Raw genomic sequence first — 221,456 nt, forward strand, 5'->3', positions numbered from 1 at the left:
CGACCCACGCTTTCGTGCTCGAAGATCCCGTGCAGTTTCCCGGGCTCGCCGGCATCAAGCGCAAGGTCGACGGCGGCGCCGACACGGTGATGTATCTGGAAGGCTCGGACCAGCATCGCGGCTGGTTCCATTCCTCGCTGCTGGAAAGCTGCGGCACGCGCGGCCGCGCGCCTTACGATATCGTGCTGACCCACGGCTTCACGCAGGCCGAGGACGGCCGCAAGATGTCGAAGTCGCTCGGAAACACGATCGAGCCGCAGGCCGTCATCAAGGAATCCGGCGCCGACATCTTAAGGCTCTGGGTCGCGTCGAGCGACTATACCGACGACCAGCGCATCGGCCCCGAGATCCTGAAGAACACCGTCGAGACCTACCGCAAGCTGCGCAACACGGTGCGCTGGATGCTGGGCACGCTGCATCATTACAAGCCGGCCGACGCAATCGCGCCGGCCGAGATGCCCGAGCTCGAGCGCTTGATGCTGCACGAGCTCTCAGGTCGCGCCGCCGCGATCGGCAAGGCCTATCGGGAGTTCGACTACAAGACCGTGGTCGCGATCCTGTCGGCCTTCCTTAACAGCGAGCTCTCCGCATTCTACTTCGACATCCGCAAGGATACGCTGTATTGCGATCCGCCCTCGTCACTGACGCGCAAGGCGGCGCTGACGACCATCGACCTGTTGTGCGCTTCGATCCTGAAATGGCTGGCCCCGATCCTCAGCTTCACTGCGGAAGAGGCGTGGCGCATGTACCGGCCCGACGCCGAACCGTCCGTGCACCTGACGCTGTTCCCGACCGATCTCGAAGCCTTGCGCGACGACAGGCTCGCCGCGAAATGGGAGACGATCCGCAACGTGCGTCGCGTCGTTACCGGCGCGCTCGAGCTGGAACGCGCCGCCAAGAACATCGGCTCCTCGCTCGAGGCATCGCCGGTGATCTATGTCGCCGATCGCGGCATGCTGGCGACCTTGTTCGACATCGATCTGGCTGAAGTCTGCATCACCTCGAACTACGAGGTGCGGGAGGGCGAGGCGCCGGCCTCGGCGTTCCGCCTCGATGCCGTCCCCGGCGTCGCGGTCGTGGTGGAGAAGGCGATCGGCACCAAATGCGCCCGCTCCTGGAAGATCTCGCCGATGGTCGGCGAGGACCCTGAATACCCCGACGTCACCCCGCGCGATGCAAAGGCACTGCGCGAATGGAAGGCGCTCGGGGTGAGCGTCTGATCGGTCGGGCATGACTCCGCTCCGCGCCGGCATCCTCGCGGCCATGGTCACGCTCGTGGCCGACCAGGCCTCGAAGCTCTGGCTATTGAACGTGTTCGAGCTTGCCCGTCGTGGCGTGGTGCGGGTAACGCCGTTCTTCGACCTGGTGCTGGCCTGGAATATCGGCATCAGCTTCGGCTGGCTTCAGAACGACAGCCAGGCCGCGCAGCTCGCGCTGATGGCCGTCAAAGCGGTCGCGGTGATCGCGCTGGCGATCTGGATGGCCCGCTCGCACACCATGCTTGCGACCGTCGCGCTCGGCCTGATCATCGGCGGCGCCATCGGTAACGGCATCGACCGCCTGGCCTATGGCGCGGTGGTGGATTTCGCCCTGTTCCACATCGAGATCGCCGGAAGTACCTATAATTGGTATGTGTTTAACCTCGCGGACGTGGCCATCGTTGCTGGGGTGGCAGCGCTATTGTATGATTCCTTCCTGGGGGTACCCGCCGCAAAAGCGCCCTGATCCCGGCCGATACGGACCGGCAGCTGGAACCCGGCTTTTGCAAGGGTCAAGCCGCGTGTGGGCGGCAATCTGCTACAATATGAAACAGGTACGGTGATGCGCAGCTCGAAGACCAGCGGTTCGATGGTTCGGGGCTCCCAATCCGGGGGCTGGCGGGCACTGAAATTGGCCGCCGTCGCGCTCGGCATCGGCCTTGTCATGTCGACCGGCGCCGCCCGTGCTGCCGATGATGACGACGACGACATGACCTTCGAAGAGAAGCTCATCGACAACCTGATGACGGGCCTTGGCGCCAGGAGCATGGAAAAACCCGGCATCGAATACCGCGAGCGTTCGCCGCTGGTCGTGCCCCCTAAGCTCGACCTGCCGCCGCCGGCCGCCGCCGAAGCCGCGGCTGCGCCGAACTGGCCGAAGGACCCCGACGAGAAGCGCCGCAAGGAAGCCATCGCCCAGCGGAAGAAGTCCGGCAACAAGGCAACGGAGTACTGGAAGAACGCCCAGCCGCTGTCGCCCGCCGAGTTGAACGCCCATCGGACGGCCGCCGCCGACAGGACGAGCAATGAGCCGGTCCAGCCAGGCACCAACGTGGCCAATCCGACGATGAGCCCTGCCGAACTCGGATATACCGGCGGGCTGTGGAAACTGTTCAAAGGGAACGGGCCTGAGTCGAAGCAGTTTACGTCGGAGCCGCCACGCCAATCACTGGTGGAGCCGCCGCCGGGATATCAGACGCCGTCGCCGAACTACGCCTACGGCGCGGGCCCGGATAATTCGAAGCGGACCTATTTCGACGTCCGATCCGGCAAGGAGAAGGAGCAATAGCGTTCCTGTCCTGTCGCGACATTCTGACCCACGCGAAGCGAGGGTCGGCGGTGCATGTCCGCCCACCTCGTTCAAAATTGCTTATCAGTAACTTGCCTAAGCGTTGAGTTCTCTGCTTCGTGACGCGAAGCCTCAGCCGCACGGAGTAGCATGCCGTGCCCTCCGAGCCGGAGATCCGGGCTCGGCACCTCACAACCAGGGATCATGATGTCCTCTTACCGATCGGCTGCCTGCCTCCTTGCCGCGCTGCTTTCGACGAGTGTCCTTTCGGCCGGCGCCGCCCTTGCCCAGACCACGGTGACATCGGCTCCGCCCGCCAGCTTCACGCTTTCCAATGGCATGCAGGTCGTGGTGATCCCGGACCGCCGCACCCCCGTCGTCACCGAGATGATCTGGTACAAGGTCGGCTCGGCCGACGAGACGCCCGGCAAGTCCGGCCTCGCCCATTTCCTCGAGCACCTGATGTTCAAGGGCACCGCGAAGCATCCGGCTGGCGAATTCTCCCAGACTGTGCTGCGCGTCGGCGGCAACGAGAACGCTTCGACCTCGGTCGACTACACCAACTATTATCAGCGCGTGCCGAAAGAGCAGCTGCCGACCATGATGGAGTTCGAGGCCGACCGCATGACGGGCCTCGTTCTCAAGGACGAGAACGTGCTGCCCGAGCGCGACGTCGTGCTCGAAGAGTACAACATGCGAGTCGCCAACAATCCGGATGCGCGGTTGAACGAGCAGATCATGGCCGCGCTCTATCTCAACCATCCCTACGGGCGGCCGGTGATCGGCTGGCATCAGGAGATCGAGAAGCTCGATCGCGAGGATGCGCTTGCCTTCTATCGCCGCTTCTATGCGCCGAACAACGCGATCCTGGTGATCGCCGGCGACGTCGACGCCGCTGAAATCCGCCCGCTGGTCGAGCGCAATTTCGGCTCGATCCCCGCGCAGCCCGCGATCCCGGCGCGGCGCGTTCGTCCGCAGGAGCCGGAGCCCGCCGCCCCGCGCACCGTCACGCTGGCCGACCCGCGCGTCGAGCAGCCGAACATGCGGCGCTATTATCTCGTGCCCTCCGCAACCACGGCCGCGGCCGGCGAGAGCGCGGCCCTCGACGTGCTGGCGCAGCTGATCGGCAGCGGCAGCAATTCCTATCTCTACCGTGCCCTCGTGGTCGACAAGCCGCTCGCGGTCTCCGCCAGCGCCAGCTATTCGAGCATCTCGCTCGACCCGACCCAATTCGCGATCTCGGCTGCACCGAAACCCGGCGTCAGTTTTTCAGAGCTCGAGCAGGCGGTCGACGGGGTCCTTGCCAACGTCGCACAGAACCCGATCCGCGCCGAGGATTTGGAGCGGGTCAAAACCCAGCTCATTGCCGAAGCGATCTACGCCCAGGACAACCAGGCTGTGCTGGCGCGCTGGTACGGCGGCGCGCTGACCACCGGCCTGTCGATCGAGGACATCAGGAGCTGGCCCGATCGCATCCGCGCCGTCACCGCCGAGCAGGTTCGCGCCGTTGCGCAGAAATGGCTCGAGAAGAAGCGCTCGGTGACGGGCTACCTGATCAAGGACACTGTAACCGCCAAGCGCGAGGAGAAGCGCTCGTGACCTATTCCTTCCTTCGACGCGTTGCATTCTCCGTTGCCGCCGGCGCGGTCCTCGCATTCTCTGCGGTCTCGCCATCGCAGGCCGCCGCAAAGATCCAGCACCTGATCTCGCCGGGCGGCATCGAAGCCTGGTTCGTGCAGGACGCAACCGTGCCGCTGATTGCCATGGAATATTCCTTCGCCGGAGGCTCGGCGGAGGACCCCAAGGACAAGCCGGGCGTTGCCAATCTGGTCGGCTCTCTCCTCGACGAAGGCTCGGGCGATCTCGATTCCAAGACGTTCCATGAACGGCTCGACCGCCGCGCCATCGAGCTGTCCTTCAACGCCACCCGCGACACCCTCCGCGGCAGCCTGCGCATGCTGCGCGACAACAAGGACGAGGCCTTCGACCTGCTCAGGATGGCGCTGACCTCGCCGCATTTCGACGCGGCCGACGTCGAACGCATCCGCTCGCAGGTCATCTCGGGCCTGCGCCGCGAGACCACCAATCCGACCTCGCTGGCGAGCCGCAAGTTTCTGGAGCTCGCGTTCGGCGATCACCCCTACAGCCGGCAGAGCAACGGCAACCTCGACAGCGTGCCGACCATCACAATTGCCGACCTGAGGAATTATGTCGGCCGTGTCCTCGCCAGGGATGGCCTCAAGATTGCGGTCGTCGGCGACGTCGATCCGGCTACGCTCGGAAAGCTGCTCGACCACACCTTCGGAAGCCTCCCGGCCAAGGCTAATCTGACGCCAGTCCCCGACGTCGAGGCTGCAAAGCCGCCGCAACGTGCCTTCGTGACCCTCGACGTGCCGCAGACGGTGATCACCTTCGGCGGACCCGGCGTGAGGCGGAGTGACCCCAGCTTCATGGCGGCCTATGTGGTCAATCACATCCTCGGCGGCGGCGGCTTGTCATCCCGGCTCTATCGCGAGGTGCGCGAAAAGCGCGGGCTCGCCTATTCAGTGTACGAGTCGCTGCTCTGGATGCAGCACTCGGCGATCTTCATCGGCAACACCGGCACCCGCGCAGACCGTGCCGGCGACACCATCGAGGCCATCGAACAGGAGGTGCGCCGCATCGCCGAGGAGGGTCCGACGCAGAAGGAGCTCGATGAGGCCAAGTCCTACCTCAAGGGCTCGCAGATGCTGGCGCTCGACACCTCGTCCAAGCTGGCACAGGCGCTGCTGCAATATCAGCAAGACAAGCTGCCGATCGACTATATCGAGAAGCGCAACGCCATCGTCGACGCCGTGACGCTGGACGATGCCAAGGCGGCCGCCAAGCGGCTCTGGGGCCAGGGGCTGCTGACCGTCGTCGTCGGCCGGGCCCCGCAGGCCGCCGCGCAACCGGCGGCTGCGACACCGAAGTCGAACTGATCTCTTTTCTGGACATTTCCAGAATGGCCGGGCTCGTCCCGGCCATTTGCGGTTCGCGGCAGCGGCATTGCTGAAGGCAGATGTCCGCGGTATGTCCTGACATCACGAATGGTGCCAGCATGCTGCGGATATCCCGCGATCTCGTCATCGACGAGGACGACATCGAGATCGGCTTTGTCCGCGCCTCCGGCCCGGGCGGGCAGAACGTCAACAAGGTCGCGACCTCCGCGCAGCTGCGCTTCGACACGCGCAAGCTGACCTTGCCCGAGGACGCGGCGCTGCGCCTTGCCCGCATTGCCGGCCAGCGCATGACCAAGGACGGCGTGATCGTGATCCACGCCCAGCGCTTCCGCACCCAGGAGCGCAACCGCCAGGATGCCATCGATCGCCTCGTCGAGATGCTCAAGGAGGCCATGGTCCGGCCGACACCTCGCCGCGCGACGCGGCCGACCTTCGCCTCCAAGCAGCGGCGGCTCGAGGGCAAGAAACGCCGCAGCGACATCAAGGCCGGCCGCGGCCGGAGCTTCGACGATTGATGCGAAAAAACCTCCGGTCGCGCGAGCGACCGGAGGTTTGCCGTTCGCGAGCTGGCGTCAGTAGCGCTTGCCGGCCGCAGCACCGCCGGTCGCCGCGTCGTCTGCGGTGCCCTTGCGCGTCGCGCTGCCGGTGGTTCCGACGGACCCCTTCGTGCCCTTGCCCGACTTCATGCCGACCTTCTCGCCGGCTGCGCCCTGCTGTGCACCGAGATCCTCATCCTCGCTGCCTGACGCGCCGCCTTGCATGGGCTTGCTTTGTACGGTGCCGCCAGGCCTCGTCGCAGACGAGGTGCCTTGGGCGAGAACGGGCGTTGCAACGAGGGCCGCGAGAGCGCAAGCGATCGCAGAGGTCTTCACCAACTTCATCCATTTCTCCTGGAATGTCGCGATGAACCGTTCGGCTGCCTTCTGCACCGTTCGCCTGCACCGGATCGGTTCATCGCGCTGAGAGTTCGAACGGTGCGGTGTGATGCAAGCCGCGTCGTGTGGTGATCGTTTAGGGTTTTCGCGGCGCTTTCGCGGAATTGTGCTCCTCATATGCGGCGGCGCGGAACATGCCACGCATTCCCGACGGACGACGCGAGTCGAAAATGTCCCCCATTTCGGGTGTGGGAAGCTCGACCTGACCCATGCATTTGTCGCTGCGCGGCATTAGACTTGAGAATATTCGCCGAGTGAGCCTCATGCCCGTCCGCCAGCTGCCAGAACAGGTCGTCAACCGCATCGCCGCCGGCGAGGTGGTCGAACGTCCGGCGAGCGTGGTCAAGGAGCTGGTCGAGAATGCGATCGACGCCGGCGCGAGCCGCATCGACGTCTTCACCGACGGCGGCGGGCGGCGGCGGATCGGCATCACCGACGACGGCAGCGGCATGACCGCAAAAGACCTTGCGCTCGCCGTCGAGCGCCACGCCACCTCCAAGCTCGACGACGAGGACCTGCTGCAGATCCGCACGCTCGGGTTTCGCGGCGAGGCCCTGCCCTCGATCGGCTCGGTGGCGCGCCTCGCCATCACCACGCGACACGCGAGCGAGCCGCACGCCTGGGCGCTGTCGGTCGAGGGCGGCGAGAAGTCCGGGATCATGCCGGCGGCGCTGGCGCATGGCACGCGCGTCGAGGTTGGCGACCTCTTCTATGCGACGCCGGCGCGGCTCAAGTTCCTGAAGACCGACCGCACCGAAGCGGAGGCGATCCGCGAAGTGGTGCGGCGCCTCGCGATGGCGCGACCCGACATCGCCTTCACGCTCGCCGGCGAGGAGCGCGCACCGGTGACCTGGACCGCGGCGCTGCCCGGCGCGGCCGGACGGCTGACCCGGCTCGGCGACATCCTCGGCGCCGAGTTCCGCAGCCACGCCATCGAGGTCCATGCCGAGCGCGAGGGGGTCGTGGTCGCCGGCTATGCCGCTGCGCCGGCGCTCACAAAGGCCAACGCACTCGGCCAATATCTCTTCGTCAATGGCCGGCCGGTGCGCGACAAGCTCATTCTCGGCGCCGTGCGCGCGGCCTATTCCGACTATCTGCCGCGCGACCGCCATCCCGTGCTGGCGCTGTTCGTCACGCTCGATCCGCGCGAGGTCGATGCCAATGTGCATCCGGCCAAGACCGAGGTGCGCTTCCGCAATGCCGGCCTCGTCCGCGCGCTGATCGTCCATGGCTTGAAGGAAGCGCTGGCGCGCGAGGGCCGCCGCACCGCCGCCAATAGCGGCGAGAGCGCGCTGTCATCGTTCCGGCCCGCCTTCATGCCGACGCGCCCCGCAAGCTGGGACTGGCGCGCCTCGCCAGCCGCCCCGGTGGCGCCGATGCCGTCGTTCGAAGGCTCGGCTGCACCTGCGTTCACCGAACGGGCCCAAGCTGCGTTCGACGTCGGCGCGCCCAGCGCGGACGTTCGGATCGAGACGCAGCCGGTAGCTGATCTCGTCGACCGCCCGCTCGGCGCGGCGCGCACGCAGATCCACGAGACCTACATCGTCTCGCAGACCCGCGACGGCCTGATCATCGTCGACCAGCACGCCGCGCATGAGCGCATCGTCTACGAGCGGCTGAAGGCCTCGCTCGCTGCCAACGGCGTACAGCGCCAGATCCTGCTGATCCCTGAGATCGTCGAGATGGACGAGGCGACGGTGGAGCGCCTGCTGGAGCGCAGCGAGGAGCTGGCGTCGTTCGGCCTCGCGATCGAATCCTTCGGCCCCGGCGCGGTCGCGGTGCGCGAGACGCCGTCGCTGCTCGGCAAGACCAATGCCGGCGGCCTGTTGCGCGATCTCTCCGAGCACATGGCCGAATGGGACGAGGCGCTGCCGCTCGAACGCCGCCTGATGCACGTCGCGGCGACCATGGCCTGCCACGGCTCGGTGCGCGCCGGCCGCCGCTTGCGGCCGGAGGAGATGAACGCCCTGCTCCGCGAGATGGAGGACACCCCGAACTCCGGCCAGTGCAATCACGGCCGGCCGACCTATGTCGAGCTGAAGCTGAGCGACGTGGAGAAGCTGTTCGGGCGGAGGTGATCCGATGCTCTCGTAGGGTGGGCAAAGGCGCGCTCTTCGCGCCGTGCCCACCATCTTCCAAAGTCGCAAGAAATGTGGTGGGCACGCTTCGCTTTGCCCACCCTACGGCAGCGGCGCTACGGCCCTTTCAGAAACACGAACTCCGTATCGTCATACGCTCGCCGCTCCAATTCCTCGTATCCTTCCGGCGTCACGAACTGCGCGGCCTTCGCCTCCTCCACCACCAGCAGCGCGCCCGGGGTGAGCCAGCCGCCGTCGCGCAGGCTCGCGAGCGCCTTCTCGGCAAAGCCCTTGCCATAGGGCGGATCGAGGAACACCAGCGAGAACGGCTCGACGGGATGCGCGGGGCCGAGATCGGTCGCATCGCGGCGATAGACTTTTGTCACCCCGCCGAGGCCGAGCGATTCCACATTGTTGCGCAGCAGCGCCCGCGCCTCCGCGCCGTTGTCGACGAACAGCGTGAATTTCGCCCCGCGCGAAGCCGCCTCGATGCCGAGCGCGCCGGTGCCGGCGAAGAGATCGAGGACGCGCGCGTCGGGAATCGGATCGTCATAGGCGTGCACGAGGATGTTGAACACGGACTCGCGCAACCGGTCCGCCGTCGGCCGGATGTCACGCGAGGACGGTGAGGCAAGATTGCGCCCCTTCAAACGACCGCCGACGACGCGCATCACACCACTCCGTCATGCCCAGGCTTGTCCCGGGCATCCACGTTCTTCAGCCGTAGGCGCAAGCAAGACGTGGATGGCCGGGTCAAGCCCGGCCATGACGACCACTTGCGCATTGCCAGGCTCGTTCTACCCATTTGGACCTACTCGCCGTCCCGCGGCGTCAGGTCGCGCTTGCCGTGATAGCCGCGCTTGGGACGGCGCGGCGGGCCGTAGCCGCTCGCCTCCATCTCGTTGCGCTCGCGCGCCTCCTCGCTGCCGGTGCGCTGCACCAGCACGCGGCGACCCTTGCGGTCGTTGATCACCGCGCGCTTGCTGGCGGGCTTCTTCTCGCTCGCTGCGTCGTCGGCGCGCGAAGATGATTTCGAGGGCGCGTCGAACTGCGCGCCCGACTTCTCGATCACCTTGTCGCCGAGCTGCTCGCGCAGCACGCGCGCGCGGATCTCCTCGACCTGGCCTTCCGGAATCTCGCCGAGCTGGAACGGGCCGTAGGAGACGCGGATCAGCCGGTTCACCTCGAGGCCGAGATGGGCGCAGACATTGCGCACCTCGCGGTTCTTGCCTTCGCGAATCGCGAACACCAGCCAGACATTGGCGCCCTGGTCGCGCTCCAGCGTGGCCTCGATCGGACCGTACTTGACGCCCTCGATCTCGATGCCGTTCTTGAGCTCGTCGAGCTGTGCCTGGGTGACATCGCCATGGGCGCGGACGCGGTAGCGGCGCAGCCAGCCGGTGTCGGGCAGCTCGAGCGTGCGCGCGAGGCCGCCATCGTTGGTGAGCAGCAGCAAGCCCTCGGTGTTGAAGTCGAGCCGGCCGACGCTGATCAGCCGCGGCAGGCCTTCGGGCAGATTGTCGAACACGGTCGGACGGCCCTCGGGGTCGTCATGCGTCGTCATCAGCCCGCGCGGCTTGTGGTAGAGGAACAGCCGCGTGCGCTCGCGCTCCGGCAACGGCTTGCCGTCGACCATGACGACGTCGTTCTTGGTGACGTCGAGCGCCGGCGAGTTGATCACCCTTCCGTTGACGGTGACGCGGCCCTGCGTGACCATCTCCTCGGCGTCGCGGCGCGAGGCGAGACCGGCGCGGGCCAGCACCTTGGCGATGCGCTCGCCGGCCTTCTTCGGCTTCGGTGCGTCGTCGCGGCGCGGCCGGCCCTCGAAATCACGATCGCGCTCGCGATAGGCGCCGCGGCCGCCGAAGGCGGGACGCTTCTCGAAGATCCTGCTGTCGTCCTCATTCTCGCGGCGCGGACGATCGCGGAAGCGGCCCTCGTTGCGCGGATGCTCCTGCCAGTCCATGCGGCCTTCGGGGCGCTGGCGCGGCCGATCGAACTTCGGACGGTCACCGCGTTCGCTGTCGCGGTCACGGGGCCGATCGAATTTCGGCCGCTCGCGGAACGGGCGGTCACCGGATGCGCGGTCGTCGCGCGAACGAGAGAAACGCGGACGTTCATCGCCACGACCGCCCTCACGGCGATCGTCGCGCTGACGCCAGGGCTTCTCGTCGCCGCGATCGCGGCCGCCGAAATCCTTGTCGAAGCTCTTGCGCGGGCGATCCCCGCGCGGTGCGCGATCACCGCGATCGAAATTCGGGCGGTCTCCGCGTGGCTTGAAGCTGCGTTCGCCACGATCCTCGCGCGGCCCGCGATCCCCACGGTCGCGTTGGCGATCCCCACGGTCGCGTCCGCGATCCGGCCCGCCCCGCGAAAATTTCCGTTCGCCGTCGAATTTGCGCTCCGGGCGGTCGCCGCGCGGCGCGTAGGGCTTCTTCTCGCCGAACTTCCTGTCGCTGGAGCGGCCGGCCGAGCGTGCATCGTCGCGATCCCTGCGCGGCGGACGATCGTCGCGGCCAGATGACGGACGATCGCCGCGCGGCTTGAAGCTGCGCTCACCGCGGCCCTCGCTGCCGCGGTCGTCGCGCTTGAAGCGGGGACGGTCACTGAAATCGCGGCGCGGTGCGTCGCCTTCCTCGCGGCGGCGGAATGGACGGCTGTCGCGGTCGCCACGCGGCGGGCGGCTGTCGCGCTCACGCTTACCCCCACCCTTGCCCTCGAAGCCGCGCTTGGCGAATTTCTTCTCTGGCCCGCGCGGCTTGCCGCTACGGCCTTTGGCCGGGCCTCGCCGGCCGCGGGAATCGTTGTCTTTGTCGCTGTCGCGAGGCATGACTAATCTCACTTAAGGGGTGGCGCGAGCATTGTGCGCGCTCGCTGCGAGCCGCATGCTCAGGCAAAATCGGTATCCACTCTTGCTGAAGGCGGAGCTAGTAGCAGGTTTCTGGCGATGATACGAGGCATGAAAGCCCCTTCTTTCATGGATTTGGCGCTTCTGGCGGCCGAAAATGCCGGAAAAGCGGGCGAAGTTCCGATCGGATGCGTGGTGGTCCGCGATCACGAGGTGATCGCCACCGGCGCTAACCGGACGCTGACCGACCACGACCCGACCGGCCATGCCGAGATCATCGCGCTGCGCGCGGCCGCGGCGAAGATCGGCAGCGAGCGCCTGGTCGACTGCGACCTCTACGTGACGCTGGAGCCCTGCACCATGTGTGCGGGCGCGATCTCGTTTGCAAGGGTGAGGCGGCTCTATTACGGCGCGGCCGACCCCAAGGGCGGCGCGGTGGAGTCAGGCGTGCGGTTTTTTGCCTCGCCGACCTGTCACCACGCGCCGGACGTCTATTCCGGCGTCGGCGAGAGCGAGGCGGCGCGGCTGCTGAAGGAGTTCTTCCGGGAGCGGCGGTAGGAGCTACGCACTCCACTGTCATGCCCAGGCTTGACCGGGGCATCCAGTACGCCGCGGCCTGTCGAGTCGATCGCTGGCGTCACGGAGTACTGGATCGCCCGGTCAAGCCGGGCGATGACAGTTGTGGGTGTGGCGCACCGCGGTGCCTAAGCCGAGAAGAACTCGCGCAGCGCCCTCGCGGTGACATCCGGATTCTCCTCGGTGAGGAAGTGCCCCGAATCCACCGGCATGCCATCGACGTTGGTGGCCCATTGTGTCCACGTGTCCAGCGGCGTCGCGGCGGCCTGGGCGATGCCGGCATTGCCCCACAGCGCCAGCATCGGAATGGTGATCTTCTTGCCGGCCTCGAAATCGGCCTTGTCGAGGTCGTAGTCGAAATAGGCGCCGGCGCGGTAGTCCTCGCACATCGCATGAATGCGGGCGGGATCGCGAAACGGGGCGAGGTAATGCTCGAGCGCGCGCGGGTCGATCGCATCCAGCGTCTTCGACCTGGTCTGGCTCGCCATCTTGAAGCGCAGGAAGAACTCGCCTTGGCCTGCGATCAGCGTCTCCGGCAGCGGATAGGGCTGGGCCAGGAAGGTCCAGTGATAGATCTTCAAGGCGTAGGCGCGGTTCATCCGCTCCCAGTAATTATAGGTCGGCAGGATATCGAGCACGGCGAGCTTCGACAGCCGGCCAGGATGGTCGAGCGCGAGCCGATACGAGACGCGGCCGCCGCGGTCGTGGCCGGCGAGCGCGAAATGCACGTGGCCGAGCCGCTCCATGACCTCGACCATGGCTTTCGCCATGGCGCGCTTAGAGTAGGGGATGTGCAGCGCATCGCTCGCGGGCATGTCGGACCAGCCGTAGCCGGGCAGATCGGCGATGATCAGCGTGAAGTGCTCGGCGAGCTCAGGCGCCACCTGGTGCCACATCACGTGGGTCTCGGAGAAGCCGTGCAGCAGCAGCAGCGGCGGGCCCTTGCCGCCGACGCGGGCGAAGATGCGGCCGAACGAGGTATCGATCCATTCGGCGGCGAAGCCCGGATAGAGGTCGGCGAGATCGGACATCTTGTTGCATCCTTGTTGGTCGGTCCCGGGGCCGGCCTCGACAACAAAGTGTCGAAAACAACCCCATGCACAGTACCGGTATTATCGTCGGGGCAACTAAGCCCAACAGACAATTGCATATTTTGGAGTGTAGATGTGGCGGCGCGGTGACGCGAATGTCGAGATTTCCGGATCGGCGCGTTGGCGCGCCGTCCGCAATGACGACGCTAATTTTTGGCCTTTTCCGCCTCCACCGCCTGCCAGCCGATGTCGCGGCGGCAGAATCCGTCCGGCCAGTCGATGCGGTCGACGGCCTGATAGGCGCGTGCCTGCGCTTCCGTCACGGTCGCCCCCAGCGCGCAGACATTGAGCACGCGGCCGCCATTGGCGAGGATCGCGCCGTCCTTCTCAACCGTGCCGGCGTGAAAGATCTCGACATTGTCGACCTTGGCGGCCTCCTCCAGCCCGCCGATGCGGGTGCCCTTCTGGTAATCGCCGGGATAGCCCTTCGCGGCCATCACCACGGTGATGGCGGATTCCGGATACCAGCGCAGATCGAAATGCTTCAGCTCCCCGTCGCAGGCGGCGAGCAGCGCCGGCACGATGTCGCTCATCATGCGCAGCATCAAGACCTGGCACTCGGGATCGCCGAAGCGGACGTTGAACTCGAACAGTTTTGGGCCCTGCGTCGTCAGCATGATGCCGGCATAGAGCACGCCGCGGAACGGCGTGCCGCGCTGCTTCATGCCAGCGACCGTCGGCAGGATGATTTTGGCCATGATCGCGTCGTGGACGGCGGGCGTGACCAGCGGCGTCGGCGAATAGGCGCCCATGCCGCCGGTGTTCGGGCCAACGTCGTGGTCGAACACGCGCTTGTGGTCCTGGGCGGAGGCCAGCGGGATCGCCGTCTCGCCGTCGCACAGCGCAAAGAAGCTGATCTCGCGGCCCGGCAGAAACTCCTCGATCACCACCTCCGCGCCGGCCTCGCCGAAGGCGCCCTCGAACATCATGGCGATGGCGTCCTCGGCCTCGCGCACGGTTTTCGCGACGACGACGCCCTTGCCGGCGGCAAGGCCGTCGGCCTTGACCACGATCGGCGCGCCCTGGCTCTGCACATAGGCGCGCGCGTCGTCGGCATTGGTGAATCGCTCATAGGCGCCGGTCGGAATGCCGAACTCGGTGCACAGCGCCTTGGTGAACCCCTTGGAGCTTTCGAGCTGGGCCGCCGCCTTGCTCGGCCCGAACGCCTTGATGCCGCTAGCTGTGAGATCATCGACGATGCCGGCCGCCAGCGGCGTCTCCGGCCCGACCACCACGAGCTCGACCGCGTTCTGTTTGCAGAAGTCGATCACCGCGGCATGGTCGGCGACATCGAGCGCCACGCATTCCGCCTCCCTGGCGATGCCGGCATTGCCGGGCGCGCACCAGAATTTGGTCACCAGGGGAGAGGCTGCGATCTTCCACGCCAGAGCATGTTCGCGGCCGCCGGAACCGAGCAGGAGAATGTGCATAGGAGGCTCAGAAATGAAGGGTTTGCTGGGGCGGAGGTCGCATGAATCGGGGTGGGGCTCAAGGGGGATGGGGGGCGAGCTCCCTTCCATTCTGAGGCCCCAAGGAACGCCATTAGCACCGCAGCCCGATAAGGTGTGCCGTCTTCCGCAACCAACTTAGAGGTTCAAGATCTCCTCGACGACTGTGTGAATATCAGGGACAGGCGCTTCACAGTTCGAGCACTACCCTGCATTGTGCCCGCCTTATGACTCGCGAATCAGCCCCTCCAAATCAGAACGTGGCGACATCAAATGGATATGATAACCGAAGGACTGCTGGCTGAGTTCTCCAAGGAATTTCAAATTGGCGCCCTAACGGAGGACAAGCGATTTGAGCACCTCTGCGGGTTCATTGTTGTAAAGCGTCATTACTCAGAGACTTTCGATCCAAAAGACATTGTCGTAGGTGCGGGCGGTGACTTAGGTATCGACGCCATTGGAATTGTCGTCAATGGTGTCCTAGTGACTGACAAAGATCAGTTGGAGGACATGCTCGATGGCAATCCCGACTATTTGGACGTCACTTTCATATTCGTGCAAGCGGACCGAGGTGCAAATTTTGAGGCCGCTAAACTTGGGAGCTTTGGTTACGGGGTAGGAGAGTTCTTCAATCCCGCAACCAAGGAGCCTCGAAATCCACGCATCTCAGATTCTGTTGAGATAATGCGCGCGATCTACGCGAGGAGCAGCAAGTTCAAGCGAGGCAACCCCGCTTGCCTGCTCTACTACGTGACTACGGGCAAAGTAGTCGGAGACCTTTCGCTCGGGGCAAGAGCTGAGAAGGTGAAAGAAGAACTAACTTCGCTCGAATACTTTAGCGTGGTAGAGGTCACGCTGATTGGCGCAGCGGACATCTTGAAGCTGTATACGTTTTCCAAGAACTCCATCTCGCGAGAGCTTTCATTTCCCAGCCGACAAGATATTCCCGAAATCCCAGGCGTAAAGGAAGCGTTTGTTGGCTTCATACCCGCGCTGCATTACCTCCCCATAGTCTGCGATAATGACGAGATCGTCCGGAGCGTCTTCTACGACAACGTTCGAGACTGGCAGGGGTACAACGATGTTAACGACGAGATCCGTGCGACACTCGGGTCAGATCGCCGGAGGCGCTTTGTCCTGATGAACAACGGCATCACGATTATAGCTAGAAACATGACGCACACCGGAAGCAAATTCGTTATTGAAGACTTTCAGATCGTAAATGGGTGCCAAACAAGCCACGTTCTCTTCGAGAATAGGCAGCATTTGGATGAATCTGTGCTCGTGCCTCTACGTCTCATTTGGACGCAAGACGAGGAAGTGATTGAAGACATCATTCACGCGACAAACAAGCAGACAGAAGTCACTACCGAGCAGTTCTTTGCCATCACCACTTTCGCAAGACATCTCGAAGCATTTTTTAAGAACTTTCCGGAAGGCAAGAGGCTCTACTATGAACGGCGCTCGAGGCAGTACGATGGTCTGCCGGTCGAGAAGACGCGCGTTGTACCGCAGACAAGCGCAGTCAGGGCTTTCGCCGCCATGTTCCTTGCCGAACCTCACAACACGGTTCGAAGCTACAAGAAACTTTCAGAACGAGTTGGCAACGATATATTCATCCAAGAACACAAGCTATATCCGTATTACACTTCGGCATATGCTCTTTACGTTTTGGAGTATCTGTTTCGCAATCAGAAGATCGACAGCAAGTACAAGGTTGCAAGGTTCCAAATATTGTTGGCTGTTCGGTTGCTTGGCAACAAGATCCCAACACCAAAGTGGAACGCAAACGCGATGGATAAGTATTGAGGCAATCTGCGAGAACCTTTGGGATCCCTCGAAAGCCGATGTGCTCTTCGATCGCGCATTGAAAGCAATCGATTCGGTTTCTGGGTCGAGTTTGGATCGCGACAAACTCCATACAACAAAATTCACCGAGGACCTCATGATATACTGCGCGACGCAGTGAGAGGTAGACACACACCTTAGAGCGTTCGATGCAATGGCTATTCGAGGCGTAGCGCGCGGAGCGTTTCCCGAAACGCGGCGGCGACATCCGTTCACGATCGATGCCATCGTGGTGCTGCCTGACCACCTTCACACCGTGTGGACGTTACCGGAAGGTGATGCCGATTTTGCGATGCGCTGGCAGCTGATCAAATCCAGCTTTTCGCGCGGGCTGGCGCGCAATGAGAAGATATCCCAAAGCCGCTTGGCTTGAGGTGAACGGGGCATTTGGCAGCGCAGATATTGGGAGCATACCATTCGTGACGACGTCGATTTCGCGCGGCATGTCGACTATGTTCACATCAATCCGGTCAAGCACGGGCTCGTCCACCGGGTGCGTGACTGGGCACCCTCCTCGTTTCATCGCCACGTCAAGCTTGGCAATTACCCGGTCGATTGGGCTGGCGATCATTCGGATGACGGCCGCGGTTACGGTGAGCGGGAATAGAGCAGCGATGGGTTTCGCAAGGGCTCAACCCATCCTACGAACTGGAGAGAGCGTGGATCCTCAAAGAAACAATATTCAACAGGCTAAGTCCCCTTGCCTCCGCGCAAGCGGGAGAGGTGAACGATCCGCAGCAATCCCTTCCAGCCGAAGCCAACCCGCCAGGACGTGTGCTTATAAGCGGCTCGGCGCGTGAGGTCCACAGCGGCGGAGAAGCAGCAATCTTCCAAGGTCGCGCAAGGGCCAAACGCAGACGTCGCCAGTAGTCGCGACCGTTAACGCCATTCGATTCCGTATGCATCAATGGGCTGCTGAAAGCCTTTGAGATGGTAGGCACCCAAGCTTGACACTTGCACGCGATCCCGGATGCAATCCTGTACAGCCTTTGACACCAGAATGGCATCGGGGTCGGCCAACTGACACAAACGAGCGGCCAGTTGAACGGTCGCACCGAAAAGGTCGTTGCTGTCAGCAATCGGCTCGCCGACATCGATGCCAATTCGCACCTGAAGCTTCTCCTTGCTTGCCAGATTGAAGGCTTCAAATGCACGCTGGATGGCGCGGGCGCATTGCACGGAGGCCAAGGCGTCGGCAAAGGATGCCATGATACCATCGCCGGTGTGCTTCACGACATACCCGCCCTCGTCCTTCAAGGCCCGGCGCACCAGCGCGTCATGAGCCCGAACCATCTCCACCGAACGGGCATCGCCAAGACGCTCCGTCATGCTGGTAGAGCCAACGATGTCGGTGAACATGATAGCTCGCAGCGCCGAATCGAATTTGACATCATCTGCCCCGCCGCCAGGGACCGGGTCCGACACCCTCCCCAGAAACGCCTGGACCGCCGAGAGGTCCACTTCGATGACATCTTTCGCTACGTCGCCGTGAGCTTCGTCATGAACCCTCATCGCCGTTCGGATATCCGGTGCGTCGATGAGACAGAAGCCCGTACCGCGCGATTCATCAAACCAGTACGTTAGAAAACGAACGCCGTATCGATCTTGCACTTCCAAATCTTTGCGATGCGCCTCGGCGATATCGGCGGCAGTCAGCCCCGAGAGATCGTGTCGATCGAGGAAAATTGGCATCGGCAGCACCCTATCCCAATTCTTCGAAATATGGCCTGAAGTCTGCACCAAGCTTGCAGTTCCCGAAAGGGCCAATCCCTGCGTCCTGATGTCAGCCGGGGCCAACAGGCGGCATTGTAGACGCCGCAACGCCTGGACTTTGCGATTCCAGGAGAAGCCTTCGAGGGAGTCCCTGTGATATTATGATCCGATGCAGCTTATCTTCATCTATGGGCAAGTCGCCTCGGGAAAACTGACTATCGCGCGCCATCTTGCCTCGCGGACAGGGATTGCGCTGTTTCACAATCACCTCGTCGTCGACGCAGTTGGCGCGGTATTTCCGTTTGGCACAGAGGCATTCTCGCGTTTACGTGAGCAGTTCTGGATGGCTATGTTCGAGGAAGCCGCCAAGCAGAAGCGATCGCTGATATTCACATTCGCCCCCGAGCCAACGGTGGCCGGCGATTTTCCGGTCCGCGTACAAGAACTAGTGGAGCGGAATGGCGGCGAGGTCATCTTCGTCGCACTTCACCTGGAACAGGACGAGCAAGAGCGACGCCTGATCGATGAAGATCGTGCCGCCTTCGGCAAGATGCGGGATCTATCGCTGCTTCGCACACTCCGACCGCAGTTCGATGCCTGCATGGCATCAATGCCCCAGCCCGCACTCACCCTCGATGCAGGTCATCTGAAGCCGTCCGAGAGTGCCGAGGCTATCTCAAGCCTGATCTCGGCAAAGCCCACGAGAGAGACCTAGGGCGAGTTGCAGCCCGTAGGATGGGTTGGGCCCTTGCGAAACCCATCGCGATTTCGCGCGGCATGTCGACTATGTTCACATCAATCCGGTCAAGCACGGGCTCGTCAACCGGGTGCGTGACTGGGCGCCCTCCTCGTTTCATCGACCACGTCAGGCTTGGTAAATTACCCGGCCGATTGGGCCGGCGATCAGTCGGATGACGGCCGCGAATACGGAGAACGCGGATAGAGCAGCGATGGGTTTCGCAAGGGCTCAACCCATCCTACGAACTGGTGGATGATCTCGTCGAACTCGGCCAGGCGCTGCCGGCGATCGACTTTTCGCCGTGCGAGCAATCGGCTACACGGAAATTGCATTTCCACCGTGCGCTCGCAGGCGCTGATCCAACAAGGCCTAGGGATGACTGAGAAGCCGCAGCCGGGCGCGCCCGCCCTGGAAAAGGGGCTGGACCTTCTGGAGGCGCTGGCGGGCGCGGCGCGCGGACTGAGCCAGAAGCAGCTCGCCGAAACCGTCGGCCGCTCCGTCAGCGAGATCTTCCGGATGCTGGTGGCGCTGGAGCGGCGGGGCTATGTCGCGCGTGACCCCGCGACCGGCGAATACACGCTGACGCTGAAACTGTTCCGGATCGCGTCGCAATTCCCGCCGACCGAGCGGCTGCTGAAGGCGGCGCTGCCGGTCATGGAGCAGCTCGCCTCGCGCGTGCAGCTGTCCTGCCATCTCACGGTGCTGCACGGCGAGCAGTTCATGGTGATCGCCCGGATCGAGCCGGAATGGCTGATGGGCTGGTCGGTCAAGGTCGGCGCGGTGTTTCCGCTCACCCAGCAATATGCATCGGCGAAGGTTCTGGCGGCCTTCCAGCTCGAGGGCCGGCGGCAGGAGCTGGCGCAGGTCATCGCGGCCAATGATCGGATCAGCATCAAGAAGGCGCTTGCCGCGCTCGATCGCATTTCAGCGGAGGGAGGAAACTTCTCCAATGATGACGGCTATACGCGCATCCTTGCCTATAGCTGCCCGATCACCGAAGTCTCCGGCCGTGCCGTAGCCGCGATGACCGTCCCGCTGGTGCGGCAGGATCAGATCCCCGCGGCGGAGGCCAGCGCAATCGCCGCCGAGCTGCGCAGCGCGGCCAGGATCGTCTCCGAGAAGATCGGCGGCGTTTCCTGACGTATGCTGGGAGCAGGCTCCATTGCTGCAACGATGGAGGTGCACTCCCTCTCCCGCTTGCGGGAGAGGGCTGGGGAGAGGGTGTTTCCGCGATGGGATAGCCCCCTAGAGGAGAAAGCCCTCACCCGCGCGTTGCGCGACCTCTCCCACAAGCGGGAGAGGTTGCACCGAGCCCGCAGAAACGGGTCTGCTGCTTTCACCCTTTTTGTTTCTGTTCTGCGCTTTTTCCGTCGGAGCTTTTCGAGCGCTCTTCGAAACGATCAGGCCCCTTGGCGAGATCGTGCCCCATCTTGCTCTCGTTTTTCGCTTCTTCCTTGGACGTTGCTTCGCGCAAGCCTTCGGCGGCCCGTTCCCCCGCCTTTGATGATTTTCGTTCGTCATCCATTGGTGGCTCCTCCCTGATAAGACGCCTCCCAGGAAGCTCGCTGGTTGATCCCGGATTGGGCGTACCAACGTTCCAAGCAGATCGGCGAGACATTGTTCCTGCTGTCCGGTGAGGCTGTCAGTCGAGCCGCGGCACATGCCAGCCGAACAGCGCAGGCCGGCATCGATGTGCTCAGCACGCTTCGACGGGCCCAACAGCGCTCGAATGTCTGCCTTGGGTCAAGGCCGGCGTCGCCGGATTAAGCGACAAGGTCAGCTACACATCAAAAGCAGACGTTCACTCTCTTCAGGACTTCAGACGCCCCGTCTTCTGATCTCGTCCTCGATTTCTTTGAGCACCTTGAGGATTTCGGGACCATCCATGTCGTCAAGCGCGGCGCGCTTAAAGCGCTCAACGATCGTCAGCTCAGCCTTCGAAGAAGGTCCAGCCCCGCTTTCCATCGCCGTCTCCCTTTCCGTAAGTTCGTGGCTTCAATCGCGTGACCGAGAGCCGAGATGCTCCTGCTTTCGTCCCTGGGGCTAGTGACGGGGCCTGTCCCTGTTCTTCTGGATGGGAGGCGTGCTTGGATTTAGCTTGCTCCGGAAGTGGTTCAGGACGGCGTTGATAGCCCAGTCGCTCTTGTTCGCCACCCTCGTTCGAAAGTCGATTATTCTCTTCACGCGATTGCGTGCACGGGATTGAAGGTGTCCCATCATGTCGGAGCCCGCAGACCCGGCGACGAAACCCACTGGTTAATGTGAATAGCCACTTCGGCCTGACGAACCTTCTGCAGCAAGTCGTCCCTGTCCTTGCCAGGCCGCAGTCTTTCGGCCTGATCGCGCCCGCGTTGCGCAAATTGGGAAAGCCGTTCTGAAAGTGTCAAAATCCGAGATTGCATAGTGCTGCTCCCTGTCCGGTTGGGCGGGAGCACAATACTCTCAGTCACCGATAGAAGCCGTGGGCCGAGCGGTGATGAAGCGACTAGACACCCTATTCGGCAGGGAGTCGACCAAATTCGGTCGGGGCGCTTCGAATTGTCAATTCGCTGTACGAAGTAGGTAAAACAGCGCGCTATTTCCCTCGAGCTGGGCCGTTTCGCGCGAAGTCTCATGGCCGCTCATCAGCAGGGCGTCGTCTTCCCAAACCTGCCACTCCCACTTCTGCGGGAGAAGAGCGTCCAGCCTCACCTCAAGCATGCGCCTCGCGGGAATTTTGTGGGCCATACAGCGTATATCCGCTCTCAGTCACCGATATATGCTACTGGCCTTGCGGTGATGCCGAAACGCTAGCACGGCACTAAGGTATTGTCTGTACAGATGTTGCCGCTTGCGAGCGGCAACAGCACCATAGGGCTTGGGCTATTGCTATCGTCCGCTCCCTTCAAGGCAGTGGATCGTCGACCGGTCGTTCGGGGTGCCAGACGATCGGTACCGGCTTCCGAAGAAGTTCATACGAGCGGGCAAAGTTGCGTCCGAGGTTGTTTACTCCCCTCAGGAGAGCCCTAGCGCCATCGAAAGGATCGTGAGGAGACCGATGGCGGCTATTGCCCCAGCCAATAGCATCATCATCCACGTAGGACGATTACTGAACATTCCCTGCGCCTCCGGTGCAGCTCAACGTAGGCAACTACGTGGGTCGAGAGGCTGTTTGATCTAAATCAAAAGTCCATGTGTCCCGTTAAACCCCGGGTCTGAGTCCTTCAGGATTGCAGGACCTTAAAGACCACAGTGGTCCGTCTTCTTATCTCGTCCTCGATTTCTTTGAGCAACTGGAGGAGCTTGGGGCCATCCAATTCTTCGCGCGCGGCGCGCATATAACGCTCCACGATTTTTGGCTCGGCCGTCGAAATAGTTTCAGCCACGTTTTCCATCGCCGTCTCCGATCCGGTTAAGGTCTGCCATCGGCCGGCTTTGCTCATTCTCGCGCCGTGTGCGCTCTGCAAGCTCGGCCAGTTGCATGTACTCGCGTGCCATCGTCTCAAGCTCCCGCTTGGCTTCGGGATTGCCGGTTTGAGACGCCTGCCGCCGGCACAGCACTTCAAGCGAGCGATAGGAATAGTTGGGTAGGTAATCCATCCGGCCAGTATGATTGGCAACCGCGGTTAGGGTCTTTCACTTGCGTTACAAAGTGAGCAGTTCCGGGGTCACTATCACTCGGTTCCTGCACGGAACAATGTTGTGCTCGCCTCCGGCTACTCGATCCACTCCCCTCGCGGCTGCGGCGGGGTACAGCCCCCAAACAACGGGCATCTCCTCGCCAGCATCGTACCGTTCGCTTGCGATCTTCTCGATGACTAGTCGATGCTTCCTAAAGGTGGCTGCGATGTCGTTCGGCTCGGCTCCATCGGCAATCGCGCGGTCGGGCAAGGCGGACCACTCAACTTTGCAGACAACACGATCGTCGCCATCGAACATCGAGAACAGGACCGCTTCGGGCTGCTTCTCCTCGAAATGACCCGATGGATCAGGCGAAAGCGGCATCTCGGTTCTCCTGCGCTTAACGCCGAAGAACGCTGTGTCGCTCTGGTTCGTTCCTGGTGCCGTCCACTCCCTTCAAGGCAGTGAACGGAGCTTAAGGTCAGGCAGGGTCACAAGCGGTAATGCTTAGCCGATCACGAGATTTTCCGCTTCGTTCCTCCGGAGGCAGACATGCTCTGATGCGTACTCGCCTTACGCCAGCGTCATCCCGCCATCCACGACCCAAGCGGCACCGTTCACATGCGCCGCCTCGTCAGAAGCCAGGAAGGCAACGACGTTGGCGACATCCTGCGGCCGCCCATGGGCGGTCGCAACGTTTCGGCGCAACGCAATGGCGCTGTCACGCGCCTGGCCTTCCAATGCACGGATCATGCGCGACTCGACCGGGCCGGGCAGAACGGCGTTGACCCTGATCCTCGTGCCGGCGACATCGAGCGCCGCCGTTCGTGTCAGCCCGAGAACGGCGTGCTTGGAGGCGACATAGCCGGCGAGCCCTGCGCGCCCCCGGATCGCGGAGGTCGATGCGGTGTTGATGATGGCGCCCGTCCCACGCTGCATCATCCTTACGATGACGTGCTTGAGGCCGAGAAACACGCCCTTGACGTTCACCTGCAGCAATTGATCGAAGGTCTCGTCAGGGTATTCGTGAAGAGGCGCGACGACGCCCTCGATGCCGGCGTTGTTGGCGAAGGTGCCGATCGGCCCCAGGCGTGCCTCGGTCGCCTCGATGAAGGCGATGGTATCCTGAGCGAGCGAGACATCGGCGCGGATGGCGAGCGCCCTCGCCCCGGTCTGCTCGACCAGTTGGGCCGTGCCGCGCGCAGCCGCTTCGTCGCGATCGACGATCGCGACCGCAGCGCTCATCCGCGCCAGCCTCAACGCAATGGCGCGCCCGATATCACCGCCGCCGCCAGTGACCAGCGCGACCGGCGGCCGGCCGGTGCCGCTCACGACTTGGGGAATTCGCAGCCGCCATCCGCCAGCGGCCGCCAGGCCTCGGCCGGCGCGATGGTCTTGACCAGCTTGTAATAGTCCCAGGGATATTTGGAATCCGCGGGGGCCTTCACCTCGAACAGATACATGTTGTGCAGCTTGCGGCCGTCGGCACGGACGCTGCCCTTGCCGAACAGGGGATCATCGGTCGGCAGCTTCTTCATCTGCTCGACGACGGCCTTGCCGTCGCTGGAGGCGCCGAGCGCATCGACGGCCTTGAGGTAGTGCAGCGTCGTGGCGTAGGCGCCCGCATGCAGCGCGGTCGGATAGCGGCCGTTGTTGCGCGGCGCGAAGCGCTTGGTCCAGGCGCGGGTGTCGTCATTCAGATCCCAGTAGAAGGCTTCGGTGAACTGCAGCCCTTGCGCAATCTTCAGGCCGAGCGAATGCACGTCGCTGAGATACAGCACCGTCGCCACCACGCGCTGGCCTCCTTGCGGAATGCCGAACTCGACCGCCTGCTTGATGGAATTGATGGTGTCGCCGCCGGCATTGATCAGCGCGATGATCTCCGCCTTCGACGACTGGGCCTGCAACAGGAAGGACGAGAAGTCCTGCGTGTTGATCGGCGTGCGCACGCCGCCGAGAACCTTGCCGCCGGCTTTCTGCACGACGTTCTTGATGTCGCCTTCCATGGCATGGCCGAAGGCATAGTCCGCGGTGAGCAGGAACCAGCTCTTGCCGCCGCTCTCGACGACGGCGCGCGCGACACCCGACGACAGCGCATAGGTGTCGTAGGTCCAGTGCACGAGGTTCGGCGAGCACGCCTTGCCGGTCAGGTCCGACGAGGACGCGCCGGACACCAGCAGCGTCTTGTTGTTCTGCTGCACGATGTTGCGCACCGCGAGGGCGACGGCCGAGTTCGGTGCGTCGACGATGACATCGACGCCTTGCCGATCGATCCATTCGCGCGCGATGTTGGCGCCCACATCTGCCTTGTTCATGTGGTCGCCGCTGATGATCTCGATCGGCCGCGTCATCTTGGGCCCTGAAGCCTGGAAATCCTCGACCGCCATTTTGGCCCCCAGCACCGAGCCCGGACCGGTGACATCGGCATAGAGGCTGGACATGTCCGTCAGCACGCCGATGCGGAGCGGCTTTGCTTCCTGCGCCCGTGCACCGAACCCCGTCATGCCCAGCGCCAATCCGCCGGCGCCGGCCAGCAGCCGGCGGCGGCTCACCCGATATCGTCCAGCCATGTTTAGGCCCTCCCTTGCCTTGTGCGTTCTTCCCAATGTTTGCCGCCCGCACGTACATCGCATGCAGGCTGATCTTGTCGTTCAGGGCGTGAGGCGCTCGATGAGCCTGCGGTCCTCGACCTCGAATCCGCCGCCATAGACGTCAGACACCATGAAATGCGCGCCGAGGATTTCCGGCTCGAGCTCGGCAATCGGATCGTACGCGCTGGCGTGCAGCGTCATCGCGGCGCGACCCGGCACCGGCTTGGAGTATTTCAGCGGCGTGCGGCGATAGGCGATGTCCGCATAGGCCGTGCCGAGCCGCTCGGGATGCGGCAAACGGCGCACGTGGATCTCGCCGGCCGGCAGCTCGTCGCCGTCGACGATGCGGACGACCGGCGCGGACGCATCCGGCGTGAAGGTGAAATCGGCGAGCGGTATGCCGCGGCGCCGGACCCATCCGGTGATCGATCCGTCAGGATGCTCGTCGAAGGCGTAATGCGCATCCTTCTTGGTGTAGCCGAACACCTCGCGCCCGGCACAGATCCCCATCGGATCGCTGCAATACATGAAGATATGCGTTTCGGTGAACAGCCCCTTGTAGCGCACGGGCACCGAGATCATCAGGTCGAACATCTCGCCCGCGTGCACGGCAAGGGAATGGCCGGGCGAACGCATGAAGCGGAAGGCGACGCGGTCGCTGGCGATCTCGAACGGCGTCTCGGCGAGCAATGTCGCGACCTTGCCGGGCGCGACACGGGTCATGATCTCGACCGTCCGCAAGGTGCAGCCCCACTCCACCGGGTATGCCGGCGAATAGGGCGGATTGACCCCGCTATTCGGCTTGAGCCGGTACTGCCCGAACATGCGTCCGCGCGGATCGTCGGGATCGGTGACGACGGTCATCAGGAGCCGCTTCCTCGTTTTATTTATGATTTTTAGATTTCATATATGAAAGTCAGTGGAAGTCAAGCGATGGCCGTGGGGCAGTTCCCCAAGCCACCGAATCGATTGGCGCTGGCCTGCGAAAATCCCTAACGTCGCCCTCGACCCCAAAATGCCGAATCGTTTTTGAGATGCCGCCTGCGGAACAACTGCTTAACGCGCCTGAATTCACCGTCTCCGAACTGTCGCTGTCCCTGAAGCGGACGGTCGAGGACGCCTTCGGCCATGTCCGGGTCCGCGGCGAGATCTCCGGCTTCCGCGGGGCGCATTCGTCCGGCCATTGCTATTTCGCGCTCAAGGACGAGAGCGCCAAGATCGAGGCGGTGATCTGGAAGGGCGTGCATAGCCGCATGCGCTTCAAGCCCCAGGAGGGGCTCGAGGTGATCGCCACCGGCAAGCTCACGACCTATCCGGGCTCCTCGAAATACCAGATCGTGATCGAGGCGCTGGAGCCGGCCGGCATCGGCGCGCTGATGGCGCTGATGGAGGAGCGCAAGAAGAAGCTCGCCGCCGAAGGCCTGTTCGACGAGGCGCGCAAGCAGCTGCTGCCGTGGCTGCCGGAGGTGATCGGCGTCGTCACCTCGCCGACCGGCGCCGTCATCCGCGACATCCTGCATCGGCTGGAGGACCGCTTTCCCCGCCGCGTGCTGGTGTGGCCGGTCAAGGTGCAGGGCGACGGCTCGGCCGAGCAGGTCGCGGCCGCGATCCGCGGGTTCAACGCGCTGCCCGAAGGCGGCAGGATTCCGCGGCCCGATGTGCTCATCGTCGCGCGCGGCGGCGGCTCGCTGGAGGACCTCTGGTCGTTCAACGAGGAGATCGTGGTGCGCGCCGCAGCCGAGAGCATGATCCCGCTGATCTCGGCGGTGGGGCACGAGACCGACATCACGCTGATCGACTTCGTCGCCGACAAGCGCGCGCCGACGCCGACGGCGGCGGCCGAGATGGCGGTGCCGGTGCGCAGCGACTTGTTCGTCGAGGTGGGCGATCTCGGACGCCGCACCCGCGCCTATTGGCAACGCGCCCAGGAGAGCCGCCGCAGCGAGCTGCGCGCTGCTGCGCGCGCGTTGCCGGCGGCGGGCGATCTGCTCGCGATCCCGCGGCAGCGCCTGGATTCGGCGGGCGCGTCCCTGCCCCGCTGCCTCAAGGCCAACACGCATGCGCATTTCCGCAGGTTCACCGCGGCGAGCGCGAAGCTGACGCTGCGCGTGCTGCACGGCCAGATCTCGCAGGCCGATCATCGGCTCACGGTTTGCGGCGAGCGGCTCGGCCTGTCCGCGCGCTCGCTGTTGCGGCAGCGGCGCGACCGCTTTGCGGGCTTGCAGGTGCGCCTGCGCGCCTCAAAGCTTGCGAATGCGCAGGCGCAGCGCAACGCGATTGCCCGCCAGCGCGAGCGTACCCATCGTCTGACTGAGCGGGCGCAGCGCGCGCTCGTCACGCTGCTGCACCGGCTGGAGGCGCGGGTCGAGAACAGCGGCAAGCTGCTCTCGGCGCTGTCCTATCGCAGCGTGCTCGCGCGCGGCTTTGCGCTGGTGCGCGACGAGGCCGGGCATCCCGTGCATGCGGCTGATACGATCGGCCCCGGCGCGCGGGTCGAGATCGAGTTCGCGGACGGCCGCGTCGGCGCGACGGCGGATGCGGACCGTCCGGCGCCCGCGGAGAGGCGCGCGCCGGCGCAGGCCAAGCCGGCGGCGGAGACGAAGCCGGCACCGAGGCGCCTGGCCAAGCCGGTGGATCAGGGCAGCTTGTTCTGAGGGGGAGGACGGGCTCAGGCCACGGTGTCATTCCCCGCGAAAGCGGGGAATCCAGTACGCCGCGGCTTCTCGATTGAATCGCAACGCCGCGGAGTACTGGATCGCCCGGTCAAGCCGGGCGATGACAGCGCGTGTGTGGAACGCGCGTCGCCACAAATAGGTGGAGACAGCTCGCCTACCGACACGACAATCCCGCCTCGATCGTGGTCCAGAAGCCGCAATGGTCCGGCGCGCGGTGGGGGCCGGCGTGGGCTTCGAACAGCAGGATCGCGACGGTGAAGACGATCAGGGCGGACGCGAAGAGCGTGATGCGGTTGCGCATATGAGATGCGTTTAATCGACATCGTGGTCGAATGATGGCGCGGGCACGTGCTACGACACCGCCATCACCGCGCCAGCCATTGCGCGACGTCCTTCTGCGAGGCGGCGCGGGCTTCGGCATCGGCGTGCTCGGGCGCGCCGGCGGCGTGCAGCGGCGTGCCGGCACGGTCGAAATCGTGACCGGCGCCGGGATAGACCACGATGCGCGCCAGCGCGCTGCGGCCGCGCGCACCATCCACCATCTGGCGGCAGGCCGGCGGCGACGACACCTCGTCATCGGCGCCGATCAAGACCAGCGTCGGCACCCGCGTGCTCCAGCCGAGGCCCGCCGAGATCCGGCAATCCGGATAGAACGCGATGGCGGCGCGGAAATCCGGACCGGAATCGCGGCCTGCGTTCTGCGGACGCACGGCCCAGAGCAGCGCGCTCGCACCATTGGCCCAGCCGATCAGGCTGATGCGGTCCCGCGCCACGAATGGCTGCTGCATCAGCCAGGCGCGCGCGGCCGCGATATCGGCGACGCGTTCGCGCCGCGCCTTGACGTGCATCTCCTTGACGCGGCATTGCGGGCCGAGCTCGCGCGAGCCGTAGCTGTCGGGCAGCAGCACGGCATTGCCGGCCTTGAGCAGGCGCTCGGCCCAGTCGCGATAGGGCGGCAGCACGGGATCGGAATGGCTACCCAGCCCACCGCAGCTGTGCAGCGCAATCACGGCCGGGAATGGCCCCTTGCCCGCGGGCTTGTAGAGCTGCGCATGGAGCACGCCGGACGCCAGCGGAATCTCGACCGGCTGCGGCGCCGGGGCGGCGTGCGCGGCCGACATCAGCAGCGTCAGGAACAGGGCGGTCATCGGAGTCTGCCGCAGGAGCTGCCGGAACCAGCGCCCCTTCGACTGAAGCCTCATCGCGCGAAAACGGCGGCAAATCATCACGAACCGGTGGGTTTAACGGGCGGACAAGCCACCCCATCTATGCTACATCCCGTCCAACACATCGTGCCTTCCACGGCCTTCCATGGAGAGGCCTTCCCGGAGACTTTCGACCGTGCTGAACAAGTTCGGCCCCTCGGGCCATGGCGAAGCGCAGGTGCAATATCTCGACGGCGATTTCCGCGTGATCTCGCCGGGGACCTTCGTGCGCTGCGCGATCACCGACGTCCGCATCCCGCTCGACGAACTGAAGTATTGGAGCGTCGATCTGCAGGAGGCCTATGCCACGCCCACCGCGGTGCTGCAGCGGCATTTTCCCGGCGCACCGAAGCAGTCGTGATCCCTCGGCTCTCGTAACTCTCGCAGTGCGGGCAAAACCGGCAGACACACGAGGTTGGCGGTAACAATTGCAGGGTGCAATTTCATCTGACTTCTCCTGGACGCGGCTTCATCGATAGGCCTGCGGCCATGAATGCCGGCTGAATGTTCGCCGATATCTAAAATTGTCCGGCTCCCATTGGGGCCCATTTAAGCCGGCCTGCACCACATTGCCTCGGGATAAAGTGGCAATCGGGCAGGAAAGCATGGACCTCCGGAGAATTTTCAGCCGTTCGTTCGGTGCACCTTCGAGCGCAAAGAATCATTTGCTCGAACGGTTCATCCGCGACGAGCAGGGCAGCTACGTGCTCATTTCTGCGCTGCTCATGCCGGTCCTGGTCGGCACCGCCGGCCTCGGAACGGAAGTGGGCTGGTGGTACTACAAGCACAAGAACATGCAGAGCGTTGCAGATTCCGGCGCGGTCAGCGCTGCGACGGCTGCCAGTGTCGGCGGCGACCCCTCGTCCGAAGCCAAGGCGGTCGCGGCAAATTATGGCTACACCGACGGGGCGAACGACGTCACTGTCACGGTGAACCAGCCACCGAAAACAGGCAGTCAAGCGTCGAACGCGCAGGCCATCGAAGTCATCGTCAGTCAGCCGCAGCGTCGGCTGCTGTCGGCCTTGTTCGGCTCGGATCGCGTACCAATCACCGCGCGCTCGGTCGCCCTGCCCAATTCCGGGACGGGCTGCGTACTTGCGCTCAACACGAGCGCAAGCCCCGCCGTCAATGTCAGCGGCGGCAACCAGCTCAACCTGATCAAGTGCAATCTCTATAGCAATTCGAGCGCAAGCCCCTCGCTCAACGTCGCCGGCAGCGCCTCGGTGGCAGCAAACCAGGTCGGCGTGGTCGGCGACGTCTCGGGCGCAAGCAGCATCACGGCGACCAACGGGGTCAAGACGCACATCACGCCTGTCCCCGATCCCTATGCCGACGTCTCTCCGCCTACGCGGCCGAGCTGCAGCAATGCCAAGATCACGGTCAACGCCAACGGAAAGACAAACTCGCTCGACCCCGGCTGCTACATGGGCAGCATCACGGTCAACGCCGGCGCAGTCCTGAACCTCAATCCGGGCATCTACTATCTGGATGGCGCCAGCCTGAGCGTCGCCGGAAATGCCACCATCACCGGCAGCGGCGTCACCCTGGTGTTCACCGGCTCCGGCAGCGACTGGGGCACCGCCTCAATCGGCAGCAACGCGACCGTCGACCTGACCGGGCCGACCAGCGGCCCGACGAAGGGCATCGTCATGTACGGCGACCGCAACATGCCTGCCGGGACCAATTTCAATCTCACCGGCGGCAGCACGCAGAATTTCGGCGGTGCCATCTACCTGCCGAAGGCCAATCTCAGCTTCAGCGGCGGCAACGGCACCAGCACATCCTGCACCAAGATCATCGCGGATACGCTGACGTTCAGCGGCACGTCGAACCTGCAGGTCAATTGCACCGCGCTCGGCACCGCGACGATCGGTTCGCAAACCGCGCAGCTCGTCGAATGAGGTTTGGGGCGATGCAGATCCGGAATTACTCATCCAGGCTTGGCCGTCGATTGCTTGGTTCTCTGGCGCGCCACGTGAGCAATGCGGCCGGCGATCAACGGGGCGTCGCGGCAGCCGAATTCGCGATTCTAATTCCCCTGCTGTCCCTGATGGTCGTCTCGGTCACGGACATCGGGCTGGCGCTCTATCGCAAGATGCAGGTCGAAAATGCCGCGCAAGCCGGAGCCCAGTACGCGATTGCGCGCGGCTTCGACACGAACGGCATCGCGAACGCCGTCGCAAGTGCCACCAGCGCGACGAACATCACCGCGTCACCTCCGCCGGTCCAATTCTGCGGATGTCCAACGAGTGCGGGCGTGAGCGCCACCAGCTGCGGAACGGTCTGCACCGGCGGTGCGCCGGCCGGAACATATACGACAGTCTCGGCGAAAGCGACGTATTATACGATCATCGATTATCAGATCGTGGCGGCCACATACACGTACACCGCGCAGTCCACCACGAGGCTGCAGTGAAGCTCACCGCAGCATGGCGAGACACGCGGGGCACCACAGCGCTGGAATTCGCGCTGACCGCTCCCGTGTTCTTCCTGTTCATATTCGGGATCATCGAATGCGGATTGCTGTTCTGGACTCAGCTGGGAATCCAGCATGGGAGCGAAATGGCGGCGCGCTGCGCGACGGTCAACAACACGCTCTGCCCGAACAGCAGCGCGATCACGACCTACGCCGCCCAGCAGGCCTACGGCCTCACGCTGCCGCCGGGGACATTCACCTTTGCCACGGCCGCGTGCGGCAACCAGGTCAGCGCGAGCTATTCATTCGAGTTTCCGCAGATCATCAACCTGTCTCCGATCACGCTGACCGCGCGGGCATGTTTTCCGAGTTGAGGTCGCCGACAGCCGGTTTTGCCGCGAAGGTAAAGGGCGATGTGCCCGCGCCGCATTGCCGGCAACTCAGCAAAATGGTCTCTGTCGGGACGGACGCTTGCGTTCTACATTCCTTGCAGCCGTGGGTGAGTCGTTTCGCGCTTGGGTTGGATTTTTTTTGCAGTTCCGCGTCTTTAAGTTGTTTGACGAAGTCTTGCTGAAACAATGAGCTGCTATATCGCACGCCAGGTAACCGGCCCCCGTTCTTTTTTACCGCACAGGCAATCGACCAACCAATCAGCCACTGAGCTCTGGAACTGGACGATCTGTGAACGGGCTCATACGAAGAGCCATTCTAGCGGGCTACGATCACCTCGAAAATCAGCGGTGGAATATCTGTAAATCAAATCAAGCGGTGGGGGTGGATCATGCCCGCCATATTCGAACTGCTCTACCGTGAATATTGCCGCGCCCGCCTCGCTGAAATGCGCAAGCAGCTTCTGATCGCAGCCGAACGATCCGAGGCTCTCGAAGCGCTTTGTCGTCCTGCGGACCAGGGTGACGACGAGAGAACGGACACGCACAGCAAGACCGGTCACGCCACGCCGAATTGAAGCGGCTCCCAGACCGAACGATCACTCCCGCGCAGCAATGACCAAGCAATTGGCAACATTTGGGAGACAGCAATGAATACACCCGAATGCTACACCGTCGTCGTCGCCTGCATGTCGTGCCTGACCATCATCGGATTGATGGCCACGGGCGCGTGGTGAGCATGCCCCTCGGCTCGTCGCAGACCTGCTTCCTGCTTCGACATGAGTACAGCCGCCGCGTCGTCCGACGGCGGTGGCTGTACTCTGGGTCCGGCGATCAGCTTCAGGTCGTTACGGCCCCTGCACCTCACATGATGAAGATTCATTGCCCGCCCTGGGCATCAACGCCGTCGATGATTTCGGGGAGTTCGGCACGTCCCGGTGACGGCTCTCATGCAAGGCTACTTCAACTCCCGAACGCGCGGAAGAAGATTCGCCAGCAGCGACATTTCGCGTTTCGCGACTGGGGCAGAGACGTTGTCTCACGTTGCGTGATCAGCGCGCGCTGAACCTTCGCTCGCGCGCTCTGTAGAGATGATCGCTGATCAATTGCCGCAGCTTTGCCGGGTCATCGAATTCGAGCTGAACGGCGAACGGCACGATGCCGCTAGGCACGCCTGCGCGGCCGCGCAAGCGTGCAAGATCCTTTTCCGTGGTCACCAGCATGAGCTGCTCGCGCTGGGCGTCCGCTGCGAGCGCCGAGATCTCGCCGTCCGAAAACATGTGGTGGTCGGCGAAGGCGCGCGTGCGCGCGACGTCGATGCCGCTCGCACTTAAGGTGCGGAAGAAACGCTCGGGATCGCCGATGCCGGCGAAGGCGAACACCCGCTTGCCGGAGAGCTGCGCGAGCGAGGCCGCATCCGGCTTCAGGCGCGCACGCAGCTCGGGCTTGTTCCGCTTGGCGATCTCCGCCGCGACGTCGTTGGCGGCATTGCCGTCGCCGATCATCACCAGCGCGTCGGTGCGCGCGAGCTGTGCCTCGAGCGGCGCTCGCAGGGGCCCCGCGGGAAACACCTTGCCGTTGCCGAGGCCGCGCTCGCCGTCGATCACGATCAGCGAAGCGTCCTTGAGCAGAGCAGGATTCTGGAAGCCGTCATCCATCAGGATCACGGTGGCGCCTTGCGACTTCGCCAGCGCGACGCCGTCGAGGCGGTCGCGCGCGACCACGACCGGGACGTCGCGCGCCATCATCATGGGCTCGTCGCCGACATCGGCCGCGCTGTGACGCTTGCGGTCGACCATCACCGGCCCCTTCAGGCACCCGCCATAGCCGCGGCTGAGCACGACCGGCGTCTCGCCGAGCTCGCGCAAGAGCTTGGTCAATGCCAGCACGGTCGGGGTCTTGCCGGCGCCGCCAACATGGTAGTTGCCGACGCAGATCACGGGGATGCCGGCGTCCACGCCCTGGCGCGACATGCGCCGTGCGGTGATCGCGCCGTAGAGCGCGCCGAGCGGCCATAGCGCGTAGGATTGGAGGGAGCGTGGCCGGTACCAAAAGGCCGGCTCACGCATTCGCGGCCCCCATCTCGATCCGCAACTGCAAGAGATATGGCTCGAGCGCGGTCATGGTGCGATCGAGCGCACCGCCAAGCTGCTCGACCACGCCGGAGGCCGCGCGCTGCATCTTGTCGCGCATGACCGGATCGGCCAGCAATTGGCCGAGCTGCTTGACCAGCGCCTCCTGCGTGTCGGCCTGCCGCGCCCCGCCGCTCCCATCGAGCGCCTCATAGACGTCGGCAAAGTTGAAAACGTGCGGGCCGTGGACGATGGCGGCGCCCAGCTTGATCGCCTCGATCGGATTCTGCCCGCCATGGTGGATCAGCGATCCACCCATGAACACAATTTCCGAGAGCCGATAGAACAGGCCGAGTTCGCCCATCGTGTCGGCGACATAGACGTCGGTCGTCGCCGTCGGCAGCTCCTCGCGCGAGCGCAGGGCCGGTTTCAGGCCGGACGCCGTGACGAGGCCCGCGATCGCGGAGCCGCGATCCGGGTGCCGCGGCACGATCACGGTGAGAAGCTGCGGGAAGAAGCCGACCAGGCTGCGATGCGCCGCGACCAGCATCTCGTCCTCGCCCGGATGGGTCGACGCCGCGACAATGATCGGCCGCCCCCGCGTCATCGCCATCAGCCGTTCGAGCTTGGCGGGATCGGCCGGCGGCGCCGGCACGTCGAGCTTGAGATTGCCCGTGGTGACGACGTCGCGGCCGCCGAGGGCGGCAAAGCGCTCGGCATCGGTCTTCGACTGCGCGAGACAGATGTCGAACCGCGATAGCAGCGCCGAGATGGTGCCGTGCATGCGCCGCCAGCGCGGGAAGGAACGCGGCGACATCCGCCCGTTGATCAGCACCATCGGCACCCGGCGCGCCGCGCCGGCGAGGATCAGGTTCGGCCACAGATCGGATTCGATGAACAGCGCCAGCGACGGCTTCCAATGGTCGAGGAAGCGCGCAACATAGCGCGGCGAGTCATACGGCACGTATTGATGGATGACGTCGGGCGGAAAGCGTTTTGCGACGACCGCGGCCGAGGTGACCGTGCCCGAGGTGAGCAGGATGCGCAGATTGAGATCGCGCAGGCGCTCGATCAGCGCGGCCGCCGCCAGCACCTCGCCGACGCTGGCACCATGAATCCAGACCAGCGGGCCGTGCGGCCGCACGTCGGCGGACAGGCCGCGCCGCTCGCCGACGCGGGCGGGATCCTCCTTGCCCTGCTTCAGCCGCCGCTTGATCAGCGCAGGCGCGAGCGGCACCAGGCCGGCGGCCAGGCGCCGATACATCCGCAGCGTGATCGGCAGCGCAATGGGCAGCGACTTAGGCATCTTCCGGTCCCGGGCGGCCGAGCTGCGCATAGGCGCGACGGGTCGCCTCGTTCAACGTGTCTTCCAGCTCCTGCCGCAACGTCTCCATCATGGCGGCGTCGGCATCTGCGGGAACGTGGATTTCCTTGATGCCGACCAAAGCGCCCCGCCCGAATGGCAAATTGATGGTGGTGCGATCCCAGTTCTTGAGCCGGACGAAGCGGCTGGTCGCCATCGCGAAAGGCATGATCGGCCGTCCCGATTCCCGTGCCAGCATGATAATGCCGAGCCCGACCACGCGCGAGCGCTTGGGGACATCGGCGGTCAGCGCGACATTACAACCGGCCTGGAGCGTCCGCACCATTTCCTTGAAGGCGCCGACGCCACCCTTGCGGTGGAACGCGCCGCCATGGTCGCCGGAACCGCGGATCGTGCCGATGCCGAGCCGCTCGGCGGCGATGGCATTGAACTCGCCGTCGCGGTGCCGGGAGATCAGCACCTTGGCCCGATAGGACGCCTTGTTCTGGTTCTTGATGAAGGGCGTCAGGAAATGCTGGCCGTGCCAGAACGCGAAGATCGCAGGGAGCTGCGGCTCGACGCGCTCGTAGACGTCGGGCGGATCGAAGGTGAAGGTGTTGGTCCGCCAGACCAGACGCAGATATTCGGCCGCCAGGACCCCGACGGCACGCTGAAACCAGCTGCTTCGCAGCGTATTGCGAAGCAGTTTCTTCAACGCGCCGGTTCTTGATTCGGATCGAGCAGCCGATGCAGGTGGACGATGAAGTAGCGCATCTGCGCGTTGTCGACCGTGCTCTGCGCCTTGGCCCGCCAGGCGGCGTGGGCGCTGGCATAGTTCGGATAGAGGCCGACGATGTCGACCTCGTCCAGATTCTTGAAAGTGTTGTGCTCGAGATCGACGAGCTCGCCGCCGATGACGAGGTGGAGCAGTTGTTGCGGGGCGCTATCTGGCATGAGTTCTGTTCCTAAGGGGCTGCCCGGCAAAGCAGTGTTCGAGAAGCACGACGAATGCGCCTTAGGCTAAGGGACGGTTGCGAAAATGCGCGACAATGCCCGCATGACGTTCGCGTCCCGCTGCCACCAGCACCCCGTGCGCCACTTCCCGGCGGTTATAGAGGATGGGTTCTCCGGAGAGGTCGCTCATCCTACCATCCGCTTCCTGCACGATCAAATCGGCCGCCGCAAGATCCCAATCATGGCTGTTGCCGCCGGCAAAAGCCGCATCCAGCGCGCCATGGGCGACCCGGCAAAGCCGCAGCGCCAGCGAGCCGATCCGCCGGTGCAGCTTGATCTCGCCGAGGGACGGCTTCAGCCGCTCGACCAGCGGCTTCGGGCCGGCGACGCGGGCAAAGTCGAGCTCGGATCCGCTTGTCGCGCGCACCGGCTTGTCGTTGAGCGTCGTGCCCTTACCGCGCGTTGCGAAGAAGAACTCGTCGGTGGCCGGGGCGAACACGGCGGCAAGCACCGGCGAAGCGTCCGCCACCAGCGCGACGCTGACGCACCATTCGTCGTGACCGCCGAGATAATTGCGCGTGCCGTCGATGGGATCGACGATCCAGGTCAGCCGCCGCGACAGCCGCGCCGCATCGTCGGCGCTCTCCTCGGACAGCCAGCCATAATCGGGCCTAGCGGCGCGCAGGCGCGATTCGAGCAGATCATTGACGGCGATGTCCGCCTCCGACACCGGCGAGGACGCGCCCTTGGTCCACTTTCGCAGCTCGGTGCGGAACATCGACTGCGCCAGCGCGCCCGCCTCCCGCACCGTGTCCTTCAGCAGCGCCGCGTCGCGGGTCAGGATAGTGTCGTCGAGAGCAGCGGCCATCGGGGTCAATCGCGCGGCACGCCGAGACCACCTCTCCCCATCGGGGAGAGGTCGATTTGCGCCTCGCGATGCGAAGCATCGTCGAGTGCAAATCGGGTGAGGGGGGGCAGATCCCACGAGAGAGAGTAACCCCTCACCCGGATCGCATCTTGCGATGCGATTCGACCTCTCCCTATGGGAGAGGTGAGCCAACTCGCTTCTGCTCGATCAGCGTCCGCCAAGCGTCAAACCCTCGATGCGCACCGTCGGCGCATTGATGCCGTAGCGGAATTCGAGATTGTTCGCGGGCTGCATCGACTTGAAGATCTCGAACAGGTGCCCGGCGATCGTCACCTCGCTGACGGGATAGGTGATCTCGCCGTTCTCGATCCAGAAGCCGGAGGCGCCGCGACTGTAATCGCCGGTGACGCCGTTGACGCCGGAGCCGATCAGGTCGGTGACGTAGAAACCCTGCTTGATGTCGGCGATCAGCTCGGCCGGCGTTGCCGTGCCGGGCTCGAGATGCAAATTGTACGGCCCCGGCGAGGGCGAGGAGGACACGCCGCGATGGGCGTGACCGGTGGTGGTGAGGCCGAGCTCGCGCGCGGTGGCGCAATCGAGCAGCCAGGTCGTCAGCACGCCGTCATCGACCAGCGCGGTCCGCTTCACCGCGACGCCTTCGGCGTCGAAGGTCTGCGAGCGCAGGCCGCGCTTGCGCAAGGGATCGTCGATGATGCGGATATTCCTGGCGAACAGCTGCTGGCCGAGCTTGTCCTTCAGGAAGCTGGTCTTGCGCGCGATCGAGGCGCCGTTGATGGCGCCGACGAGATGCCCGACCAGGGAGCCGGCGACGCGCGGATCGAACACCACCGGGACCTTGCAGGTCTCGACCTTGCGCGGATTGTAGCGCGCCACGGTGCGCTCACCGGCGGAGCGGCCGACGACCTCCGGCGACAGCAGATCGGCGCCATGCGGCGCCGAGGTGAAGTCGTAGTCGCGCTCCATGCCGGTGCCTTCGCCCGATATGGCTGTGGCAGAGATGCCCTGGCTGGAGCGCAGATAGGAGCCGTGGAAGCCGGTCGAGGTGACGAGCACCATGCCGCCGATGCCGGATGAGGCCGAGGCGCCGCCGGACTTGGTCACGCCCTTGACGCCGAGCGCGGCAGCTTCGGCCGCGAGCGCGCGGCGCTCGAGCTCAGTCGTCGTGGGCACGGCGGGATCGAGCAGGTCGAGATCGGGAAAGTCGCGCGCGAGCAGCGCGGGATCGGCGAGGCCGACATATTTGTCGTCGGGCGCGACGCGCGCCATTGCAACCGCGCGCTCGGCGAGCTTGGTGACGGCATCGCCGCTGACGTCGTTGGTGGAGACCACCGCCTGACGCTGACCGACCAGCACGCGCAGACCGACATCGTCGCCCTCGGACCGCTCGGATTCCTCGACGCGTCCGTCGCGGACCTCGACGCCCTGCGAGACGCCGCGCACCGCGACCGCGTCGGCCGCATCCGCGCCGGCGCGCTTGGCCGCCTCGACCAGCCGCTGCGCGAGATCGGAGAGCGCGGACTGATCGAACAGGTCGCGATTGGCGGAAGGCGAAAGCGTCGGGCTTGGTGAAGAGTTCACGAACGAAATCCTGTTGGGGCGGGGTTCGGGACCGGAACCCACAGATGTGCCCTGATAGCGCGGACTTCAAGCATTTTCAGACTGCCAAAAGCTCAGATTCGCGACGTCGGCGCAACGTCTCGTCAATCATGCGCGCCAAGGTCTTGTCAATCATGAGGAGCGAGTGACGGTGGGTTAACCAGCCTTTTTAAGCGGTTTCGGACCGCCCCGCGCTAGGGTCCTCGCATCGACCGGGAACATAATCCTGGCGGGGAGAACGAAGCCGTGAGGCGTCAAACAGCAACATGCGGGGTCCACCCCGCCGGGTCGAGCCGCTCCTTGCGGCTCGACCCACTTTCCCTTCCGGTCCGCTTCGATGCGCATGATCCGCGCGCCGACGGACATGTCAGGCAGATCGAGCTTCATCGCGAGCGTGTCGTGCTGCGCCGTGCCGTGCGCGGCATGCAGATGGCGATCAACGTGCGCGTCGCCGACTTCACCGGCGTTGCGCTCCGCGGCAATGACGAGACGCAGACGCTCGTCCTCGTGCACCGCGATCCCTCGCTCTCCATCCCGCTGCTGATCAGCACTGACACGGACGAGATCGCACAGGCCTGGACGATCTGGAGCGAGATCTTCGCGCTGCCGCAGCTCGACGAGGGCGCACGCAAGCCCGCACCGCGCCGCCGCCGCGCCAACGCGATCCGCGCCCGCCGCCCGAAATTCTTGATGCGCCGGCGCACCGCAATGGCGCGCGAGCTGCCGGTTCATCAGGGCGAGCGCGAGATCATCGCGAGGAATTAATGATGCCGTAGGGTGGGTTAGCCCGAAGGGCGTAACCCACCTCTTTGCTTTCCGCGCAGATAGGAGTTGGTGGATTACGCTTCGCTAATCCACCCTACGCATTTCGCGTCACGCCGCCCGCAGCACCGCGTCGGCGAGCAATCCCGCAAACAACAGCAAGCCGGCATCGCGGTTCGACTTGAACAGGCGCAGGCAGAGCGCGCCATCGGCGATATTTAGCCGCGCGATCTGCCACACCAGATGCGCGGCGAAGGCGGCTAGCCCGAGCCAGGCCGGCCAGCGCGCTTCGCCAGACGCCAGCGCGACGCCGATCAGCATCACCGCGAGCCCGTAGAACAGGACAAGCGCCTGGCGCGTATGCGCGCCGAACAGGCGCGCGGTCGACTTGATGCCGATCAGCGCGTCGTCCTCCGCGTCCTGATGCGCGTAGATCGTGTCATAGCCGATCACCCAGGAGATTGCGCCGGCATAGAGCACGAGCGCGGTAGCGTCGATGCGGCCGAAGGTGACGGCAAACCCCATCAACGCGCCCCAGGAGAAGGCGAGCCCGAGCACGATCTGCGGCCACCAGGTGATGCGCTTCATGAAGGGATAGATCGCGACGATCAGGAGTGAGGCGATGCCCGTTGCAATCGCGAAGCGGTTGAACTGCAGCAGCACCGCAAGACCGACCAGCGCCTGCGCGAGCATGAAGACCAGCGCCTGCCTGGTGGTCACCTGCCCCGACGGCAGCGGCCGCGAGCGCGTGCGCTCGACCTTGTCATCGAGGTCGCGATCGGTGATGTCGTTCCAGGTGCAGCCGGCCCCGCGCATGACGAAAGCGCCGATGAAGAACAGCACGATGGTGAGCGGCAGGCCGCGAATGTCATGCGCCATGCCGGCGGCCAGCGCCGCCGACCACCAGCATGGCATCAGGAGAAGCCAGGAGCCGATCGGGCGATCGAAGCGGGACAGGCGCAGGTAAGGCCGCGCCCAATGCGGCGCGAGCGTATCGACCCAGTTGCCGGTGGAATCGGCAACGCGGGCGGATGTATCGTTCATCTCGTCAGGACGTTGCCGTTGAGCGTATCGAAGGTGCTGCCGCCCTTCTTGCCGGCATTGGCCTCGGGCGCCGAGCCCGAGCCCAGCACCTCGCTCAGCGACGGACCGGCCGGACCGCGCGGCTGGTTCTGCATCTGCTGCGCGACGTTGCAGACCTTCGTCGCCATGGCCTCGGTGTTCTTGTGACCGTCCTTCAGCTGCGCGCCGATCTGCGGCGGGATTCCACATTTGGCGGCATTGGTCTCGATGTACTTGATCATCTTGACTTCAGCCTGGCTGAAATTGCGGATCAGCTTGCAGGCCTCGTCCGGCGGCGCGTGACGGTCGCTGGCGGCCTTGATCAGCTTGCCGCGCTTCTCGGCTTCCTCGCGCAGCGGAATGAAGGCCTTCATGCAGTCCTCGCCGGGACCGGCCTGCGTCGGCGGAGCGGCGCTGAAGGCGCCGGCGCCGCCGATCGGGGCAGCACCGTTCACCGGAAAGGACGATTGCGGAGCCGTACCGACCGAAGCCGTCGGTGCCGAACCGTTAACCGGAGGAAATGGGGAATTGGCGGCAGCCTGGTTGGGCAGCGGCGCCGGGAACGCGCTTTGCGCAGACGCGCCCACAGCACTCATGCCGACCAAGGCGGTGGCGACCATGGCGGCAGTGATCGGAACCATCAAATGACGGATCATCAAGATAGTCTCTCCGGCAGGAGCTTACGGGGCTCAGGGCTTCCCAATTGAAGCGCGACCAGCGTGTTCGCGTTTTTACGATTCCCGCCGGCGCTTAACAACCCGTGGAATAGGGCGAGAGCGCGGCGCTGGGACGCACCAGTTCGGCAATATTTACCCCCGAAATGGCGCCTTTCGGTTAAGAACGGCCGGTAATCGGACCCCAAGCGATGCCTTCTCACGATTTTCGCGCCCCCCGCCTGTTCGTCGATGCCCCCCTGGCCCAGGACGCCAGGGTGCCGCTCGACCGCGACCAGAGCAATTATCTCGGCAATGTGCTGCGGCTCGCGGCCGGGGCCGAGGTCCTGGCCTTCAACGGCAGGGATGGCGAGTGGCAGGCCGCCATCGAGGGCCGCAAGCGGCCGAACGGCCTCGTGATCCTGCAGCAGACCCGGCCCCAGGACCGGCTCGCGGACCTCACTTACGTCTTTGCCCCGCTCAAGCATGCCCGGCTGGACTACATGGTGCAGAAGGCCATCGAGATGGGCGCCGCCGCGCTGCAGCCGGTGTTGACCCGGTTCACCCAGGCATCCCGGGTCAACACCGAGCGGATGCGCGCCAATGTGGTCGAGGCGGCCGAGCAATGCGGCATCCTCAGCATCGCCAGCGTGGCCGAGCCGGTGCCGCTGGAGCGCTTCCTGAGCCAGCGTCCCGCCGACCGGTTGCTGATCTTCTGCGACGAGGCGGCGGAGGTTCAAGATCCCATTCAGAGCCTGCAAGGCGCGCGCGAGGTCGGACGCGGTATCGACGTGCTGATCGGCCCCGAGGGCGGTTTTGCCGAAGAAGAGCGGGCGCTGTTGCTGCGCCAGCCCAAAATCCTGCGGCTGGCGCTCGGCCCCCGCATCATGCGGGCGGACACAGCCGCCGTCGCCGCCTTGGCGCTGGTGCAGGCGGTGCTGGGGGATTGGGGCGGCAAGGCCAGCTAGCTTCGTCAGCGTGCAAACGCAGGGCGTCGTCATGCCCGGGCTTGTCCCGGGCATCCACGTCCTTTGCGCCGGAGGGCAAGGCGTGGATGGCGGGGACAAGCCCGGCCATGACGAATGAGCCACCCGTTAAGCGATTGATCCTTTGGAGGTCGAAACCGCTGTCGGGCCATGCTAAGGGCTGCGCCAATTCGCCTCCCCTTGCCTGCCCGGTTCCGCCGGGACGATGGACCGCTGAGATGACCGCGACTGCCACCTCAAATGCTGCCGGCTCCGCCGCCTGGGCGGATACGCTGCTCTTGTCGTTTGCGCAGGCCGGCTACGTCAGGGCCGAGCCCGCCATCCTGCAGCCGGCCGAGCCGTTCCTGGACCTGTCCGGCGAGGACATCCGCAAGAGCCTGTACCTGACCACCGACCTCTCCGGCGAGGAGCTCTGCCTGCGCCCGGACCTGACCATTCCTGTCGCGCGCGACTATCTGGCCTCGGGGCGCGCCGGCCAGCCGGCGGGGTTCAGCTATCTCGGTCCGGTGTTCCGCTACCGTAGCGGCCAGGCCCGTGAATTCCTCCAGGCCGGCATCGAATCGTTCGCCCGTCAGGACCGCGCCGCGGCTGATGCCGAGATGCTGGCGCTGGGGCTAGAGGCGACGGCCGCCTTCGGCGTCCGCGACGTCGAGATCCGCACCGGCGACGTCGCCTTGTTCAATGCGCTGCTCGACGCGCTCAACCTCTATCCGGTCTGGCGGCGCCGCCTGGTCAAGGATTTCAACCGCAAGATCAGCCTGGAGCAGGATCTCGAGCGGCTCGCGGCCGCGACCACCGCGACACGCAGCGAATATGAGGGCGTGCTGGCGGCCCTTGCCGGCTCCGACCGCAAGGCGGCGCTCGCCTTCGTCACCGATCTGATGTCGATCGCCGGCACCACCAATGTCGGCGGCCGCACCACGGCCGAGATCGCCGATCGCTTCCTCGAGCAATCGACGCTGAAGGGCGGCGCGCTGCCGCGCGAGGCCATTGCCGTGCTCAAGCGCTTCCTGTCGATATCGGGCAATCCGGACGACGCCATCGCCGAGCTACGCGCACTCACCGCCGACGCGAAGCTCGATCTCGCGTCTGCGATCGATCAGTTCGAGAGCCGGGTCGGCTTCATGGCCGCGCGCGGCATCAACGTGAGGCAGATTCGTTTCTCGACCGCCTTCGGGCGCGGGCTCGACTACTACACCGGCTTTGAGTTCGAGCTGCATCACAGCGGCAACGGCACCGAGCCGCTGGTCGCCGGCGGCCGCTACGACGGGCTGATGACCCAGCTCGGATCAAGCGAGCCGATTCCGGCGGTCGGCTTCTCGGTCTGGGTGGAGGCGCTGAACCGGATCGGCCGCAAGGTGGGAGCGTAAAATCATGAGCGCGCCATTCGTTCTGGCCGTTCCCTCCAAGGGCCGCCTGCAGGAAAACACCGAGGCCTTCTTTGCCCGTGCCGGCCTCAAACTGTCGAAGGCCGGCGGCGCCCGCGACTACCGCGGCACCATCGCAGGCCTCGACAATGTCGAGGTCGCCTATCTCTCGGCGAGCGAGATCGCCGCGCAGCTGTCGCGCGGCTTCGCGCATCTCGGCGTCACCGGCGAAGATCTCGTGCGCGAGAACATCGCCGATGCCGACAAGCGCGTGTCGCTGATCGACGGGCTCGGCTTCGGCTATGCCGACGTCGTCGTCGCGGTGCCGCAGGCCTGGATCGACGTCCGCACCATGGCCGACCTCGACGACGTCACCACCGGCTTCCGCGAGCAGCATCACATGCGGATGCGGGTCGCGACCAAGTTCGTCAACCTCACCCGCGGCTTCTTCCAGGCTCACGGCATCAGCGATTACCGCATCGTCGAAAGCGCGGGCGCCACCGAAGGGGCGCCGGCGGCCGGCAGCGCCGAGCTGATCGTCGACATCACCACGACCGGCGCGACGCTCGCCGCCAACGGCCTGCGGGTGCTCGACGACGGCGTGATCCTGCGCAGCCAGGCCAATCTGGTGGCCGCCAAGGAGGCCGACTGGTCGCCGCAGGCGCGCGAGACGGCGCGTGTCATCCTCGATCACATCGCAGCACGGGCGCGGGCCAACAAGTACCGCGAAGTCCGCACCCGCTTCCGCCAATGCGATGCCGCCCTGCTCGGGGAAGCCCACAGCCGGTTCGGCGTGGAGGCCCCGTTCGGCGGTCCGACCTCGTCAGGCATGCTGACCCTGCACTGCCCACCGGGGCAGCTCTACGCGCTGGCGAGCTTCCTGCGCGAGCATGGCGCCGAGACCGTCTCGGTGGTGTCGCTCGACTACGTGTTCGACCGGGAGAACCCGCTGTTCGCCAAGCTCGAGGCGTTCCTGGATCGGTGAGCCCAAGGTTTGTTCAGCTTTGCGACAGCAAAGGGCAGCTACCATATGCGGTTGAGAAGACCTAAACACCTCTGGAACCTTGATCGATGACGCTGGGCTCTGACGTATCCGGCATGACGACCACCGCAGCCAGCGCCGCCGCGAAGGGGCTGTCGATCGTCATCCCCGTCTACAACGAGGCGGCGGGCCTCGCCGCTCTGCACCAGCGCATCTGCGAGCTCGCCAAGACGCTGCGGCAGCGCTATCGCCTGTCTTGCGAGGTGGTCTATGTCGACGACGGCAGCAAGGATGCGACGCTGTCGATCGCGCGGTCATTGCCGGCCGACGCCATCGACGTTCAGGTGGTGTCGCTGTCGCGCAATTTCGGCAAGGAGGCCGCGCTGATGGCGGGCCTCGACCATGCCCGCCTCGGCGCGGTCATGTTCATGGACGGCGACGGCCAGCATCCGCCGGCGCTGGTTGAACAGCTGGTGCGGCACTGGATCGATGACGGCTATGACGTCGTCTACACCGCCAAGGCGCATCGCGACAACGAGTCCTTCCTGCGCCGGGTCGCGGTGCACGGCTTCTACGCGCTGATCAATTGGGGCGCCCGCCAGAAGATTCCGGAGGACGCCGGCGATTTCCGCCTGCTGTCGCCCCGCGCGGTCGCCGCGCTGAGGCAGCTGCCGGAACGCAACCGCTTCTTCAAGGGCCTCGCGAGCTGGATCGGTTTCCGCCAGATCCGCGTCGACTACGAGCCCGCAGCGCGTGCCCATGGCGTCACCACCTTCAACGCCGCGAGCCTGCTTGGCCTGTCGATCGAAGGCCTGACGTCCTTCTCGGTGGCACCGCTCCGCTTCGCCAGCCTGCTCGGCGTCATTCTCGCCGGCGGCGCCTTCCTGTTCGGCCTTTCGATCCTCTGGGAAGTGTTCACGACCGGCAAGCAGGTGCCCGGCTATCCTTCGCTCGTGATCGGCCTGATGACGATCGGCGGCGTGCAGCTCATCATGATCGGCATCGTCGGCGAATATATCGGCAAGATCCTCTCCGAGCTGAAGGCGCGCCCGATCTACTTCGTGGCCGAGCACAGCGAAAAGCATTTCGAAGCCGCCAAGGCCGATGAGGCCGCGAGCAGGACGGCAGCCGAATGAGCGTGGCCGCGAGCCCGCGGCGGATCTGGCTCTGCGCCGACGATTACGGCATCAGCCCGGGCGTCAACCGCGCCATTCGCGACCTGATCGAACGCGGCCGCCTCAACGCCACCTCGGTGATGATGGTGGGGCCCGCGATTGCGCGCAGCGACGTCGAGGCGCTGCAGGCTTCGGCAACGCAAAGCCCGCGATGCGCGATCGGATTGCACGTGACGCTGTCGGCGCCGTTCCGGCCGCTCACCATGCATTTCCGCCCCTTGGACGGCGACATGTTCTTGGCCTTTCCAAAACTGCTGTGCGCCGCACTTTTGCGGCGACTCGACCGTGAATTCATCCGCAACGAGGTGAAGGCGCAGCTGGCCGCCTTCATGGACGCGTTCGGACGCGCCCCCGACTTCGTCGACGGTCACCAGCATGTGCAGCTCTTCCCGCAGGTGCGCGACGGCTTCGTCGATGCGGTGGTCGAGGTTGCGCCGAACGCCTGGGTGCGCCAGGGCGGCCGCGATCTGCCGCTTCGGCAGCGGCTGGCCTCACCGAAGGCGCTGGTGCTCGATGGTCTCAGCGCGCAATTCCGCCGCCGCGCCGGCAGCGCCGGCCTCAGCTTCAACCCCGCTTTCGCCGGCGCCTATGATTTCACCCGCGCCGCCGATTTCGGCGCGTTGATGCGGCAATTCCTGGACGGCCTCCCAGATGGCGGCCTCGTGATGTGCCATCCCGGCTTCGTCGACGATGTCCTCACCGGCCTCGATCCCATGACCGACGTGCGCGAGCGCGAGCACGCCTATCTCGCGGGCGATGCCTTCGCGCGCCTGCTGGCGGATAGCAACGTGACACTGAAGTGATATGCTGCCCTCATGGACAATCGAGACCGCCTTTTTCCAGAGCTACCAGGCTGGCGTTTTTCACTGACGGAGACGTCTTTCGGCGTTTACCGGGCTGAAGGCTTCCACGACGACGGTCGCTCCGTCAGCCGCATGGGGCACGACGTCCCACTTCTGATCAAGGAAACCGCCGAAGACGCGAGAAATCTGCCGAAGCGGCGAGGCAGCTTGTCGCATACCGAAATTTAATCCGGCCGGCACTGTTGGGGCCATAATGGAACCCTACATCTCCTCTCGCGCTTGGTTTGGCGCGAAGGAGACAGATCATGACGCCGCAGGAACGCCAGCTCGTCGACGACCTTTTTGACCGGCTTTCTAAGCTCGAGAATGCACCGCGCGATCCCGATGCGATTGCCGCGATCTCCGACGGCCTGCGCAAGGCGCCCGGCGCCATCTACGCGCTGGTGCAGACCACGCTGGTGCAGGACGAAGCGCTGAAGCGCGCCAATGCCCGCATCCAGGAGCTGGAAGCGGCCCACGCGCCCGAGCAGGCGCAGTCCGGCGGCTTCCTCGACACCATGCGCGACACATTGTTTGGCGGCGGCCCGTCCCGCGGCTCGGTGCCGAATGTGCCGCAGCGTGAGCAGCGTCCGGCTTGGAATACCGGACAGGCGATGCCGCAAGGCCAGCCGGGTTACGGCGCGCCGCCTTACGGACAGGCTTACGGCCAAGGTCCGGGTCAGGGCGCTCCGCCGATCGGCGGTGGCGGCGGCTCGTTCCTCGGCACGGCGGCGGCGGCCGCAGCCGGCGTCGTCGGCGGCTCGCTGCTGCTCTCGAGCATCCGCGGCATGATGGGCGGATCGCACCAGCAGGGTTTTGGCGACAGCAACGCGCTCGGCGACCGCAGCGCTGGTGGAAGTCCTTGGGGCGGCGGCGATCAGTCCGGCGGCTCGCTGGCGCGCGAGGCCGGCCTCGATGACATCGGCTCGAACCGGGAATCCCGCCAGGGCTTCTTCGACCAGGCGTCGAACGAGCGCGACAACTACGACCAGAACTACGGCAACGATCACGACGACAGCTTCGACACGGCCGACAACAGCGATTTCGGCGGCGACGACGACGGCGGCAGCGATTACGCGTAGGCCATTCGACCGACAGATGTGGAACGGCCGCCTCCGGGCGGCCGATTTCTGTTCAAGCAGAGCTCGACGCACTTCTGCTCTGCCACCACACGCCATGATGCCATTCGATATAATATGACTAGTGCGTGCGTTGTCGGACAGCACCGTGCAAAACGTCACGAGGTGCGCCTGACTTCACCATACCGAGCGAAATCGTCCTCCGACACACGCCGCCGTAGACTCCCGGATTTCCAAATTTGGACATGGGTGTTCAATTGGAAGAACACATTGCTTATGCCACACATCGTGGCTGCCTCTCTTGGCTACAGTCGGGGGTTTTAAGAATGAGTTCACTTCAACAGCGCATCGCGACCCTGAGCGACGTCACGACCCATCTCATCACCGAATTGTACGAGTTGGAGGGACTGCACGAGCGCCTCAGGAAGGCAGAGCTGTCGGTGCGGCGGCTGAACCGCTCGGCTCGCGCACCGCATTCGGCTTCATCAACTCGTCCTCGCCGCTCCGCTGTCCTTCGTCCCGGGTCGAGGCACCGTCATCGGACGTAGGACTATTCAGGCAGACGTTTGGCGGCGGCAGCGTCCCTTCGACGCCGCGCATTTCGAGCCGACGCGGCACCCGGACTTGATCGCTCCATCGAGCGCATGACGCTTCACAACACCACGACCTTGGTGCCGACATTGACGCGGCCATAGAGGTCGATGACGTCCTCGTTGCGCATGCGGATGCAGCCGGAGGAGACGTTGGTGCCGATGGTCCAGGGCTCGTTGGAGCCGTGGATGCGATAGAGCGTCGATCCCAGGTACATCGCACGGGCACCGAGCGGATTTTCCGGGCCGCCTTCCATGTGCCTGGGCAGATCGGGCCGGCGCGCGAGCATTTCCGCCGGCGGCGTCCAGTCCGGCCATTCGCGCTTGGCGGTGATCGATTTCACGCCGGACCAGGTGAAGCCGGGACGACCGACGCCGATGCCGTAGCGCAATGCCCGGCCGTTGCCCTCGACGAGATAGAGGAACTTGTTCGGCGTATCGACTACGATCGTGCCGGGACTTTCCTTGCCGCTATAGTCAACGAGTTGTTTCTCGAATTTCGGATCGAACGGACGCTGCCGCGGATCGACCGCCTCCTGCTGCGGAGACGCGCCCTGCTGATATCCGCCTTGTTGATACCCACCTTGCATCTGCGGCTCGCCCATCGGGGGCAGGCGCCGCTGGTCGTAATAGCCCGGCTGCTGCTGATACACCGGCCGCTCCGGCGCCGTAGGCCGGGCCGCGGCCGGGGCCATCGCCGAACAGGAATTCGATGAAGCCGCCGCCCATGTTGGAATGGGACGCCACGCGCACCGGCGCCGGCGGCACGCGCGGCTGGTACAGCACCGCGGGCGGATCGTTCGGCACGCTGTTGTCGAAGGCGCCTGCGTCGTTCGCGCCGGCCATGAAGGTGCAAGCGCTGCCGAGCAGCGCGACAGACATTTTCTTGAACATCGACGTACTCTGTACTGTTTCGTCTAGATCACATGCGTCGTGGAGAGCCGGTGGCTGATCCGCGCTCTTCGACGTGGTCAATAAAAAGCAAAAGCCGTTTTGTTTGGTAAACGGACAGCGCGTTTGGATTCACCACGTCGCGAGTGCGCCTGCAATTTGGCGATCAGCGTTTATTTTCGATGAACGCCGCGCGGTGATGGTTAATCGCTTCTTTGCGCCGCGTCGCGCGCGGCCGATCAGCAGTTCCTGCTGTGAACTTCGTGTTAAATCGCTTCTGTCTACAAAGACGCGTGAGTGAGGTGGGGGGAGTATCCTGATGGCTGTTCACCGCAAGCGTTTTCGCGTCGAAGATATCGTCGGTGGCGAGATGCCCATTGTAGACGTAACTGAAGAGGCACTCCCGATGCATAGCGAGATCATGGCCGAGCTTCGCGCGATCCGCGCCCAGATGGCAAAGGGCATCGTCGCGGCCCCGCTGTCCGGCAGCGCTGCCATGGCGGCGATCGACGCCTCGACCGCGCACGAGCTTGCCGAAGCGCGCACCATGCTCGAGACCTACCGGGCGCAGATCGAGCAGTGCGAGAAGCTGAAGGTCGAGCTCGACCTCATCCACGACGCCATCGACCGCACCAAGCGCGAGATCGCGACGCTGCACGGCAAGAGCTTCGACGGCGGCGAGATGGCCAAGGTCAACGGCGAGCTCGGCGCCGTGGTCGGCGGCACCGAGCAGGCGACCCAGCAGATCCTCGAAGCCGCGGAATCGATCGACCAGGCCGCCAGCGCGATGTCCAAGGTGGACTCGATCGATCAGCAGAAGCGCCTTGCCGACGACATTCAGGAACGCGTCATCTCGATCTTCGAAGCCTGCAACTTCCAGGACCTGACCGGCCAGCGCATCAGCAAGGTCATGGGCACGATGAAGTTCATCGAGCAGCACATCAACGCGATGATGGAGATCTGGGGCGGCGTCGACGCGATCAAGTCCCATGTGCCGGCGCAGGTCGACAATCGCAGCGAGGAGGAGAAGCTCCTCAACGGCCCCAAGCTCGCCGGCGACGTCGGCCACGCCTCGCAGGACGACATCGACGCGCTGTTCGACTGAGCGGGGGCGATATAGGAATAACAAAACGCCGGCCTTGGGCCGGCGTTTTTTGTTTAGGACCCCTCCGCTGTCATCGTCCGGCTTGACCGGACGATCCAGTATTCCAGAGGCATCAGTGATTGAGCCGGGAAGCCGCGGCATACTGGATGCCCCGCCTTGGCGGGGCATGACGAAGGAGAGATATTACGCCCTGGGCGCGCAGCGGACGTAGACCATGTTGCCGTAGCGGGTGCCGGCGTCCTTGTCGATGAAGCGGGTGATCATGACGCGACCGTCGAAGGAGACGATTTCGCGGTCCTGGTCGCCGGGGGTCGGGCCGGCCGGCCCGATGTAGTTCTTGCCGCTCGGCGAGCCCTTCAGCCGCAGCTCCTGCGGCGTCGCCTGGTCGGCGAGATGCATGATCACGCCACCGGAGGAACCGGCGGTGATCACGTAGGGGTTTCTGCATTGCTCGCGCGCCATCTTCTCGGTGCGGGCGCGATCGGCCGGGTTCTGGAACGAGGCGAGGCCCCAGCGGCCGACGATCTCGTCGGCGCGGATGCTGGCGGGCATTTCCGGAGCGACGCCAGGTTCGGCTTCGGGCGGCGGCGGGGACGACGTGAGGGACGGCAGGTTGAAGCCGCCGCCGCAGGCGCCCAGCAGCAGCGCCAGACAAGAGACGACCGCCAGATTGGCAACCGTGCGCGCGTGAGCCGAACTGATCATGGCATTCCCCCGAACAAGACCATGGCCGCACCCCTCCCGCAGCCAAGCGCAAAACCGCTGCCGGAGCAATGACGTCGTTCTCTACGGCGACGCCCCGAGCGAGTTTCCAATGCCACCATCCTATATCCGCCTCAACAATCGCTTAACCACCTTTGCTTGACAGGATCGCGGCCAAGCCATATTTCCGGACCCACTATTAGCACTCGGAAAGCCCGATTGCTAAGCGCGCCGTTCGATCCTCGACGCGAGGGCGGACGGAAGCGCCGCCCCACCGACCCCACTACTTCCGAAGCGAGCCTCCAAAGGGAAACGTCATGGCTAAATCCAAATTTCGTCCGCTGCATGACCGTGTCGTGGTCAAACGTATCGACGCCGAGGAAAAGACCAAGGGCGGCATCATCATTCCGGACACGGCCAAGGAAAAGCCGTCCCAAGGCGAGGTCGTCGCCGTCGGCCCCGGCGGCCGCGACGAGACCGGCAAGCTGATCCCGATCGACCTCAAGGTCGGCGACCGCGTGCTGTTCGGCAAGTGGTCGGGCACCGAGGTCAAGATCGACAACGAAGAGCTCCTGATCATGAAGGAGTCGGACATCATGGGCGTGCTGGCCTAAGGCCGTCCGCCTGAACAGCCGCTGAATGTCATGCCCGGATCCAGGCGATCCGGGCATCCATCGTTCCGCCGCACGGCACAAGACAACACACATCACATAACACGAGGGATTGCAGACCATGGCTGCCAAAGACGTCAAGTTTTCCGGAGACGCGCGCGATCGCATGCTGCGCGGCGTCGACGTTCTCGCCAACGCCGTCAAGGTGACGCTCGGCCCCAAGGGCCGCAACGTCGTCATCGAGAAGAGCTTCGGCGCCCCCCGCATCACCAAGGACGGCGTCACGGTCGCCAAGGAGATCGAGCTCGAGGACAAGTTCGAGAACATGGGCGCCCAGATGGTGCGTGAGGTCGCCTCCAAGACCAACGACCTCGCCGGCGACGGCACCACCACCGCGACCGTGCTGGCCCAGGCCATCGTGCGCGAAGGCGCCAAGGCAGTCGCCGCCGGCATGAACCCGATGGACCTCAAGCGCGGCATCGACACCGCGGTTGCCGCCGTCATCAAGGACATCGAGAAGCGCGCCAAGCCGGTCGCCGCCTCCTCCGAGGTCGCCCAGGTCGGCACCATCTCGGCCAACGGCGATGCCGCCATCGGCAAGATGATCGCCCAGGCGATGCAGAAGGTCGGCAACGAGGGCGTCATCACCGTCGAGGAGAACAAGTCGCTCGAGACCGAGGTTGATATCGTCGAGGGCATGAAGTTCGACCGCGGTTATCTCAGCCCCTACTTCGTCACCAACGCCGAGAAGATGACCGCCGAGCTCGAGGACGCCTACATCCTCCTGCACGAGAAGAAGCTCTCGGGCCTGCAGGCCATGCTGCCGGTGCTGGAGGCCGTGGTGCAGTCGGGCAAGCCGCTCGTCATCATCGCCGAGGACGTCGAGGGCGAGGCGCTGGCTACCCTGGTCGTCAACCGGCTCCGTGGCGGCCTGAAGGTGGCCGCGGTGAAGGCGCCGGGCTTCGGTGACCGCCGCAAGGCCATGCTGGAGGACATCGCGATCCTGACCGGCGGCCAGCTGATCTCCGAGGAGCTCGGCATCAAGCTCGAGAACGTCACGGTGAAGATGCTCGGCCGCGCCAAGAAGGTGGTGATCGACAAGGAGAACACCACGATCGTCAACGGCGCCGGCAAGAAGCCTGACATCGAGGCCCGCGTCGGCCAGATCAAGGCCCAGATCGAGGAGACCACCTCGGACTACGACCGCGAGAAGCTGCAGGAGCGCCTCGCCAAGCTCGCCGGCGGCGTCGCGGTGATCCGCGTCGGCGGCGCCACCGAGATCGAGGTCAAGGAGAAGAAGGACCGGGTCGAGGATGCGCTCAACGCCACCCGCGCCGCGGTTCAGGAAGGTATCGTCCCCGGCGGCGGCGTCGCGCTGCTCCGCGCCAAGAAGGCGGTCGGCCGTCTCACCAACGCCAATGACGACGTCCAGGCCGGCATCAACATCGTGCTGAAGGCGCTGGAAGCCCCGATTCGCCAGATCTCCGAGAACGCCGGCGTGGAAGGCTCGATCGTGGTCGGCAAGATCCTGGAGAACAAGTCCGAGACCTTCGGCTTCGACGCCCAGAACGAGGACTATGTCGACATGGTCGAGAAGGGCATCATCGATCCCGCCAAGGTGGTGCGCACCGCGCTGCAGGACGCCTCCTCCGTGGCCGGCCTCCTGGTGACCACCGAGGCCATGGTCGCCGAGATGCCGAAGAAGGAAGCTCCGCCCGCCATGCCCCCCGGCGGCGGCATGGGCGGCTTCTAAGCCTTCCGTTCCGTGACAGAGTTGCGAAGGCCGCCTCCGGGCGGCCTTCTTTTTTGCCGACCCTGCCCGTTTCGCTTTCCGATTCAACCAGCGGCCAAAACCCACTACGGTGGCGCGCCGATTCTGATTGTTTGGGCATGATCCTCAGACCGCTTCACGCTTTCCGGATCATGGCCGTTGCGCGAGGATGTCATCGATGCGTGCGCTTCTGGTTTGCTCCACGGCCGTTCTGGCCCTGCTCGCCGTTCCGCCGCAGGCCTCCGCCCAGATGAAGCTGTCGCCGAAGGCGACCGCGCCGGGCGGAGCCGAGACGCGCTATTTCACCGCGATGGACGGGCTGATGGACGGCAATGCCGACGTGATCCTGAAGGAGACGCGCCAGGGCAAGACGCTGACCGCGGCGGTGCTCGACGTCTGCTACCCCATCGCGAAAAACTCCGACCGCAAGGACCGCTTCGTCGTCAACCTCCAGGTCGCCGGCCAGACGCTGACCGGAACGACGCAGAGCATCAGTGAGAAGTCGCCGGTCAGCGTCAAGCTGACGCGCAAGCAGTCCGGCGACATGTTTGAATTCCGCGGCCAGATCGCGATCGGCCAGGCGGTGACCGAAGTGACCTCGCCGGACAATTCCGATCTCAGCGAAAAGGAATTCCTGGACAGTCAGAGCTCCGACGACGGCATCACGGCGCAGCCAAAGGATTTCACCGACGTCTCGCCGGAAGCGATCGCGGTCAAGGTCAAGCTCGACGCCGCGACCGAGTTCCTGAAGAGCCTGAAGGGCCAGGAGGTCGAGGTGACGCTGGCGAGCCTCAATGTCGGCTGCGACGCGCTGCGCGCGGGCGAGCAGACCATCACCATGTCGGTCGATCCCGAGCGCGCCGGCGCGCTGCTGGCGAAATTCAAGGCGATGCCGGGCGTCACGGCCGCAGGCTGGACCGCAGGCATGACCGAGATGGACCGCACCATCCGCTTCCCTGCGGCCGACTGGCGCGAGGGCGACAAGATCAACAAGGGCAAGCTTGCAACGGCGGTGGCGAGCGTGCTGAGCAGGACGCTCGCCGCAAAGGCGGTCACGCAAAACTTCAACCCGGCCACCGGCAGGCTCAAGCTGGTGTTCAAGCGGCCGAACCAGGACTTCCCGGCACTCGAGCTCACCGACACGATCGAGGTCGCAGGCCTGGTCTCGCCCGACAAGCCGGGCACCACGGACAAGCTCATGCTCTGGATCGGCAGCCCGGCGACCACGACGGCCGACGAGGGCAGCGGGGCCAGGCTCAATCTGTCCGACGATGCGAGCCTCGACGAAGAAGGCGATCTGCCCGACGACAACGGCTCGATCGAGGCGCTCGTCAAGGAGCTGAAGGGCCAGCGCTGGGACGCCGACAAGTCGGTGTGGAAGTAGGCTGAGACAGCCACCGCTGTCATCGCCCGGCTTGACCGGGCGATCCAGTATTCCGAGACAGCAGCGATGGAATCGATAGGTGCGGCGTACTGGATTCCTCGCCTTCGCGGGGAATGACAGAGACCTAATTCCCCGTCGTCCTGAAGCGCAGCGGCTTCGGGCCGATTAGCGTCAGCACGTCGCCCTGGCGCTTCCAGGTCTCGACGCTGCCGAGGGCTGCGACGAGCTCGTCGTCGGCCTGCGCTCTCGCCGGCGGACAGTTGCGGTTCTCGATCTGGCCGGGCACGAAGATCACGGTGTTGCCGGCGACCGAGAACTGGCCCTTGCCGCCCTTGCACCAGAGCTCCAGCACGACCTCGCCATTGTCGCCGATCTCGATGTTGGGAATCCGCTTCGAGCCTGCCTGCGGCAACGCCTCCAGCGTCATCTCGGTGCCGAACGGAAACCCCTCCTGGGCACGCGCGAGTGTGGACATCGCGAACATTGCAACCGCCGCACACACCAATCGCTGGAACGAAACCATGAGACCTCTCGACCGACCTGACTTGCCGCACCTTCTATGAGACGGCGGGGGCGTTGAGAAGGTTCGCGCATGGTCGATCCGGGCGCACCGGCATGGCGAAGCCCGGGGCGCCTCGAACGCCGAACGAGAAAGCGAGCCGCGCCGCAAAATTCGCGCATGCGGCGGTTCCCGGCCGCTCACAAGGTCGCGAAATCCCGGAGCACCCTGCCCCGCACCGGCGGGCACCATGCTAGGGTTGCTGGCTGCGACAATCCAACGCAAATTGCAGAACTTGCGACTTTCGTCTAAGCGCGCCCATTTCCGCCATCGCCTCAGCTATTTGGCTCTGGGCATCGTGCACATCCCCTGAGGAGATCCAGCTCTGTGAACAACATCCGCGCCACGCTCGCGATCGTCTGGCGAATCGCCATCCCTTATTTCCGGTCAGAGGACAAATGGGCCGGCCGCGGCCTGCTCGCCGCGGTGATCGTGATCGAACTGCTGCTGGTCGCCATCGATGTGCTCGTGAACCAATGGTACAGCCGCTTCTACAACTATCTCCAGGAGCGCGACTGGAACGGCTTCGTCTGGGAGCTGGGCGTCTTCACACTGCTCGCGAGCGCCAGCGTCGCGCTTTCCGTCTACCAGCTCTATCTCAATCAGTGGCTCCAGATTCGCTGGCGGCAATGGCTGACGCGTCACTATCTGGCCGAATGGCTGAATAGCGCGACCCACTATCGGATGCAGCTCAAGGGCGATGCGGCCGACAACCCGGACCAGCGCATCACCGACGACGTCCGGAGTTTCGTCGAGCAGACTCTCAATATCGGCATCGGACTGCTCTCCTCGATCGTCACGCTGCTCTCGTTCGTGGTTATTCTGTGGGGGCTGTCGAACGCGGCACCGCTGCATATCTCCGGCATCGACTTTCCCATCCCCGGCTATTTGGTATGGGCGGCGCTCGTCTACGCGATCTTCGGCACACTGCTCACGCACTGGATCGGTTCGCCTCTGGTCAATCTCAATTTCGAGCAGCAGCGCTACGAGGCCGACTTCCGCTTCAACCTCGTCCGCGTGCGCGAGAACTCCGAACAGATTGCGCTGCTCAAGGGCGAAGGCGCCGAACGCGAACGACTGCTGCTCCGCTACGGCTATGTCGTCGGCAATTGGTACGCGATCATGAGCCGGACCAAGCGTCTGACTGCCTTCACGGCGAGCTATTCCCAAGCCGCCGTGATCTTCCCCTTCATCCTCACTGCGCCTGCCTATTTCGCCGGTAAGATTCAACTTGGGGGGATGGTGCAGACCGGGTCCGCGTTCGGCAGCGTGCAGAAGGCCCTGTCCTTCTTCGTGACCGCCTACCGATCCCTGGCCGAATGGCGTGCGGTGGTTGCCCGCCTCGATGGCTTCGAAATGTCGGTCGCCTCGGCGGTCAATCTGCCGGCACATGAGCCTGCCATCGCGCTGGAGGTCGCCGGCCGCCATATCGACCTCGAGCAGCTCTGCGTGAACCTGCCCAACGGCACGCCGCTGGTCGCCGCCAAGGCCTTCACCATTCAGGCCTCGGAGCGCGTGCTGGTGACCGGACCGTCCGGCTCCGGCAAGTCCACGCTGTTCCGGGCCATCGCCGGCATCTGGCCGTTCGGCACCGGCACGGTTGTGGTCCCGGAAAAGGCAAAGCTGATGATGTTGCCGCAGCGGCCCTATTTCTCGGTCGGTGTGTTACGCGATGCCGTGGTCTATCCGGCAGCGCCGGGCGCGTTCGACGCCGCGCAGGTCCGCGAGGCCCTGATCGCGGTCGGGCTGCCCGATCTCGCCGAGCGGCTGGACGAGGACGGCCATTGGAACAGGATGCTCTCGCTCGGCGAGCAGCAGCGTCTCGGGCTTGCGCGGGCGCTGCTGCATGCGCCGGACTATCTGTTCCTGGACGAAGCCACCGCCTCGCTCGACGAGCCGTCGGAAGCCCGGCTCTACCGGCTGCTGACGGAGAGACTGCCGCAGGCCACCATCGTCTCGATCGGCCACCGCTCGACGCTCGATGCCTTCCACACCCGCAAGGTGGCGCTGGTGAAGGACGGTGCGATCCACGTCGTCGGCGGCGAGCGGAGTGCGGCGGAGCCGAGCGCCGCACGCTGAGGCGAGCGCTGTGTGGCCGCTGGTCATCAAGTTCGAGTCGGGTCAAGCCCGGCCATGACGGCGTGGAGAAAAGCAAAAGGGCGGCAGGTTGCCCTGCCGCCCTCGCGAAGTCGTTTCGGGAGGAAGCTTACTTCAGATTGCTCATCGCCGTCAGGTCGAACGAGAGCTTGGCCACGCCGGCCGCGCTGCACCAGTTGGAGCCGAAGCCGCCCGGGTTGATGGGGGTGAAGCTTCCGGTGAACTTCGCGGTGTGATCGCTGGTCAAGGCGTTGCAGTCGCCCTTGTTCAGGTCGGTGTCGTGATAGCGCAGATCGAGCGTGAACACCTTGTAGGTGAAGCCAACGCCGACGTTCCAGGTGTTATAGCTCGGCTCCTTGATGCCGTTCGCATAAACCGGATCGCCCGCGATGCCGTAGAAGATGTCGGAAGTGCCGAACCACTGCCGGCCGAACTCACCCGACACATACATGCCGACGCCGCTGGCACCGAAGATCGTGCTCGGGGCGGTCCACTTGGCGGTGATCGAGGCGTAATTGCCCCAGGCGCCGAGGTTCAGGAAGTTCGGCGAGTAATACTCGTTGAAGCCGACCGTCCACTGATCGTTGATGACGACGTTCAGCTTGGCATACGCTTCGAAGAAGCTGGCGTCCTTCTTGGCGAAGTTGCCGTTGATGGGAAGGCCGATCGCGCCCTGCGAGTAGTCGATGTCGCCGCCACAATTGCCCTGAGCCAAGGTGCCCTGCGAGCCGAAGCATTGTCCGCCCGGATAGAGGTAGCCCCAGAGACCGAAGTCGAAGGCGAACATGCCGAAGGTCGGGCGGATACCGCCGTAGAAGTCGACTTCCGCCGCAGCGCGGTTCGGGAAGGAGATGCTCGAGGCGGACGTACCGACGTAGAGCTGCAAGTCCTTGGTGACGTTGTAGCGAGGCTCGAAATAGGCCGTGACGGCCGGCTTATGGTTCGACTGGGTGATGCCGCGGAAGACGTAATCGCTCATGATGCCGCCGCCGAAGGCGATATCCCAAGGATCGAACGCCGGGGGCGGCGGGGCCTTCAATGCCTTCACGCGCAGATCTGCCGCGAACGCCGAACCCGTCGTCACCATTGCCAGCGCCGTTGCCAACAAAGCCACTTTTTTCATTTCGGTCCCCATCTACCCGTTCTTACTTAGCAGTCGCCCCCGGAAGCCCCCCGGGGCATGCGGCCTACCTGCAAAATTGCGTCACTGCGGCAATTTGGATCGATGGACAGGAACCGTGAAGCAAAAAGCGCGAGCATCTGCCGACTTTTTAGGCGTTTTGACGAATTCACGAAAGGTTGTCAGGCTGTGTGGCATCTCGATCACATTATTTGCATTCCAGGGTGCAGTGCAGACCCGTGTAAACCCGGGGATCGCCAGGCGGCGTGACACCTTCGCTACGAATCAGGCTGGGCCCCGTACGGCGGCCGATGGGGCCGCTCGCCGCGATGCAAAAAGGCCGCAGCACCGGGGTGCCGCGGCCTTCTCGTTACAATCCCAAGTAACAGTCCCGAGTGACAGTCCGAAGGCGATGAGAGACCGCCTTCCTACCCCTGCCCCTCGGCCGGCGCCGCTTCCGCAGAAGACGAAGGCATCGCCCAGCTTGTCTCGGCGGGCGCGGGAGTCTCCGCCGGTGCCGACGGCTTCGGAGCAGGCGCTGCCTTCGCCTTCTTCGGTGCCGCCTTCTTCGCGGCCTTCTTCGGAGCAGCCTTCTTGGCCGCCGACTTCTTTGCGGTCGTCTTGGCAGCCTTCTTCGAGGCGGCCTTCTTGGCAGATTTCTTGGTGGCCTTCTTGGCCGCCTTCTTCTTCGTCGCCTTCTTCGCGGATTTCTTCGCCGCTACGGCCTTCTTGGCCTTTTTGGCCTTCTTGCTTTTCTTCTTCTTCGCTTTCGCCATCGTGGTCCTCCTGTTGCCGCCGAACAATGCTTGATCGGGCGTCTTCAGTCGTCACCTCGGGAGGACAGTTCGGGCTCCTGAAAGCTCAAACCTGCGCGTTCAGTGCCGGCCGCGCCCCGCCCGTCGCCCAATCGAGAAGCTCAATCGTGTGTACGACCGGAACTGACGTGCCACTGGCAATCTGCACCATGCAGCCGATATTGCCCGCGGCAATCATGTCCGGCTTGACGCTCGCGATGTTGGCGACCTTGCGATCACGCAACCGACCCGCAAGCTCGGGCTGGAGAATGTTGTAGGTCCCCGCCGAACCGCAACACAAATGGCTCTCGGGCACATCTTTCACCACGAATCCATTCTTGGAAAGCAATTCTTTCGGAAGCCCTGTGATTTTCTGTCCATGCTGCAACGAACACGCGGAGTGATAGGCGACGACGATGTCGTCCGCTCGCGCCGCCGTCGCAAGCTCGAGGCCGGCGACGTATTCGGTGATGTCCTTGGCGAGCGCCGAGATCCTCGCAGCATCGGCCGCGAACGCTGTGTCCTCGCGCAGGAGATAGCCGTAATCCTTGATCACCGTGCCGCAGCCGGAGGTCGTCACCAGGATCGCATCGAGCCCCTCGCCGGCTATTTCCTTACCCCACGCCGCGACGTTGGCGCGAGCCCGCGCCAGCGCATCCTCGTCGTTGCCGAGGTGGTGGGTCAGCGCGCCACAGCACTGCTCGTCCCTGACAAGGACGACCTCGATGCCGTGGCGGGTCAGAAGATTGATGGCGGCCTGGTTGATGCGGGGCGCCAGCACCTGCTGGGCGCAGCCCTGGAGCAGCGCCACACGCCCGCGCTTCTTGCCCAGCGCCGCGAACACGCTGCCGGCGGCGGGCCCTGCCGGCGGCAGCCGGTCCGGCGCCAGCGCCAGCATCGCCTTGATGCGCTGGATCAAGCCCGGCGTCGCCGCAGGCCGGGGTGTCGGCAGCAAGACGCCGAGCGGACGGGCGAGCCGCGCCAGCCACATACTTACGCGAAAGCGCTGCGGGTCCGGCAGGACGAAGGCCAGGACCTGGCGCAACAGCCGCTCGGTCAGCGGCCGCCGATAGCGCTGCTCGATCCGCACCCGGGCCTGGTCGACCAGGTGCATGTAGTTCACGCCCGAGGGGCAGGTCGTCATGCAGGCAAGGCACGACAGGCAACGGTCGATATGCTTGACCACCTCGGCGGTCGGCGCCTGGTCCTTCTCCAGCATCTCCTTGATCAGATAGATGCGGCCGCGCGGGCTATCGAGCTCGTCGCCGAGCAGCACATAGGTCGGGCAGGTTGCGGTGCAGAAGCCGCAATGGACGCAGGCGCGCAGGATCTTGTCGGCTTCCGCGATATCGGGGTCGGCGAGCTGCGCGAGTGAGAATTCGGTCTTCATCAGCCAGCGCTCCGCGTGAGCCGCCCCCGGTTGAGAATGATCTTCGGATCGAAGCTGGCGCGCACCCGCTCGCTCAGCGCGGCAATCCCCGGCGCCTGCGGATGGAACACGTCGACCTCCCGCCTGACATCATCAGTCGCCCGGATCAGCGTGGCATGCCCGCCGGCCGCGTTCGCGCGCGCACGCACTGCTGGGGCATGCGCGTCCGGCTTCGGCGGGAGCGCCGCCCAGATCAGGCCGCCTCCCCCAATCGTAGATCACATCGCCGCCCGTCTCGCGTGCCAGCTGCGTGCCCAGCGCCGCGCCCGAGGCCGGCGGGCAGACGATCCGCCAGACCGGCCAGGCGCCGAGCGCGCCGCTCGCCGCGAACGGCAGCACGTCGCGGATCGCGCTCCACAGGGCCGCGGATGCCACGTCCTCGATCAGCGTCGCGGTTCCAAACGGCGCCAGCAATTGGCGCAGCGAGCCGGCGCGGTGCGCAGCGGACGCGGTGATGCCCTCGAGCCGCAGCACGGTCAGCGCCTCGGCCTCGCCCTCGCCCTGGCCCGCAATGTCGCTCAGCCCCTCGGCGCCGGTCCGGAACGCGGATTTCGGCAGATGCGCGGCGGCGGAGACGTCGAACGGCGAGCCCAGCGCCGCGGTCATGGCCTTGTTGGCCGTGGCATCATCTAACCCGCGCAGCAACAGCGTCCGCTCGGCCTCGGGCTTGGGCATCACCTTGAGCGTGACCTCGGTCATCACCGACAGCGTGCCCCAGGACCCCGCCAGCAGCTTGCAGAGGTCATAGCCGGTGACGTTCTTCACCACCTTGCCGCCGGTCTTGAAGCTGTCGCCGAAGCCCGAGACGGCATGCGCGCCGAGCAGGTGGTCGCGCGCTCCGCCCGCCCGGATCCGCCGGGGTCCGGCGAGCCCGGCCGCGATCATGCCGCCGATGGTGCCTGTTGCAGGCGTGCCGAGCAGCGGGGCGGTGTTTACAGGCTCGAAGGCGAATTGCTGGTTCTTGGCGTCGATCAGCGCCAGCACGTCGGCCAGCGGCGCGCCGGCCTGGAGCGTGATGATGAGCTCGTTCGGCTCGTAGGCGGTGACGGCATTGAGGGCGGAGACGTCGAGCACGGCGTTGGTCGCCATCGCGTGGCCGATGCCGCGCTTGCCGCCATGGCCGATGATCTCGAGCGGCTGCTCGCTCGCGATCGCCGCGCGCACGACCTCTTCGACGTCTTTGGCGTCTCTGACCTTGAGCGTATCCACGGGAAAAGGCGGTAGCGAAATTCGCGCAGGAAATCAATTCGACCCGCGTCGGAACGCTGGGCCGTTCGGCGACATTCGCACTACGATGTTCATCGAACCATTGTTGCCCAGAGCTGCGCTATCGAATGGAGAATTCTCAGGGAGCTCCATCATGATCGAACAGGCAATGAATCAACAGACCGGCCACCCGGCCATCGGCGGCGGACTTCTCGTCGTGGCGCAATGGGAAGCAAAGGCCGAAGAGGTCGACCGCGTTGCTGAAATCCTGCGCGGCTTCCTCCCTCAGGCGCAGCGCGAGCCAGGCGTCAAGCTGTTCCTGATCTCGCGCGCCAAGGACAATCCGGCCCAGTTCCTGTTCTACGAGTTGTTCCGCGACGAAGCCGCCTTTAGGGCGCACCAGGAGAGCGCGCATTTCAAGAGCTACATCGCGGAACAGGCGCTGCCGCTGCTGGCCAGGCGCGAACGCGCGCAATACGCCTTGCTGTGAATGATCTGCTTCCTTCTTGCGAGCCAGGGCTATCGCCTATGACTCGCAGCGGCGGGCTGCGTGCAAGCTGGGGCTGGATCAAGCCCCGGCCTTGCACGTGATCCCGCCGTCGACAACGAGCTCGATGCCCGTCACGTATTTCGACTCGTCCGAGGCCAGGAACAGCGCGGCGTTGGCGACGTCCCATGCATCGCCCATATGACCCATCGGCACCTGGGCGTCGCGCGCGCGCCACATCGCCTCGACATCGCCCTTGGCGTAGCTGGCGGCGAGGCCGGCGGAGTGCTCGACCATCGGCGTCTTCATCAGGCCGGGCAGGATCGCGTTGACCCGGACATGATGGCGCGCGAACTCGATCGCTGTGGTGCGCGTCATCTGGTTCATCGCCGCTTTCGAGGTGCCGTAGGTGACGTAGGAGATGCCCATGTGGCGGATCGAGGCGATCGAGGAGATGTTGATGATCGAGCCGCCGCCCTGCTTCACCATGATCGGGATCACGTGCTTCATGGCGAGATAGGCGCTCTTGAGGTTGACGCTGAAGACGCGGTCCCAGCTGTCTTCGCTCACCTCGACAACACTGCCCATCTCGGCGATGCCGACATTGTTGTCGAGCACGTCGATGCGGCCATAGGCCTGCAGGCACGCCGCGACCATCGCCTCGATCTCGGCAGGCCGCGACACGTCGGCCGTGAATGCCGTCGCCTTGCCGCCTTCTTCGGTGATGATCCTGGCGGTCTCCTCGGCCGCGGCACCGTTGCGATCGACGCAGAACACCTGCGCGCCCTCGCGCGCAAAGGTCACCGCGGTCGCCTTGCCGTTGCCCCAGCCTGGACCGATCGAGCCGGCCCCCACCACCATCGCAACCTTGCCCTTGAGCCGATCCATCGCGTGTCTCCTTATTTCTCTTGTTGTTCGCAGATGCTCATCTTGGTCACGTTAGCACCAATGGAATGCCCGACAATCTCCGACAATGTCCGGCACCTCCCGTCATGGCACAGTCGCCATTCTCCGGCCGCGCCGGAATTGCCGAGCACTAATTCCGGCATCGGCCCACGCTGCGGCCGCCATTGAAACCAACCGTCGACCAGCCGCGCTTCGGCCGGCGGCTCCATGCCGGGGCCGGTGCCCTTGACGCGGGCTTGCACCAGCTCAAGGCCGGCGGGTGTGAGGTGCCAGTCTTCCTGCCATTCGACCTTCGCGATCGAATGCGTCCAGACAAGCGTGAACGCGGACAGCGCCAGCGCCTTCACGCCGCCCGCTGTCGCAAGACAGAGACTCACACCGCCTCGACCGGCGCCGGCGGACGCTGCCGCCATTGCCAAAGCGCGAGCGCGGCGGCGAGCACGAAGCCCGCGCTGTCGCTGAAGGGGAATTCGCCGAGCAGGCAGAACGCGGCGCCGAGCGCGATCAGGCGCTCGATCAACGTCAGCCGCGTGAACAGGAAGCCCATCGCGGCCATGCCGAACAGGCCGATCGCCACCAGCGCCTTCAAGCTCGCCAGCGCCACCGCGCCGTAGAAGCCGAGCTTGGCCGCCATGGGATCGCCGGCCTGCAGCATCAAGGCCGGCGAATAGACGAAGATGAAGGGAATGACGTAGCCCGCGAGCGCGATGCGCATCGCCTCCCAGCCGATCTTGTCCGGATTCTCCTTGGCGATCGGCGCCGCCGCGAGCGCGGCGAGCGCCACCGGCGGCGAGAGGTCGGCCATGATGCCGTAATAGAATGCGAACATGTGGCTCGCGATCAAGGGCACGCCGAGCTTGGCCAGCGCGGGAGCCGCGAGGGCGGCGGTGATGATGTAGGTCGGGATGGTCGGGATGCCGGTGCCGAGCAGGATCGACAGCAGCATGGTCATGACCAGCGCCAGGAACAGGCTCTTCTCGCCGAGCCCGATCACCCAGCCGCCGAAGATGGTGCCGACGCCGGTCTGCGACATCATGCCGATGATGACGCCGACGATGGCGCAGGCCATGCCGACGGTGATGGCGGATTTCGCGCTCTCGGCCAGCGCATCGCGGCAGGCCCGCAACGCCGCGAAGCCGCCGCGCACGAACGCCGTGATCACGATCAGGCCGACCACGACGGTCGCGACCGGCACGATCTGGAGGCCGTCGCGCGACAATGCCGCGACGACGAGCGCGAGCCCGACCCAGAAGATGGTCTGGACCACGTTCGAGGAGGCGCCCGTCGTGATGGCGGTGCCGAGGATCAGCGTCACCGTCAGCGCGAGGCCCATGCTGCCGGCATAGAGCGGCGTGAAGCCCTCGAACAGCATGTAGACCAGCGCTGCGAGCGGCAGCACGAGGTACCAGCGCGTCACCAGCGCCTTCCAGGCGCTCGGGATCTCCGAACGCTTCATGCCGACGAGGCCGTGCTTGCCGGCTTCCAGATGCACCATCCAGAACGCGGAGGCGAAATAGAGGATCGCGGGGATCGCGGCCGCCTTGACGATCTCCGAATATTGCACGCCGAGCGTCTCGGCCATGATGAAGGCGACCGCGCCCATCACCGGCGGCATGATCTGGCCGCCCATCGAGGCCGTCGCCTCGACGCCGGCCGCGAAGGCGCGGCGGTAGCCGAACCTGATCATCAAGGGAATCGTGAACTGGCCGACGGTGACGACGTTGGCGACGCCCGAGCCGGAGATGGTGCCCATCATGCCCGAGGCGAACACCGCGACCTTGGCAGGACCGCCGCGGGTGCGGCCGAACAGGCCGAGCGAGACATCGGTGAACAGCTGGATCATGCCGGCGCGCTCCAGGAACGAGCCGAACAGGATGAACAGGAAGATGTAGGTCGCCGAGACGTAGACCGGTACGCCGTAAAAGCCTTCGGTGCCGAACGACAGATGCGTGACGATCTGGTCGAAATCATAGCCGCGATGGTTGAGCGGCGACGGCAGGTACTGCCCGAAGAACCAATAGAGGAGACAGGCGCCGCACATCAGCGGCAGCGCCGCGCCCATCAGCCGCCGCGTGCCCTCGAAGATCAGCACCGCGAGCAGGGTGCCTACGGCGAGATCGAGCCTGGTCGGATCGCCGTCGCGCGCGATCAGGTCGGCATAGAAGATCCATTGGTAGAGACCGCAGTAGAAGCCGGCGCCGCCGATCGCCCAGCCCAGCGCACGGCCGAAATTGCTCTTCGCGGTGAAGTTGGCGATCAGGCCGAAGGTCAGCAGCAGCAGGAAGCCGACATGGACGCCGCGCACCACCTGGCTCGGCAGATAGTTGAAGGCGGCGACATAGAGCTGGAAGATCGCGAACGCGATGCCGATCCAGTAGGCGAGCCGGCCCCACCAGCCCGGGCCGAAGCCTTCCGGAAAACCATGCTCGAAATTGTCGAACTCGACCTTGACCTTGTCGGGCGCGATCTCAGTCCCCTCTGCCTTTTCCAGCATCTCAGCCCATCCCCAATCGTCGAGCGCTTGTAGCATTGGCACGGTATGTCCCGAGCCGTCATGCCCGGGCTTGTCCCGGGCATCCACGAAACTTCCATGCACCGCCGCAGAACGTGGATGGCCGGGACAAGCCCGGCCATGACGTCCGACGACAGGAGCTGATTACTTGATCAGCCCCTTTTCCTTGTAATAGCGGATCGCGCCGGGGTGCAGTGGGACCGGGCTGCCGGTGGCGGCGGTCTCGAGCTTGATCTCCTTGCCGGCCGCGTGCGCAGTGACGAGCTCGGGCAGCGATTCATAGACCAGCTTGGTCATCTGATAGGCGAGATCGTCCGAGACGGCGGAGCTGGTGACCAGATAATTGATCACAGCCGCAGTCGGCACGTCCTTGTCCTGGCCGGTATAGGTGTTTGCCGGAATGGTCGCCGCAACGAAGGGCGGGCCGATCTTGTCGACGGTCTCCTTCGGCACCGACACCACCGTGATCGGGCTCGAGGTCGAGAGGTCCTTCAGCGAGGCGACGCCGAGCCCGGCCGATTGCAGCGTGGCGTTGAGCTGGCGGTTCTTCATGAGATCGACGGATTCGGCGAACGGCAGATATTCGACCTTGCCGAGCTCCTTGTAGCTCATGCCGGCAGCGGCCAGGATCGCGCGGGAGTTCAGCTCGGTGCCCGACTTCGGCGCACCGACCGACAGGCTCTTGCCCTTGAGGTCGGCGAGCGTCTTGATGCCGCTGTCCGCGGTCGCGACGATCTGGATGTAGTTCGGATAGATCGCGCCGATGGTGCGGAGCTTGTCGAGCTTGGTCTTGAAGCCCGCCTCCTCCTCGCCGTCCCAGGCGGCCTTCAGAGAGTCGCCCAGCGTGAACGCCAGCTCGCCGCGGCCCTGCTGCAGCAGGATCAGGTTCTCGACCGACGCCTTGGTGGCCTGCACCTGCGTCTTCACGTTCGGAATCTTGTCGCCGTAGATCTTTCCGATCGCGACCCCGAGCGGATAGTAGACGCCCGAGGTTCCACCCGTCAGCACGTTGATGAAGGATTGCGCCTGGGCGCAAGGTGCCGACGCCGCCAGAGCCAGAGCCGCGGCTGCGCCGAAAATCGTCCGTTTCATGGTTGTTGTACTCCCCAAACCGGCGGCGAAATTGGCCCCATGAGGGATGCGGGTCAACCCATCCAAAAGGCACAACAGGACTGCGGCAAAGGGCCGTTGGGTTTTTGGGAACCGGACGGCGCGGCGAGGTGGCACTTCACCTCTCCCGCTCGCGGGAGAGGTCGGATCGCGCAGCGATCCGGGTGAGGGCTCTTTCCTCTAGGGGACAGTCCCGTTGTGGCGACACCCTCTCCCCAACCCTCCCCCGCAGGCGGGGGAGCGAGCGCACCTTCAATGAGGCGATGGTCGAACGCACCCCCGAGCAGCAAATGCTACTGGAACGTCATGTCCAGGCATTTGGAGATGTCGGAGCCGAGGCCGGAGGAGATGGTGATGCAGCCGCGCACCTTCTGCGCGCCGACGTCGGCCGCCCAGACCGAATAGCCGCCGGGGCCGAAGAACGAATTGGTGTTCGGCGGCTCGGTCTCGGTGGCGTCGAAATCGTACTTGCCGTCGGTCTCGAAAATGCGCGGCTTCTTGGTGCAGCCGCCGTCGGTCTGGACGTTGATGACTTCCTTGTTGTCGCGGGTCAGCGCCAGGGAAACCTGGCAGCGGAAATATTCCGAGGTCTTGGTGTTGAAGAGATAGGTGTAGGACTTGCAGGTCGCCGTGTTCAGCTTGCCCGGGGCAAGGCCGCGGCTGCACGAAATCCGCTGGTTGTGGCTGAGCCGGTAGTCATCGGCTTGGGCGGCCGGCGCCAGCGCCGTGAGCAACAGCGCGGCAGCCGAGCAGGCTTTGACGACAAGGTTCATTCGAATCATCCCCACCAATATTTTTGTCGAGTTGCGTTCTAGACGGAAAGCGGAACATAGTCGCGAGGGGACGGAGGGAAAATCACAAACTGCTGGGCAAGACGTGATGCGCTGCGGCGCTATCGCAAATTGACCGGGACGCAGCGTTCGTGATTTGTTCAATCTTGGAATGTCCCGATCTTGGGAGGATGGGATGACGGCATTTTCAATCAAGACATTTGCAATCGCAGCCGCGCTCGGCGCATTGGCTTGGCCCGCATTGGCGCAAACCGCAGCGACGCCCTGGGAGCTGAAGACCGACACCGCCTACGCCTACGACAGGGAGGGCAAGACCTATTCCTACAAGATGGGCACCAGCAACGCCGGCGAGCTCTTGAAGGGCGCCAAGAAGGTGCCCAAGGGCACACTGTTCTTCATCGGCCAGAACGGCCAGCTCTACATGCGCACCGGTCCGTATCTGGAGGGCGACGGCAAGTTCAAGTTCGGGCCGGATCAGTAGGAGCCGCGATTACGGTGCGCTCCCTCGCCCCGTTCTTACGGGGCCGCGACGAGCTTCGCTCGCGCTGAGAGGGTTGGGGTGAGGGGAGATCGTCGAGGGACCTGTACCCCCTCACCCGGATTGCATCTGACGATGCAATCCGACCTCTCCCCGCAAGCGGGGAGAGGTGAAGACAGCGCCAGCGTCCTAAAACGCCCCTGCCAGCTCCCTTGCGCCGGCTTTGCCGCTGTTCACGTCCATGCGCTCGTCCGTCACGGCCAGCAGCTTCGCCACCGTGTTGTGTCGGATCGCGACCGGGTTGCGCTCATAGCCGCCGCGCTGAAAGAAGTTCGAGGTCGGCACCCGCTCGCGCATCGCCTGCGGCATCGTCACCATGTCGAGGCCGGTGCCGTCGCCGGTGAGGTTCATCATCTCGAGCTCGGCCGCAGAGAGCGGGCGCGTGTGGCCCTTGGCCCGGGCGAAATGCACCGATGTCAGCAGCTTGTGGGTCTGCAGCATCGGACCGATATCGACGTCGAGCACCATCGCATGCATGGCCCAGCCCTGCGGGGTAGCGCCCATCTTCTCGTGCTCCGACCAGGTATCGGGCACCGACTTCGCGTGCGCCACCATCTTCTTCAGGACAGCGAGCTTGTGCTCGAGCGCATGCCGCGCCGGTCCTGATGTGCGCGCCACCTTCTCAGAAAGGGCGCGGATCAGTTCATGGCCCTGCTCGGCGAGCAGTTCGACGCTGTTGGTGGTGAGCAGCTGGTTATAGCCCATCGCGGTCGAGATCGCGCGCTTGCCGCCATGCTCGATGCCCGCCTGCACGTCGTAACTGCCGGTGCCGCCGGTCTCGAACGAATAGACCCGCACCGCCTGCTCGCGCGTCAGGCCATGGGCCAGAGCGTAGCGCGCATAGGCGCGCTTGAACTCGAGCTCGCTGGACGGGCGCTGCGGCGTGAACTGGTAGAGTTCCTGCGCCGCACGCAGGAAATCGGCGACGACGGGGATCGGCCTCCTTGTGGGGCGGTCAGGCGTTTCCTCCGGCTCCGGATTCACCGGCTTCTTCGGCCCGTTGTAGAGCGGCGGATGCTCCAGCACGTAATCATCAAGCGTGATCTGCTGCCCATTGCGCCGCTTGGCGTTGCGGGCCTTCCGCTTCTCGGAGATCTGGCTCCAATAGGCGCCGGCCTCGGCATCGAAGGCGGCGCGCGCGGCCTGATATTCCGCGAGCTTGCGGCGATATTCGAGCACGGCGGGTGAAGCCCCCCCGCCTTGTGCGAAAAACTGCGACAGCAGCTGGGCGTTGGCATTTCGAACGGCGGGCGGCAGTGCGTCGGCCTCGGCGCCGCGCGCCGCGGGCGAGATCAGGACGAGCGCGAGCGGAACCAGCGCCAATTTGTTTCGAATCGAATGATGCATGCTGCCTTCTTAGCAGGCATCCGGTAACCGTCGCGTTAACGCGCCGTTTACCATCGTCACGTCCAGGCGAATACCGGCTGTTCCAGGTCGGTGACGCGGGTGTGCCGCCCCGCCAGCACCTCGCGGAACTGGTAGATCAGCGCCGCGGTCGGGGCATGGATCAGGCTCATCTGGTGATGGAAGCGGATCACGCGGCGGCTGCTCTCGGGAATCCCCGTGAAGTCGAAGGCATCGTCACGCTCGATCGTGGCCAGCGCGATGCGATGAACGGAGGCGACCTCGTCCGGGTTCGGGCGGATCGCAGCACTGTCGGCCGCCCAGACCACGACCGGCGTGATCAGATAGCCCGAGCGCGTCGGATAATCGTCGAGCAGGCCGAGCACCGCATCGGCTGACAGCGCGAGTGCGAGCTCCTCGTCGAGCTCGCGCAGCGCCGCCTCGACCGGCGTCTCGCCGGCATCGCAGCGTCCGCCGGGCAGCGCCCATTGGCCGCGATGGGCGCGCAGGTGCGAGGCGCGCCTGGTGAGCAGGAAGGCGGTGTCGCCACCGTCGTCGGATTCGGTCAGCGCCAGCACCACCGCGGCGCGCTTCAGCGCCGACGGCTCGGCTGTGTCGGGCAGCCGCGCGAAGGCGGCGCAGACCTCTGCGATATTCCGTCTGGTGGCATCGTCGAACGCTCTCATGATGCTTGACTACACCAGGACTGCATCTGATGAAACGAGGAGACATCGCGTTGCAAGGACAGACGACGACATGACCAGCAAGGCCGCCGCAAGGCTGAAATCAGAGGGCTGGAGCATCCTGGAGACCACGGGCTTCCTGCATCTGATCGGCCCGTTGTGGGAGCGCAAGGTCGACGGCCATTACGAGTTCGCGCTCGCGACCGAGGACAAGCACCACAACCGCCGCGGCATGGTCCAGGGCGGCGTGATGATGACGTTCGCCGACCGCACCTGCGGCATGACCGCCCGCTACGTCTCCGGCAAGGAGTACTTGGCGACGGTGCAGCTCGACACCCATTTCGTCGAGGCCGGCCAGATCGGCGACACCCTGATCTCCCGTCCGCGCGTGGTGCGCTCGACCCGCAGCCTGATCTTCATGAGCACCGAAGTGACGGTGGACGACCGCTGCATCGTGATGGCGAACGGCGTGTTCAAGATCTTGAAGGGGCCGGGGTAGCTAGCCGGGCTAGCACCGCCCTCTCCCCGTCATTGCGAGCGCAGCGAAGCAATCCAGCATCTCTCCGCGGATGCATCTCTGGATTGCTTCGCTGCGCTCGCAATGACGGAACCGGGCGGTTATGCTGGCCTTCACAAGACATCGAGGACTCGCCCATGCAATACCGCCAGCTCGGCCGCAGCGGCCTCAAGGTCTCGCCGATTTGCCTGGGCACCATGATGTTCGGCGGGCCGACCGATGAAGCCACCTCGAAGCGGATCATCGACAAGGCACGCGACGCCGGGATCAACTTCATCGACACCGCGGACGCTTATTCGAAAGGCGCCTCCGAGGAAGTCGTCGGCCGCGCGATCGCGCGCAATCGTGGCGCGTGGGTGCTTGCCACAAAGCTCGCAAACCCCATGGGGGACGATCCCAATCGCGGCGGGCTGTCGCGGCGCTGGGTGTTGCAGGCGGCGGACGAGAGCTTGATGCGGCTCGGCACCGATCACATCGACATCTACTATCTGCACAAGGAAGACCATGCCACGCCGTTGGAGGAAACGGTGCGCGCCATGAGCGACCTGATCCACGCCGGCAAGGTGCGCTATTTCGGCGTCTCCAACTACCGCGCCTGGCGCGTTGCCGAGATCTGCAACATCTGCGACCGTCTCGGCATCGACCGGCCCGCGGTGAGCCAGCCTTACTACAACGCCATGAACCGCATGCCGGAGGTCGAGCACTTTCCGGCCTGCGCGTATTATGGCCTCGGCATCGTGCCCTACAGCCCGCTTGCGCGCGGCGTGCTCACCGGCAAGTACAGGGTGGATGCAGCGCCCGACAAGGAGACGCGCGCGGGGCGCAACGACACCCGCATGATGCAGACCGAATGGCGGCCGGAATCGCTCCAGCTTGCGCAGGAGATCAAGGCTCACGCCGAGAAGAAAGGCATCACCGCCGGCCAGTTCGCGGTCGGCTGGGTGCTCAACTCCGCCCTCGTCTCGTCGGTGATCGCTGGTCCCCGCACCGAGGAGCAATGGGACGGCTACATCAGCGCGCTCGATTACCGTTTCACCGCGGAGGACGAGGCGCTGATCGACCGCCTGGTGACACCAGGCCATCCCTCGACGCCGGGCTATAACGACCCGGCCTATCCGATCGAAGGCCGCCGCGCGCGGACGGCTTGAGGGCGGGAGACGACGATGGGGCTTGAAGACCGCTACGGCCTGCCGCTCTCGACCTCTTCGCACGAGGCGGCAAGTGCCTATCGCGACGGCGTCGACCTCATGCTCGCGGGCTGGACCGGCACGGCGGAGATGCTGGAGCGCGCGATCGCGGCTGATCCTGACTTCGCGCTGGCCCATATCGCCCGCGGCCGCGTTCATGCCTTCTACCAGCAGGGCGATCTCGCACGGCAGAAGGCGGCGCTGGCGCGCGAGCTGGTGATGAAGCGCGGCAGCGAGCGCGAGCGCTCGCATGTCGAGACCTTGGCGCTCGCGATCGAGGGCCGGCTGCCGGAGGCGATCGCATCGATGCTGAAGCATATCGATGCATGGCCGCGCGACGCTGTCGTGCTGTCGCTGCCGCTCGGCGCGTTCGGCCTGTTCGCCTTCTCCGGCATGGCCGATCACGACCGCGCCCGGCACGAGCTCTGCGAGAACATCGCGCCACATTATGGCGAGGACTGGTGGTTCCTGACCATGTCCGGCTGGGCGATGACGGAGAATGGCGACGTCGCGCGCGGCCGCGCCGTCACCGAGCGTGGCTTCAATCTGCGCCGGGAAAACGCCCATGCCGCGCACGCGGTGCTGCATGCGATGTTCGAGGATGGATTGATCGAGGACGCCGATCGTCTCGTGGACGAATGGCTGCCGGCTTACGACCGCGCCGGAATCCTCCACGGACATATAAGCTGGCATCAGGCGCTCGGCGCGCTCGAACATGGCGATGCGGCGCGGGCGCTCGCGATCTATGCCGACGTGCTTCGGCCCACTGCCACGCAGGCGCCGCCGCTCAACGTCATCACCGACAGCGCCTCGCTGCTGTGGCGCCTGTCGATGTACGGCCATGCGGTGCCGAAGGCGCTGTGGCAGGAAGCCGACGACGCCGCGCAAAAACTGTTTCCGAAATCGAGTCTGTCCTTTGCCGACGTCCACATGGCGCTATTCGCAGCCGCGACGCAGAATCGCGAAGCGCTCGCCGCCCGCCTTGCGGCGATCGAGCAGCGGCTGGCCGACGGCAAGCTGCCGGCGGGCCCTGTGGTGCCGGCGATCTTCCGCGCACTCGCGGCTTTCGCCGATGAGGATTACCGGACTTGCGTGCAGATGCTCGCGCCGGTGCTCGGCGAGGTCGTGCGCATCGGCGGCAGCCACGCCCAGCGCGAGCTGATCGAGGACACCTATATCGTCGCGCTCATGCGCAGCGGTGAGCTGCCCCGCGCCCGCGCCGTGCTGGACGCCCGCCTCCACCGCCGCCCCTCCTTCCGCGACAGGCGCTGGCACCAGCTGGCCACCAGCTGAGCGAAGCAAGCTAAACCTCTGCGGCTCGATCTCAGTCGCGTCTCGCACGGAGCCAACTTCGCAGCCGAACCATCGAACCAAGCCCCTTACGCTGCGTCTTGCCCGGAGGCGCGGTGATCAATCAGCTTGTTGCGGCGAGCACCGTTGCGCGTTACCACGGGGGTAACCGGCGCTCCGACGGCCGCGGCCTTGAGCGACCCTCGAGCCAGCTTCGGCCCGATCGTCTGCTCATCATAGCGCCCATCGAGGTGCCCGTTGATGACATCCCAGATTTGGCGGAGCCGGCGGACGTGCAGATCGTCGCGGATATAGGACACGATGGCTTGCAGCGCATCTGCATCGTTCAGCGGGACCTCGCTGCCCGTCGCGACGGCACCTTCCGCTACGGCTTCGAACTTTGGGGCGTATTTCGCCTCGACATTTAACAGGATGTGGATGAGCCGCTGGCGCAGAAGCGGGTTCTTCAAGCAGCGTTCGAGATCAAAGATCGTGCGGATGTTCATCTCCCGCAGCCTGCGCGTCCGCTCGGGCCCGACAGCGAGAATGAGCTGCGCCTGCGCGACCCAATCCATGACCTCGTAGAGCCCATAGGGGGTCTCCACAAAGATCTGGATGGGGTTGATGGTCGCAAGGTTCTGCACGTCCTCGATCTCGAACTCTCCGAGGCGGAGCTTCATGAACGGGTCGATCCCGAGAATCATGTCGAGCGGGAGCTCCTCCTGAAGCGCCTTGCTTGCGGAGCTCACCCGACGCAGCCGGATCCACGGAAATTTCGCGATCAGCACGCTGATGAAAAGGTCCGGGAAGAAGCCGATGACGAATGCCAGAGCGACCTGCGCGCCGTCGCCGAGATGTGTCATGAACCCGGAGTGCCAGACCGCCGCGGTCACGAAGATCGCGAGCAGGATGTGGAAGAACGACTGGAAGAACGAAATCGGGGAGAGATCGAAATTGGCGATTCTTCGGATCAGGTACTGGATCGACCAGATGTAGCTGCCGATGAACGCGTAGGTGATCATACCGCCCGGGGTACCGCGCGGCGTCCAGAAATTCGAGACGTAGTCGTCGGGTTTGGCCACCCCATGCGGCGCAATGTCTTGCCTGAACGCGAATTGGAAGCAAAGGCACGTCAGCAGGACGTAGATCGCGACAGGGAAGATGTAAAATCGGACCGCGTTGGAGTCCGGATCCGTGGTCTGCCGCTCCGGATTTGCTTGCGGGTCGTATTTATATTTGACCAGTTCGAACGACGGCAAGATAAGCGGCCGTCCGCCCACTTTTGCGAACTGAAAAAGTCTCTCGAGATCTCGCACGATTTCACGCCGGCTCGCACGAACGTTCATGCGACCGATATAGACGCCGACGGGAACGATGAGGCTGAAGAGAGCAATGGACAATGCACGAAGGAAAGTATCGAATTCGAAACTCATGACGCACCCTCACGCAATAGGATGAAAACGATCAGGAGACGAAAACTATCAGGAGAAGAAGAATATCGATCAATCAACCTCTGTGAGGCTACCCCCCAAAGCACGGCTAGCTCAAGCCTAGCCCCCGGCCCGCCGTCGATCGGTGCCCCCCGAGGGAGACCAATGGCTATTTTGACCCGGTCCGCGTCCGCCGACGTACCGGCCGCCGCTGTCCCGCCACGAAAAAAACACCGGCCTGATGGCATGTGGCCGCCGGGATGGATCGGGCGATTTGAACAAGTCGCCGTCGGGGTGAAAGTGGTGGTATTCCAGGCGGGACTTGCAGCACAAACGGGATCGCAACCAATTTGCGGTTCGATGGTTACGGTGCGGAACTCTTCCGCCATGGCCCCTGGCTCATGAGCCCGACGATGCGCCTTCGCCGATTGGTCCTCGCCGCGTTGCTCGTGATCGCGGCAAGTCCTTGTTTTGCCGAGACTTCCAAACCCGTTCCGGTCAACAATCCGCCCGCGCAGCCGAACGCCTTCATCGATCTCCTGGCGCTGATGTCCGGCCACTGCAAGACGTTCAGGGTCGCGGGCCGCACCTTCCCGTGCAAGACTGTGGCCTATGCCCATGGCGACACGGGCCGGGTCAATTTCGCGGTCGCGGTCGACGATCCCTCCGATGACAGCCACGTGGTGTCGTTCTCCGGCGAGAACGGCAAGCGCGCCGACGACAATTCCTACGAGCTGCGGATCGACCGCGTGCTGCTTAACTCCAAGAACCGCCCCAAGGTCGACGGCCTGCCGGTGCCCGCCGAGCAGACCTCGACCGGCATCTGCCGGCAGACCGGCAACTTCGCCGCCAGAAAGGTGAACGACGTCACCTGCTCGGCGACCGACAGCGAGGGCCGCAAGTACGAGCTGCTGTTCGTCTCCGACGGCACCCCGGTCAGCGTGCGCCGCATCCGCCAGTCGGCCCCGTCGATCCAGGATCCGTTCAAGTAGGTCCGTGTCCGCTGGCGTAACGTGTACGATCGCGATGATGCCATGGATCCCTGGCACTGCGCTCAGCTATCACGGTCGTACATTCATCGCAGACAAGGACGCGATCCTCGCTGCGCTCTCCGAAGGACACCGCTTTCCTAATCCGCATCCGTGACAGTGGTTGCGAAAATCTACATGCGCCACTCTCGTGTCCCGGACTCGCACCGCATCGTCGAAGAGACGCTGCGCCGCGTTCGGGGCGCGAGTCGCAGGCCATGCCTCGTCATGCGACGATAGAACGCGCGGCCTTCGCTCGTTCACGAACGTTAACGTACGTTCATCGGGGAACTAAAATCTGCGTCGTTTCGACGCCCGCAGTGGCAGGAACGCGCGGGATGCTCATGTGTTGTCACACGACCTTCAACTGGAGTGATGACATGAAATATCTCATTGCCGCGATCGCCCTCGGTGCTGCGGCGTTGGCCGGTGGATCGGCGAGCGCGGCCGGCAGCGTAAGCGCCAAGCAGACCGCGCAGGAAAGCCAGACCACCGACATCAGCGCGCACCGCAGGCATTACCGCCACCATCATCATTGGCGGCATCATCACGGCTATTACCGGCCGTATTACAGGAGCTACGGTTATTACCCGCGGCACCACGGCTACTACGGAGGCGGACCGTACGGCTATTACGGCGGAGGCCCCGGCGTGACGTTCAGCTTCGGCGGCGGCCGCTGGTAAGATCTGGAGAGACACGCGACGAGAGGCCCGCATCAGATGCGGGCCTCTTGTGTCCGCGCAGGATCGTGAGCGCCGTCTCCAGGCCAGTCGCCAGTGCCGCCTCGACCGTTCCCATGTCGCGGCCGCGATAGAGCGCTTCACCGGAAAACAGCACCAAGCCGTCGCCGCGCGCGAGGATCGCCTGTGCCGCTCGGGTGCGCGGCGTCGCCCACGAATAGGCGCCGCGCGCGAACGGATCATGCGCCCAGTTGGTCGCGGCGGACGCCACCAGCTCGCGCGCGATGTGATCGCGCGGCAGGCCGAAGATTGCGGCGAGCGAGCCGAGCCCGGCATCGATCAATGCTCGCGCGTCGAGGCTTTCCAGCTCCGCCGTGCGCGGACCGCCGAACCAGCCCGTCAGCACGGGATGCTGGTCCGGATAGCGCGTCCACCAGACCGGGATCGCCTCATCCGACAGCAGGAAGGTCATGTCGGCGAGGTCTTCCTTGCGCTCGCGCCACCATGGCCGCGCGAAGCGCAGCAGGATCTTGATGACGTTGCCGAAGCCGATGTCGACGACAGCAGCCAGCTTGGCACGCGCGCCTGCCGGCAGCGCGATCTCGCGCAGCAGCGGCAGCGGCACGGTGAGGATCACGCGGTCGCAGGCGTGCACGTCGCCGCCGGCGCAGCGAACGATCACCGCGCCGCCCTCCTCCGCAATCGCCGACACGACGCTGCCGAGGCGGATGGTGACGCCGTGCCTGCGGCAGTCGGCCGCCATCGCCTCGATCATCGCGCCATAGCCGCCTTCGATGCGCGCCTGCGGAGCGTGCCCGCCGTCCATCCATTCCGCGCGCAGCGCCAGCGTGGAGGCGCGTTCGGGATCGGCCGCGTCATAGCCTTCGACCATCCGCTCGATCGAATGGCGCAGCGGCGCGTAGTCGTCGCCTGCAAAATGCCGGCGCAGGAAGTCGGCGACCGTGAGATCGTCCTTCAAGTCCGCCAGCTTGGCCTGAAGCTCCGCTTCATGGGTATCGTCACGCGCCTCGCGCGTGAGCTTCGTCCCGTCAAAGCTCCACTGCTCGCCTTCGATCTCCTGAAGCGAGAGGCCGGCCTCGCGCAGCAATGCGCGCGTGACCGGCGCCTCGCCATGGACGAACTCGGCGCCGCCGTCGGCGGCATAGCCGAACTGCGAGGCCGGCAGCGGATGAATGCGGCCGCCGCAGCGCTGGCGCGCCTCCAGGATCGTCACCTTGCGGCCGGCACGCGCCAGCTCGCGCGCCGCCATCAGGCCGGCGGCGCCGGCGCCGACGATGACGATGTGCTCGGACGGATCGGACATGGCCGCGCCTTACCGGCTCACGGCTTGCGGATCGTTCTGGATCAGATAGCGCAGCAGCAGGACGCCGCCGCCGAGCTCGCGCGTGCTCTCCAGTGTCATCGCGGCGATCGGCGCGCGCCGGTCGCTGTCCGCCTCGGTCGAATCGAACACGAAGGGAGCGCCCTTCGCGCCGTCGATCGCAGGGCTGAGGATCAGATTGAATTCATCGATCAGGCCGGCGCGCAGGAAGGTGCCGTTGGCGACGCCGCCGCCTTCGACCAGCACGCGCTTCACGCCGAGCTCGCGGCTGAGAATGTCCAGCGTCAGTGCGAGGTCGATCTCGGATTTGCCGGCAAAGATGTAGGACACGCCCTCGCCGCGCAGACCGGCGAGATGCGAATCCGGGACATTCTCGGTCAGCACGACGACGATCGGATCGCCGCCGATCTCCGCGCGCCCCCAGCCGATCTTGCCCTCAGCATCGAGCACGACGCCGTAGGTCTTCGCATCGCGCCGGGCGAACCAGTTTTCGCGCGGAAATTTCGCGTCTGTCGGGGGATAGGGCCTGCCCTTGGCGAACTCCGAACCCGTGACGCGGCCGATCACCCAGGCATCGCCGCCAAGCTCATCGTGGACCTTCTCGAACCAGTCCGTGCCCGCGCCTTTCGGACGCCAGCGGCTGGGATGCGTGCGCCCGTCGAGGCTGGAGTGCATCAGGCAGATGACATACGGTTTCATGCAATCCTCAGGGCAGCGCTCAGGCCGCGGGTCCGCCGCCTGCGGCATGATCATTCACGATCGCCGCCAGCGGATTGAGCCTGGGTGGCGCAATGAGCTGGAGCGTGTTGGTGTCGTGGTGATTGAACGGCGCGCCGCGCACGAACAACTCGGTCTGGATCAGATAGGTCCAGCTGCCGTCGTCGTTGAAGGTGATGTCGCAGCGGTAAGCATCGGTGCGGAAGGCCTGTTCCAGAAAATCGGTCGAGCAGATCCCGTAGGCGGTGTCGCCGCGCTTGGCGGTGACCGAGATCGTCTTGTCGTCAGGCCCGGCCTTGCCCGAGGCCAGCAGCACCTGCCCGCGCGGGATCGCCAGGGTCTGCATGATCAGCCCGGTCGCCGGCTCCCACAGCCAGTAGCCGACCTGGTCGTGGAAGGTGATGTCTTCCTCGGGCGTGTTGATGTGGATGTGGTAGCGCAGCCCGTACAGCAGCTGCGGCCCGTTGGCCTGCGGATCGATCGGATCCATGCGAATGTGCTCGATGAAGGTCCGCCGCTCCGGCCCTTCCGCCTTCGGATTGATGTCGATGCCCTTGTCCGCCTGCCAGGTGCCGGCAAGACGCCGAAGCGGGCCGAGATTGGCCAGGCCGTCGGGCGAGACGTCCTCGGGTTCGGTGAAGATATCGGCGGGAATGGGGAGCATGGGGGCCTCGCGAGGGTGCGGAGACCAGCCATAACACGGGCAGGCGGCGGCCTGAATTCAACTGTTAGCGGCACAGCGCCGGAGGCATTCGAGCCATGCGATGATGCGCGTTGCATCCCGCGCCCGCCTCTGGCGCTGCAGCCGGCCGGTTGGCGAAGACGTGGAGGCTGGCGCGCCCCCGCGACCGCTTCAAGCCGCTTCCGACACCGATCTCGCACGCTGCTCGAGCACGCCGATCGTCGCGACCAGATTGTCGCGTCGGGCGCGAAGGTTGGCGGCGAGAAGCGGATAGGTCGGCTGAGCCGGGTCGAACACCCCGGCGCGCGCCTCTTCCTCGAGAATGTCGGTATTAATCAGCCGAACGCGCCACCATAAATCGGCGATCAACGCGTCGAGCCGGAGTTCGTCAGCAGCACCAGAACGGGACACTTCCTGCATCACTTGCCTCAACCTGAAACGGCCTCTCCGCCGAGGCCCGGGCTTGGGTCAGGACTGAGCAAGGGGAGTGCCAGGACGGGCGGGCGCAGGCTTCCGAACCGGCAATTGAGAACGCTCTTCGGTCCAAGCGGCTATAGTGGCGGGTCATGATGACAACCGCCTGAGGAATCAGCTCACGCCACCCGCCGTTTCCGGCGCGCCGTGGGGGCTTGCCAGGAGAGGTTTGCAAGGGGCACGGGCTTGCTGAAGTGAAATCCCTGGCCGAGCGGGATGCCGAGTGATTGGAGCCGTCTGACCTGCTCGGAGGACTCGACCCCCTCGGCGACGATCGACAGCTTCAGCGTCTTTGCCAGCTGCACGATGGATTTCAGCACGGCGACGGTCTCGCAGCGATCGATCCTGTCGATGAAGGATTTGTCAATCTTGACCTTGTCGAAAGGAAAGGCCGTCAAATAGGACAACGACGAGTATCCGACACCGAAATCGTCGAGGGCAATGGAGACGCCAAGCGCCTTGAGGCGTTGGAGCGTCCTGAGGTTCTCCTCGGTGTCGGCGAGAAATACGCTCTCGGTGATCTCGAGCTCGAGCCGGGTCTGCGGAAGCCCGCTCTGCGTCAACGCAAAGGTCACGGTGTCGACGAGATTGGCGCTGGCAAATTGCAGGGCGGAGAGATTGACAGCGACCTTGATGTCGCCCGGCATGCTCATCGCATCGCGGCAGGCCCTGGCGAGCACCTGGTGGCCGAGCTCGACGATCAGTCCCCCCGCCTCGGCAACAGCAATGAATTCCGCCGGAGGGACGTAGCCCCTGGTGCCGTGATGCCAGCGCGCCAGGGCCTCGACCGATTTTACCCGACCGGTGCCGAGCTCGATCACAGGCTGATAAAACAGCTCTATCTCCTCGCGCCAGATCGCTTCACGCAGCTCGATCTCGAGCACGTTGCGCTGATCCGCTTCCGCCTTGAGCTCCGCTGAATAGACGTGGAAGCAGTTTCTGCCGGCATTCTTCGACCTGTAGAGCGCAAGATCGGCGTTGCGAAGGATCTCGTCGACCCGCGTGCCGTGCTCGGGCACGCGCGCAAGGCCAATGCTACAGCCGCTCACGACGGGGTGGCCATCGATGTGAAAGGGTTCGGCAATGGCCTGGACCAGCCGCGCGGCCAGGCTTTCAGCGCCCTCGCGCATCCCGGCCCCGCCGGGTGCCACGATGACGGCAAATTCGTCGCCGCCGATTCGCGCCGCCGTATCGGCATCACGGATCTGCGCCTTGATCCGGTCGGCAACCTGCTTCAGCAACGCGTCGCCGCATTGATGGCCGAGCGCATCATTGACCGACTTGAACTTGTCGAGATCGAGCAGGAGTACGGCGCACGCGGGCTCCGGCCGGCGCGGGCGGGCCAGCGCCTCGTCGATGCGCTCCTTGAACAGGTTGCGATTGGCAAGGCCGGTGAGGCTGTCGTAATGCGCGAGCCGCTCGATGCGGTCCGCCGACGCCTTGCGCTCGGTGATGTCCTCATGCGTGGCAACCCAGCCGCCGTCCTCGCGCCGGCCGTAGGAGATGTAGACGACCCGGCCGTCCGGAAACTGCACGGTGTTCGAGATCTGCTCCGACTGAGCGAGCCGGTTCTTCAAATCGACGAGGTACGTCTCGACATCGAGCACGGCGGTCTGCTTCGCGAACACCTCCCGGAAATCCATACCGATCCGAATGTCTTCCGGTACGAGGCCATAGAGTTCGAGCCATTGCCCGTTGAACGCGATCAGGCGGTCACGGCCGTCGAACATGCTCAAGCCCTGGGGAAGATTCCTGAGCGCATCCTCGAACTTGCTGGCGAAATCGCGCCGATCGCGGTGGGCGCGATCCAGCGCCTGCTGCCGTCGCCAATGGAATGTCGTCGCGGCGAGGATGATGAACGTAAGCAGCAGCGCGCCGCCGAGATAGACCTTCTGCCTGAAGGCGGAGCGGGAATAGATCTCCTGCTCCGAAATGCCGACGGTGAAGATGAGCGGAAACGCGCGCGACCTGCGCGCCGTGATCAGCCGGTCGCTGCGGTTCGGTCGGTTTTCGTTCCAATATTGCGCATAGAAGCCGTCGCCCAGTTCGCGCTCGACGCGGCTAGGCGCGCTTTGTCCCAGCACGGAGCCCTGGTCCACGCCCCGGGCGGCGAGCACGACGTGGTTCGCATTCCTGAGCATCAGCGTTCCTCCGACGCCGAGCTTTGCGGTGTCGTAGAACCTGCCGACGACGTCGACGCTGATCGAGCCGACGACCACGCCGACCGCATTGCCGGTCACATCGAACAGCTTTCTCGCGATCTGTATCGTCCACTTTTTGGACGCGCGGCCCAGCACCGGCTTCGCCACGTAAAGGCGGTCGTCGACCTGAGACAGGGTATGGATGAAGTGCTCGCGATCACCGAGATAGAGCGGCGGACCGGAATAGCCCGCCGTCGTCTCGATCATGTACCCGTCCGATCCGATCAGAGCGAACTGGACCACGTCGCCGGTGGCGATGCGTGCCTTGTCGGACCAGAACTTCAGGCTGAAGGACGACGGATCCTCGGCGTAGAGGGCCCGTACCACCAGCAACGACTGATCCACGCGCTCGAAGATGCGCTCGGTGTTCTCCTCGAACAATTCGGCCACGCTGTTGCCGTGCGACCGCGCTTGCTCGATCGCATCCATCCGCTCAGACGCGGTGATTGCGAAATAGCCGATCCAGACCAGGGGCAGAAAGAACAATGCGATCTGCAGCGGGCCATTCCGCAGGATCGCTCTTCCGGCTTGGCGGACTGCCCCTGCGGCCATCACGACGCGCCCCCCCCGCTCCGGCCGCCACGGCAGAACTGCGCTCGCCCGCGGTATTGGCATCGCCTTGTCTCCGCCTCGACTGCACAGGGACACAAGCGGCCGAAAGCGGCGCGCGAGTGCTGTTCGTGGCGCGAAGATAGGCGGAACAGCCTTAAGTTTTTGTTGGGAAAAAGCTCAATTCTTCAGATTCCAGCATCCGTATCATCCCGGAGGCCGGCTGGCTTTGAGCAATCACGCGCATGGACGTGCCGAAAACGGCGCATTTTAACCGTCTTTGGACCGCTTTTCACATCGCGCGCGCAAGGACGATCGTGCCGGACAGGATGAGGAGCGCGCCTGCCGCATAACTCAGTCGTTGGCCGAACGGCAGCAGCTTCTCGGCGGCGACATAGAGCGCGATGCCGATGATCCAGGCCAGGTTCATCACGCCGCCGACGAACAGCAATACCATTAGAAACCAGCAGCAGCCGACGCAGTAGCTGCCGTGGCGAAGTCCCATCCGGAATGCGCCGCGCGTGCCGGGCCGCCAATGTCGGCTGAGAAACAACAGAGGGCTGTCGCAATAGCGCAGGCAGGCCTGTTTGAGCGGCGTGAACTGATAAAGCCCTGCTGCAATCAGAACGCCGCCGCCCAGAATGGCGCTGGTGCTTGCCATCGCCATCGAAAGCAACCCGAAGCGTTCGAACGCTCCTTGCACCAGGACTGCCACGAGACTGAACCCGGCCCACGTCACGAGATAGCCGGCGAGAAAGATCCAGCTATCGATTGCGGCGCGAGAAGCAGCCTCCTGCTTGCGCTTCACGGTCGCATACAAGAGAACGGTGGGCACCGCGCTCGGCGCCATCATCGCGACCATCATCACCCACCACATCACGAACAGCAGCGCGCCATAGAATGGCGTCCACGGCATCGGCGCCATGTCCGGCATGTCGGCCATCATCTCCGTGTCCATGCCGGCGCCCGCAGCGAGATAGGCCCAGGCGAGCGCCACCACTGCGGCGGTCCCGATCGCGACGATCAGCCGGTCGCGGTGGAGCAAGTGTTCCAGTATCGAGCGCCCCTCCATCGACTTGTCCATGGCGATCAGGAGCTGACACCGAGCTCTCGTGTCGGTGTCAGCGCCGCATCATGCCGCAACGCCCTTGGGCGTCTGCACGACGTTGGCGAGCGAGCTGTGCGTACCGCGGGTCTCGAACGGGATCGCGCCGGTCGAGCGGATGTCGGCGGATGCGATCTCGGCCGCCCGATGTTCGAACCCCTCGGGCATCACCACCTGGATGCGGTGAGGATCACCGGTCACCGGATTCTTGATCGGCTCGACATCGGTCTCGAGCACGCCCCTGGCGACGAGTCTTGCGACGCGCCCGTCTTTGTCGAAGGAGAACTCGAACGGCGCAAACACGGGATCATGGATCTTGGTGACGATCATGCTGACGATCTGGAACAGCGTGCCTTCGGCCGAATGCTTGCCGGAGAAGATATCGAACAACGCCTGTCGCTGCTCCGCCGTGGCGCGTTCGTCGATGATGGGCTGGATTGTCCCGTTGCCCTCATGCAGCGGCCCGGGGAAATCGACCGTGATCGCAAAGCAGAGACCATCGAGCCTGGTCCCTTCGAAATGTCCCTTGGCGATCCGCATGGCGACCAATCCCTTGCAATAGCCTTGGGTCGGCGGTGCATTGAAATCGCAGGGGCAGCCAAACGCGCAGGTGCAGTTCTTCATCCATTCGCCTTCGAGACGCCAGTCCGATGCAGTCATGGCACATCTCCCAATATGAGCGGGGACGCGGCAGCCGTTGACGAACTTGTTCAGCGTTGTTGTCGAAGCAATGCGAAAAGGCGCGAGCGGGATCGAGTTCGATCAGAAGGCCGGCATCGCAGAAAAAGTTTGGTGGCGAGCTGCCGTTTACCGTCCGAGGATCATATCAGCGGCCGCCGGGCTCGTATAGTGACCAATATTGCCCGGTATCTTGGGAGGCGGGAGGAGGCCGGCGTCAGATTTCCGCCTCGGGCGCCGGAACTCGGAGCTAGGAATTGTCCTCATGCATATCAGCGATCGACTTCTGACGGGCGCGTGACAGCCTGGACATCACGGTGCCGATCGTGATCCCCGTAATCTCGGCGATTTCGCGATGTTCGAGGCCCTGGATATCACGCAGCACGAGCACTTCGCGAAAAGCCATTGGTAAGGCGGCGACCAAGGCTTCCAGTTTCGCCGCGTCGGCGGCAGTAATGAGTGTCGAATGAAGTCAGCCAGGCGTTCCGCGACTTTGTGCCGGAACCTCGGGACAACGGTCGTTTTGCACTTGCCATGAAGGACCGGTGATGTCGGAAAGCGAGCGGGGTTCTCAAACATGGCAAGGGAGCGACGGAGTGCGGTCGCCTTCCGGACCATTGCGATGCAGCCCGTCTGACAGCTCGACCAAACCGATCCGTATCATCTCTGCCCGCGGTTCGGCAGGCACCGGTGCACCAGAGCAATTCCGCTTTGCATCTCGTGCGGCATCAGCCGTTTGGGTATGCATCCTCTGCGATGAAATCGGATGTCAGGAAGACGGTTGTCGCTGCCTTGGTTTGGTCTTGATCGAGCTGAGCATCGTTGCGGCCGCGATCAGCACCAGGATGCCGAAGAAACTGAGTGCGATCTGCATTGCAATCTCATCTGAGATGTTGACCAGCGCAATGTGGCTGGCAAGCGCCAGCAGAACGCCGAGGCAATAAATTGCCAGGGAGTTCTCGCCGCAGCGGATCGCCCCGCGCATCAGCGGCGTCGACAGCCCTTGCCAATTGCGAGGCACGAGCCATACGGCCAAAATCGCAAGGGCAATAAAATGCAGCAATCGCAAAGGATCGAGGTCCGATTTGCCTGCGAGGTCAGGCAACTTCGTCAGGATCTGTGGGTCAAGTCCCTCGGCTGGTCTAGCGCTCCAACCCAATGCGATGGTCAGGCTGAAAGCCAGATAGAGAACGGCAGGTCCAAGCGCCGTGCGTGAGCTCATCCGCGACCAGAACCTCTTGCCCTCCATGACACACCACGCACCAAGCACAACCAGCAACTGCCAAGCAAGCGGATTGAAGAACCAATCGTTGTTCGGCCACGCCGGAACGGTCCAGCCGAAAAGATGCACCGACGCGTAAAGCAACAGCGAGGCGCCGAGCGCCATGTTCGGCACTCGGAGCATCAGCCACAGCAGTGGCGCGAACAAAAGATGGAAAACCACGAAGAGGGGCAAGACGTCGGTGTTAACGGGTCGGTATTGCAGTATCGCTGCATGCGCAAGCGTCGCTCCCGGATGATCCAAGAAAATGCGCGTGTTGGTTTCGTCGGCAAGCCCGCCGCTGCCTGCGAGGTAGACCACGATGACGCAAGCAAGCGTGAGCAGCAGAAATGCGGCGTAAATGTCCCAGCTTCGCCACAGAGTACGGCTGAGCACGCCGGGCCAGCCGCCGCGCGCATGCGCCTTGCCGTAGGCCAGCGCGCAGGTCACACCCGAAAGGAACATGAACACTTCCGCACTATCGCTAAAGCCGTAATTCCGCAGCGTCACCCAGCTTCCGATGTTGTCGGGAATGTGGTTCAAGAAAATGCACCAAAGCGCGATACCGCGGCACGCATCGATGCGCAGGTCGCGGCCGGGCCCGTTCAGCTCCGGCAGCGCGCTCGTCCCTGATTTCGTGGGCGTCGCGAGCAACCTGGGTGCGAGGTGCAGAAGCCGACCGAAGAATCCCTTGTCATTGGATTCAATCTCCGCCGACGTTCGGTGAAAACCAGTGTTCGGCGAGGTCCTACCGCGATGCTTGTCAAGATCGATAGGAGCCTCACGCATAGGCTCCCGGGCATTGGAAAGATCAAGCGAACTGATCGTCACCATCTCGACGGAAGAATCGCGGGGCGGCACTGCAGGCACCATGATTTTGGTGGCGACGGGCTGAAAGGAAGGAGCTGACAAGCCTTCCATCGACTCTTCGTCGGTAACCACTTCATATGAGCCCGCCGGTAGGCGTCGTTCAACGCTTGCGATCCGGAATGGGTGCTTGAACACCACCGTTTCGCTCCGTGATCGGGTCATCACCATGATCATTCTCGCAGATTGATCCCGGAGTTCCGCCATATCGCGCAGCGGGCGATGCCGCCGGGGGCAAACGCCATTCAGCTCGGGCGAATGTGTGCCGATTGAAACTCAATTGGTCTCCACGCTCGGTGGAAAGCGCTGAAGCTAGCTTTCTTTGAGCTTCATCCCGCTGGGTACAGCTTCGCCCTGGCGCGACAATCGAACACGACGAAACGATGCGCTCTTTATTTCCGAATAGCTATCAATTTCTAATTATTCGAGTCATCCGCCGACTCAGCCGCGACTGGCAGCCCCACTTACTGTTCTCAATCGGCTCTCGCCTTCGACGTGCATGAATTGTCGGCTCATGCTGAACGTGCCGACCCTTGCATGATGTAGCGCTCGACAGTTCGGTCGGCACGAACGCGGAGTAAAGTGTCGATCCGAAGTTTCAACGGACATCGCTCGGGAGAAGTTGGCGTAGATTTCGTTCTGCCAGTTTGAATACCGCCTCGTTGGGTCCCGCGATGAGTTGCCCCGAGGCGAAAGTATTCATGGGTTTGGGAACGGATACGGCGTTAGTCTGTTGCTTGTAGATCGGATTGTTTTGTCCGAGAGCTGCCTCAAGAACGGCCACACACCGAAGTCGCCGCGTCCATGAAATGGCAGCCCGGTGCCGTAGGTAGGCGCACACGTCATCCTGCAAATTGATATCGAATGTCATCACGATGCGCTCAGGCAGTGCCTGCGTGGCTTGCGACCAATTAAATGGCCGAATTGAGGATACCATGAAAATGAGCATTGCAGCTGCTCTAGGCGCTTTGTCGGCTGGAGAGAAAAAGTTGGCGAAGTACGCTCGAGCCTCCACTACCACGTGGCTCGGTCGCTCCGTTCTCATCAAAGTGGCGCACGTCCTTGAAAGATCCGGACTTGCCATGGTTGGAGGCGCCGGCGGCCTGTACGTCGCCCTAGGACTGATGCGTATGGAAAGCGATTTATTCCGAAACGAAGAAATCGCCTTGCTGATGATGCTTTACGGGGCGTTTGGCTTCTATCTAGGCATCGATCTGCCGAGCCGTCTTGTGCAGACGGTACAAGTCAGACGACCGGGAGAATGGAGCTTCGAAACCGATGCGGCGGCGATGGCCAGCGCGGCCGGAACCTTCTTTGCGGCGATTGGGGTGTTTCTGTCCGTTGGCATCATTGTGTTTGACCACACCATGCGGAATGAATTCAGCGTTCTGGTGGGATGCTCTTGGGCGATTGGCACCCTGTTTCAAATTGCCGCCGGCGCCATAAGCCGCAGCAAAGTCATTAGTGAGGCCCAGGATGTGGGGTAAAGATAAATCAATGTCCCTTTGGACGCCCGAGAAGCTAGGCGAAAAAGCCAAGGCAGACGCTGAGAACGACAACTACAATCCACCACATTCATGGTGGCCTGGCCGATACAGCGTTGGTACCGAAGCCCGCGACACGTACGACAGAGCTTTCAATCTTCATCACAGCGCCAAGGACGAGCGCTAGGCTGTCCCAATCGCCTTGTGGCGAGATGGTCAATCTGCACAGATTCGGGCCGCTATAGGTGCGTGTCACCGCGAGGCCCTAGGCATTTATCGGCGATGAGAACGTCATCAGTCGCTCTCGTCTGCCTGCTTGTCCTATAAAGCGGGAGATGGTGATGCAAGACGGGGCCGGAGAGGCTGAGCTGACCATCGTGGAGCGCTATAAGCGCGACGCGCTTGAGGACATGAACATTCCCGACATCCTCGATGTGCTTAAAGAAATCGAGGACGAGATCAGACGACGGGGCGCCCCCGAGGGAGCGACCGATCGAGAATAGAACAGTCAGCCTCTTAGAAGAACCGTGGTGCCCAGGGGCGGAATCGAACCACCGACACTGCGATTTTCAGTCGCATGCTCTACCAACTGAGCTACCTGGGCGTGCTCCAAGAGAGGGGCCAAAGCCCATCGAGCGGGCGGTTTATAGTGGGCTCGAGGCGGCCTGTCCACCCGGCTTCACCAAGTGGCTGCGCCGGGCGCGGCCCCTCTGTGCACAAGCTGGGACGGGGTTGCTGTTGCGGCCGCCTGCCGCCTCAGAGGCTCTCTTAATCTATTGAGATAGCTCGATTATTCGACGTCGTCGGTTTCGTCGTCACGGCCGGGGATGACGTAGGAGCCCTTCAGCCAGCGGTTCAGATCGACGTCGCGACAGCGCGAGGAGCAGAACGGACGGGTGGCCTGCGTCTGCGGCTTGCCGCAGATCGGGCAGGTTTTGAGCGGGCCGGTGGGCTTGGTGACCTGGTCGTCCATGGATGTCGGCAGCTTACACGGGGTGACGGGGTTCAAGTGCCTGCCAGGAAGCGAGTTCCTGGTGCAGCCGCACATGCGCCGGGGCGCGGACCCGGCCGGGCCATTCTACTGTGCATGGGGTTGTTTTCGAGGTTTTGTCGGCGCGGCCGTTGGGCTCACTTGGGGCTCACACGGCGGTGGTATTGAGCCAGCCGAAGCGGATCGGAAAGCCCTCGCCGCCGAGCAGCGTCGTGGTCTCGTAGAGCGGCAGGCCGACGACGTTGGTGTAGGACCCGACCATCTTGACCACGAAGGATCCGGCGATGCCCTGCACGGCGTAGCCGCCGGCTTTGCCGCGCCATTCGCCGGAGCCGATATAGGCCTGGATGTCGTCCTCGGAGAGGCGCTTGAAGCGCACGCGCGTCTCGACCAGGCGCTGGCGGAAGGCCTCGCGCGGCGTGACCAAGCAGATCGCGGTGTAGACGCGGTGGTTGCGGCCTGACAGCAGCCGCAGGCACTGCGCGGCTTCGTCCACGAGGTTCGCCTTCGGCAGGATGCGGCGGCCGACCGCCACCACCGTGTCCGCGGCGAGGACGAAGGCGCCGCGCAGCTCGTCGTCGAGCTGCACCGACTTCAGCGCAGCGTCGGCCTTGGCCCTGGCCAGCCGGTTGGCGCAGGCGCGCGGCAGCTCGCCCCGCTTCGGCGTCTCATCGACGTCGGCCGGCCGGAGCGCATCCGGCTCGATGCCGGCCTGGTTGAGCAGCGACAGCCGACGCGGCGAACCGGAGGCAAGTACGAATTTTGGGCGGCCGAGCATCAGGTGATTTGGGGGATGAGGCAGGGGTGAATTGCGCGCGGAACCTATCGGAAGGGGGCTGATTTCACAACCCGGGAACCGGAGTTTGGTGATTCGAGGTATCCGCCACGGCTGTGCCTGCTCTCTGTGACGCGGGTGTTACGGAGGGTCTCGTGTCCCGGACGCGGCGCGGCATGAAATGCTGCGACGCTGAGCCGGGACCCACGCCCGTGCGATGAGATGGGCCCCGGCTCTGCAGCGCATCGCGAAGACGCGCTGCACTGCGTCCGGGGCACGAGATCACCCGCTCGCCGCGCCGACCTTGGCGAAGCGCCGCCGGATGCGCATCAGGAGCTGATCGCAGACCTCGCGATAGGCAGCGAGCTTCTGGTCGCGGCTGCCTTCGATGGTGGTGGGATCCTGCGTCGGCCAGTATTCGACCTCGGCCGCGAGCGTTCGCGTCAGCTCCAGCGCCTTGTGATGCGCCTCGGGCGAGAGCGTGATGATGAGGTCGAAATTCAGTCCCTCCCAATCCTCCAGCTCCTCGAAGGTCTGCGGCTTGTGGCCGGAGATGTCCTGGCCGAGCTCGCTCATCACGGCGACGGCGAAGGGATCGAGCTCGCCCTTCCTGGTGCCGGCCGACTTCACGTAGAGACCTTGCGGAAACATGTGCTGCAACAGGCTCGCGGCCATCGGCGAGCGCACGCTGTTCATCGCACAGGCGAACAGCACCGACTGAGGATCGCGTGCGCGTGGCGGATCCGCCATCGCGCTCAGCCTCTTTTGATAGAGGGCATGGCCTTGTCGGAAAACCGCTGCACACTTTTCCGGGCCATGCCCTAACCCTTCCAGTGCAGGACAGTGATGAGCGTGAACAGCCGGCGCGAGGTCTCGAAGTCGACCCGCACCTTGCCTTTCAGCCGCTCCTGCAGCGTGCGCGATCCCTCGTCATGGATGCCGCGGCGGCCCATGTCGATGGCTTCGATCTTGTCGGGGGGCGCGGTGCGGATCGCCTGGTAATAGCTGTCGCAGATCATGAAATAGTCTTTCACGATCCGCCGGAACGGCGTCAGCGACAACAGATGCGCGACGACAGGCGTGCCGTCCTCGCGGCGGATGTCAAACATCAGCCGGTTGCCGGTGATGCCGATATGCAGCGTGAACGGGCCCTTTCCTTCCGCCCCCTCGGGCGCGAACAGGTTCTGCTCGATCAGATCATAGATCGCGATCGCCCTCTCGTGCTCGATGTCGGGCCCGGAACGGCCGATCGATTCCTCGTCGAGCGTGACGCCGACGATGCGATTGGTCGAGTCGTCCTGTGCGGGCGGCTTTGTCATGACAGATTGAGGCGCAATCCAATCGATCGCGAATGGGCGTCCAGCCCCTCCGCCTTGCCGAGCGTCATCGCGGCCGGACCCAGTGCACGCAATTGGTCGGGCCCGCATTTCAGGATCGAGGTGCGCTTCATGAAGTCGTGCACCGAGAGCCCGGAGGAAAATCGCGCCGAGCGCGCCGTCGGCAGCACGTGGTTGGAGCCGCCGACATAATCGCCGATCGCCTCGGGCGTATGAGGCCCGAGGAACACCGCGCCAGCATTGCGGATCTTCGCGGCAAGCGCGTCGGGATCGGCGGTCATGATCTCGAGATGCTCGGCCGCGATGGCGTCCGCGAGCGGGATGGCCTCGCCCAGGTTCTTCACCATGATGACGGCGCCGAAATCGGCCCAGGAGCTGCTTGCGATCGCGGCGCGCGGCAGCGTCTTCAGCTGCGCCTCCACCGCCTTTTCGACGTCGGCGGCAAGGCGCGCCGAGTCCGTGATCAGGATCGACTGTGCGCTGGAATCGTGCTCGGCCTGCGCCAAGAGGTCAGCGGCGATCCAGTCGGCATTGCCGCTGTCATCGGCAATGACGAGCACCTCCGAGGGGCCGGCGATCATGTCGATGCCGACCTTACCGAACACCAGCCGCTTGGCGGCGGCGACATAGGCATTGCCCGGGCCGACGATCTTGGCGACGGGCGCGATGGTCGCGGTGCCGTGCGCCAGCGCGGCGACGGCCTGCGCACCCCCGACACGATAGATCTCGGTGACGCCGCCGAGATGGGCGGCCGCCAGGACCAGCGGATTGAGCTTGCCGTCCGGCGAGGGCACCACCATGACGAGGCGCGAGACGCCGGCGACTTTCGCCGGCACTGCGTTCATCAGCACCGATGACGGATAGGCCGCCGTGCCGCCGGGGACGTAGAGGCCGGCGGATTCGATGGCGGTATAGCGCCAGCCGAGTTCGACGCCGAGCGGATCGGTGAAGCGCTCGTCTTTCGGCAGCTGGCGGCGGTGATAGGTCTCGATGCGGTCGCGCGCGAGCTTGAGCGCATCCAGCGTCGCAGGCTCGCAGGCCTTCACGGCGGCCTCGATCTCGGCGGCGGAGACGCGCAAGGAGGATGCGTCCAGCCTCAAGCGGTCGAACTTGGCCGTCGCCTCGAGCAGGGCGGCATCGCCGCGCTTGGCCACGTCGTCGACGATCGCGCGCGCAGCGGCTTCGACATCGGCCGAAGCCTCGCGCTTGGCGGCAAGGAAGGCGGCGAATCGCTGGTCGAAATCGGCGCTGCTGCGGTCGAGGCGAACGGGCATGTTTCGCTTGGCTTCTGGCTGGTCTTGAGGGGCGGGGCGTCGCACCAGGTCCCCTGCTCAATGGCGCGGCGGGGAAGCTGCGTCAACCCTCGGCAGATGCCGTTCCGGCCAGGGCCTGAGCCCGTTCCGGCTGGTATACGGCCGCTTCACCCCTCCCACTCGATTCCCGTGCCCAGCGTGTCGGCCCCGAGGTCGGTCAGCTCGCATTCCAGGCACTCGAGGTCCAGGCGGATGGCGCCGCCCTGGGCGAACAAAAGCAGGGCGCTGCCGCCGGGCTCCTCGGCGCGGCCGTCCTGGGGGTGAAATTCAATGCCGACGAGATCCAGGATCTTGTCCGGTGCGGCGAGGTCAATGTTGCGCGACTTGCAGGCGAGCACACGGTCGAAACGGAGCGCTGCGACCAGCCGGCGCGGCTCGGTCTGGCCCTCCAAGGTCTGCTCCCAGTCCAGCCGGCTCATTCCGACCACAAGCCGTTTCTCGCCCTGCCGCCAGATGATATCGGAAGCCTGGACGCGGGCGTCCTGGACATGGGTCGAGATCACGGCGAGGTCGTCGGCGTCGAGCGCGATCAGTTTGAGCTGGGGCGACATCGCCGCGCCTCTCCTTGAGTGGACGGGGCTCAACGCGCACGAGCCCCGAAATTTCCGCACAAGTTAAGCCCTGGCCCGGCTCGCCGCTACGCGGCGAGCCACCCTTTCCCACAACAAGGGAGGGTTAGAGTCGTGAAACCTCACTCCCGGAAAAACGCCAGGAGATCCGCGTTGATCGTCTCGGCATGCGTGGTCGGCATGCCGTGGGGGAATCCCTTGTAGGTCTTCAGAATGCCTTTCTTGAGCAGCTTGGCCGAGAGCGGCGCCGAGTCCGCGTATGGCACGATCTGGTCGTCGTCGCCATGCATCACCAGAACCGGCACGTTGATCTTCTTCAGATCCTCAGTGAAATCGGTTTGCGAGAACGCGACGATGCCGTCGTAATGCGCTTTCGCACCGCCCATCATGCCCTGGCGCCACCAGTTCTCGATCACGGCTTCCACTGGTTTGGCGCCGGGGCGGTTGTAGCCGTAGAACGGGCCGGCGGCGATGTCGCGGTAGAAGGCCGAGCGGCCGGCGGCGAGCTGGGTCTGGAAATCGTCGAACACGTTCTTCGGCAGGCCGCCGGGATTGGCCGCGGTCTGCACCATCAGCGGCGGCACCGCCGAGAGGATCGCGGCCTTCGCGACGCGACTCTCACCGTGACGGGCGATGTAGTGCACGACCTCGCCGCCGCCGGTGGAATGGCCGACATGGAAGGCGTTCTTGAGGTCGAGATGCGCGGTGAGCGCGGCGAGATCGTCGGCATAATGATCCATGTCGTGGCCGTCGGCGACCTGCGCCGAGCGGCCGTGGCCGCGGCGGTCATGGGCGATGACGCGATAGCCGCGCGTGACGAAGTACATCATCTGCGCGTCCCAATCGTCCGAGGACAGCGGCCAGCCATGGCTGAACACGATCGGCTGGCCCGAGCCCCAGTCCTTGTAGAAGATCTCGACGCCGTCTTTGGTGGTGATGGTGGGCATGGTGGGGGCTCCTTTCAATGAGAGACGTCATCCGGGACGCACGTCAGCGCGGACCCGGAATCTGAAGATTGTTAAATCGAGATTCTCAGGTGCGCGATTGCGCACCTGAGCTCATCGCTGCGCGATCCCCTGGAATGACGAGGGGGTGCCGATCAGGCAAACGCAAGGGGCTTGTAGCGGCGCCAGGCGCCGATGGTCAGCACGACGAAAAACACCAGCACGATGCCCTGCACCACGGCGAACACCGGCCCCGATGGCGGCGCCGGCGGCACGGCGGGCGCGAGCGCGGCAAGCGCGGGCACCTTCAGGAACGACTGGATCACCAGCACGAAGACATTGAAATAGAGCGAGATCATCGCGGTCACGATGTAGACCGGACGCCAGACGCCGGCGAGCTTCATGCCGTACAGCGCGAAACAGGCGATCGCGAGCAGCACCAGTGAGATGATGCCGATGATGTGCGAGGGCAGCAGCTCCTTGAATGGAAACAGGAAGCCGGTGGCGCTGGTGAGAATGGTGAACAGCAGGAAGATCGCAGTCAGGCCCGGCATCGACTTCGAGCCGAGCAGGCCGAACATCACGACGAGCCCGGCGACGATGGCAATCAGGCTGATGATGACATGGATTAGCGTGAGGGCGGGCAAACTCAAGCCAAGCATCATGACATCTCTCCTACACTCCGCGTTGAGGTGACGAGAATAGTATTACGGTCCTCATCGGATTACCACCTGCCTTGTCGTCACATGCACGAGCGCAGCCATGCGTCGTCGTGCGAAATCGACAAGCGCATGACTGATCTTTTTGCAGCGCTGTCACAAACGACGGCAGTTTGTGATCTGCGGGATTCAACGAAAGTTGAATCGATCCTTCACACGTTCTTGGTGTCGAAGATCAGGATGTCGGCGCCGCCGCTGGCGAATTTCGGCACGTCGGCACCGGTCGCCTTGCCTTCCTCGCTGGCAAAGGCGGCCTGGATGTCGGCGACGCTGTCGAAGGTGAGAATGGCGACGAGGTGGATTCCGGAAGGACCTGCGGGAGATGCGACCGGCCCCTTGCTGACGGCGTAGTTCTTCAGGCCGGGAAGCTTCTTGGCGAGCGGGATGTGCGTCTCGGCATAGTACTTGTCGAACGCGGCGGCATCCTTGGGTGTCTTGTACAGCACGACGATTTCAGCCATTTGGTCCTCCCGTTGAATCCTTGTTTTTTCGCGCGCGATTGGCCTCGCGACGAGGGGATAGTCTGTAGTTGTCGGCAAGATGGCAAGCCGGATTCGGCTTGCCATTGCCTGTCTTGTCCTTGCCTAAAGCGCCGGTTTTGCGGCGTCGCCGAGATAGCCGTGCAGGGAGGCCACGACCTGCGCGCCCTCGCCGATGGCGCCGCCGACGCGCTTGACCGAGCCGGAGCGAACGTCGCCGACGGCGTAGACGCCGGGCACGGAGGTCTCGAGCGGCGCGACCAGCTTGCCCTGGTTCTGCTCGGATTGCGCGCCCGTGACGACGAAGCCGCCGCGATCGAGCGTCACGCCGCAGCCGTCGAGCCAGGACGTGGCGGGATCGGCGCCGACGAACAGGAAGAGATTGCGAATGTCGGCCGAATCCTCGTCATCCGACAGCCGGCTCTTCCAGCGGATGCGCCGCAGTAGCGAGGCCTCGTCGCCCTCGAGCGCGGTGATCTCGGTGTTGAACATCAATTCGATGTTCGGGGTCGCTTCGATGCGCTCGATGAGATAGCGCGACATGCTGGCGCCCAAGCCGCCGCCGCGGATGATCATCAGCACGCGTTTGGCGTGGCCCGACAGGAACACCGCGGCCTGACCGGCCGAATTGCCGGCGCCGACCAGCGCCACCTCCTCGCCGGCGCAGAGCCGTGCCTCCACGGGCGATGCCCAGTACCAGACGCCGCGGCCCTCGAACTTGTCGAGGTTGGCGATGTCGGGACGGCGATAGCGCGCGCCGCTGGCGACCACCACCGAACGGGAGCGCAATGTCTCGCCGCAATCCAGCGCCAGCGCGAAGGTGCCGTTGACGCGCGAGCAATCCAGCGAGCTCACCGACATCGGAATCATGATGTCGGCGCCGAACTTCTGCGCCTGGGTGAAGGCGCGCCCAGCCAGCGCCTGGCCGGAGATGCCGGTCGGGAAGCCCAGATAGTTTTCGATGCGCGCGCTGGCGCCGGCCTGGCCGCCGAAGGCGCGGGTGTCGACGACCGCGACCGAGAGACCTTCGGACGCCGCATAGACCGCGGTGGCGAGCCCCGCCGGTCCGCAGCCGACGATGGCGACATCGTAGATGCGGTTGTCCTTGGCCCCGCCGATCATGCCGATGGCGCGGCCGAGCTCGGTCTCGCTGGGATTGCGCAGCACCGTGCCGCCGGCCGTGACGACGAGCGGCCAATCCTCCGGCTTCGGCGAATAGCGCGCGATCAGTTCGGCGGCGTCATGCTCGCTCTCGGGATCGAGCAGATGATGCGGCTGGCCATTGCGGGTGAGAAAGCCCTGCAGGCGCACCACGCCGGCGGAGTTCGAGGGCCCGATCAGCACGGGGCCGCCGATGCCGTCCTGGATCAGATTGACCCGACGCAGGATCAGCGCGCGCATGATGCGCTCGCCAAGCTCGGCTTCGGCCACCAGCAGCGCGCGCAGCCGGTCCGGCGGGACGAGCAGCACCTCGACATCGCCTTCGGCGCGGCCGTCGACCAGGGCCGGCCTGCCCGAGAGCTGGCCGAGCTCGGCCAGAAATTGCCCCGGCCCCTGATCGATCACCGGCGTGACGTGACCGAGACCGTCGCGCTGGGTGATGGCGACGTGGCCCGCCAGCACCACGAACATGCCGGGCCCGGGCTTGCCGGTCTCGAACAGCAACTCGCCGTCGGCATAGGTGCGGATTTCGCCGAAGTGCCTGATCCGTTCGATCTCGGCGGGGGTCAGCGCCGGAAAGGTCTGCTCGGGGCGGGTGAACCGCAGCAGCTGCGCATCACGATCGGTTCGTTGTGTGTCGTCCTGCCCCATGGCCACTGCCTGCACTCCAAAATTTCCAGCCGCCGGCGTTCAACGAGAGGTCTTGCCGGCGGCCCCCTCATTTAGGGAACCATCGTCGTTCTGCGAGGGGTCGGTGATTGTGGCGCGTTCGCGCGCCTGAAGTTTCCGCCGCTTCAGGTTTTCGCGCAGCGCCGATTTCAGCCGGTCGTCCCGGGACGCCTTCGCCTGCCTCGCGCTCTTGTCAGTCTCGTCAGCCATCGCGGCTCCGTCCCAGCAACCGGCAGCAGGATGCCATCGAAGTGTGGCAGCTCAAGAGGCAACGCGATACGCCCATGTGAAACGCGAGATGGATCGAATCCGAACTCCAGGCCAACTGACCAGTTGGGCAGGGATATCAGACCCCGATCGGCGCGAACTCGGCCGGTTTGGGCGAAAACGGGCATTTTGGCGCCGATATCGGCCCGATTTTCTCGTTTTGGTCGGGCTAGCAAGCTTGCACAGGAGGGGGGCTTGTGGCAGATATCGGCCCGCTTGGTAGGCCCCTCGGGCGGCCGATTCTTGTCCCAGCACATGCTGCCGTAGCTCAGTGGTAGAGCACTCCATTGGTAATGGAGAGGTCGACAGTTCAATCCTGTCTGGCAGCACCAGCTCTCTCCATCGACGCGAGCCTTGTTGAACCTGGCCTTGCGCCTGTCAGCGAGACCGCAGGCACCCACGGATGCGATCGTGATCACACGTTCCCTGCCCTATGAAGGACTGCTCCACGAAATCGTCGAGCATAATGGCGTGCTCTATCTCGGCGGCATCGTCCCTGAAGATGCCGGGCTCGACATGGCGGGCCAGGCCGAGGATGTGCTGCGCCAGTTGAAGATCCTGCTCGAGGGAGCCGGCTCCGATCTGTCCTGCGTTCTCCAGGTGACGATCTTCATGGCCGACCTCACTGAGAAGGCCGCGTTCAACCAGGTGTGGAAGCGCTATTTCACGCGGAGCATCTGCCGGCGCGTGCCGCGATCGGCGTTGCGGATCTCGGCCCGGGCGTCAAGCTGGAGCTGACGGCGATCGCCGCGCGCCGGTGATCCTCGAGCGACGGGCGAGAAGAGCAAGTTCCGTCATTTCGCCAGTTTTCCATACATGGCTCGGCATTCTCGCGGCCCGAAACGCCCGAGTTTTGCTCGTTTCCTTGTCCCCCTTCTATGAAGAGGGCGCAGGGAAGGCCGGGTGCCGGCTGGCACCCACGGTCCGCTGTGCGACAGCACACGCAGAAAACTGCACAGCGGCATACAGGTGAAGCCCAACACACGGCCTTCCCTGCGCAGTGGTTTGACGGCTTATGCCTGCTCTCCCCGGAGCCGAGTTCCTTCTGGCCTCCGTCACCTCGCGAATTGACGATGCCTCAAGGCCCGGTTGAGCCGAGATGCATCTCCGCAAGGCTTGACCGTAGCAACGACGGTCAGGACCACACGGTTTTGCCGTACGCAGCTTCCGGCTCCGCCAAGAGGCTTCGCCGGATGTTGGCGCCGTCCGTTCCGCACGCTGTGAGACCTCACGAGGTTCATCTCGCCCTGGTCCCGCCCCGCGTGCCCGACGCAGCCGCGTCCACCGCACCCTGGCCCTCGTTCGTGACGACGTACGATCGCCCCTCGCCCTGGGCCGGGATGCGCGATGGATACCGCAATTCCGAATTTCGGTAAAGTGGAATATTTTCGCGGGAGGGGTTGACGGGGCTGCGCGGAGGGGCGTTGTTTTGCCCGACGGGACAGAAGCGTTGCGATCCTTCCGGTTGCGGCTCTTCAAAAGATGCGGTCACACGGCACGTTGACCCCTCATTTCATGGTGATAGTCTTTCCGCTCGCGACCTGTCCGGGAGGACACAATGGGATGGTTCGACCGCCTGTTTGGAAGGATGTCGGAGCCGACGATTCCTCTCCTTGCGAGATTTCGGCGGAAGTCAAAAGCGCCGACCGATCCTGATCTTCTGAAAATCGCCAAGGACCGGAAGGGGCATGTTTCCCGCAGAGCCGTCAGGGACGAGTATAATCGGCTGGTCCTGGAGAAGTACGCGCACGACAAGTCGTGATGCGCGTCGAGGATCTCAGTAGCCCGTAGGATGGGCTGAGCGAAGCGAAACCCATCTGCTCCTTGTCGAGCCACGAAACATGATGGGTTTCGCAAGGGCTCTACCCATCCTACGCACTGCGCACCATCAATGGTCGCCCTTCATTTGCAGTGCTGCGAAGCGGTCGTCCGAACGGCGCAACCGCCGGCATAGCTCGCGATTGATGTTCTGCAGGACGATCACGTAGGCGTGGATGTCAGCCTTGTAGCAGGCATAGAGCTTTTGGGCCGTCAGCTCGTACAGCACGGTCGGCGCCTCCGCGATAACAGTGGCGGAACGGTTCTGCATTTCGATCAGCGTCATCTCGCCGAAGAAATCGCCAGGCTCCAAACGCGATATCGGGATGACCCTGCCCGCATGCGTGCGTTTGCTCACCGCCAGCCGGCCGGACTTGACGATGAACATCGAACGTCCCGGCTCACCCTCGGCCACAACGGTCGCGTCGGCTTCGAAGCGGCGCTCGACCAGCATCGAGATCAAGAGGTCGAGGCCTGCCTCCGAAAGCCCGCCGAAGAACGGCGTCGCCAGCAGGAACGCTTTCAGATCGGAGGCCGTGACGGTCATCGCGCGAGGTTACGCCCGGTCGAAGGCTGCGGCAAGCTAAGCGGTGCAGCCAGGTTCCGTCATTGCGAGCGTAGCGAAGCAATCCACGAATGTGTCCGCGGAAACAGTCTGGATTGCTTCGTCGCAAGGGCTCCTCGCAATGACGCGGCGAGAAATTTCACCTCTCGACTCTGGACCACTGCCGCGCGCAGCGAAACCCATCAGACTCGTGCGGTGGCGAAGATGATGGGTTTCGCAAGTGCTCTATCCATCCTACGGGCCGCACAGTGCGAGCTATTGGGGCCGGCGGCCCGTGATCGCGTGCGCGCGCGCAGCGCAGGTGATGCGACCGTCCGCATGCGCCGGCAGGCTTGCACGCACCCGCGCGATGAGGGTCTCGACGTCCGCGGGCCTCATGGCGGCAACGGAAGGCCGGAGCGCGGGGGACTTCAGACTGATTGCCCAGAAGTCATCGAAATCTGAAAACGTTCGTTGCACCGTAATCTCTCGCGTTTGCACGTCCTCGAGACCTGCTCCTCGCCACAGGTCCCGCAACGCTTCCATGCGAGAGGCGTCCATCCGTGGCGGGCGCGTTGCCGGAATGCCCATTGCCTTCATCTCGTCATAGATCGGGTCGAGCGGAAAGCCGCCACCCAACATGTCCCACATATACGTCATGACCGCACCGCCGGGGACAACGACCCGCACCATTTCGCTGACGCCCCTGGCGGGATCCGGAACGAACACCAGAACCAACGCCATCACAGCCGCATCGAAGCTGGCGTCGGCGAAAGGAAGTGCCATCGCATCGCCCTGGTGAAACTTTGCCACGCGCGCCGCAGGTCGCGTGCGCGCAAAAGCAAGCTGCTCGGCCGAGGGGTCAATGCCCTGGACCTCGGCGGGGCTGCAGCGCTCGACCAGGAGTTCAGTGAAGGCGCCGTTGCCGCAGCCGATGTCGATCCAACGCAAGCCTGCAGGAGGCGCCAGCCAATCAAGGAATATCTCGCCGGCGAACCGGCTCCAGATTCCCATCATCTGCTCGTAGGCGGCACCATCGTCGAAGCGAATGGTCTGCTCTGCCATGTCGAGATCCTCCCGGCCCGATGACGATGCCTGGCGCGAGCCATTCTGCGCACAAGAGATGGGACTGGGGAAGTCCTGGAACTGACCTGATCCGCCGGATTATTGCCGCGCGACATTCTCCCCGCGCGGCGTCTTTCGCTTCCGCCACACCTGCAGGTCAATCATGACTTTCACCGTCGCCGCGAGGACGAGCGCACAGAGCGCCGCCTTCGAGATTGTCTCCATCGTCCCCTCGATCAGCAGGCAATGGACCACGCTGCCTGCTACGATGACGATGGCGAGGGGAATATGGATGATGCGCCAGGTTCGCGGGCGCCATCCCAACCGCCTTCGCAGCAGAGCCAGGAACGCAACCGCGAAGATGGCCCACATCGCGGTCACGCCGAAGGGAGAGAACGGAGTCGGCGATGAGAAGGTCAGCGCGTCGACCATGTCGGGCGGGCTGGTGATCCAGAGGCCGGCGACGTGGATCAGAATCGCGAGAGCAAGCGCGCCGCCGATCCAGTGATGGGCGCGCCTGCCGCGATAGGCCGACAATCGCGGCAGGTAGCCGCCGATCAGCAAGGGCTGCACGAGCACGAGACCGAGGGCGATGATCCCGGCGAAGCCGGCGATAATGTAGACAGGATCGCGCCATGCCAGCTGCTCGCTGGCTGCAGCAAGCGCAATCGGCACACCGATCGCCACGCCAAGGGCGACCCAGATCAGGGGCGCCCGGGCCGATCTCCATCGCGTCATCTGCAAGTGGGGTTCAAGCCGGCTGCAGCACGAAGTGCGCCTCGAGGCTGGTCTCCTTGGCGCTCCGCATCACCGGCCGCAGGAAGACGGTCTTGAACTCGCCGCTGTCATAGGCGAGGTGGCCGTGCGGCTGGCCGAAGATCGGAATGATCTGCGGCATCTCCAGCCGGAACCTGCCGTCCTTGTCGGTGAGCGTTGCGCCGTGGCTCTGCGGCTCGTGCTCCCGCCCTTCGACCGTGTGCGCCCAGATCTGGATGCGCTGTCCGGCCAGCGGAGCCCCGTCGCCGGCGCGGCGCACGGTGCCGCTCATCCAGAAACCGCCCTTGCCGATCCGCTCCACGATCGCCGCGCCCTTGCGGTAATTGTTCGCGCCGCCCGACATCGACTCGGTCGGTGCGAGGCCGCTCGCACGGGCGGGCAGCAGAAGGCCGGGAGCGCCGGTTGCTAGAAGGCCCGTTGCGAGGACGGAGCCGCCGGCAGCGAGGAGGTTGCGGCGGGTGAATACGACCGTGGTCATGTCAGTTCCTCCTGGCAGCAGCGCAGCTGCCTCCCGCAAGCTACAATACCAGATGTAAAACGCCCAGTTGGCGCGAGGGGCGCCAGGGCCTGCAATAACAGTGTTGTGAACGGCCGTCTTCGCGGCGTGCATCTCTCAGATGAGCTGACAAGAGGGGCCCGCAAGTGCTCTACCTATTCTGCGCGCTGCCACTACATGTGTGTCCTGCAAGCGCGCACCGTCACGCGGCCCCTCCACACCGGCAGCCCCTCCCATGATCCCCTTCTCCGTGCTCGACCTCGCACCCATTCGCCTGGGCGGCGACGCGTCGCAGGCCTTTCGCAATTCGCTCGATCTGGCCCAGCATGCGGAGAGGTGGGGCTTCAAGCGGTTCTGGCTGGCCGAGCATCACAACATGACGGGCATCGCCAGCGCGGCGACGTCGGTGGTGATCGGCCACATCGCGGGCGGAACGAAAACGATCCGCGTCGGCTCCGGCGGGATCATGCTGCCGAACCATTCGCCGCTGGTCATCGCCGAGCAGTTCGGCACGCTGGAATCGCTCTATCCCGGACGGATCGATCTCGGGCTCGGGCGGGCGCCGGGCACCGACCAGTTCACCGCGCGGGCGCTGCGTCGCGATCTCGCCAGCACGTCCGAGAACTTTCCGCATGACGTGCTGGAGCTGCAGGCGCTGCTCGGCGACGTGCAGCCGAGCCAGGCGATCCGCGCCGTGCCCGGCATGGGGACCAAGGTGCCGCTGTGGATTTTGGGATCGAGCACTTTTGGCGCGCAGCTGGCGGCAATGCTCGGCCTGCCCTTCGCGTTCGCCTCGCATTTCGCGCCGCAGATGATGATGCCGGCGCTGCGCGAATATCGTGCGCGCTTCGAGCCCTCGGCGCAGCTCGACAAGCCCTATGCGATGATCGGCGTCAACGTGTTCGCGGCCGACAGCGATGAAGAGGCACAGCGGATGTTCTCCTCGCTGCAGCAGCAATTCATCAACCTGCGCCGCGGCACGCCGGGGCCGTTGCCGCCGCCGGTGGAGGACATGGACGCGTTGTGGTCGCCGGCCGAGAAGGCCGGCGTTGCGCACGCGCTGTCATGCTCGGCGGTCGGGTCGCCCGATGTGGTCGAAGCGAAGCTGAAGGCGCTGATCACTGAAACCGGCGCGGACGAATTGATGACGACGGGGCAGATCTACGACCATACGGCGCGGCTGCGCTCGTTCGAGATCGCCGCGGAGGTGCGGGACCGGCTGGCGGCGTCGCCTAATCGCTGAACCGGCCCCGACTGAACAGCGTGAGATTGCAGGCTCCGCAATGGCGTCCTAAACTCGGGATATGGAAGGGTAGCGCAGCGCCGATCCCTCAAGGCCTGATCGGAGGATCAACGATGGATATGATCCGAAGCCGCGCCTTCGAGTTCATCGAGACGGTGCAAGTGCTTTCCGACGCCGCGAGTGTCCTGGACGCCATGGGACGCATGCTCGGCCAGTACGGCGCAGACCAGTTCTGTTGCGCCTATGTCGCGCCGCTCTCGACCGAAGCCCTGCGCGAGGCCGTTCTCGCCCATCAGCTGCCGCGCGGCTTTCTGGATATGTACTCCACCGAGCAGTACGTCTGGGACGATCCGGCGCTGCGCTACTGCAAGACGACACTGCGCCCGTTCAGGTGGTTCAAGGACGCGCCGTTCGATCCGATCCGGGAGCCGCGCGCGGTCGAACTGGTGCGCCGCGCCCGCGACTTCGGGCTGAACGACGGCGTGATGGTCCCGATCGCTTCACCCGCCAACCGCATCGGTCATGTATTCTTCGGCGGCCGCGCGATCGACCTGCCGGAGCGTGATTTGGCGGCTCTCCATCTCATGGCGCTTTATGCCTTCGACCGGGCGCTGACACTGCGCGGCCAGCCCGAGGCACGAACAGTCGCGCTGTCTCTGCGAGAGTGCGAGGTGCTGACTCTGGCCGCAATCGGACGATCCACCGAAGACATCGCCGACGCCCTGGCGATCACGCCGCGCACCGTGAAGGCGCACGTCAAGAGCTGCTGCAAGAAGCTCGGCGCGACCACCCGCACGCAGGCCGTGATGATCGCCATGCGCGACCGGATGATCTCGCCCTGAGCCGTCGTGCTGCGGGTCGTTATTTGCGCATGATCTTTTCGGAAAACCGCACCGCACTTGTCCGGATCATGCTTTAGTCCGGAAACCCGAACAGCTTGGCCGGATTGTGCACCAGGATCTTCTCCAGCTCCGCCTGGTCGGGCGCGTAGCGGTACATCAGCTCGAGCAGATCGGCATCGTTCGGCGGCCGCTTCACCGAGACCGGATGCGGCCAGTCGCTGGCCCAGACGCAGCGATCGGGAGCCGCCTCGATATAGGCGCGCGCGATCGGGATCACGTCGTCGTAAGGAGGACCGGCCTTCGAGGTCTTCTCGCCGAGCGAGAGCATGACCCAGAAATTGCCCTTGGCGAGCAGCTCCAACATCTTGCGCAGGTTCGGATCGTTCTTGCCGGCCTCGGGGGCGGGCCGCGCCATGTGATCGATCAGCACGGGCACGTCGAGATTCTCGTATTTGGCGACGCTCGACATGATGCCGTCCTTCTCCGGCTGGATCTTGACGTACCAGCCGAGTTCGCGGATGCGGGCGATGGCGCGGGCGAAATCGGCGTCCGACAGCACGGCGCCGAGCTCCTGGCGGAAGCTGAAGCGCGCGCCGCGCACGCCGGCGTCATGCAGCTTGGCGAGATAGGCGTCGTTCGCTTCCGCGAACACCAGCGCATTGGCGCAGCCGCGATAGTTCGGGCCCATCGCGGCAAGGCCGTCGAGCACGACGGCATGGTCCGCGCCGTAGGTCGTGGTCTGCACGATGATGCCGCGCTCGATGCCGAGCGTCTTGTGCATGCGCAGCGCCGCTTCCCAGGTCGCCGTCGGCATCCGATAGGCGGCGCCGGGACGCTCAGGATATTTCTCGATCGGCCCCAGCACGTGGAACTGGCTGTCGATGGTCTTCGGCGGCGGCGCCTTGATCGGGCGGCGCGGGTTGGGGTCGAACGGCAGATAGGTCGGCATGGAAGCGCTCCTTCAGTCGATCACGGCGGTGAAGTCGCATTGGACCAGGGCGCCGCCATCCATGTTGTCCATCGGCAGCGCATGGCGCGCGGGGCGCGAATGCTCGTCCGGAAACATTTTCAGCCATTCGACATTGAGAGGGCCGCGATTACCGCGGTCCTTCAGCCACACCGTCATCTTGATGATGTCGGAGGTCGAGCCGCCGGCGGCCTCCACCGTCGCCTTCATATGCGCGAACATGTTGGCGCATTGGGCATCCAGGCTTTCAGGCATCGCATTGGTCGCGGGATCGCGGCCGAGGATGACGCCCGACATCACGAGATTACCGATGCGGCAGGCGTTCGGAATCGGGTTGACGTGCTTGAAGCCGCCGATATGGATGCTCCTGCGCCGCGTTTGACCACTCATGGTGCGCTCCCTGTTATTGTTGCTTCAGACGAACTGGCACGACACCGAGCCGAAGGCGCCGTAATCGGCATGGAAAGTGTCGCCGCGACGGATGTCGACGGGCCGCGTGAACGATCCCGCCAGCACGACCTCGCCGGCTTTGAGATGCTCGTCATGCGGCGCGAGGCGGTTGGCGAGCCAGGCGATGCCGTTGGCGGGATGATTGAGCACGCCGGCGGCAAGGCCGGTTTCCTCGACCTCGCCGTTGCGGAACAGCAATGCGCCGATCCAGCGCAGGTCCGCATCCATCGGGCGGATCGGCCGGCCACCGAGCACCAGCGCGGCATTGGCCGCGTTGTCCGAGATCGTGTCCATCACCTTGCGCGTCTTGCCGGTCTCGGGGTCGACGCGGTGCATGCGCGTCTCCAGAATCTCCAGCGCGGGCGTGACGTAGTCGGTGGCGTTGAGCACATCGAAAATGGTGCAGTCGGGCCCGCGCAGCGGCGCCTTCAGCACGAAGGCGAGCTCGACCTCGATCCGCGGCGCGTGGAAGCGGTCGAACGGAACAGGCGTGGCATCGGCGTAAAACATGTCGGCGAACAGCACGCCGTAGTCGGGCTCGTTGATGCCGACCGCGTTCTGCATCGCCTTCGAGGTCAGGCCGATCTTGTGACCCTTGATGATGCGGCCGCGGCCGAGCTGGAGTTTCGTCCAGGCGCGCTGGACCGCGTAGGCATCCTCGATGCTGAACTCCGGATAGTCCTTGGTGAACATCGGGATCAGCGATTTCGTGCGCTCGGCTTCGTCGAGGCGCGCGGCGAGGCGTTCGATCGTGGCGGAATCCAGCATCGTTTACTGCTCCGCCGCCACGGTGTTGCGCAGCACGCCGATGCGACTGGACTCGACCTCGACGACGTCGCCGTCCCTCAGCCAGCGTGGCGGATCGAACCGCGCACCCGCGCCGGTCGGCGTGCCTGTCACGATCATGTCGCCGGGCTTGAGGGTCGCGAAGGTCGAGAGATAGGAGATCAGGAAGTCGAACGGGAACATCAGCCGCTCGGTGGTGTCCTGCTGGCGCAGCTCGCCGTTGACGCGCGTCATGATGTCGTGCGGCCCGCGCGGGTCTAGCTCGTCGGCGGTGACGATCCACGGGCCGATGCTGCCGGAGCGATCGAAGTTCTTGCCCTGCGTGACGTTGAACTTGCCGTGGCGCAGCCAGTCGCGGATCGTGCCCTCATTGCACAAGGTCATGCCGAAGATGTGCGACCACGCTCTTTCGCGCGGAATGTGGCGGCCGCCCTGCCCGATCACGATGACGAGCTCGCCTTCGTAATCGAGCTGATCGGACACCTTGGGCTTCTCGATCGGCTGACCGGAGCCCGTCATCGAGGACATGCTGCGCACGAACAGGCTGGGATATTTGGGCAGGTCCGAATTGTCTTTATACTCCGCGTTGCGCTCGGCGTAGTTGACGCCGATGCACCAGAGCTTCTCCGGCGCCAGCACCGGCGGCAACAGGACGAGCTTGTCCAGCGTGTAATCGGGCTTCTGGCCCGCGATGGCCTCCTGCGCTTCGGCGAGTGCATTGGCCGCGATCAGCGCCTTCACATCCGAATAGTCGCGGCCGATGCGCCTGGTCAGATCGACCACGCCGCCGTCCACGGCCGCGCCATAGCGCGTCTCGCCGTCCAGCAGATAGCTCAGCAGTCGCATTGTATGTCCTCCGATGATCTTGGGGCGGCGGCCGGCGATGAGGCCCGCACGCTCAGTCTTTCGACTTGGGAGTCTGGAACACGCTGCCCAGCGTCACGATCTCGCCGAGGCGGGCGTAGCGCGGGCCACCGATGCGCGCGATCGGGTCGAGCGCCCTGGTCTCGACCTTGCCGTCGTTGACGAGACCGTCGCGCAAATGGAACAGCACGACCTCGCCGACGATGAGCCGGCTCTTGGCGTCACCGAATTCGAGGCACTGCCGGAAACGGCACTCCATCGCGACCGGCGCGGCGGCAAGCCGCGGCACCTTGATGCGCTCGCTCGCGAGCGTCTCCAGGCCGAGATGCTCCACCTCGCTGATTTCAGGCGGATGCTCGACCGAGCTGTCGTGCACGGCATTCATCAGCGGCGTATCCGCGATGTGGATCACATATTCCCCGGTGTCGAGGATGTTGTGCGCGGTGTCCTTGTAGTCGTCGCCCTTGCGGCCGACGCTGATGGCGAGCATCGGCGGCTTCTGCGAGACGAAGGTGAAGGCGCTGAACGGAGCGAGATTGAGCACGCCCGTAGCTGACAGGCTCGTCACCCAGGCGATCGGGCGCGGCACCACGATGCCGGTCATCAGGCGGTAGATGCGCTCGGCGCCGAGCTCGGTCGGATCGATCCGCATCGATCAATCCGCCCTGATATTGGCCTTGCGCACCACCGGAATCCACTTGGCGTCCTCGCGCTCGAGATAGGCCCTGAATTCGGCCGGCGTCATCGGCGTGGCTTCGCCGCCGAGCTTTTCGAACTTGTCGACCACGGCGGGGTCCTTGAGAATCGCGACCAGCGTCTCGTGCAGCTTCTCGACGATGGGCGCAGGCGTGCCAGCGGGCGCGAACAGGCCGGTGAAGGTCTGGCCGTCGAAATCCTTGTAGCCGAGCTCGGCGAAGGTCGGCACGTCGGGCAGCGACTTCAATCGATGCGGTGAGGTGACGGCGAGCGCGCGGAACAGGCCGGCCTTGATGTGCTGGAGGCTGACCGTGAGCTGGTCGAAGGCGAACTGCACCTGACCGCCCAGGAGATCGTTGATGGCCGGCGCATTGCCGCGATAATGCGCCGTGACCCATTGCAGCTCGAGGCTGGACTGCATCAGCTCGCTGAGCAGGTGGTTCGTGGTACCGGGGCCGGGCGAGGCCATGGTCAGCTTGCCGGGCTCGCGCTTGGCGAGGTCGAGAAACTCCTTGAGCGTGGTCGCCTGCACCGAGGGATGAACCTCGAGCACCAGCGGCGTCATCGAAATCGTCGAGATCGGGAGGAAGTCTTTCTTCCAATTATAGGCGTCGCGCTTGTTGATCTCGGTCGCGAACAGCACCGGGCCGTTGGCGCCGACGAACAGGGTGTAGCCGTCGGGCGCCGACTTCGCGAAGGCTTCGCCCGCGATCATGCCGCCGGCACCTGCCTTGTTCTCGATGACGAAGGGTTGGCCGAGCTTTTCCTGGAGCTTGTCGGCGACGATGCGCGCGGCGCTGTCGACATTGCCGCCGGCGGGATAGGGCACGATCAGCTTGACGTTGCGCGCCGGCCATTGCTGGCCGGAGGCGGGTCCCGCCAACATTGCGGCTGCTGCAGCGATGGCAATCCAGATTAATCTCATGTTAACCTCCCGGCGGCGCTTCAAATTCCATATCGGGTGCAGATGACGTCGTGCATGGCATCCCGATCGGAGCGCAATCTCCAGATGCGTGCTTGCCCTGTCGAGGGAATTGTGGCGTTCTTGTCCATATTATGGACAAGAGGCGCGTAACGAAATCGGCTCGCAGCGCCGTGGAACCGCGAGAGGGCGCGCAGGCGATCCGGCGCGCACTCGCGGTGCTGCGCATCCTGGCCGCAGGACGCGAGGACGGTGTGCCATTGGCCGAGGTGGTCCGCACCACGGGCCTCACCCGCCCCACCGTGCATCGCATCATCCACGTGCTGATTGAGGAAGGCATCGTCGAGCGGCACGGCAGGAGCGGCCGCTACGCGATCGGCAACCAGGTACCGGAACTGGCGCTGGCGCGTCCCCGGCCCTCGCGGCTCCTGGTCGCCGCAAATCCGTCGCTGCAGCGCGCGTCCGCCGCGATCGGCGACACGCTGTTCCTGACGGTGCGCACCGGCAACGACACGCTGTGCGTCGATCGCCGGATCGGGGTCTATCCGATCCAGGTGCTGTCGATCGAGGTCGGCGCGCGCCGGCCGCTCGGCGTCTCCAGCGCCGGCGTTGCCATCCTCGCCGCGATGCCGGCGCAGGAGGCGCGCAAGATCGTCGCGGCGAACGAGAAGCGGTTCGAGGCCTACCGGACCGACGTCGCGACCGTGCTCGGCCAGGTCACCGCCGCCAGGCGGCTGGGATACGGCATGAGAGAGATCGGCCTGGTGCAGGGGACGAAATCGATCTCGACCTGGATCAAGACGCCGGACGGGCAACCGGCTGCAGCGATGACCGTCTCCGCCGTTCGCACGCGGCTCGGGCCAAGGCGCGAGCAGGAGGTCGCGGAGATCCTGCTGCGCGAGGCGCGGATGATCGAGCAGGCTATTCGCGGCAATCTTGGCTAGTGCACGATAGCCTGCGACGGCGTCATGGCCGGGCTTGTCCCGGCCATCCACGCCTTCCAGCGGCACGAAGGACGTGGATGCCCGGGACAAGCCCGGGCATGACGACCTCTTGTGTGGGCTGTCAATGGGCTGACGTACCGCTCCGTTTTATGGCACAACGCGCCATCGCCGACCGACCAACGAGGCCACGCATGCCCGCGCCGAAACCGCCTGCCTTCGAGACCCTGAGCCTGCATGCGGGCCAGCATCCGGATCCCACGACCGGCGCCCGGGCGGTGCCGATCTACCAGACCACGTCCTACGTGTTCCAGGATTCCGATCACGCCGCCGCGCTGTTCAATCTGGAGCGCGCCGGCCACATCTATACGCGCATCTCCAATCCGACCACCGGCGTGCTGGAGGAGCGGCTTGCGGCGCTGGAAGGCGGCGTCGGCGCGATCTGCACGGCGAGCGGCCAGGCGGCGCTGCATCTGGCCATCGCCACGCTGCTCAATGCCGGCGACCACATCGTGGCATCGAGCTCGCTCTACGGCGGCACCATCAACCTCTTGGCGCACACGCTGCCGCGCTTCGGCATCACCACCACCTTCGTCAAGCCGCGCGATCTCGACGCGTTCCGCACAGCGATCAAGCCGAACACGAAGCTCGTGATCGGCGAGACCATCGGCAACCCTGGCCTCGAGGTACTCGACATCCCGAAGGTTGCGGCGATCGCGCATGAGGCCAAGATTCCGCTTCTGATCGACAACACCTTCGCCACGCCCTATCTCAGCCGCCCGATCGAGCTCGGTGCCGACATCGTGATGCATTCGGCGACCAAATGGATCGGCGGCCACGGCATCGCGATCGGCGGCGCCATCGTCGACGGCGGCCGCTTCGACTGGCGCTCCTCCGGCAAGTTCGGCGTGTTGACCGAGCCCTATGGCGGCTATCACGGCATCGTCTTCGACGAGCAGTTCGGCACCGCCGCCTTCATCATGCGCGCGCGCACGGAGGGCTTGCGCGATTTCGGCGCCTGCCTGTCGCCGACCAACGCGTTCCAGCTGCTCCAGGGCGTCGAGACGCTCGGCGTGCGCATGGACCGGCATATGCAGAACACGCATCTGGTGCTGGAAGCGCTGAAGTCCAACAAGGCCGTGGACTGGGTGCTGCACCCGTCGCTCGAGAACCATACGGACTACCAGCTCGCAAAGACGCTGCTGCCGCGCGGCGCCGGCTCGATCGTCTCCTTCGGCATCAAGGGCGGGCGGCCTGCCGGACGCAAGTTCATCGAGAGCTTGCGCATGATCAGCCATCTCGCCAATGTCGGCGACGCCAAGACGCTGGTGATCCATCCGGCCTCGACCACGCATCAGCAGATGGATGCCGAGCAGCTCAAGGCGGCCGGCATCGGCGAGGAGCTGGTGCGGCTCTCGGTCGGCATCGAGACCGCAAGCGATATCATCGACGACCTCAACCAAGCGCTGCGCATCTCGCAAAAGGCCTGACACCATGAAGCTTTCCGTCAACGGCGCCGATGTGTTTGTCGCAACCGGCGGCCGCGACTTCGACAAATCCCTGCCCGCGGTCGTCTTCATCCACGGCGCCGGCTTCGACCATTCGACCTGGGCGCTGCACACGCGCTGGTTCGCCCATCATGGCTTTGCCGTGCTGGCGCCCGACCTGCCCGGCCACGGCCGCTCTACTGGGCCTTCGCTCGGCAGCATCGCCGAGATGGCCGACTGGACGGCGGCGCTGCTCGATGCGGCGGGCGCCGCAAAAGCGCATCTGATCGGTCACTCCATGGGCTCGCTGATCTCGCTGGAGACCGCCGCGCGACATCCCGACAAGGTGTCAGCGCTGAGCCTGATCGGCACCGCCGCGACCATGACGGTGGGGCCGGATCTGTGGAAAGCCGCCGAAGCCAACTCGCAGGATGCCAACGACATGGTCTCGATCTGGGGCCTCGGGTTCAACGCGGAGCTCGGCGGCAGCCTGGCGCCGGGCCTGTGGATGCATGGCGGCGCGCAGGCGGTGCTCAGGGCATGCGAGCCAGGCGTGCTGTTCAGGGATCTGTCGGCCTGCAACGCCTATACGAATGCGCTTGCCGCTGCGGCGACCGTGAAGGTGCCGACGACGCTGGTCCTCGGCGAGCGGGACATGATGACGCCGGCGAAGGCCGGCAAGGCGCTCGCCGCCGCGATCCCGCATGCAAGGACCGTCGTGGTGCCCGGTGCCGGCCACATGATCATGGCCGAGCGGCCGGACGAGTTGCTGGCGGCGCTGAGGAACTAAGCGGATCAATCTTCCGTCTTGCGCGTTGCGGTCAGACATCCCTCTCACTCAAGAAGGGAACTGGACCATGCCGAGACAGGAAGTCATTCGCAAAGCGAGGCAAGACAAGCGCGCCGGCAAGTCGGCCAGCACGCAGGCCGGCGAATTCGTCAAGGACCAGATCGACAAGATTCGCAAGGGCAAGCACGGCGCGCGCTCGACCAAGCAGGCCATCGCGATCGGCCTCTCCGAAGCGCGTCGCGCCGGTGTCGATCTGCCGCCACCGCGCAAAGGGCGCACTACGAAGGCGACGCGGCGCAGTGCCAAGTACGCTTACGAGGTCGGCCAGGGCAAACGCACGCCGAAGCGGAGGCCGAAAGTATCGCGCGCCGCCACGAACGCTCTGAAGAAGGAACCGCGATCGACCGCATCGCGCAGTGCGCTATCGAAACAGGCCAAGCGAGCCGCAAGCCGCCGACCCGCAGCGTCCCGCTCGGCCGCCGCGCGGAAAGCGAGCCAGACCAAGGGCGCCAAGGTGCGCTCCGCCGCCGCCAAGAAGGCGGCGCGCACCCGCGCGCGCCGCCGGAGCTGATCAGTCGCGCCGGCTCAGGAGCCTGGATTCCATTTCCAGACGATGCCGGAGACGTTGACGGGCTTCGGGATCAGGCCGAGCTTTGCGAAACGGTCGGCGACCGCCTGCTGGCTTGCGATGATCTCGGCATCCAGCGGCACCACGCGGAAGTTTGAGCGACCCACGAAGCGCCTGACGGCCTCGATGTCGACGCCGGTTGCGTCCGCCTGCGCTTTGGCGACGTCCTCGTGGTGTTCGTTGGCCCAGACGCCTTCGGAGGCGAAGGTGCTGTTGAGCTTCGCCACCAGCGAAGGATATTTATCAACGAAATCCGTGTTAGCGACGTAGAACGCATTCGGCTTGTGCACGTCCTTGTCGAAAGCGATGACCCGCGCCTTCTCCTTCAGCTCGGCGAGCGCGAGATAGGGATCCCAGATCGACCAGGCATCGACCGAACCCTTGATGAAGGCGGCGGTCGCATCGGCAGGTGCGAGCGGCGCCGGCGTGATGTCGGACCAGGATAGGCCGGCCTTTTCGAGCGCGGCGACCAATAGATTATGCGCGCTGGATCCCTTGCCGAAGGCGACGCGTTTGCCCTTGAGATCAGCGAGCGTCTTGATGGCCGAATCCTTCGGCACGATGATCGCCTGGGTGTTGCCTTCCGATTTCACCGCAGCGACGTAGCGGATCTTGGCGCCGCCGGCCTGCGCGAAGATCGGCGGGGAGTCGCCGACATAGCCGAAATCGACGCTGCCGACATTGATGGCCTCCAGCAGCGGCGGACCGAACTGGAAGTCGATCCACTTGATCTCGATGCCGAGCGGCCTGAAGGCGTTCTCCAGCGTCTGGCGCTGCCGCACCGCCGGGAAGAAGCCGCCCTTCTGCGTGCCGATGCGGATTTCCGCCGGCTTGTCCTCGGCGTGCGCGGGCGCAGCCAGGGCCGTCGCAAGCAACAGCGTCGTTGCCAGAATGTGTCGTCGGGTGATCATGACGCGGGTCCTTTCGATTGGATCAGTTGGGGAAAGAGTTGCGAGCTCGCGCGGCCGCTCCGCTCGGAGAAGACGGCACGGGCGGCGCGCTCGGCCTCGCGGGCCGAACGGAACTGGCGGCCTTCGAGGCTGTCGAACAGGCGCTCGGAGGAGAAAAAGCGGAAGCCGCGCTCATCGCGCGTGATGATGCCGGCGGCGCGGTCCTGGATCTCGATGATGTAGGCGTTCGACTGGGTCTGGGACATGACTGCTCATTCGCCGGAAGTTCGGCGTTCCTGTCTTTGGATTTCCGATGTGAGGTGCTGCTAGGAGACGGTCAGCAACAACAACAGGCGCCCGTCGCCGCCGAGAAACAGCGCCGCGTCATGCACGCATGCATGTCGTTCTGATTGCGCTGGTGATCGGTTTTCATAGTGCGGCTTCAGGCTCGAGGAGCAGTTTCGATGTCTCGAATATCGAGCGATCGGCACGATTGGTCAATGAAATGGCTATCCAAATTTACGGCGCGCGCGCTCGGGCGCTTCTCCCGCTGCAAGCACTGACAGACGGATTCATCTCGCGATGAGTTCAACACGCGCAAGCAGCGGGCGTGATACGCTCCCAAGGCCAATGATATGGGAGGTTCCAGGCATGGCGGATACTCTGAAGGGGCGCACGGCGCTCGTCACCGGCGGCTCGCGCGGAATCGGCGCCGCTGTCTGTCGTGCGTTGGCCGAAGCAGGCGCGTCGGTGGCGATCAACTGCCGCGAGAGAATCGGCCAGGCCGAGCAGCTGGCGGGCGAGATCGGCAAGCAGGGCGGCCGCGCCATCGTCGTTGCCGCCGACGTCTCGCAAGCCGAGGCCGTGGCCGGAATGGTCGAGCGCGTCACGGCCGGGCTCGGGCCGATCGACATCCTCGTCAACAATGCCGGTATCGCCATCACGCGCGGCGTCGACGATCTCACCGAGGACGATTTCGACCGCACCATCCTGGTCAACCTGAAATCCGCTTTCCTGTGCACGCAGGCGGTGCTGCCGTCGATGCGCGCGCGGACATGGGGCCGCATCGTCAACATCTCCTCAGGCGCCGCGCGCGGTGCCGGCTCGATCGGCCCGCACTACAATGCATCGAAGGCCGGCCTGGAAGGCCTGACGCGAGGCTATGCGGCGCGGCTGGTGAAGGACGGCATCACCGTCAACGCGGTGGCGCCCTCGCTGATCGAGACCGACATGATGAGCAGCCAGCCCCAGCTCGTCACCCGCATCCCGCTCGGCCGCTTCGGCACGGCGGACGAGGTGGCGAAGGCCGTGATGCTGCTGGTCGACAACGCCTACATGACCGGACAGACCATCGCGCTGAGCGGCGGGATGGCGTTTAATTGAGTGATGGCTCTTACCTCTCCCCGCTTGCGGGGAGAGGGAGACGAGAGAGCGCACCTGCTCACCACATCGTCGCCGCCGCCCGTTCGGGCCAAGCGCGATCGTACTCCGCGCCACCGACCTTGTTGTCACTCATCTCCGCAAGGATCTGTCCCGGAGTCGGCAGCGTTTTCGGATCGACGCGCTTGTCGAGATTCCAGAGGTCGGAGCGGACGATGGCGCGGGCGCATTGGAAGTAGATCTCGTCCACGTTCATCACCATGACGCTGCGCGGCGCCTTGCCTTCGACCTTGAACGAGGCGAGCAGCTCCGGATCGATGGAGAGATGCGCGCGGCCGTTCGCCCGCACCGCATTGCCCGAGCCCGGGATCAGGAACATCAGCGACACCCTGGGGTCGCGCACGATGTTCCGCAAGGAATCAACCCGGTTGTTGCCGCGGCGGTCCGGCAACATCAGCGTCTTGGAATCGTGGATACGGACGAAGCCGGGCAGATCGCCGCGCGGCGAGCAGTCGATGCCCTCGGGTCCGATGGTGGCGAGCGCGGCGAACGGCGCCTTCTCGATGAAGATGCTGTAGAGCGGGGTGACGTGGTCGGCAACTTTGACGGTCGAGGCATCGTTCGTGACGCCGTAGATGGCCTCCAGCTGCTCGACCGTTTCAATCACCGTCATTCCACTCTCTCCTTGCTGTTGCCAGCAACTAGTCTTGCCAGCCTTCATTCCTGATCACGCGTCCCAGCTGGCGGCCGTGGTAGTCCGCGCTGCCGGCATTGACGATGGTGACGTCCGCGTGCGCCGACGCATCATCGACGCTGCGCGACAGCCGCTCGGCGATGCTGCCATCGCTTGTCCGGGCGCGCGCAGCAAGCCGCTGCGCCAATACGTCCGGCGGCGCCGTGATCGCGACCACCACGACGTTGGCATAGGCCTGGCGCAAGGCGGCGATCACGGTGCGTGAGACGTTGACGACGATGGTGCGGCCGGCGCGGATGTCGTCGTTGATCTCGAGCGGCAGCGCATAGGAATGCCCATGCGCCTCCCAGTGCACGGCAAAGTCGCCGTGCTCGCACGCACGGCGGAATTCGTCGGGGCTGACCGCGATATTGTCTTCATCGGCCGAGGACGCCCGCGTCACGATGCGGCGCGGGAAGACGATGTCGGGGTCCTCGCTGCAGGCGGCCTGCGCCAGCCGCAACAGCGTGTCCTTGCCGGCGCCGCTGGGGCCGACCACGAGCACGAGCCGGCCGGAGCCGATCGCACCCGTCTCGCCTTCGCCCGTGGTCGCCATCTCGCTCATGCGACGCGGTGTCCTTCGCGCCAGACGCTGCGGACCACGGGAACGTGGCCTGCGACATGGACGCGGATCAGATCGGCGCGCTTGCCGGTCGCGACCTCGCCGCGGTCGGTGAGGCCGACCGCTTCGGCGGGCGCTTTCGTCACGGTGCGGACCGCGGCAGGAAGGCTGATCGCGGGCACATGCTCGGGCAATTGCAACGCGGCCATCAAAAGGCTCGACGGAATGTAATCCGACGACAGGATGTCGAGCAGGCCTTCGCGGGCGAGATCGACCGCCGCGATGTTGCCGGAGTGCGAGCCGCCGCGCACTACGTTCGGCGCGCCCATCAGGATGTCGATGCCGGCCTGGTGCAGGCCGCGCGCGGCCTCCAGCGTGGTCGGGAATTCCGCGACCGAGACGCGGTCACGCACGGCGTCCGCGACGTTCTCCTCGGTGGTGTCGTCGTGGCTCGCCAGCGGAATGTTGTACTCATGCGCCAGCGCCACGATCTCGCGCATGTTGGCCGCGGCATAGAGCCTCTGATACTCGAAGCGCTTTGCGAACAGCTCGTCGAGCTCGGCATCGGTCTTGCCGCCGCCCTTGCCGCGGTAATAGTCGCGCAGCTTGACCTCGTCGCGGAACTGGCGCTGGCCCGGCGTGTGGTCCATCAGCGACATCAGCTTGACGTCGGGACGGTCGATCAGCTCCTTGGCCTCCTCGACCACGCTCGGCATCGGGATCTCGCAGCGCAGATGCAGGAAGTGATCGGCGCGCAGCAGGTTGGCCTCGCGCGCGGTGGTGATCGCGGCGGCGAGCACGCCGGCGCGGCCATCGACCTCCTCGGCGCCGTCCTCGCGCCAGACCCGGAGCGAATCGAACACGGTGGTGATGCCCGAGGTCGCAAGCTGGCCGTCATAGGAGATGACGGCGGCGACCGGATTCCAGAACACTTTTGGCCGCGGCACGTAATGCGCCTCGAGATGGTCGGTGTGGAGCTCGATCAGGCCGGGCATGATCAGATCGCCGCCGGCATCCTCGGCACCCGCGGGCGCAGTCCCCTCGCCGATCTCCGCAATGCGGCCGTCGGCAAGCGCGAGCCAGCCCTGCTCGATCACCCGGTCAGCCAGCACGATCCTGGCGTTGGCGATCACGGATTCCTTCTTCATTTCCCCATTCCTTCAGGCCGCGGCGGCAAAGCCGGTGACGTCGACGATGCGGTCGGCAATCAAATGACGGATTTCGTCGTCATGGACAATGGCGACCATGGCGACGCCCTGACGTTTCTTTTCAGCGACCAGCTCCACCACCACGGCGCGATTGGCTGCATCGAGCGAGGCGGTCGGTTCGTCCAGCAGCAGGATCGGCAGATCCGAGATGAAGCCGCGGGCGATGTTCACGCGTTGCTGCTCGCCGCCGGAGAAGGTCGCGGGCGGCAGCTGCCAGAGCCGCTCGGGAATGTTGAGGCGGCGCAGCAGCTCGCCGGCGCGCGCCTGTGCCTCAGTCCGGCTCATCCCGTTCACGATCAACGGCTCCGCCACGACGTCGATGGTCGCAACCCGCGGCACGGCCCGCAAGAACTGGCTGACATAGCCGATGGTGGAGCGGCGGATGTTGAGCACCTGCCGCGGCTCGGCGGTGGCAAGATCGACCACGGCGCCGCGATGGCGGATGCCGATGCGGCCGCTGTCGCAGCGGTAATTGCCGAAGATCATCTTCAGGATCGACGATTTGCCGGCGCCCGACGGACCCGACAGCACCACGCACTCGCCGGGATTGACGTGGAAGGTCACGCCGCGCACCACCGGCAGCTCGATGCCGCCCTGCAGGTGCATCGTGAAGGTCTTTTGCGCATCGGCAATGTCGATCATGGCGGGCATCGGAGGGCTCATGTTGTAAAGATCATGGCGGCAGGATCGAGGAGACCAGCAGCTGGGTATAGGGCTCGCGCGGATCGTCGAGAACCTGATCGGTGAGACCGGTCTCGATGACGCGGCCGCCTTTCATCACCATCACGCGGTGCGACAAGAGGCGCGCCACCGCGAGATCGTGGGTGACGATGACGACGGCGAGGTTCAGCTCGGCGACGAGGCTGCGCAGGAGATCGAGCAGGCGCGCCTGCACCGACACGTCAAGGCCGCCGGTCGGCTCGTCCATGAACACGAGCCGCGGCTCGGTGACGAGGTTGCGGGCGATCTGGAGGCGCTGGCGCATGCCGCCGGAATAGGTGCGCGGCGCATCGTCGATGCGCGCGACGTCGATCTCGACGCGTGTCAGCCAATCCGACGCGGTCTCACGGATGCGGCCGTAGTGATTCCACCCCACCGCCATCAGCCGCTCGCCGACATTGGCGCCGGCCGACACCGCCATGCGCAGCCCCTGCGCGGGATCCTGATGCACGAATCCCCAATCGGTGCGGAACAGGAAGCGCCGTTCGGCCTCGCCCAGCGTCGTGAGATCGCGGGTGACGCCGTCACGCATCCGGTAGGAGACGTGCCCCGCGCTCGGCGCGAGCTGGCCCGACAGCATTTGCAGCAGCGTCGACTTGCCCGAGCCGGATTCGCCGACGATCGCCAGCACCTCGCCGGGATAGAGCGAGAACGAGACGTCGCGGCAGGCATTGATGCGGCCGAACGACTTGCTGAGGGATTTTGCGACCAGCAGCGGCTCGTCGTTCTCGATCAAATTCTGATCAGCCATTCGCGGCCTCCTGCGCCTTCTCCTTGTACGGCGCGGCACTGAGGCTGCCGTGATGGCCGGCAGCCTGGCGGCCCTCGCAATAATCGGTATCCGAGCACACGAACATGCGCCCGCCCTTGTCGTCGGTGACGATCTCGTCGAGATAGGAATTCTCCGCGCCACAGAGCGCGCAAGGGGCGTTGAAGCGGTAGGGCTCGAACGGGTGGTCCTCGAAATCGAGCGACACCACCTGCGTATAGGGCGGGATCGCGTAGATGCGCTTCTCGCGGCCGGCGCCGAACAATTGCAGCGCCGGGCAATTGTCCATCTTGGGATTGTCGAATTTCGGCGTCGGCGACGGATCCATCACATAGCGCGCGTTGACCTTCACCGGATAGGCGTAGGCGGTGGCGATATGGCCGAAGCGGGCGATGTCTTCGTAGAGCTTCACATGCATCAGGCCGTATTCGGCCAGCGCGTGCATGCGCCGCGTCTCGGTCTCGCGCGGCTCGAGGAAGCGCAGGGGCTCGGGGATCGGCACCTGATAGACCAGGACCTGGTTGGCACGCAGCGCCGTCTCCGGGATGCGATGGCGGGTCTGGATCACCGTGGCATCCTCCGTCGCCGTCGTCGTCGCAACGCCGGCGGTCTTGGCGAAGAACTTGCGGATCGAGATCGCATTGGTGGTGTCGTCGGAGCCCTGGTCGATCACCTTCAGCACGTCGGCGGGACCGAGGATCGCGGCCGTGACCTGCACGCCGCCGGTGCCCCAGCCATAGGGCATCGGCATCTCGCGGCTGGCGAACGGCACCTGATAGCCGGGAATGGCGATCGCCTTCAGGATCGCGCGGCGGATCATCCGCTTGGTCTGCTCGTCGAGATAGGCGAAATTGTAGGCCGGCGCGTTCATTCCGCGGCCTCCTTCATGGCATCTTGGGTATTGGCGTCGGCGAACGCTTCGGAGAACTCCTGGCGCAGCTTGCGCAAGAGGCCGAGCTCGGATTGGAAATCGACATAGTGCGGCAGCTTCAGGTGCTCGACGAAGCCGGTCGCCTGGACATTGTCCGAATGCGACATCACGAATTCCTCGTCCTGCGCCGGGGCCAGCGCCTCCTCGCCGAGCTCACGGGCGCGCAATGCGCGATCGACCAGCGCCATCGACATGGTCTTGCGCTCGCTCTGGCCGAAGGCGAGGCCATAGCCGCGGGTGAAGCACGGCGCTTCCGTCGCCGAGCCCTTGAACTGGTTGACCATCTGGCACTCCGTGAGCTCGATCGCGCCGAGCGGCACGGCAAAGCCGACGTCTTCCGCGAGGAATTCGACCTCGACCTCGCCGAAGCGGATCTCGCCGACGAAGGGATGGTTGCGGCCGTAGCCGCGCTGGGTGGAATAGCCCATCGCGAGCAGAAAGCCTTCGTCACCGCGCGCAAGGTTCTGCAGGCGCAAATCACGGTCCGCGGGGAAATTCAGCGGCTCGCGGGTGAGATCGCCGACGCTGGCGCCGTCCTCAGCTTCCGGCGATGATTCGATCAGCCCGTCGCGCCCGAGAATGTCTGTCACGCGCGGCGTCGGCGCGGTGGAGGCTTCGGCCGCAGCCGGCCTCTCTGGCACAAAACCTTGGGCGAGCGATGGATCGAGCAGGCGGTGCGTGTAGTCGAAGGTCGGCCCCAGGATCTGGCCGCCGGGAATGTCCTTGAAGGTCGCCGACACCCGCCGCTGCACCCGCATGGCGCCGGTGTCGACGGGCTCGCTGACGCCGAAACGCGGCAGCGTGGCGCGGAAGGCGCGCACCAGGAAGATCGCCTCGATCAAATCGCCGCGGGCCTGCTTGATCGCAAGCGACGCGAGCTCGCGGTCATAGAGCGAGCCTTCGCTCATGACGCGATCGACAGCGAGGCCAAGCTGCTCCGAGATCTGATCGAGCGAGATTTCCGCAACGCTCTGGTCGCCGCGCCGCTTATGCGCGAGCAGGCGATGGGCGTTCTCGATGGCGCGTTCGCCGCCTTTGACTGCGACATACATGCTTCTAGCTTCCCTTGCTCACGATTCGCGTGGTGCGGGGGATCGCGACCACGGCGTCATCGGCGACCAGCACCACATCTATGCCGCGCGGAAACAGCGCTTCGTTCATCTGCAGGCGCTCGAACAGGTCGAAAGGCTTGATCGACGCCTGCAGCGTGGCGACTCCGTCGATGCCGGGGCCGCGCAGCTCAAAGCTGCGCCCGGCGGCGAGGCTGTCGACCTGGATGATCACCGTGGTCGAGCGGTCCGGATACTCGCTGGTGCCGAGCGCGAAGGATTCGAACGAGGGCAAGGCGCCGCCGTCACTGATGAGCGCGAACGAAGCGACCGACGAATCCTGCACAACCGGCGCGCCAGTGTGGAACTTGAGCCACTTCGTCACGTCCGCGCTTTCCGCCATCCGTGCGTCGAGCCAGAGCGGCGTGTCGTGGTCGAACAGCGTCAGCGCGATCGCGGCGGTGCCGCGCATCATCGTATCAGGCGCGCCCGCCATCGGCACGATGCGCTGGACCGAGCCCGGCCGCGCCATGGCGTCCATGACCGAGCGAAAGGTCGATTGCGCCGACAGCACCTTGTCGGCGAAACCCGGCGGCAGCTCCGCAATCGTGGTCATGATCTCACCCCTCACCGCGCACCATGGTGTAGAAATCAACCTTCGTCGCGGCGGCCGCTGCCGCCGCCTGCTTGCGACTGACCATGAGCTGCTCGCGCAACGGCGCGATAATTTCGCGCTCCACCGCTCCGCCGAAATCGCGGGACTGCACCAGCGCATCGCACAGCGCGATCAGACGCGCCTTCTCACCGTCGCGGCCGAGCGTGTAGCCGAACCCGACCTCGCCGCTCGCAAGCCGCACCGCGGCGCGCGACACCGTCGCTTCGCCGAGATTGAACGGCGCACCATCGCCGCCGACCCGGCCGCGCAGCATGACGAGGCCGTTCTCGGGCGTGCGCAGATCCTGATGGTCCGGGAGGGCCAAGTTGCGGAGGCGAGCGGCGATCTCGCCCGCCTCCGCGTGCGCCAGCACCGCCATTGCGGCCTTGCGCTGGGCTTGCTGGTCGTTGTGCTGGGTCACCTGGTCCATCGAACCTTCTACAGAACTTGCCGCGCCGAAGTTGTCTATGATAATAGACAACTTCATACGGACGCGCCATGACTGTTTCGTGACAATGCTGTGATTTCTGGAGTAGGTTTCCCGCGACATGAGCATGCAGGACACAGCCTCGTCGGGCGTCGCGCTATGGCGCCTCGTGGCCGATGGCATCGAGCGCGGCATCGCCGACGGCCGCTTTGCGGCCGGCGACAAATTGCCGGGCGAGATGGAGATCGCCGAGACCTATCGCGTCAACCGCCACACCGTGCGGCGCGCGCTGGCAGCGCTTGCCGAGCGCGGCCTGGTGCGCGCCGAGCGCGGCAGCGGAACCTATGTCGAGGCCCAGAAGCTCGCTTATCCCCTGCGCTCGCGCACGCGCTTCTCCGAGATCGTCGGCGCCGATGGCCGCGAGCCGCACGGCCGGCTGATCGAGGCGACCAACGACGTCGCAACGCGCGAGCTCGCACGGGAGCTGGGATTAAGGACCGGCGCACCCCTGGTGCGGATCGAAGCGATTCGCCTCGCCGACCGCACGCCGATCTGTGTTTCTACCACCTGGCTCTCGGCTGACCTGTTCCCGGATGCAGGCGCCGTGTTCGCGGCGACGCGCTCGATGACGAAGCTGCTGGAGCATTTCGGCGTCCGCGACTATCGCCGTGGCGCAACGAGGATCACCGCAGGGATTGTCGATGCGAGCGACGCCGCACGGCTCGATCTGGCGCTGGGGCGGCCGATCCTGGTGGTCGACGCCACCGACCATGATCTCACGGGCAAGCCGCTGGTGACGAAGCACTCGCGCTTTGCGGCAGAACGTGTGGAGTTCTTGGTGGAGAACGGTTAGATCAGAGCGTTTTCCAGCGAAGCATGCCCTCGGACTTGATCCGACGTGGAAACGGTGTGCGTCGAGAAAACGCGTCAAAACAAGAAGCCAGAGTTCCGTTCCGATTCAATCGGAATGGATAAGGCTCCAGCACGACGTTAGGCGACCGTCCGCTTGCCGATAATCGCGAAGCGCAGCTTGCCGGAAATCCAGTCGATCGACGATACCGTTATCAGGATCAGCAGGATCAGAAACGATACCTTCTGCCATTCCAGCACCCGGATCTGTTCGGCAAGCTGAAGGCCAATGCCGCCAGCGCCAACGATTCCGATGATCGTCGCCGATCGCGTGTTCGACTCGAAATAGTAGAGCACCTGGCTCAGCAAGACCGGGAATACCTGCGGCAGCAATCCGAACCGGACGCTGTGGAAATGGTTGCCGCCCGATGACCGAACGCCTTCCGCGGGGTTCTTGTCGGCGACCTCGATCGCTTCCGAGAACAGCTTGCCGAACGTTCCGAAATCGCTGCAGATCACGGCCAGGATGCCGGCAAACGGCCCCAGCCCCACGACACCGACCCAGATCAGTGCCCAGATCAAGGTATCGACTCCACGGATGGTATCGAGGCCACGACGCGTCAATACGCGGATGATCCGGCTTGCAACCACGTTGCGCGCCGCCAGCAGGGATACCGGCAGCGCGAGCAGCGCGCCGCCCAGCGTGCCGAGAAACGCGATCGACACCGTCTCTCCGAGCGCATGCAGATATTTCAGAACCTCCGCCCAAGAACCCGGATTGGGCGGCAACATGAGCTGGACGAATTCGCCCAGCCTGACCATGCCTTGGGAGAGCCGGTTAAAGGGAATATCGAGCTGGACGATCCCGAACAGGAACAGCCCGACCGCCCCGCCGACGAGTATTGCGATCCTTCCCCGCTGCCACCAATCGGTCCGGAAGACGTCGGGATACCGTTCGGCAATGCCGGCCCGGTTTTCAAAACTGAAGGAGCTCATCGGGTGCTTCCCTCCAGCCCGAGCAGGCGGTGTCGCAACCGTTCCGTCAGGAAGTCGATCAACATGACGGTAAGGACGATGAGCAACAGGATGGCGCTGACGTCGGTGAAGTAGAACTTGCGAACCGCCTCGATCAGATCCTGGCCGATCCCGCCGGCGCCGACGAAGCCCATCACGGCAGCGCCACGCACGTTGATCTCGAACCTGAGCAAGGCATAGCTCACGAAGTTCGAAAGGACTTGAGGCAACGCGCCGAACCGAACAACCTGAACCCAACTGCCCCCGCTTGCCGCCACCCCTTCGACCGGCTTGCTGTCGATGTTCTCGACAACCTCGGCGAACTGCTTGCCCAACGCTCCGGCGGTATGGATTGCAATGGCCAGAACGCCCGGCAGCGGCCCGAGACCAAAGGCCAGCACGAAGATCAGGGCAAACACGATCTCCGGCACGGTCCTGAAAAATTCCAGGACGCGCCGGGTGACGAAAACAGTCGTTCCTGATTTCACGAGATTGGCCGAGGCGAGGAAGCAAAGTGCGAAACCGCACAGCGCACCCGAGAGGGTGCCCATATATGCGATCAGCAACGTATCCCCGAGAAGCCGTGTCCAGCGCGGCAACCCCCACAGCCAGTCCGCCAAATCGCTCCATGCGGTCGCGAACGAAAATTTGGGTGCGATGCTGACGAAATAGGCCGGGAAGCGCCAGAAGTTCTCGACAAAATTTCCAAGACTGACCTCGCCCATCCAGCCCGCGGCAATAGCAACGGCGATCAGGACGGCGGCACCGAGCCATACGCGCCGGCGCTTGGCGGCAATTGCAGCCGCATAGCGATCGGCAAGCTCACGCAGCCTGGCTTCCGGGAATTCGGGAACTGCTGTTCGCATGGGATGTTCGGAAGAGCCGACGGCCAGATCGTGCGATCTGCCCGTCTTGTCCAACCCTTCGTTTCCCTCAGGATTTCTGCTTGCGAATGCTGTCGACAAACTTGGTCAGTTCGATCACGGCCTCATACGCCTTGTGGTCGACCTCGACGTAGGGCAATTGCTTCCCCTCGTAGATCTTGTCGAAAGCGGCCTTGTCCTTCACCGCAATTTCCAGCACGGCTTTCTTGATCGCCGCCTTGAGGTCGTCAGGCAGGCTGCCGAGATAGGCCATCGGCGAGTTCACAATCTGCTCGGACTTCATGATGATCTTGAAATCCGCGGCCTTCGCCATGCCCTTCCGTTCCATCCGGAGCAGGTTCGATTCCTTCTCATCGTTCCACCAGTTGAACGCCGCGTCGCAGGTGCCCTGCGAAAGCCCGATCACTGCGTTTTCGTGGCTCCCCGAGTAGACCACCTTGGCGAAGAACTTTTCCGGGTCGATGCCCATCTTGTTCATCGCGAAACGCGGCACGTTGTTGCCGGAAGTCGAATTGGGATCAACGAGGCAGAGGTTCTTGCCTTGCAGGTCCTTGATGTCCTTGTAGCTCGAATCGCTCTTGACATAGAGAACCGAGTAATAGCCCTTGGTGCCGTCGCCGTTCACCTCGATAGCGAACGGTTCGACCTTCGCGCCAACGATGTAGGCACGCGCGTAGGACGCCGGGCCGTACATCGCGATGTGAATGTTTCCTGCACGCTGACCTTCGATCACTGCGGCGTAGTCATTGGCAATCCGCAGCGTGACCTTGGTTCCAAGCTCGCGGGACAGGTACTCCGTCAGAGGCGTCCAGCGGTTAGTGGTGCCGGAGGCATTCTCGTCGGGAACTTTTGCGAAGATCAGCTCAGGATATTTTGCCTTCCAGTCCTGCGCCGCAGCGGCCGAAACTGAAAATGCCAGGGCCGCCGCAGCGGCAACGATCGTACGACGGTCTATCATGACGTCTCCCATTTCAAGGTTATGCAACTGTCGAGCTCCGGCTCTACGCTGGGCTCGATTTGAAGCGGCAATCAGGCCGCGGCAACCGTGCCGAAGGCAGGAACTGCCGTGCCGACCGATGCATCCCGGGGCGCAACATCCATGACTTCATTCGCCTCGAGATCGTACAGCTCGCGCGCGATATGGTCGGTCAAGGCCGCCGGCGCGCCGTCGAACACGACCCGCCCCGCGGCCATCCCGATCAGGCGGTCGCAATAGCTGCGGGCGAGATCGAGCGAATGCAGGTTGCAGAGCACCGTGATACCGAAATGCTTGTTGATGCGCAGAAGCGCATCCATCACGATCTTGGTGTTGCGGGGATCGAGCGAGGCGATCGGCTCGTCGGCAAGGATGATGTCGGGCTGCTGAACCAGCGCCCGCGCGATCGCCACGCGTTGCTGCTGACCGCCCGAGAGGTGGTCGGCGCGCTGGGCCGCGATGGCAGCCATGTCGAACTGCTCAAGCGCCGACATCGCGACGGCCTTGTCTTCTTCGGGCCAAAGCTGCAGCAGCGACCGCCATGTCGGCACCGTCGACAGCCGCCCCATCAGCACATTGGTGAGGACGTCGAGCCGGCCGACGAGGTTGAACTGCTGGAAGATCATCGCCGAGCGGGCGCGCCACTGCCGCAACTCCCTGCCGCGCAGCGAGGTGACGTCGACGCCGTCGAACAGGACGCGTCCTCCGCTCGGCGTCACCAGCCGGTTGATGGACCGCAGCAGTGTCGACTTGCCGGCGCCGGATCGCCCGATCACCCCGACGAAGCCGCCCGGGGAAACTTGAAACGAAGCATCGTCCACCGCGGCTTTCGCGCCGAAGCGACACGTCAGGCCTTCAACCACCAGCATACAGGAGCTCCAGAGTAGCTGGAGCCAACCGCTAACGCCGGCGCTTAACACTTGTGTGACAGCGCTGCTGCAGTGCGGCCATCCTACGCACATCATCCCCTGTCATCTGTTTGTCATGACATCGTCATCCGGGCGCTCGAAGAGAGACGCCCGCCCTCGCACTTCGGATGCAACATGGCCGCCAAAGCTCTTTCGGTTCAGCCGACCGTCGATCCCTCGGCCAAGCTGCATGAGACCAGGCTCGGCGCCTACACCGAAGTCGGCGCGCGCACGATCCTGCATGAAGTGGCGATGGGCGATTATTCCTATGTCGTGAACGATGCGCAGATCACCTACACCACCATCGGCAAATTCTGCTCGATCGCGGCGATGACCCGCATCAATCCCGGCAACCATCCAATGCATCGCGCCACTCAGGCGCATTTCACTTACCGATCCAGCGCCTATTTCGAGGGTGAGAGCGACGATCTCGAGTTCTTCGAGTGGCGCCGGCAGCATCACGTTCATATCGGCCATGACGTCTGGATCGGCCATGGCGCGATCGTGCTGCCGGGCCGCAACATCGGCACCGGCGCGGTGATCGCCGCCGGCGCCATCGTCACCAAGGACGTGCCGGCCTACAGCATCGTCGCCGGCAATCCGGCCCGCATCGTGCGGCGGCGGTTCTCGGAGGAGATCGCCGGACGGCTCGCAAGGCTTGCCTGGTGGGACTGGGATCACGACAAGTTGCGCGAGGCGCTGCCCAATTTCCGCAAGCTCGGGATTGAAGATTTCCTCTCGGCATACGAAGCAAAAGCGAGCTCACTCGCCAATTCTCCTGCCAGCAAACGAAGCGCGGTCGCGTGACAGACATATTCATCGAAGGCGGCCGGGCCCTGATCGGCGCCGAGCTCGCCGAAACATCTCTTCTCGTCTCCGGAACAGACATTGCAAAGGTCGACGCCTCTCGCGGCCGGGCGGGGCTGGCGCTGGATGCCCGTGACCTGCTGGTGCTGCCCGGCATCGTCGATCTGCATGGCGATGCCTTCGAGCGCCAGATGATGCCGCGCGCCGGCGTCGACTTTCCGATCGACGTTGCGCTCGCCGACAGCGACCGCCAGGCGATCAGCAACGGCATCACCACCGTGTTTCACGCCACGACCTGCTCGTGGGAGCCGGGCCTGCGCAGCGCCGACAATGCACGCGGCCTGATGGAGGCGATCGAGCGGCAGCGTCCGCAATTCGCCGCCGACACCCGCTTCCACCTGCGGCACGAGACCTACAATCTCGATGCCGAAGCCGAGATCGCACGGTGGCTGGCCGAGGGCCGCGTCGACCTGCTCGCATTCAACGACCACATGGACGGCACCGTCGCCGACATGGCCAAGCCGCGCAAACGCAACCGCATGGTGGAGCGCACCGGGCTGTCGAGTGAAGAATTCGACCGGCTGGTCAAGCGCGTGGTCTCGCGCGCCGACGAGGTGCCCGCCTCGGTGTCACGCCTGGCCGCCGCGGCCCGCACCGCCAAGGTGAGGATGCTCTCGCACGACGATTCGAGCCCGGCGATGCGCCGGGACTTTCGCGAGCTCGGCGCCTTGATCGCGGAATTTCCGATCAACGAGGAGACGGCGCAGGCTGCGGCCAGCCACGGCGATGCCATCGTCTACGGCGCGCCGAACGTCGTGCGCGGCGGCAGCCACACCGGCTGGACCAGGGCCTCCGACATGATCGCAAAGGGGCTCTGCTCGGTGCTGGCGTCGGACTATTACTATCCCGCGCAGCTGCTCGCCGCGTTCCGCCTGGCCGCCGATGGCGTGGTGCCGCTGGCTCAGGCCTGGGATCTAATCTCCGCCGGCCCGGCGCGGGCAACCGGCCTCACCGATCGCGGCCTGCTCGCGGAGGGACGCCGCGCCGACATTCTCCTCGTCGACGACAGCGTGGAGCTGCGGCCGCGGCTGATCGCGGTGATCTCAGGCGGCAGGCTCGTGCATCTCACCGACGCGACGCGGCTGCTCACCGCAATGGCGACGCCGCGCGAGGCTGTCGTCGCGGCGTAAATTGGTTATGCTGAGGCAATGACAGGTTTCCCCCGCTACGCGATCTATTATGCCGCAGGCCGCGACAGCGCCCTCTCCCGCTTCGGCGCCGAGCTGCTCGGCTATGACGCCTATACCGGAGACGAGCTGCCGTTTCCGCAACAAGCGCTGCAGGCCGCGCCGGACTGGCGCGAGGTCAGCGCCGATCCCCGCCAATACGGCTTTCACGCCACGCTGAAGGCGCCGATGGCGCTGGCGCCTGGCAAGACCGAAGCCGAGCTGCTGGCCGCCTGCTCGGCCTTCGCGGGCAGGACACGTCCGATCCCGGCGATCCGACCGGTGGTCGATGCCATCAGCGGCTTCATTGCCGTCATTCCGGCCGAGCCGGTCGAGGCTCTCCAACAGCTTGCCGCTGATTGCGTTCGCGCGTTCGACCTGTTTCGCGCCCCGCTGACGACGGAAGATCGCGCCCGTCGCAAGCCGGAGAGGCTCAGCGAGCGGCAGCGGGATTATCTCGACCGCTGGGGCTATCCTTACGTGATGGAAGAATTCCGCTTCCACATGACCTTGACGGGTCGGCTGGATGCGGAACGGCGCGGGCCGATCCTTCAGATGCTGCGGACAAGGTTTGTGGCGCTGGGGATCGAGATGTTCGCGATCGATCGCATTGCGTTGTTCAGGCAGGATGATGCCAAGGCGCGGTTTCGCATCATCGGCGAGTGGGCTTTGGTGCGGTAGACCTCAGCGCGAGGCCGCAAGATTGAAAGCGAGCGCCACCGCGCCAACCAGAACGAGGCTGATCGCCCAGACTGCATCCAGATTGAACCAGCTTCGCGAGACGAACTTCAATCCCAGATGGCGGTAGACCAGCCACGCCAGACATCCGCCGGCACCGACCATGGCGGCAACGTGCACCAGGGACACCAGCACCGCCATCCCGAGACTTGCCGCAATCAGCGCGCCCGCCGCCTGATGGCCGGCATCGAGCTCGAAGGCCTGGCAGAGCCCGAGATAGATCGGCACGAGCATCAGGGCAGCGCCGTGAGCGATGGCGACGGCAAATGACCAGAGCACCAATTGCGTCGGCGGAATTCGTGCCAGCGCGCGCGGATGACGCCGGTCGATCAGCCGGTAGACGCCAAAGCCGATGACGAGAAGACTCGCACCGATCTGGATTGGACGCTGCCATTCGGCCAGTACGAGCAGGAAGGCGAACGGCAGCAGCACGAGAAGTGTTGCCAGGAGGTGCCCGGCCGCCAGAGCCCACAATGCGCGGAAGAGCGCGAGGGGGCTCTTGTCCATGAGCCCGGCCGAAACGGCGAGCGGCCATCCCATTCCCGGATTGATCCCGTGGTAGAGACCGCTCGCAACAAGCGCGAGCCACAGCCAGCCAAGGGCCGGGCTCGCCTGCGTCCCATCTAGACCGACGGGTAGCAAAATGAGTCCGTCGAACAATCGCCGCCCTCGAGTCTGATCTGGTGCGCACGATATCCGTCGGGGAAACTCACGAAATAGTCCTTGTCGAGCTCGAGGCCGCCGTCACGACCGACATTGGCCATGACTTCCACGCCCGGAACCCCGTCGGGATAGAACTGGTCGTCCCAGGTGGAATAGAGCGAATTGGTCCAGTACACGCGCCGGCCGTCGCGGCTGATCTCGACCATCTGCGGGCCCGCCGCAAAGGCCTTTCCGTTCGGATGGGGCGTGCGCCGCGCGATGCCGCCGATGTGGACCGAGCCCGCAAGCTTCGGCTTTCTGGGATCGCTGACGTCGTACTGGCGCATCTCACCCGTCCCCCAGCACGAGACATAGAGAAACCGATCGTCCATTGACAGGTCGATGTCCGTCACCAGCGGCGGCACGGCGCCAAATCCCTGCAGCAGCGGCGGCAGCTTCTCCTTGGGCGCGGCTTCGGGAGGAATCGTCGCCGTCTTCTCGGCATGGAATTTTCCGCCCTCGCGCCACCAGGTCCAGATCGACGCTTCGAGGTTGGTGGTGTCGACCACGACACCGACGAAACCATACTCGCGAACCGGATCGTGCGCGGGGCGCACCTCCAGCGCCATCTGATGATTGGCGCCGAGGTCGATGGTCTGGACGTTGCGACGCGCGCGAAGGTCCCAGAAGTGGAGACGATGACCATATTTATTCGCAAGCAGATCTTCCGGGACGATCCCGTTCTCGAACTGCGGCGGTAACGCCCATTCGCTCGTCACCATGTAATCGCGCGGCAGATTCCACCAGAAATCATAGTGCAGCGTCTGCGGGCCACGGTCGATCTCCCATCGTCCAAGAACTTCGAACGTCTCGCAATCCATGATGAAGACGCCCGGAGGTCCGTTGGTGCCGTCCTTGCCGCCGCCCAGCGTGCTCACGTAAATGCCGTCCGGCCCGCAATGGATCGTGTGCGGCCGCGAGTAGCCGGTCTTCTTGAAGACCTCCTCTGGCTCGATGATCTTGTGAATCTTGGCCTTCGTCGGATCGGGCTTGGTATCGATGACGTAGATCCGCGACGAGCGCAGCCCCGGGATGATGAGATAGCGCCGCTCGATGAAGGCGTGTCCGGCGAGCGGCGACAGGGCGGAGGAGCAAGCATTCCAGCCGAAATGATGAAACTCATCACCCTTGTTGGGCATCGTTACGGTGTGGACGATCTGGCTATAGGTCGGCGATCCCGGCTTGACGTCGATGACCGCGAGAGCATCCGGCTTTGAGAAATCCGGACTGAGCAGCAAGGTGTAAGCAAAGTTCTCCGCAGGCGCTTCCATCGCAAGCTTGGGCGATGCGTGAAAGGTGGGATCCGGCCTCATCGTCATGGCACTGCCTCCCTGTTCTGTCGGTTTGCACCAACCTGGCTCGGGATAGTGGCAAAAGAAGAGCTGTTGCGAGATGTCCTGAGAATCTCCGCAAGGCGCCGGTTGGCGCGCGTACAATATGCCATCGCCGGGCTGTGGGGAACGGCCCGGCACGCGCTAATTCGACGCCTTCAGGCGAAATGGGCGTCCCTCGTTCATTGCGAGCGAGGGCGCACAAGTCGCTCCTCGCAGCCTTCGAAGGGTGGGCAAAGGCGCAAAGCGCCGTGCCCACCGCTCTTCCCGAGGGCGCGCAAGTTGGTGGGCACGCTTCGCTTTGCCCGACAGCTTCACGCACTGACGGGGAGAGAATTACTTCCCCCACCTGAGCGCCAACGCGTCGCGCTCCTTGGCGAGCTCCAATAGCCCCGCGCGCGTCGCCGGATGCAGCGGCTGCAGCGGATGGCGCACCGCCTCCGACTTGATCACGCCGCCGGCCTGCATCATCACCTTGCAGGCGATCAGGCCGCATTGCCGGTTCTCGTAGTTGATCAGCGGCAGCCAGCGCTCATAGGCGGCCTTCGCCTTTTCGCGATCGCCGGCGAAATAGGGATCGATGATCTGGCGGATGCCGTCGGGATAGCCGCCGCCGGTCATGGCGCCGGTCGCGCCGGCATCGAGATCGGCGAGCAGCGTGATCGCCTCCTCGCCGTCCCAGGGACCCTCGATGTCCTTGCCGCCCGCCTCGATCAGGCTGCGGAGTTTTGAGGCTGCGCCCGGTACCTCGATCTTGAAATAGCGGATGTTGGAAAACTCGCGCGACAGCCGCGCCAGCAATTCGACCGACAACGGCGTGCCGGCAACCGGCGCGTCCTGGATCATGATCGGGATGTTGATGGCGCCGGACAGCACCTTGAAGAACTCGACGATGCCTTTCTCGGGGACGCGGAAGGTCGCGCCGTGATAGGGCGGCATCACCATCACCATGGCGGCGCCGGCCGCCTCGGCCTGCTTGCTGCGCGCCGCGCACACGGCCGAGCTGAAATGCGTGGTGGTGACGATCACGGGAACCCGGCCGGCCACATGGTCCAGCACCGCATGCATCACCGTCTCGCGCTCGGCATCGGTGAGCACGAACTGCTCGGAGAAATTGGCGAGGATGCAAATGCCGTGCGAGCCGGCGTCGATCATGAAATCGATGCAGCGGCGCTGACCCTCGAGGTCGAGCTCGCCGCGCTCGTCGAAGATGGTGGGCGCGACCGGGAACACGCCGCGATAGGGGCGTTGGGCCTTGTGTGGGGTAACCGGCATCGAACTCTCCATCCCTGATGTGTCTTGCGTCTGTCGCCGCGCCCGCGGGAGCGAGGCGGCACAGATGTACCCGCAGGGCCGAGCTGCGGCAATGCCTGCGCGAGTTCAGGTGGACAGAGAACGGAATCAGGCGCTCTTCACGGCGCCCAGGAAACCCTCGACCGCGACGCGAAGACGATCGGCATCCGCCGACATCTTCTTGACGGACTCCGACAGCACCGTGCCGGCATTGCCGGTCTCCTGGTTGAGCCTTGCGACGCTGCCGATGGTATCGGTGACCTCGCGGGTGCCCTGGGCCGCCTGCTGGAAGTTGCGCGAGATCTCCGTCGTGGCCGCACGCTGCTGTTCGACCGCGGCGGCAATCGCTGTCATCTTCTCGTCGATACCGCTGATGGCCCCGCCGATCGAGCGGATCGCGGCGACCGCCTGGCCGGTGGCGCCCTGGATCTCCTCCACCTGGCGCGAGATCTCCTCCGTCGCCGTCGCGGTCTGCGCCGCAAGGCTCTTGACCTCGCCCGCGACCACCGCGAAGCCGCGGCCGGCCTCGCCGGCGCGCGCGGCTTCGATAGTGGCGTTCAATGCCAGCAGATTGGTCTGGGCCGCGATCGCGTTGATCATCTTCACGACCTCGCCGATGCGGTTTGCCGTCTGATCGAGGATCTCGACGGTCGCATTGGTCTGCTCGGCCTGGGCCACGGCCTCGCGGGCCTCGCGCGCGCTCGACTGCACCTGCGCGGAGATCTCGCCCACGGATGCGGAGAGCTCCTCGGTCGCAGCGGCGATGGTCTCGAGATTATTGGTGGCCTGCTCGGCGGCCGAGGAGACCGCCGCGGTCTGGCTGCTCGATTCCGAGACCAGCGAGCGCACGCCGCTCGCGGTGGCGTCGAGCTCCCGCGTCGAGGCCGCAACGCTCTGAATGACCGCCTGCACCGTGTCGTCGAAGCTGCGGCAGGCGGCATCGACGGTGCCGGAGCGGGCGAGCTGAAGCGCCTGCTGCGACTCGCGTTCCTTACCCAGGCGCTCCGCAGTCGCCGCGCTCTCGCGCAGGCTTTCGAGCGCAGCCGCCATGGTGCCGAACTCGTCGGGATGCCGCGATTGCGGCACCGGCGTCGCATAATCGCGCGCGCTGATGCGGGCGATGGCATCGAGGATCGCGCGCACCGGGCGCATCAGCCGGTTGCGCACCACAAACACGCCCGCGACAGTCACGGCCAGTGCAAGCAGGAAGCCGAAGGATTGCACGATGAGATTGGTGAGGGCCTTGGCCTGAACCGCCTCCGCGTGCGCGATCGACAGGTCGAGCGCCTTGCTCGCGACCGCGACGATGGACGCGAACGGAGCCTGGCACAACGCGTTCCATTCCGAGGCGGGCATCGCGGGACGGCCGCTGCCATCCAAGCCCTTGGTGAGCTCGCCGATCTGCTTGAGAGCGCCGTCGGTCTTGGCCCTCGCCTCCTTGGCCGCGTTGACGAGGTCGGCCGGCACGTCAGGCGCAGCCAGCAGCTCCTCCATGCCGGTCCAGCCGGCGGTGACGACGCCGTTCCATCCGGCCACGGTCTGCTTCTGGGTGTCGTCGAGCGGCTTGCTGGCGTTGACGTTCGGCCGCAGGGTCGAGCACTGGATGCCGTAGCGGTCGCGCACCTGCCAGGCGAGGCGGCGGGCCTGGATCATGCGGGCGATGTAAGGATCGTTCATCCAAGCGCGGTTCGACACCGCGGTGGATGCGAGATTGGCGGTCTCGATCACCTTGGTGACCGCATCGTACCAGGGCGCGGTCCGCTCCAGCTTGCGCTCGGCGCGCGGCAGCTTGGCCTCGTCGTAGAACAACTGGAATTTTGGCGCGGCCTCGCTCCAGCGCTGCTTCAGCGTGCTGGCGAGCTCGTCGCGGCGGGCGAATTCGACGGTGGAGAGCGCAGCACTGATGGCGTCGAAGCCGGCCTGTTCCGCCTTCTCGGCAACGCCGAGCTTGGCGCGCGGATCGTCCTCGCCGAGCAGGGCGCTCTGGGCATCGCCACGATTGCTGCGCAGGGCAACCACGCCATGGAAGATCGACTTGTCGGCATTCGCGAGCCGCTCGGTCTCCAGACTGTCGCTATAGCGGCCGAAGGCCCCGACCATCTGGACGGCCGTGCTGGTCAGCGCGCCGGCCGCCAGCAGCGTCATCAGGACCAGGAGGAGCGTGCTTACCGATTTCTTAACAATGGACATGGGTCGAGGGGGCCTAACTCTCCGGAGAGGCCACCTTGCACCGCCACGTGCCAATGTTTCGTTAAGGTTTGAGTTGAATCGAAACGATCCAACCTGCACGCATTCGGAATACTATCCTATTCTGGTGAAATCCGGCGGGCGGCGCTCCGCAAACGCCGTAAACGCCTCGCGCGCTTCGGCGGTGCGCAGGCGCTGCGCGAACTGCTCGCCTTCGGCCTGCATCTGCGCGACCAGCGCCTCGCCGTTGCGCATCAGCCGCTTGGTCGCGATGAGGGCCCCGGCCGGTTGGCGGGCGAGACGCTGCGCCAGCGCAAGCGCTTCGGCATCCAGCTTGTCGAGCGGCACCACACGGTTGGCGAGGCCCCATTCCAGCGCGGACCTGGCCGGCACGGTTTCGCCAAGCGCGAACATCTCGTAGGCGCGGGCGTAGCCGATGCGCGCCGGCATCAACAGGCTGGAGGCGGCTTCAGGCACCAGCGCGAGGCTGACGAACGGCGTCGACAATTGCGCGTTGTCGGCGAGCACGACGAGGTCGCAATGCAGCAGCATCGTGGTGCCGACGCCGACGGCACGGCCCTGCACGGCCGCGACCAGCGGCCGGGTGCAGCGCGCCAGCGACTGGATGAAGCGCACCACGTTGCGGCTGCCTTCGGACTTGCCGGCCGCGACGGCCGCGAACTCGCCGACGTCGTTGCCGGCGGTGAACATGTCGCCCTCGCCGCGGATCAGGATCACGCGGGCGGATGGGTCGAACTCGGCGGATTCGATCGCATCGGCGAGCTTTCCGTACATCGCATCCGTCAGCGCGTTCTTCTTGTCGGGACGTGCCAACGTGAGGGTGAGAATTCCGCCGCTGTTCTCGATCCGGACGTGCTCGGTCATTGGTCTGCTCCGTTTTATTCGTCTGAACGTCTTGGAAACTTGTCCTGAATGCTCGTCAGCCAGCGTGCGACGATGTCGATCTCGGCGGCCGTGAATCCTTCCGTCAGCGCCGCATTGACCTCCGCCGCGCTGGTCTTGGCCTGCGCCAGCGCGGTGCGCCCCTTCGGCGTCAGCCAGATGCGAAAGGCGCGGCCGTCCTCGCGGTCGGCCCGCCGCTCGACCAGCTTCGCAGCCACCGTCCGGTCGACGAGACCCGAAATGCCGGCCGGTCCCATGTCGAGCGCCGCCCCAGCCTCGCCCATCAGGACGCCATCCTGCTTGCCGAGGATGAACAGCAGCCCCGCCTGCGCCGGCGTCACCTCGCTCTCGGGCCGCGCCGCCATCCAGCGCTGCAGCCGGCGCTGGGCGACACTCAGCAGGTAGATTAACCGAGGGTGCCGCGCGTCGGCGCTGTTATTTCGCATGCGAAGCAAATAGCGTCTACCGATCTCGTTGTCAAAGCGCTTGACGTTCTCGCGCGTTCATGTTCCTTGTTTGTTCTCAACCCGTTCTAGTTGCAGACAGAGAGGCTAGCCGTGGCGCAGAGGTTGGAGCAAGCGGAAGAGCAAGACCAAGAGAACGAAACGGAAGGTCAGTTCACCTATGCGTTCGGAGTTCTGGACGCGCATTTCGAAGACATTCCGCTGAGCAAGCTCGTGACGACCACCCGGCAGTTTCCCGGCCACATGCGAGTGGACGTCCAAGCCGCGCTCGACAAGCAGCTGGCAGCACACGTCGACTTGTTCGGACTTGCCGAGGAACACTACGAAACGCTGTCGTTTGCGCGCCTGCTCCGCGACGATCGGATCGCCGTCGCGATCGCCCCGCTGCAATATTCCGACGTCGATGTCGGCGACAGCAGTCCATCGCGCTGCCTCGACAACGGTTTGTGGCTCTGCGAGCACGACGGTTTGCGCTATGCCGTCCTGCTCTGCGCCAACCGCGACTCCCGTCGCGAGCCCGGCATCCGTATCGAAATCGTGGTGTCTGCGGGAAGCGCTGGGGCGGCTGTGGTGCAGCGTTGCTTCGGCGCGCTCGAAGAAGCCGTGCAGGCCGCGCGCACCTATCGCGGCAAGATCCTGTCGCTTGAGGAGTCTTCCGACTATCGCGGCCTAGCCCGCGGCATCAATGTGCACCGGTTGCCCGCCGTCGGACGCGACGAGGTGATCCTGCCGGAGCGGACTCTGCGGCTGCTCGATCGCAACGTGCTGAATTTCGTCGGCACCCGCGAGCAGCTACGGCGGCTCGGACAATCGACGCGCAAGGGCATCCTGCTTTATGGACCGCCCGGCACCGGCAAGACCCATACGATCCGCTACCTCGCAACGCATCTGCCTGAACAAACCACCCTGATTATCACGGCCGAGCAGATCGGCCTTCTCAGCGCCTATATGAGTCTGGCACGGCTGCTGCAGCCCTCCATGGTGGTGATTGAGGACGTCGACCTGATCGCGCGCGACCGTCGCAACATGGGGCCGTGCGAAGAATCCATGCTCAACAGGCTGCTCAATGAGATGGACGGGCTGAAGCAGGATGCCGACATCCTGTTCGTTCTCACCACCAACCGGCCGCAGGACCTTGAAGCCGCCCTTGCCGGTCGCCCCGGCCGCATCGACCAGGCCATCGAAGTCCCGCTACCTGACGAACATGGCCGCAGCAAGCTGGTGCGCCTCTACGGCAAGGCATTGCCGCTCGACGACGCGATCATCATCGAGGCTGCCCGCCGCAGCGAGGGCACGAGTTGCGCCTTCATCAAGGAGCTGATGCGCCGGCTGGCGCAAGCCAGCCTGGCGCGCGACGGCGGTAAGTCGATCGTCTCGGCCGACATCGACGAAGCCCTCGACGACATGCTGTTCTCCGGCGGCCGGCTCAATGCGCGGTTGCTCGGCGCGGCACAGGCGATGGCAGCGGAGTGACGTTCGCTCATTCATCCGGCCTATCGCGCCTCACGGCGCGCAGGTGAAGCTCGCCGCCTCCGTCACCGGGCCGCTCTTGTAGTGCGGCCAGGCCGGCCAGCGGCACAACGGCAGCGAGCGCGTCGCGGCAAACGACGGTGCCTCGACTTTCTGCTCCCTGACCTCTAAGTCGCCGGGCGCTTTGCCGTTCTCGACCCAGTCGACCAGAACGCTCAGCATATCGACATTGGCGGGGGCGCCGGAGCCGACATGGTCGACGCCAGGCGCAGTGTAGAGGCGCGCGAACTCCGCGGTCTCGGCCTTGCCCATCTTGCGCTCGACACTCTCGAAATAGCGAATGCCGGCATAGGGGCTCTGGGCGTAGTCGGCCATATGCTCCAGCACGATCAGCCGGCCGCCCCGCGCCCGGAAGCGGCTGAGATCGGGGTCGGTGGAATCCATCAGGTTGGACACTTCGAGCAGCCTCGCCTTGTGGTCCTCCACCTTGTAGGTGGTGACGTCGAGCTTCGGATCACGCGCGAAGACATATTGGATGCCGCCGGCGCCGTAGATCCAGGCGATGCCGTTGTTCGGCGCGGGCGGCTGTGCCGGCGGCGCGGTGCCGAGCCACCAGGAGACCCAGCCGCCGGTCGGCCCGACCGCGGGGATGTCCTCGCCGGAGACGCCCCAGCCCGGATAATCGTCGAGACCATTGGCGAGCGCGAAGGGGAATTTGTAGGTCGCATGCAGCGTGTTCACCGCCTTGATCTGTGCATCGGTGAGACATTGGTCGCCGCTCTTACCGGCCGCGCAGCGCAGCGTCTCGATCTTGAAGGCCGCCTTGCAGCCGACGGGATCCTGCACCAGCGCATCGTCGGAGCCGTCGGCCTTGTCGCAAGCCGCGCGCACGGCCTCGCCCACGAGCTTGACCTGCGCCGGGTTGATCCAGCCCTCGCCCATGGTGACGAGACCCGAGCGCGTGCCGGCATGCTGCAGTCCGACCCAGTTGATCACGGGCACGCGGGCGAAGATTCCGTCGAAATCATCAGGATAGCGCTGCGCCATGGTGAGGCCTTCGCGGCCGCCCTCTGACGAGCCCATGAAGTACAGCTTCTCCGGCTTCCTGCCGTAGGCGCGCTGCATCAGCCCGACCGCGGCGTCGCGCACCTTCTTGTAGGCGCGATGGGCGAAATTCTCGAACGCCTCGTCATTCAGCGCAAACACCTGCGGCGGCTCGCCCTGCTTGGTCTCGTGGCCGGAGTCGGTGCCGTAGGTGACGAAGCCGCGCGCCAGCGGCGAGGGCTTGTCGAAGGGGTAGGCCGGCGGCAGCGTAAGGCCGGTGATCAGCACGCCGTTGAAGCCGCCGCCGCCATATTGCAACGAGCGACCGTTCCATTCGACGGGAAGGTTGATCTGGAATTTGATCGGGGGCGCCTTGGGATCGGTGGGATCGATATGGCCGAGCACCTTGCAGAAGCCCGGATTGGCCGGCGTGATGCGTGCTGACGGCGTCGGCCCGCGCTCGGCTACGGCCATTTGCGACGGCGCCTGCAGGATCGCGGAATCGATCTTCACGGCGTCAGCGCCGCCGACGAGCCCCTTGCAGACGGTCTCCGCGTGTTCCGGCAGCGTTACCGCCAACGCACCACTCGCGCTCATTACGGCCGCAGTACCCACCAGCCATGCACACAGCTTCGCTCTGTTGCGCTTCATCGTTTCCACCCGGCTTGTTCTGTTGCGTTCGGTACTTGGCCGCATTCAATGCAACCTTCGCCCGTCCGTCAATCGCTGACGCCGGCTTTCCGTCAGAACGAGCCCAGCGCAGTGCCCAGGACGATCACCGCCAGCAGCGCCAGGAGCGAGGTCACGATACCGACCATGACGATATCGAAATAGCTGTCGCGATGGGTCAGGCCGCAGATCGCGAGCAGGCTGACCACCGCACCGTTATGCGGCAGGATGTCCAACGTTCCCGCGCCGATCACCGCCACGCGATGCATCAGCGCAAGGTCGATGCCGTGGCGCGCGGCAACTTCGACATAGGTCGGGCCGAGAGCATCGAGGGCGATGGTCAGGCCGCCCGACGCCGACCCGGTCAGCGCGGCCAGGATGTTGGTCGCGACGGCGAGCGAGACCAGCGGTCCCCCTTCGATCGCCAGCACCCAGTCGCGCACGATCGTGAACGCCGGCAGCGAGGCCACGACGGCGCCGAAGCCGACGAGGCTAGCGACGCTGAACGCAGGCAGGACCGACGCATTGGCCCCGGCGTCCATGGTCCGGCGCAGCACCGGCAGGCGCGCCCAGTTCAGCGCGATGGCCGTCACGATGGCGGCAGCCAGCGCCACCGCGACCGACCACACGCCTGCGACCGCCGCAAGCGTCGTGTCACCAAAGCGCGGCTCGGCGAGATAACTGACATCGAGCCGCGGCAGCACCACCAGCGACATCACCAGGTTGACGGTCACGACGACGACGAGCGGCGCCATGGCGTTCAGCACGGGCGATGGCCGCTCGCTGCGATGACCGTGCTGTAGCTCTCCCGGATCGAACTCGCGGGCAGTCGTCGCGCGCTCGCGCACGAGCTCGTCGGCAGCGGTCTGCTCGATCGCGCCCTCGGCGTCGTCGCCATAACCTTCCCCGGCGCGGCGCGCCGCAGCTTCGGCGCGATGCAGCCACCACAATCCGGCGCCGAGAATGATGAGCGAGCCGACGACGCCGAGGCCCGGCGCGGCAAACGGCGTCGTGCCGAAGAACGGCATCGGAATCGCATTCTGGATCGACGGCGTGCCAGGAAGGGCCGACATGGTGAAGGTCGACGTTCCCAGCACGATCGCGGCCGGGATCAGACGACGCGGAATCGAAGCGGCACGAAACAGCGACCGGGCCATGGGAACGATGACGAAGAACGCAACGAACAGGCTGACACCACCATAGGTCACCAGCGCGCCGGCGAGCACGACCGCCAGGATCACGCGCCGTTCGCCGAGGCGCTCCGCCATGAAGCCGGCGACCGACGTCACCGCGCCACAGTCGTCCATCAACTTGCCGAAGACGGCGCCAAGCAGAAAGATCGGAAAGAACTGCGCCAGAAATCCCGCCGCGTTCACCATGAACACCTGGGTCAGGTTCGCGAGCAGCGGCTCACCGCCGAACAACGCGGCAATGAGTGCGGCGAACGGCGCGAGCAGCAGGACGCTCCAGCCGCGGAAGGCGAATAGGACGAGCAGACCGAGCCCGACGAGGAGACCGAGGAGACCCATGCCTCAGCACTCCGACAGCAGGACATCGAGATCGGCGGTCGAGCGGCGGCCGATCTCCGCGCCGTGCTCGGCGAGGAAGTCGTCCGCGGCCATGCGTCCCTCGGCGCGCAGCATCGAGACGAACTCCCACTCCGCGTTGAGCTTCGAGGAGGCCCCGAACTTCGCCAGCATGTCGCTCTTGATCCGGTGTGTGCGCATCTTCGCCCAGCGCGCGCCCTCGCCGCTGCCCGGATCGGCCGCCTGACGCAGCAGCGCGATCATGCGCAGCTCCTTCATCAGCGGCGAGTTGAAGGAGATTTCGTTGAGACGGTTGAGGATCTCCGCAGCCGTCCGCGGTTGCTCCGGCCGCTCGGTCGGATTGATCTGGACGAGAATGGTGTCATGCGCGTCGCTTTCGCGGACCAGCGGCGTGATGGTCGGGTTGCCGGCATAGCCGCCGTCCCAATAGGGCTCGCCGTCGATCTCGATCGCGCGGAACATGGTGGGAAGACAGGCCGATGCCAGCAGCACGTCGGCCGTGATCTCCGCGTTGCGGAAGATACGTCCGCGCCCGGTGCGTACCCGCGTCGCGGTGATGAACAGCTGGATCGGCGAGCGCACGAGGCGTTCGAAATCGATACTCTCGGCCAGCACCGCGCGCAGCGGATTGTAACCGGTCGGATTGAGGTCGTAGGGCGAGAGCACACGCGACATCAAATCGGTGAGGATATAGAAGGGCGACGTATCGAGGGTCCAGCGCCCCATCAAGCGGTCGAGCGGAGAACGTTGTAGCGGGCTGAAGGCCGCGGCCTTCGAAACACGGCGCCAGTACCGGTCGAGCGCCTCTCGCGCGCCCTCGGCGCCGCCGCCGGTCCAGCCGTCCGCCAGAACCGCCGCATTCATCGCGCCTGCGGAGGTTCCGGAGATTGCGGCGATCTCCAGCCATTTCTCTTCCAGAAGACGGTCGAGCACACCCCAGGAGAAGGCGCCGTGCGAACCGCCGCCCTGCAGCGCGAGATCAATCAGTACGGCGTCCCGTTCCATGGCGGACACTCACGCAACTGAAGCTCAAATTCGACATGATTTTTGATCGGGCCGAAATCGACGGCAGTGTGGGAGCAGTTGCTACAAGTTGCAACCGGAACGTGGGGTGATCTAAAGCTATTTCCGTTCTGATGCGATCGGAACGAAACGGCTCTGAATTCTGATTGACGCTATTTTTTTATATCCGCTTCGCTCGAAAACGCTCTAATGCTCGAACACCAGCCGCGCTCCGACCGTTCCCTCGAGGCCGCGGATCTGCTGCAGCAGCTCGCCGGAATCGTGATCACCGAGATCGGCGTCGAGCACGACGTAGCCGAGGTCGCCGGCGGTCTCCAGATATTGGGCGGCGATGTTGATGTCGCGCTGGAGGAAGACCTCGTTCAGCCGCCGCAACATGCCCGGCACGTTGCGATGGACATGGCTGAAGCGTGCGCCGGAGGGACGAAGATGCAGCTGCACCTCCGGAAAATTCACCGCGCCCATGGTCGAGCCGGTGATGAAATAGTCGACCAGCTTGCGCGCGACCTCGCCGCCGATCCGCTCCTGCGCCTCCTCGGTCGAGCCGCCGATATGGGGGGTGAGGATGACGTTCTCAATGCCCTGAATGGGACTGTTGAAACGATCGGCATTCGATGAAGGCTCGACGGGAAAGACGTCGACGGCCGCGCCGGCGAGATGGCCATCGCGCAAGGCACGCGCCAGCGCATCGAGATCGACCACGGTCCCGCGGCTGTTGTTGATCAGGAACGAGCCTGATTTCATCGCCCGCAGCTCCCTCTCGCCGATCATGCCAGCAGTCTCCGGCGTCTCCGGCACGTGCAGGCTGACGACATCGCTCTGCGCCAGCAGCTCTTCGAGCTTCTCGACCGGCTCGGTGTTGCCGTGGCGAAGCTTGTCGGTGCGGTCGAAATAGATCACGCGCATGCCCATGGCTTCGGCCAAGGTCGAAAGCTGCGAGCCGATATTGCCGTAGCCGACGATGCCGAGCGTGCGGCCGCGCACCTCGCGGCTGCCCGCCGCCGACTTGTCCCAGCCCCCGGCATGGGCCGACACCGAACGCGGAAAGATCCGCCGCAGCAGCATCACGATCTCGCCGATGACGAGCTCGGCGACGCTGCGCGTGTTGGAGAATGGGGCGTTGAAGACGGGAATACCGCGCTTGCGCGCTGCCGAAAGATCGACCTGGTTGGTGCCGACGCTGAAGCAGCCGACCGCGAGAAGCTGGCCGGCCGCCGCCAGAACCTCATCCGTGATCTGCGTGCGCGAACGGATGCCGAGCAGAGACACGCCCTCGAGCGCGCGCCGCAGATCTGCGCCGTCCAGAGCCTTGGTCAGCCGTTCGACATTGGTGAAGCCAGCGCTCGTGAACAGGTCGACAGCGCTATCATTGACGCCTTCGAGCAGCAGCGCCTTGGCGCTTCGCTCAGGGCTTTGGCCTGGGGCGGACATGGCATCTCCGTAAGTAGCCGCTTTGCCTGAGCACATAGACCGCGGGCGATACGCAGCACAATAGGGAGCGGATACGAGAAGAGGACGGCCGGAGCCGAGGATGCGCTTGGCATCCCAGAGCTCGCTCAAATCACATAGAACCCGTGCGTACCGTCGCGGCGGAGCTGTTCGACGAGGCCGTATTCCCAATCGAGATAGGCCTGCATCGCGGCTTCGGCCACGTCGGTGCCTTCATAGGGCCGGCGGTAGCGGTGGGCCGGATCGGGCTTCGGCAAGACCTGCGGTGGACCGATTTCCAGTGCGCAATCATAGCCGCCCTCGAGCACATAGACTTCCCACCCCATCTGCGCCAGCCAGGACGCCGTCATGTCGGCGCGCACGCTTTTGTCGTCGGTCAGGACGATGCGCGCGCCGCGCACGGGAGCGGCCATGTCGGTTTCCTGCACGAGCTGGCCGCCGGGATAGTGGCGGAAGCCGGGGAGATGGCCGGCTGTATAGTCCTCTGCATCGCGCACGTCGAAGCGATACAGCGTGCGATGGGTCTCTGCGACCAGCGCCGCCAGCTCGTTCGCTCCGATATGGCGAACACCGGCGCGATAGGCGACATCGCGAGCATTGGCCGGACCGCCCTCGAACGAGCCGATCGCACCGCGCCTGCCGGCGCCGTGATTGAGCGCGTGCCGCGCTAGGACCCAGCCGATGGTGCCGTTGCGCAGCGCCCGCACCTTGTTGGGCACGCCGGCATTGATCAGCGACTGGGTGCCGATGATGGAGCGGGTGCGGCCGGCGCAATTGACGATGATGGTGGTGTCGGGATCGGGCGCGGCCTGGCCTGCCCGGAGCACCAGCTCCGCGCCGGGCACGCTGACCGAGCCCGGGATGTTCATGGTCGCATATTCGTCGAAGCGGCGGACGTCGAGGATGGCGATGTTGGCTTTGTCGGCGATCAGCTTTGCCACCTCATCGGCACTCAGCGAGGGCGTGTGGCGACGGGACTCGACCAGCTCGCCGAAAGCCTTGGAATAGGAATTGACGTCCTCGAAAACCTCGAAGCCCGCATCGCGCCACGCCTTCAGCCCGCCCTCGAGTGCGCTGACATTGGTGAAGCCGAGCGCGGCAAGGCGTTCGGCGCCGGTCGCGACCAGCCCCTCGCCGTCATCATAGAGCACGATCGCCACGTCCTTGCGCGGCAGCCGCACCTCGGCCTCCACTACAATCCGGTCCGCGGCCAAGTTGGCCGCGAACAGCGGATGACCGGTGGCGAAGGCTGCCTCGTATCTGAGATCGAGCAGGGCAATTTCTTCGCGCAGGAGCAGCGCGCGGCGGATATCGGCGGGGGTGACGGTCGGAAGCTTCATGGCGAAACCTGACAAGGACGTGCCACGGGCTTTTGAACGATTGTCGAGGTGTTGGCTAGCCTCTTCGGCAGCAACTCACTCGCCCGGAACGAGCCGCCCGAGCGGCGCCTGCGCCGGGCGCCGCAACCTGCGGCGCGACAGATAGAGCAGGATTCCGGTGACCGAGAACAGCGGCATCAGGGCCGCGGCAATCATGAAGGCGAGCTTGCCGGGCCAGCCCAGGATCGCGCCGCGATGGATATCGAGCACGTTGGCGATGATCTTCTCGCCCAACGTCTTGTCGGCGTAACGTTCCGCGGAGGCGAGCTGACCGGTGACGGCATCGATGCGGAATTCATCGCGCGTGGTGTCGAGCGTCGAATCCTTGCCCCACGACCGGATCCGTATCGCCGTGCCGGGGCTGGGGGGCAGCGTCAGCAGAGCCCTGGCGAAGCGGTCGCCCTCCTCACGCCGGAACGTCGTCCATGCCAGGTCGAACCCGATCGGCTGGGCCGGCTCGGAACGGGCCGCCGCACGCGGTGCCTTCGCGGACATTTTTGGCTGCATCTTCGCGGCACTGACCTCGGGACGTGCCAGCAGCCAGACGACGCCGTCCTTGTACCAATCGAACGAGTACCACAGGCCGGTGAGCGTCATCACCAGATAGACCGGAAGAACCCAGGTGCCGATCACCGCATGCAGCGAACGATGCAGCCCGCGTCCGCTGAGACCGAGATTGGGATTGAGCCACATCTTCAAGCTGCGCGCGCGGCGGGGCCAGCGCAGCACGAGACCCGAGACCAGCATGACGATCAGACCGAGAGCGGCCACACCGGTGATCTGGCGGCCCCAGCCCTTGGCATCGCCAGGGATCAGCAGCCAGCGATGCAGCTTCCGAACCGTCGCGAAGAACGCCTCGCCGCGCGGCGCACCCAGCACGCGCGCATCATAGGGATCGACATAGAGCGAATTCGGCCGCTCGCCCTGCGCGTCGCGCGCGAAGCGGACCCGCACGGCCGCAGTCGGATCGCTCGACAACATGACGGCCGAGACCTTGCCCAGATCCTGCCCCGCCCCCAGCCGCGCGACCAGCTCGTCCGGCATCAGCGCCGGCATCTCGCGCGGTGCTACATGCATGATGCCGGCGTTGAGATGATCGACGATCTCGTCCTCGAAACTCATGATCGCGCCGGTCAGCGCGATCAAAGCGAGCAGCACCGCGAGCACCAGGCCCGCGATGGAATGGACCTGGAGCAGGACAGTTTTGATCATGTGCCCCGGCCGCGCGGCCATGGCTAGAACTTCACCGTCGCCGAGAGAGACACCCGGCGCGCGTCGCCGATAGCGACGTTTAGATTATTCACGGCTGAGGGATAGTAGACCGTGTCGAACAGGTTCTTGACGTTCACCTGGTACACCACCGGAAACTGCTCGTGTTTCGTCTCGTAAGTCGCAAAGAGGTCTGCGACGACATAGGACGGCAGGAAGAAGCTGTTGATCGAATCGCCGGGACGGTCGCCGACATAGCGCGCGCCGCCGCCGAGACGGAGCTGGCCGGGCAAGGCGGTGCCGAAGTCGTAGACCAGATAGAGCGAAGCGGTGTTCAAGGCGACGTTTTGCAGCTTCTTGCCGAGCAACGTCAGATCATCGGAGGCCGTCACGCGGGCGTCCGTATAGCCATAGCTCCCAATCAACGCCCAACTGTCGGTGAGCCTGCCGGTGACGTCGATTTCGAGGCCGCGCGAATGAGCGCGGCCGACGGTGTGAAGCTCCACCACGCCCGCGCTGTTCGTCTTCGTCGTTTGCACATTCTTCTTGTCGAGGTCGTAGAATGCGACGGTCCCGGAGATGCGCTGGTTGATGTCGAACTTCACGCCGGTCTCGTACGACACACCCTCCTCGGGCGCGACCCTGGAGTCGATCACCACGCCGATCGGCGCAATCGTCGAATTCGGCTTCAGCGATTCGGTGTAGCTTGCATAAAGCGAGATCTGATCGGTCAGCTTGAAGATCGCGCCGCCAAGCGGGAGCACCTTGTCTTGCGACACGTTTGTGTTGGTGTTGAACGGCTTTCCGCGTCCGGCGATCTGATCGTAGTCCATATAGCGCACACCACCGACCAGTGCGAACCGCTCGGTCAGATGCAGCGTGTCCTGGAAGAACAGCGACCACTGGCCAAGCTTGTCGGTCTGGGCGCTGTCGGGATTCGACACCCTGGTTCCCGGCCCGATCAGCCCATAGACAGGATCGTAGACGTTGAAGGCGGGAGTTGTCTGCCGGATCAAAACATCGCGGTAGATCGTGCGATACTGACCGTCGCCGCCAAATAGCACCTCGTTGCGCATGTCGCCGAGCCAGAAGCCGCCCGAGACATAGGATGTCCCATAGCTGACATTGCTCAGCGAGCTTCCCGTGCCGTCGTTGCTGCGCGTCTCGACGCCGGTCGTGAAATTGATGCCGGTGATGCGGAGCTGGTTGGCGCTGAAGGTTTCGGTGTTGTAGCTGTAGCCTGCGTAGAGCTTCCAATCCTGGTTGAAGCGGTGCTCGACCGAAGCCTGGATCAGATCGGACGTGCCCCAGGTGTTGTTGAAAGGCTCATCCAGCCGGCGCGTAGCGGGCACGGCCAGCGGCGCCTTCGTCACCGGATTGAACGCGGTGCCGCGGTCGAACGGATAGATGAACTCGCGGTGCTCGTAGTTCAGCTGCACCGTGGTGTCCTGGCCGTACCACGCGAGCGAGGGGGCAACCAGCATCTCGCGGTGACGGCCGAAATTCCGCCAATAATCCTCGCTGACGCCGTAGCCGATGAAACGATAGGCCAGCCCCTGGTCGCCGATCGGGCCGGTGACGTCGAGCAGGCCGTCGGCGCCGGTCTTGGAGGCACTGAAGGCCGAGCCGAGTAGCGTGACCGAGCCGTGCTGATAGAGCTCGGGCCGCTTGCTGATGGTGTTGACGATGCCGCCGGGATCCATGATGCCGTAGAGCAGCGAGGCCGGGCCCTTCAGCACCTCGACGCTTTCGACCGCAGGATTGAGACTGCGGCCCTGCACCAGCGGCATGCCGTTGCGCATGATCGAGCCGTCGCGGTTGTCGCCGAAGCCACGGCGGATCACCGCGTCCTGGCTGCCGGCGAGCGTGTTGGTCTGGGTGACGCCGGAGACGTTGCTCAGCGCGTCGTCGATGTTGCGCGGGAGCTGGTCCTTCAGCACCTGCGCGGGCACGACGTTGACGGCCTGCGAGGTGTCGAGCGGCGAGGCGCCGCTGCGCAGCGTGGTCGCACTCGGCATCGCGCGGTAGCCGAGCTTGGCGGCTTGCTGTGCGGCGGCTTCGGCGGCGGCGCGCTCCGACAGCGTCGGCGCCGCGGGTGCGGAATTGCGACTGGACTGGCGGCGCGCCGCCGTTTGGGCGCGGCGTGGCGACTGCTCCGATGCACGCGCCGGCTTCGGTCGTGGCGCCGGCGCCTCCACCGTCACCGGCGGCAGAGCCGATTGCGCCTGTGCGCTCGTCGTGATGGAGGGATATTCGATGAGCAGCACCGCTGCTCCCATGAGAAGACCTGCACGGCTCTTGCCGGCACGAATTCGATGGCCGTTGTCACGTTGGCCATCCACGAAGGCACGCACTTTCATTCCACTTCAAGTCAGGAGCATTGAAGTGTGCGCCTGTAACAGCCGCCGCGATCGAGGAGAACCGTAGCCGGGCTTGAATCGCTCTAGTGTTGAATTGTTCTAAGAGGAGACGGATGCTGAACAGCAATCATGAATTGCCGGCGCACCGCGCATGACACGCTGCACGCGAAATCGTGGCCCGATATTTCACGATCACGCGATGGCGGGAGCGATCAACTCGTCGAGCTTCCGCTTGAACGCACTGCCGTCCGACAAAGCGCGGAGCGGCGGACGGACGCGCAGCCAACCTGCATCGCCGGTCTGCATCGCGAGGATCGCCTTCAGCGTTGCGACCAGGGAGGGCGTCTTCAGCACGACGTCGATCGCCGCCTGCATGCGCGCCTCGACGTTCTTGCCGTCAACCATAGCCTTGACCAGCTCCGGCGCAATGTTGGCCATGCCGCAGATGGTGCCGGCGCCGCCGGCGGCGATCGCGCGAGTGATATCGGCTTCGTTGCCGACGGTGATAGCGAGCTCGGGCGCGGCGGCACGGAATGCCTGGAACTGCTTGAAGTCGCCGCTGGAGTCCTTCAGACCCGCAACCACTTGGCCGTAGCGCTTGCGCAGGCTTGCGGCGACTGTCGTCGGGATCGCAACGCCCGAGACTTGCGGAATGTGGTAGAGCGAGGCGCGCAGACGATCGTCGGCAACACCGTCGATGATGGCGGCAAAGGCATCCTCGATGCCCTCAGGCGTGACACTCCGATCGAAATAGGGCGGCAGCAGCAACACGTGGCGCAGGCCGAGGCCGAGCACGGCGCGCGTCAGCGCGATACTGTCCGTGATGGCAGGAAAGCCGCCGCCGATTCCGATGCGCTCCGCCGCGACCCCGGCCTTGAGCATCGCTTCGATCGTTGCAATGCGTTCGGCGGCATTGAATGAGGTCCCCTCGCCGGTGGTGCCGAACAGCACGACGCCGTCGACGCCCTTGCTGAACAGCTGCTTGGCGTGAGAGGCGAGCTTGGGGGCGTCCACACTGCCGTCCGTCGCCAGCGGTGTCGCCGACGCCACCCAGAACCCGCGAATCGCCTCGGTCATCACACCACCCTTTGCTGCGGCGCCCGGCCAAGCCGCTGATCTTCAACGATCTTTCGCGCTTGCCGCGGCCTTGTTTTCACTTTAATGTTGCTCTTGTATCTTACATACAACATTGATGCAAATCCTCCGCGCCATGTGCGCGGCAGATCTTGAGGAGGTCTCGCATGGACATGGTGACCCCCACCGGACACCCCGACCAATTGCTCGGCGTGTTGCGCGACAGGCTCGGCACGGCGGCGGTGCTTGTTGGCACCGATGTGCCGGCGCGCAATTGCAACGACTGGAGCGCGAGCCTGCCGCAGACGCCGCGCGCGGTGATCCGCCCCGTCGATGCGCAGGGCGTCGCCGATGCGATTGCGACCTGCCGGCAGGCGCATCTGCCGTTCGTGCCGCAGGGCGGCCTGACCGGCCTGTGCCGCGGCGCTTCGCCTGAAGCTGGCTGGGTCGCGATCTCGCTGGAGCGCATGACGGGCATCGAGGAGATCGATCGCGCCTCGATGACGATGACGGTGAAGGCCGGCACGCCGCTGGAGACGATTCAGAAGGCGGCGGACGAAGCCGGCTTCTTCTTTCCGCTCGATCTCGGCTCGCGCGGCTCCTGCGCGATCGGCGGCAATCTCTCGACCAACGCCGGCGGCAACCGCGTGATCCGTTACGGCATGACGCGCGAGCTGGTGCTTGGTCTCGAAGTGGTGCTGCCGGACGGCACGATCATCACCAGCCTCAACAAGCTGATGAAGAACAATGCAGGCTATGATCTGAAGCATCTGTTCATCGGCTCGGAAGGCACCCTCGGCATCATCACCCGCGTGGTGCTAAAACTGTTCCCGAAGCCGCGCTCGACCATGGCCGCGCTGTGCGCGTTGAAGGATTATGCCGCGGTGATCGCGCTGCTCGACGCGGCGCGCTCAGGGCTCGGCCCGCTGCTGTCCGCCTTCGAGGTGATGTGGCCGGATTATTGGGACGTGATCACGAATCGCGCCGGCGTGAAGCCGCCGGTCGCCCCAAGCCACGGTCTCTACGTGCTGGTGGAAGCGCAGGGCACCGACGAGAGCGTCGATGCGCCGCGCTTCCAGAGCTGGCTCGAGGAGCTGATGGAGCGCGGGCTGCTGGCGGATGCCGCGGTGGCGCAATCGCTGGCGCAGACGCTGAGCTTCTGGCGCGTGCGCGACATCTGCGCCGAGTTCGGCCAGGTGCTGGGGCCGCACATCTCCTACGACATCGGCCTTGCGGTGGCACGGATGGACGAGTTCGTCACACGCTGCAAGGCGGCGCTCGCTGCGGGCATCGAGGGTTGCGAGAGCGTCTATTACGGCCATATCGGCGACGGCAATCTGCATCTCGTCTCCTGGGTCACCGGCCTTTCCGTCGCGCAGCAGCCGAAGGAGGAGATGGACGCGATCATCTACGGTCTGGTCCGCGAGCTCGGCGGCAGCGTCTCCGCCGAGCACGGGATCGGCACCTTGAAGAAGCAATGGCTGGGCCATGCGAGGGGCGAGGCCGAGATCGCGCTGATGCGCACGCTCAAGGCGGCGCTCGACCCCGATCACCTGCTCAATCCCGGGAAGGTGATCTGAACGCACCATGCGATCGCTCAAGCTCGATACGCCGAAATCGCTGTCGCAGCGGGTGATGCTGCGGCTGCGCCAAGCCATCATCGACGGCGAGTTCGCATTAGGCGCTGCCATCTCCGAGGAGATGGTGGCCAATTCCTTCGGCGTCAGCCGCACGCCGGTGCGCGAAGCGATGGGCCAGCTGCAGGCGCAGGGACTCGTGGTGATCCGACCCCAGGTCGGCAGCTTCGTCTTCACGCCGAGTGCGGACGACATCCATGCGCTCTGCACCTTCCGCATTGCGCTCGAGCCCAAGGCCGCCGAGCTCGCCTTCGGCAATGACCGCGACGGCGCGATCGCGTCCATGGGCGCGGCGATCGCGGCGATGGAGCCAGCCGTCGCGGCAAAGGACAACATCGCCTATGGCCGCGCCGACACCGCTTTTCACGAGGCGCTGTTCGCCCATTGCGGCAACCGCTATCTCGCCGAATCCTATCAGCTCGTCTCCGGCCGCGTCGCCGCGCTCCGCACCAATCTGACCTCGCCGATCGACGTGCGCACCCGCACGTCCTTCGACGAGCACCGCAAGCTGCTCGATCTGTTCGCGCGCGGCGAGTTCGCCGCCTTCGAAGGCCTGATGACGATGCACATCACGAATTCGGGAATGGTCTATGCCACGGCGCTGAAGGTGGATTGAGCGCGTTATTGTTTTGAGCATGATCTTTTCGGAAAGCCGCTACGCACTTTTCCGGATCATGCTCTACCGCTCCTCCTTCGATCCCGGCCTGTCCAGAAAATCCAGCGCGGTGTTGATCTGCTCGAGCTGGTGCTCGATTCGGTCGCGATCCTCCACCGATGGCGCCTGTTCGAGCTGTTCCACCAGCTTCTGCTTCCGCATCAGCAAGTTCTCTATGACCGTACCCACGATTCCCCCATCGCCAGAGGCGACGTCACGAGCGCCGAATCGATGGAGGCGCGCGCAACCCGGGCCCGCGTCGAACCCTCCATCTGAATGTTGCTGGGAGCGATTGGTTCCTCCGGCGCCGTGCCGGATCGCACTACTTCTTGGTGATATTCCAGTAGACCGGGACCGCCCCCTTTACGAGGCCGTCAACGTTGCTGCGTACCGCCCGCACCAGATAGAGCTGTGCAGCAGGCCAATACGGCACATAGTCGACGGCGCGGAGCTGGAGGTCGGCTGCGATCTTCTTTTTCTGCTCGGGATCTGTCGCCAACGCGAATTCGTTGCGCAGCTTTTCGATCTGCTCGTCGCAAGGCCAGCCGAACCAGGCCTTGTCGCAGTTTGCGCGCAGCCCAAGGTGGCCGACCGGCTCGAACATGTCGGCGCCCGTCGGTCCCGACATGAACAGCGACCAGCCGCCCTTGTCGACGGTTTCCTTGGACGCGCGGCGTCCAACCAGCGTGCCCCAGTCCATCGCCTGCGGCTCGACCTTGAGGCCGATCTGGCGCATCATCTGCTCGGCGACGAGGCTAAACGTATTCGTCGGTCCGCTCTCGGTCGCGTGCAGCACCACGACCGGCGTACCGTCATAACCGCTGTCGGCGATCAGCTTCTTGGCCTTTTCGATATCGGGCTTGGTCCAGCCGGCAGCCGTGAAATAGGGCGACGAGCACATGTAGAAGCTCGGGCAGCTCTTGTAGAGCTTGGGGTCGCTGACATAGGCTCGCGCGAACTTGTCCTGGTCGATCATGTAGCTGATCGCCTGCCGGACCTTTTGATTGTTGAACGGCGGGGCCGAAATGTTCATGCGGAACACCATCTGCATGCCGAGCGTGTCCTGCGGCATCGTCTTGATGTCGGGATTGCCGGCAAGCGTCGGCAGGAAGTCCGGCGGCACCTCCTCGAAAATGTCGATCTCGCCGGCCTGGAGTGCATTGAGCGCGGTCTGCGCATCCGGGATGTAATGCCATTCGACCCGGTCGACCTTGGCGAGCTTACCGCCGGCAAGGCCGCTCGCCGGCTCCGCGCGCGACTTGTAGGACGGGCTCTTGACGTAAACGACCTTGGAGCCCGGAACCCACTCGTCCTTCTTCATGATGAAAGGACCCGAGCCGGTCGCATCCGTGATGGCGGTGTCCGCCGGCGTCGCAGCGATCCCCTTCGGCATGATGAAGGGCACGTTGGAGCTCGGCTTGGAGAGCGCCTCGATCACCAGCCCCCAAGGACGTTTGAGCTTCAGCTCGAAGGTTTTTTCGTCCTTAACGGTCAGGCTGTCGCTGACGGAGGCAAGCTGTTGCCCAAGGCCGTCACGCTGCCACCAGCGCTTCAGCGAAACGACCGCGTCTTCCGCGGTGACCGGCTGAGCGTTGCTGAAAGTCAGGCCGCCGCGCAGCGTGAAGGAATAGGTGAGTTGATCGCCGCTGACCGCGAAGGACTCCAGCATTTGCGGTTGCGCGACGAGCTTCTCGTCCAGCGAGAACAGCGTGTCGTACACCATATAGCCGTGGTTACGAACCATATAGTCGGACGTGATCACGGGATCGATCTGCTTGAGATCGCCGAAGGGGCGGATCTTGAGCACCGTCTCCGCAACGGCAGGCGATATTGCACCCAGCCAACCTGCCGCCATCATGACCGCAAATATTCCGTTCGGCGATCTCATTTGGTAATCCTCCCGTTTTCTGTTTCTAGGCAACTGCGTCGGGGGCTACTGCCCGGCCCGGACCCGGCGCGTCGAAGCGTGGCAGCGATCCTGCGTGATGACAGGCGACGGCATGGCCGGGCGTGATTTCAGTCATCGCCGGCGCCGCTTGCGCGCAAATGTCCGTCGCGAACGGACAGCGCGTGCGAAAGCGGCATCCGGACGGCAGCGCGGCGGCGCTCGGCACCTCGCCTTCGAGAGCCGCGCGGCGGCGCCGGTTGCGCGGGTGGACCGCAGGCACGGAATCGATCAACGCCCGCGTATACGGATGCACCGGTGCAGCGAACACGGCTTTCGCCGGCCCCTGCTCGACGATGGCGCCGAGATACATCACCGCGACGTCGTCCGCGAGATAGCGCACCACGGCGAGATCATGCGAGATGAACAGATAGGAGATCCCGATCTCGCGCTGCACATCCTTCAGGAGATTCAGGATCTGGGAGCGGATCGACACGTCCAGGGCCGCGACCGCCTCGTCCGCGACGATCAGCGCGGGATCCGCGGCGAGCGCCCGCGCGATGCCGAGGCGCTGCCGCTGTCCGCCCGATAGATGATGCGGCAGACGTGCGCGAAAAAGTTGGGGCAGGCCGACCTGGTCGAACAGACGCGCGACCTTCCGCCGTCGCGACACCGCGTCGCCGATGCCGAAATTCTGCAGGGGCTCTTCGACGATCTCCGCCGCGGTCATGCGCGAGTTGAGGCAGGCGAAGGGATCCTGGAACACCATCTGCACCTGCTGGCGCTTCCTGCGCAGCGTCTCGCCGGAGAGATTGCCGAAGTCCTCGCCATTGATGTGGACGGAGCCGGCCGTCGGTCGCAACAGGCGCACGACCATGCGGCCGATCGTGGTCTTGCCGCAGCCGCTTTCACCAACGAGGCAGAAGGTACGTCCGCGCGCGACGACGAAGCTGACGTCGTCGACGGCGCGAAGATCGCGCCGGCCGAACAATCCGAACGGCCCCTGCCGTGAGGTGAAGATCTGGGTCAGACCTGAGACTTCGAGGACGGCGCTCATGCCGGCACCATCGCGCCGGCCTTGCCCAGCCAGCATGCCGTCAGGTGCTCGTCAGCGCCCGACAACAACGGCGATTCCGAGTGACACACCGGCATCGCCGCGCCGCAGCGCTGGCGAAAGGCGCAGCCCGTGCCGAGCGAGACCGGGCTCGGCACGCTGCCGGGAATCTCGGCGAGACGATCGCGGGTGCCGCTGTTGAGCTGGCCGATCGCCCCAAGCAGGCCGCGCGTATAGGGATGGGCCGCGGCATCGAAGATGCCGTTGACGCCGGCCTGCTCGACGATGCTGCCGGCGTAGAGCACGACGACCCGGTCGGCCATTTCCGCGACGACCCCGAGATCGTGCGTGATCAGGAGCACGGACGTGCCGAACTCGCGACGCAGATCGTCGATCAGGGTCAAGACCTGGGCCTGGATGGTGACGTCGAGCGCGGTGGTCGGCTCGTCGGCGATCAGCAATGCAGGGCGCAGGGCGAGCGCCATCGCGATCATCACGCGCTGCCGCATGCCACCGGAAAGCTGGTGCGGAAATTCGGAGGCCCGCCGCCGCGCATCCGGAATGCGGACGAGATCGAGCAATCCGACCGCCTGCCGCCGCGCGTCCGCCTCGGACACGCCACGATGCTCGACGATGACCTCCGCGATCTGCTCGCCGACCCGCAGGAGCGGATTGAGCGACGTCATCGGCTCCTGAAACACCATGGCGAGACGGTCGCCCCGGAGCTTGCGCAGTTCCTCGGCCCCGAGCGTGACGAGATCGCGCCCCTCGAAGAGGATGCGGCCGGAAGCGACCTGCATGACGCTTCGGTTGAGCAGACCGATGATGGAGAGCGCGGTCAGGCTCTTGCCGCAGCCGCTCTCGCCGACGAGGCACAGCGTTTCACCCGGATCGATCGCAAACGAGACGTTGCGGACGAGCGGCACCGGGGTGCCTCGCGTATTGAGTGTAATGGAGAGGTTCTCGACGGAGAGCAGCGGCGTACTCATCGCATCTCGCCTCCCGCAAAGCTCGGATCGAGCAGGTCGCGAAGCGCATCGCCGAGCAGGTTGGCGGCGAGCACCGTCATCGCCAGCATCAAGGCTGGGAAGCCGAGAATCCACGGCGCGATCTGCAGGAACTGCCGTCCCTCCGACATCATGTTGCCCCAGCTCGGCACGTCGGGCGGCGTGCCCGCACCGAGAAACGACAGGATCGATTCCAGGATCATCGCGGAGGCAAAGACGTAGGTCGACTGCACCATGATCGGCCCGGCAGCGCCGGGCAGGATGTGACGATGCAGGATGGTCACGGTACGCCCGCCGCAAGTGATGGCGGCCTCGACATAGACGCGTTCGCGCAAACTGAGAACGCTGGCGCGCACCACGCGCGCCATGCGGGGAATTTCCGGGAGGCTGATCGCCGTGACGATCACGATGGGCGAAGCGCCAATCAGCGCCACGAGTGCGATCGCGAGCAGGATCGCGGGGATCGCCATCACCGCATCCATCGCGCGCATCACAATCTTGTCGACGCTGCGGAAATAACCGGCGATGACACCGATGCACACGCCGATCAGCGTGGTGAGAACAGCAACGGCAATGCCGACCGACAGCGAAACCCGCGTTCCCACCAGCGCGCGGGCAAACACGGAACGTCCGACTTGATCGGTGCCGAAGGGCTCCGCCAGCGACGGCGGTTGAAGCCGGTTCAGCGGGTCCAGCGCGGCGGGATCCACGGTGATCCACGGGCTCACGACGGCCGTCACGCCAAAGGCGAGCAGCAGAGCGCAACTCAGAGCCAGTATGAGCTGGCGAACCGGCAGGCTCGCGATCTGCGAAAACCGGTTGACACCGATGTCCGGCGCATCGAGCCCTTCTGCTGCGTGGGTCATCGCCATCGGCTCGTCCTGCATCAGTACCGGATCCGCGGATCGACGACAGCGTAGAGAATGTCGACCACGAGATTGACGACGACATAGACGAAGGCGAACAGCAGGATCAGGGCTTGCACCACCGGATAGTCGCGCCGGAGAATGGAGTCTGCGGTCAGCCGGCCGAGGCCGGGAATGGAAAACACGGTCTCGGTAACGACGACGCCGCCAAGCAGCGCGGCAAATCCGATGCCGACGACCGTGATGATCGGGACTGCGGCATTGCTGAGCACGTGCCGTACGATGATTTTGCGGGCCGCGAGCCCCTTGGCATGGGCGGTGCGGACATAATCTTCGCGTAGCACCTCTAGCACCGCAGCGCGCGTCACCCTCGCGATCAAGGCGATATAGAGGAAGCTCAGCGAGATCGCGGGCAGCACGAGCGAATGCAGGCAGGCCAGCACGCCCTGCGACAGCGGCTTATAACCCTGCACCGGAAACCAGTGCAGGCCGAGTGCGAGCGTATAGACCAGCGCGAAAGCGACGACGAAGACCGGCAATGAGAAGCCGAGCACCGCCCCCGCCATGGTCAGGCGCGCGACGAGCCCCCTCGGACGATAGCCGGCGACGAGGCCGAGCGGCACGGCGACGACGACCGCGATCGTGATCGTCATGAGAGAAAGAAGCAGCGTCGGCTCGATCCGCTGCGCGACAAGCTGCGAGACCGGGATGCGGCTGAACAGCGACAGGCCGAAATCGCCGCTCAGGATGCGGCCGGCCCATGCGAGGAAACGCGGCAGCAGCGGCAGATTGAGTCCGAGCGCCTGGCGCACCGCCTCCACCTGTGGCGGCGAGGCGAAGTCACCGGCGATCAGCACGGCGGGATCACCCGGCACGAGGCTGAGCAGCAGAAAGACGAATACCGCGACGGCGAGCAGCACGGGGATGGCCGCGAACAGCCGACCGAGCACGTAGCCGGTCATGCCGAGCGCCTGCAAATGCTGACCGGCGATCGCCGGACGCCATCCAGCCCACGCACCATTGCCTCCCTGGTCCTAGTTAAACGTTTTTCTAATGAAGCACGGAAGCTGGTCTATCGCAACGGTATTTTACTTTTTCTATACGTCTTTTGGCTTGCCTCCAGTCAATCCAAACAATACAAAAACGTTTAACAGGAGAATAGTTGATGTCGGCAGGGCCGTTGCCCACTATCCACGAGGTCGCCCGGCTCGCCGGTGTCTCCGTGGCCACCGTGTCGAAGACGCTCAACCGGTCGGGCAAGGTCAGCGAGCTCCTCCAGGCGCGCGTCAATGCGGCAGCACGCAAGCTCGGCTATGCACCGCATGCCAGCGCCCGCAGCCTGCGCAGCGGCGCCACGCGCATCCTGGGGCTGCTCGTGGCAGACCTCGCCAATCCCTACTTCCTGAAGCTCGTCGAAAGCATCGAGTGGCTGTCGAGCGCGGCAGGCTATTCGGTCATTCTCTGCAACAGTGCCGAAGACCCCGAGCGCGAGGAGCGGCATCTTGCCATGCTGCTGTCGCAGCGCGCCGACGGCGTCATCGTCATCCCGACCCGGCGCGGCTGGAGCGGACGCCAGGCCGCGCTGGCGGACTTGCCGATGCCGGGCATTCTGGTGGACCGACGCATCGAGGGGCTCGACCTCGATTCGGTCACGACCGACAATGTCGCGCTGGGACGGCTCGCGGCCGAACATCTCGACGATCTCGGCCATCGCCGCATCGCCGTGATCATGGGATCGCCCGAGCATCAGATCGCGCGCCACCGCCTCGATGGCCTCAGAAGCGGCCTGGCCTCGCGCGGCACCACCCTCGACGAACGGCTGATCGAGAAGTACAATTTCTCCGAGGCCGCCGGCCATGCCGCCGCAATGCGGCTTCTGCGGCATGCGCAGCGACCGACCGCGATCTTCGCCACCAACAATCATCTTTCGCTTGGACTGCTTCGTGCCATTGCCGAGAGCGGGCTCACCATTCCCGACGACCTCTCCGTCATCGCGGTCGACGAGCCTCCGTGGGCCGGCTTGGTGCGGCCGGGCATGACCATCGTGACGCAGCCATCCGAGGCGATTGCCCAAACCACGGTCTCGACCCTGCTGTCGCGAGTTTCGGAGGGACGTTCCGGCGTCGAGGGAGAGGCGAGATCGATCCAGCTTCAGCCGGCGCTGGTGGTGCGCGGGTCCACCGCCGCGATCCGGACATAGAGATGAGTGATGCGCCCGGCCTTGCGCCTTCCACCGGCATTCTTGCGCTGTCCGCCGTCGACGCCATTGCCGAGATTCGCAAAGGCCATCTGTCGCCGCTCGACGTGGTCGATGCCGCGATCGACAGGATCGAAGCGACGGATGCGGGAATCAACGCGATTCCGGTTCGCTGCTTCGAGGCCGCACGGGGTGAAGCACGGCGGCTTATGGAGAAAAAGGCGGCCGGCGAGGACTGGCCCCTGCTCTGCGGGCTTCCGCTCGCGGTCAAGGACAACACCGATGTCGCAGGCGTGCCGACCAGCGGCGGCAGCGCGCTGACGGCACGCGGCGCCCCCGAGATATCGAATCCCGCGATCGATCGTCTCCAGCGCAATGGCGCCATCGTCGTGGGCAAGAGTAATCTGTCGGAGCTCGGCGGCGCCAACACCACCAACGCGCTGTTCGGCGCGACGCGCAATCCGTTCTTTCCTGCGCTGACCGCGGGCGGCTCCTCCGGCGGATCGGCAGCGGCGCTGGCCGCGCATCAGGTCTATCTCGCCCATGGCAACGATGTCGGCGGCAGCCTGCGCACGCCGGCCGCATTTTGCGGTGTTGCGGGGCTGAGGCCCACACCAGGCCTCGTGCCGAGAAAGCCGCTCTCCGATCCGTTCGACACCGTTTTCGTCGAGGGACCGATGGCGCGGACGATTCCCGATCTTGCCTTGATGCTGGATGCGATGGCCGGCTTCCATCCGCCCGATCTGTTGTCGCGCGAGCATCCCGCATCGTTCCGCAACGCCGCCGCACGACCCGGATGGGCGGGGCGCATAGCGGTGTCCGAGGATCTCGGCTTGCTGCCGGTCGATCACGACATTCGTTCCGCCTTCCGCGGCGCGATCGACCGGCTCCAACCCGCCGGCTGCAGGATGAGCGAGACCGCCCCTGATCTCGCCGGGCTGCCGCGCGTGATCCGCGCGCTACGTGGTCTCGCCTATCTTGCCACCTGGGGCAGACTTTGGCCGCAATCGCGCGCGGCCTTCACGCCCGAGGTGGCAGGCGACATCGCCCATGGTGAAAGCCTCTCCGCAACAGACATCGCGGCCGCGATAGAGCAGCGCGCGGCCATCTACCGGCGCATGCAGGACTTCTTCACCGACATCGACATCCTGATCTGCCCGACCGCGCAGGTCGCGCCCTTTCCGGTCGAGATCATGTGGCCGGCCGAGATCGAGGGGACCGCATCGAAGATCTACATCGACTGGATCATGATCACCTATGTCTGGTCGATCCTCGGCTGCCCTGCGCTGGCGGTGCCCGCCGGCCGCGATGGAGCCGGCATGCCGGTCTCCTTGCAGGTCGTCGGCCCACCGCACAGCGAGGAGCGCCTGATCTCCTTCGCGGCGCGGATCGAGCAGGCGTTTTCCTCGCCATCCTGAGGGAACGGCGATGTCCCGCGGAACCTGATCTTTCACACGCCCGTCGGTTGAATTCATGGCCTCGGAGCCCTATGCGTAGGCGCCATGGACACCCAGATGATCACCGCCGAAAAGCCGCTGATGGCCCAGGCGCGCCCGCGCAAGCCGGCGCCGTTCCTCCCCATGAGCCGCGCCGAGATGAATGCGCTCGGCTGGGACGCCTGCGACATCGTGCTGGTGACCGGGGATGCCTATGTCGACCATCCGAGCTTCGGCATGGCGATCATCGGCCGGCTGCTGGAGGCGCAGGGTTTCCGGGTCGGCATCATCGCGCAGCCGGACTGGCATTCGGCGGAGCCGTTCAGGGCGCTCGGCAAGCCACGAGTGTTCTTCGGCGTCACCGGCGGCAACATGGATTCCATGGTGAACCGCTACACCGCGGATCGACGCATCCGCAGCGACGACGCCTATACGGCGGGCGGCGAAGGCGGCAAGCGGCCGGACCGCTGCACCATCGTCTACGCCCAGCGCTGCCGCGAGGCGTTCAAGGACACCCCGATCGTGCTCGGCGGCATCGAGGCCTCGCTGCGCCGGATCGCACATTACGATTACTGGTCCGACAAGGTGCGCCGCTCCGTACTGGCCGATGCCAAGGCGGACCTGCTGCTCTACGGCAACGCCGAGCGTGCCGTGGTCGAAGTGGCGCACCGGCTCGCCGCTGGCGAAGTGCCGCGCGAGCTCGACGACATCAGGGGCGTGGCGCTGTTCCGCAAGGTCCCCGACGATTACACCGAGCTGCACGCCGACGATCTCGAGTCCGCCGACGAGGGCGCATCGCGCCAGAAAGGCGCGATCGTGATCCGCCTGCCGGCGCTGGAACAGGTCGAGCAGGACAAGGAAGCTTATGCGCGCGCCTCGCGCGTGCTGCACCGGGAGAGCAATCCCGGAAATGCAAGGCCGCTGGTGCAGCGTCATGGCGACCGCGATCTCTGGCTCAACCCGCCGCCGATCCCGCTCACCACGGAAGAGATGGACGCGGTCTACGACCTGCCATATGCGCGTGCGCCGCATCCCTCCTATGGCGACGCCAGGATCCCCGCCTGGGAAATGATAAAATTCTCGGTGACGATCATGCGCGGCTGCTTCGGCGGCTGCACCTTCTGCTCGATCACCGAGCACGAGGGCCGCATCATCCAGAACCGCTCCGAGGGCTCGATCCTGCGCGAGATCGAACGCATCCGCGACAAGACGCCGGGCTTCACCGGCGTCATCTCCGACATCGGCGGCCCCACCGCCAACATGTACCGGATGGCGTGCAAGGACCCGAAGGTCGAGGCGGCATGCCGCCGTCCCTCCTGCGTCTTCCCCGAGATCTGCCCGAACCTCAACACCTCGCATGACGATCTGATCCGGCTCTATCGCAAGGTGCGCGAGACCAAGGGTATCAAGAAGGTGATGGTCGCCTCCGGCGTGCGCTACGACCTCGCGGTGGAGAGTCCCGAATACATCAAGGAGCTCGTCACCCATCACGTCGGCGGTTACCTGAAGATCGCCCCCGAACATACCGAGCGCGGCCCGCTCGACAAGATGATGAAGCCGGGCATCGGCGCCTACAACAAGTTCAAGCGCATGTTCGACGAGGCGGCCGAACGCGCCGGCAAGAAATATTACCTGATCCCCTACTTCATCGCGGCGCATCCGGGCACGACCGACGAGGACATGATGAACCTCGCGCTGTGGCTGAAAAAGAACCGCTACCGCGCCGACCAGGTGCAGACCTTCCTGCCCTCGCCGATGGCGACCGCGACCGCGATGTACCACACCGGCGTCAACCCCTTGCGCGGCGTGCGCCACGGCGGCAGCGACAAGGTCGAGGCGATCAAGGGGCTGCGTCAGCGCCGGCTGCACAAGGCCTTCCTGCGCTATCATGACCCCGACAATTGGCCGCTGCTGCGCGAGGCCCTGATCGAGATGGGCCGCCGCGACCTGATCGGCTCGCAGCCGCATCAGCTCGTGCCTGCGCACCAGCCTCCCGGCACCGGCAAGGCCGCCGGCACCAGGCGGCCAATGCGGCCCGGCGGCAAGACGCAGCGGTTCACGACCAAGGGCCTGCGGGTGATGAAGTAGCGGGCGTAAGCCGGATCTGGCACGGTTTGGTCTGGCGTCTTCGCGTCGGCAAAACGGAAGCTCGAAAACAACCCCATGCACAGTAGCCGGGGGTAGCAAGATCAACGGCTTACGAGCGCGATGAGATCGGCGCGAACATCGACCGCAAATCGAGGCATGATCGGCCCGGGGAAACGGTCAATTTCCGTTTTTGCGAATTGGCTTGATCGTCGGGCAAAACAGGCGTAAGATGCCACCATCGCGGAACGTGGATGAGACGAACCCGTCCTGCTGCTCCGTATCGATAGCTTGAGCTCACCGCGCCGCGCCCGAATTTCACCGGCTTGGCTTGCAGGTTCGCGACGAGCGCCGAAACTCCGCGCTCGGTCTTGTTCTTCTTCATGCGTTTCATCGCCGAAGCAAGCTCCGCGTAACAAAGCCATTAATTAGAAGCGCTCTAACAACTGATCCAAGGCGCGATCGAATCACCGCTGCAAGAATCGAACGCACCAAAGAAGCCGATGCGCGGTTGCCGCTTGCGCAATCGTACTCGTGACAAATCGTCGCGATGATTGCGCAAACGCTGCTGCTGCGCACCAGACTGTAGAAGTTCTAATTTCGCTGCGTTGCTTCTGATGTTTCGAGCCCCTAGCAGACGATCTGCTGAGTAATTGGGGGCGTTGGTGAGTAACATTCAGAACTACAAGAGCCGCCTGCTTGTCGGAGCGGCCGTCGGTACGTTTTCGCTCTGTCTGACGGGCGCCGCGGTGACGGAGAGCAGCGCGCAGAGTTCCGCACCGCAAGCGTTGCCGGCGGTGACGGTCGACGCGACTCAACAGCGCGCGCGCGTCACGCGCAACGCGCAGCCGCGCGGAAGCGTCCAGCGCGCTGCACGCGATGCGCGGAGGCCAGCCGAACAAGCTCCGTCGAATGTTCCGGTCACCACGATGGGAAGCACGCGGACGCTCGGCGCTCCAGCCCCTGCCTATGCCGGAGGTCAGGTTGCGCAGGGTGGAACCCTTGGCCTGCTGGGCAACGTGAGCGTCATGAATACCCCGTTCAGTGTGGTCAACTACACCTCGCAATTGATCGAGGACCAACAGGCACGGACGGCGGCGGATACGCTGATCAACGACTCGTCGGTTCGTGTCACCACCGGGCCCAACGGGTTCGACGACACGTTCCAGATTCGCGGTTTCCCCGTTGCCGCGACAGACGTCGGCTTGAATGGACTTTACGGTCTGGTGTCCTCCAGTCGCGTTCCCGCCCAGATCATCGAGCGCATCGAGTTGCTCAAGGGGCCCGGGGCACTCATCAACGGCATCGCTCCTGGCGGTACGGTCGGCGGCGCCATCAACATCCTCACCAAGCGCGCCGGGGAAATCCCCTTCACGCGTGTGACGCCGTTCTTCATGAGCGCCGGCCATTATGGCCTTCACGTCGAGACCAGTCAGCGCTATGGCGAGAACAAGGAGTGGGGCGTCCGCTTCAACGGCGTCGGCCGCAACGGCGAAGCCACGATCGACAATGGCAATTGGAGGAGTGGTCTCGGCGCGCTGGGTGTCGATTATCGCGGCGAGCGCCTGCGCTGGACCGTCGATGCGATCTCGCAGAACGACGATACCGAGAACTTCCGTCCGCAGATTGGCATTCGAACGACGGTACCGTTCATTCCGGCTCCACCGGACCCGCGCAGCACCTGGTATCCAGGCACATTGCTGAAGCAGCGGGACAATACCATTGCCACGGCGCTCGAGTATGACCTGTCCCAGTCGATCACGGCGTATGCAGGCATCGGTTACCGCGACGGCGAGATCTATCAGACATTCCCCGACTCCCGCGTCACCGGTTTCCCGAGCGGTGCGGACGCCTTCGGTAATTTCCGGCTGATCAACGCCTACTACGATTCCTACAGCAAGACGACGAGCGGCAATGCCGGCATTCGGTCGCGCTTCGATGTGGGTCCGGTCACGCACAGGGTGAACTTCGCCTTTACCGGCTACTACCAGGAAAACGGCAACGCCTACGTGGCCAACACTCCGGCACAGTCGGTACCCTCGAACATCTACAATCCGGCCCCGCTGCCGGTGGTCACCGGCGCGCGTCTTCCGCCCCGGCTGGCCAACGAGATCCTGCTGCGCAGCTTTGCGCTCGCGGACACGATGTCGGTGCTGGATGAGAGGGTCCTGCTCACGCTCGGTGCCCGCCATCAGCGTGTGGAGCAGGATGCCTTCAGCACCACGACGGGCCTCAAGATGAGCGACTATGGCGCGGAGGCCGTGACGCCTCTGGCCGGTCTCGTCGTCAAGCCGCTGCAGAACGTGTCGCTCTACGCGAACTACGCCGAAGGGCTCAGCCAAGGTGTCATCGTTCCCGCCGGCTTTGCAAATACCGGGTCGATCCTGGCGCCCTACAAGTCCAAGCAGCAGGAAGCCGGCGTCAAGGTGGACTGGGGCACCATCACCACGACGGCAGCGGTGTTCCAGATTGCACGGCCGAGCCTGGTCACCACTGCCGGGAACGCCCGCGCCTACGACGGCGAACAGCGCAACCGCGGCCTCGAACTCTCGGCTTATGGTCTTCTGCTGCCCGGCCTGCGCGGCATGGCGGGCGTTACGTTCCTGCGTCCGGAGCTGACCAATCCGGCCACGGCCTCGGAGCGCGGCAACGATGCCGCCGGTGTTCCGAACGTGACATTCTCGGGTGCCCTCGACTGGGATGCACCGTGGGTGACAGGCCTTTCGTTCAACGGGCGCGTGATCCACACGGGCGGCTCCTACCTGACGAATGCCAACCTGGAGTGGCAGCGCTTCCCCAGCTGGACTCGCTATGACATCGGTGCGCGTTACGCGACCGTCCTTAACGGCCGTCCGGTGACGTTCCGTGCCAATGTCGAAAACCTGTTCGACAAGCGATACTGGCTGACCAGCGGCGGTTTCCAAACCGTTGGCGCCGGCCGCACCTTCCTGCTGTCGGCGGCGTTCGATCTCTGATCGAACATCCCCGATGGCCGCAGCAAGGTCATTCGCGATGGATGATCTCCAGCTGTGCCGAGCGTCTTAACATCGTCGGATCGCCGGGGCCTCGCGCGCCGGCGATTTCACGTCACATACGGATTGTGTTTCGAGGAGTCTGTCATGATCAGGAGTTTTGCCGTCGTGATTTCCCTGCTTGCCGCAGTCTTGCCGGCGCAGGCGCACCAGATCTGGATCGAGCAGGCCGACGGCCAGAACGCGATCGTTCGCTTCGGCGAATTCGGCGAGAACCTTCGCGAGGTCTCGCCGGGCCTTCTGGACAAGCTCGGCAAGGTGACGGGCACGCTGATCTCGGCCAAGGGTGAGTCCAAGGGTGAGCAGAAGTCCGATGCGACCAAGAGCGGTGACGGCTTCAGGCTGCCGTTCTCGGCCGCCGCAGGCGACACCATCGTGGCGGAGGACGCCAGCTATCCGCTCTACGTCCGGAAACAGCCGGGCAAGGACGTCAACAATTGGTTCTATCCGGCGGCCCGCTACATCACCAGCTTTGCCGCGCAGCAGCCGAAACTGGTGTTCGATCTCGTGCCGACCGGCCAAGAAGGCCAGTTCAAGCTCGTCTTCAAGGACCAGCCCAAGGCCAAGACCAAGGTCACGCTGGTGACGGAGTCGGGCTGGCAGAAGGACGCCCACACCGACGAGCAGGGCCACGTGACGTTCGATATGCCGTGGAAGGGCGTCTATGTGGTCGAGGTCAGCTTCAACGACCACAATGGCGGCGAACGCGCCGGGACGAACGGCACCGAAAAGTACGATGCGGTAAGCTATTCCACGACCGTCACCTTCGTGAACGCCAAAGGCCTGGCGCCGATTCCGGCCGGGCCACCGGCAACACCCGCTAAATGAACGCGCTGATCCGACAGGTCTGGGCGACGGGGCCGCTGATTTCCCGCATCATTGCGGCGGTGTTCGGCGGCTATGCATTGGCAGCGCTTGCGAGCGTGGCTGTGCTGGCATTGCCCATGAGCAAGCCGCAGGCGGTGCTCACGGGCATGCTGGCCAGCTTTGCCATTTACGCAGCTGCCGTGATCTGGGTCTTTGCCGTACGCAGTGCGTGGAAGTCATGGGCGGGCTTGATCGTCGCGGCCGCGGTGCTGACACCGCTGGCCTGGTCCGTTGGCTGAGGGCCGGCGCGTGAAAGCCGACAAGGAGACACAGAGGGCGGGCCGCGGTATCCGCCAAAGCATGTCCGGTCTGCACACCTGGGCGGGGCTGCTGCTCGGCTGGGTGCTCTACGCCATGTTCCTCACGGGCACGGTGTCCTACTTCAAGGACGAGCTTTCGCAATGGACGCGGCCGGAATTGGCGCGACTGTCGCAAGTTCCTGATCAGGCCGCAGTGGCGCAGCGGATCGCCGATGAACTCGGCAACGTTGCCGCCGGAAGTTCGCAGTGGAGCATCCGACTGCCGGACGGCCGCAACAACAGCGTCTATGCGTTCTGGCGGACGCGTGGCCAGGGCCAGCGCGCGTTCGGCGAAGCCAATTTCGACCCAGCGACGGGTCACAAAATCTCCTCGCGTGAGACGCTGGGCGGCGAGTTCTTCTTCCGCTTCCACTTCCAGCTTCACTACATGCCCGTGGTGTGGGGACGATGGATCGCCGGCATCGCCGCGATGTTCATGCTCGTCGCCATCATCAGCGGCGTCATCACCCACAAGAAGATCTTCGTCGATTTCTTCACCTTCCGCTGGAGCAAAGGCCAGCGCTCGTGGCTGGAGGCTCACAACGCGCTGTCGGTCTTCGGATTGCCGTTCCATTTCATGATCACCTACACCGGCCTCGTGACGCTGATGGCGCTCTATATGCCATGGGGCGAGAACGCGGCCTTCAAGACGCCGGCCGAGCGCCAGCAGATGACGAGCGAGCTCAGCGTCTTTATTCAGCCCGGCAAGCCCAGCGGACAAAGCGCTCCTCTGGCATCGGTCGAAGACATGGTGCGGCAGGCGCAGGAGCGCTGGGGCAAGGGCAATGTCGGACGCGTGACCTTCGTTCATCCCGGCGACGCGGCCGCACGTGTGGCGGTGGCACGCGGAGAGGCTGGCCGTGTTTCGATGAGCCCGCAATATATGGAGTTCGAAGGCACCACCGGCAAACTGCTGAACGTCCGCGACAGCGTCGGCGCCGCCGCCGAAACCCGGGGTGTACTCTATGCGCTCCATCTCGGGCGCTTCAGCGACACCCAAACGCGATGGCTGTATTTTCTCGTCAGCTTCATGGGCACGGCCATGGTGGGCACTGGCCTCGTGATGTGGACCGTCAAGCGGCGCAGCCGGCTGCGCGATCCGGAGCGCCCGCATTTCGGCTTCCGTCTCGTCGAGCGCCTGAACATCGCGAGCATTGCCGGCCTGTCGATCGCGATGACGGCGTTCCTGTGGGCCAACCGCCTTCTGCCGCACCCGATGGAAGCCCGCGCCGACTGGGAGATCCATGCATTCTTCGCGGTCTGGGCTCTGACGCTGCTCCACGCCCTGCTGCGTCCGGCCAAGGCGGCCTGGATCGAGCAATTATGGACGGCGGCTGCGCTGCTCTTCCTGTTGCCCGTCCTCAACGCGCTGACGACGCAGCGGCCGCTGTGGCACAGCCTGGCGCAAGGCGACTGGGTGTTCGCCGGCATCGACGTGACGTGCTGGGCACTCGCACTGCTCCATGTTGTTCTGGCTGTTCGCACTGCCCGGACCCGATCCATCGTGCAATCGAGGCGCATGCAGCAGGTGCCGGTCGCCATTGCTTCCAGCGGTGCGGCGGAATGATCCATCTGCTTGCCCTTGGGCTGTGTCTGGCGGGCTTTGCTGCGCTGGCTTTCGCCACGCACCGCCAGCAGCGCGATATTTTCGGCACAGCGCTGCCGCGGGTGACGACCTATGGACTTCGGGCCGTCGGTGCAGGGGTGCTGCTGCTGGCGCTCGGCATCCTCGTGGCCGCAAAGAGCTGGAGCATGGGCCTCGTGATGTTCAGCGGTCACACCACGATGGCTGCCGCCATCGTGTTTTGTGCGCTGATCGGGTGGGGGAGACTGGCTGCACGCACGCCGCGACGTGGACGGAATGATGCTCGCGTCCGCTCCGTCACTCGACGTTGAAGGTATTCGTTTCGTGACCCAGCTGGCCAGAAACGGTCGTGGATGCGGCAAATAGATGGTCGTGACTTTGTCTGCTTCTGGTCGATTCCGTTGAAAAAGGCCGGCAGTATTTTGTTGTAATAGCTCCGTCGCGACGTGACCGAACTGCTCCATCGACCCTATGCGAGCCTCGCGATGGGCATCGGGATGAGCTTGGCCATCTTTCGAAGGTTCTGGGCGGTGGCCGCGAGGATGAACTCATCGCGCGCGCCGTTCGGGCCTCGTAAACGCAAACGGTCGAGCTTGAGGATGCGCTTGAGGTGGGCGAACAACATCTCGATTTTCTTGCGAAGCCGGCGCGAGGTGCCTCCCTCCCACGATTTGGCGATCTGGCGCGCCATGTCGCGAGCGCCTTCGTAGATGGAGCGCGGCACCCTCCGTGATGCCTGCTTGGGGCAACACCGAGCCTTCAATGCGCATCGATCACAATCGCGCTTGCTGGCGAGGTAAAGCATGGTGGCACCATCATTCACCAACGTTCCGGTGGTGGTAAGAACTTTGCCACCAGGGCAACGATAGATGTCGCCAGCATGGTCATAGGTGAAGTCGTCGCGCGAGAAGATACCGTCTGTGCGGGCGGACTTATCGAAGACTGTAACGTGCGGTTCGATGCCGTGCTCATAGACCAGCCAAGCGAGCATCTCGGCCGAGCCATAGCCGCTGTCACCGAGTAGCCGGCTCGGATAGAGATCAAACCGCTCCAGCGATCGTTCAATCATGCGCTTGGCGGCCAATACCTCCGCCTGCCGGATCGCCGTCGTTGCCTCAACATCGACGATGATCGCGTTCTCGACGTCGACCAGGTAGTTCGTCGAATAAGCGAAAAACGCTTGGCCACCGTGCGCCCCCGTCCAGCGCGCCGCCGGGTCGGAGGGCGATACGAACTTCGGGGTAACCTCGGTCGCCGCTCCGAACGCGGCATCATCGAGGACAGCCAGATACTCATCGATTGCTCGGCCGGCAGCCTCCGGCGGAAGTCCCTTATCGCCTTCGATGCCCTTCTGCCGATTGGCATCGGCCTTGATTAGGCTCGCATCAACCGCAAATCCCTCACCGCCGACCAGTCGTTCCTCGATGCAGCGGCGCAGCACGCTCTCGAACACGCGACGGAAGAGGTCGCTCTGCCGGAAGCGGCCATGCCTGTTCTTGGAGAAGGTCGAATGATCCGGCACCGCCCCATCCAGACCGAGCCGGCAGAACCACCGGTAGGCCAAATTGAGGTGAACCTCATCGCACAGGCGCCGCTCCGACCGGATGCCGAAGCAGTAGCCGATCAGGAGCATCCGGATCATCAGCTCGGGATCGATCGAAGGTCGGCCGATGCTACTGTAGAAAGGTGCCAGCTCCCGCCTGATCTCTTGCAGGTCGACGAACCTGTCGACCGATCTCAAAAGATGGTCGGAGGGAATATGCTTCTCGAGCGAGAACTCATAGAACAACGCAGCCTGCTCGACTTGCTGATGCCCCATCATGATCTTCAGTCCTGCCAATTAGACAGACTGAATCACTGCTATCCTTGAGTCGCAACTGCCGCGTTTTTCAACAAAATCGGTCCAGAACCGGACATCGACCTGAGCGGGATGTCTACATCGAACGACAAACACTGCACCCTCGGCTAAATTATCATCCCTTACCGGCACTTCAGGTCGTGATATTGAGACCACGGGCGCCGTGAGGCGGCGACTGTTTGAAAGGAAAGTTATGTATAGTCCTTCTCAACAACTCATTCACCTGGGCCTTGGCTTCATGGTCTCCCAAGCCTTGCGCGTTGCGACAGATCTTAACGTTGCGGATCGCTTGGTCGCCGGAGAGCGGAGCGTCGACGATCTGGCGGAGGAAACGCATTGTCACTGCGATGCGCTCTATAGGATTATGCGGCTTCTCGCCGCCGAGGGGGTCTTTAGCGAAACCTCGGCCCGCCGTTTCCAACTCACCGAATTGGGCGCAGCCTTGCTTTCCGACGCACCCTCAAGTCCCCGCGACCTGATCCGAATGATGAACAGGGAGCCGTATCTCGCCTTCGCCCAGCTCACTCATTCAGTGCAAACGGGTTTGCCGACGTTCGAAACCGTATTTGGAAAGCCCAGGTTCGATTGGCTGGCGGACCATCCGGACGCGGCCTCGCTATTCCAGCAGGCGATGATCGCGCTTAGCCAAGGCGCCAATGAAGCTGTAGCAGAGGCGTGTGATTTTGGTGCGTTTTCTCAGATTGTCGATGTCGGCGGCGGCCATGGACAGCTGCTTTCGGAGATCCTAAAGAGACACCCTCACCTTTCCGGCATATTGTTTGACCTACCGGCCGGGGTTGAGGCAGCGCGGGCTAATGCGGCAAGTTTCCCGCCACAGACCTCGTTCGTGGCCGGCAATTTCTTCAACGCCGTTCCAGCCGGTGCGGACGTCTATATCATGAAAAAGGTCATTCACGATTGGAATGACGAGCAAGCGGTACGCATCCTGCGCAATTGCCGAGAGGTAATGAAACCCCACGGACGAGTTTTAATTGCGGAGACTATTATTCCCCCAGGAAACGAACGAAATACGATCAAGCTAATCGATGCGAACATGCTTGTCGTTACGGGGGGCGTCGAGCGAACCGAGAGCGAATTTGCCGCTTTGCTTGCCGCCGCAGGTCTGCGGCTTGAGCGGGTCATTTCGACCGCCCGGGCGATCTCAGTTCTTGAGGCAAGCCGAGCCTGAAGTCTTCGAGAAAGCATCGGGTCATACATGCGCAACGAACCTTTAGATCGTCGAAAGGAGGGGATTTGCCATCGGCGGCGTTGGAGCGGATGAGCTGGCCGGTGCCAGCCGGACCGGAACCCTTTCAATAGTATTTTCTTGAACAGATGGATCGAGGCTCGATCGTCGGTGGTATCCGACAAAAAATGAGCTCCGTAGACGTCGTTGTTCCCTGCTTCAGGTATGGGCACTTCCTGCGAGAGTGCGTCGAGAGCGTTTTGACGCAATCCGGTCCCGAATTGCGCGTGCTCATCATCGATGATGCGTCACCTGACAATACCGCGGAAGTTGCGCAAGAGTTACGGTGCTCCGATCCCCGCGTCGATTACCGCAGGCACATCTCGAATCAAGGTCTCATCGCGACCGCCAACGAAGGCATTGCCTGGGCGAGCGCCGACTATATGCTTCTGCTGTCTGCGGACGACTACCTGCTGCCCGGTGCCCTGTCGAGATCGGTCGATCTGATGGACAATCACCCTTCTGTCGCTTTCACCTTCGGAGGCGCGGTTGTTCTAGACCAGCGCGGGGATCATCCATTCTACAGAAGCTATTATGGAACGGAAGTGGATCTCCGAACGCGCATCTTGTCCGGACTCGAGTTCATCACTCTTAGTCGTGCACAATGTATTGTGGTGTCACCGACCGTCGTGGTTCGCACGAGCCTGCAGAAAAAACTGGGCGGGTATCTAGCAGACTTGCCCTACGCCTCCGACATGGAAATGTGGATGCGGCTCGCCGCACATGGCGACGTCGGATTCATTGGTGCGGACCAGGCCGTGTATCGATACCACTCAGTCAACATGTCGAGTGAACCTTCACCGGAGCTAAACCTGCTCCAACGCAAGGCGGCTATCGAACATTTCCTGAATGGCGGCGCCGCGATGCTGACAAACGATCTCAGGAACTGGTTGACCCGCCAATTGGCACTTGACGCGATCGTCCGCGCAAGCATTGCCTTCAACGAAGGAGCGATAGACACCTCAGCACGCCTTGCCGAACTTGCGTTGAGTATTGACCCAAGCGTTCAACATTCACGTCGTTGGTGGTTTCTTGCCTGCAAGAAGATTCTTGGATTGCGAGGATGGCAGCTGGTGCGGCCTTCAGTTGAGTTGTTCAGATCCATCTTCCGGAACGAGCGGCGCTGAGTAGCCGAGCTCGCCGCGAGGCATAGGCTGCCCGCTAAAACCACTGGCGTATCATTTTCGCTTCTGGCCGATTCCGTTGAAAAAGGCCGGCAGTATTTTGTTGTAATAGCTCCGTCGCGACGTGACCGAACTGCTCCATCGACCCTATGCGAGCCTCGCGATGGGCATCGGGATGAGCTTGGCCATCTTTCGAAGGTTCTGGGCGGTGGCCGCGAGGATGAACTCATCGCGCGCGCCGTTCGGGCCTCGTAAACGCAAACGGTCGAGCTTGAGGATGCGCTTGAGGTGGGCGAACAACATCTCGATTTTCTTGCGAAGCCGGCGCGAGGTGCCTCCCTCCCACGATTTGGCGATCTGGCGCGCCATGTCGCGAGCGCCTTCGTAGATGGAGCGCGGCACCCTCCGTGATGCCTGCTTGGGGCAACACCGAGCCTTCAATGCGCATCGATCACAATCGCGCTTGCTGGCGAGGTAAAGCATGGTGGCACCATCATTCACCAACGTTCCGGTGGTGGTAAGAACTTTGCCACCAGGGCAACGATAGATGTCGCCAGCATGGTCATAGGTGAAGTCGTCGCGCGAGAAGATACCGTCTGTGCGGGCGGACTTATCGAAGACTGTAACGTGCGGTTCGATGCCGTGCTCATAGACCAGCCAAGCGAGCATCTCGGCCGAGCCATAGCCGCTGTCACCGAGTAGCCGGCTCGGATAGAGATCAAACCGCTCCAGCGATCGTTCAATCATGCGCTTGGCGGCCAATACCTCCGCCTGCCGGATCGCCGTCGTTGCCTCAACATCGACGATGATCGCGTTCTCGACGTCGACCAGGTAGTTCGTCGAATAAGCGAAAAACGCTTGGCCACCGTGCGCCCCCGTCCAGCGCGCCGCCGGGTCGGAGGGCGATACGAACTTCGGGGTAACCTCGGTCGCCGCTCCGAACGCGGCATCATCGAGGACAGCCAGATACTCATCGATTGCTCGGCCGGCAGCCTCCGGCGGAAGTCCCTTATCGCCTTCGATGCCCTTCTGCCGATTGGCATCGGCCTTGATTAGGCTCGCATCAACCGCAAATCCCTCACCGCCGACCAGTCGTTCCTCGATGCAGCGGCGCAGCACGCTCTCGAACACGCGACGGAAGAGGTCGCTCTGCCGGAAGCGGCCATGCCTGTTCTTGGAGAAGGTCGAATGATCCGGCACCGCCCCATCCAGACCGAGCCGGCAGAACCACCGGTAGGCCAAATTGAGGTGAACCTCATCGCACAGGCGCCGCTCCGACCGGATGCCGAAGCAGTAGCCGATCAGGAGCATCCGGATCATCAGCTCGGGATCGATCGAAGGTCGGCCGATGCTACTGTAGAAAGGTGCCAGCTCCCGCCTGATCTCTTGCAGGTCGACGAACCTGTCGACCGATCTCAAAAGATGGTCGGAGGGAATATGCTTCTCGAGCGAGAACTCATAGAACAACGCAGCCTGCTCGACTTGCTGATGCCCCATCATGATCTTCAGTCCTGCCAATTAGACAGACTGAATCACTGCTATCCTTGAGTCGCAACTGCCGCGTTTTTCAACAAAATCGGCCCGTAGCCGAAGGTTCCGGTGGCTGTCGGCGCGTCGGTTGCGGGGTGTAGAGCGGAAGCCGCTGAGATCGGATCCCATTGGCAGCATATGCGCCCATCCTCCGCCAGGAGCCGCTTGTGGCCCAAGAGGGACATATCGGGTTGCGAAGCAGAATGCCTGCTCTCGTTCACCACATTTAAACCTTAAGATTGTACGAAGAGTGCTCACCCACAGGTCGCAGGAACATGCGAACAGCCTTCCTACAGAAGCCGTCATTGGACTTCGGCCAATGAAGGCCTGGCAGACCAGCTGCATCGTGGCTGTTCTCGCATGCGCGGGACTCTTTCTGGCCGCCGGGAACAGACCGGCGGCGACGTTGCCGGATGTCCTGTCGGAAGCGGCTGCGAGCATACCGGCTGCAGCGAGCACAGCGGCTCCTGCGAACGTGGTGACGCCTGCCACCTACGCAGAGGCATCCGCCAAACTCGCGGCGGCGCTTCGGGCAGAAAGAGCGGAGCCGGGCTCGGTGACGTCGGCAGGTTCGGCGCCGCTGCGCACGGAAGCCGAGATCGTCGATGAACCCGTCGCGCCGAAATTGGCGTCGTTGGGACAGGATGTCGTCCAATCGCTGCCGCCGGAACGCGATGCGTCCAACGGAGCTCCGAAAGCGGCGTCGACGCAGGATTTCCGTCATCTGATCTACTACGTCTGGTCCGAACTGCCGCCCGCCGAGAAACCGGCGGAGATCGTCTTGCGTGCGTTTAGGGACATTCCGGTCGGAACGCCGACTGAGGAGATCAAGCGCGCTGCCGACGCGTTTGGTCTCGATTTCAATTTCATGATGGCGGTTGCCAAGATCGAATCCGGCTTCAACCCCAATCAACGCACCGGGTCCTATATCGGGCTGTTTCAGCTGAGCTATTATGAGTTCGGAAAGTTCGGCTTCGGGCAGATTCGCAGTCCGCGGGATAACGCCGTCGCGGCCGCCTACAAGATCATTACCGAAGGCGTCCTGTTCGAGTGGATCACCCACCGCAAGCCGGACATGAGCGATCTCTACCTGATCCATCAGCAGGGCTGGGAAGGCGCCGCCGAGCACATCAGCCGGCCCGCTCGCCTTGCGTGGAAATCAATGTGCGCCACCAGCGAAGGCAAGGAGAAGGGCGAGAGGTGGTGCAAACGCGCGATTTGGGGCAATGCACTTCCGGCCTTCAAGCGCACCTGGAAATCGGTCGACAACGTGACGTCAGAAGCGTTCGTCGGCATGTGGCGCGGCCGGGTCGCCGAATTCTACACGAAGTATGTGGCGACTGCTGCGGCGGCGGCAAACCAATAATCCCATCGTCGGCGGCGCCGCACACGTTGCTTTGTCTTTAGCGCAACTCGCCGGCCGTCGGCCTTTACCCAGGGTGTGTTGGGCCCTCACCTGAACGGGCTATTGAGCCGTGTAAACGCAACGAAACCCGATATAGACCGCGTGAAAGTCGGCCGATTTCCACTGTACGGCTGACGCTTTTGTCTTGTCCGCACCGTACCACCACGACCCGCCGGCCGTCAGTGCCTCATCGCCCCGCCGATCCGCGAGCCATTCCCAGACATTGCCACCCATATCGTACAGACCGTTGACACCCCGCTTGGTGGTACCAACGGCTGCATGCCGCGGCCAGCGATCTCTATCGGATGTGTTCATGCCGTCAGGTCTATCGCCGACAGGATAAGGATAGGTGCGTCCATTTACGAAATCGTCGGTAGGATTCGCACGCGTTTCGGTATAGGCGGCTCTTTCCCATTCTTCCAGGGTCGGCAAGCGTCCGCCCGCGGCTAAGCAGTAGTCACGAGCTTCGTTCCACGACACATGCACCGCCGGCTCATCGTCGCGGCTCGGTTCTCCGAACGGCGTCGCCCATGTCCAGCCGCGGCGACGGACCCAGCTGCCCGCGAATTCGTGTCCGCCTCCTTCCTGTTCGGCCGCGGTCTTCAGAGCTTTGTCAGCAGCGAAATTGCGAAACTGGCCGATCGTGACCTCGGTCCGGTCGATGGCAAACTTGCCCAGATTCTCGCGTTGGGCAGGCTCGGCGAATGCAACGCCGGTAACGGCCATCAAGCCACATCGCAAAGCAATCGAGCGCCATTTCATGTAAGAACTTCTCCTGTATTGCCTCGAGGTGAGACGTGGCAGGCGCCGACCCAGCGCGCCTGCCATTCACCGATCAACTCATGCGCTGACGCAATGCCGCCTGCGAACGGCGAATGACGCCCTGGTACATGCTCTGCTTGTCAGGATACCATTGCATCGACGCGAGATTGGCGAAGCCGGGAATGCTTTCCATATGCCGTGCCATCCGCTGCCGCATGGATTGATCCGGCTGAGGACCGCGCAGTGCGCCGACGTTCTCGGCCGCGTGATCCGGGTTCGACGTCGCGGCAAGAACGGTCGTCACCGCCGGATGGCCCATGGCCCATTTGATGAAGAACTGCGACCAGTTCTCCGCACCGATATCGCGGGCAAAATCGGGCAGCGGCCGGCCCTCGACGATCTTGTGCAAGCGGCCTTTTTCCAGCGGCATGTTTGTGAGCACGCCGACGCCCTTGTCGCTCGCCGCGCGAAGGACGCGCTCCTCGGCGTGACGATTGAAGATCGAATAGTTGACCTGGATGATGTCCACCAGATCCTTGTCGATCAATCCTGCGAGAATGTTGTGATAGTCATTCTCGTGGACCGAGGCGCCGACATAACGAATCCTGCCCTCTCTCTTCCATACGCGCAGCAGTGGCACGATCGCGTCGACATTGACCAGGCTGTGGCAGTGGAGCACGTCGATCTTGTCGCGCCACAGCCGAAGCCTCGATTGCTCCATGCTGGCCAAGGCGTGGCTTTCGTCGGCCAGGTAGTCGCCGGTCGACCAGATCTTGTTGCTGATGAACATCTGGTCCGTCACGCCCATGGCGCTGAGAAAGCCACCGACGCTGACCTCGCCGGTACCGTAGAGCGGCGATGTATCGATCACCCGGACGCCGGCATCTATATATTTCCTGGTGACCTCTCGCAGCGCGTCGCGATTGCTGCCCGGCAGCAGGTCAAAAGTCAGAAACGTTCCCAGTCCGAGCGCGGGCAGACTTTCGTTGGTGCGGCCGATCGTTCGGGTGAGTACCGGCCCCGCCGCAGCCGCACGCGATGCAGTGCCGGCTGGCGCTTGCGCACTGGCGCTCGAAACGCCGACTGCAGTTGCGTGAACAGCTGTCGCCGCGATGGCGCCCATCGCGGTGGCGGCGCCGAGAAACTGGCGGCGATCGGTCGCCGTCGGCCTATCCTGTGGTGTCTTATCCATTGCAAATCTCCGTGATTTCGCCTGCGGCACTTGTCGCCTGCCAATAGAAAGGATCGACCGCTCGCTTTGTCGCGCGGGATTCTGACCAAATCACTCGGATCCTGACGCGACGATGCTCCCTTTCCGGCCTGCAAGGAATTGCGGTTCCAAGCTTGGATGTGTATTCAGGCGACGTCGCTGCGCAGGAAGTCGCGATGCACCGTGTCATTGAGAATGCGTCGACAATCGATCGGTTGAGCTCCCGGCCGGATGGCTGGCGGCGCACCCAATGGGCGAACGGCGCATTCGAAACGGCGTACCGGCCGATGACCTCCATCGTCGAAGGGCGCATCCTGTCGCCAAATCACCTCATCATGGCGACCCTGTCCGGCGGCGCCGAGCGACATGTAATTTCAGCCGATGGCGGGCATCGCTATGACGGCCCCGATCTACCGTCGACCGTTTCATTTCTCCCGGCTGGCTGCGAACGACGGCTTCGGCTTCACAATGTGGGTTGGCGATGGGCAGCGATCGCCCTCGACCCCGCCAGGATTTCAGCAATCGCCGGCGCATCGATCGAAGGACTGGGCCCCCTGTCGGGCGCGGAAGACAGCTTCGTCTGGAACATGCTCGCGGAGTTCGAACGAGTTGACGCGCTGGAGGGAGGTCTCGACGCGATCTATTGCGACACGATGAGCCTTGCTCTCGTTGTATACCTTGCACGCCGATACGGTGGTGCAAGAGTGAAGGATACATCGATCAAGCTGCCGGCGTGGAGGCTACGGCGCGTCACCGAATTCATCGACGCGCATTTAAGCGCCACAATTCGGATTGCCGATCTCGCTGATCTTGCGCAGCTCTCGGAAGGCCATTTCCATCGCGCATTCAGGGCAGCGACCGGGCAGACGCCGCTGGCATTCGTCCATGCGCGGCGAGTCGCGATGGCAAAGCAACTGCTGGCGAGCAGCAAGCTTTCGGTCGCGCAGATGGCGCTACGCGTCGGTTTTCTCAGTCCCGCGCATTTTGCCCGCGTCTTCCGGTCAATGACCGGCCAGAGTCCATCCCAATATCGACGCTCATTCCATCTTTGACGGCGGAAAGTAACGCCTGACGGCCAATGGCGTACAACGGCAGTCGGCAAATAGCCGACGACACGCCCCAACCCTGCTTCATTTTCCGACGAGCCCGTGGCCCCGGCGTCAAGACGCAGCGGTTCACGACGAGGGGCCCCTGCGGGTGATGAAGTGGCGGCGCGGCCCGCGCTACAGCGCGAGCACGACCTCGCCCGACACCGCGTCCGTCACGCCGCGTCCGTTGCCCTGGTCCTCGAGCACGGACCTGAAACTGTCGAGGGTCTTGATCATCGCCGAGCGGGCCGCGACCAGCGCATCCTGGCTGGACCACGTGCCGATGAGGCAGAAGGTCTGATCGCCGGTCCTGATGATGACGCCGTGCTCCAGCCCCGGCCATTTGGCCTTGCCGTCTCGGTGCGCATCGAGGAAGGCGCCCTCCTCGCCCGGCTTCACCTTGAACTTGACGACGTTGTAAACCTGCATGACGCGCCTCCGGAACATGATTGGATGAAAATGCGAGCGCCGTACCAGATCGGGTTCGGACCGATATCTTTGCACCCCCGCAACAAAAAGTCGAAAACAACCCCACGCACGGTAGGCGGGGCAACAGAATCAGCGACTTAGAGCGCGGCGAGACGGAATAGATCTCCGCGGCGGGACTGGCTGCTCCAGCAAGCACGATCTTTCGAATGACCGCAGCGCACTCTGCTCATCTTACGAAAGCGTTGCACCGTCGGGCAAAACAGGAGCAGGGCGCATCGGAAGAATCAAGATGGGCCGAACCCATCCGCTGCTCCGTACTGACATCCCTGGGCTTCACACCTCGTGGAACCAACGAGGGTGTCGCGCGTTGCCGCGCTGCTCTAGAAGGTGACGCAGCTGAAGCCGGGTCGCCTTGCTGGGCCAATCAAGACGGGAACGCCGGGCGAGCCAAACCAGATGCGTCGTATCCGACTCGTGATCGCAGATCGCCGTCCGATCGTCTTGCAGGGTTTTGAGACGCTATTTGCGACCGAACGTGACTTCGAGATCGTTGCGTCCTGCATCAATGGAGCCGATTGCCTCGAAGCCGTCCGGACGTTGGTGCCAGACGTCGCGCTTGTCGAGGATGGATTTCCCGATCTGACGGCCTCAGCCATGCTGGCCGCCGTCAACGCCGAAAGCCTTCGCACACGGCTGGTCTTCTACACCGCATCGATCGCACGCGGCGATCTCGCTGCGGCTGTCGCAGCGGGTGCCTGCACGGCTATACCGATGCGCGAGGAGCCTGAAAACCTGCTGCAGTCCCTGAGGCTGGTGGCGCCGAACGCGCATCCGGCGGCCGGCAAGGCAGGCAATGGCGCGTCTGGCGAAAATGGCCTGGCAGCGCTGACGGACCAGGAGCGCAGGATCATGCGTCTGGTCGCCAGCGGCATGTCGAACAAGGAGATTGCGCGCGAGCTCAAGGTCGCCCCAGGCGCCATTCAGGCGCGGATCGATCGCATGTCCGCGCGGCTCGACATCAAGGGCCGGACGGAGCTCGCAAGCTTCGCCCTGTCCCGCCTCTACGGCGGCGTCGGCGCGCTTGCAGCTCTGATTTGGGCGGCGCTGGATGACGTTCAATCCGCGAACGCGGCGGCCTTCGATCATGCGGATGCCGACAATTTCACGGTCATAACCGCAGACGGCGCCGGCGCGATCGTGAGCATCAAGATCACCTCCGCAAAAACGACCCTTCCGGCCAAAACGGCCAAAGCCTTCCGTATCGAGAACTCCCCGGCAGACATGCCGACGCGGGCCGCCAAGCTCATCGAATCCCGAGCCGATATTGCTGGCAGCACGATCACGGCGCCGCCCCTCACCCCTTCAAGAGCGGGCTTGAGCAGCGCCGGCACGTTCATGATGACGGCAGTCGGAGTCTCGCTTTACGAACTTTTCAGCAATCACGCGCAGGCGTTCACGGTTTCCGACGGCCTGAGCGACGTCTTTGCGTCGGCTTCCGCAGAGACCAGCGCGTTCGCCGCCCTCAACCCTGCAAGGCCGGATGCGAACCTCGACGGCTTCGACAAGCTGCCCTGGCCCGATCCCGAACTACACCATGATTCATTCGCCTTCGCCGCTGCCCGAGGCGACGCCATGGCCAGAGCCGACGAGGTTCAGACCATCGACGCGGCCGCGCGCGAGGACGGCTTCGGCGACAACGGCAACCCTCATATCGGATCCGGCGCCATCGACGCTCTGAGCGATCATGGCGGCTTGGAACAGGCGGCCGCAACGGGCGCGAGGAATGCCGAACGCGGCACGACACAGGCAGCGGCGATCGACGCACGCGATCATGGACCAGCGCAGCGCGATTTGCACGCTTCGGAAGACGGCGCAGCAGCCGGCAAGCCGGAGACCGAGCACGGGCCACCCGACCACGCATCAAGCCAGGGGCAATCGCACGCTTCGGAGAAGGATGCAGCAGCCGGCAATAAGCATGCCGAGCACGAGCCACCCGGCCACGACCCCAATCATGGGCAATTGCAGCGTGACCTGCACGTCTCGGAGAAAGGCGCAGCAGCCGGCAACAAGCACGCCGAGCACGGGCCACCCGGCCACGATCCAAGTCATGGGCAATCGCAGGGCGACCTGCACGCTTCAGAGAAAGGCGCAGCAGCCGACAAGCATCAGGCCAAGCAGGATTCGACCGGACACGACACCAATTCAGGACAACTGCATCGCGCTTCGGAGGACGGTTCCGCAGGTGCCAAGCACCATGCCAATGATGATGTCCCGGCAAGCCATGCCAGTTCCGGCCAGGCGCAGCGTGACCTGCATCAGGCACATCCAGGCGACTCCAAGAATTCGCCTGCGGAGCCGACCCAGAAGGCCGGCGGCAACGACCGGGCTCAGCATGATGCAGGTCCGGAAAAAGCGGCTGCCGCGCCCAAGGCCGAAGATGCTTTTCATTTCAAGAATGACCTGCCAGCGCCAAGACATTCAGATCATCTCGAACTTGGCTCCGGCGCCGATACGGCTGGACGTGGTCTTCACCACGCCGGACATGCTGAACTGGCGTCGATCCTGACTTCGGACCCGATTAGCCATTCGCACGCGGAGCAAAGCGCAGTGGACCACGCAAGAGGCGTTGACCACCATCCGACGCAGGATCTTTTCGTGTAGCGCACGCGTCTCCGTACGGCGTTAACCATCGCCAGCGGTTCCTGTCCCAGCGCAATCGCTTCGAGCTTTCTTAAATCTTGCGGGGTACCTCTCCTGGGCGTGGCGACCTGGGAGAAGACATGAGCAAGCGGGCCAAACGCCGGAAGGCCGAGACGATCGCACTGCCGATGGCAGCGAGAGTCGGAATTGGCGCCGTGGCCGTCGCAGCATTGGGGTATGGCTTGCTGGCTCCCCCGGGAAACGTGCAACCGGTGCGGAAGCCGTCCGCGCCCCAGGCCATGGCATCGTCGACGCCGGTCTACGTGGCACCGCAGGTTCACGCAGCAGCGCCCGCGCCTCCTCCGGTTCCGGCTCCGGCGCCGCTGGTCGAACCGCCCAAAGCCGACGCCGAAATTCCCGGAGCCTTGGTCCGGCAGGTGGTCGACTATGCCAGCCGCCAGACGCCGGGCACCGTGATCATCGATACCAACAACACGTTCCTCTATCTCGTCCTGAACGACACGCAGGCGATGCGCTACGGCATCGGTGTGGGCCGCGAAGGTTTTGCGTGGTCCGGTGAGCAGACCGTGGCGCGTAAGGCAGAATGGCCGGATTGGCGCCCGCCTGCGGAGATGGTCTCGCGTCAACCCTATCTGCCGCGGTTCATGGCGGGCGGGCCCGGCAATCCGCTCGGCGCCCGCGCGATGTATCTCGGCGAGACAGAATATCGCATTCACGGCACCAACAAGCCGGAAACGATCGGCAAGCGGGTGTCGTCGGGCTGTATCCGCCTGACCAACGAGGACGTCGTCGACCTCTATGAGCGGGTGAAAGTCGGCGCGAAGGTGATCGTGCTTCCGACGAATGCGGGCGCGTCGACCGTCCCAGGGTGCGCCCGATGCCGCATCCCGATCGCCGGATCCGGCCTCGCCGTCGAGCCGGCCGTCGGCGACCAGCGCGCAGATGCCGTCAGCCGGACCGAAGATCGCCGAGGTGCAGTAGTTCGGTCCTTCCTCCTGGCTCTGCCCCGAGGACAAAGAGCAATTCAAGTCGTCACCTCACGTCGGTAACCACGGCCGAACAGACCATCTTGCGCGACCAAAGCCGGTCTGCGTTGGCAAGATGCGGCATCGAATTAACCCTGTCGACAAATGATTGCCGTTGGGCGGCGGCCGCCGGCAAAGTTGCCTTATTGACGCGCAGAATTTTTAGCGGCGCTAACCTGGGTCAGAGGCGCGTTATGCTGAGAATGGCGTTGTTGGGCCTCCTCATCCTGTTGAGTGTGGGAATGCTATCGGCCATGGAGCTGAGCGCTCCACCGCGTCGCATCGCCGCCACGGTCCAGCCGCCTGCCGAGCAGAACGCAAGCATCCCCGCTTCGCACGATGCGCTGGCGAAGGCCGATCGCCTCGAGGTTGCCGCTGAGAGCCGCGCGATGCCGACACAGACCGCTTCGGTGGATAACCCGGTTGCTCCGCAGGACGTGCATGTCCGTTCATTCGCGCCGGCGCCGGTCGTCCGTCCGCGAAGCAAACCGAAACGGATCGCGACCGCTGAACCTCCCAAGCCGAAGCCAAAGGCATTTGGCGTCAAACGAGCCGCCACTGTTCAGCGCGCAAAGGCCGCCAGCGAGACCGAGCACTGTCGCCTCAAGGCGTTCGGCGGCCTGCTCAAGGCTTTGAACTTGACCGGCTGCGAAATCTGACGCCGCCTCCAGGAACGTCTCGCAAACTCTTCCGATCAGCCATATCTTGCCCGCATGAAAAAGATCGGATTCCTTTCCTTCGGGCACTGGACGCCCTCGCCGCAATCGCGGACGCGCTCGGCGGCGGATACGCTGCTGCAATCGATCGAGCTGGCGGTCGCGGCCGAACAGTTAGGGGCCGACGGCGCCTATTTCCGCGTCCACCACTTCGCGCGCCAGCTGGCCTCGCCGTTTCCGCTGCTCGCCGCGGTCGGCGCCAGGACCAGCCGGATCGAGATCGGCACGGCCGTGATCGACATGCGCTACGAGAACCCGCTCTACATGGTGGAGGACGCCGGCAGCGCCGATCTCATCGCCGGCGGACGGCTGCAGCTCGGCATCAGCCGCGGCTCGCCCGAGCAGGTGATCGACGGCTGGCGCTATTTCGGCTATCGGCCGGCCGAAGGCCAGAGCGACGCCGACATGGGGCGGCGCCATGCGGAGGTCTTCCTCGACCTGCTGCGCGGCGAAGGATTCGCTGAGCCCAATCCGCAGCCGATGTTTCCCAACCCGCCGGGGCTCTTACGCCTGGAGCCGCATGCGCCGGGCCTGCGCGAACGGATCTGGTGGGGCGCCGGCTCGAACGCCACCGCGGTGTGGGCGGCGAAGCTCGGCATGAACCTGCAGAGCTCGACGCTGAAGAACGACGAGACCGGCGAGGCCTTTCACGTGCAGCAGGCGGCGCAGATTCACGCCTATCGCACGGCGTGGAAGGAAGCCGGCCACAGCCGCGAGCCCCGCGTCTCCGTCAGCCGCAGCATCTTCGCGCTGATGGACGAGCGCGACCGCGCCTATTTCGGCGGCGAGCGCGGCAGCGAAGACCAGATCGGCTTCATCGACCCGCGCACGCGCGCGATCTTCGGGCGCAGCTATGCGGCCGAGCCCGATGTGCTGATCGAGCAGCTGCGCCAGGACGAGGCGATCACCGAAGCCGATACGCTGCTGCTGACGATCCCGAACCAGCTCGGCGTCGACTATTGCGCGCATGCCATCGAGGCGATCCTCACGCATGTGGCGCCGGCGCTGGGGTGGCGGTGACACGAACGGCAATATGTCCCAGAGGAATCACATTTGGACCCTCCCAAACGGTCGTCATGCCTGGGCTTGTCCCGGGCATCCACGTTTCTCGGTGCCGCGCGGCGAGGCGTGGATGGCCGGGACAAGCCCGGCCATGACGATGTGGGGACTATCGTGCCTCAAGCAACCTCACATGCGATAGCCCGGACCCTACCCAGCCTCACCCCGTCTTCGTCCCCGTGATGACGGCCAGCGCCTCGACGAGGCGGTCGAGATCGGCCTCGTCGGTGAAGAGCGCCGGCGTCACACGGATGCACTGGCCTTTGGCGACGCCGGCGCGGCGCACCGTCATGATTTTGTGGCTGTCCCGAAGCTTCGCAACGATGGCCTCGTTGTCGGCCTTGCCGGTCTTTCCGGCAAGGCGGAAGGACGTGATCGCGCCATATGAGCCGGCTTCATCCGGCGTCAGGATCTCGATGTCCTTGAAGCCGCGGACGCGGCTCACCCAATAGTCGCGCAGATGGCGCAGGCGCGCTTGCTTGGCCTCGCCGCCGATCTGCTGATGCAGCGCCAGCGCCGTCGGCACCGTCAGCATCGTGGCGAAATTGACCGTGCCGGTATGCACCCGCGAGCGGATGTCGCTTTCCGGAAAATCCTCGTCGCACATGTTGCGGTCGATGGCCGAAAGGCGATCCTTCCTGATGTAGAGGAAGCCGACGCCGAGCGGCGCGCCGATCCATTTGTGCAGATTGAAGCCGACGAAATCGGCCTCGAGCTCGCTCACCCGGAAGTCGAGCTGTCCCCAGGAATGGGCGGCATCGACGATGGTGTCGATGCCCTTGGCCTTGGCCATGCGGGCGATCTCGGCGACCGGCATGACGAAGCCGGTGCGGTGGCTGACATGGGTTAGAAGCAGAAGCCTCGTCTTCGGGTTCGCCTCGATGGCGCGGGCATAGGCGTCGAGCACCACCTGGCGGGTGGCGGGCTCCGGCACGTCGAACTTGACCACGTCGACGCCACGGCGGGCCTTCAGCGCGTTCATCGCATATTGCATCGAATCATAGTCGAGATCGGCATAGAGCACCCTGTCGCCCGGCTTCAGCCTGTTGTAGCCGCCGATGAGGAGCTGAAGCGCTTCGGTGGCGCCGCGGGTGAGCGCGATCTCAGCTGGAAGCGCGCCGACAGCCTCCGCCACCTTGGTGCGCACCGCCTCGAAATCCGCACCCGCACGCAGCCGCGCGTAATAGGTGTTCTGATAATTGACCATGTCGGACTGGCGGATGAACTCGCGCCGCACGGGCTCGGCCATGATGCCCCAATAGCCGTTCTCGAAATTGAGGATGTCGGGCGTCACGGCATAGAGCCCCTTCACGGCCGCCCAATAGGACTTGTCGGTGGCGATGGCGGCCACTGAGCCGGTCGGTTGCGGCGGAAGTCCCTCGGCGGCAAAGGCCGGCCCCGCAAGCGGCGCCACGGCCGCTACCGCGAGGCCCTTGAGCATCGCGCGGCGGTCCGCTGAAATCGTCCTGATCCGTTGCATGTCAGCTCTCCCCAGAGCGTTTTCGAGCGAAGCGGCGTCGGAATCGCATCGCGAAAGTGCCAAACGACGATCCAGAGCTCCGTTCCGACGTCACCGGACGAAGCAGGCTCTGGCGCGCGGGACAAGAGCAACGGACGATGCAGCGGAGATGACCGGAGCGTGACAATGCGATGATCGGAAGCCGATGGCGACGGCGCGGCCGGAGCAGCGGCCTCGACGCGCGCGAGCGGATGTGGGGTCCGGTTTCTTGCTTCGTCCGGAAACCGGAACCTTCACATTCAGTGCAGGTAGCCGATGAGATAGATGCCGCCGCCCAGGACGATGAGCGCGGGCACCGCCCAAAGAATCAACACAGGCATTTTTCTCTCCTCCAGTTGAATCCTCCCGGGGAGAGAACGGGAAAAAACGGCAAACGTTCCGGGTTTCTCCGGAACGGCGCAGCTGATGGCGAGTTCATTGCAGCGCCGCATGCAGCGGCAAGGGAGAACGCGATGAAGAAGCTCATGTTGATTTCGGCCGCCGCTCTGCTCGTGTCGACGGGGGCGATGGCACAAACCACCGTCACCACCACCACCGGGGCCGGGCACGGCGCCGCCGTGCAGATCGAACCGGAGTACCGCACCAAGATCCGGTCCTACGTCACCGAGCGCAAGATCCGTCCGGTCGAAACGCGCGAAAAGATCGTCGTCGGTTCGCCCGTGCCGAGCGACGTCGAGCTCGCCGCCGTGCCGAGTGACTGGGGTCCCTCGCTCACCAAGTACCGCTACGTCTATTCGGGCAACCGCGTGATGTTGGTCGATCCCGGCAGCCGCATGGTCGTCCAGGAGATCGACTAAACCGCCGCACGGCGGGTCGTCGCGGCGACCCGCCCGTGCATTCTTTCGACAGCTCGTTTGCGGTAGCGCCTGATGCCGATCGTTCGATACCTCGCATTTGCAAGCATTTTCGCGGTGGCGCTGCTCTTGTTGCTGGATCACTCTCTGCCGCAGCCCGCGGAGCGTGCTGCCGGCCCGGAGGCCGCTCGGGCCACCATTCGCATCCACTCCGCACGGGCGCTGCCTGAAAAAATCATCTTCGACACATCCACTCGGATCGCCGCCACCGTCTCCACGCCCCTGCTCGCCGCCGACGCGCCTGATCGCGGTACGAGCGGCGCATTGACGATGCTTGAAACGCGAAAGCCGGACGTCGCGGCATCTCGGCGCGACACGGCGCGCGCAGCCGGCCTGCATTCGAATCGGAATGGCCGCGCGGCCTCCTCTCGCCTCTCCACACGTCAGGTGACGGCCGGAGCCTTCTGAGAGTCGGCAACGTAGCGAACGCGACTCCATGGCCGAAGCACAGATGAACGCCGAATGAATGAACGGCGACGCGCTTTCGCATCGCGGACTGGTTCCGACCGCATCAACACATCAACGCGTCCGACACGAAGGAACGTTTGCGCGATTGCCAGTTTATCCCGTGCCTGATTGGCGATTTGATTTTTGGAAACCTGGAGGAAATGCACATGAGGATCCTGAAGCTCTCTGCGGCTGCGGCCGCGCTGCTGGCCGGCACGGCGCTCGCCGTTGCGCAATCGAGCTCGACGGTCGGCACCGGCGGTTCATCGGCCGGCGGCGGCACCAGCTCTTCGACGGTGGGCACCGGTGGCTCTTCGGCTGGCGGCAGCGGGTCAGGCTCTGCTTCGACGCTCGGCACCGGCGGCTCGTCGGCGGGCGGCGGCACCAGCTCTTCGACCGTCGGCACCGGCGGATCGGCGGCGGGCAGTGGCTCGGGCAGCGGCTCGGCCTCGACGCTCGGCACCGGTGGTTCATCGGCGGGCGATGGCAAGAGCTCGTCCAGCGTCGGCACCGGCGGCTCGGCTGCGGGCGGCTCGACCGTTGGCCAGTCCGGTTCGTCGAAATCGCCCGGCATGGGCGACGGCAGGTCCGGTAGCCACGCCAGCGACATGGGCCTCGAAAAGGGCAAGGGCCACAACAAGGACGAGTGGAAGAAGGACAAGAACTAGTCCAATCCGGGGAGCGGCACGGTGCCGCTCCCTTTGTCCATGTTGAGGAGGAGACGCAATGAACAAGTCAATCGTTGCGATCACGGTGCTGGCCTTGATGGGCAGCGCCGCATCGGCAGAAACCATCGAAAAGACCGGTAAGACGGCGTCGGGCGAGACGTGCAAGGTGACGGTGGTGAAGCATGCGGACGGCAGCATCACGGCCGCGGGCGCATCGGGTTCGGGCACGACGGGCTCGACCGCATCGAGCGGCTCGCTGTCGAGCTCGAGCTCGGCGGGCGGATCGTCGGTCAATGTGCAAGCGGGCGGCGGCCACGTCTCGAGCTCCTCGTCGACGGCGGGCGGGCCCGGCTCCACCAGCGCCAGCACCATCACCGTCAACGGCTGCACGATCTCGACCTCGTCGCCTTGATGCATCGAAAGGATTGAACCATGAGAACGCTCGTTACGACCTCGGCGGTCGCGCTTCTGCTTGCCGCCGCTTCACCCGTGTTGGCGCAGACCAGCATCACCGGCGGCAGCGGCGGCTCGGCCGCAGCAGGCGGCACCTCCGCCTCCACCGTCGGCACCGGCGGCACGTCCACCTCGGCGACGGGCCGCACCGGCTCCTCGATCGCGGCCGGCGGAAGCGCGGCTGCCGTCGACGGCAAGACCAAGACCGGCGTCAGCATGAACAAGGGCAACGGTCCGGTGATGAACTCCAACGCTCGCGCGCAAGCCCATGATGGCGGCACGTTCAGCCGCTCGCACACCCGCACCAAGGTCAAGGCCGGCGAGCAAGTCGGCTCGACCACCAAGACGATGTCGCATGTGCCGGGCTCGAAGCCGACCATGTCGAGGACGACGACGACGGCGCGCTAGAATCGCGCGGCTCTCAACCACCTGCTGCCCGGCTTGCTCGGGCAGCTTTCGTTTGCGGCTTTTCCGTCTTGGGAGCTGGCTCAGCCACCATGCAGGCTGCGGCTGATCCGGGTCACGACGGCGTCCCATCGCCGCTTCTGGGCGGCGGGATAGTTGATCAACACGCAGTGCACATAGCCCCGCGCGAAATTACACCTGTTGTACCAGATCTTGTCGCGCTTGATGCTCGAGACCACGAAGAAGCTCGAGGTGATCCGCCTGTAGATGATCCCCGTCGGCGGATTCTTGCTGGCAAGGAATTCGGCCGGCGACAGGCCCTGCCGGTTCTCGGCGGCCTGAACGGTGAGATCCGCACTGCCGTCGGAGCTGCGAAACCGCTGCCCATATCCGTCGGGCTTGCCGGCCGGCTCGGTGAAAATCGAGGCGGGAATGTCGACCGACGTTCCGGATTCCGGGATGCGGTAGATCCTCCAGCCGTTTGCCGAGGCAACCGAGCATGTCGCACAGAGCGCCATGATTGCGGCAAGCAGTGCCTTCATGTCCGCCTCGTCATTTGCGCGGCGCCAGTTGCAGCTCCATCAGGGCGATTCTTTGCAGGTTGGAGACGTTCCGCTCGCCGGCGCCGGCGGTGCGCAGGATGGATTCGGCGAGCGCGTTGACGTGCGAGGAATGCACGGGATCCGGCAGGGTCGCAACGGCAGCTTCCAGCGCGGTCGTCATGATCTCGATCACCTCGGGAGAAAATTCGGCGTTGGAAAAATTCTTCATCGCATCCGTCGGCCGCTTGTGCGGATCGAGTTCAACGCCGGGAAAAAACGGAAGTTCCTGGATGGACACGTACTGGGACCGTCGGCAGGCCGGCAGCTCACGCAGCCGGCTGGTAGCGGGTGAGCCCAGCGGGCTCGGCATCCTCGTTGGCAACGCTCTGCACCCTCGCGTGGCTGCCGATGACGAGACCGGCGAGCGAGAGCATCAGGCCCAGCGCGAGCGGCGCGAACAGAGCCTCTTCCTGAAATAATCCGTTGAGCAGAACGACCAGGATTCCGAAGCCGGCGAGGCCCTGCGTCAGATATCCCGACGACGCGTACAGGCGCCAGGCCTTGAGCGCCATCGCGAAATAGAAGGCCAGCGGCACGAAGGCCGCGATGCCCATCTGGTACAAGAGGACGCCGATCGCGCTTTCGACCGCGCCGTCGATCGTGCCGGCCGCCTGCGCAGCGCTCCAATCGATCGAAAAATAGCTGTCCGACAAATTGCCGCCGATGCCGAGGCCCCGGCCGTAAGGTCTCTGCACGAACCCGTCGAGGCCTCCCATCAGGCCGATGACGTGATAGTCGCCGATCTGCAGGCCGATGCGGATCGCCAGGATCGCAAAGGCGATCATCCCGGCGAACCCCAGCAGCAATGTCGCGACGGCGCCGATGAGGCGAGTCCCGATCCAGCCCGCAGCCACGAAGATGACGGTGATGAGCGCCCCCTTCACGCTGCAGAAGACCAGCAGCGGCAGGGCTGCCAGGGCGAGCAGCGGGCGTCCGACCGAGAACAGGAACAGGGCGAGAAAGCCGATCCCGTAGGCGAAGCTGATCGGGTGCATGTTCGGGCCGTGAATGCGCAGCATCTTCGACAGGCCGAAGCCTTCAAGCAAGGGCGTGTTCAGGAAGTCGAAGCTGAAACGATCCTTGAGTGTGACGGGCACGTTGCCGGTCTGCCGCATCTGGGTTTCCCAGACGCCGGAATGGGTCGCCTTGAGCTCGTCGAAGCCCCAGAACGTATGGCCGTTGGTGACGGCCAGCCAGACATCGCGCAAGACGAGCTCGACATAGCCGCACAGCATGAGGATGACCGCTAGCGCAACCAGGAACGGCGTGATGCGCACCTCAAAGGTTGCCGCGGTCAGGAACGACAGCTGAAACAGAAACAGCGGCAGAACGATGTTGCGCAAATAGACCGCCGCCGGCTGTCCGTCCTGGACGAAGCCGATGGCGAAATAGAGCGAGACCACGGCCAGGGTGACGACGCCCCAGCGCATGATCTGATTGATTTCCCTCGACTGATTCCTCTGGCCCAGCACGTAAAGCGCAAACGTCGCCAGCCACATCACGGAGCAGAGCAGGAAATTGTAGCCCTTGATGAAGTCGAGATCGGAGGGTAGCGGGACCAGCGGCGACAGGATGGAGACGAACAGGTTCTGGAAGAACAGGACGAAGATCGCGACCGCCGGCGCAGAGGTCGGGACCGCAACGACGATGGCGATGCCGATCAGGACCTCGATGGTGATGGCCAGCGCCGGATTGGCGAGGTGCAGAACCGGCGCAGAACCGATCGCCGCGATGGCGATGCAGAAGGTCGCGGCCAGTTCGCGCCAGGCCGGAGGCGACGGCGCGGCCTGCACGCTCTGGCCTTGCGGTGAGTACCCGGCGCTCATCAATCGTCCTTTGCCATCGCGCCGGACAAGATAGCTGCGCGAGGGGTAAGGATCCGTTAACGATCGCGACGCGCGGCGGGAGCCCGTTCAGGCCGGCCGGGCGTGCCGAGCAGCGCCCGTAGCACGTCGGGATCGGGCTTGCCGGTTGCGGAGTCGACGAGGCCAAAGCCTTGCGCCAGTTCCCAATGCGCCCAGCCCCAGCAATGCGCGCGGGCATAGGCAGTGACCTCCGCCAGCCAGCGCAACCGGCTCTGCCGGGGGGCGCCGGCTTTCAACACGCCGAACTCATTGACGATGATCGGCCGCGAAAATTGCCGCTGCCATGCGAGCGCGGGCGCGAGCCAGCGATCGGCCCCCGGCTTGTCCTTGGCGGCGGCAATCGCGGTATCGAGCATGGCGAGCGCCTTGACCGCGCCCCTCGCCTGCAAATCCTGCCGAAGCGCCTGAACCTTGGGATCGCCGGCATTGATCGGATAAGGCAGATCCATGATGTCGTGCAGCGGATCGCGCGCGTCCCAGTGACCCTGATGGGTGAACACCATCGGATCGTAGAAATGGATGGCGTAGACGACGTCAGGGTCCGCCAGCGGACGAAACCGCGGCAGCGAGTCCGCGCGCTGCCAGTTGACCGGGCCGACGATGAGCGTGGTGGCGGGCAGCAACCGGCGAACGAAGGCGGTGAGCGCCTCGACCTCCTTTTGCCATCTGTCCGCTTCGATATCGGGTTCGTTGAGCAACTCGGCGAAGACTAGATCGGCTGGATAGGACCGAATGATCCCAGCAAGCGCGCGCCAGGCCTCCTGCATCTCGCCCATTGCCGCATCCGGATCATCCTTGTGCAGGCGATTGAAGCGCTCGCCCGGATGAAGGTCGACGGAGCTGGAATAGCCGAGCGAGGTCAGCTGCTTCAACGCGCCGTCGAGCACGCGCAGCGTCGCCTCGCGCTCGTCCTTTGCGGCAAAGCGCGGCATCACCCGCTCCGCCGGCACCGGCAGGCGGACATGGCTCATGCCCGCCTTGTGCAGCTGCTGCAGCAGCGCGCGGCTCGGTGGCGCACCGTTGATCCAGCCGTCGGCGTTGAAGCCGCGCGAGAGCGCGGCAAGCCGCCCGGGCGAAACCGTCGACGGCAGGGGCACGCAATCCTCGGCGAATACCGGAGGGCCGACCGCGATCGACAACAGCATCGCCGCAGCCAGCAGACGGCAGCGCAAGGCTGTCATCGTCACACCGCAAGGCCCAAAGCGCCACCGTCGGGCTGAGCCACCATTGAATCAGCGGGCACGTGATTGACGACGAGGCCGGTCGGCACCGCCGCGTATCTCGCCAGCGCCGCGGTCACTCTGCGCATCGCCGACGAACCAAGCTCGCCGGCGCGCGCCACCAGAACGATCAGGTCGGCATGCGCGGCCAGCGCAATGGCGTCCGGCTGCAAGGCGAGATTGCCGGCGTGGACCACGATCAGGTCGAACTCCGAGCGGATATCGTCCTCGGGCCGCGCATCGGGCTTCCGCCCGGCACTGAGCAGCTCGTCGATCGACTGAAGTCCCGCCGTGGTCGAGCCGTCCTGCCATTCGGTCACCGGCGGCTGAGTGCCTGCAAATTCCGGCTGGAGCCGGATCAGCACGCTCATCATGCCGCGGTTGACGGCGGCACGATTGAGGGAGCGCGCTACCGTGTTGCCGCCGGCGCTCTTGCCGACCGACAAGACTAGCGCGACCTTGCAGCCGCGCACCGGCACGCGGTCGATGCGTTCGAGCAGCGGCCGTAAGTGGGGGCCGAGATCGAGTTCGGCCGACGCGCTGACCGGTCTTTGCCAGACCGTGTTGAACCCGCCTCCTGGCGCCAGCTCGGGGATGCGGGCCCAGACAGGAAGGCGGGGCATAGCCTCGGCTGGGCGCGCGGCGGCGGCAGGAGGGGAAACTTGCCGGTTGGGCGTCTCCTCCGCTTCACGTGAGACAGGCGCCTCAACGGATTCGGGTTTGTCGGCGGACAGGCTGGTCGTCACAGCAACGGCGGCGGTGGACGTCAGCAGCGAGCCGATCGCCAGCGCCGCAAGCAGCAAGGCGAGCGGCGGACGCGTCGAGCGCAACGGCGGAATGGCAATTGAGGCGATCTTGGTCTGGGACGCCTGCAGCTGACGCTGCTCATTGGTGGTCTTGAACCGCGACAGGAACTGCTCGTAGATGTTGCGGTTGGCATCGGCGTCGCGCTGCAGCTCCTGCAGTTTCACCAGCGCCTGGCCGTCGCGCAGCATCTTCGTCTCGACCGCCTTGAGCTGCTTTTCCAGCGCGTTCTGCTGCTCGAGCTGGGCCTCGTATTCGGACTTGGCGGTGTCGATGTTCTTCTTCCGCTCGATCTCGATCTGCCGGTTGATGTCCGCCAGCTGGCTGTAGGAGATCGCAAGGTCGGGATGGCGGTCGCCATAGACCGCCTTCTTCTGCGCGATCTGGTCGTTCAGCGCCGAGCGCTGTGCGCGCAGCATGCTGAGGAGATCCTGCTTCACCGGCCCTTCGACATTGGCCTTGACGTCGCGCTGCACCTGCTCGTAGCGCGCCTTGGCCTCCTCGGTGCGGGCGCGGACGGCGGAGACCTGCTGGGTCAGGTCGGTCACACGCAATTGCTGCGTGGTGGATTCCTTGCCGGCATTGACGATGTTGTGCTCGAGCCGGAAGGCGGCGACGGCGTCTTCCGACGCGCGCAGGCGCTCGCTCAGCGTCTTCAGCCGGTCCTGGAGCCAGCCGGCCGCCTCGTCCGTCGCCTCGGTGCGGACGCGGCCCTGGCTGACAACGAAGGCCTCGGCGATGGCATTGGCGTAGTAGGCGGCGCGATCCGGCCGGTTGGAGGTGAAGGAAATCGCGATGACGTAGGTCAGCCCGCGCCGGGTGATCTCGAGGCGGTTGCGGAATCGTTCGAGCAGGCGCGTCATGTCGGTATAACCGCCCGCGATGTCCTCGTCGTCCGCGATCTTGAGCTGCTCGATCAGGGGGCGGAGGAAGCCGTCGGATTTGGCGATCTCGATCTGGCTCTGCAGCGCCGCGGCATCCTGGCCGATGCCGGGCAGCACGTCCTGCTCCGAGGTCACGCGCAGCTCGCGCGGATCGAGCACGACCAGGGCCGTCGCGGCATAGCGGACCGGAAGCACCATCAGGGCGACGACGCCGAGGGCGAACAGCGCCAGCGCCAGCGTCAGGATGCGCCGGCCGTTCTCGCGCAGAAAGGACAGCGTACCGGAGACGGTCAGCGATCCCTTGGTCAGTCCCGGCGCGGCGGCGTCAGGCTTCGCCTTCGCAGCGCGCGGCGCTTCCCACGAAGCCGCTTGCTCCGTCGGGGCGATGCTTCGCGGAGATGCGCGGCTACCGAACGCCATGGGTTGGACTCGAAATCAACTGACAGTCATAGCTCAGAGGCTTGCTACACCGTAAATATCCATGGTTAACCGCCGGTTACGGCTGGGCTGGGCTGGGATGGTCTTGGGCGGTGAACGATTCGTTAACGAGGCGCGGCCAGCCACGCGCCGTATTTGACGATCGAGATCACTGGAGGCCGGCTTGCTTTGGCGTGACGCTTTCCTGACGGCGCTCGTTGCATTGATGGCGTTGAGCTTTCTGCCATCGCTGCGGAAGTCCCGGCAGACGCCGGTCCCATTCGATCCCGCCCGGCCCTATCGGGCCTATACAAAGGACTTTGACCTCGAGATCAAGGCCGGCGATCTGGATGCGGTCCTGGCCGCGTCGCCCGATCGCCGCTCAGCGGAGCGATTTCCGCAAGTCGACACCGGACCGCTGTACGACCTCGAAGCGGAGCTTGCGGGACGACGCGCGGACCTTGCCGCCACCCAGCAGCGGGACAGGTCCCCTTCGGATACGATCGTGACACTGCTCATCGACCATTCCGGATCCATGCGCGGACAGCCGATCCTGTTCGCAGCAAGGGCTGCACTGGTCGCCTCGGATTTGCTCGATAGCCTCGGCGTCACCCACGAAGTGCTTGGCTTCACGACGGCACGCTGGAAGGGCGGACAGAGCCGGGAGAAATGGCTGAACGACCGCAAGCCCTCTTATCCCGGCCGCTTGAACGATCTGCTGCATGCCGTCTATTGCAGCCCCGCAGAGAAGCTGAGCGCGCGACATTGTGCCGAGATGCTGCGGCGGGATCTCCTCAAGGAGAACATCGATGGCGAGGCCATCGAATGGGCTGCGTCGCGCTTGCGCCAGCGCGACGAAAGACAGAAATGCCTTATCGTGCTGTCCGACGGCGCGCCGGTCGACGATTCCACGTTGCTCGAGAATGGCGACCTGTATCTGGATCGCCATTTGCGCCGTGTCATCGGCGAGATCGAGCAGGCCGGCGATATCAGGCTTGCCGCAATTGGTATCGGCCATCCGGTCGAGCAGTATTACAAGGATGGCCTCACGATCAGCTCTCCTGAAGAGCTGGAAAGCACCCTGGTTCAGCTCATCAACCGGCTCTTGCATCCGTCCGCTTAGTTGCATTCAGGCGCGGCGCGCATTAGCGGCGCCTGCCTGCGCTCGCCTCGATGTGCGACCGCTCACAAGCCGATGACATACCCGTCCCGCCTCGGATCGGCGGCACCCGTCATCATGCCGGTTACCGGATCGAGCGCGACGGCCTGCATGCCTCCGCAGAGCATGGTCCATCCGGTTTCCAAGATCTCGATCTCGTGGCCGCGGCGCTTCAGTTCGGCGATGGTCTCCGGCGCGATGCGGTTCTCTGCCTGAATGAAGCGGCCGTCCCACAGCCGTGAACGCGGCGCCTCGATCGCCTGCTGCAGCGGAAGGCCGAACTCGATGTGCTGCACATAAGCCTGGGCCTGGGTTTGCGGGATGCCGTAGCTGCCGGGCGTCCCCAGCGCGAGCACCGGACGGCTGCCGCGCGTCGCAATCGACGGTGCCATCGTCATGCAACGCGTCGCCCGGCTTGGCGAGGTTCGGGCTTCCCGGCTGCACGTCGGCCCAATGCAGATGATTGTTGAGGCAAACGCCGGTCCCCGGCACTACGACGCCGCTGCCGAACGGGCTGCCGAGACTTTGCGTCATGCAGACCAGATTGCCTTCGGCGTCGGCGATCGAGAACGAGGTGGTGTGGCCGGGATCGGCACGATCCTGCGGCATCCATTGCTCTGTCGGGCCGGTGATCGGCCGGCCGTCGCTCACACGCTGGCGAAGCCGCGCGATCGTCGCGTCGGACATTGCTCCAGCGGCTTGATCCGGTCCCAGATTGCCGTGGGCGATGCGCTCGCCGGCGGCGAGACGGATCGCGCGATAGACCGTATCGAGATGATCGGCGCCGTCCTTCGGCAGACGCCCGAGGTCAAAGCCTTCAAGGATCTTGAGGGTCAGGGCGAACTGGAAGCCGCCGCATTGCTGCGCCGGGACGTGAAGCTCGAGCCCCCGATAGGACACGGTCAGGGGATCGAACCAATGCGGCTTGACGGCGATGACATCGTCCAGCGTCAGGCTGCCGCCGAGCGTGGCGAGATAATCCACGATCCGCCGGCCGAGCTTGCCGCCATACAGATACTCGTGCCCCAATTCGGAGATCGCGGCAAGAGTCCGCGCGAGATCAGGCTGCGCGACGATGCTGCCGAGCTTCACCGGCATTCCATCCGGGAGATAATTCCTGACCAGTGCCGCGTGCAGCTCCGGCCAGGGTTCAAGCAGCGGCACCTGCTCGTTGATCTCATCAACACCGAAGTCCGAGAGCGCAAAGCCGTCGCGCGCCAGCGTGATCGCCGGCGCAAAGACGTCTGGAAGCGATTTGCGTCCATAGCGCGAGAGCAGCTCGCACCAGCCCGCGAGATTGCCGGGCGTGGAGGCCGCCTGCGGACCGCGCTCGAGCTCGAATCTGCTGGTGTATCTGCCGACCGGGAAGCTTGTGGGCATCGGCGGAGCGAAGTCGAGCACGCGAATGCGCTGCTCGCTTGCGACCCAGACCGTGGCCAGTCCGAACCCGGCAAGCCCCGACATGAACGGTTCGACCACATTGAGGGCGGCCGCGGTGGCAACGGCCGCATCGAACGCATTGCCGCCCTGCATCAGGATTCGTGCACCGGCCTGTGCCGCGAGCGGATGCGCGGCGGCGACCATGCCGTGCCGCGAGAACAGCGTCGGACGCCCATATGTCCTGGCGAGTTGCATCCGGAAAAGGCCTTCCGCCGATCAGTGCATCGTCGCAGCCTGGATCGCCTCCGACATGATCTCGAGACCGCGATCGATTTCGGCCTCGGACACTGTGAGCGGCGGCGCGATGCGGAATACGCCGCCCATGCTGGGCAACTTGACGATGTTCATGCTGAGACCGCGACGCATGGTCTCCTCCATGATCCGCGCGCCGAGTTCAAACCCCGGCGTCTTGGACTGTCGGTCGACGACGATTTCGAGACCGAGCAGAAGCCCGCGGCCCCTGACGTCGCCGACGCATTCGAACTTTTGCTGCAGCGACAGCAATCCATCCCGGAGCCTGTTGCCCCTGGCGGTTGCCTGCGCCACCAACCCGTCGCGCGCGACAACGTCGAGCACCGTGACGCCGACCGCGGCGGGCAAGGGATCGGAGACATGGGTGGTGTAGAACAGGAAGCCGCGCTCGAACGCGGCCTGCTCGATGGCCTTTGTCGTCATGACCGCGGCGAGCGGCAGACCGGCGCCGAGCGTCTTCGACAGCGTGAGAATATCAGGCACCACGCCGTCACGCTCGAAGGCAAACATGTGCCCGGTGCGGCCGATTCCGGTCTGAGCTTCGTCGAGGATCAGCAGCATGCCGCGCTGCTCGCATTTTTGCTTCAAGGCCGCGAGATAGCCGAGCGGCAGTTCCAGAATGCCGCCGCTGGAGAGGATCGGCTCGGCGATGAAGGCCGCCAGACTACCGGTGGACTGGCTGTCGATCAGTGCGAACGCATCGTCGAGCTCGGTCTGCCAGTCGTTGCTGCCGTCGACGTTCCTGAAGCGCGGCCGATAGGCGTTCGGCGCAGGAATGACGAACGATCCGACCGCGGCCGGCCCATAACCGCGCCGGCCCGCGCTGTAGGTCGCCGACGCCGCCGCGCCGGTCATGCCGTGCCAGCTTTGCGCGAAGGCGACGATTTCGTGCCTGCCGGTGACGAGCTTGGCCATCCGGATCGCCGCTTCATTGGCTTCCGCGCCTGTCGTCAGCAGCTGCACGCGGTCGAGACCGGGCGCAAGCGCAGCGAGCCGCTCGGCCAGCGTCACCACCGGACGCGAGAGCATGCCGCTGAAGAGATGAGCGACCGCACCCATTTGCCGTGCAACCGTGGCGACGATGTCGGGGTGCGTGTGCCCCAGCACGGCACTCATCTGACCCGAGGTGAAATCGAGGATGGCGCGTCCATCGGCGTCGTACACGAAGCTGCCGGCCGCCCGCTCGATAATGACGGGTTCGAAACTCGGGCCGTAGCGGGTCAGATGCGTGTTGGCGGACGCCCAGAAATCGGTATCGGCGTTCAAGGTCATGACAAGCCACCTGCGCTTGGGACTTCTGACCTCTAGTCAAGAATTTGACTTCAAGCTAATTGATATAATTCAATCTGGATATCAATCTTCCTGATGTCGATGCTGGATCTCACCCTTCTGAAGAATTTCGTCGTCGTGGCCCGCACGGGCTCGATCAGCCTGGCGGCCTTGCAGATTGGCCGGACACAGTCCGCGCTCAGCATGCAGATGCAACGGCTGGAAGAGACGATCACGCAGTCGCTGTTTCACCGCAGCGGATCCGGCATGAGGCTGACCACGGCCGGCGAGAAACTGCTCGTCCACGCCGAGACGCTGCTGGCGCAGCACGACGAGATTCTGGCCGACATGAGCGGTGGGGGCCTCAAGGGGACGCTGAGCCTCGGCTGCCCGGAGGACTATTCGATCGCTTTCCTGCCGGCGCTGCTGAAGGGGTTCTGCGCGCTGCATCCCAATGTCGAGCTGCGCATGGTCTGCGCACCGACCTCCGAGCTGCGCCCAATGCTGGCGCGGCGCCAGATCGACATGGCGCTGGTCTCGCTGTCCGATGCTGGAGCGCGCGAGGTGATCCGCGAGGAGCGCTTCGTCTGGGTCGCGAACGAGGCCGAACCGAAAATACTGACGCAGGATGTGCTGCCGCTGGCGCTGGCGGCGCCGATGAGCCTGGACTACCGCGCCGCCTGCGCCGCGATGGACGCGGTCAATCGGCGCTACAGGGTCGCTTACGCGAGCAACAGTCTCGCCGGCCTGATCGCGATCGCGCGGTCCGGTCATGCGATCAGCGTCCTGACGCGAACCGCCGTCCCGTTCGATCTTCACGTCGTGTCGGCCGAACTGCCCCTGCTTCCGACCATCGGCATCGCGCTCGAATTCTCGGAGGCGAGGCCCTCGCTGCTGGCGACGACGCTGGCCGAGCACGTCCGCACCGTGTTGCCCGGACTGAAGACCAAGGCGGAGATCGATTAGTGAACTGTCGCACCTCGATGTGCGCGTCCTTGACCGGCTTGCGCCAGCGATCCCTCCTGCCCGACATAGCGATCGAGCTGTTCCGGCGCCGCGTCGTGGCCGTGACATGAGGACGCTGGAACGGGAAGCGCCGCATTGCGTTCGGCAGCGAGGAGAATCCTGCCATGCCGACCAAGCCGACCATCGCCCGCATCTGGCGCGGCCGTACCCGCCGCGACCTCGCCGACGCCTACCAGGCCTATCTGCAAGCCGAGGGCATCCCGCCGCTGCGAAAGACCGCGCTCGGTGTGCAGCAATTGCGCGAGGACCGCGACGAGGAGACGTGGTTCACCACCATCTCCTACTGGGCCGACATCGCGGCCATGACCGCTTTCACCAAGGGCGAGCCGACCAAGGTCCATCATCTCGCGCGCGACGCGGAGTTCCTGATCGAGCTGCCGGAGCGCATCGAGATCCACCGCATCCTGATCGACGAGCAGGGCCTGCGGTGAAAGCCTCGTAGCCGTAGCAGCTGGAGCCGTATCGCCCGCGGAGAATCAACTGCTCGCGGCTGTGCGGTTTCGCCGCAATGGTACCGCAGGAATGAATCACTATAGTCGGAATGTCATGGCATATGTCGTCGACATAGACGCGCGCACCGCGCGTTTCAGTCTTCACGCCGGCCGCCTCCAAGCAGGCGGTTAGCCGGACGGCGCTGTGCGCCGTCCGGGCTCTTTTCCAGCTTTCGTGACCTCCGTCTGAGAGGTCGTATTGAAGCAGAAGGAGTGTGCCGTGCTGCCTCTTCCAAGAATCAAGCTCATCGCATCGGACTATCCACGGCTTGAACAGCTTGCCTGCCGCGCCTCCCAAAGGGGCGATCTCGACGGGATCTTCCTGCTCAGTGAGATCAACCGCGCCGAGATCGTGCCGGACACATGGGACGATCTCAATTCGCGGGTGACCGTGGGATCATGGGTCACGTTCTGCACGAATTGGGGCGTTCCGCGCCGCACTGTGCACCTCGTGTGGCCCGAGGAGTGTTGGTCGGACCCCGCTCGCATTTCGGTGCTGACACCTTTGGGAGCCGCTTTGATCGGCCTGCAGGTCGGCGATCAGATGCCGTACGTGGTCGCGGGCTGTCTGAACGTCGTCAGGGTTCAGAGCGTCAGCCAATCGAGCCCGAACGTCGTCCCTCTCGTCCGATCAAGTCGGCGCAAAGGGCCGTGCGATGACGACCCGGGACCAAGCGCAGCCTAGGAGGATAAAATGCAGAAATTCGAAGCCGAGATCCGAAGAGAACAGTCGGCGCTGCCGCCGATCAAGATCGCAGACGAGGAATCGCGGCGTCTTAACTCGCTTGCGAATTCGACTATGGACCTGTTTCCCCGCGTCGCCCAGTTTCTGGCCCGGGAGCTGGAACGCGCAACGATCGCGCAAGAGAGCGATTTGAGCGGCGTGGTTCGGATGGGCTCCAGAGTGATCTATCGCGATGACGGGGCGGGCTCCAGTCGGGAGATCGTGCTGGTTTATCCGCACGAGGCGAACATCGAGCTCAACCAGATTTCGATCCTGACGCCCGTTGGAGCCGCCCTGATCGGTCTCTCGGTGGGACAGCGGATCGAGTTCGAGACGCCCGACAAGCGGACGAGAGGGCTCACCGTTCTCGCCGTCTCCTGACAAAGGAAACGGCAATCCGACCGAGCATAGGCCTGCTCCTTGCAGGAACGCGCCCGCGGGCGCGTTCCGTGCGCGCTCAGCGGCCACGCAAAGGTCAGTGTGGTGACAGAAACGCCTGCGCGCTTTTCGCAATTGCCCCCTCGTCGGGCACGACAATGGGAACAGCCATGAAGAACATGAGTGCCGGCCAGGTCGCGCTGTTGGTCGCTCTCGGAGCCATGTTGATCCTCACGGGCATTTGGGGATTCTCGGTCTGGGGAGCCAGCGCCGGGGTCGAGATGGACAAGCATGGCTGGATCGCGCTTGGCCTTGGCGCCTTCTTTTCCCTGCTCGTCGGCTGCGGGCTGATGGCGCTAATGTTCTTCAGCAGCCGCAGCGGTCACGACGATGTCGCCGATCCCTTCCGCCGGCGGGATAGCGAGGACAGATAGTAACGAAGCGCCTGCGCGAGCGACGGGCACGGCAGTAGCGACGCTCCGCACGCACCGTTACGAACATTTCATTTTCTGCGACCCTCTGACGCTCGCCACCCGCTGGAGGAACGGAGCGCGCAACCGGCCGTTGCTCTCGCATCCTCACCAACAGGGAGCCCGACATGACGATGCGTCGAACTTTCGTTGCCCTCGCGGCCGCTGGAGCGATGCTCTCGATGGCTTCACCCGCGCTCGCGGCACCTCTGCCGATCGCAAATCCCGCCCCCGATTCCGGCGTGGAACAGGTGCAGTACCGGCACTGGCATGGACATGGTCATCGGTATGGCCACAGGCACCATCACCGCCATTACGGCACGGGCGCAGCCGTCCTCGGCGGCCTCGCAGCGGGCGCGATCATCGGCGGCGCCATCGCCAACAGCCAGGCTCAATCCAATGCCGCCTCCTATTGTGCGCAGCGCTATCGCTCCGACGATCCCGCCTCTGGGACCTATCTGGGCCGCGATGGTCTGCGCCACTCCTGCCCATGACCCATGCATAAGCCTGCGGCAGCCTCCGCGTTCGGTGCGAGGCTGCCGACGCTCGACATGCGCTCCGCAAGCCGCGCGTGTGCCTTGATTCGGCGCTCCACCGCGTTATACGTTCCCGCCATGATGTTCATCTCCACATTCTTCCCGCTGATCTGAACGGCAGAACGTCGTTCCGGCGCTCCTGCGCCACTCAGATCAAACGGCTTCGCGCGCTGCGATAGCCGAACGGAGAGATGTGCAATGCCCAAGACCGAACAGGCTGGCCTGACGCCAAGACAGGTCCAGACCTTCATCGACGACGGTTTCGTCAAACTCGAGAATGCCTTCAGCGCCGACCTTGCCAAGCAATGCAGGGACGAGTTGTGGGCGGATATCGGCCTGTCGCCGGACGAGCCCGAACATTGGACCCAGCCCGTGCTCCGGGTCGGCGCCAAAGCCACGCCCCCCTTCATTGAAGCCGCGAATACGCCGCTTCTGCACAAGGCCTATGATCAGCTCGCCGGTGAAGGGCGCTGGCTTGCGCCGACGGGCCTCGGAACCTTTCCGATCCGCTTCCCGTCATCGCAATCGCCGGGCGACGATGGCTGGCATTTGGACATGAGCTTTGGCACCGCCGATGCCGACTTCATGGAATGGCGTGCCAATGTGAAGAGCAGCGGCCGTGCGCTGCTGATGCTCTTCCTGTTCTCGGACGTCGGAAACGATGATGCGCCCACGCGAATCCGGAAAGGCTCGCATGCGGCCATCGCGCGGGAGCTACTGCCCCATGGCAAGGCGGGCGCAACGCTCCGGCAACTTGCTGCCGGCGACTGGGCGTCGACCAGGGACTGCGAGGTTGAACTTGCGACCGGCAAGCCAGGCACCGTCTATCTGTGCCACCCGTTCCTGGTTCATGCCGCGCAACCCCACCGCGGGAAACAACCGCGCTTCATGGCACAGCCTCCGCTGCTGCCGAAGCGCGAGTTCGATCCGGCGCTGCCACCTTCGCCGGTTCAGATCGCGATCCGGCGGGCTTGCGGGCTGACGGTCTAAGGGGGTGACATCCGGGACCTCCGGGGGTCCCGGATGTTGCTCGATCCCAGGCTATTGCACCTCGATATTCGCGTCCTTGACCAGCTTGCGCCAGCGTTCCTCCTCCTGCCTAACGTAGCGATCGAGCTCTTCGGGCGCGCTGCCGACCATGATCAGGCCTTCGTTGGCCGACAGCTTCTTGAAGGCACCGGACTGAACGGCCTTCGCGACCGCCTGGGTGAGACGCGCAATCACCGGCGCGGGGGTCTTGGCCGGTGCGTACAATCCGTACCAGGACTCGGCGGCGTAGCCGGGCAATCCGGCCTCGGAAACGGTTGGCAGTTGCGGGAACGCGGCCGACCGCTCGGCCGAGGTGACGGCCAATGCCCTGAGCTGACCCGCCGCCACCAGCGATGCTGCGCTCGCCACGGTGGTGAACATCACGTCGATCTGCCCGCCTAGGAGATCGCTGATCGCAGGCGCCGCACCCTTGTAGGGGACCGCCGTCATCTTGACTTTCGCCATGGCGTTGAACAGCTCGCCGGCGAGATGGGCCGAGGTGCCGATGCCGAACGTGCCGAAATTGAGCTTGCCCGGCTTGGCCTTGGCTTCGGCGATCAGATCGGAGATCGAGTTGATCTTGGATGCGGGGTTGACGACGACGACATTGAAGGACCGCGCGATCAGCGAGACCGCGGCGAAATCCTTGTGCGGATCGAACGGCAGCTTGTCGTAGAGGCTCGGGTTGACCGCGTGCGCGAAGGTCGCCAGCAGCAGCGAATAGCCGTCCGGCTCGCTCGTCGCGACGGTCTGGGTGCCGACGATGGTTCCGGCGCCCGGCTTGTTCTCGATGATGACGGGCTTGCCGAGGTCCGTTTGGATCTCCTGGGCGGTCGTTCGCGCGACGATGTCGGTCCCGCCGCCGGCTGCGAAGGGCACCACGATCTTGATGATCTTCTCGGGATACTCGGCCCGCGCCGGCGCAGTGCTCGATCCCGCCAGCACCAGCAACGCCGACGAGACGAGAATGGCGGAGCGCGGCCAGCTACTTCCTGCAGCGCGGTCGCGACTGATGATCTTGCCGATTGCCATGCGGACCTCCCATCCGGTTCTGGTTGAGTTATTCAACGAGGCTTGTCGTTTTGGACGAACGTAGCCGCGCGCCTTTCTGCAAGTTCTTGGCGGTGCGGCTTCACTTGCTCGCGTTGAGAACAGCCAGCCCGTCGGCCGCCTTCACGCCCTGGCCGGCCGGCAGCACGAAGACCGGATTGATCTCGGCCTCGAGAAGCCGGTCGCCGAGCTGCGCGACCATCTGCGAGAAAGCGACGATCGCTGCTGCGAGCGCTTCGACATCGCATTTCGGTCGGCCCCGAAAACCGTCCAGCAACGGCCATGTGACGAGATCGCGCGCCATCGCGCGCGCCTCGGCGAGGCCGAGACCGCCGTTCGGCGGCAGCAGGCGCATCGTCGTGTCCTTGAACAGCTCGGCGGCGACGCCGCCCATGCCGAGAAGGATGGCGACGCCCAAGGGATCACGGTACATCCCGAGAATGATTTCGACGCCGCTTGAAATCATCTCCTGAACCAGGAATTGCTCGGGTCGCTTCCCGGTCCCTGCCTCGACTTCGTCGGCCATCGCCGTGAGCCGGCCGCCAATGCTCTCGGCTGTCAGGTTGACCGCGACGCCGCCGACGTCGCTCTTGTGTGCGATCTCGCGTGAGAGAATCTTGAGCACGACTCTGCCGCCGAAGTCTCGCGCAGCCCGTTCCGCCTCTCCAGCCGTTGCGACCACTTGCTCTGCCACGATCGGAATACCAAAGCGGGCGAACAAGGTTTTGGCCTGTGCTTCGTCCAGCGATCCGGCCGGGAGATCGGCGATTTCGACAACCGTCGCAGCCGAGCCGGACGTCTGGACCTGCTCCGGCATTCCGGCCTGCAACAAGCCGTCGAGCGCAGCGGCGCAGCTTTCGGCAGAGGTGTAGGCGGGAACGCCTCGCTGCGTGAGGACGGAGACCGCGTCGGGCGCGTGAGGGCTCACATAGGCAATGACGGGCTTGTCGCTGAGCGGCAGGCAATCGTGGATGGCGTCGGCCATCAGCGCCGGCGATCCCACGGCTGACGAGCCAGCGATGACGACCAGCGCATCATAGGACGGGCTTGCGAGCAGGATGCGGATTGCGGCGCGCAGCAGATCCGGCTGCAGGCCGGCCAGCGTTACGTCGATCGGGTTGCGATCGAGCATGGCGTGCGATCCCGACTGCAGAGCTCGGAGTTGCGCGGCAGTATCCGGGCCGGGAGCGGGCGTTGCGAAGCTTGCGACGCCCAGACTGTCGGACACGATAGTGCCGGCGCCGCCGGTCGAGGTGAGGATCGCCACGCGCCGGCCGGAGAGCTTCCGTCCTGCGGCAAGCGCTGCCGGAATGTCGAGCAGGTCTTCGAAGGTTTTCGCGCGGATCACGCCGAGCTGCCTGAACAAGGCGTCGTACATGCGGTCGGAGCCTGCGAGCGCGCCCGTGTGCGAGATTGCCGCCTTTGCGCCCGCTTCCGATCGCCCGATCTTGAAGGCGACGATTGGCTTGCCGGCATCTCGCGCCTTGAGCACCGCTTCGCGGAAGCGGGCCGGGTTGCGGATCGCCTCGATATAGAGCGCGATGACTTTGGTCGCATTGTCGTCGGCGAGAAAGTCGATGAAATCGGCGAGATCGAGATCGGCTTCGTTGCTGGTCGACACCAGCTTCGACAGCCCGACCCCGCGCGCCGCGGCGCGCGACAAGATGGCGCCGAGAATACCTCCGCTCTGCGAGACCAGTCCGACCGGACCTGCCGGGAAATGGTCCATGGCCAGCGCGCCGGAGGCGGACAGCACGATGTTGTCGGTGAGATTGACGAGGCCGATCGTGTTCGGCCCGAGCAGGCGCATGGATCCGGCGGCTTGCATCAGCTGCTGCTGGCGCGCGGCGCCTTCGGCGCCGATTTCGGTGAAGCCGCTGGCGAGAACGATGGCCGCGGCAACACCGCGCGCGGACAATTCGCGCACCGCGACGTGGGCCCATTCGGCGCCGAGCAGGACAAGGCCGACGTCGGGCACATCAGGTAGCGAGGCGATGTCGGGGTAGCAGGCGAGACCGCCGATTTCCTTGACCTTGGGATTGACGGGATAGATCGCACCCGCGAAGCCGTGTTTCCGAAGATAGGAGACCGGTCGCCCCGAGGTCTTGCTCGGGTCCGCCGATGCACCGATCACGGCGATGCTGCGCGGCCGGATCAGGCGTTCGATCGCGTTCATCGCTCAACCCTTCGCCGAGGATTGCGCGAGGAACGCCGCCACGGCCTCGCGATGCTCCGCGCTGGTGTAGCAGATGGCCTGCGCCTGGCTGCCGAGATTGAAGATGTCGTGCGCGGAATGCTCGAACGTCTCGTTCAGGATCTTCTTGCCGAGCGCGAGCGCCGTGGCGGACCCGTGAGCCAGTTCCGCCGCCCAGGCCTGTGCGGCCGACAGCAGCTCGGTCGCAGCCACCTTGCGATCGACGATGCCGAGCGCGAGCGCTTCGTCGGCCTCGACGACGCGGCCGGTGAAGATCAGCTCCTTGGCCCTGGCAAGCCCGACCCTACGCGGCAGGAAATACAGGCCGCCGCCGTCGGGGATCAGACCGCGCTTGATGTAGGACCAGGTGAATTTCGATCGCTCCGTCGCCATGACGAAATCACAGGCCAGCGCAGTGTCGGCGCCGAGGCCCGCCGCGGCGCCGTTGACGGCGGCAATCGTCGGCTTCGGCAGGCCGAGCAGCAGCGACTGCACGTGATGCACGCCCTGCTGACGGCTCCATCCGTTGAATGCGACTTCGCCCTGCGGCGCGTGGAGCCGGCGTTTCATGCCGCTGATGTCGCCGCCGGCGCAGAACGCGTGGCCGCGCCCGGTCAGCACCAGCGCCTTGATCGCCTTGTCGCGGGACACGGTTTCGAGCGCACGGGCGAACTCGGCGCGCATCTCATCGCTCATGGCGTTGCGTCGCTCCGGCCGGTTGAACGCGATCGTCGCAATTCCGGCCTCGACGGAAAATTCGATGAGCTGATCGGACATGGCAACCTCCCTGAAGTCGGATCCATCGGCGTGCGATGAATGATCGGCGCGAGCTCCGCGACTGCGTTTCCTCATCGCGCCGTGCGCAGCCGGCGTTGTTCTTGCCGCTGCCTATAGCGGCTTGCAGCCGGCCGGACATCCCCTTAATTCCACTGAGTGGAAACGGCGGGGGAGATCAAAGATGGCACGGGCGCGCAGATATGCGGGCGGGATCGATGGCAACCGCTCGCTCGAGCGGGGCATCGAGATCCTCCGGGCATTCCGCCCCGGCGTCGATACGCTCGGCAACGGCGAGATCGTAGAGCGAACAGGCTTGCCGCGATCGACGGTCAGCCGGCTGACACGGACGCTGGTCAATTCCGGGATGCTCGACGAAGTCCGCAGCGAGCGGGCCTACCGCCTTGCCGCATCGGTCATCAGCATCGGTCACGCCATGCGGACGGGATCGCCCGTGCTCAACGCGATCGGTCCGATGATGCGCGCGGAATCGGCTAGGCGGCGGCTAAATGTCGGGCTCGCGACTGCCGATAGGACCATGATGGTTTATCTGGAATCGATCCGCTACAGCCCTCGCGCGGCGCTGCGCAACGTGGTCGCCGGCCAGCAGGTGCCGATGGAGCTGACGTCGCTGGGTCGCGCCTATCTCGCCGGCACTACAGAGACCGAGCGCAAACGATTGCTGAAGCAGTTCAAGCGGCGCAGCGCGGCTGCAACCAGAGCGCTGCTGGCGGAGGTCAGGCAATCGATCAGCTCGGTCGAGCACGACGGCTATTGCGCGGTGTCGTGGCAGCCCGCCGTTCTCGCCGTCGCAACGCCCATCGTGCTGGAGTGCCTTCCGGTCTACGCACTCAACATGAGCCTGCAGAACGTCGAGCGCTCCGACGCGCTGGCGAGCGAGCTCGGCGCATACCTCAACGCGTTCGCGGCCAAGTGCAAGGAGGTGCTGGCGGGGCGGTGAAGCCGAGCGGCGAGGCGCAGCCGCTTGCCCGTCAGCTGGAGGAAGAGGTCACGTCCCCTTACAGTTTCCCATAGACCCGCGCGGCCACCGCCTTCAGGCGCTCGACCGATCCGGACTGCGGATGCGGCTTGACCGGGGCGAACAGGATCGAGGCCTGCCGGCCGTTCTTCCAGACGTGGATGTTGACGGCGTTGCCGTTGCCCTTGGTACAGGAATGCTCGCCGAAGGCTTCGCGGCCGAGCTCGGGGATCGCCACGTGCGTGCAGGGGCCTGCGCGCTTCATCATGCCGAGGGCGGTATCGCGCGAGGTCGTGATCACCGCGACGGTCATGGTGTTGGCCTCACGATCGAACATCATGCAGCTGCCTGCTCCGGTCCGCTGCACCGTCAGCGTGCTGTTGTCGAGAAAGCCGTCGGCATCGGCGGCCGTGAGCCACTCGCAATTGCCGAACCGCTCGCTGCTCCTGCTCACATTGCCGACGGCAACGCGCGCGGCTTCGGCGATCGGCGCGAGCAGCGCATCATCGGCACGCCGGCCGATCGGATAGACGCTGATCTGCAGGATGTAATCGCCGGACAGGGCGACGACCGAGGCCTCCTGGCGCTCCGCGCCCGCCGCGCTCGTTCCACCCTGGCCCTCGTCGCCGATTCCGGACACTGCGCTCAGCGGCATGCGTTCGCCAAGCGTCTTGACGAAGGTCGCGTACAATTCCCTGGCGCGGTCCTTGTCGGGATTGCGGAACACGGAGAGCATCATCGTGTCGCCGCGCCCGGCCTGGTAGATGCAGCCGCGGCCGTCCTGGTTCGAAATCAGCGACCATTTCAGCGCCGGCATCGCCCGGGCGAGCTCCTGGGCGCTGATGAACGGGCAGGTTTCGGCCGCGCGCGCGGGAAGCACCGGGGCGGCCGCGATGGCAAGAAATAAAACGAGGCGGGAGAATAGATGATCGATCGTGCGCATCGGAGGAACTTACTATCGAAACGGTGCGCCCGACGAGATGAAAATGAAAAAAATCCTATTATGCAGCCCCCGGTGCCTTCGCCACCGTCAGGTCCTTTAAAAACTGCTCCATGAGCGGCTTGTTGCCAAACCGGCGATAAGAGCGCTCTGCCTCCAACGAAAACGTCGGTTGCGCCCCTACCAAGCTTGCCATCGTCAGCTGCGCCGCTTCTATATCACCGCGCCGCCCTTGCAGCGCAGCCTGGATGAGCAGGCAGTTGGCATCGCGCGGCGCCCTTACAAGGCATTCGGAGATCACGGTAGCCGCCTCATCGCGACGATCAGCGGCGTAAAGAGCCTGGCCATGCACATAGGCGTAATATTCCGGCGCCATGGGATGAAGGCGACGCGCCCGCTCGGCATTGGCAACGGCGTCCGCGTAGTCCCCGAAACGGACTTGTGCTTTTGCCAATGCCATCATGCTGTCCGGGTCATTGGGATTCAGTTCGACGGCGCGCTTGGCGGCCTGCAAGCCGCCCGCATAATCGCCCTGCACCGCCAGCCCGAAGCTGATCACCTGATAGCCGAGCGAGAGATTGGGATCGAGGCGCACAGCCTGGCGCGCTTCGCTAAGACCTAGTTCCAGCTCATGCGCTGTCGCCCGACCACTCGACCTCTTGGCCACATCCGCGATGTAAGTGAGGGCCAAGCCCGCACGGGCGGTGGCATAGGCCGGGTCCATTTCCAGCGCGCGCTGATATAGGCCGCGTGCCTCCATAAGTGCTTCCGCATCCTGGACGCCATGCCGGTATCGATGACGGGCCCGCAGGAGAAGATCGTAAGCCTGAAGGTTGTCGGTCGGACGTTGCGCGGCAGCGATGGCTTCATTTCGGCCGATATACGGCGCGAGCTGGGCGACGATTTCCGTGGTCAGCTCGCTTTGTACGGTGAAGACGTCGGCAACCTGCCTGTCGAAGCTGCGCGACCAAAGGTGCGCGCCCGATTTCACGTCGATCAGCTGCGCCGAGACGCGCAGCCGGTCGCCCTCGCGGCGCGCGCTGCCTTCCACCACGTAGGAAACGCCCAGCTTTGCCCCGAGCTTGCGCATATCGCTGTCTTGCCCGCGCACAGCATAGGTGGAGTCGCGCGCGATGATCTGAAGCTCGGAATTCCTTGCAAGCGCGGTGGTCACATCCTCGGTCAGCCCGTCTGCAAAGTACGATTGGTCCCCACCCATGGTCGCAAAGGGCATGACCGCAACTGACGGCCGCGGGTCGGCGCGGGTCTGGTCGAAAGATAGCGCGGCCGGGAGCCGGCTGACCATCGCCGCCAGGGAAAGTGGTTGGATTTGGGTGCCGATGAGGACAAGGGCTACGGCGGCGACGCCATATGACCAGCGCGCAGCGGTACCGCGTAGAACGCGCGGGACTTTTCGCCAGCGATACCATGATGATTGCGCGCGCCGGACCCGGTAGACATTAAGACGCTCGGGAATGTTTTTGGCGCGCCTGCGGCCCACACGCGCGAACACGTCGCCGCGATTGCGGTCTGCGGCCATGACGACAGCGCCGCTAACAAAGATGCTACCGGGATCGGCCATCGTCTCAAGCCGTGTGGCGACATTAACGCCGTCGCCGTACATGTCGCCATTGTCCTCGATGACATCACCGAGGTTGATGCCTATGCGCAGCTCAAACGGGGCGTTGTCGAACCCTTGCTGGATGGCAGTGCCTGCATCAACGGCTTCGTTGACGCTGGGAAACATCGCCAGAAACCCGTCCCCGGTCTTCTTGAAGATGCGTCCACCATGCTGCGCGACTGTGGGCTCGATCAGATTGTCGAAGACCGTGCGCAGCTCTTTATAGGTGGAGGCCTCGTTTTCGGCCATCATCAGGCTGTAGCTGACGATGTCGGCAGCCATGATCGCGGCGAGCTTGCGTTCCATCAACAGTTTCCCTGTACAGGGGCCAGGCACAACTGGCATTGCGGACATTCTACGCCAGCTTGAAATTAAACCTTCCAACCCGCATGCGGTTATCAACACAGCTCATATATTCGTGAGTAATGAGATCCGTCCGGCGGCGCGCAAGCAGCACCACTCTGCTCATATGGCTGATCCTGAGTTGCCCTGCGGGTTCCCATATGGCGACGGTGAGGCCGGCGCTGGGGTCAGCGGGCCGTCGTCACCGCCCCTGATATTCGGCCCAGCAATCCGTCGTTTCATAGACGCGGACCGCCCACAGCAGTGGCAGGCTGGGCTTCAAGCGGTCCCAGATCCAGACCGCGATGTTCTCGGCGGTCGGATTCGCGAGGCCGTCGACCTCGTTCAGGCACTGGTGGTCCAGCGCCGCCATGATGCCGGCGAAGCTTGCTTCGATATCGAAGAAATCAGCGACGAAGCCGGTGTGCGGGTCGACCTGCCCATCCAGCTGGACCTCGACCCGATAGGAATGACCGTGCAGCCGGCTGCACCGGTGAGTCTCGGGCACGTTTGGCAGCCGATGCGCCGCCTCGAACTTGAACGCCTGCGATATCCTCATCCAGCTCCCCACACGGCATGGCCATCCGGTCTCGGGCCGGTCTGGCGACCAGATGCTGTCCTGTCCTGACCTTTCGGCAAAGAATGGCGCGCCCGGAACGATTCGAACGTCCGACCCTCAGATTCGTAGTCTGATGCTCTATCCAGCTGAGCTACGGGCGCGTGTTTCGCAAACAGCGCGGGCAGGGCCCGCAGGCAGCCCCCGGCGGAGCCGGAGGGGGTGCGAAAGAGCGCTCTGACTAGCCGCTCTTGTCCCGATTGGCAAGGTCCGGGAGGGGGAGTTTTTGCAGGGTAGATGACGGTTTCGGTGTCATTCCGGGATGCCCCGAAGGGGCAGGCCCGGAATCCATAACCCCGACTGGTGGTTATGGATTCCGGGCTCGCGCTACACGCGCCCCGGAATGACGAGAGGTGGGTAGGCGAGGTCCTCGGAAACGAATACCGCACGCTCGGCCGCTGGCCGACTTACGCTCTCTGGCGCTCGTTGCGGATGGAGAGCAGTTCCACGGGACGGTCGGGGATGACTATGCGGAAAGTGGCGCCGATGGTGCCTTCGACCAGGTGGATCTCGCCGCCATGAGCGCGGACCAGCTCGGCGGCGATGGCGAGGCCAAGGCCGCTGCCGCCGGGGCGGCCCGAGGTCTGGAAGGCCTCGAACAGGCGCTCCCGGGTCTTCGGGGGGACGCCGGGGCCGGTGTCGGAGACCTCGAGAATGGCGACGGCGCCTTCGCGCTTCCCGGTGATCCGGATCTGCTGCACGCGCCCCTCACCCGCCGCATGGCTTTCGAGCGCCTGGGCGGCGTTGCGGACGAGGTTGAGCAAGACCCGGAACAGCTGGTCAGGGTCGGCATCGACCGTGAGCCCGCGCTCGATCGCAGCGACCCAGGCGATCGAGGCCTCGTTGGCGAGTCCCGCGGTCTCCCGCACCTCCATCACCACAGGCTCGATCAGGATCATGCGGCGGTCGGGCGCGGCCTCCTGGGCGCGGCCGTAGGACAATGTCGACTGGCAGAAGGCGATGGCGCGCTCGAGCGAGCGGACGAGCTTGGGCGCAAAGCGCTGCACGCGCGGATCCGGCACGCTGGCGAGCTGATCCGACAGCAGCTGGGCCGAGGCGAGCAGATTGCGCAGATCGTGGTTGATCTTGGAGACGGCAAGACCGAGGGCGGCAAGCCGGCTCTTCTGATTCAGCATCGACATCAGGTCGCGCTGCATGTCGGACAATTCGCGCTCGGCGACCCCGATCTCGTCGCTGCGCTGGCTCGGCACGATGATGCCGGCCGAGCTCTCGGGATTCTCGTGGAAGCCGACCAGGCTCGCGGTCAGCCGCCGCATCGGCCGTACGAAGAGATAATGGAGCGCGAGATAGACGAGGCCCGCGGTCAGCACCGCGATGATCAGCGCGACCACGACGAGGTTGCGGGAGAAGCGGTACATCTGCTTCCGCAGCGGCAGCTCATCGGTGACGATCTCGATGAACTGTGCATTGCCGACCCCGGGGCCGACGATGCGGATCGCCTGGTTGCCGGTCTCCAGCATCATCCGGAACGAGCCGGTGATCGCCTCCCAGGCCGTCATGTCGCGCAGGTCGATGTCGTGCTCGATGGCGGCGGGAATGTTGTCGCTGGCGAGCAGCCGGCGCTGCTGGCCCATCTTGATGGCGACGGCGCGGGCATTGATGCTCTTGAGGATCTGCCGCGACAGCGAATCGGGGACCATGCCGAGCGGCGCCGCATCCAGCACCAGCGCCGCGGTGTTGGCCGCCGCGACGCGGTCGTTCAGCCGATTGACCCAGAAATTCGCGATGGCGGGCACGTAGAGCAGCACCGCGGCGATCATCACCAAGGGAATGGTGAGCAGCAGCAGCTTGCCGGACAACCCGAGCCCGCGCGAGCCGCGGGGCCGCGTCGCCGGCTGGTCTGGCTGATCCAGATCCTGGATCGGCTGGCGATCTGTGGCTGGCACGAAACTCGCCCCTGTTGGCCTTGGCTGATGGAGGATGCGACCCGACCGATGTCCGGTCAAATTACGGATCGCTAATCTGCCGAGGTGTGATGTAAGCGCTGATAGCGCGAGTCGCCACCTCAATGGTTAAAAACGCCGCGCAAACAGCGATATTCACCACAATCGCGCGCTTGTGCGGCGTTGACGAAGACAAGGCGCTCCCTTATAAGCCGCGCGAATTGTCCGCGATGACCCGGTGCGACACCGGGAGCGGCTCTCTTGGGGCCGAAAAAGGGCCCGTTTTGGGCCGCATCTTCCGGACTTTACCATCAATTCTACAGGCAAATTGCCCGGTCAGCGGAGAAAAACCCGTGAAGCGGACTTATCAACCCAGCAAACTGGTGCGCAAGCGCCGTCACGGCTTCCGCGCCCGTCTCGCCACTGCCGGCGGCCGCAAGGTTCTCGCCGCCCGCCGCGCCCGCGGCCGCAAGCGTCTGAGCGCCTGAGCCGGACCCCCTTTTTGGGATTTCATCATGGATCGGCTGAGGCAGCGGGCGGATTTCCTCGCCGTTGCCAATGGCGCGCGGGTGAATAGTCCCGCGTTCGTCCTGCAAAGCCGCCGCCGCGATGATTCCGGCCCTGTCAGGATCGGCTTCACCGTCACCAAGAAGAACGGCAACGCCCCCGAGCGCAATCGCATCCGGCGCCGGTTGCGCGAACTGGTGAAGCGGCTCGATCCGACATCGATGCAGCCCCACCATGATTATGTCCTGGTCGGACGAAAGGACGCGCTCTCGCGCGACTTCGCCACCATGCTCGACGATCTGCGCATAGCGTTCACGAAGCCCGCGCGGCATACGGCCAAAGCGCGCGGCCACAGGCCGGGTCACGCCGCAGCGACCAGCCGCAAACCGGATTGATGACGAGACAATCGAGATGACCGACAATCGCAATACCATCCTCGCCGTCATTCTGTCCGGCCTGGTGCTGATCGCCTGGCAGTATTTCTACAACGTGCCGCAGATGGAGAAGCAGCGCGCCCAGCAGCAGGCGCAGTCCGAGCTCCAGAAGGGCAGCACGCCGCAGCCGGGCGCGTCCCCGACGCCGGGCAGCGCGCCGCAGCCCGGCGCGGCCCAGCCGTCGACGCCGGCCGCGAGCCCGCCCCAAGCGGTCGTTTCGCGCGAGACTGCCATTGCAGCGAGCCCGCGCGTCAAGATCGAGACGCCGCGGATCGCCGGCAGCATCTCGCTGAAGGGCGGCCGCATCGACGACATCGCGCTGGTGCAATATCGCGAGACGGTCGATCCGAAATCGCCCCCGATCGTCCTCTATTCGCCGTCGGGCACGGCGGAGCCCTATTACGCCGAGTTCGGCTGGGTCGCGGCGACGGGCGTGACGGCAAAGATGCCGGATGCCCAGACCGTCTGGCAGCAGGAGGGCAGCGGCAGCCTGACGCCGTCGACGCCCGTGGTGCTGAAATGGGACAATGGCGACGGCCTGACCTTCCGCCGCACCATCGCCGTCGACGATCATTATCTCTTCACCATCAAGGACGAGGTGAGCAATGTCGGCAACGCGCCCGTCACGCTCTATCCGTTCGCGCTGATCTCGCGCCACGGCGCGCCGCATGTCTCCGGCTACTATATCCTGCATGAGGGCCTGATCGGCTATCTGGGCGAACACAGGCTGCAGGAATATGCCTACAGCAAGATCGACGAAGCCAAGCAGGTGAACTTCAAGGCCACCAATGGCTGGCTCGGCATCACCGACAAATACTGGGCCTCCGCGCTGCTGCCGGATACCAACGCCCAGCTCCAGGCACGTTTCTCGTCGAACCCGGTCGGTAAGGTCCATACCTACCAGACCGACTATCTGCTCGACCCCGTCACCGTCGCGATCGGCGGCACCGCGACGGCCAACGCGCGGCTGTTCGCAGGCGCCAAGGAAGCCGGCGTGGTCGGCATCAACTTCCCGCTCGCAGGCCTCGGCGGCTACAACAAGGCGCTCGGCCTCAACCAGTTCGACCTGCTGATCGACTGGGGCTGGTTCTACTTCCTCACCAAGCCGATGTTCCTCGGCCTCGACTTCTTCTTCCGCTTCTTCGGCAATTTCGGCGTCTCGATCCTGCTGGTGACGGTGATCGTGAAGCTGTTGTTCTTCCCGCTGGCGAACAAATCCTACGCCTCAATGGCGAAGATGAAGTCGATCCAGCCGCAGCTGCTGGCGCTGAAGGAGCGCTATCCCGACGACAAGGTGAAGCAGCAGCAGGAGATGATGGAGATCTACCGCAAGGAGAAGATCAATCCGGTCGCCGGCTGTCTTCCCGTGCTGATCCAGATCCCGGTATTCTTCGCGCTCTACAAGGTGCTGTTCGTCACCATCGAGATGCGGCACGCGCCGTTCTTCGGCTGGATCAAGGACCTCTCGGCGCCGGATCCGACCAATCTGTTCAACCTGTTCGGGCTGATCCCGTTCGATCCGACCACGATTCCGGTGTTCGGCTATTACCTCGCGCTCGGCATCTGGCCGATCATCATGGGCATCACGATGTGGATCCAGATGAAGCTGAATCCGACGCCGCCGGATCCGACCCAGCAGATCATCTTCAACTGGATGCCGCTGATCTTCACCTTCATGCTGGCGGGATTCCCGGCGGGCCTTGTTATCTACTGGGCCTGGAACAACCTGCTCTCGGTGATCCAGCAGGGCTACATCATGCGCCGCAACGGCGTGAAGGTGGAGCTGTTCGACAACATTCGGAACTCGTTCAAAAAAAAAGTGACGACTGAGGCGACGTAAGCGTCATTGCGAACTGAGCTGCCTCCACGTCGTCATGCCCGGGCTTGTCCCGGGCATCCACGTTTTGGAAGCTTGCTCCGTGAAGACGTGGATGGCCGGGACAAGCCCGGCCATGACGCGAGGATAGACTTTCAGATGACCGACAAGTCAGACGACAAGCTGATCGAGGCCGGGCGAAAGCTGTTCGCCCGCGACTGGCAGTTCATCTGGGCCTCGCCTTCGATCGAAACGCTGCCGCCGATGGCGGGGCTGGAGATCGCCTTTGCCGGGCGCTCCAACGTCGGCAAGTCGAGCCTGATCAACGCGCTCACGGGACGCAACGCGCTGGCGCGCACCTCGCATACGCCGGGCCGCACCCAGGAGCTGATCTTCTTCGAGGTCCCCGGCAAGAACGACCTGCGCCTCGTCGACATGCCCGGCTACGGCTATGCCAAGGCGCCGAAGAGCCAGGTCGCGTCCTGGACCGAGCTAATCCACAGATTCCTGCTGGGACGCGCCAGTCTCGCGCGCGTCTACGTGCTGATCGATGCGCGGCACGGGATCAAGGATGTCGACCTCGAGGTGCTAAAGACGCTCGACCGCTCCGCCGTCAGCTATCAGATCGTGCTGACCAAGGCCGACCAGGTGAAGGCCGCCGAGCTGCAAGCGCGCATCGCCGAGACTGAGGCCGCGCTCGCCAAGCATCCGGCGGCGTTCCCGAACGTGCTCGCGACCTCGTCGCGCAGCGCGACCGGCATGGCCGAGCTTCGCGCCGCGATGGCGAAGCTGCTGGAAGAGCGGGCCTCGTGATGCTGACGCAGCGCCTGCTGATCGGGCTTGCCGGCTTGATGGGTGCGGCCGGCGTCGCGCTGGCCGCCGCGTCCGCCCATGGCGCGGACGCGAGCCGTCTTGCCTCCGCCAGCGCCATGCTGCTGTTTCATGCAAGTGCCATGCTCGCGACCATCGCCTTGCTCGCGCGCGGCCTTCTGCACGACGGAATTGGACTCATGGCGGCGTTCGGCTTCGCGATCGGTGCCGCGCTGTTCGCAGGCGACCTCACCTTGCGGCAATATGCCGGGCACGCGCTGTTTCCGATGGCGGCGCCGACGGGCGGGATGGTGATGATTGCGAGCTGGCTGGCGGTAAGCGTGGCGGCGGTGGCGGCGAAAAGGTGATGCTATCGTGTCCCGGACGCGGTGCGGCACGCAGTGACGCTCCGCAGAGCCGGGACCCAGAAGCGACATGGGCCCCGGCTCTGCAGCGCACCGCTTAAGGAGCGTTGCGCTGCGTCCGGGGCACCAAGACTGCTTTGCGCTGTCCCCGCCAATCGGATAGAACGCGCACCATTCGATCCGCCAGCGAGACCGCGACATGACCGACATCTCTCCGCTCGACCAGGCCCGCATCCTGTCCGAAGCGCTGCCGCACATGCAGCAATATGACGAGGAAACCATCGTCATCAAATACGGCGGCCATGCCATGGGCGACGAGGAGACCGCGAAGAACTTTGCCCGCGACATCGTGCTCTTGGAGCAGACCGCGATCAATCCGGTGGTGGTGCATGGCGGCGGGCCGCAGATCGCGACCATGCTCAAGCGTCTTGGGATCGTCTCGGAATTCGCCGCGGGCCTGCGCATCACCGATGCCGCGACCATCGAGATCGTCGAGATGGTGCTCGCCGGCTCCGTCAACAAGCAGATCGTCGGCTACATCAACGAGGCCGGCGGCAAGGCGGTGGGCCTGTCCGGCAAGGACGGCAACATGGTGAAGGCGACCAAGACGACGCGCACCATCGTCGATCCGGACTCGCACATCGAGAAGGCGGTCGACCTCGGCTTCGTCGGCGATCCTGAAAAGGTCGACCTCACTTTGCTCAACCAGCTGATCGGCTACGAGCTGATCCCGGTGCTGGCGCCGCTCGCGACCTCCAAGGAAGGCCAGACGCTGAACATCAACGCCGACACCTTTGCAGGGGCCGTCGCCGGCGCGCTGAAAGCCAAGCGCCTGCTGCTGCTCACCGACGTGCCCGGCGTGCTCGACAAGTCGAAGAAGCTGATCCCGCAGCTCTCGGTGAAGGACGCGCGAAAACTGATCGCCGACGGCACCATCTCCGGCGGCATGATCCCGAAGGTCGAGACCTGCATCTACGCGCTGGAGCAGGGCGTCGAGGGCGTCGTCATCATCGACGGCAAGATGCAGCACGCGGTGCTGCTCGAGCTCTTCACCAACCAGGGCACGGGCACGCTGATCCACAAGTGAGAGACGAGCAGCGAAGAAGAGAGGGCGTCATGCCCGGGCTTGTCCCGGGCATCCACGTTCTTTCTTTGCCGAAGCGAGACGTGGATGGCCGGGACAAGCCCGGCCATGACGACCGGAGAAAGTCGAAACACCGCCGCTCCCGCCTCACCCGCTTCCTGATGTCGCTGCCGGCGGCCGCTGTCTCCTTCTTCTTCTCCTCCGCGCCAGCGATCGCCGACCTCAAGATCTGCAACCGCATGTCCTATGTGGTCGAGGCCGCGATCGGCATCGACGACAAGGCGGCCACCGCGACGCGCGGCTGGTTCAGGATCGATCCCGCGGCCTGCCGCGTGGTGGTGCAGGGCACGCTGACCGCGGACCGCATCCTGCTCAACGCGCGCGCGCTCGGCGTCTACGGCGCGTCCCCGATCCCGCAAAGCGGCAACGACATGCTGTGCGTCGCGCAGGACAATTTCGTCATCGCGGCGGCGCGGCAGTGCCGCAGCGGCCAGACGCAGGTTCCCTTCACGCAGGTGACGCCGACGCAAAGCCCGGACGGCAACCTCGTCGCTTATCTCGCCGAGGATTCCGAATATGACGACGAGCAGGCGCGCCTCGCCGGCATCCAGCGGCTCCTGGTGATCGCAGGCTACGACGCCGCGCCGATCGACGGCGTCGATGGGCCGAAGACGCAGAGCGCGCTGGCCGCATTCCTGAAGAGCCGGGGCTTGTCGTCCGACATCGTAGGCTCGCAGAACTTCTTCAAGACCATGGTAGATGCGGTGCAGACGCCGTCCGCGACTGGCCTCACCTGGTGCAACGACACGCCGCACAAGGTGATGGCGGCGATCGCGACCGACGACGGCAAGGCCGTGACCAGCCGCGGCTGGTATCGCATCGATCCCAAGACCTGCCTGCACCCCGATGTGACCGGCCAGCCGAAGCAGATCTTCAGCTTCGCGGAAGCGGTCGACGCCGACAACCGAATCGTCAAGCTGAAGGACAAGCCGCTGAATTGGGGCGGCGACAGGCAGCTCTGCACACGCGAGACCAAGTTCGAGACCAGCGAGCAGACCGATTGCGGCGCGCGCGGCTTTGCGGCAAGGGGCTTCAGCGCGGTAGACATGTCGACCGGCGGCAAGACGCTGCGCTTTGCCGTACCGTGAGCGAGAGACTTGTGATGAGCCCACCCCGCAGCTTCAGCCATGTCGACACCTGGGTGTTCGACCTCGACAACACGCTCTATCCGCATCACGTCAATCTGTGGCAGCAGGTCGATGCGCGGATCGGGGAGTTCGTCTGCAACTGGCTGAATGTCGGCCCGGAGGAAGCGCGGGCGATCCAGAAAGATTATTATCACCGCTTCGGCACCACGATGCGCGGCATGATGACCCTGCACGGCGTCTCCGCCGACGACTACCTCGCCTATGTCCACAAGATCGACCACTCGCCGCTGGAGCCGAATCCGGCGCTCGGTGCGGCCATCGCAAAGCTGCCGGGCCGCAAGCTGATCCTCACCAACGGCTCGGTCGACCATGTCGATGCCGTGCTGGCGCGGCTCGGCTTCGCCGGCCATTTCGACGGCGTGTTCGACATCATCGCCGCCGAGTTCGAACCGAAACCGGCGGAGCAGACCTACCGCAAGTTCCTCGGCCAGCATGCGGTCGATCCGACCCGCGCCGCCATGTTCGAGGACCTCGCCCGCAACCTCACTGTCCCGCACCAGCTCGGCATGACCACCGTGCTGGTGGTGCCTGACGGCACCAAGGAGGTGGTGCGCGAGGACTGGGAGCTGGAAGGCCGCGACGCCGCCCATGTCGACCACGTCACGGATGATCTGGCGGGGTTTTTGGCGGGGCTGTCGCCCCAATGACCGAAGTCATCCCGGGGCGCGAAGCGAGCCCGGGATCCATAACCACAGGGAGTGGTTGTGGCGCGAGATCGATAACTCCGAGTCCTCGCCAAATGACCGCCTGTGGTTATGGGTCCCGGGCTCGCGCTTCGCGCGCCCCGGGACGATAGTGGAGTTTGCCTTGACTCCACCCCTGCAAATCCCGAAAAAGCGCTCCAATTCTCGCGAAACCACGCGCTTCCCAGAGGAAATCCCGATGTCTCTTGCAGCCCTCGAATCCACCATCAACAGCGCCTTCGACGCGCGGGACGGCATCTCGACCTCGACCAAGGGCGAGGTGCGCGAGGCCGTGGACCAGGCGCTGGAGACCCTGGACAAGGGCGAGGCCCGCGTTGCCGAGCGCGGCAGCGACGGCAAGTGGAAGGTCAATCAATGGCTGAAGAAGGCCGTGCTGCTGTCGTTCCGCCTCAACGACATGGACGTCATTGGCGGCGGCCCCGGCAAGGCGAGCTGGTGGGACAAGGTGCCCTCGAAGTTCGAAGGCTGGGGCCCGAACCGCTTTCGCGATGCCGGTTTTCGCGCGGTGCCGGGCGCGGTGGTGCGCCGCTCGGCCTTCATTGCCAAGAACGTCGTCTTGATGCCGTCCTTCGTCAATCTCGGCGCCTATGTCGATGAGAGCACGATGGTCGACACCTGGGCCACCGTCGGCTCCTGTGCGCAGATCGGCAAGCGCGTGCACATTTCCGGCGGTGCCGGCATCGGCGGCGTGCTCGAGCCGCTGCAGGCCGAGCCTGTCATCATCGAGGACGATTGCTTCATCGGCGCGCGCTCGGAAGTCGCCGAAGGCGTGATCGTGCGCAAGGGCGCGGTGCTGGCGATGGGCGTGTTCCTGGGAGCCTCGACCAAGATCGTCGACCGCGAGACCGGCGAGGTCTTCATGGGCGAAGTGCCGGAATATTCGGTGGTGGTGCCCGGCGCTCTGCCCGGCAAGCCGATGAAGAACGGCCAGATCGGCCCGAGCACCGCCTGCGCCGTCATCGTCAAGCGCGTCGACGAGCGCACGCGCTCCAAGACCAGCATCAACGAGCTGCTGCGGGATTGATGCCAGGCGAGTAGCGAGTAGCCAGTGGCGAATAGGGCGCGGACCCTCTTCCCCATTCGCCATTCACCATTCGCTGCTAGGATCGAACCCACCCACTCTCCATGGCGACCAATGTCCGGGCGGCTCCGTTCCGCCCGGAGCCACTCGCATGGATTGGACTTGGTACCTTTTCCGCTTCGACGGGCGCATTGGCCGCGCCAAATTCTGGCTGGCCGGGCTGATCATCCTCTGCTGGATGATCTTCATGGCGGCAATCGCGGTCGCGTTCGGCGCCGGCTCGTTCGCCATTTCAATCAGCGACATCTTCAAGGTGCTCGACCCAGACACTTATCGCGCGCTGTCGCGCGCCGATCTCCCGCTGGTCCTGACCAAGCTGATCGGCACGCCACTGTTCACGTGGGTGTTCGCCGCGACCTTCGTCAAGCGTCTCCACGACCGCGACAAGTCCGCCTGGTGGCTGCTCGCCTACTTCGTGATGCCTGGTCTGTTCAAGCAGTTCGAAGAGCGACTTCCAGACAGTTACTGGATAGCGCCCATCGCGCTGGCCTGTTTCGTCCTAC

General features: G+C 64.6%; 216 protein-coding genes, 3 tRNA genes and 5 pseudogenes (2 of these 224 running past the window's edge). 96 read left to right on the plus strand and 128 right to left on the minus strand.

What is annotated here, in order from left to right:
• From ileS to arfB, 6 genes are all read left to right on the plus strand, one after another.
• Positions 1-1,220, plus strand: partial view of an isoleucine--tRNA ligase gene (gene ileS, locus ACVWYQ_RS18920; RefSeq protein ID WP_404544031.1) — the 3' portion only. The gene continues 1,789 nt to the left of window position 1, outside the view; 1,220 of the gene's 3,009 nt are visible here — the last part of the coding sequence; its start codon lies beyond the left edge, outside the window; the stop codon is at positions 1,218-1,220.
• A gap of 10 nt (positions 1,221-1,230) precedes the next feature.
• A complete protein-coding gene (gene lspA, locus ACVWYQ_RS18925; RefSeq protein ID WP_404544034.1) occupies positions 1,231-1,725 on the plus strand; it encodes a signal peptidase II in 495 nt (164 codons plus the stop codon).
• A gap of 96 nt (positions 1,726-1,821) precedes the next feature.
• Positions 1,822-2,547: a hypothetical protein gene (locus ACVWYQ_RS18930; RefSeq protein ID WP_404546359.1), complete on the plus strand. Its 726-nt coding sequence runs from the start codon at positions 1,822-1,824 to the stop codon at positions 2,545-2,547.
• Between the two features lie 204 nt (positions 2,548-2,751).
• Positions 2,752-4,146, plus strand: a complete 1,395-nt coding sequence (locus tag ACVWYQ_RS18935) for a M16 family metallopeptidase (RefSeq protein ID WP_404544037.1) — start codon at positions 2,752-2,754, stop codon at positions 4,144-4,146.
• Complete coding sequence (locus tag ACVWYQ_RS18940) at positions 4,143-5,507, plus strand: M16 family metallopeptidase (protein WP_404544040.1); 1,365 nt, start codon at positions 4,143-4,145, stop codon at positions 5,505-5,507. The genes ACVWYQ_RS18935 and ACVWYQ_RS18940 overlap by 4 nt, the downstream gene beginning before the upstream one ends.
• Positions 5,508-5,626: 119 nt before the next feature.
• Positions 5,627-6,043 (plus strand): alternative ribosome rescue aminoacyl-tRNA hydrolase ArfB, encoded by a 417-nt coding sequence (arfB, locus tag ACVWYQ_RS18945; protein WP_036009333.1) that lies wholly within the window; start codon positions 5,627-5,629, stop codon positions 6,041-6,043.
• Between the two features lie 57 nt (positions 6,044-6,100).
• Here the strand turns inward: arfB and ACVWYQ_RS18950 are convergent, their stop codons facing one another.
• Positions 6,101-6,409, minus strand: a complete 309-nt coding sequence (locus ACVWYQ_RS18950) for a hypothetical protein (protein WP_456726257.1) — start codon at positions 6,407-6,409, stop codon at positions 6,101-6,103.
• A gap of 317 nt (positions 6,410-6,726) precedes the next feature.
• Between ACVWYQ_RS18950 and mutL the strand changes: the two genes are divergently transcribed.
• The gene (mutL, locus tag ACVWYQ_RS18955; RefSeq protein ID WP_456726258.1) at positions 6,727-8,541 is read left to right on the plus strand and encodes a DNA mismatch repair endonuclease MutL; all 1,815 of its coding nucleotides are present in this window, start codon (positions 6,727-6,729) and stop codon (positions 8,539-8,541) included.
• A gap of 116 nt (positions 8,542-8,657) precedes the next feature.
• Here mutL and rsmD read toward each other — a convergent pair whose 3' ends face one another.
• Together rsmD and ACVWYQ_RS18965 are read right to left on the minus strand one after the other, a co-directional pair.
• Positions 8,658-9,212, minus strand: coding sequence for a 16S rRNA (guanine(966)-N(2))-methyltransferase RsmD (rsmD, locus tag ACVWYQ_RS18960; protein ID WP_271539084.1), 555 nt, complete (start codon positions 9,210-9,212; stop codon positions 8,658-8,660).
• Between the two features lie 140 nt (positions 9,213-9,352).
• Entirely contained in the window at positions 9,353-11,371 is a 2,019-nt protein-coding gene (locus tag ACVWYQ_RS18965; protein WP_271539086.1) for a pseudouridine synthase, read from the minus strand.
• A gap of 117 nt (positions 11,372-11,488) precedes the next feature.
• On the opposite strand from ACVWYQ_RS18965, the gene ACVWYQ_RS18970 reads away from it, so the two are divergent.
• Entirely contained in the window at positions 11,489-11,947 is a 459-nt protein-coding gene (locus ACVWYQ_RS18970; protein WP_404544046.1) for a nucleoside deaminase, read from the plus strand.
• Positions 11,948-12,093: 146 nt separating this feature from the next.
• On the opposite strand, the gene ACVWYQ_RS18975 is transcribed toward ACVWYQ_RS18970, so the two are convergent.
• The gene (locus ACVWYQ_RS18975) at positions 12,094-12,996 is read right to left on the minus strand and encodes an alpha/beta fold hydrolase (protein ID WP_404544048.1); all 903 of its coding nucleotides are present in this window, start codon (positions 12,994-12,996) and stop codon (positions 12,094-12,096) included.
• A 206-nt stretch (positions 12,997-13,202) separates the two neighbouring features.
• The gene (gene purD / locus ACVWYQ_RS18980; protein WP_456726259.1) at positions 13,203-14,486 is read right to left on the minus strand and encodes a phosphoribosylamine--glycine ligase; all 1,284 of its coding nucleotides are present in this window, start codon (positions 14,484-14,486) and stop codon (positions 13,203-13,205) included.
• Positions 14,487-14,777: 291 nt separating this feature from the next.
• On the opposite strand from purD, the gene ACVWYQ_RS18985 reads away from it, so the two are divergent.
• Entirely contained in the window at positions 14,778-16,313 is a 1,536-nt protein-coding gene (locus tag ACVWYQ_RS18985; protein ID WP_456726260.1) for an AIPR family protein, read from the plus strand.
• Between the two features lie 214 nt (positions 16,314-16,527).
• Positions 16,528-16,959: pseudogene (locus tag ACVWYQ_RS18990) on the plus strand (REP-associated tyrosine transposase); the annotation flags it as partial.
• Between the two features lie 272 nt (positions 16,960-17,231).
• Here ACVWYQ_RS18990 and ACVWYQ_RS18995 read toward each other — a convergent pair.
• A complete protein-coding gene (locus ACVWYQ_RS18995) occupies positions 17,232-18,044 on the minus strand; it encodes a nickel-binding protein (protein ID WP_404546360.1) in 813 nt (270 codons plus the stop codon).
• Between the two features lie 190 nt (positions 18,045-18,234).
• Between ACVWYQ_RS18995 and ACVWYQ_RS19000 the strand changes: the two genes are divergently transcribed.
• Positions 18,235-18,780, plus strand: coding sequence for a hypothetical protein (locus ACVWYQ_RS19000; protein WP_404544056.1), 546 nt, complete (start codon positions 18,235-18,237; stop codon positions 18,778-18,780).
• A gap of 399 nt (positions 18,781-19,179) precedes the next feature.
• On the plus strand, positions 19,180-19,944 hold the full coding sequence (locus ACVWYQ_RS19005) for an IclR family transcriptional regulator (RefSeq protein WP_456726261.1): 765 nt from the start codon (positions 19,180-19,182) through the stop codon (positions 19,942-19,944).
• Positions 19,945-20,140: 196 nt separating this feature from the next.
• On the opposite strand, the gene ACVWYQ_RS19010 is transcribed toward ACVWYQ_RS19005, so the two are convergent.
• The 8 genes from ACVWYQ_RS19010 to ACVWYQ_RS19045 form a co-directional block, all read right to left on the minus strand.
• On the minus strand, positions 20,141-20,329 hold the full coding sequence (locus tag ACVWYQ_RS19010) for a hypothetical protein (protein WP_456726262.1): 189 nt from the start codon (positions 20,327-20,329) through the stop codon (positions 20,141-20,143).
• Between the two features lie 293 nt (positions 20,330-20,622).
• Positions 20,623-20,769, minus strand: coding sequence for a hypothetical protein (locus tag ACVWYQ_RS19015; RefSeq protein WP_271539103.1), 147 nt, complete (start codon positions 20,767-20,769; stop codon positions 20,623-20,625).
• Positions 20,770-22,007: 1,238 nt separating this feature from the next.
• Positions 22,008-22,178 carry a hypothetical protein gene (locus ACVWYQ_RS19020; protein ID WP_456726263.1) on the minus strand — a complete coding sequence of 57 codons (171 nt, stop codon included), beginning with the start codon at positions 22,176-22,178 and terminating at the stop codon, positions 22,008-22,010.
• Positions 22,162-22,383, minus strand: coding sequence for a hypothetical protein (locus ACVWYQ_RS19025; RefSeq protein WP_271539107.1), 222 nt, complete (start codon positions 22,381-22,383; stop codon positions 22,162-22,164). Before ACVWYQ_RS19025 ends, ACVWYQ_RS19020 begins: the two co-directional genes overlap by 17 nt.
• A gap of 45 nt (positions 22,384-22,428) precedes the next feature.
• Positions 22,429-22,788: a DUF1488 family protein gene (locus tag ACVWYQ_RS19030; RefSeq protein ID WP_404544060.1), complete on the minus strand. Its 360-nt coding sequence runs from the start codon at positions 22,786-22,788 to the stop codon at positions 22,429-22,431.
• A gap of 189 nt (positions 22,789-22,977) precedes the next feature.
• Positions 22,978-23,736: an SDR family NAD(P)-dependent oxidoreductase gene (locus ACVWYQ_RS19035; RefSeq protein ID WP_404544063.1), complete on the minus strand. Its 759-nt coding sequence runs from the start codon at positions 23,734-23,736 to the stop codon at positions 22,978-22,980.
• Entirely contained in the window at positions 23,733-24,908 is a 1,176-nt protein-coding gene (locus ACVWYQ_RS19040) for an ABC transporter substrate-binding protein (protein ID WP_404546361.1), read from the minus strand. The genes ACVWYQ_RS19035 and ACVWYQ_RS19040 overlap by 4 nt, the downstream gene beginning before the upstream one ends.
• 147 nt (positions 24,909-25,055) lie before the next feature.
• Complete coding sequence (locus ACVWYQ_RS19045; RefSeq protein ID WP_404544065.1) at positions 25,056-25,859, minus strand: acetoacetate decarboxylase family protein; 804 nt, start codon at positions 25,857-25,859, stop codon at positions 25,056-25,058.
• Positions 25,860-26,029: 170 nt separating this feature from the next.
• On the opposite strand from ACVWYQ_RS19045, the gene xseA reads away from it, so the two are divergent.
• On the plus strand, positions 26,030-27,649 hold the full coding sequence (xseA, locus tag ACVWYQ_RS19050; protein WP_404544067.1) for an exodeoxyribonuclease VII large subunit: 1,620 nt from the start codon (positions 26,030-26,032) through the stop codon (positions 27,647-27,649).
• Between the two features lie 175 nt (positions 27,650-27,824).
• Here xseA and ACVWYQ_RS19055 read toward each other — a convergent pair whose 3' ends face one another.
• On the minus strand, positions 27,825-27,971 hold the full coding sequence (locus tag ACVWYQ_RS19055) for a hypothetical protein (protein ID WP_271539112.1): 147 nt from the start codon (positions 27,969-27,971) through the stop codon (positions 27,825-27,827).
• Between the two features lie 64 nt (positions 27,972-28,035).
• Positions 28,036-28,818: a dienelactone hydrolase family protein gene (locus ACVWYQ_RS19060; RefSeq protein WP_404544070.1), complete on the minus strand. Its 783-nt coding sequence runs from the start codon at positions 28,816-28,818 to the stop codon at positions 28,036-28,038.
• Between the two features lie 193 nt (positions 28,819-29,011).
• On the opposite strand from ACVWYQ_RS19060, the gene ACVWYQ_RS19065 reads away from it, so the two are divergent.
• From ACVWYQ_RS19065 to ACVWYQ_RS19085, 5 genes are all read left to right on the plus strand, one after another.
• Entirely contained in the window at positions 29,012-29,236 is a 225-nt protein-coding gene (locus ACVWYQ_RS19065; RefSeq protein WP_271539116.1) for a DUF2093 domain-containing protein, read from the plus strand.
• Between the two features lie 244 nt (positions 29,237-29,480).
• Positions 29,481-30,776 (plus strand): TadE/TadG family type IV pilus assembly protein, encoded by a 1,296-nt coding sequence (locus tag ACVWYQ_RS19070; protein ID WP_271539117.1) that lies wholly within the window; start codon positions 29,481-29,483, stop codon positions 30,774-30,776.
• A 74-nt stretch (positions 30,777-30,850) separates the two neighbouring features.
• The gene (locus ACVWYQ_RS19075; protein ID WP_271539119.1) at positions 30,851-31,291 is read left to right on the plus strand and encodes a TadE/TadG family type IV pilus assembly protein; all 441 of its coding nucleotides are present in this window, start codon (positions 30,851-30,853) and stop codon (positions 31,289-31,291) included.
• Complete coding sequence (locus ACVWYQ_RS19080; RefSeq protein ID WP_271539121.1) at positions 31,288-31,665, plus strand: TadE/TadG family type IV pilus assembly protein; 378 nt, start codon at positions 31,288-31,290, stop codon at positions 31,663-31,665. Before ACVWYQ_RS19075 ends, ACVWYQ_RS19080 begins: the two co-directional genes overlap by 4 nt.
• A 407-nt stretch (positions 31,666-32,072) precedes the next feature.
• The gene (locus ACVWYQ_RS19085; protein WP_271539123.1) at positions 32,073-32,258 is read left to right on the plus strand and encodes a hypothetical protein; all 186 of its coding nucleotides are present in this window, start codon (positions 32,073-32,075) and stop codon (positions 32,256-32,258) included.
• Between the two features lie 474 nt (positions 32,259-32,732).
• Here the strand turns inward: ACVWYQ_RS19085 and lpxK are convergent, their stop codons facing one another.
• From lpxK to ACVWYQ_RS19115, 6 genes are all read right to left on the minus strand, one after another.
• Positions 32,733-33,749, minus strand: a complete 1,017-nt coding sequence (gene lpxK, locus ACVWYQ_RS19090; protein ID WP_404653844.1) for a tetraacyldisaccharide 4'-kinase — start codon at positions 33,747-33,749, stop codon at positions 32,733-32,735.
• Positions 33,742-35,088, minus strand: a complete 1,347-nt coding sequence (locus tag ACVWYQ_RS19095; protein WP_404544076.1) for a 3-deoxy-D-manno-octulosonic acid transferase — start codon at positions 35,086-35,088, stop codon at positions 33,742-33,744. The genes lpxK and ACVWYQ_RS19095 overlap by 8 nt, the downstream gene beginning before the upstream one ends.
• Positions 35,051-35,770, minus strand: a complete 720-nt coding sequence (locus tag ACVWYQ_RS19100; protein WP_036039958.1) for a lysophospholipid acyltransferase family protein — start codon at positions 35,768-35,770, stop codon at positions 35,051-35,053. The genes ACVWYQ_RS19095 and ACVWYQ_RS19100 overlap by 38 nt, the downstream gene beginning before the upstream one ends.
• Complete coding sequence (locus ACVWYQ_RS19105; protein WP_036039955.1) at positions 35,767-36,009, minus strand: DUF4170 domain-containing protein; 243 nt, start codon at positions 36,007-36,009, stop codon at positions 35,767-35,769. The genes ACVWYQ_RS19100 and ACVWYQ_RS19105 overlap by 4 nt, the downstream gene beginning before the upstream one ends.
• 61 nt (positions 36,010-36,070) lie before the next feature.
• Positions 36,071-36,877 (minus strand): inositol monophosphatase family protein, encoded by an 807-nt coding sequence (locus tag ACVWYQ_RS19110; protein ID WP_404544079.1) that lies wholly within the window; start codon positions 36,875-36,877, stop codon positions 36,071-36,073.
• 207 nt (positions 36,878-37,084) lie between these two features.
• Complete coding sequence (locus tag ACVWYQ_RS19115; protein WP_404544081.1) at positions 37,085-38,476, minus strand: TldD/PmbA family protein; 1,392 nt, start codon at positions 38,474-38,476, stop codon at positions 37,085-37,087.
• Between the two features lie 264 nt (positions 38,477-38,740).
• Between ACVWYQ_RS19115 and ACVWYQ_RS19120 the strand changes: the two genes are divergently transcribed.
• Entirely contained in the window at positions 38,741-39,259 is a 519-nt protein-coding gene (locus ACVWYQ_RS19120) for a DUF6101 family protein (RefSeq protein WP_271539135.1), read from the plus strand.
• Positions 39,260-39,367: 108 nt separating this feature from the next.
• Here ACVWYQ_RS19120 and ubiA read toward each other — a convergent pair whose 3' ends face one another.
• On the minus strand, positions 39,368-40,300 hold the full coding sequence (gene ubiA / locus ACVWYQ_RS19125) for a 4-hydroxybenzoate octaprenyltransferase (RefSeq protein WP_271539136.1): 933 nt from the start codon (positions 40,298-40,300) through the stop codon (positions 39,368-39,370).
• On the minus strand, positions 40,297-40,974 hold the full coding sequence (locus ACVWYQ_RS19130; RefSeq protein WP_271539137.1) for a hypothetical protein: 678 nt from the start codon (positions 40,972-40,974) through the stop codon (positions 40,297-40,299). The genes ubiA and ACVWYQ_RS19130 overlap by 4 nt, the downstream gene beginning before the upstream one ends.
• Positions 40,975-41,183: 209 nt before the next feature.
• Here ACVWYQ_RS19130 and ACVWYQ_RS19135 point away from each other — a divergent pair, with 209 nt between their 5' ends.
• The 6 genes from ACVWYQ_RS19135 to ACVWYQ_RS19160 all read left to right on the plus strand — a co-directional run bounded on the left by ACVWYQ_RS19135 (position 41,184) and on the right by ACVWYQ_RS19160 (position 47,405).
• On the plus strand, positions 41,184-41,939 hold the full coding sequence (locus ACVWYQ_RS19135) for a 16S rRNA (uracil(1498)-N(3))-methyltransferase (protein ID WP_271539139.1): 756 nt from the start codon (positions 41,184-41,186) through the stop codon (positions 41,937-41,939).
• 236 nt (positions 41,940-42,175) lie between these two features.
• Complete coding sequence (locus ACVWYQ_RS19140; RefSeq protein ID WP_404544084.1) at positions 42,176-43,327, plus strand: ATP phosphoribosyltransferase regulatory subunit; 1,152 nt, start codon at positions 42,176-42,178, stop codon at positions 43,325-43,327.
• Positions 43,328-43,331: 4 nt separating this feature from the next.
• Positions 43,332-44,309, plus strand: a complete 978-nt coding sequence (gene hisG, locus ACVWYQ_RS19145) for an ATP phosphoribosyltransferase (protein ID WP_157283217.1) — start codon at positions 43,332-43,334, stop codon at positions 44,307-44,309.
• Positions 44,310-44,395: 86 nt separating this feature from the next.
• Complete coding sequence (locus ACVWYQ_RS19150; protein ID WP_271539143.1) at positions 44,396-45,442, plus strand: glycosyltransferase family 2 protein; 1,047 nt, start codon at positions 44,396-44,398, stop codon at positions 45,440-45,442.
• A complete protein-coding gene (locus ACVWYQ_RS19155) occupies positions 45,439-46,284 on the plus strand; it encodes a ChbG/HpnK family deacetylase (protein ID WP_271539145.1) in 846 nt (281 codons plus the stop codon). Before ACVWYQ_RS19150 ends, ACVWYQ_RS19155 begins: the two co-directional genes overlap by 4 nt.
• 305 nt (positions 46,285-46,589) lie before the next feature.
• Positions 46,590-47,405, plus strand: a complete 816-nt coding sequence (locus ACVWYQ_RS19160; protein WP_404544088.1) for a DUF2076 domain-containing protein — start codon at positions 46,590-46,592, stop codon at positions 47,403-47,405.
• Between the two features lie 649 nt (positions 47,406-48,054).
• Here the strand turns inward: ACVWYQ_RS19160 and ACVWYQ_RS19165 are convergent.
• Positions 48,055-48,721: pseudogene (locus ACVWYQ_RS19165) on the minus strand (L,D-transpeptidase).
• Here ACVWYQ_RS19165 and ACVWYQ_RS19170 point away from each other — a divergent pair.
• The gene (locus ACVWYQ_RS19170; RefSeq protein WP_456727244.1) at positions 48,705-48,944 is read left to right on the plus strand and encodes a hypothetical protein; all 240 of its coding nucleotides are present in this window, start codon (positions 48,705-48,707) and stop codon (positions 48,942-48,944) included. The pseudogene ACVWYQ_RS19165 and the gene ACVWYQ_RS19170 overlap by 17 nt on opposite strands.
• Before the next feature lie 258 nt (positions 48,945-49,202).
• Complete coding sequence (locus ACVWYQ_RS19175; RefSeq protein ID WP_109145353.1) at positions 49,203-49,988, plus strand: protein phosphatase CheZ; 786 nt, start codon at positions 49,203-49,205, stop codon at positions 49,986-49,988.
• Positions 49,989-50,171: 183 nt separating this feature from the next.
• Here the strand turns inward: ACVWYQ_RS19175 and ACVWYQ_RS19180 are convergent, their stop codons facing one another.
• Positions 50,172-50,693, minus strand: coding sequence for a hypothetical protein (locus ACVWYQ_RS19180; protein WP_404544090.1), 522 nt, complete (start codon positions 50,691-50,693; stop codon positions 50,172-50,174).
• Between the two features lie 314 nt (positions 50,694-51,007).
• Here ACVWYQ_RS19180 and ACVWYQ_RS19185 point away from each other — a divergent pair, with 314 nt between their 5' ends.
• From ACVWYQ_RS19185 to ACVWYQ_RS19195, 3 genes are all read left to right on the plus strand, one after another.
• A complete protein-coding gene (locus tag ACVWYQ_RS19185; RefSeq protein WP_025033779.1) occupies positions 51,008-51,304 on the plus strand; it encodes a co-chaperone GroES in 297 nt (98 codons plus the stop codon).
• A 118-nt stretch (positions 51,305-51,422) separates the two neighbouring features.
• Positions 51,423-53,054, plus strand: coding sequence for a chaperonin GroEL (groL, locus tag ACVWYQ_RS19190; RefSeq protein WP_036014289.1), 1,632 nt, complete (start codon positions 51,423-51,425; stop codon positions 53,052-53,054).
• Positions 53,055-53,250: 196 nt separating this feature from the next.
• Positions 53,251-54,456, plus strand: coding sequence for a hypothetical protein (locus ACVWYQ_RS19195; RefSeq protein WP_456726264.1), 1,206 nt, complete (start codon positions 53,251-53,253; stop codon positions 54,454-54,456).
• A 124-nt stretch (positions 54,457-54,580) separates the two neighbouring features.
• Here the strand turns inward: ACVWYQ_RS19195 and ACVWYQ_RS19200 are convergent, their stop codons facing one another.
• The gene (locus ACVWYQ_RS19200) at positions 54,581-54,979 is read right to left on the minus strand and encodes an META domain-containing protein (protein WP_157283225.1); all 399 of its coding nucleotides are present in this window, start codon (positions 54,977-54,979) and stop codon (positions 54,581-54,583) included.
• 363 nt (positions 54,980-55,342) lie between these two features.
• Here ACVWYQ_RS19200 and ACVWYQ_RS19205 point away from each other — a divergent pair, with 363 nt between their 5' ends.
• Entirely contained in the window at positions 55,343-57,094 is a 1,752-nt protein-coding gene (locus tag ACVWYQ_RS19205) for an ABC transporter ATP-binding protein/permease (RefSeq protein WP_456726265.1), read from the plus strand.
• Positions 57,095-57,221: 127 nt separating this feature from the next.
• On the opposite strand, the gene ACVWYQ_RS19210 is transcribed toward ACVWYQ_RS19205, so the two are convergent.
• From ACVWYQ_RS19210 to ACVWYQ_RS19225, 4 genes and pseudogenes are all read right to left on the minus strand, one after another.
• Positions 57,222-58,235 carry a TorF family putative porin gene (locus ACVWYQ_RS19210; protein ID WP_128264864.1) on the minus strand — a complete coding sequence of 338 codons (1,014 nt, stop codon included), beginning with the start codon at positions 58,233-58,235 and terminating at the stop codon, positions 57,222-57,224.
• Between the two features lie 425 nt (positions 58,236-58,660).
• Positions 58,661-59,008, minus strand: a complete 348-nt coding sequence (locus ACVWYQ_RS19215; RefSeq protein ID WP_128264865.1) for a histone — start codon at positions 59,006-59,008, stop codon at positions 58,661-58,663.
• A gap of 85 nt (positions 59,009-59,093) precedes the next feature.
• Positions 59,094-60,416: a glycolate oxidase subunit GlcF gene (gene glcF / locus ACVWYQ_RS19220; protein ID WP_271539162.1), complete on the minus strand. Its 1,323-nt coding sequence runs from the start codon at positions 60,414-60,416 to the stop codon at positions 59,094-59,096.
• Positions 60,416-61,664 (minus strand): annotated as a pseudogene (locus tag ACVWYQ_RS19225) (FAD-binding protein). Before ACVWYQ_RS19225 ends, glcF begins: the two are co-directional and overlap by 1 nt.
• 151 nt (positions 61,665-61,815) lie before the next feature.
• Between ACVWYQ_RS19225 and ACVWYQ_RS19230 the strand changes: the two are divergent.
• Positions 61,816-62,151 (plus strand): putative quinol monooxygenase, encoded by a 336-nt coding sequence (locus ACVWYQ_RS19230; RefSeq protein ID WP_157283228.1) that lies wholly within the window; start codon positions 61,816-61,818, stop codon positions 62,149-62,151.
• Positions 62,152-62,229: 78 nt separating this feature from the next.
• Here the strand turns inward: ACVWYQ_RS19230 and ACVWYQ_RS19235 are convergent, their stop codons facing one another.
• From ACVWYQ_RS19235 to ACVWYQ_RS19255, 5 genes are all read right to left on the minus strand, one after another.
• Positions 62,230-63,036: an SDR family NAD(P)-dependent oxidoreductase gene (locus ACVWYQ_RS19235; RefSeq protein WP_271539168.1), complete on the minus strand. Its 807-nt coding sequence runs from the start codon at positions 63,034-63,036 to the stop codon at positions 62,230-62,232.
• An 11-nt stretch (positions 63,037-63,047) separates the two neighbouring features.
• On the minus strand, positions 63,048-63,467 hold the full coding sequence (locus tag ACVWYQ_RS19240; protein WP_404544106.1) for a DUF1850 domain-containing protein: 420 nt from the start codon (positions 63,465-63,467) through the stop codon (positions 63,048-63,050).
• A complete protein-coding gene (locus ACVWYQ_RS19245; RefSeq protein WP_456726266.1) occupies positions 63,428-65,548 on the minus strand; it encodes a TRAP transporter permease in 2,121 nt (706 codons plus the stop codon). Before ACVWYQ_RS19245 ends, ACVWYQ_RS19240 begins: the two co-directional genes overlap by 40 nt.
• Before the next feature lie 162 nt (positions 65,549-65,710).
• Entirely contained in the window at positions 65,711-66,658 is a 948-nt protein-coding gene (locus tag ACVWYQ_RS19250) for a TAXI family TRAP transporter solute-binding subunit (RefSeq protein WP_157283231.1), read from the minus strand.
• Positions 66,659-66,969: 311 nt separating this feature from the next.
• Positions 66,970-67,449, minus strand: a complete 480-nt coding sequence (locus tag ACVWYQ_RS19255) for a hypothetical protein (RefSeq protein ID WP_225147329.1) — start codon at positions 67,447-67,449, stop codon at positions 66,970-66,972.
• Between the two features lie 193 nt (positions 67,450-67,642).
• Here ACVWYQ_RS19255 and ACVWYQ_RS19260 point away from each other — a divergent pair, with 193 nt between their 5' ends.
• Positions 67,643-67,948, plus strand: coding sequence for a hypothetical protein (locus tag ACVWYQ_RS19260; protein WP_157283233.1), 306 nt, complete (start codon positions 67,643-67,645; stop codon positions 67,946-67,948).
• Between the two features lie 186 nt (positions 67,949-68,134).
• Here ACVWYQ_RS19260 and ACVWYQ_RS19265 read toward each other — a convergent pair whose 3' ends face one another.
• Together ACVWYQ_RS19265 and ACVWYQ_RS19270 are read right to left on the minus strand one after the other, a co-directional pair.
• Positions 68,135-69,352, minus strand: coding sequence for a hypothetical protein (locus ACVWYQ_RS19265; RefSeq protein ID WP_404544112.1), 1,218 nt, complete (start codon positions 69,350-69,352; stop codon positions 68,135-68,137).
• 56 nt (positions 69,353-69,408) lie between these two features.
• Complete coding sequence (locus tag ACVWYQ_RS19270) at positions 69,409-70,035, minus strand: NUDIX hydrolase (RefSeq protein WP_404544114.1); 627 nt, start codon at positions 70,033-70,035, stop codon at positions 69,409-69,411.
• Positions 70,036-70,105: 70 nt separating this feature from the next.
• Here ACVWYQ_RS19270 and ACVWYQ_RS19275 point away from each other — a divergent pair, with 70 nt between their 5' ends.
• The 3 genes from ACVWYQ_RS19275 to ACVWYQ_RS19285 all read left to right on the plus strand — a co-directional run bounded on the left by ACVWYQ_RS19275 (position 70,106) and on the right by ACVWYQ_RS19285 (position 73,029).
• A complete protein-coding gene (locus ACVWYQ_RS19275) occupies positions 70,106-70,531 on the plus strand; it encodes a PaaI family thioesterase (protein WP_036014328.1) in 426 nt (141 codons plus the stop codon).
• A 155-nt stretch (positions 70,532-70,686) separates the two neighbouring features.
• Entirely contained in the window at positions 70,687-71,697 is a 1,011-nt protein-coding gene (locus ACVWYQ_RS19280; RefSeq protein WP_404544117.1) for an aldo/keto reductase, read from the plus strand.
• Between the two features lie 15 nt (positions 71,698-71,712).
• The gene (locus ACVWYQ_RS19285) at positions 71,713-73,029 is read left to right on the plus strand and encodes a tetratricopeptide repeat protein (protein WP_456726267.1); all 1,317 of its coding nucleotides are present in this window, start codon (positions 71,713-71,715) and stop codon (positions 73,027-73,029) included.
• 86 nt (positions 73,030-73,115) lie between these two features.
• Here the strand turns inward: ACVWYQ_RS19285 and ACVWYQ_RS19290 are convergent, their stop codons facing one another.
• Positions 73,116-74,459 carry a hypothetical protein gene (locus ACVWYQ_RS19290; protein ID WP_271539186.1) on the minus strand — a complete coding sequence of 448 codons (1,344 nt, stop codon included), beginning with the start codon at positions 74,457-74,459 and terminating at the stop codon, positions 73,116-73,118.
• A gap of 410 nt (positions 74,460-74,869) precedes the next feature.
• Here ACVWYQ_RS19290 and ACVWYQ_RS19295 point away from each other — a divergent pair, with 410 nt between their 5' ends.
• Together ACVWYQ_RS19295 and ACVWYQ_RS19300 are read left to right on the plus strand one after the other, a co-directional pair.
• Entirely contained in the window at positions 74,870-75,448 is a 579-nt protein-coding gene (locus ACVWYQ_RS19295; RefSeq protein WP_275507967.1) for a hypothetical protein, read from the plus strand.
• A 416-nt stretch (positions 75,449-75,864) separates the two neighbouring features.
• A complete protein-coding gene (locus ACVWYQ_RS19300) occupies positions 75,865-76,167 on the plus strand; it encodes a hypothetical protein (RefSeq protein ID WP_193760572.1) in 303 nt (100 codons plus the stop codon).
• On the opposite strand, the gene ACVWYQ_RS19305 is transcribed toward ACVWYQ_RS19300, so the two are convergent.
• From ACVWYQ_RS19305 to ACVWYQ_RS19345, 9 genes are all read right to left on the minus strand, one after another.
• Entirely contained in the window at positions 76,142-77,488 is a 1,347-nt protein-coding gene (locus tag ACVWYQ_RS19305) for a flavin monoamine oxidase family protein (protein WP_456726268.1), read from the minus strand. The genes ACVWYQ_RS19300 and ACVWYQ_RS19305 overlap by 26 nt on opposite strands.
• A 9-nt stretch (positions 77,489-77,497) precedes the next feature.
• Positions 77,498-78,205 (minus strand): RibD family protein, encoded by a 708-nt coding sequence (locus tag ACVWYQ_RS19310; RefSeq protein ID WP_456726269.1) that lies wholly within the window; start codon positions 78,203-78,205, stop codon positions 77,498-77,500.
• Positions 78,206-78,224: 19 nt separating this feature from the next.
• Positions 78,225-78,887 carry an FABP family protein gene (locus tag ACVWYQ_RS19315; RefSeq protein WP_271539195.1) on the minus strand — a complete coding sequence of 221 codons (663 nt, stop codon included), beginning with the start codon at positions 78,885-78,887 and terminating at the stop codon, positions 78,225-78,227.
• Positions 78,888-79,076: 189 nt separating this feature from the next.
• The gene (locus tag ACVWYQ_RS19320; protein ID WP_271539197.1) at positions 79,077-79,325 is read right to left on the minus strand and encodes a hypothetical protein; all 249 of its coding nucleotides are present in this window, start codon (positions 79,323-79,325) and stop codon (positions 79,077-79,079) included.
• A gap of 173 nt (positions 79,326-79,498) precedes the next feature.
• Entirely contained in the window at positions 79,499-82,066 is a 2,568-nt protein-coding gene (locus tag ACVWYQ_RS19325) for a bifunctional diguanylate cyclase/phosphodiesterase (protein WP_456726270.1), read from the minus strand.
• A gap of 355 nt (positions 82,067-82,421) precedes the next feature.
• Positions 82,422-83,075 carry a DUF2182 domain-containing protein gene (locus ACVWYQ_RS19330; protein ID WP_333919202.1) on the minus strand — a complete coding sequence of 218 codons (654 nt, stop codon included), beginning with the start codon at positions 83,073-83,075 and terminating at the stop codon, positions 82,422-82,424.
• 186 nt (positions 83,076-83,261) lie between these two features.
• The gene (locus tag ACVWYQ_RS19335) at positions 83,262-83,894 is read right to left on the minus strand and encodes a DUF1326 domain-containing protein (protein ID WP_271539203.1); all 633 of its coding nucleotides are present in this window, start codon (positions 83,892-83,894) and stop codon (positions 83,262-83,264) included.
• A gap of 268 nt (positions 83,895-84,162) precedes the next feature.
• Positions 84,163-84,336 (minus strand): sigma factor-like helix-turn-helix DNA-binding protein, encoded by a 174-nt coding sequence (locus ACVWYQ_RS19340; RefSeq protein ID WP_333919203.1) that lies wholly within the window; start codon positions 84,334-84,336, stop codon positions 84,163-84,165.
• A gap of 345 nt (positions 84,337-84,681) precedes the next feature.
• Positions 84,682-86,217 carry an OpgC domain-containing protein gene (locus tag ACVWYQ_RS19345; protein ID WP_271539204.1) on the minus strand — a complete coding sequence of 512 codons (1,536 nt, stop codon included), beginning with the start codon at positions 86,215-86,217 and terminating at the stop codon, positions 84,682-84,684.
• Between the two features lie 758 nt (positions 86,218-86,975).
• On the opposite strand from ACVWYQ_RS19345, the gene ACVWYQ_RS19350 reads away from it, so the two are divergent.
• Complete coding sequence (locus ACVWYQ_RS19350; protein ID WP_271539205.1) at positions 86,976-87,527, plus strand: hypothetical protein; 552 nt, start codon at positions 86,976-86,978, stop codon at positions 87,525-87,527.
• A 338-nt stretch (positions 87,528-87,865) separates the two neighbouring features.
• Positions 87,866-88,027 (plus strand): hypothetical protein, encoded by a 162-nt coding sequence (locus ACVWYQ_RS19355; RefSeq protein ID WP_271539207.1) that lies wholly within the window; start codon positions 87,866-87,868, stop codon positions 88,025-88,027.
• Positions 88,028-88,052: 25 nt separating this feature from the next.
• Here the strand turns inward: ACVWYQ_RS19355 and ACVWYQ_RS19360 are convergent.
• From ACVWYQ_RS19360 to ACVWYQ_RS19415, 12 genes are all read right to left on the minus strand, one after another.
• Positions 88,053-88,128, minus strand: a tRNA-Phe gene (locus ACVWYQ_RS19360).
• A gap of 186 nt (positions 88,129-88,314) precedes the next feature.
• The gene (yacG, locus tag ACVWYQ_RS19365; protein WP_225157319.1) at positions 88,315-88,497 is read right to left on the minus strand and encodes a DNA gyrase inhibitor YacG; all 183 of its coding nucleotides are present in this window, start codon (positions 88,495-88,497) and stop codon (positions 88,315-88,317) included.
• Between the two features lie 166 nt (positions 88,498-88,663).
• On the minus strand, positions 88,664-89,293 hold the full coding sequence (locus ACVWYQ_RS19370; RefSeq protein WP_157283263.1) for a Maf-like protein: 630 nt from the start codon (positions 89,291-89,293) through the stop codon (positions 88,664-88,666).
• A gap of 279 nt (positions 89,294-89,572) precedes the next feature.
• Entirely contained in the window at positions 89,573-90,040 is a 468-nt protein-coding gene (locus tag ACVWYQ_RS19375; protein WP_404544135.1) for an arsenate-mycothiol transferase ArsC, read from the minus strand.
• A gap of 71 nt (positions 90,041-90,111) precedes the next feature.
• A complete protein-coding gene (locus ACVWYQ_RS19380) occupies positions 90,112-90,609 on the minus strand; it encodes a UPF0262 family protein (protein ID WP_456726271.1) in 498 nt (165 codons plus the stop codon).
• Positions 90,606-91,901 carry a histidinol dehydrogenase gene (gene hisD / locus ACVWYQ_RS19385; RefSeq protein ID WP_456726272.1) on the minus strand — a complete coding sequence of 432 codons (1,296 nt, stop codon included), beginning with the start codon at positions 91,899-91,901 and terminating at the stop codon, positions 90,606-90,608. The genes ACVWYQ_RS19380 and hisD overlap by 4 nt, the downstream gene beginning before the upstream one ends.
• 146 nt (positions 91,902-92,047) lie before the next feature.
• Complete coding sequence (locus tag ACVWYQ_RS19390) at positions 92,048-92,491, minus strand: DUF2948 family protein (protein ID WP_404653882.1); 444 nt, start codon at positions 92,489-92,491, stop codon at positions 92,048-92,050.
• A gap of 140 nt (positions 92,492-92,631) precedes the next feature.
• Complete coding sequence (locus tag ACVWYQ_RS19395) at positions 92,632-93,456, minus strand: alpha/beta fold hydrolase (RefSeq protein ID WP_404653884.1); 825 nt, start codon at positions 93,454-93,456, stop codon at positions 92,632-92,634.
• Between the two features lie 152 nt (positions 93,457-93,608).
• Positions 93,609-94,118: a hypothetical protein gene (locus ACVWYQ_RS19400; RefSeq protein ID WP_404653885.1), complete on the minus strand. Its 510-nt coding sequence runs from the start codon at positions 94,116-94,118 to the stop codon at positions 93,609-93,611.
• 206 nt (positions 94,119-94,324) lie between these two features.
• Positions 94,325-94,633: an EthD family reductase gene (locus ACVWYQ_RS19405; RefSeq protein ID WP_157283268.1), complete on the minus strand. Its 309-nt coding sequence runs from the start codon at positions 94,631-94,633 to the stop codon at positions 94,325-94,327.
• Between the two features lie 123 nt (positions 94,634-94,756).
• Positions 94,757-96,463: an FAD-dependent oxidoreductase gene (locus ACVWYQ_RS19410; protein WP_456727196.1), complete on the minus strand. Its 1,707-nt coding sequence runs from the start codon at positions 96,461-96,463 to the stop codon at positions 94,757-94,759.
• Positions 96,464-96,502: 39 nt separating this feature from the next.
• Entirely contained in the window at positions 96,503-96,691 is a 189-nt protein-coding gene (locus tag ACVWYQ_RS19415; protein WP_404653886.1) for a hypothetical protein, read from the minus strand.
• A gap of 314 nt (positions 96,692-97,005) precedes the next feature.
• On the opposite strand from ACVWYQ_RS19415, the gene ACVWYQ_RS19420 reads away from it, so the two are divergent.
• A tRNA-Thr gene (locus ACVWYQ_RS19420) sits at positions 97,006-97,080 on the plus strand.
• Positions 97,081-97,159: 79 nt separating this feature from the next.
• Positions 97,160-97,486, plus strand: a complete 327-nt coding sequence (locus ACVWYQ_RS19425) for a Rid family hydrolase (protein WP_456726273.1) — start codon at positions 97,160-97,162, stop codon at positions 97,484-97,486.
• 1,150 nt (positions 97,487-98,636) lie between these two features.
• Here ACVWYQ_RS19425 and ACVWYQ_RS19430 read toward each other — a convergent pair.
• From ACVWYQ_RS19430 to ACVWYQ_RS19445, 4 genes are all read right to left on the minus strand, one after another.
• Entirely contained in the window at positions 98,637-99,113 is a 477-nt protein-coding gene (locus ACVWYQ_RS19430; protein ID WP_456726274.1) for a Crp/Fnr family transcriptional regulator, read from the minus strand.
• Positions 99,114-99,386: 273 nt separating this feature from the next.
• Positions 99,387-100,175 (minus strand): class I SAM-dependent methyltransferase, encoded by a 789-nt coding sequence (locus ACVWYQ_RS19435; protein WP_456726275.1) that lies wholly within the window; start codon positions 100,173-100,175, stop codon positions 99,387-99,389.
• A gap of 99 nt (positions 100,176-100,274) precedes the next feature.
• Positions 100,275-100,913, minus strand: a complete 639-nt coding sequence (locus tag ACVWYQ_RS19440) for a ferric reductase-like transmembrane domain-containing protein (RefSeq protein ID WP_456726276.1) — start codon at positions 100,911-100,913, stop codon at positions 100,275-100,277.
• A gap of 13 nt (positions 100,914-100,926) precedes the next feature.
• Entirely contained in the window at positions 100,927-101,430 is a 504-nt protein-coding gene (locus ACVWYQ_RS19445; protein ID WP_271539266.1) for a peptidase associated/transthyretin-like domain-containing protein, read from the minus strand.
• A gap of 253 nt (positions 101,431-101,683) precedes the next feature.
• On the opposite strand from ACVWYQ_RS19445, the gene ACVWYQ_RS19450 reads away from it, so the two are divergent.
• Together ACVWYQ_RS19450 and ACVWYQ_RS19455 are read left to right on the plus strand one after the other, a co-directional pair.
• On the plus strand, positions 101,684-102,691 hold the full coding sequence (locus tag ACVWYQ_RS19450; RefSeq protein WP_456726277.1) for an LLM class flavin-dependent oxidoreductase: 1,008 nt from the start codon (positions 101,684-101,686) through the stop codon (positions 102,689-102,691).
• Between the two features lie 113 nt (positions 102,692-102,804).
• Positions 102,805-103,533 carry a helix-turn-helix transcriptional regulator gene (locus tag ACVWYQ_RS19455; RefSeq protein ID WP_456726278.1) on the plus strand — a complete coding sequence of 243 codons (729 nt, stop codon included), beginning with the start codon at positions 102,805-102,807 and terminating at the stop codon, positions 103,531-103,533.
• 73 nt (positions 103,534-103,606) lie between these two features.
• Here the strand turns inward: ACVWYQ_RS19455 and ACVWYQ_RS19460 are convergent, their stop codons facing one another.
• The 6 genes from ACVWYQ_RS19460 to ACVWYQ_RS19485 are packed head-to-tail and all read right to left on the minus strand — an operon-like array spanning position 103,607 to position 108,221.
• A complete protein-coding gene (locus ACVWYQ_RS19460; protein ID WP_456726279.1) occupies positions 103,607-104,482 on the minus strand; it encodes an amidohydrolase family protein in 876 nt (291 codons plus the stop codon).
• 12 nt (positions 104,483-104,494) lie between these two features.
• Entirely contained in the window at positions 104,495-104,890 is a 396-nt protein-coding gene (locus ACVWYQ_RS19465) for a RidA family protein (protein ID WP_057027594.1), read from the minus strand.
• A 24-nt stretch (positions 104,891-104,914) separates the two neighbouring features.
• Positions 104,915-105,718 carry a 2-oxo-hept-4-ene-1,7-dioate hydratase gene (hpaH, locus tag ACVWYQ_RS19470; protein WP_271539275.1) on the minus strand — a complete coding sequence of 268 codons (804 nt, stop codon included), beginning with the start codon at positions 105,716-105,718 and terminating at the stop codon, positions 104,915-104,917.
• Between the two features lie 3 nt (positions 105,719-105,721).
• The gene (locus tag ACVWYQ_RS19475; protein ID WP_404544165.1) at positions 105,722-106,582 is read right to left on the minus strand and encodes a fumarylacetoacetate hydrolase family protein; all 861 of its coding nucleotides are present in this window, start codon (positions 106,580-106,582) and stop codon (positions 105,722-105,724) included.
• Between the two features lie 52 nt (positions 106,583-106,634).
• Positions 106,635-107,252: a flavin reductase family protein gene (locus ACVWYQ_RS19480; protein ID WP_404544167.1), complete on the minus strand. Its 618-nt coding sequence runs from the start codon at positions 107,250-107,252 to the stop codon at positions 106,635-106,637.
• A 3-nt stretch (positions 107,253-107,255) separates the two neighbouring features.
• Entirely contained in the window at positions 107,256-108,221 is a 966-nt protein-coding gene (locus tag ACVWYQ_RS19485) for a Bug family tripartite tricarboxylate transporter substrate binding protein (protein WP_225189545.1), read from the minus strand.
• 131 nt (positions 108,222-108,352) lie between these two features.
• On the opposite strand from ACVWYQ_RS19485, the gene ACVWYQ_RS19490 reads away from it, so the two are divergent.
• The 4 genes from ACVWYQ_RS19490 to ACVWYQ_RS19505 all read left to right on the plus strand — a co-directional run bounded on the left by ACVWYQ_RS19490 (position 108,353) and on the right by ACVWYQ_RS19505 (position 112,007).
• Positions 108,353-109,162 carry an IclR family transcriptional regulator gene (locus tag ACVWYQ_RS19490; protein ID WP_404544170.1) on the plus strand — a complete coding sequence of 270 codons (810 nt, stop codon included), beginning with the start codon at positions 108,353-108,355 and terminating at the stop codon, positions 109,160-109,162.
• Between the two features lie 191 nt (positions 109,163-109,353).
• The gene (locus ACVWYQ_RS19495; protein ID WP_456726280.1) at positions 109,354-110,649 is read left to right on the plus strand and encodes an O-acetylhomoserine aminocarboxypropyltransferase; all 1,296 of its coding nucleotides are present in this window, start codon (positions 109,354-109,356) and stop codon (positions 110,647-110,649) included.
• A gap of 4 nt (positions 110,650-110,653) precedes the next feature.
• Positions 110,654-111,436 carry an alpha/beta fold hydrolase gene (locus ACVWYQ_RS19500; RefSeq protein ID WP_404544173.1) on the plus strand — a complete coding sequence of 261 codons (783 nt, stop codon included), beginning with the start codon at positions 110,654-110,656 and terminating at the stop codon, positions 111,434-111,436.
• Positions 111,437-111,503: 67 nt separating this feature from the next.
• Entirely contained in the window at positions 111,504-112,007 is a 504-nt protein-coding gene (locus ACVWYQ_RS19505; protein ID WP_157283283.1) for a DUF6496 domain-containing protein, read from the plus strand.
• A gap of 14 nt (positions 112,008-112,021) precedes the next feature.
• On the opposite strand, the gene ACVWYQ_RS19510 is transcribed toward ACVWYQ_RS19505, so the two are convergent.
• Together ACVWYQ_RS19510 and ACVWYQ_RS19515 are read right to left on the minus strand one after the other, a co-directional pair.
• Positions 112,022-112,975 carry an aliphatic sulfonate ABC transporter substrate-binding protein gene (locus tag ACVWYQ_RS19510; RefSeq protein ID WP_404544175.1) on the minus strand — a complete coding sequence of 318 codons (954 nt, stop codon included), beginning with the start codon at positions 112,973-112,975 and terminating at the stop codon, positions 112,022-112,024.
• Positions 112,972-113,220 (minus strand): hypothetical protein, encoded by a 249-nt coding sequence (locus tag ACVWYQ_RS19515; protein ID WP_404544177.1) that lies wholly within the window; start codon positions 113,218-113,220, stop codon positions 112,972-112,974. Before ACVWYQ_RS19515 ends, ACVWYQ_RS19510 begins: the two co-directional genes overlap by 4 nt.
• 385 nt (positions 113,221-113,605) lie before the next feature.
• Here ACVWYQ_RS19515 and ACVWYQ_RS19520 point away from each other — a divergent pair, with 385 nt between their 5' ends.
• Positions 113,606-114,337 (plus strand): SDR family NAD(P)-dependent oxidoreductase, encoded by a 732-nt coding sequence (locus ACVWYQ_RS19520; protein ID WP_275507936.1) that lies wholly within the window; start codon positions 113,606-113,608, stop codon positions 114,335-114,337.
• A gap of 58 nt (positions 114,338-114,395) precedes the next feature.
• Here ACVWYQ_RS19520 and ACVWYQ_RS19525 read toward each other — a convergent pair whose 3' ends face one another.
• The 9 genes from ACVWYQ_RS19525 to phnG are packed head-to-tail and all read right to left on the minus strand — an operon-like array spanning position 114,396 to position 121,391.
• Positions 114,396-115,007: a pyridoxamine 5'-phosphate oxidase family protein gene (locus ACVWYQ_RS19525; protein WP_404544180.1), complete on the minus strand. Its 612-nt coding sequence runs from the start codon at positions 115,005-115,007 to the stop codon at positions 114,396-114,398.
• A 28-nt stretch (positions 115,008-115,035) separates the two neighbouring features.
• Positions 115,036-115,632 carry a phosphonate metabolism protein/1,5-bisphosphokinase (PRPP-forming) PhnN gene (phnN, locus tag ACVWYQ_RS19530; RefSeq protein WP_404544182.1) on the minus strand — a complete coding sequence of 199 codons (597 nt, stop codon included), beginning with the start codon at positions 115,630-115,632 and terminating at the stop codon, positions 115,036-115,038.
• A complete protein-coding gene (locus tag ACVWYQ_RS19535) occupies positions 115,629-116,777 on the minus strand; it encodes an alpha-D-ribose 1-methylphosphonate 5-triphosphate diphosphatase (protein ID WP_128264913.1) in 1,149 nt (382 codons plus the stop codon). Before ACVWYQ_RS19535 ends, phnN begins: the two co-directional genes overlap by 4 nt.
• 12 nt (positions 116,778-116,789) lie before the next feature.
• Positions 116,790-117,488: a phosphonate C-P lyase system protein PhnL gene (gene phnL, locus ACVWYQ_RS19540; protein WP_404544184.1), complete on the minus strand. Its 699-nt coding sequence runs from the start codon at positions 117,486-117,488 to the stop codon at positions 116,790-116,792.
• 22 nt (positions 117,489-117,510) lie between these two features.
• Complete coding sequence (gene phnK, locus ACVWYQ_RS19545; protein ID WP_456726281.1) at positions 117,511-118,308, minus strand: phosphonate C-P lyase system protein PhnK; 798 nt, start codon at positions 118,306-118,308, stop codon at positions 117,511-117,513.
• The gene (locus tag ACVWYQ_RS19550) at positions 118,301-119,197 is read right to left on the minus strand and encodes an alpha-D-ribose 1-methylphosphonate 5-phosphate C-P-lyase PhnJ (protein WP_404544188.1); all 897 of its coding nucleotides are present in this window, start codon (positions 119,195-119,197) and stop codon (positions 118,301-118,303) included. The genes phnK and ACVWYQ_RS19550 overlap by 8 nt, the downstream gene beginning before the upstream one ends.
• A complete protein-coding gene (locus tag ACVWYQ_RS19555) occupies positions 119,194-120,309 on the minus strand; it encodes a carbon-phosphorus lyase complex subunit PhnI (RefSeq protein ID WP_404544190.1) in 1,116 nt (371 codons plus the stop codon). Before ACVWYQ_RS19555 ends, ACVWYQ_RS19550 begins: the two co-directional genes overlap by 4 nt.
• A gap of 4 nt (positions 120,310-120,313) precedes the next feature.
• On the minus strand, positions 120,314-120,922 hold the full coding sequence (phnH, locus tag ACVWYQ_RS19560; protein WP_404544192.1) for a phosphonate C-P lyase system protein PhnH: 609 nt from the start codon (positions 120,920-120,922) through the stop codon (positions 120,314-120,316).
• A gap of 4 nt (positions 120,923-120,926) precedes the next feature.
• The gene (phnG, locus tag ACVWYQ_RS19565) at positions 120,927-121,391 is read right to left on the minus strand and encodes a phosphonate C-P lyase system protein PhnG (RefSeq protein ID WP_404544194.1); all 465 of its coding nucleotides are present in this window, start codon (positions 121,389-121,391) and stop codon (positions 120,927-120,929) included.
• A 118-nt stretch (positions 121,392-121,509) separates the two neighbouring features.
• Between phnG and phnF the strand changes: the two genes are divergently transcribed.
• Positions 121,510-122,241 carry a phosphonate metabolism transcriptional regulator PhnF gene (gene phnF / locus ACVWYQ_RS19570; RefSeq protein WP_404544196.1) on the plus strand — a complete coding sequence of 244 codons (732 nt, stop codon included), beginning with the start codon at positions 121,510-121,512 and terminating at the stop codon, positions 122,239-122,241.
• A 137-nt stretch (positions 122,242-122,378) separates the two neighbouring features.
• Here the strand turns inward: phnF and phnE (ACVWYQ_RS19575) are convergent, their stop codons facing one another.
• The 4 genes from phnE (ACVWYQ_RS19575) to phnC all read right to left on the minus strand — a co-directional run bounded on the left by phnE (ACVWYQ_RS19575) (position 122,379) and on the right by phnC (position 125,980).
• Positions 122,379-123,233: a phosphonate ABC transporter, permease protein PhnE gene (gene phnE, locus ACVWYQ_RS19575; RefSeq protein WP_157283297.1), complete on the minus strand. Its 855-nt coding sequence runs from the start codon at positions 123,231-123,233 to the stop codon at positions 122,379-122,381.
• A complete protein-coding gene (gene phnE / locus ACVWYQ_RS19580) occupies positions 123,230-124,117 on the minus strand; it encodes a phosphonate ABC transporter, permease protein PhnE (RefSeq protein WP_271539820.1) in 888 nt (295 codons plus the stop codon). The genes phnE (ACVWYQ_RS19575) and phnE (ACVWYQ_RS19580) overlap by 4 nt, the downstream gene beginning before the upstream one ends.
• Positions 124,118-124,184: 67 nt before the next feature.
• On the minus strand, positions 124,185-125,093 hold the full coding sequence (gene phnD / locus ACVWYQ_RS19585; RefSeq protein ID WP_157283298.1) for a phosphonate ABC transporter substrate-binding protein: 909 nt from the start codon (positions 125,091-125,093) through the stop codon (positions 124,185-124,187).
• A gap of 71 nt (positions 125,094-125,164) precedes the next feature.
• Positions 125,165-125,980, minus strand: coding sequence for a phosphonate ABC transporter ATP-binding protein (phnC, locus tag ACVWYQ_RS19590; RefSeq protein WP_404544200.1), 816 nt, complete (start codon positions 125,978-125,980; stop codon positions 125,165-125,167).
• A gap of 174 nt (positions 125,981-126,154) precedes the next feature.
• Here phnC and ACVWYQ_RS19595 point away from each other — a divergent pair, with 174 nt between their 5' ends.
• From ACVWYQ_RS19595 to ACVWYQ_RS19605, 3 genes are read left to right on the plus strand one after another with little or no spacing between them, the layout of a single operon-like run.
• Positions 126,155-126,826 carry an LbetaH domain-containing protein gene (locus ACVWYQ_RS19595; protein ID WP_157283300.1) on the plus strand — a complete coding sequence of 224 codons (672 nt, stop codon included), beginning with the start codon at positions 126,155-126,157 and terminating at the stop codon, positions 126,824-126,826.
• The gene (locus tag ACVWYQ_RS19600) at positions 126,823-128,016 is read left to right on the plus strand and encodes an alpha-D-ribose 1-methylphosphonate 5-triphosphate diphosphatase (protein ID WP_456726282.1); all 1,194 of its coding nucleotides are present in this window, start codon (positions 126,823-126,825) and stop codon (positions 128,014-128,016) included. Before ACVWYQ_RS19595 ends, ACVWYQ_RS19600 begins: the two co-directional genes overlap by 4 nt.
• Before the next feature lie 18 nt (positions 128,017-128,034).
• Positions 128,035-128,733 (plus strand): DUF1045 domain-containing protein, encoded by a 699-nt coding sequence (locus tag ACVWYQ_RS19605; protein WP_456726283.1) that lies wholly within the window; start codon positions 128,035-128,037, stop codon positions 128,731-128,733.
• 3 nt (positions 128,734-128,736) lie between these two features.
• On the opposite strand, the gene ACVWYQ_RS19610 is transcribed toward ACVWYQ_RS19605, so the two are convergent.
• The 6 genes from ACVWYQ_RS19610 to ACVWYQ_RS19635 form a co-directional block, all read right to left on the minus strand.
• A complete protein-coding gene (locus tag ACVWYQ_RS19610) occupies positions 128,737-129,330 on the minus strand; it encodes a hypothetical protein (protein ID WP_404653914.1) in 594 nt (197 codons plus the stop codon).
• 83 nt (positions 129,331-129,413) lie between these two features.
• The gene (locus tag ACVWYQ_RS19615) at positions 129,414-130,811 is read right to left on the minus strand and encodes a selenium-binding protein SBP56-related protein (protein WP_456726284.1); all 1,398 of its coding nucleotides are present in this window, start codon (positions 130,809-130,811) and stop codon (positions 129,414-129,416) included.
• Between the two features lie 348 nt (positions 130,812-131,159).
• Complete coding sequence (locus ACVWYQ_RS19620; protein WP_275516852.1) at positions 131,160-132,098, minus strand: dihydrodipicolinate synthase family protein; 939 nt, start codon at positions 132,096-132,098, stop codon at positions 131,160-131,162.
• Positions 132,099-132,224: 126 nt separating this feature from the next.
• Positions 132,225-134,306, minus strand: a complete 2,082-nt coding sequence (locus tag ACVWYQ_RS19625; RefSeq protein WP_456726285.1) for a methyl-accepting chemotaxis protein — start codon at positions 134,304-134,306, stop codon at positions 132,225-132,227.
• A gap of 111 nt (positions 134,307-134,417) precedes the next feature.
• Positions 134,418-135,188: an enoyl-CoA hydratase gene (locus tag ACVWYQ_RS19630; protein WP_271539335.1), complete on the minus strand. Its 771-nt coding sequence runs from the start codon at positions 135,186-135,188 to the stop codon at positions 134,418-134,420.
• A 14-nt stretch (positions 135,189-135,202) separates the two neighbouring features.
• Positions 135,203-135,652 (minus strand): MarR family winged helix-turn-helix transcriptional regulator, encoded by a 450-nt coding sequence (locus tag ACVWYQ_RS19635; RefSeq protein ID WP_057027572.1) that lies wholly within the window; start codon positions 135,650-135,652, stop codon positions 135,203-135,205.
• A gap of 111 nt (positions 135,653-135,763) precedes the next feature.
• Here ACVWYQ_RS19635 and ACVWYQ_RS19640 point away from each other — a divergent pair, with 111 nt between their 5' ends.
• The gene (locus ACVWYQ_RS19640; RefSeq protein ID WP_456726286.1) at positions 135,764-137,143 is read left to right on the plus strand and encodes an AAA family ATPase; all 1,380 of its coding nucleotides are present in this window, start codon (positions 135,764-135,766) and stop codon (positions 137,141-137,143) included.
• Between the two features lie 30 nt (positions 137,144-137,173).
• Here ACVWYQ_RS19640 and ACVWYQ_RS19645 read toward each other — a convergent pair whose 3' ends face one another.
• The 8 genes from ACVWYQ_RS19645 to ACVWYQ_RS19680 all read right to left on the minus strand — a co-directional run bounded on the left by ACVWYQ_RS19645 (position 137,174) and on the right by ACVWYQ_RS19680 (position 148,897).
• A complete protein-coding gene (locus ACVWYQ_RS19645; protein ID WP_456726287.1) occupies positions 137,174-138,835 on the minus strand; it encodes a tannase/feruloyl esterase family alpha/beta hydrolase in 1,662 nt (553 codons plus the stop codon).
• 92 nt (positions 138,836-138,927) lie between these two features.
• Positions 138,928-140,382 (minus strand): GntP family permease, encoded by a 1,455-nt coding sequence (locus ACVWYQ_RS19650; protein WP_271539341.1) that lies wholly within the window; start codon positions 140,380-140,382, stop codon positions 138,928-138,930.
• A 3-nt stretch (positions 140,383-140,385) separates the two neighbouring features.
• Positions 140,386-141,405 (minus strand): patatin-like phospholipase family protein, encoded by a 1,020-nt coding sequence (locus ACVWYQ_RS19655; protein WP_157283309.1) that lies wholly within the window; start codon positions 141,403-141,405, stop codon positions 140,386-140,388.
• 204 nt (positions 141,406-141,609) lie between these two features.
• Positions 141,610-142,854, minus strand: a complete 1,245-nt coding sequence (gene serA, locus ACVWYQ_RS19660) for a phosphoglycerate dehydrogenase (RefSeq protein ID WP_404544215.1) — start codon at positions 142,852-142,854, stop codon at positions 141,610-141,612.
• Between the two features lie 125 nt (positions 142,855-142,979).
• Positions 142,980-144,212, minus strand: coding sequence for a rhodanese-like domain-containing protein (locus ACVWYQ_RS19665; RefSeq protein ID WP_271539348.1), 1,233 nt, complete (start codon positions 144,210-144,212; stop codon positions 142,980-142,982).
• 75 nt (positions 144,213-144,287) lie between these two features.
• Positions 144,288-145,484 carry a PepSY-associated TM helix domain-containing protein gene (locus ACVWYQ_RS19670; protein WP_271539350.1) on the minus strand — a complete coding sequence of 399 codons (1,197 nt, stop codon included), beginning with the start codon at positions 145,482-145,484 and terminating at the stop codon, positions 144,288-144,290.
• Positions 145,485-145,486: 2 nt separating this feature from the next.
• Positions 145,487-147,820 carry a TonB-dependent siderophore receptor gene (locus ACVWYQ_RS19675; RefSeq protein WP_404544219.1) on the minus strand — a complete coding sequence of 778 codons (2,334 nt, stop codon included), beginning with the start codon at positions 147,818-147,820 and terminating at the stop codon, positions 145,487-145,489.
• Positions 147,821-148,012: 192 nt separating this feature from the next.
• The gene (locus tag ACVWYQ_RS19680; RefSeq protein WP_404544221.1) at positions 148,013-148,897 is read right to left on the minus strand and encodes a dihydrodipicolinate synthase family protein; all 885 of its coding nucleotides are present in this window, start codon (positions 148,895-148,897) and stop codon (positions 148,013-148,015) included.
• Positions 148,898-149,061: 164 nt separating this feature from the next.
• Between ACVWYQ_RS19680 and ACVWYQ_RS19685 the strand changes: the two genes are divergently transcribed.
• Positions 149,062-150,474 (plus strand): FAD-binding oxidoreductase, encoded by a 1,413-nt coding sequence (locus ACVWYQ_RS19685; protein WP_404653924.1) that lies wholly within the window; start codon positions 149,062-149,064, stop codon positions 150,472-150,474.
• 7 nt (positions 150,475-150,481) lie between these two features.
• On the plus strand, positions 150,482-151,147 hold the full coding sequence (locus ACVWYQ_RS19690) for a GntR family transcriptional regulator (RefSeq protein WP_456726288.1): 666 nt from the start codon (positions 150,482-150,484) through the stop codon (positions 151,145-151,147).
• A 63-nt stretch (positions 151,148-151,210) separates the two neighbouring features.
• On the opposite strand, the gene ACVWYQ_RS19695 is transcribed toward ACVWYQ_RS19690, so the two are convergent.
• From ACVWYQ_RS19695 to ACVWYQ_RS19720, 6 genes are all read right to left on the minus strand, one after another.
• On the minus strand, positions 151,211-151,348 hold the full coding sequence (locus ACVWYQ_RS19695; RefSeq protein ID WP_162130853.1) for a hypothetical protein: 138 nt from the start codon (positions 151,346-151,348) through the stop codon (positions 151,211-151,213).
• 160 nt (positions 151,349-151,508) lie between these two features.
• Positions 151,509-153,074, minus strand: coding sequence for an ABC transporter substrate-binding protein (locus ACVWYQ_RS19700; protein WP_271539361.1), 1,566 nt, complete (start codon positions 153,072-153,074; stop codon positions 151,509-151,511).
• A gap of 25 nt (positions 153,075-153,099) precedes the next feature.
• Positions 153,100-154,128, minus strand: coding sequence for an ABC transporter ATP-binding protein (locus ACVWYQ_RS19705; RefSeq protein ID WP_404544226.1), 1,029 nt, complete (start codon positions 154,126-154,128; stop codon positions 153,100-153,102).
• Entirely contained in the window at positions 154,125-155,114 is a 990-nt protein-coding gene (locus ACVWYQ_RS19710; RefSeq protein WP_404544228.1) for an ABC transporter ATP-binding protein, read from the minus strand. The genes ACVWYQ_RS19705 and ACVWYQ_RS19710 overlap by 4 nt, the downstream gene beginning before the upstream one ends.
• Positions 155,111-155,998 (minus strand): ABC transporter permease, encoded by an 888-nt coding sequence (locus tag ACVWYQ_RS19715; RefSeq protein WP_456726289.1) that lies wholly within the window; start codon positions 155,996-155,998, stop codon positions 155,111-155,113. Before ACVWYQ_RS19715 ends, ACVWYQ_RS19710 begins: the two co-directional genes overlap by 4 nt.
• Positions 155,999-156,018: 20 nt before the next feature.
• Positions 156,019-156,960: an ABC transporter permease gene (locus ACVWYQ_RS19720; RefSeq protein ID WP_456726290.1), complete on the minus strand. Its 942-nt coding sequence runs from the start codon at positions 156,958-156,960 to the stop codon at positions 156,019-156,021.
• Positions 156,961-157,163: 203 nt separating this feature from the next.
• Between ACVWYQ_RS19720 and ACVWYQ_RS19725 the strand changes: the two genes are divergently transcribed.
• The 3 genes from ACVWYQ_RS19725 to ACVWYQ_RS19735 all read left to right on the plus strand — a co-directional run bounded on the left by ACVWYQ_RS19725 (position 157,164) and on the right by ACVWYQ_RS19735 (position 161,719).
• The gene (locus ACVWYQ_RS19725) at positions 157,164-158,198 is read left to right on the plus strand and encodes a LacI family DNA-binding transcriptional regulator (protein WP_456726291.1); all 1,035 of its coding nucleotides are present in this window, start codon (positions 157,164-157,166) and stop codon (positions 158,196-158,198) included.
• Positions 158,199-158,200: 2 nt separating this feature from the next.
• Complete coding sequence (locus tag ACVWYQ_RS19730; protein ID WP_404544236.1) at positions 158,201-159,613, plus strand: amidase; 1,413 nt, start codon at positions 158,201-158,203, stop codon at positions 159,611-159,613.
• An 84-nt stretch (positions 159,614-159,697) separates the two neighbouring features.
• A complete protein-coding gene (locus tag ACVWYQ_RS19735; protein WP_404544239.1) occupies positions 159,698-161,719 on the plus strand; it encodes a YgiQ family radical SAM protein in 2,022 nt (673 codons plus the stop codon).
• A 109-nt stretch (positions 161,720-161,828) separates the two neighbouring features.
• On the opposite strand, the gene ACVWYQ_RS19740 is transcribed toward ACVWYQ_RS19735, so the two are convergent.
• On the minus strand, positions 161,829-162,101 hold the full coding sequence (locus ACVWYQ_RS19740) for a hypothetical protein (protein ID WP_456726292.1): 273 nt from the start codon (positions 162,099-162,101) through the stop codon (positions 161,829-161,831).
• A 280-nt stretch (positions 162,102-162,381) separates the two neighbouring features.
• Between ACVWYQ_RS19740 and ACVWYQ_RS19745 the strand changes: the two genes are divergently transcribed.
• The 5 genes from ACVWYQ_RS19745 (at position 162,382) to ACVWYQ_RS19765 (ending at position 167,810) form a co-directional block, all read left to right on the plus strand.
• The gene (locus tag ACVWYQ_RS19745; RefSeq protein WP_456726293.1) at positions 162,382-164,691 is read left to right on the plus strand and encodes a TonB-dependent receptor; all 2,310 of its coding nucleotides are present in this window, start codon (positions 162,382-162,384) and stop codon (positions 164,689-164,691) included.
• A gap of 144 nt (positions 164,692-164,835) precedes the next feature.
• Positions 164,836-165,576 (plus strand): cobalt ABC transporter substrate-binding protein, encoded by a 741-nt coding sequence (locus tag ACVWYQ_RS19750; RefSeq protein WP_404544244.1) that lies wholly within the window; start codon positions 164,836-164,838, stop codon positions 165,574-165,576.
• Complete coding sequence (locus ACVWYQ_RS19755; RefSeq protein ID WP_157283323.1) at positions 165,573-165,854, plus strand: DUF3649 domain-containing protein; 282 nt, start codon at positions 165,573-165,575, stop codon at positions 165,852-165,854. Before ACVWYQ_RS19750 ends, ACVWYQ_RS19755 begins: the two co-directional genes overlap by 4 nt.
• Before the next feature lie 61 nt (positions 165,855-165,915).
• Complete coding sequence (locus tag ACVWYQ_RS19760; RefSeq protein ID WP_456727197.1) at positions 165,916-167,481, plus strand: PepSY-associated TM helix domain-containing protein; 1,566 nt, start codon at positions 165,916-165,918, stop codon at positions 167,479-167,481.
• Positions 167,478-167,810, plus strand: a complete 333-nt coding sequence (locus ACVWYQ_RS19765) for a DUF3325 family protein (RefSeq protein ID WP_157283325.1) — start codon at positions 167,478-167,480, stop codon at positions 167,808-167,810. Before ACVWYQ_RS19760 ends, ACVWYQ_RS19765 begins: the two co-directional genes overlap by 4 nt.
• Before the next feature lie 158 nt (positions 167,811-167,968).
• Here the strand turns inward: ACVWYQ_RS19765 and ACVWYQ_RS19770 are convergent, their stop codons facing one another.
• Positions 167,969-169,321, minus strand: coding sequence for a transposase (locus ACVWYQ_RS19770; RefSeq protein WP_456725395.1), 1,353 nt, complete (start codon positions 169,319-169,321; stop codon positions 167,969-167,971).
• Positions 169,322-169,550: 229 nt separating this feature from the next.
• Here ACVWYQ_RS19770 and ACVWYQ_RS19775 point away from each other — a divergent pair, with 229 nt between their 5' ends.
• Both ACVWYQ_RS19775 and ACVWYQ_RS19780 read left to right on the plus strand, forming a co-directional pair.
• A complete protein-coding gene (locus ACVWYQ_RS19775; RefSeq protein ID WP_271539388.1) occupies positions 169,551-170,546 on the plus strand; it encodes a methyltransferase in 996 nt (331 codons plus the stop codon).
• Positions 170,547-170,731: 185 nt separating this feature from the next.
• Complete coding sequence (locus ACVWYQ_RS19780; RefSeq protein ID WP_404544251.1) at positions 170,732-171,730, plus strand: glycosyltransferase; 999 nt, start codon at positions 170,732-170,734, stop codon at positions 171,728-171,730.
• Positions 171,731-171,874: 144 nt separating this feature from the next.
• On the opposite strand, the gene ACVWYQ_RS19785 is transcribed toward ACVWYQ_RS19780, so the two are convergent.
• Positions 171,875-173,227 (minus strand): transposase, encoded by a 1,353-nt coding sequence (locus ACVWYQ_RS19785; protein WP_456725395.1) that lies wholly within the window; start codon positions 173,225-173,227, stop codon positions 171,875-171,877.
• 118 nt (positions 173,228-173,345) lie between these two features.
• Between ACVWYQ_RS19785 and ACVWYQ_RS19790 the strand changes: the two genes are divergently transcribed.
• Complete coding sequence (locus ACVWYQ_RS19790) at positions 173,346-174,623, plus strand: transglycosylase (RefSeq protein WP_456726294.1); 1,278 nt, start codon at positions 173,346-173,348, stop codon at positions 174,621-174,623.
• Positions 174,624-174,722: 99 nt separating this feature from the next.
• On the opposite strand, the gene ACVWYQ_RS19795 is transcribed toward ACVWYQ_RS19790, so the two are convergent.
• A complete protein-coding gene (locus ACVWYQ_RS19795) occupies positions 174,723-175,424 on the minus strand; it encodes a formylglycine-generating enzyme family protein (RefSeq protein ID WP_404544256.1) in 702 nt (233 codons plus the stop codon).
• Between the two features lie 73 nt (positions 175,425-175,497).
• Positions 175,498-176,547, minus strand: a complete 1,050-nt coding sequence (locus ACVWYQ_RS19800; RefSeq protein ID WP_404653939.1) for an aldo/keto reductase — start codon at positions 176,545-176,547, stop codon at positions 175,498-175,500.
• 263 nt (positions 176,548-176,810) lie between these two features.
• On the opposite strand from ACVWYQ_RS19800, the gene ACVWYQ_RS19805 reads away from it, so the two are divergent.
• Positions 176,811-177,686, plus strand: coding sequence for an AraC family transcriptional regulator (locus ACVWYQ_RS19805; RefSeq protein ID WP_157283330.1), 876 nt, complete (start codon positions 176,811-176,813; stop codon positions 177,684-177,686).
• A 171-nt stretch (positions 177,687-177,857) separates the two neighbouring features.
• Here ACVWYQ_RS19805 and ACVWYQ_RS19810 read toward each other — a convergent pair whose 3' ends face one another.
• A complete protein-coding gene (locus ACVWYQ_RS19810; protein ID WP_157283331.1) occupies positions 177,858-178,151 on the minus strand; it encodes a DUF718 domain-containing protein in 294 nt (97 codons plus the stop codon).
• A gap of 387 nt (positions 178,152-178,538) precedes the next feature.
• Between ACVWYQ_RS19810 and ACVWYQ_RS19815 the strand changes: the two genes are divergently transcribed.
• The 4 genes and pseudogenes from ACVWYQ_RS19815 (at position 178,539) to ACVWYQ_RS19830 (ending at position 183,573) form a co-directional block, all read left to right on the plus strand.
• Entirely contained in the window at positions 178,539-180,812 is a 2,274-nt protein-coding gene (locus ACVWYQ_RS19815) for a LuxR C-terminal-related transcriptional regulator (protein ID WP_456726295.1), read from the plus strand.
• Between the two features lie 119 nt (positions 180,813-180,931).
• A pseudogene (locus ACVWYQ_RS19820) lies at positions 180,932-181,793 on the plus strand (L,D-transpeptidase).
• Between the two features lie 238 nt (positions 181,794-182,031).
• The gene (locus tag ACVWYQ_RS19825) at positions 182,032-182,496 is read left to right on the plus strand and encodes a hypothetical protein (RefSeq protein WP_456726296.1); all 465 of its coding nucleotides are present in this window, start codon (positions 182,032-182,034) and stop codon (positions 182,494-182,496) included.
• A 54-nt stretch (positions 182,497-182,550) separates the two neighbouring features.
• Positions 182,551-183,573 carry an LLM class flavin-dependent oxidoreductase gene (locus ACVWYQ_RS19830; RefSeq protein ID WP_456726297.1) on the plus strand — a complete coding sequence of 341 codons (1,023 nt, stop codon included), beginning with the start codon at positions 182,551-182,553 and terminating at the stop codon, positions 183,571-183,573.
• A gap of 199 nt (positions 183,574-183,772) precedes the next feature.
• Here the strand turns inward: ACVWYQ_RS19830 and ACVWYQ_RS19835 are convergent, their stop codons facing one another.
• Positions 183,773-185,092, minus strand: coding sequence for an aminotransferase class V-fold PLP-dependent enzyme (locus ACVWYQ_RS19835; RefSeq protein ID WP_456726298.1), 1,320 nt, complete (start codon positions 185,090-185,092; stop codon positions 183,773-183,775).
• A 491-nt stretch (positions 185,093-185,583) separates the two neighbouring features.
• Between ACVWYQ_RS19835 and ACVWYQ_RS19840 the strand changes: the two genes are divergently transcribed.
• The 5 genes from ACVWYQ_RS19840 (at position 185,584) to ACVWYQ_RS19860 (ending at position 187,961) form a co-directional block, all read left to right on the plus strand.
• A complete protein-coding gene (locus ACVWYQ_RS19840; protein ID WP_036026829.1) occupies positions 185,584-185,928 on the plus strand; it encodes a DUF1236 domain-containing protein in 345 nt (114 codons plus the stop codon).
• A gap of 72 nt (positions 185,929-186,000) precedes the next feature.
• Positions 186,001-186,393 (plus strand): hypothetical protein, encoded by a 393-nt coding sequence (locus tag ACVWYQ_RS19845; protein ID WP_456726299.1) that lies wholly within the window; start codon positions 186,001-186,003, stop codon positions 186,391-186,393.
• 206 nt (positions 186,394-186,599) lie between these two features.
• The gene (locus tag ACVWYQ_RS19850) at positions 186,600-187,100 is read left to right on the plus strand and encodes a hypothetical protein (RefSeq protein ID WP_456726300.1); all 501 of its coding nucleotides are present in this window, start codon (positions 186,600-186,602) and stop codon (positions 187,098-187,100) included.
• A 58-nt stretch (positions 187,101-187,158) separates the two neighbouring features.
• Complete coding sequence (locus ACVWYQ_RS19855; protein WP_271539415.1) at positions 187,159-187,512, plus strand: hypothetical protein; 354 nt, start codon at positions 187,159-187,161, stop codon at positions 187,510-187,512.
• Positions 187,513-187,532: 20 nt separating this feature from the next.
• Positions 187,533-187,961: a hypothetical protein gene (locus ACVWYQ_RS19860; protein ID WP_271539417.1), complete on the plus strand. Its 429-nt coding sequence runs from the start codon at positions 187,533-187,535 to the stop codon at positions 187,959-187,961.
• Between the two features lie 80 nt (positions 187,962-188,041).
• On the opposite strand, the gene ACVWYQ_RS19865 is transcribed toward ACVWYQ_RS19860, so the two are convergent.
• From ACVWYQ_RS19865 to ACVWYQ_RS19885, 5 genes are all read right to left on the minus strand, one after another.
• Positions 188,042-188,500: a hypothetical protein gene (locus ACVWYQ_RS19865; RefSeq protein WP_271539419.1), complete on the minus strand. Its 459-nt coding sequence runs from the start codon at positions 188,498-188,500 to the stop codon at positions 188,042-188,044.
• Positions 188,501-188,510: 10 nt separating this feature from the next.
• Entirely contained in the window at positions 188,511-188,729 is a 219-nt protein-coding gene (locus ACVWYQ_RS19870) for a hypothetical protein (protein ID WP_271539421.1), read from the minus strand.
• A 97-nt stretch (positions 188,730-188,826) separates the two neighbouring features.
• Positions 188,827-190,386 carry a hypothetical protein gene (locus ACVWYQ_RS19875; RefSeq protein ID WP_271539423.1) on the minus strand — a complete coding sequence of 520 codons (1,560 nt, stop codon included), beginning with the start codon at positions 190,384-190,386 and terminating at the stop codon, positions 188,827-188,829.
• 56 nt (positions 190,387-190,442) lie between these two features.
• Entirely contained in the window at positions 190,443-191,606 is a 1,164-nt protein-coding gene (locus tag ACVWYQ_RS19880) for a glycoside hydrolase family 5 protein (protein WP_456726301.1), read from the minus strand.
• A gap of 2 nt (positions 191,607-191,608) precedes the next feature.
• A complete protein-coding gene (locus ACVWYQ_RS19885; RefSeq protein ID WP_456726302.1) occupies positions 191,609-193,753 on the minus strand; it encodes a GumC family protein in 2,145 nt (714 codons plus the stop codon).
• A 181-nt stretch (positions 193,754-193,934) separates the two neighbouring features.
• On the opposite strand from ACVWYQ_RS19885, the gene ACVWYQ_RS19890 reads away from it, so the two are divergent.
• A complete protein-coding gene (locus ACVWYQ_RS19890; RefSeq protein WP_404544289.1) occupies positions 193,935-194,873 on the plus strand; it encodes a cobaltochelatase CobT-related protein in 939 nt (312 codons plus the stop codon).
• Positions 194,874-194,935: 62 nt separating this feature from the next.
• Here the strand turns inward: ACVWYQ_RS19890 and ACVWYQ_RS19895 are convergent, their stop codons facing one another.
• The 3 genes and pseudogenes from ACVWYQ_RS19895 to ACVWYQ_RS19905 all read right to left on the minus strand — a co-directional run bounded on the left by ACVWYQ_RS19895 (position 194,936) and on the right by ACVWYQ_RS19905 (position 197,873).
• Positions 194,936-195,307 carry a gamma-glutamyltransferase gene (locus ACVWYQ_RS19895; RefSeq protein WP_404546365.1) on the minus strand — a complete coding sequence of 124 codons (372 nt, stop codon included), beginning with the start codon at positions 195,305-195,307 and terminating at the stop codon, positions 194,936-194,938.
• Between the two features lie 22 nt (positions 195,308-195,329).
• Positions 195,330-196,544 (minus strand): annotated as a pseudogene (locus ACVWYQ_RS19900) (gamma-glutamyltransferase); the annotation flags it as partial.
• Between the two features lie 21 nt (positions 196,545-196,565).
• Positions 196,566-197,873 carry an aspartate aminotransferase family protein gene (locus ACVWYQ_RS19905; protein WP_404544291.1) on the minus strand — a complete coding sequence of 436 codons (1,308 nt, stop codon included), beginning with the start codon at positions 197,871-197,873 and terminating at the stop codon, positions 196,566-196,568.
• 99 nt (positions 197,874-197,972) lie between these two features.
• On the opposite strand from ACVWYQ_RS19905, the gene ACVWYQ_RS19910 reads away from it, so the two are divergent.
• The 7 genes from ACVWYQ_RS19910 (at position 197,973) to ACVWYQ_RS19940 (ending at position 202,485) form a co-directional block, all read left to right on the plus strand.
• Complete coding sequence (locus ACVWYQ_RS19910) at positions 197,973-198,836, plus strand: LysR family transcriptional regulator (RefSeq protein ID WP_404546367.1); 864 nt, start codon at positions 197,973-197,975, stop codon at positions 198,834-198,836.
• A 164-nt stretch (positions 198,837-199,000) separates the two neighbouring features.
• Positions 199,001-199,327: a hypothetical protein gene (locus tag ACVWYQ_RS19915; RefSeq protein WP_025032467.1), complete on the plus strand. Its 327-nt coding sequence runs from the start codon at positions 199,001-199,003 to the stop codon at positions 199,325-199,327.
• Between the two features lie 259 nt (positions 199,328-199,586).
• A complete protein-coding gene (locus ACVWYQ_RS19920) occupies positions 199,587-200,072 on the plus strand; it encodes a GreA/GreB family elongation factor (RefSeq protein ID WP_271539437.1) in 486 nt (161 codons plus the stop codon).
• Between the two features lie 9 nt (positions 200,073-200,081).
• Positions 200,082-200,492, plus strand: a complete 411-nt coding sequence (gene rnk / locus ACVWYQ_RS19925; RefSeq protein ID WP_271539439.1) for a nucleoside diphosphate kinase regulator — start codon at positions 200,082-200,084, stop codon at positions 200,490-200,492.
• A 167-nt stretch (positions 200,493-200,659) separates the two neighbouring features.
• On the plus strand, positions 200,660-200,923 hold the full coding sequence (locus ACVWYQ_RS19930; RefSeq protein WP_128264973.1) for a hypothetical protein: 264 nt from the start codon (positions 200,660-200,662) through the stop codon (positions 200,921-200,923).
• 164 nt (positions 200,924-201,087) lie between these two features.
• On the plus strand, positions 201,088-201,453 hold the full coding sequence (locus tag ACVWYQ_RS19935) for a BA14K family protein (RefSeq protein ID WP_404544294.1): 366 nt from the start codon (positions 201,088-201,090) through the stop codon (positions 201,451-201,453).
• A 240-nt stretch (positions 201,454-201,693) separates the two neighbouring features.
• Positions 201,694-202,485: a phytanoyl-CoA dioxygenase family protein gene (locus tag ACVWYQ_RS19940; protein ID WP_404544297.1), complete on the plus strand. Its 792-nt coding sequence runs from the start codon at positions 201,694-201,696 to the stop codon at positions 202,483-202,485.
• A gap of 51 nt (positions 202,486-202,536) precedes the next feature.
• Here the strand turns inward: ACVWYQ_RS19940 and ACVWYQ_RS19945 are convergent, their stop codons facing one another.
• The 3 genes from ACVWYQ_RS19945 to ACVWYQ_RS19955 form a co-directional block, all read right to left on the minus strand.
• The gene (locus tag ACVWYQ_RS19945) at positions 202,537-203,556 is read right to left on the minus strand and encodes a Bug family tripartite tricarboxylate transporter substrate binding protein (protein ID WP_456726303.1); all 1,020 of its coding nucleotides are present in this window, start codon (positions 203,554-203,556) and stop codon (positions 202,537-202,539) included.
• Between the two features lie 100 nt (positions 203,557-203,656).
• Positions 203,657-205,750, minus strand: a complete 2,094-nt coding sequence (locus ACVWYQ_RS19950; RefSeq protein WP_404544299.1) for an acetate--CoA ligase family protein — start codon at positions 205,748-205,750, stop codon at positions 203,657-203,659.
• A gap of 3 nt (positions 205,751-205,753) precedes the next feature.
• The gene (locus ACVWYQ_RS19955; protein WP_404544302.1) at positions 205,754-206,545 is read right to left on the minus strand and encodes an enoyl-CoA hydratase/isomerase family protein; all 792 of its coding nucleotides are present in this window, start codon (positions 206,543-206,545) and stop codon (positions 205,754-205,756) included.
• A 181-nt stretch (positions 206,546-206,726) separates the two neighbouring features.
• Here ACVWYQ_RS19955 and ACVWYQ_RS19960 point away from each other — a divergent pair, with 181 nt between their 5' ends.
• Positions 206,727-207,503 (plus strand): IclR family transcriptional regulator, encoded by a 777-nt coding sequence (locus ACVWYQ_RS19960; protein WP_404544304.1) that lies wholly within the window; start codon positions 206,727-206,729, stop codon positions 207,501-207,503.
• Positions 207,504-207,561: 58 nt separating this feature from the next.
• On the opposite strand, the gene ACVWYQ_RS19965 is transcribed toward ACVWYQ_RS19960, so the two are convergent.
• From ACVWYQ_RS19965 to ACVWYQ_RS19985, 5 genes are all read right to left on the minus strand, one after another.
• Positions 207,562-208,464, minus strand: a complete 903-nt coding sequence (locus ACVWYQ_RS19965; RefSeq protein WP_404544307.1) for a hypothetical protein — start codon at positions 208,462-208,464, stop codon at positions 207,562-207,564.
• Positions 208,465-208,522: 58 nt separating this feature from the next.
• On the minus strand, positions 208,523-210,388 hold the full coding sequence (locus ACVWYQ_RS19970) for a tetratricopeptide repeat protein (protein ID WP_271539455.1): 1,866 nt from the start codon (positions 210,386-210,388) through the stop codon (positions 208,523-208,525).
• Positions 210,389-210,626: 238 nt separating this feature from the next.
• A complete protein-coding gene (gene queD, locus ACVWYQ_RS19975) occupies positions 210,627-210,983 on the minus strand; it encodes a 6-carboxytetrahydropterin synthase QueD (RefSeq protein WP_404544310.1) in 357 nt (118 codons plus the stop codon).
• 84 nt (positions 210,984-211,067) lie between these two features.
• Positions 211,068-211,144 (minus strand) — tRNA-Arg (locus tag ACVWYQ_RS19980).
• Positions 211,145-211,447: 303 nt separating this feature from the next.
• A complete protein-coding gene (locus ACVWYQ_RS19985) occupies positions 211,448-212,947 on the minus strand; it encodes a sensor histidine kinase (RefSeq protein ID WP_275498345.1) in 1,500 nt (499 codons plus the stop codon).
• 350 nt (positions 212,948-213,297) lie between these two features.
• Here ACVWYQ_RS19985 and rpmH point away from each other — a divergent pair, with 350 nt between their 5' ends.
• The 10 genes from rpmH to ACVWYQ_RS20035 form a co-directional block, all read left to right on the plus strand.
• The gene (gene rpmH / locus ACVWYQ_RS19990) at positions 213,298-213,432 is read left to right on the plus strand and encodes a 50S ribosomal protein L34 (protein ID WP_008542748.1); all 135 of its coding nucleotides are present in this window, start codon (positions 213,298-213,300) and stop codon (positions 213,430-213,432) included.
• A 27-nt stretch (positions 213,433-213,459) separates the two neighbouring features.
• Complete coding sequence (gene rnpA / locus ACVWYQ_RS19995) at positions 213,460-213,846, plus strand: ribonuclease P protein component (protein ID WP_109145452.1); 387 nt, start codon at positions 213,460-213,462, stop codon at positions 213,844-213,846.
• Between the two features lie 16 nt (positions 213,847-213,862).
• Positions 213,863-215,725 carry a membrane protein insertase YidC gene (yidC, locus tag ACVWYQ_RS20000; protein ID WP_275507855.1) on the plus strand — a complete coding sequence of 621 codons (1,863 nt, stop codon included), beginning with the start codon at positions 213,863-213,865 and terminating at the stop codon, positions 215,723-215,725.
• Positions 215,726-215,860: 135 nt separating this feature from the next.
• Complete coding sequence (gene yihA / locus ACVWYQ_RS20005) at positions 215,861-216,514, plus strand: ribosome biogenesis GTP-binding protein YihA/YsxC (RefSeq protein ID WP_404544314.1); 654 nt, start codon at positions 215,861-215,863, stop codon at positions 216,512-216,514.
• Positions 216,514-216,879 carry a DUF423 domain-containing protein gene (locus ACVWYQ_RS20010; protein WP_404546369.1) on the plus strand — a complete coding sequence of 122 codons (366 nt, stop codon included), beginning with the start codon at positions 216,514-216,516 and terminating at the stop codon, positions 216,877-216,879. Before yihA ends, ACVWYQ_RS20010 begins: the two co-directional genes overlap by 1 nt.
• Before the next feature lie 196 nt (positions 216,880-217,075).
• Entirely contained in the window at positions 217,076-217,963 is an 888-nt protein-coding gene (gene argB, locus ACVWYQ_RS20015; protein ID WP_130363552.1) for an acetylglutamate kinase, read from the plus strand.
• Between the two features lie 158 nt (positions 217,964-218,121).
• Positions 218,122-219,108, plus strand: a complete 987-nt coding sequence (locus tag ACVWYQ_RS20020; protein ID WP_456727198.1) for a DUF1036 domain-containing protein — start codon at positions 218,122-218,124, stop codon at positions 219,106-219,108.
• A gap of 14 nt (positions 219,109-219,122) precedes the next feature.
• Entirely contained in the window at positions 219,123-219,815 is a 693-nt protein-coding gene (locus tag ACVWYQ_RS20025; RefSeq protein ID WP_404544316.1) for a pyrimidine 5'-nucleotidase, read from the plus strand.
• Positions 219,816-220,050: 235 nt separating this feature from the next.
• On the plus strand, positions 220,051-220,896 hold the full coding sequence (dapD, locus tag ACVWYQ_RS20030) for a 2,3,4,5-tetrahydropyridine-2,6-dicarboxylate N-succinyltransferase (RefSeq protein ID WP_157283364.1): 846 nt from the start codon (positions 220,051-220,053) through the stop codon (positions 220,894-220,896).
• A 148-nt stretch (positions 220,897-221,044) separates the two neighbouring features.
• Positions 221,045-221,456: the 5' portion of a DUF805 domain-containing protein gene (locus tag ACVWYQ_RS20035; RefSeq protein WP_404544319.1), read on the plus strand. The gene runs 194 nt beyond the window's last position; the window shows 412 of its 606 coding nt (coding positions 1-412); its start codon is at positions 221,045-221,047; its stop codon lies beyond the right edge, outside the window.

Source organism: Bradyrhizobium sp. USDA 3397, assembly GCF_054060965.1.

What these genes read in the sequence shown, in the direction of transcription:
- lspA (WP_404544034.1), top strand. Translation starts at nt 1,231, where the DNA reads ATGACTCCGCTCCGCGCCGGCATCCTCGCGGCCATGGTCACGCTCGTG.
- ACVWYQ_RS18930 (WP_404546359.1), top strand. Translation starts at nt 1,822, where the DNA reads ATGCGCAGCTCGAAGACCAGCGGTTCGATGGTTCGGGGCTCCCAATCC.
- ACVWYQ_RS18935 (WP_404544037.1), top strand. Translation starts at nt 2,752, where the DNA reads ATGATGTCCTCTTACCGATCGGCTGCCTGCCTCCTTGCCGCGCTGCTT.
- arfB (WP_036009333.1), top strand. Translation starts at nt 5,627, where the DNA reads ATGCTGCGGATATCCCGCGATCTCGTCATCGACGAGGACGACATCGAG.
- ACVWYQ_RS18950 (WP_456726257.1), bottom strand. Translation starts at nt 6,409, where the DNA reads ATGAAGTTGGTGAAGACCTCTGCGATCGCTTGCGCTCTCGCGGCCCTC.
- mutL (WP_456726258.1), top strand. Translation starts at nt 6,727, where the DNA reads ATGCCCGTCCGCCAGCTGCCAGAACAGGTCGTCAACCGCATCGCCGCC.
- rsmD (WP_271539084.1), bottom strand. Translation starts at nt 9,212, where the DNA reads ATGCGCGTCGTCGGCGGTCGTTTGAAGGGGCGCAATCTTGCCTCACCG.
- ACVWYQ_RS18965 (WP_271539086.1), bottom strand. Translation starts at nt 11,371, where the DNA reads ATGCCTCGCGACAGCGACAAAGACAACGATTCCCGCGGCCGGCGAGGC.
- ACVWYQ_RS18970 (WP_404544046.1), top strand. Translation starts at nt 11,489, where the DNA reads ATGATACGAGGCATGAAAGCCCCTTCTTTCATGGATTTGGCGCTTCTG.
- ACVWYQ_RS18975 (WP_404544048.1), bottom strand. Translation starts at nt 12,996, where the DNA reads ATGTCCGATCTCGCCGACCTCTATCCGGGCTTCGCCGCCGAATGGATC.
- purD (WP_456726259.1), bottom strand. Translation starts at nt 14,486, where the DNA reads ATGCACATTCTCCTGCTCGGTTCCGGCGGCCGCGAACATGCTCTGGCG.
- ACVWYQ_RS18985 (WP_456726260.1), top strand. Translation starts at nt 14,778, where the DNA reads ATGGATATGATAACCGAAGGACTGCTGGCTGAGTTCTCCAAGGAATTT.
- ACVWYQ_RS18995 (WP_404546360.1), bottom strand. Translation starts at nt 18,044, where the DNA reads ATGCCAATTTTCCTCGATCGACACGATCTCTCGGGGCTGACTGCCGCC.
- ACVWYQ_RS19000 (WP_404544056.1), top strand. Translation starts at nt 18,235, where the DNA reads ATGCAGCTTATCTTCATCTATGGGCAAGTCGCCTCGGGAAAACTGACT.
- ACVWYQ_RS19005 (WP_456726261.1), top strand. Translation starts at nt 19,180, where the DNA reads ATGACTGAGAAGCCGCAGCCGGGCGCGCCCGCCCTGGAAAAGGGGCTG.
- ACVWYQ_RS19010 (WP_456726262.1), bottom strand. Translation starts at nt 20,329, where the DNA reads ATGGATGACGAACGAAAATCATCAAAGGCGGGGGAACGGGCCGCCGAA.
- ACVWYQ_RS19015 (WP_271539103.1), bottom strand. Translation starts at nt 20,769, where the DNA reads ATGGAAAGCGGGGCTGGACCTTCTTCGAAGGCTGAGCTGACGATCGTT.
- ACVWYQ_RS19020 (WP_456726263.1), bottom strand. Translation starts at nt 22,178, where the DNA reads ATGGAAAACGTGGCTGAAACTATTTCGACGGCCGAGCCAAAAATCGTG.
- ACVWYQ_RS19025 (WP_271539107.1), bottom strand. Translation starts at nt 22,383, where the DNA reads ATGGATTACCTACCCAACTATTCCTATCGCTCGCTTGAAGTGCTGTGC.
- ACVWYQ_RS19030 (WP_404544060.1), bottom strand. Translation starts at nt 22,788, where the DNA reads ATGCCGCTTTCGCCTGATCCATCGGGTCATTTCGAGGAGAAGCAGCCC.
- ACVWYQ_RS19040 (WP_404546361.1), bottom strand. Translation starts at nt 24,908, where the DNA reads ATGACGGGGTTCGGTGCACGGGCGCAGGAAGCAAAGCCGCTCCGCATC.
- ACVWYQ_RS19045 (WP_404544065.1), bottom strand. Translation starts at nt 25,859, where the DNA reads ATGACCGTCGTCACCGATCCCGACGATCCGCGCGGACGCATGTTCGGG.
- xseA (WP_404544067.1), top strand. Translation starts at nt 26,030, where the DNA reads ATGCCGCCTGCGGAACAACTGCTTAACGCGCCTGAATTCACCGTCTCC.
- ACVWYQ_RS19055 (WP_271539112.1), bottom strand. Translation starts at nt 27,971, where the DNA reads ATGCGCAACCGCATCACGCTCTTCGCGTCCGCCCTGATCGTCTTCACC.
- ACVWYQ_RS19060 (WP_404544070.1), bottom strand. Translation starts at nt 28,818, where the DNA reads ATGACCGCCCTGTTCCTGACGCTGCTGATGTCGGCCGCGCACGCCGCC.
- ACVWYQ_RS19070 (WP_271539117.1), top strand. Translation starts at nt 29,481, where the DNA reads ATGGACCTCCGGAGAATTTTCAGCCGTTCGTTCGGTGCACCTTCGAGC.
- ACVWYQ_RS19085 (WP_271539123.1), top strand. Translation starts at nt 32,073, where the DNA reads ATGCCCGCCATATTCGAACTGCTCTACCGTGAATATTGCCGCGCCCGC.
- lpxK (WP_404653844.1), bottom strand. Translation starts at nt 33,749, where the DNA reads ATGCGTGAGCCGGCCTTTTGGTACCGGCCACGCTCCCTCCAATCCTAC.
- ACVWYQ_RS19095 (WP_404544076.1), bottom strand. Translation starts at nt 35,088, where the DNA reads ATGCGCAGCTCGGCCGCCCGGGACCGGAAGATGCCTAAGTCGCTGCCC.
- ACVWYQ_RS19105 (WP_036039955.1), bottom strand. Translation starts at nt 36,009, where the DNA reads ATGCCAGATAGCGCCCCGCAACAACTGCTCCACCTCGTCATCGGCGGC.
- ACVWYQ_RS19110 (WP_404544079.1), bottom strand. Translation starts at nt 36,877, where the DNA reads ATGGCCGCTGCTCTCGACGACACTATCCTGACCCGCGACGCGGCGCTG.
- ubiA (WP_271539136.1), bottom strand. Translation starts at nt 40,300, where the DNA reads ATGAACGATACATCCGCCCGCGTTGCCGATTCCACCGGCAACTGGGTC.
- ACVWYQ_RS19130 (WP_271539137.1), bottom strand. Translation starts at nt 40,974, where the DNA reads ATGATCCGTCATTTGATGGTTCCGATCACTGCCGCCATGGTCGCCACC.
- ACVWYQ_RS19135 (WP_271539139.1), top strand. Translation starts at nt 41,184, where the DNA reads ATGCCTTCTCACGATTTTCGCGCCCCCCGCCTGTTCGTCGATGCCCCC.
- ACVWYQ_RS19140 (WP_404544084.1), top strand. Translation starts at nt 42,176, where the DNA reads ATGACCGCGACTGCCACCTCAAATGCTGCCGGCTCCGCCGCCTGGGCG.
- hisG (WP_157283217.1), top strand. Translation starts at nt 43,332, where the DNA reads ATGAGCGCGCCATTCGTTCTGGCCGTTCCCTCCAAGGGCCGCCTGCAG.
- ACVWYQ_RS19150 (WP_271539143.1), top strand. Translation starts at nt 44,396, where the DNA reads ATGACGCTGGGCTCTGACGTATCCGGCATGACGACCACCGCAGCCAGC.
- ACVWYQ_RS19155 (WP_271539145.1), top strand. Translation starts at nt 45,439, where the DNA reads ATGAGCGTGGCCGCGAGCCCGCGGCGGATCTGGCTCTGCGCCGACGAT.
- ACVWYQ_RS19160 (WP_404544088.1), top strand. Translation starts at nt 46,590, where the DNA reads ATGACGCCGCAGGAACGCCAGCTCGTCGACGACCTTTTTGACCGGCTT.
- ACVWYQ_RS19170 (WP_456727244.1), top strand. Translation starts at nt 48,705, where the DNA reads ATGAAGCCGCCGCCCATGTTGGAATGGGACGCCACGCGCACCGGCGCC.
- ACVWYQ_RS19175 (WP_109145353.1), top strand. Translation starts at nt 49,203, where the DNA reads ATGGCTGTTCACCGCAAGCGTTTTCGCGTCGAAGATATCGTCGGTGGC.
- ACVWYQ_RS19180 (WP_404544090.1), bottom strand. Translation starts at nt 50,693, where the DNA reads ATGATCAGTTCGGCTCACGCGCGCACGGTTGCCAATCTGGCGGTCGTC.
- ACVWYQ_RS19185 (WP_025033779.1), top strand. Translation starts at nt 51,008, where the DNA reads ATGGCTAAATCCAAATTTCGTCCGCTGCATGACCGTGTCGTGGTCAAA.
- groL (WP_036014289.1), top strand. Translation starts at nt 51,423, where the DNA reads ATGGCTGCCAAAGACGTCAAGTTTTCCGGAGACGCGCGCGATCGCATG.
- ACVWYQ_RS19195 (WP_456726264.1), top strand. Translation starts at nt 53,251, where the DNA reads ATGCGTGCGCTTCTGGTTTGCTCCACGGCCGTTCTGGCCCTGCTCGCC.
- ACVWYQ_RS19200 (WP_157283225.1), bottom strand. Translation starts at nt 54,979, where the DNA reads ATGGTTTCGTTCCAGCGATTGGTGTGTGCGGCGGTTGCAATGTTCGCG.
- ACVWYQ_RS19210 (WP_128264864.1), bottom strand. Translation starts at nt 58,235, where the DNA reads ATGAAAAAAGTGGCTTTGTTGGCAACGGCGCTGGCAATGGTGACGACG.
- ACVWYQ_RS19215 (WP_128264865.1), bottom strand. Translation starts at nt 59,008, where the DNA reads ATGGCGAAAGCGAAGAAGAAGAAAAGCAAGAAGGCCAAAAAGGCCAAG.
- glcF (WP_271539162.1), bottom strand. Translation starts at nt 60,416, where the DNA reads ATGAAGACCGAATTCTCACTCGCGCAGCTCGCCGACCCCGATATCGCG.
- ACVWYQ_RS19230 (WP_157283228.1), top strand. Translation starts at nt 61,816, where the DNA reads ATGATCGAACAGGCAATGAATCAACAGACCGGCCACCCGGCCATCGGC.
- ACVWYQ_RS19235 (WP_271539168.1), bottom strand. Translation starts at nt 63,036, where the DNA reads ATGGATCGGCTCAAGGGCAAGGTTGCGATGGTGGTGGGGGCCGGCTCG.
- ACVWYQ_RS19240 (WP_404544106.1), bottom strand. Translation starts at nt 63,467, where the DNA reads ATGGCGGCAGCGTCCGCCGGCGCCGGTCGAGGCGGTGTGAGTCTCTGT.
- ACVWYQ_RS19245 (WP_456726266.1), bottom strand. Translation starts at nt 65,548, where the DNA reads ATGCTGGAAAAGGCAGAGGGGACTGAGATCGCGCCCGACAAGGTCAAG.
- ACVWYQ_RS19250 (WP_157283231.1), bottom strand. Translation starts at nt 66,658, where the DNA reads ATGAAACGGACGATTTTCGGCGCAGCCGCGGCTCTGGCTCTGGCGGCG.
- ACVWYQ_RS19255 (WP_225147329.1), bottom strand. Translation starts at nt 67,449, where the DNA reads ATGAACCTTGTCGTCAAAGCCTGCTCGGCTGCCGCGCTGTTGCTCACG.
- ACVWYQ_RS19260 (WP_157283233.1), top strand. Translation starts at nt 67,643, where the DNA reads ATGACGGCATTTTCAATCAAGACATTTGCAATCGCAGCCGCGCTCGGC.
- ACVWYQ_RS19265 (WP_404544112.1), bottom strand. Translation starts at nt 69,352, where the DNA reads ATGCATCATTCGATTCGAAACAAATTGGCGCTGGTTCCGCTCGCGCTC.
- ACVWYQ_RS19270 (WP_404544114.1), bottom strand. Translation starts at nt 70,035, where the DNA reads ATGAGAGCGTTCGACGATGCCACCAGACGGAATATCGCAGAGGTCTGC.
- ACVWYQ_RS19275 (WP_036014328.1), top strand. Translation starts at nt 70,106, where the DNA reads ATGACCAGCAAGGCCGCCGCAAGGCTGAAATCAGAGGGCTGGAGCATC.
- ACVWYQ_RS19280 (WP_404544117.1), top strand. Translation starts at nt 70,687, where the DNA reads ATGCAATACCGCCAGCTCGGCCGCAGCGGCCTCAAGGTCTCGCCGATT.
- ACVWYQ_RS19285 (WP_456726267.1), top strand. Translation starts at nt 71,713, where the DNA reads ATGGGGCTTGAAGACCGCTACGGCCTGCCGCTCTCGACCTCTTCGCAC.
- ACVWYQ_RS19290 (WP_271539186.1), bottom strand. Translation starts at nt 74,459, where the DNA reads ATGAGTTTCGAATTCGATACTTTCCTTCGTGCATTGTCCATTGCTCTC.
- ACVWYQ_RS19295 (WP_275507967.1), top strand. Translation starts at nt 74,870, where the DNA reads ATGCGCCTTCGCCGATTGGTCCTCGCCGCGTTGCTCGTGATCGCGGCA.
- ACVWYQ_RS19300 (WP_193760572.1), top strand. Translation starts at nt 75,865, where the DNA reads ATGAAATATCTCATTGCCGCGATCGCCCTCGGTGCTGCGGCGTTGGCC.
- ACVWYQ_RS19305 (WP_456726268.1), bottom strand. Translation starts at nt 77,488, where the DNA reads ATGTCCGATCCGTCCGAGCACATCGTCATCGTCGGCGCCGGCGCCGCC.
- ACVWYQ_RS19310 (WP_456726269.1), bottom strand. Translation starts at nt 78,205, where the DNA reads ATGAAACCGTATGTCATCTGCCTGATGCACTCCAGCCTCGACGGGCGC.
- ACVWYQ_RS19315 (WP_271539195.1), bottom strand. Translation starts at nt 78,887, where the DNA reads ATGCTCCCCATTCCCGCCGATATCTTCACCGAACCCGAGGACGTCTCG.
- ACVWYQ_RS19320 (WP_271539197.1), bottom strand. Translation starts at nt 79,325, where the DNA reads ATGCAGGAAGTGTCCCGTTCTGGTGCTGCTGACGAACTCCGGCTCGAC.
- ACVWYQ_RS19330 (WP_333919202.1), bottom strand. Translation starts at nt 83,075, where the DNA reads ATGATGGCCGACATGCCGGACATGGCGCCGATGCCGTGGACGCCATTC.
- ACVWYQ_RS19335 (WP_271539203.1), bottom strand. Translation starts at nt 83,894, where the DNA reads ATGACTGCATCGGACTGGCGTCTCGAAGGCGAATGGATGAAGAACTGC.
- ACVWYQ_RS19345 (WP_271539204.1), bottom strand. Translation starts at nt 86,217, where the DNA reads ATGATCATGGTGATGACCCGATCACGGAGCGAAACGGTGGTGTTCAAG.
- ACVWYQ_RS19350 (WP_271539205.1), top strand. Translation starts at nt 86,976, where the DNA reads ATGAAAATGAGCATTGCAGCTGCTCTAGGCGCTTTGTCGGCTGGAGAG.
- ACVWYQ_RS19355 (WP_271539207.1), top strand. Translation starts at nt 87,866, where the DNA reads ATGCAAGACGGGGCCGGAGAGGCTGAGCTGACCATCGTGGAGCGCTAT.
- yacG (WP_225157319.1), bottom strand. Translation starts at nt 88,497, where the DNA reads ATGGACGACCAGGTCACCAAGCCCACCGGCCCGCTCAAAACCTGCCCG.
- ACVWYQ_RS19370 (WP_157283263.1), bottom strand. Translation starts at nt 89,293, where the DNA reads ATGCTCGGCCGCCCAAAATTCGTACTTGCCTCCGGTTCGCCGCGTCGG.
- ACVWYQ_RS19375 (WP_404544135.1), bottom strand. Translation starts at nt 90,040, where the DNA reads ATGGCGGATCCGCCACGCGCACGCGATCCTCAGTCGGTGCTGTTCGCC.
- ACVWYQ_RS19380 (WP_456726271.1), bottom strand. Translation starts at nt 90,609, where the DNA reads ATGACAAAGCCGCCCGCACAGGACGACTCGACCAATCGCATCGTCGGC.
- hisD (WP_456726272.1), bottom strand. Translation starts at nt 91,901, where the DNA reads ATGCCCGTTCGCCTCGACCGCAGCAGCGCCGATTTCGACCAGCGATTC.
- ACVWYQ_RS19390 (WP_404653882.1), bottom strand. Translation starts at nt 92,491, where the DNA reads ATGTCGCCCCAGCTCAAACTGATCGCGCTCGACGCCGACGACCTCGCC.
- ACVWYQ_RS19395 (WP_404653884.1), bottom strand. Translation starts at nt 93,456, where the DNA reads ATGCCCACCATCACCACCAAAGACGGCGTCGAGATCTTCTACAAGGAC.
- ACVWYQ_RS19400 (WP_404653885.1), bottom strand. Translation starts at nt 94,118, where the DNA reads ATGATGCTTGGCTTGAGTTTGCCCGCCCTCACGCTAATCCATGTCATC.
- ACVWYQ_RS19405 (WP_157283268.1), bottom strand. Translation starts at nt 94,633, where the DNA reads ATGGCTGAAATCGTCGTGCTGTACAAGACACCCAAGGATGCCGCCGCG.
- ACVWYQ_RS19410 (WP_456727196.1), bottom strand. Translation starts at nt 96,463, where the DNA reads ATGGGGCAGGACGACACACAACGAACCGATCGTGATGCGCAGCTGCTG.
- ACVWYQ_RS19415 (WP_404653886.1), bottom strand. Translation starts at nt 96,691, where the DNA reads ATGGCTGACGAGACTGACAAGAGCGCGAGGCAGGCGAAGGCGTCCCGG.
- ACVWYQ_RS19430 (WP_456726274.1), bottom strand. Translation starts at nt 99,113, where the DNA reads ATGACCGTCACGGCCTCCGATCTGAAAGCGTTCCTGCTGGCGACGCCG.
- ACVWYQ_RS19435 (WP_456726275.1), bottom strand. Translation starts at nt 100,175, where the DNA reads ATGGCAGAGCAGACCATTCGCTTCGACGATGGTGCCGCCTACGAGCAG.
- ACVWYQ_RS19440 (WP_456726276.1), bottom strand. Translation starts at nt 100,913, where the DNA reads ATGACGCGATGGAGATCGGCCCGGGCGCCCCTGATCTGGGTCGCCCTT.
- ACVWYQ_RS19445 (WP_271539266.1), bottom strand. Translation starts at nt 101,430, where the DNA reads ATGACCACGGTCGTATTCACCCGCCGCAACCTCCTCGCTGCCGGCGGC.
- ACVWYQ_RS19450 (WP_456726277.1), top strand. Translation starts at nt 101,684, where the DNA reads ATGATCCCCTTCTCCGTGCTCGACCTCGCACCCATTCGCCTGGGCGGC.
- ACVWYQ_RS19455 (WP_456726278.1), top strand. Translation starts at nt 102,805, where the DNA reads ATGGATATGATCCGAAGCCGCGCCTTCGAGTTCATCGAGACGGTGCAA.
- ACVWYQ_RS19460 (WP_456726279.1), bottom strand. Translation starts at nt 104,482, where the DNA reads ATGCCGACCTATCTGCCGTTCGACCCCAACCCGCGCCGCCCGATCAAG.
- ACVWYQ_RS19465 (WP_057027594.1), bottom strand. Translation starts at nt 104,890, where the DNA reads ATGAGTGGTCAAACGCGGCGCAGGAGCATCCATATCGGCGGCTTCAAG.
- hpaH (WP_271539275.1), bottom strand. Translation starts at nt 105,718, where the DNA reads ATGCTGGATTCCGCCACGATCGAACGCCTCGCCGCGCGCCTCGACGAA.
- ACVWYQ_RS19475 (WP_404544165.1), bottom strand. Translation starts at nt 106,582, where the DNA reads ATGCGACTGCTGAGCTATCTGCTGGACGGCGAGACGCGCTATGGCGCG.
- ACVWYQ_RS19480 (WP_404544167.1), bottom strand. Translation starts at nt 107,252, where the DNA reads ATGCGGATCGATCCGACCGAGCTCGGCGCCGAGCGCATCTACCGCCTG.
- ACVWYQ_RS19485 (WP_225189545.1), bottom strand. Translation starts at nt 108,221, where the DNA reads ATGAGATTAATCTGGATTGCCATCGCTGCAGCAGCCGCAATGTTGGCG.
- ACVWYQ_RS19490 (WP_404544170.1), top strand. Translation starts at nt 108,353, where the DNA reads ATGGACAAGAGGCGCGTAACGAAATCGGCTCGCAGCGCCGTGGAACCG.
- ACVWYQ_RS19495 (WP_456726280.1), top strand. Translation starts at nt 109,354, where the DNA reads ATGCCCGCGCCGAAACCGCCTGCCTTCGAGACCCTGAGCCTGCATGCG.
- ACVWYQ_RS19500 (WP_404544173.1), top strand. Translation starts at nt 110,654, where the DNA reads ATGAAGCTTTCCGTCAACGGCGCCGATGTGTTTGTCGCAACCGGCGGC.
- ACVWYQ_RS19505 (WP_157283283.1), top strand. Translation starts at nt 111,504, where the DNA reads ATGCCGAGACAGGAAGTCATTCGCAAAGCGAGGCAAGACAAGCGCGCC.
- ACVWYQ_RS19510 (WP_404544175.1), bottom strand. Translation starts at nt 112,975, where the DNA reads ATGATCACCCGACGACACATTCTGGCAACGACGCTGTTGCTTGCGACG.
- ACVWYQ_RS19515 (WP_404544177.1), bottom strand. Translation starts at nt 113,220, where the DNA reads ATGTCCCAGACCCAGTCGAACGCCTACATCATCGAGATCCAGGACCGC.
- ACVWYQ_RS19520 (WP_275507936.1), top strand. Translation starts at nt 113,606, where the DNA reads ATGGCGGATACTCTGAAGGGGCGCACGGCGCTCGTCACCGGCGGCTCG.
- ACVWYQ_RS19525 (WP_404544180.1), bottom strand. Translation starts at nt 115,007, where the DNA reads ATGACGGTGATTGAAACGGTCGAGCAGCTGGAGGCCATCTACGGCGTC.
- phnN (WP_404544182.1), bottom strand. Translation starts at nt 115,632, where the DNA reads ATGAGCGAGATGGCGACCACGGGCGAAGGCGAGACGGGTGCGATCGGC.
- ACVWYQ_RS19535 (WP_128264913.1), bottom strand. Translation starts at nt 116,777, where the DNA reads ATGAAGAAGGAATCCGTGATCGCCAACGCCAGGATCGTGCTGGCTGAC.
- phnL (WP_404544184.1), bottom strand. Translation starts at nt 117,488, where the DNA reads ATGCCCGCCATGATCGACATTGCCGATGCGCAAAAGACCTTCACGATG.
- phnK (WP_456726281.1), bottom strand. Translation starts at nt 118,308, where the DNA reads ATGGCTGATCAGAATTTGATCGAGAACGACGAGCCGCTGCTGGTCGCA.
- ACVWYQ_RS19550 (WP_404544188.1), bottom strand. Translation starts at nt 119,197, where the DNA reads ATGAACGCGCCGGCCTACAATTTCGCCTATCTCGACGAGCAGACCAAG.
- ACVWYQ_RS19555 (WP_404544190.1), bottom strand. Translation starts at nt 120,309, where the DNA reads ATGTATGTCGCAGTCAAAGGCGGCGAACGCGCCATCGAGAACGCCCAT.
- phnH (WP_404544192.1), bottom strand. Translation starts at nt 120,922, where the DNA reads ATGACCACGATTGCGGAGCTGCCGCCGGGTTTCGCCGACAAGGTGCTG.
- phnG (WP_404544194.1), bottom strand. Translation starts at nt 121,391, where the DNA reads ATGGACCAGGTGACCCAGCACAACGACCAGCAAGCCCAGCGCAAGGCC.
- phnF (WP_404544196.1), top strand. Translation starts at nt 121,510, where the DNA reads ATGAGCATGCAGGACACAGCCTCGTCGGGCGTCGCGCTATGGCGCCTC.
- phnE (WP_157283297.1), bottom strand. Translation starts at nt 123,233, where the DNA reads ATGAGCTCCTTCAGTTTTGAAAACCGGGCCGGCATTGCCGAACGGTAT.
- phnE (WP_271539820.1), bottom strand. Translation starts at nt 124,117, where the DNA reads ATGCGAACAGCAGTTCCCGAATTCCCGGAAGCCAGGCTGCGTGAGCTT.
- phnD (WP_157283298.1), bottom strand. Translation starts at nt 125,093, where the DNA reads ATGATAGACCGTCGTACGATCGTTGCCGCTGCGGCGGCCCTGGCATTT.
- phnC (WP_404544200.1), bottom strand. Translation starts at nt 125,980, where the DNA reads ATGCTGGTGGTTGAAGGCCTGACGTGTCGCTTCGGCGCGAAAGCCGCG.
- ACVWYQ_RS19595 (WP_157283300.1), top strand. Translation starts at nt 126,155, where the DNA reads ATGGCCGCCAAAGCTCTTTCGGTTCAGCCGACCGTCGATCCCTCGGCC.
- ACVWYQ_RS19605 (WP_456726283.1), top strand. Translation starts at nt 128,035, where the DNA reads ATGACAGGTTTCCCCCGCTACGCGATCTATTATGCCGCAGGCCGCGAC.
- ACVWYQ_RS19610 (WP_404653914.1), bottom strand. Translation starts at nt 129,330, where the DNA reads ATGGGATGGCCGCTCGCCGTTTCGGCCGGGCTCATGGACAAGAGCCCC.
- ACVWYQ_RS19615 (WP_456726284.1), bottom strand. Translation starts at nt 130,811, where the DNA reads ATGACGATGAGGCCGGATCCCACCTTTCACGCATCGCCCAAGCTTGCG.
- ACVWYQ_RS19620 (WP_275516852.1), bottom strand. Translation starts at nt 132,098, where the DNA reads ATGCCGGTTACCCCACACAAGGCCCAACGCCCCTATCGCGGCGTGTTC.
- ACVWYQ_RS19625 (WP_456726285.1), bottom strand. Translation starts at nt 134,306, where the DNA reads ATGTCCATTGTTAAGAAATCGGTAAGCACGCTCCTCCTGGTCCTGATG.
- ACVWYQ_RS19630 (WP_271539335.1), bottom strand. Translation starts at nt 135,188, where the DNA reads ATGACCGAGCACGTCCGGATCGAGAACAGCGGCGGAATTCTCACCCTC.
- ACVWYQ_RS19635 (WP_057027572.1), bottom strand. Translation starts at nt 135,652, where the DNA reads ATGCGAAATAACAGCGCCGACGCGCGGCACCCTCGGTTAATCTACCTG.
- ACVWYQ_RS19645 (WP_456726287.1), bottom strand. Translation starts at nt 138,835, where the DNA reads ATGAAGCGCAACAGAGCGAAGCTGTGTGCATGGCTGGTGGGTACTGCG.
- ACVWYQ_RS19650 (WP_271539341.1), bottom strand. Translation starts at nt 140,382, where the DNA reads ATGGGTCTCCTCGGTCTCCTCGTCGGGCTCGGTCTGCTCGTCCTATTC.
- ACVWYQ_RS19655 (WP_157283309.1), bottom strand. Translation starts at nt 141,405, where the DNA reads ATGGAACGGGACGCCGTACTGATTGATCTCGCGCTGCAGGGCGGCGGT.
- serA (WP_404544215.1), bottom strand. Translation starts at nt 142,854, where the DNA reads ATGTCCGCCCCAGGCCAAAGCCCTGAGCGAAGCGCCAAGGCGCTGCTG.
- ACVWYQ_RS19665 (WP_271539348.1), bottom strand. Translation starts at nt 144,212, where the DNA reads ATGAAGCTTCCGACCGTCACCCCCGCCGATATCCGCCGCGCGCTGCTC.
- ACVWYQ_RS19670 (WP_271539350.1), bottom strand. Translation starts at nt 145,484, where the DNA reads ATGGCCGCGCGGCCGGGGCACATGATCAAAACTGTCCTGCTCCAGGTC.
- ACVWYQ_RS19675 (WP_404544219.1), bottom strand. Translation starts at nt 147,820, where the DNA reads ATGAAAGTGCGTGCCTTCGTGGATGGCCAACGTGACAACGGCCATCGA.
- ACVWYQ_RS19680 (WP_404544221.1), bottom strand. Translation starts at nt 148,897, where the DNA reads ATGACCGAGGCGATTCGCGGGTTCTGGGTGGCGTCGGCGACACCGCTG.
- ACVWYQ_RS19685 (WP_404653924.1), top strand. Translation starts at nt 149,062, where the DNA reads ATGGACATGGTGACCCCCACCGGACACCCCGACCAATTGCTCGGCGTG.
- ACVWYQ_RS19690 (WP_456726288.1), top strand. Translation starts at nt 150,482, where the DNA reads ATGCGATCGCTCAAGCTCGATACGCCGAAATCGCTGTCGCAGCGGGTG.
- ACVWYQ_RS19695 (WP_162130853.1), bottom strand. Translation starts at nt 151,348, where the DNA reads ATGCGGAAGCAGAAGCTGGTGGAACAGCTCGAACAGGCGCCATCGGTG.
- ACVWYQ_RS19700 (WP_271539361.1), bottom strand. Translation starts at nt 153,074, where the DNA reads ATGAGATCGCCGAACGGAATATTTGCGGTCATGATGGCGGCAGGTTGG.
- ACVWYQ_RS19705 (WP_404544226.1), bottom strand. Translation starts at nt 154,128, where the DNA reads ATGAGCGCCGTCCTCGAAGTCTCAGGTCTGACCCAGATCTTCACCTCA.
- ACVWYQ_RS19710 (WP_404544228.1), bottom strand. Translation starts at nt 155,114, where the DNA reads ATGAGTACGCCGCTGCTCTCCGTCGAGAACCTCTCCATTACACTCAAT.
- ACVWYQ_RS19715 (WP_456726289.1), bottom strand. Translation starts at nt 155,998, where the DNA reads ATGACCCACGCAGCAGAAGGGCTCGATGCGCCGGACATCGGTGTCAAC.
- ACVWYQ_RS19720 (WP_456726290.1), bottom strand. Translation starts at nt 156,960, where the DNA reads ATGACCGGCTACGTGCTCGGTCGGCTGTTCGCGGCCATCCCCGTGCTG.
- ACVWYQ_RS19725 (WP_456726291.1), top strand. Translation starts at nt 157,164, where the DNA reads ATGTCGGCAGGGCCGTTGCCCACTATCCACGAGGTCGCCCGGCTCGCC.
- ACVWYQ_RS19730 (WP_404544236.1), top strand. Translation starts at nt 158,201, where the DNA reads ATGAGTGATGCGCCCGGCCTTGCGCCTTCCACCGGCATTCTTGCGCTG.
- ACVWYQ_RS19735 (WP_404544239.1), top strand. Translation starts at nt 159,698, where the DNA reads ATGGACACCCAGATGATCACCGCCGAAAAGCCGCTGATGGCCCAGGCG.
- ACVWYQ_RS19740 (WP_456726292.1), bottom strand. Translation starts at nt 162,101, where the DNA reads ATGAAGAAGAACAAGACCGAGCGCGGAGTTTCGGCGCTCGTCGCGAAC.
- ACVWYQ_RS19750 (WP_404544244.1), top strand. Translation starts at nt 164,836, where the DNA reads ATGATCAGGAGTTTTGCCGTCGTGATTTCCCTGCTTGCCGCAGTCTTG.
- ACVWYQ_RS19755 (WP_157283323.1), top strand. Translation starts at nt 165,573, where the DNA reads ATGAACGCGCTGATCCGACAGGTCTGGGCGACGGGGCCGCTGATTTCC.
- ACVWYQ_RS19760 (WP_456727197.1), top strand. Translation starts at nt 165,916, where the DNA reads ATGTCCGGTCTGCACACCTGGGCGGGGCTGCTGCTCGGCTGGGTGCTC.
- ACVWYQ_RS19765 (WP_157283325.1), top strand. Translation starts at nt 167,478, where the DNA reads ATGATCCATCTGCTTGCCCTTGGGCTGTGTCTGGCGGGCTTTGCTGCG.
- ACVWYQ_RS19770 (WP_456725395.1), bottom strand. Translation starts at nt 169,321, where the DNA reads ATGATGGGGCATCAGCAAGTCGAGCAGGCTGCGTTGTTCTATGAGTTC.
- ACVWYQ_RS19775 (WP_271539388.1), top strand. Translation starts at nt 169,551, where the DNA reads ATGTATAGTCCTTCTCAACAACTCATTCACCTGGGCCTTGGCTTCATG.
- ACVWYQ_RS19780 (WP_404544251.1), top strand. Translation starts at nt 170,732, where the DNA reads ATGAGCTCCGTAGACGTCGTTGTTCCCTGCTTCAGGTATGGGCACTTC.
- ACVWYQ_RS19785 (WP_456725395.1), bottom strand. Translation starts at nt 173,227, where the DNA reads ATGATGGGGCATCAGCAAGTCGAGCAGGCTGCGTTGTTCTATGAGTTC.
- ACVWYQ_RS19795 (WP_404544256.1), bottom strand. Translation starts at nt 175,424, where the DNA reads ATGAAATGGCGCTCGATTGCTTTGCGATGTGGCTTGATGGCCGTTACC.
- ACVWYQ_RS19800 (WP_404653939.1), bottom strand. Translation starts at nt 176,547, where the DNA reads ATGGGCGCCATCGCGGCGACAGCTGTTCACGCAACTGCAGTCGGCGTT.
- ACVWYQ_RS19805 (WP_157283330.1), top strand. Translation starts at nt 176,811, where the DNA reads ATGCACCGTGTCATTGAGAATGCGTCGACAATCGATCGGTTGAGCTCC.
- ACVWYQ_RS19810 (WP_157283331.1), bottom strand. Translation starts at nt 178,151, where the DNA reads ATGCAGGTTTACAACGTCGTCAAGTTCAAGGTGAAGCCGGGCGAGGAG.
- ACVWYQ_RS19825 (WP_456726296.1), top strand. Translation starts at nt 182,032, where the DNA reads ATGCTGAGAATGGCGTTGTTGGGCCTCCTCATCCTGTTGAGTGTGGGA.
- ACVWYQ_RS19830 (WP_456726297.1), top strand. Translation starts at nt 182,551, where the DNA reads ATGAAAAAGATCGGATTCCTTTCCTTCGGGCACTGGACGCCCTCGCCG.
- ACVWYQ_RS19835 (WP_456726298.1), bottom strand. Translation starts at nt 185,092, where the DNA reads ATGCAACGGATCAGGACGATTTCAGCGGACCGCCGCGCGATGCTCAAG.
- ACVWYQ_RS19840 (WP_036026829.1), top strand. Translation starts at nt 185,584, where the DNA reads ATGAAGAAGCTCATGTTGATTTCGGCCGCCGCTCTGCTCGTGTCGACG.
- ACVWYQ_RS19845 (WP_456726299.1), top strand. Translation starts at nt 186,001, where the DNA reads ATGCCGATCGTTCGATACCTCGCATTTGCAAGCATTTTCGCGGTGGCG.
- ACVWYQ_RS19850 (WP_456726300.1), top strand. Translation starts at nt 186,600, where the DNA reads ATGAGGATCCTGAAGCTCTCTGCGGCTGCGGCCGCGCTGCTGGCCGGC.
- ACVWYQ_RS19855 (WP_271539415.1), top strand. Translation starts at nt 187,159, where the DNA reads ATGAACAAGTCAATCGTTGCGATCACGGTGCTGGCCTTGATGGGCAGC.
- ACVWYQ_RS19860 (WP_271539417.1), top strand. Translation starts at nt 187,533, where the DNA reads ATGAGAACGCTCGTTACGACCTCGGCGGTCGCGCTTCTGCTTGCCGCC.
- ACVWYQ_RS19865 (WP_271539419.1), bottom strand. Translation starts at nt 188,500, where the DNA reads ATGAAGGCACTGCTTGCCGCAATCATGGCGCTCTGTGCGACATGCTCG.
- ACVWYQ_RS19870 (WP_271539421.1), bottom strand. Translation starts at nt 188,729, where the DNA reads ATGAAGAATTTTTCCAACGCCGAATTTTCTCCCGAGGTGATCGAGATC.
- ACVWYQ_RS19875 (WP_271539423.1), bottom strand. Translation starts at nt 190,386, where the DNA reads ATGAGCGCCGGGTACTCACCGCAAGGCCAGAGCGTGCAGGCCGCGCCG.
- ACVWYQ_RS19880 (WP_456726301.1), bottom strand. Translation starts at nt 191,606, where the DNA reads ATGACAGCCTTGCGCTGCCGTCTGCTGGCTGCGGCGATGCTGTTGTCG.
- ACVWYQ_RS19885 (WP_456726302.1), bottom strand. Translation starts at nt 193,753, where the DNA reads ATGGCGTTCGGTAGCCGCGCATCTCCGCGAAGCATCGCCCCGACGGAG.
- ACVWYQ_RS19895 (WP_404546365.1), bottom strand. Translation starts at nt 195,307, where the DNA reads ATGACGATGGCACCGTCGATTGCGACGCGCGGCAGCCGTCCGGTGCTC.
- ACVWYQ_RS19905 (WP_404544291.1), bottom strand. Translation starts at nt 197,873, where the DNA reads ATGACCTTGAACGCCGATACCGATTTCTGGGCGTCCGCCAACACGCAT.
- ACVWYQ_RS19910 (WP_404546367.1), top strand. Translation starts at nt 197,973, where the DNA reads ATGCTGGATCTCACCCTTCTGAAGAATTTCGTCGTCGTGGCCCGCACG.
- ACVWYQ_RS19915 (WP_025032467.1), top strand. Translation starts at nt 199,001, where the DNA reads ATGCCGACCAAGCCGACCATCGCCCGCATCTGGCGCGGCCGTACCCGC.
- rnk (WP_271539439.1), top strand. Translation starts at nt 200,082, where the DNA reads ATGCAGAAATTCGAAGCCGAGATCCGAAGAGAACAGTCGGCGCTGCCG.
- ACVWYQ_RS19930 (WP_128264973.1), top strand. Translation starts at nt 200,660, where the DNA reads ATGAAGAACATGAGTGCCGGCCAGGTCGCGCTGTTGGTCGCTCTCGGA.
- ACVWYQ_RS19935 (WP_404544294.1), top strand. Translation starts at nt 201,088, where the DNA reads ATGACGATGCGTCGAACTTTCGTTGCCCTCGCGGCCGCTGGAGCGATG.
- ACVWYQ_RS19940 (WP_404544297.1), top strand. Translation starts at nt 201,694, where the DNA reads ATGCCCAAGACCGAACAGGCTGGCCTGACGCCAAGACAGGTCCAGACC.
- ACVWYQ_RS19945 (WP_456726303.1), bottom strand. Translation starts at nt 203,556, where the DNA reads ATGGCAATCGGCAAGATCATCAGTCGCGACCGCGCTGCAGGAAGTAGC.
- ACVWYQ_RS19950 (WP_404544299.1), bottom strand. Translation starts at nt 205,750, where the DNA reads ATGAACGCGATCGAACGCCTGATCCGGCCGCGCAGCATCGCCGTGATC.
- ACVWYQ_RS19955 (WP_404544302.1), bottom strand. Translation starts at nt 206,545, where the DNA reads ATGTCCGATCAGCTCATCGAATTTTCCGTCGAGGCCGGAATTGCGACG.
- ACVWYQ_RS19960 (WP_404544304.1), top strand. Translation starts at nt 206,727, where the DNA reads ATGGCACGGGCGCGCAGATATGCGGGCGGGATCGATGGCAACCGCTCG.
- ACVWYQ_RS19965 (WP_404544307.1), bottom strand. Translation starts at nt 208,464, where the DNA reads ATGCGCACGATCGATCATCTATTCTCCCGCCTCGTTTTATTTCTTGCC.
- ACVWYQ_RS19970 (WP_271539455.1), bottom strand. Translation starts at nt 210,388, where the DNA reads ATGGAACGCAAGCTCGCCGCGATCATGGCTGCCGACATCGTCAGCTAC.
- queD (WP_404544310.1), bottom strand. Translation starts at nt 210,983, where the DNA reads ATGAGGATATCGCAGGCGTTCAAGTTCGAGGCGGCGCATCGGCTGCCA.
- rnpA (WP_109145452.1), top strand. Translation starts at nt 213,460, where the DNA reads ATGGATCGGCTGAGGCAGCGGGCGGATTTCCTCGCCGTTGCCAATGGC.
- yidC (WP_275507855.1), top strand. Translation starts at nt 213,863, where the DNA reads ATGACCGACAATCGCAATACCATCCTCGCCGTCATTCTGTCCGGCCTG.
- yihA (WP_404544314.1), top strand. Translation starts at nt 215,861, where the DNA reads ATGACCGACAAGTCAGACGACAAGCTGATCGAGGCCGGGCGAAAGCTG.
- ACVWYQ_RS20010 (WP_404546369.1), top strand. Translation starts at nt 216,514, where the DNA reads ATGCTGACGCAGCGCCTGCTGATCGGGCTTGCCGGCTTGATGGGTGCG.
- argB (WP_130363552.1), top strand. Translation starts at nt 217,076, where the DNA reads ATGACCGACATCTCTCCGCTCGACCAGGCCCGCATCCTGTCCGAAGCG.
- ACVWYQ_RS20020 (WP_456727198.1), top strand. Translation starts at nt 218,122, where the DNA reads ATGTCGCTGCCGGCGGCCGCTGTCTCCTTCTTCTTCTCCTCCGCGCCA.
- ACVWYQ_RS20025 (WP_404544316.1), top strand. Translation starts at nt 219,123, where the DNA reads ATGAGCCCACCCCGCAGCTTCAGCCATGTCGACACCTGGGTGTTCGAC.
- dapD (WP_157283364.1), top strand. Translation starts at nt 220,051, where the DNA reads ATGTCTCTTGCAGCCCTCGAATCCACCATCAACAGCGCCTTCGACGCG.